The 225,178-nt window shown below is 64.6% G+C and carries 213 protein-coding genes, 4 pseudogenes and 1 riboswitch (1 of these 218 cut by a window edge); of the genes and pseudogenes, 113 read left to right on the forward strand and 104 right to left on the reverse strand.

What is annotated here, in order from left to right; genetic code table 11:
* The 20 genes from K289_RS51350 to K289_RS0141510 all read left to right on the forward strand — a co-directional run.
* Positions 1-104: flagellin (locus K289_RS51350; RefSeq protein WP_256380048.1), on the forward strand; the 104-nt coding region annotated here is incomplete at its 5' end.
* 317 nt (positions 105-421) lie between these two features.
* Positions 422-2,050, forward strand: coding sequence for a flagellar basal-body MS-ring/collar protein FliF (gene fliF, locus K289_RS0141420; RefSeq protein WP_027556644.1), 1,629 nt, complete (start codon positions 422-424; stop codon positions 2,048-2,050).
* A complete protein-coding gene (locus tag K289_RS0141425) occupies positions 2,047-2,718 on the forward strand; it encodes a hypothetical protein (RefSeq protein WP_027556645.1) in 672 nt (223 codons plus the stop codon). The genes fliF and K289_RS0141425 overlap by 4 nt, the downstream gene beginning before the upstream one ends.
* Before the next feature lie 5 nt (positions 2,719-2,723).
* Complete coding sequence (locus tag K289_RS0141430) at positions 2,724-4,064, forward strand: MotB family protein (protein ID WP_027556646.1); 1,341 nt, start codon at positions 2,724-2,726, stop codon at positions 4,062-4,064.
* A complete protein-coding gene (locus K289_RS0141435; protein ID WP_027556647.1) occupies positions 4,061-5,248 on the forward strand; it encodes a chemotaxis protein in 1,188 nt (395 codons plus the stop codon). Before K289_RS0141430 ends, K289_RS0141435 begins: the two co-directional genes overlap by 4 nt.
* Entirely contained in the window at positions 5,245-6,591 is a 1,347-nt protein-coding gene (locus tag K289_RS0141440; protein WP_027556648.1) for a flagellar hook-length control protein FliK, read from the forward strand. Before K289_RS0141435 ends, K289_RS0141440 begins: the two co-directional genes overlap by 4 nt.
* The gene (locus K289_RS0141445) at positions 6,542-7,123 is read left to right on the forward strand and encodes a lytic transglycosylase domain-containing protein (protein ID WP_027556649.1); all 582 of its coding nucleotides are present in this window, start codon (positions 6,542-6,544) and stop codon (positions 7,121-7,123) included. Before K289_RS0141440 ends, K289_RS0141445 begins: the two co-directional genes overlap by 50 nt.
* 108 nt (positions 7,124-7,231) lie before the next feature.
* Positions 7,232-8,473, forward strand: coding sequence for a flagellar hook protein FlgE (locus K289_RS0141450; RefSeq protein ID WP_027556650.1), 1,242 nt, complete (start codon positions 7,232-7,234; stop codon positions 8,471-8,473).
* Between the two features lie 46 nt (positions 8,474-8,519).
* Positions 8,520-10,007, forward strand: a complete 1,488-nt coding sequence (gene flgK / locus K289_RS0141455) for a flagellar hook-associated protein FlgK (RefSeq protein WP_027556651.1) — start codon at positions 8,520-8,522, stop codon at positions 10,005-10,007.
* Positions 10,007-11,062 (forward strand): flagellar hook-associated family protein, encoded by a 1,056-nt coding sequence (locus tag K289_RS0141460; protein WP_027556652.1) that lies wholly within the window; start codon positions 10,007-10,009, stop codon positions 11,060-11,062. The genes flgK (K289_RS0141455) and K289_RS0141460 overlap by 1 nt, the downstream gene beginning before the upstream one ends.
* A 56-nt stretch (positions 11,063-11,118) precedes the next feature.
* The gene (gene flaF / locus K289_RS0141465) at positions 11,119-11,463 is read left to right on the forward strand and encodes a flagellar biosynthesis regulator FlaF (protein WP_027556653.1); all 345 of its coding nucleotides are present in this window, start codon (positions 11,119-11,121) and stop codon (positions 11,461-11,463) included.
* Positions 11,463-11,873: a flagellar biosynthesis repressor FlbT gene (gene flbT / locus K289_RS0141470; RefSeq protein WP_027556654.1), complete on the forward strand. Its 411-nt coding sequence runs from the start codon at positions 11,463-11,465 to the stop codon at positions 11,871-11,873. The genes flaF and flbT overlap by 1 nt, the downstream gene beginning before the upstream one ends.
* 14 nt (positions 11,874-11,887) lie before the next feature.
* Positions 11,888-12,304: a flagellar hook assembly protein FlgD gene (gene flgD, locus K289_RS0141475; RefSeq protein ID WP_027556655.1), complete on the forward strand. Its 417-nt coding sequence runs from the start codon at positions 11,888-11,890 to the stop codon at positions 12,302-12,304.
* 2 nt (positions 12,305-12,306) lie between these two features.
* On the forward strand, positions 12,307-12,573 hold the full coding sequence (fliQ, locus tag K289_RS0141480) for a flagellar biosynthesis protein FliQ (RefSeq protein ID WP_027556656.1): 267 nt from the start codon (positions 12,307-12,309) through the stop codon (positions 12,571-12,573).
* 78 nt (positions 12,574-12,651) lie between these two features.
* Positions 12,652-14,733, forward strand: coding sequence for a flagellar biosynthesis protein FlhA (gene flhA, locus K289_RS0141485; protein WP_027556657.1), 2,082 nt, complete (start codon positions 12,652-12,654; stop codon positions 14,731-14,733).
* Positions 14,730-15,482: a flagellar biosynthesis protein FliR gene (gene fliR / locus K289_RS0141490; RefSeq protein WP_027556658.1), complete on the forward strand. Its 753-nt coding sequence runs from the start codon at positions 14,730-14,732 to the stop codon at positions 15,480-15,482. The genes flhA and fliR overlap by 4 nt, the downstream gene beginning before the upstream one ends.
* A 6-nt stretch (positions 15,483-15,488) precedes the next feature.
* On the forward strand, positions 15,489-15,908 hold the full coding sequence (locus tag K289_RS0141495; RefSeq protein ID WP_027556659.1) for a hypothetical protein: 420 nt from the start codon (positions 15,489-15,491) through the stop codon (positions 15,906-15,908).
* Entirely contained in the window at positions 15,905-16,369 is a 465-nt protein-coding gene (locus K289_RS0141500; RefSeq protein ID WP_027556660.1) for a rod-binding protein, read from the forward strand. Before K289_RS0141495 ends, K289_RS0141500 begins: the two co-directional genes overlap by 4 nt.
* A 41-nt stretch (positions 16,370-16,410) precedes the next feature.
* Positions 16,411-16,920: a hypothetical protein gene (locus K289_RS0141505; RefSeq protein WP_027556661.1), complete on the forward strand. Its 510-nt coding sequence runs from the start codon at positions 16,411-16,413 to the stop codon at positions 16,918-16,920.
* Positions 16,917-17,375 (forward strand): hypothetical protein, encoded by a 459-nt coding sequence (locus tag K289_RS0141510; protein WP_027556662.1) that lies wholly within the window; start codon positions 16,917-16,919, stop codon positions 17,373-17,375. The genes K289_RS0141505 and K289_RS0141510 overlap by 4 nt, the downstream gene beginning before the upstream one ends.
* 120 nt (positions 17,376-17,495) lie before the next feature.
* On the opposite strand, the gene K289_RS0141515 is transcribed toward K289_RS0141510, so the two are convergent.
* Positions 17,496-18,266, reverse strand: a complete 771-nt coding sequence (locus K289_RS0141515) for a response regulator transcription factor (protein ID WP_027556663.1) — start codon at positions 18,264-18,266, stop codon at positions 17,496-17,498.
* Positions 18,267-19,083: 817 nt separating this feature from the next.
* On the opposite strand from K289_RS0141515, the gene K289_RS0141520 reads away from it, so the two are divergent.
* The gene (locus tag K289_RS0141520) at positions 19,084-20,037 is read left to right on the forward strand and encodes a hypothetical protein (protein WP_027556664.1); all 954 of its coding nucleotides are present in this window, start codon (positions 19,084-19,086) and stop codon (positions 20,035-20,037) included.
* A gap of 13 nt (positions 20,038-20,050) precedes the next feature.
* On the opposite strand, the gene K289_RS0141525 is transcribed toward K289_RS0141520, so the two are convergent.
* A complete protein-coding gene (locus tag K289_RS0141525; protein WP_027556665.1) occupies positions 20,051-20,629 on the reverse strand; it encodes a MarR family winged helix-turn-helix transcriptional regulator in 579 nt (192 codons plus the stop codon).
* A 489-nt stretch (positions 20,630-21,118) separates the two neighbouring features.
* Between K289_RS0141525 and K289_RS0141530 the strand changes: the two genes are divergently transcribed.
* Positions 21,119-22,393: an MFS transporter gene (locus K289_RS0141530; protein WP_027556666.1), complete on the forward strand. Its 1,275-nt coding sequence runs from the start codon at positions 21,119-21,121 to the stop codon at positions 22,391-22,393.
* Between the two features lie 142 nt (positions 22,394-22,535).
* On the opposite strand, the gene K289_RS0141535 is transcribed toward K289_RS0141530, so the two are convergent.
* Together K289_RS0141535 and K289_RS0141540 are read right to left on the reverse strand one after the other, a co-directional pair.
* On the reverse strand, positions 22,536-23,804 hold the full coding sequence (locus K289_RS0141535; RefSeq protein ID WP_027556667.1) for a serine hydrolase: 1,269 nt from the start codon (positions 23,802-23,804) through the stop codon (positions 22,536-22,538).
* Positions 23,805-23,928: 124 nt separating this feature from the next.
* Positions 23,929-24,774 carry an SDR family oxidoreductase gene (locus K289_RS0141540; RefSeq protein ID WP_027556668.1) on the reverse strand — a complete coding sequence of 282 codons (846 nt, stop codon included), beginning with the start codon at positions 24,772-24,774 and terminating at the stop codon, positions 23,929-23,931.
* 182 nt (positions 24,775-24,956) lie between these two features.
* On the opposite strand from K289_RS0141540, the gene K289_RS0141545 reads away from it, so the two are divergent.
* Complete coding sequence (locus tag K289_RS0141545; protein WP_027556669.1) at positions 24,957-25,664, forward strand: HAD family hydrolase; 708 nt, start codon at positions 24,957-24,959, stop codon at positions 25,662-25,664.
* A gap of 19 nt (positions 25,665-25,683) precedes the next feature.
* Here the strand turns inward: K289_RS0141545 and K289_RS47435 are convergent.
* Positions 25,684-26,098, reverse strand: a pseudogene (locus K289_RS47435) (nuclear transport factor 2 family protein).
* Positions 26,099-26,195: 97 nt separating this feature from the next.
* Entirely contained in the window at positions 26,196-27,665 is a 1,470-nt protein-coding gene (locus K289_RS0141555) for a mannitol dehydrogenase family protein (protein ID WP_035688279.1), read from the reverse strand.
* A gap of 156 nt (positions 27,666-27,821) precedes the next feature.
* Between K289_RS0141555 and K289_RS0141560 the strand changes: the two genes are divergently transcribed.
* The 8 genes from K289_RS0141560 (at position 27,822) to K289_RS0141595 (ending at position 37,614) form a co-directional block, all read left to right on the forward strand.
* A complete protein-coding gene (locus K289_RS0141560; RefSeq protein ID WP_027556671.1) occupies positions 27,822-28,634 on the forward strand; it encodes a FadR/GntR family transcriptional regulator in 813 nt (270 codons plus the stop codon).
* A gap of 82 nt (positions 28,635-28,716) precedes the next feature.
* A complete protein-coding gene (locus K289_RS0141565; RefSeq protein ID WP_371260922.1) occupies positions 28,717-29,682 on the forward strand; it encodes a sialic acid TRAP transporter substrate-binding protein SiaP in 966 nt (321 codons plus the stop codon).
* Positions 29,683-29,786: 104 nt separating this feature from the next.
* Positions 29,787-30,365 (forward strand): TRAP transporter small permease, encoded by a 579-nt coding sequence (locus K289_RS0141570; RefSeq protein ID WP_027556673.1) that lies wholly within the window; start codon positions 29,787-29,789, stop codon positions 30,363-30,365.
* Positions 30,366-30,369: 4 nt separating this feature from the next.
* Complete coding sequence (locus K289_RS0141575) at positions 30,370-31,776, forward strand: TRAP transporter large permease (RefSeq protein ID WP_027556674.1); 1,407 nt, start codon at positions 30,370-30,372, stop codon at positions 31,774-31,776.
* Positions 31,773-32,822 (forward strand): L-idonate 5-dehydrogenase, encoded by a 1,050-nt coding sequence (locus K289_RS0141580; RefSeq protein WP_027556675.1) that lies wholly within the window; start codon positions 31,773-31,775, stop codon positions 32,820-32,822. The genes K289_RS0141575 and K289_RS0141580 overlap by 4 nt, the downstream gene beginning before the upstream one ends.
* 16 nt (positions 32,823-32,838) lie before the next feature.
* Positions 32,839-34,029 carry a mannonate dehydratase gene (gene uxuA, locus K289_RS0141585; protein ID WP_084788970.1) on the forward strand — a complete coding sequence of 397 codons (1,191 nt, stop codon included), beginning with the start codon at positions 32,839-32,841 and terminating at the stop codon, positions 34,027-34,029.
* Between the two features lie 161 nt (positions 34,030-34,190).
* On the forward strand, positions 34,191-35,099 hold the full coding sequence (locus K289_RS0141590; RefSeq protein ID WP_027556677.1) for a lipase family protein: 909 nt from the start codon (positions 34,191-34,193) through the stop codon (positions 35,097-35,099).
* 319 nt (positions 35,100-35,418) lie between these two features.
* The gene (locus K289_RS0141595; protein ID WP_198024901.1) at positions 35,419-37,614 is read left to right on the forward strand and encodes a TonB-dependent siderophore receptor; all 2,196 of its coding nucleotides are present in this window, start codon (positions 35,419-35,421) and stop codon (positions 37,612-37,614) included.
* Positions 37,615-37,695: 81 nt separating this feature from the next.
* Here the strand turns inward: K289_RS0141595 and K289_RS0141600 are convergent, their stop codons facing one another.
* The 6 genes from K289_RS0141600 to K289_RS0141625 all read right to left on the reverse strand — a co-directional run bounded on the left by K289_RS0141600 (position 37,696) and on the right by K289_RS0141625 (position 44,632).
* On the reverse strand, positions 37,696-37,995 hold the full coding sequence (locus tag K289_RS0141600; protein WP_027556679.1) for a hypothetical protein: 300 nt from the start codon (positions 37,993-37,995) through the stop codon (positions 37,696-37,698).
* 759 nt (positions 37,996-38,754) lie between these two features.
* On the reverse strand, positions 38,755-39,543 hold the full coding sequence (locus tag K289_RS47440) for a Crp/Fnr family transcriptional regulator (RefSeq protein ID WP_035688241.1): 789 nt from the start codon (positions 39,541-39,543) through the stop codon (positions 38,755-38,757).
* 340 nt (positions 39,544-39,883) lie between these two features.
* On the reverse strand, positions 39,884-42,073 hold the full coding sequence (locus K289_RS0141610) for an autotransporter outer membrane beta-barrel domain-containing protein (protein WP_084788972.1): 2,190 nt from the start codon (positions 42,071-42,073) through the stop codon (positions 39,884-39,886).
* 282 nt (positions 42,074-42,355) lie between these two features.
* Entirely contained in the window at positions 42,356-43,126 is a 771-nt protein-coding gene (locus K289_RS0141615) for an amino acid ABC transporter ATP-binding protein (protein ID WP_027556681.1), read from the reverse strand.
* Positions 43,123-43,785, reverse strand: a complete 663-nt coding sequence (locus tag K289_RS0141620) for an amino acid ABC transporter permease (RefSeq protein WP_027556682.1) — start codon at positions 43,783-43,785, stop codon at positions 43,123-43,125. The genes K289_RS0141615 and K289_RS0141620 overlap by 4 nt, the downstream gene beginning before the upstream one ends.
* Positions 43,786-43,795: 10 nt before the next feature.
* A complete protein-coding gene (locus K289_RS0141625) occupies positions 43,796-44,632 on the reverse strand; it encodes a transporter substrate-binding domain-containing protein (RefSeq protein WP_027556683.1) in 837 nt (278 codons plus the stop codon).
* Positions 44,633-44,868: 236 nt separating this feature from the next.
* Here K289_RS0141625 and K289_RS0141630 point away from each other — a divergent pair, with 236 nt between their 5' ends.
* The 10 genes from K289_RS0141630 to K289_RS0141675 all read left to right on the forward strand — a co-directional run bounded on the left by K289_RS0141630 (position 44,869) and on the right by K289_RS0141675 (position 54,023).
* Positions 44,869-45,786: an NAD(P)-dependent oxidoreductase gene (locus K289_RS0141630; RefSeq protein ID WP_027556684.1), complete on the forward strand. Its 918-nt coding sequence runs from the start codon at positions 44,869-44,871 to the stop codon at positions 45,784-45,786.
* A gap of 16 nt (positions 45,787-45,802) precedes the next feature.
* Positions 45,803-46,156, forward strand: coding sequence for a RidA family protein (locus tag K289_RS0141635; protein WP_027556685.1), 354 nt, complete (start codon positions 45,803-45,805; stop codon positions 46,154-46,156).
* A gap of 9 nt (positions 46,157-46,165) precedes the next feature.
* On the forward strand, positions 46,166-47,392 hold the full coding sequence (locus K289_RS0141640; protein WP_027556686.1) for a pyridoxal phosphate-dependent aminotransferase: 1,227 nt from the start codon (positions 46,166-46,168) through the stop codon (positions 47,390-47,392).
* Positions 47,389-49,053, forward strand: coding sequence for a thiamine pyrophosphate-binding protein (locus tag K289_RS0141645; protein WP_027556687.1), 1,665 nt, complete (start codon positions 47,389-47,391; stop codon positions 49,051-49,053). The genes K289_RS0141640 and K289_RS0141645 overlap by 4 nt, the downstream gene beginning before the upstream one ends.
* The gene (locus K289_RS0141650) at positions 49,053-50,318 is read left to right on the forward strand and encodes an FAD-binding oxidoreductase (RefSeq protein ID WP_027556688.1); all 1,266 of its coding nucleotides are present in this window, start codon (positions 49,053-49,055) and stop codon (positions 50,316-50,318) included. Before K289_RS0141645 ends, K289_RS0141650 begins: the two co-directional genes overlap by 1 nt.
* 9 nt (positions 50,319-50,327) lie before the next feature.
* A complete protein-coding gene (locus K289_RS0141655; RefSeq protein ID WP_027556689.1) occupies positions 50,328-51,071 on the forward strand; it encodes an aspartate/glutamate racemase family protein in 744 nt (247 codons plus the stop codon).
* 108 nt (positions 51,072-51,179) lie between these two features.
* Positions 51,180-51,884 carry a GntR family transcriptional regulator gene (locus K289_RS0141660; protein WP_245284164.1) on the forward strand — a complete coding sequence of 235 codons (705 nt, stop codon included), beginning with the start codon at positions 51,180-51,182 and terminating at the stop codon, positions 51,882-51,884.
* A 145-nt stretch (positions 51,885-52,029) separates the two neighbouring features.
* Positions 52,030-52,590, forward strand: a complete 561-nt coding sequence (locus K289_RS0141665; RefSeq protein WP_371260921.1) for a thiamine pyrophosphate-binding protein — start codon at positions 52,030-52,032, stop codon at positions 52,588-52,590.
* Between the two features lie 5 nt (positions 52,591-52,595).
* On the forward strand, positions 52,596-53,186 hold the full coding sequence (locus K289_RS0141670) for a thiamine pyrophosphate-dependent enzyme (RefSeq protein ID WP_027556692.1): 591 nt from the start codon (positions 52,596-52,598) through the stop codon (positions 53,184-53,186).
* Positions 53,187-53,243: 57 nt separating this feature from the next.
* Positions 53,244-54,023 (forward strand): SDR family NAD(P)-dependent oxidoreductase, encoded by a 780-nt coding sequence (locus tag K289_RS0141675; protein WP_027556693.1) that lies wholly within the window; start codon positions 53,244-53,246, stop codon positions 54,021-54,023.
* A 118-nt stretch (positions 54,024-54,141) separates the two neighbouring features.
* Here K289_RS0141675 and K289_RS0141680 read toward each other — a convergent pair whose 3' ends face one another.
* Genes K289_RS0141680 through K289_RS0141690 form a run of 3 tightly spaced genes read right to left on the reverse strand, consistent with a single transcriptional unit; the run spans position 54,142 to position 57,908 of the window.
* The gene (locus K289_RS0141680) at positions 54,142-54,936 is read right to left on the reverse strand and encodes an IclR family transcriptional regulator (protein ID WP_027556694.1); all 795 of its coding nucleotides are present in this window, start codon (positions 54,934-54,936) and stop codon (positions 54,142-54,144) included.
* A gap of 16 nt (positions 54,937-54,952) precedes the next feature.
* On the reverse strand, positions 54,953-56,686 hold the full coding sequence (locus tag K289_RS0141685; RefSeq protein ID WP_027556695.1) for an FAD-dependent oxidoreductase: 1,734 nt from the start codon (positions 56,684-56,686) through the stop codon (positions 54,953-54,955).
* Between the two features lie 7 nt (positions 56,687-56,693).
* Entirely contained in the window at positions 56,694-57,908 is a 1,215-nt protein-coding gene (locus tag K289_RS0141690; protein WP_027556696.1) for an ABC transporter substrate-binding protein, read from the reverse strand.
* Between the two features lie 429 nt (positions 57,909-58,337).
* Between K289_RS0141690 and K289_RS0141695 the strand changes: the two genes are divergently transcribed.
* Complete coding sequence (locus tag K289_RS0141695; RefSeq protein WP_027556697.1) at positions 58,338-59,639, forward strand: MFS transporter; 1,302 nt, start codon at positions 58,338-58,340, stop codon at positions 59,637-59,639.
* A 3-nt stretch (positions 59,640-59,642) separates the two neighbouring features.
* Here K289_RS0141695 and K289_RS0141700 read toward each other — a convergent pair whose 3' ends face one another.
* Positions 59,643-61,130 carry a hypothetical protein gene (locus K289_RS0141700; RefSeq protein ID WP_035688244.1) on the reverse strand — a complete coding sequence of 496 codons (1,488 nt, stop codon included), beginning with the start codon at positions 61,128-61,130 and terminating at the stop codon, positions 59,643-59,645.
* 351 nt (positions 61,131-61,481) lie between these two features.
* On the opposite strand from K289_RS0141700, the gene K289_RS0141705 reads away from it, so the two are divergent.
* Complete coding sequence (locus tag K289_RS0141705) at positions 61,482-62,273, forward strand: fumarylacetoacetate hydrolase family protein (protein ID WP_027556699.1); 792 nt, start codon at positions 61,482-61,484, stop codon at positions 62,271-62,273.
* 603 nt (positions 62,274-62,876) lie between these two features.
* Here K289_RS0141705 and K289_RS0141710 read toward each other — a convergent pair.
* The 4 genes and pseudogenes from K289_RS0141710 to K289_RS0141725 form a co-directional block, all read right to left on the reverse strand.
* Positions 62,877-63,620: an IclR family transcriptional regulator gene (locus tag K289_RS0141710; RefSeq protein WP_027556700.1), complete on the reverse strand. Its 744-nt coding sequence runs from the start codon at positions 63,618-63,620 to the stop codon at positions 62,877-62,879.
* 38 nt (positions 63,621-63,658) lie between these two features.
* Entirely contained in the window at positions 63,659-64,510 is an 852-nt protein-coding gene (locus tag K289_RS0141715) for a CoA ester lyase (protein ID WP_027556701.1), read from the reverse strand.
* A pseudogene (locus K289_RS0141720) lies at positions 64,510-64,977 on the reverse strand (MaoC family dehydratase); the annotation flags it as partial. The pseudogene K289_RS0141720 and the gene K289_RS0141715, both read right to left, overlap by 1 nt.
* A 30-nt stretch (positions 64,978-65,007) precedes the next feature.
* Complete coding sequence (locus tag K289_RS0141725; protein WP_027556703.1) at positions 65,008-66,210, reverse strand: CaiB/BaiF CoA-transferase family protein; 1,203 nt, start codon at positions 66,208-66,210, stop codon at positions 65,008-65,010.
* Positions 66,211-66,438: 228 nt separating this feature from the next.
* Here K289_RS0141725 and dctP point away from each other — a divergent pair, with 228 nt between their 5' ends.
* The 6 genes from dctP to K289_RS0141755 are packed head-to-tail and all read left to right on the forward strand — an operon-like array spanning position 66,439 to position 73,393.
* The gene (dctP, locus tag K289_RS0141730; protein ID WP_027556704.1) at positions 66,439-67,470 is read left to right on the forward strand and encodes a TRAP transporter substrate-binding protein DctP; all 1,032 of its coding nucleotides are present in this window, start codon (positions 66,439-66,441) and stop codon (positions 67,468-67,470) included.
* A 30-nt stretch (positions 67,471-67,500) separates the two neighbouring features.
* A complete protein-coding gene (locus tag K289_RS0141735; protein ID WP_027556705.1) occupies positions 67,501-68,055 on the forward strand; it encodes a TRAP transporter small permease in 555 nt (184 codons plus the stop codon).
* Positions 68,056-68,067: 12 nt separating this feature from the next.
* On the forward strand, positions 68,068-69,357 hold the full coding sequence (locus tag K289_RS0141740; protein ID WP_027556706.1) for a TRAP transporter large permease: 1,290 nt from the start codon (positions 68,068-68,070) through the stop codon (positions 69,355-69,357).
* A 33-nt stretch (positions 69,358-69,390) separates the two neighbouring features.
* Positions 69,391-70,557, forward strand: coding sequence for an acyl-CoA dehydrogenase family protein (locus tag K289_RS0141745; RefSeq protein WP_027556707.1), 1,167 nt, complete (start codon positions 69,391-69,393; stop codon positions 70,555-70,557).
* Positions 70,558-70,588: 31 nt separating this feature from the next.
* On the forward strand, positions 70,589-72,142 hold the full coding sequence (locus K289_RS0141750) for an AMP-binding protein (protein WP_027556708.1): 1,554 nt from the start codon (positions 70,589-70,591) through the stop codon (positions 72,140-72,142).
* Between the two features lie 6 nt (positions 72,143-72,148).
* Positions 72,149-73,393 (forward strand): acetyl-CoA hydrolase/transferase family protein, encoded by a 1,245-nt coding sequence (locus K289_RS0141755; RefSeq protein ID WP_027556709.1) that lies wholly within the window; start codon positions 72,149-72,151, stop codon positions 73,391-73,393.
* On the opposite strand, the gene K289_RS0141760 is transcribed toward K289_RS0141755, so the two are convergent.
* From K289_RS0141760 to K289_RS51360, 4 genes are all read right to left on the reverse strand, one after another.
* Positions 73,373-73,909, reverse strand: coding sequence for a hypothetical protein (locus tag K289_RS0141760; protein ID WP_027556710.1), 537 nt, complete (start codon positions 73,907-73,909; stop codon positions 73,373-73,375). The genes K289_RS0141755 and K289_RS0141760 overlap by 21 nt on opposite strands.
* A gap of 13 nt (positions 73,910-73,922) precedes the next feature.
* Complete coding sequence (locus K289_RS0141765; RefSeq protein ID WP_027556711.1) at positions 73,923-75,242, reverse strand: hypothetical protein; 1,320 nt, start codon at positions 75,240-75,242, stop codon at positions 73,923-73,925.
* A gap of 83 nt (positions 75,243-75,325) precedes the next feature.
* The gene (locus K289_RS0141770) at positions 75,326-77,740 is read right to left on the reverse strand and encodes an HAD family hydrolase (protein ID WP_027556712.1); all 2,415 of its coding nucleotides are present in this window, start codon (positions 77,738-77,740) and stop codon (positions 75,326-75,328) included.
* A gap of 47 nt (positions 77,741-77,787) precedes the next feature.
* Complete coding sequence (locus K289_RS51360) at positions 77,788-77,982, reverse strand: hypothetical protein (RefSeq protein WP_156918488.1); 195 nt, start codon at positions 77,980-77,982, stop codon at positions 77,788-77,790.
* A gap of 269 nt (positions 77,983-78,251) precedes the next feature.
* Here K289_RS51360 and K289_RS0141775 point away from each other — a divergent pair, with 269 nt between their 5' ends.
* The gene (locus K289_RS0141775; RefSeq protein ID WP_027556713.1) at positions 78,252-78,935 is read left to right on the forward strand and encodes an RNA polymerase sigma factor; all 684 of its coding nucleotides are present in this window, start codon (positions 78,252-78,254) and stop codon (positions 78,933-78,935) included.
* 141 nt (positions 78,936-79,076) lie between these two features.
* The gene (locus tag K289_RS0141780; protein WP_027556714.1) at positions 79,077-79,901 is read left to right on the forward strand and encodes a flagellin; all 825 of its coding nucleotides are present in this window, start codon (positions 79,077-79,079) and stop codon (positions 79,899-79,901) included.
* 53 nt (positions 79,902-79,954) lie between these two features.
* On the opposite strand, the gene K289_RS52960 is transcribed toward K289_RS0141780, so the two are convergent.
* A complete protein-coding gene (locus K289_RS52960; RefSeq protein WP_256380046.1) occupies positions 79,955-80,083 on the reverse strand; it encodes a hypothetical protein in 129 nt (42 codons plus the stop codon).
* On the opposite strand from K289_RS52960, the gene fliD reads away from it, so the two are divergent.
* The 9 genes and pseudogenes from fliD (at position 80,049) to K289_RS0141825 (ending at position 88,194) form a co-directional block, all read left to right on the forward strand.
* Positions 80,049-81,683, forward strand: coding sequence for a flagellar filament capping protein FliD (gene fliD, locus K289_RS0141785; protein ID WP_245284165.1), 1,635 nt, complete (start codon positions 80,049-80,051; stop codon positions 81,681-81,683). The genes K289_RS52960 and fliD overlap by 35 nt on opposite strands.
* Positions 81,683-82,110 (forward strand): annotated as a pseudogene (fliS, locus tag K289_RS47445) (flagellar export chaperone FliS). The gene fliD and the pseudogene fliS overlap by 1 nt, the downstream one beginning before the upstream one ends.
* A 160-nt stretch (positions 82,111-82,270) precedes the next feature.
* The gene (locus K289_RS0141795) at positions 82,271-82,543 is read left to right on the forward strand and encodes a hypothetical protein (RefSeq protein ID WP_027556716.1); all 273 of its coding nucleotides are present in this window, start codon (positions 82,271-82,273) and stop codon (positions 82,541-82,543) included.
* A gap of 232 nt (positions 82,544-82,775) precedes the next feature.
* Positions 82,776-83,441: a flagellar hook assembly protein FlgD gene (locus K289_RS0141800; RefSeq protein ID WP_027556717.1), complete on the forward strand. Its 666-nt coding sequence runs from the start codon at positions 82,776-82,778 to the stop codon at positions 83,439-83,441.
* Between the two features lie 31 nt (positions 83,442-83,472).
* Entirely contained in the window at positions 83,473-84,741 is a 1,269-nt protein-coding gene (flgE, locus tag K289_RS0141805) for a flagellar hook protein FlgE (RefSeq protein ID WP_027556718.1), read from the forward strand.
* Positions 84,742-84,744: 3 nt separating this feature from the next.
* Positions 84,745-85,005 carry a hypothetical protein gene (locus tag K289_RS0141810; protein ID WP_027556719.1) on the forward strand — a complete coding sequence of 87 codons (261 nt, stop codon included), beginning with the start codon at positions 84,745-84,747 and terminating at the stop codon, positions 85,003-85,005.
* A gap of 15 nt (positions 85,006-85,020) precedes the next feature.
* The gene (locus K289_RS0141815) at positions 85,021-85,476 is read left to right on the forward strand and encodes a flagellar protein FlgN (RefSeq protein ID WP_371260923.1); all 456 of its coding nucleotides are present in this window, start codon (positions 85,021-85,023) and stop codon (positions 85,474-85,476) included.
* 19 nt (positions 85,477-85,495) lie between these two features.
* Positions 85,496-87,271 carry a flagellar hook-associated protein FlgK gene (gene flgK, locus K289_RS0141820; protein ID WP_027556721.1) on the forward strand — a complete coding sequence of 592 codons (1,776 nt, stop codon included), beginning with the start codon at positions 85,496-85,498 and terminating at the stop codon, positions 87,269-87,271.
* An 11-nt stretch (positions 87,272-87,282) separates the two neighbouring features.
* Positions 87,283-88,194 (forward strand): flagellin, encoded by a 912-nt coding sequence (locus tag K289_RS0141825; protein WP_027556722.1) that lies wholly within the window; start codon positions 87,283-87,285, stop codon positions 88,192-88,194.
* 2 nt (positions 88,195-88,196) lie between these two features.
* Here K289_RS0141825 and K289_RS0141830 read toward each other — a convergent pair whose 3' ends face one another.
* The 10 genes from K289_RS0141830 to K289_RS0141880 form a co-directional block, all read right to left on the reverse strand.
* Positions 88,197-89,771 (reverse strand): AMP-binding protein, encoded by a 1,575-nt coding sequence (locus K289_RS0141830; RefSeq protein WP_027556723.1) that lies wholly within the window; start codon positions 89,769-89,771, stop codon positions 88,197-88,199.
* A 33-nt stretch (positions 89,772-89,804) separates the two neighbouring features.
* A complete protein-coding gene (gene upp / locus K289_RS0141835; RefSeq protein WP_027556724.1) occupies positions 89,805-90,440 on the reverse strand; it encodes a uracil phosphoribosyltransferase in 636 nt (211 codons plus the stop codon).
* A gap of 150 nt (positions 90,441-90,590) precedes the next feature.
* Positions 90,591-90,719 (reverse strand): hypothetical protein, encoded by a 129-nt coding sequence (locus K289_RS52965; protein ID WP_256380047.1) that lies wholly within the window; start codon positions 90,717-90,719, stop codon positions 90,591-90,593.
* Between the two features lie 101 nt (positions 90,720-90,820).
* Positions 90,821-91,225 (reverse strand): hypothetical protein, encoded by a 405-nt coding sequence (locus tag K289_RS0141850; protein WP_027556725.1) that lies wholly within the window; start codon positions 91,223-91,225, stop codon positions 90,821-90,823.
* 18 nt (positions 91,226-91,243) lie between these two features.
* Positions 91,244-91,435, reverse strand: a complete 192-nt coding sequence (locus K289_RS0141855) for a hypothetical protein (protein WP_027556726.1) — start codon at positions 91,433-91,435, stop codon at positions 91,244-91,246.
* Positions 91,436-91,549: 114 nt separating this feature from the next.
* Positions 91,550-91,894 (reverse strand): hypothetical protein, encoded by a 345-nt coding sequence (locus tag K289_RS0141860; RefSeq protein WP_245284166.1) that lies wholly within the window; start codon positions 91,892-91,894, stop codon positions 91,550-91,552.
* Positions 91,895-91,968: 74 nt separating this feature from the next.
* Positions 91,969-92,886 carry a 4-hydroxy-tetrahydrodipicolinate synthase gene (gene dapA, locus K289_RS0141865; RefSeq protein WP_027556728.1) on the reverse strand — a complete coding sequence of 306 codons (918 nt, stop codon included), beginning with the start codon at positions 92,884-92,886 and terminating at the stop codon, positions 91,969-91,971.
* Between the two features lie 21 nt (positions 92,887-92,907).
* On the reverse strand, positions 92,908-93,162 hold the full coding sequence (locus K289_RS0141870) for a hypothetical protein (RefSeq protein WP_035688247.1): 255 nt from the start codon (positions 93,160-93,162) through the stop codon (positions 92,908-92,910).
* A gap of 135 nt (positions 93,163-93,297) precedes the next feature.
* Entirely contained in the window at positions 93,298-93,576 is a 279-nt protein-coding gene (locus tag K289_RS0141875) for a hypothetical protein (protein WP_027556730.1), read from the reverse strand.
* Positions 93,577-93,599: 23 nt separating this feature from the next.
* Complete coding sequence (locus K289_RS0141880) at positions 93,600-94,067, reverse strand: hypothetical protein (protein WP_027556731.1); 468 nt, start codon at positions 94,065-94,067, stop codon at positions 93,600-93,602.
* A 373-nt stretch (positions 94,068-94,440) separates the two neighbouring features.
* Here K289_RS0141880 and K289_RS51365 point away from each other — a divergent pair, with 373 nt between their 5' ends.
* The 7 genes from K289_RS51365 (at position 94,441) to K289_RS0141915 (ending at position 102,887) form a co-directional block, all read left to right on the forward strand.
* A complete protein-coding gene (locus K289_RS51365; RefSeq protein ID WP_156918490.1) occupies positions 94,441-94,665 on the forward strand; it encodes a hypothetical protein in 225 nt (74 codons plus the stop codon).
* An 11-nt stretch (positions 94,666-94,676) separates the two neighbouring features.
* Positions 94,677-94,766, forward strand: coding sequence for a K(+)-transporting ATPase subunit F (locus K289_RS47450; protein WP_035677463.1), 90 nt, complete (start codon positions 94,677-94,679; stop codon positions 94,764-94,766).
* Positions 94,767-94,877: 111 nt separating this feature from the next.
* Positions 94,878-96,581 (forward strand): potassium-transporting ATPase subunit KdpA, encoded by a 1,704-nt coding sequence (gene kdpA / locus K289_RS0141895; protein WP_027556732.1) that lies wholly within the window; start codon positions 94,878-94,880, stop codon positions 96,579-96,581.
* 24 nt (positions 96,582-96,605) lie between these two features.
* Positions 96,606-98,720 carry a potassium-transporting ATPase subunit KdpB gene (gene kdpB, locus K289_RS0141900; RefSeq protein WP_027556733.1) on the forward strand — a complete coding sequence of 705 codons (2,115 nt, stop codon included), beginning with the start codon at positions 96,606-96,608 and terminating at the stop codon, positions 98,718-98,720.
* Positions 98,721-98,831: 111 nt separating this feature from the next.
* Positions 98,832-99,437: a K(+)-transporting ATPase subunit C gene (locus tag K289_RS0141905; RefSeq protein WP_027556734.1), complete on the forward strand. Its 606-nt coding sequence runs from the start codon at positions 98,832-98,834 to the stop codon at positions 99,435-99,437.
* A gap of 40 nt (positions 99,438-99,477) precedes the next feature.
* Positions 99,478-102,201 carry a sensor histidine kinase KdpD gene (locus tag K289_RS0141910; protein WP_027556735.1) on the forward strand — a complete coding sequence of 908 codons (2,724 nt, stop codon included), beginning with the start codon at positions 99,478-99,480 and terminating at the stop codon, positions 102,199-102,201.
* Positions 102,198-102,887 carry a response regulator gene (locus tag K289_RS0141915; protein WP_027556736.1) on the forward strand — a complete coding sequence of 230 codons (690 nt, stop codon included), beginning with the start codon at positions 102,198-102,200 and terminating at the stop codon, positions 102,885-102,887. Before K289_RS0141910 ends, K289_RS0141915 begins: the two co-directional genes overlap by 4 nt.
* A gap of 107 nt (positions 102,888-102,994) precedes the next feature.
* On the opposite strand, the gene K289_RS0141920 is transcribed toward K289_RS0141915, so the two are convergent.
* Positions 102,995-103,879 carry a Ku protein gene (locus K289_RS0141920; protein ID WP_027556737.1) on the reverse strand — a complete coding sequence of 295 codons (885 nt, stop codon included), beginning with the start codon at positions 103,877-103,879 and terminating at the stop codon, positions 102,995-102,997.
* A gap of 119 nt (positions 103,880-103,998) precedes the next feature.
* Between K289_RS0141920 and ligD the strand changes: the two genes are divergently transcribed.
* The gene (gene ligD, locus K289_RS0141925; RefSeq protein ID WP_027556738.1) at positions 103,999-106,674 is read left to right on the forward strand and encodes a DNA ligase D; all 2,676 of its coding nucleotides are present in this window, start codon (positions 103,999-104,001) and stop codon (positions 106,672-106,674) included.
* Positions 106,675-106,843: 169 nt separating this feature from the next.
* Here the strand turns inward: ligD and K289_RS50075 are convergent, their stop codons facing one another.
* Positions 106,844-107,008: a DUF3309 family protein gene (locus tag K289_RS50075; protein WP_084788973.1), complete on the reverse strand. Its 165-nt coding sequence runs from the start codon at positions 107,006-107,008 to the stop codon at positions 106,844-106,846.
* Positions 107,009-107,191: 183 nt separating this feature from the next.
* On the opposite strand from K289_RS50075, the gene K289_RS0141935 reads away from it, so the two are divergent.
* Positions 107,192-107,509 carry a polyhydroxyalkanoic acid system family protein gene (locus K289_RS0141935; protein ID WP_027556739.1) on the forward strand — a complete coding sequence of 106 codons (318 nt, stop codon included), beginning with the start codon at positions 107,192-107,194 and terminating at the stop codon, positions 107,507-107,509.
* Between the two features lie 3 nt (positions 107,510-107,512).
* Here K289_RS0141935 and treY read toward each other — a convergent pair whose 3' ends face one another.
* The 6 genes from treY to K289_RS0141965 are packed head-to-tail and all read right to left on the reverse strand — an operon-like array spanning position 107,513 to position 121,525.
* On the reverse strand, positions 107,513-110,296 hold the full coding sequence (treY, locus tag K289_RS0141940) for a malto-oligosyltrehalose synthase (protein ID WP_027556740.1): 2,784 nt from the start codon (positions 110,294-110,296) through the stop codon (positions 107,513-107,515).
* A 1-nt stretch (position 110,297) separates the two neighbouring features.
* Positions 110,298-112,052 carry a malto-oligosyltrehalose trehalohydrolase gene (treZ, locus tag K289_RS0141945; protein WP_027556741.1) on the reverse strand — a complete coding sequence of 585 codons (1,755 nt, stop codon included), beginning with the start codon at positions 112,050-112,052 and terminating at the stop codon, positions 110,298-110,300.
* Positions 112,049-114,127, reverse strand: a complete 2,079-nt coding sequence (glgX, locus tag K289_RS0141950) for a glycogen debranching protein GlgX (RefSeq protein WP_027556742.1) — start codon at positions 114,125-114,127, stop codon at positions 112,049-112,051. The genes treZ and glgX overlap by 4 nt, the downstream gene beginning before the upstream one ends.
* A 3-nt stretch (positions 114,128-114,130) precedes the next feature.
* On the reverse strand, positions 114,131-116,278 hold the full coding sequence (gene glgB / locus K289_RS0141955; protein ID WP_027556743.1) for a 1,4-alpha-glucan branching protein GlgB: 2,148 nt from the start codon (positions 116,276-116,278) through the stop codon (positions 114,131-114,133).
* On the reverse strand, positions 116,271-119,567 hold the full coding sequence (gene treS, locus K289_RS0141960) for a maltose alpha-D-glucosyltransferase (RefSeq protein ID WP_027556744.1): 3,297 nt from the start codon (positions 119,565-119,567) through the stop codon (positions 116,271-116,273). Before treS ends, glgB begins: the two co-directional genes overlap by 8 nt.
* 11 nt (positions 119,568-119,578) lie before the next feature.
* Positions 119,579-121,525 carry a maltotransferase domain-containing protein gene (locus K289_RS0141965; protein WP_027556745.1) on the reverse strand — a complete coding sequence of 649 codons (1,947 nt, stop codon included), beginning with the start codon at positions 121,523-121,525 and terminating at the stop codon, positions 119,579-119,581.
* A gap of 205 nt (positions 121,526-121,730) precedes the next feature.
* Between K289_RS0141965 and malQ the strand changes: the two genes are divergently transcribed.
* Positions 121,731-123,692, forward strand: coding sequence for a 4-alpha-glucanotransferase (gene malQ, locus K289_RS0141970; protein WP_027556746.1), 1,962 nt, complete (start codon positions 121,731-121,733; stop codon positions 123,690-123,692).
* Positions 123,693-123,722: 30 nt separating this feature from the next.
* The gene (locus tag K289_RS0141975) at positions 123,723-125,525 is read left to right on the forward strand and encodes a glycoside hydrolase family 15 protein (RefSeq protein ID WP_027556747.1); all 1,803 of its coding nucleotides are present in this window, start codon (positions 123,723-123,725) and stop codon (positions 125,523-125,525) included.
* Between the two features lie 5 nt (positions 125,526-125,530).
* On the opposite strand, the gene K289_RS0141980 is transcribed toward K289_RS0141975, so the two are convergent.
* Genes K289_RS0141980 through K289_RS0142005 form a run of 6 tightly spaced genes read right to left on the reverse strand, consistent with a single transcriptional unit; the run spans position 125,531 to position 133,045 of the window.
* Complete coding sequence (locus K289_RS0141980) at positions 125,531-126,343, reverse strand: Cof-type HAD-IIB family hydrolase (RefSeq protein ID WP_027556748.1); 813 nt, start codon at positions 126,341-126,343, stop codon at positions 125,531-125,533.
* Entirely contained in the window at positions 126,340-126,897 is a 558-nt protein-coding gene (locus K289_RS0141985; protein WP_027556749.1) for a gluconokinase, read from the reverse strand. Before K289_RS0141985 ends, K289_RS0141980 begins: the two co-directional genes overlap by 4 nt.
* Positions 126,884-127,633 (reverse strand): 6-phosphogluconolactonase, encoded by a 750-nt coding sequence (gene pgl / locus K289_RS0141990; protein ID WP_027556750.1) that lies wholly within the window; start codon positions 127,631-127,633, stop codon positions 126,884-126,886. The genes K289_RS0141985 and pgl overlap by 14 nt, the downstream gene beginning before the upstream one ends.
* Positions 127,633-129,144 (reverse strand): glucose-6-phosphate dehydrogenase, encoded by a 1,512-nt coding sequence (gene zwf, locus K289_RS0141995; RefSeq protein WP_027556751.1) that lies wholly within the window; start codon positions 129,142-129,144, stop codon positions 127,633-127,635. The genes pgl and zwf overlap by 1 nt, the downstream gene beginning before the upstream one ends.
* Positions 129,145-129,184: 40 nt before the next feature.
* Complete coding sequence (gene gnd, locus K289_RS0142000) at positions 129,185-130,183, reverse strand: phosphogluconate dehydrogenase (NAD(+)-dependent, decarboxylating) (RefSeq protein ID WP_027556752.1); 999 nt, start codon at positions 130,181-130,183, stop codon at positions 129,185-129,187.
* 12 nt (positions 130,184-130,195) lie between these two features.
* Positions 130,196-133,045, reverse strand: a complete 2,850-nt coding sequence (locus tag K289_RS0142005; protein ID WP_027556753.1) for a bifunctional transaldolase/phosoglucose isomerase — start codon at positions 133,043-133,045, stop codon at positions 130,196-130,198.
* 1,022 nt (positions 133,046-134,067) lie between these two features.
* Here K289_RS0142005 and K289_RS0142015 point away from each other — a divergent pair.
* The 3 genes from K289_RS0142015 to K289_RS0142025 are packed head-to-tail and all read left to right on the forward strand — an operon-like array spanning position 134,068 to position 138,836.
* Complete coding sequence (locus K289_RS0142015) at positions 134,068-136,011, forward strand: PrkA family serine protein kinase (RefSeq protein ID WP_027556755.1); 1,944 nt, start codon at positions 134,068-134,070, stop codon at positions 136,009-136,011.
* Positions 136,012-136,029: 18 nt separating this feature from the next.
* Positions 136,030-137,304, forward strand: coding sequence for a YeaH/YhbH family protein (locus K289_RS0142020; RefSeq protein WP_027556756.1), 1,275 nt, complete (start codon positions 136,030-136,032; stop codon positions 137,302-137,304).
* Positions 137,301-138,836 (forward strand): SpoVR family protein, encoded by a 1,536-nt coding sequence (locus tag K289_RS0142025; protein WP_027556757.1) that lies wholly within the window; start codon positions 137,301-137,303, stop codon positions 138,834-138,836. The genes K289_RS0142020 and K289_RS0142025 overlap by 4 nt, the downstream gene beginning before the upstream one ends.
* 16 nt (positions 138,837-138,852) lie before the next feature.
* On the opposite strand, the gene K289_RS0142030 is transcribed toward K289_RS0142025, so the two are convergent.
* From K289_RS0142030 to K289_RS0142055, 6 genes and pseudogenes are all read right to left on the reverse strand, one after another.
* Positions 138,853-139,311, reverse strand: a complete 459-nt coding sequence (locus K289_RS0142030; RefSeq protein WP_027556758.1) for a DUF1801 domain-containing protein — start codon at positions 139,309-139,311, stop codon at positions 138,853-138,855.
* 34 nt (positions 139,312-139,345) lie between these two features.
* The gene (locus K289_RS0142035; protein ID WP_027556759.1) at positions 139,346-139,567 is read right to left on the reverse strand and encodes a hypothetical protein; all 222 of its coding nucleotides are present in this window, start codon (positions 139,565-139,567) and stop codon (positions 139,346-139,348) included.
* A gap of 51 nt (positions 139,568-139,618) precedes the next feature.
* The gene (locus tag K289_RS0142040) at positions 139,619-140,050 is read right to left on the reverse strand and encodes an SRPBCC domain-containing protein (protein WP_027556760.1); all 432 of its coding nucleotides are present in this window, start codon (positions 140,048-140,050) and stop codon (positions 139,619-139,621) included.
* Positions 140,047-140,370, reverse strand: coding sequence for a helix-turn-helix transcriptional regulator (locus tag K289_RS0142045; RefSeq protein WP_027556761.1), 324 nt, complete (start codon positions 140,368-140,370; stop codon positions 140,047-140,049). The genes K289_RS0142040 and K289_RS0142045 overlap by 4 nt, the downstream gene beginning before the upstream one ends.
* 254 nt (positions 140,371-140,624) lie before the next feature.
* A pseudogene (locus K289_RS47455) lies at positions 140,625-141,072 on the reverse strand (DsrE family protein).
* A 74-nt stretch (positions 141,073-141,146) separates the two neighbouring features.
* Positions 141,147-141,770 carry a hypothetical protein gene (locus K289_RS0142055; RefSeq protein ID WP_027556762.1) on the reverse strand — a complete coding sequence of 208 codons (624 nt, stop codon included), beginning with the start codon at positions 141,768-141,770 and terminating at the stop codon, positions 141,147-141,149.
* A 322-nt stretch (positions 141,771-142,092) separates the two neighbouring features.
* On the opposite strand from K289_RS0142055, the gene K289_RS0142060 reads away from it, so the two are divergent.
* Both K289_RS0142060 and K289_RS0142065 read left to right on the forward strand, forming a co-directional pair.
* Complete coding sequence (locus K289_RS0142060) at positions 142,093-143,649, forward strand: SUMF1/EgtB/PvdO family nonheme iron enzyme (RefSeq protein WP_027556763.1); 1,557 nt, start codon at positions 142,093-142,095, stop codon at positions 143,647-143,649.
* 17 nt (positions 143,650-143,666) lie between these two features.
* The gene (locus K289_RS0142065) at positions 143,667-144,116 is read left to right on the forward strand and encodes a DUF4399 domain-containing protein (RefSeq protein WP_027556764.1); all 450 of its coding nucleotides are present in this window, start codon (positions 143,667-143,669) and stop codon (positions 144,114-144,116) included.
* Here the strand turns inward: K289_RS0142065 and K289_RS0142070 are convergent, their stop codons facing one another.
* The 10 genes from K289_RS0142070 to pqqA all read right to left on the reverse strand — a co-directional run bounded on the left by K289_RS0142070 (position 144,117) and on the right by pqqA (position 154,263).
* Positions 144,117-145,172 (reverse strand): 2-oxoacid:ferredoxin oxidoreductase subunit beta, encoded by a 1,056-nt coding sequence (locus K289_RS0142070; RefSeq protein ID WP_027556765.1) that lies wholly within the window; start codon positions 145,170-145,172, stop codon positions 144,117-144,119.
* Positions 145,169-147,016, reverse strand: coding sequence for a 2-oxoacid:acceptor oxidoreductase subunit alpha (locus K289_RS0142075; RefSeq protein ID WP_027556766.1), 1,848 nt, complete (start codon positions 147,014-147,016; stop codon positions 145,169-145,171). Before K289_RS0142075 ends, K289_RS0142070 begins: the two co-directional genes overlap by 4 nt.
* Complete coding sequence (locus K289_RS0142080) at positions 146,986-148,785, reverse strand: FAD-dependent oxidoreductase (protein WP_027556767.1); 1,800 nt, start codon at positions 148,783-148,785, stop codon at positions 146,986-146,988. Before K289_RS0142080 ends, K289_RS0142075 begins: the two co-directional genes overlap by 31 nt.
* A 234-nt stretch (positions 148,786-149,019) precedes the next feature.
* Positions 149,020-149,697: a DUF4286 family protein gene (locus tag K289_RS0142085; protein ID WP_027556768.1), complete on the reverse strand. Its 678-nt coding sequence runs from the start codon at positions 149,695-149,697 to the stop codon at positions 149,020-149,022.
* A gap of 149 nt (positions 149,698-149,846) precedes the next feature.
* Positions 149,847-150,833: a prolyl aminopeptidase gene (gene pip, locus K289_RS0142090; RefSeq protein WP_027556769.1), complete on the reverse strand. Its 987-nt coding sequence runs from the start codon at positions 150,831-150,833 to the stop codon at positions 149,847-149,849.
* Positions 150,823-152,040 carry a pyrroloquinoline quinone biosynthesis protein PqqE gene (gene pqqE / locus K289_RS0142095; RefSeq protein ID WP_027556770.1) on the reverse strand — a complete coding sequence of 406 codons (1,218 nt, stop codon included), beginning with the start codon at positions 152,038-152,040 and terminating at the stop codon, positions 150,823-150,825. Before pqqE ends, pip begins: the two co-directional genes overlap by 11 nt.
* Entirely contained in the window at positions 152,037-152,348 is a 312-nt protein-coding gene (pqqD, locus tag K289_RS0142100; RefSeq protein WP_027556771.1) for a pyrroloquinoline quinone biosynthesis peptide chaperone PqqD, read from the reverse strand. Before pqqD ends, pqqE begins: the two co-directional genes overlap by 4 nt.
* Before the next feature lie 12 nt (positions 152,349-152,360).
* Complete coding sequence (pqqC, locus tag K289_RS0142105; RefSeq protein ID WP_027556772.1) at positions 152,361-153,140, reverse strand: pyrroloquinoline-quinone synthase PqqC; 780 nt, start codon at positions 153,138-153,140, stop codon at positions 152,361-152,363.
* Positions 153,137-154,066 (reverse strand): pyrroloquinoline quinone biosynthesis protein PqqB, encoded by a 930-nt coding sequence (pqqB, locus tag K289_RS0142110; protein ID WP_027556773.1) that lies wholly within the window; start codon positions 154,064-154,066, stop codon positions 153,137-153,139. The genes pqqC and pqqB overlap by 4 nt, the downstream gene beginning before the upstream one ends.
* Before the next feature lie 116 nt (positions 154,067-154,182).
* Positions 154,183-154,263: a pyrroloquinoline quinone precursor peptide PqqA gene (pqqA, locus tag K289_RS47460; RefSeq protein ID WP_007595659.1), complete on the reverse strand. Its 81-nt coding sequence runs from the start codon at positions 154,261-154,263 to the stop codon at positions 154,183-154,185.
* 262 nt (positions 154,264-154,525) lie between these two features.
* Between pqqA and K289_RS0142120 the strand changes: the two genes are divergently transcribed.
* The 4 genes from K289_RS0142120 to K289_RS0142135 all read left to right on the forward strand — a co-directional run bounded on the left by K289_RS0142120 (position 154,526) and on the right by K289_RS0142135 (position 157,080).
* Positions 154,526-154,783 (forward strand): hypothetical protein, encoded by a 258-nt coding sequence (locus tag K289_RS0142120; protein ID WP_027556774.1) that lies wholly within the window; start codon positions 154,526-154,528, stop codon positions 154,781-154,783.
* 163 nt (positions 154,784-154,946) lie between these two features.
* Positions 154,947-156,347, forward strand: a complete 1,401-nt coding sequence (locus K289_RS0142125) for an amidase family protein (RefSeq protein WP_027556775.1) — start codon at positions 154,947-154,949, stop codon at positions 156,345-156,347.
* Between the two features lie 2 nt (positions 156,348-156,349).
* The gene (locus K289_RS0142130) at positions 156,350-156,826 is read left to right on the forward strand and encodes a glutathione peroxidase (RefSeq protein ID WP_027556776.1); all 477 of its coding nucleotides are present in this window, start codon (positions 156,350-156,352) and stop codon (positions 156,824-156,826) included.
* An 11-nt stretch (positions 156,827-156,837) separates the two neighbouring features.
* Positions 156,838-157,080 (forward strand): DUF3297 family protein, encoded by a 243-nt coding sequence (locus K289_RS0142135; RefSeq protein ID WP_035688291.1) that lies wholly within the window; start codon positions 156,838-156,840, stop codon positions 157,078-157,080.
* A gap of 126 nt (positions 157,081-157,206) precedes the next feature.
* Here the strand turns inward: K289_RS0142135 and K289_RS0142140 are convergent, their stop codons facing one another.
* Together K289_RS0142140 and K289_RS0142145 are read right to left on the reverse strand one after the other, a co-directional pair.
* The gene (locus K289_RS0142140) at positions 157,207-158,559 is read right to left on the reverse strand and encodes a malonyl-CoA decarboxylase (protein ID WP_027556777.1); all 1,353 of its coding nucleotides are present in this window, start codon (positions 158,557-158,559) and stop codon (positions 157,207-157,209) included.
* 295 nt (positions 158,560-158,854) lie between these two features.
* The gene (locus tag K289_RS0142145; protein WP_035688293.1) at positions 158,855-159,652 is read right to left on the reverse strand and encodes a helix-turn-helix transcriptional regulator; all 798 of its coding nucleotides are present in this window, start codon (positions 159,650-159,652) and stop codon (positions 158,855-158,857) included.
* Between the two features lie 61 nt (positions 159,653-159,713).
* Between K289_RS0142145 and K289_RS0142150 the strand changes: the two genes are divergently transcribed.
* A complete protein-coding gene (locus K289_RS0142150) occupies positions 159,714-160,886 on the forward strand; it encodes an MFS transporter (protein ID WP_027556779.1) in 1,173 nt (390 codons plus the stop codon).
* Between the two features lie 427 nt (positions 160,887-161,313).
* A complete protein-coding gene (locus K289_RS0142155; RefSeq protein WP_027556780.1) occupies positions 161,314-163,581 on the forward strand; it encodes a cation:proton antiporter in 2,268 nt (755 codons plus the stop codon).
* A gap of 57 nt (positions 163,582-163,638) precedes the next feature.
* Here K289_RS0142155 and K289_RS0142160 read toward each other — a convergent pair whose 3' ends face one another.
* A complete protein-coding gene (locus K289_RS0142160; protein WP_027556781.1) occupies positions 163,639-166,797 on the reverse strand; it encodes an efflux RND transporter permease subunit in 3,159 nt (1,052 codons plus the stop codon).
* Positions 166,798-166,809: 12 nt separating this feature from the next.
* A complete protein-coding gene (locus K289_RS0142165) occupies positions 166,810-168,003 on the reverse strand; it encodes an efflux RND transporter periplasmic adaptor subunit (RefSeq protein WP_027556782.1) in 1,194 nt (397 codons plus the stop codon).
* Positions 168,004-168,254: 251 nt separating this feature from the next.
* Between K289_RS0142165 and K289_RS0142170 the strand changes: the two genes are divergently transcribed.
* The 3 genes from K289_RS0142170 to K289_RS0142180 all read left to right on the forward strand — a co-directional run bounded on the left by K289_RS0142170 (position 168,255) and on the right by K289_RS0142180 (position 172,303).
* Positions 168,255-169,046 (forward strand): ABC transporter substrate-binding protein, encoded by a 792-nt coding sequence (locus K289_RS0142170; RefSeq protein ID WP_027556783.1) that lies wholly within the window; start codon positions 168,255-168,257, stop codon positions 169,044-169,046.
* Between the two features lie 181 nt (positions 169,047-169,227).
* Positions 169,228-170,946, forward strand: a complete 1,719-nt coding sequence (locus tag K289_RS0142175) for a phospholipase C (RefSeq protein WP_027556784.1) — start codon at positions 169,228-169,230, stop codon at positions 170,944-170,946.
* Between the two features lie 13 nt (positions 170,947-170,959).
* Entirely contained in the window at positions 170,960-172,303 is a 1,344-nt protein-coding gene (locus tag K289_RS0142180) for a cytochrome-c peroxidase (protein ID WP_027556785.1), read from the forward strand.
* Between the two features lie 85 nt (positions 172,304-172,388).
* Here the strand turns inward: K289_RS0142180 and K289_RS0142185 are convergent, their stop codons facing one another.
* The 4 genes from K289_RS0142185 to K289_RS0142200 form a co-directional block, all read right to left on the reverse strand.
* Positions 172,389-173,372: an NAD-dependent epimerase/dehydratase family protein gene (locus K289_RS0142185; RefSeq protein ID WP_027556786.1), complete on the reverse strand. Its 984-nt coding sequence runs from the start codon at positions 173,370-173,372 to the stop codon at positions 172,389-172,391.
* Positions 173,373-173,494: 122 nt separating this feature from the next.
* Positions 173,495-174,568 (reverse strand): hypothetical protein, encoded by a 1,074-nt coding sequence (locus K289_RS0142190; RefSeq protein WP_027556787.1) that lies wholly within the window; start codon positions 174,566-174,568, stop codon positions 173,495-173,497.
* A 96-nt stretch (positions 174,569-174,664) separates the two neighbouring features.
* Positions 174,665-176,158: an NAD(P)/FAD-dependent oxidoreductase gene (locus K289_RS0142195; RefSeq protein WP_027556788.1), complete on the reverse strand. Its 1,494-nt coding sequence runs from the start codon at positions 176,156-176,158 to the stop codon at positions 174,665-174,667.
* A gap of 119 nt (positions 176,159-176,277) precedes the next feature.
* The gene (locus K289_RS0142200; RefSeq protein ID WP_027556789.1) at positions 176,278-176,727 is read right to left on the reverse strand and encodes a cupin domain-containing protein; all 450 of its coding nucleotides are present in this window, start codon (positions 176,725-176,727) and stop codon (positions 176,278-176,280) included.
* A gap of 199 nt (positions 176,728-176,926) precedes the next feature.
* Here K289_RS0142200 and K289_RS0142205 point away from each other — a divergent pair, with 199 nt between their 5' ends.
* On the forward strand, positions 176,927-177,952 hold the full coding sequence (locus K289_RS0142205; RefSeq protein WP_027556790.1) for an AraC family transcriptional regulator: 1,026 nt from the start codon (positions 176,927-176,929) through the stop codon (positions 177,950-177,952).
* A 10-nt stretch (positions 177,953-177,962) separates the two neighbouring features.
* Here the strand turns inward: K289_RS0142205 and K289_RS0142210 are convergent, their stop codons facing one another.
* Positions 177,963-179,849 (reverse strand): ATP-binding protein, encoded by a 1,887-nt coding sequence (locus K289_RS0142210; RefSeq protein ID WP_027556791.1) that lies wholly within the window; start codon positions 179,847-179,849, stop codon positions 177,963-177,965.
* An 832-nt stretch (positions 179,850-180,681) separates the two neighbouring features.
* On the opposite strand from K289_RS0142210, the gene K289_RS0142215 reads away from it, so the two are divergent.
* The 4 genes from K289_RS0142215 to K289_RS0142230 are packed head-to-tail and all read left to right on the forward strand — an operon-like array spanning position 180,682 to position 184,020.
* Positions 180,682-181,212 carry a DUF305 domain-containing protein gene (locus K289_RS0142215; RefSeq protein ID WP_027556792.1) on the forward strand — a complete coding sequence of 177 codons (531 nt, stop codon included), beginning with the start codon at positions 180,682-180,684 and terminating at the stop codon, positions 181,210-181,212.
* Positions 181,213-181,221: 9 nt separating this feature from the next.
* A complete protein-coding gene (locus K289_RS0142220) occupies positions 181,222-182,676 on the forward strand; it encodes a YncE family protein (protein ID WP_027556793.1) in 1,455 nt (484 codons plus the stop codon).
* 40 nt (positions 182,677-182,716) lie between these two features.
* A complete protein-coding gene (locus tag K289_RS0142225) occupies positions 182,717-183,247 on the forward strand; it encodes an RNA polymerase sigma factor (protein ID WP_027556794.1) in 531 nt (176 codons plus the stop codon).
* The gene (locus K289_RS0142230; RefSeq protein ID WP_027556795.1) at positions 183,244-184,020 is read left to right on the forward strand and encodes an anti-sigma factor; all 777 of its coding nucleotides are present in this window, start codon (positions 183,244-183,246) and stop codon (positions 184,018-184,020) included. Before K289_RS0142225 ends, K289_RS0142230 begins: the two co-directional genes overlap by 4 nt.
* 35 nt (positions 184,021-184,055) lie before the next feature.
* Here the strand turns inward: K289_RS0142230 and K289_RS0142235 are convergent, their stop codons facing one another.
* A complete protein-coding gene (locus tag K289_RS0142235) occupies positions 184,056-185,279 on the reverse strand; it encodes a polyhydroxyalkanoate depolymerase (protein ID WP_027556796.1) in 1,224 nt (407 codons plus the stop codon).
* A gap of 173 nt (positions 185,280-185,452) precedes the next feature.
* Here K289_RS0142235 and K289_RS0142240 point away from each other — a divergent pair, with 173 nt between their 5' ends.
* Complete coding sequence (locus K289_RS0142240) at positions 185,453-186,109, forward strand: glutathione S-transferase family protein (RefSeq protein ID WP_027556797.1); 657 nt, start codon at positions 185,453-185,455, stop codon at positions 186,107-186,109.
* A 308-nt stretch (positions 186,110-186,417) separates the two neighbouring features.
* On the opposite strand, the gene K289_RS0142245 is transcribed toward K289_RS0142240, so the two are convergent.
* Entirely contained in the window at positions 186,418-186,636 is a 219-nt protein-coding gene (locus tag K289_RS0142245) for a hypothetical protein (RefSeq protein ID WP_027556798.1), read from the reverse strand.
* Positions 186,637-186,820: 184 nt separating this feature from the next.
* Here K289_RS0142245 and K289_RS0142250 point away from each other — a divergent pair, with 184 nt between their 5' ends.
* Positions 186,821-187,210, forward strand: coding sequence for a hypothetical protein (locus K289_RS0142250; protein WP_027556799.1), 390 nt, complete (start codon positions 186,821-186,823; stop codon positions 187,208-187,210).
* Between the two features lie 16 nt (positions 187,211-187,226).
* Here K289_RS0142250 and K289_RS0142255 read toward each other — a convergent pair whose 3' ends face one another.
* Entirely contained in the window at positions 187,227-188,330 is a 1,104-nt protein-coding gene (locus K289_RS0142255) for a mandelate racemase/muconate lactonizing enzyme family protein (protein WP_027556800.1), read from the reverse strand.
* Positions 188,331-188,514: 184 nt separating this feature from the next.
* On the opposite strand from K289_RS0142255, the gene K289_RS0142260 reads away from it, so the two are divergent.
* The 4 genes from K289_RS0142260 (at position 188,515) to K289_RS0142275 (ending at position 192,860) form a co-directional block, all read left to right on the forward strand.
* Positions 188,515-189,348, forward strand: coding sequence for an AraC family transcriptional regulator (locus K289_RS0142260; protein ID WP_027556801.1), 834 nt, complete (start codon positions 188,515-188,517; stop codon positions 189,346-189,348).
* A gap of 140 nt (positions 189,349-189,488) precedes the next feature.
* On the forward strand, positions 189,489-190,415 hold the full coding sequence (locus K289_RS0142265; protein ID WP_027556802.1) for an SMP-30/gluconolactonase/LRE family protein: 927 nt from the start codon (positions 189,489-189,491) through the stop codon (positions 190,413-190,415).
* A gap of 185 nt (positions 190,416-190,600) precedes the next feature.
* Positions 190,601-191,194, forward strand: a complete 594-nt coding sequence (locus K289_RS0142270) for a GNAT family N-acetyltransferase (RefSeq protein ID WP_027556803.1) — start codon at positions 190,601-190,603, stop codon at positions 191,192-191,194.
* Between the two features lie 19 nt (positions 191,195-191,213).
* Positions 191,214-192,860 (forward strand): GMC family oxidoreductase, encoded by a 1,647-nt coding sequence (locus K289_RS0142275; protein ID WP_027556804.1) that lies wholly within the window; start codon positions 191,214-191,216, stop codon positions 192,858-192,860.
* Positions 192,861-192,969: 109 nt separating this feature from the next.
* Here K289_RS0142275 and K289_RS0142280 read toward each other — a convergent pair whose 3' ends face one another.
* Both K289_RS0142280 and K289_RS0142285 read right to left on the reverse strand, forming a co-directional pair.
* The gene (locus K289_RS0142280) at positions 192,970-193,812 is read right to left on the reverse strand and encodes a MoxR family ATPase (RefSeq protein WP_027556805.1); all 843 of its coding nucleotides are present in this window, start codon (positions 193,810-193,812) and stop codon (positions 192,970-192,972) included.
* A 109-nt stretch (positions 193,813-193,921) separates the two neighbouring features.
* Positions 193,922-194,167, reverse strand: coding sequence for a GlsB/YeaQ/YmgE family stress response membrane protein (locus K289_RS0142285; RefSeq protein ID WP_027556806.1), 246 nt, complete (start codon positions 194,165-194,167; stop codon positions 193,922-193,924).
* A 123-nt stretch (positions 194,168-194,290) separates the two neighbouring features.
* Between K289_RS0142285 and K289_RS0142290 the strand changes: the two genes are divergently transcribed.
* The gene (locus K289_RS0142290) at positions 194,291-195,466 is read left to right on the forward strand and encodes a VWA domain-containing protein (RefSeq protein ID WP_027556807.1); all 1,176 of its coding nucleotides are present in this window, start codon (positions 194,291-194,293) and stop codon (positions 195,464-195,466) included.
* Positions 195,467-195,622: 156 nt separating this feature from the next.
* Positions 195,623-196,036, forward strand: coding sequence for a rhodanese-like domain-containing protein (locus K289_RS0142295; RefSeq protein WP_027556808.1), 414 nt, complete (start codon positions 195,623-195,625; stop codon positions 196,034-196,036).
* A 27-nt stretch (positions 196,037-196,063) separates the two neighbouring features.
* On the opposite strand, the gene K289_RS51370 is transcribed toward K289_RS0142295, so the two are convergent.
* Positions 196,064-196,201, reverse strand: coding sequence for a hypothetical protein (locus tag K289_RS51370; RefSeq protein ID WP_156918494.1), 138 nt, complete (start codon positions 196,199-196,201; stop codon positions 196,064-196,066).
* A 2-nt stretch (positions 196,202-196,203) separates the two neighbouring features.
* Between K289_RS51370 and sseA the strand changes: the two genes are divergently transcribed.
* Positions 196,204-197,061, forward strand: coding sequence for a 3-mercaptopyruvate sulfurtransferase (sseA, locus tag K289_RS0142300; protein WP_027556809.1), 858 nt, complete (start codon positions 196,204-196,206; stop codon positions 197,059-197,061).
* 3 nt (positions 197,062-197,064) lie between these two features.
* On the opposite strand, the gene K289_RS0142305 is transcribed toward sseA, so the two are convergent.
* On the reverse strand, positions 197,065-197,862 hold the full coding sequence (locus tag K289_RS0142305; RefSeq protein ID WP_027556810.1) for a hypothetical protein: 798 nt from the start codon (positions 197,860-197,862) through the stop codon (positions 197,065-197,067).
* Between the two features lie 362 nt (positions 197,863-198,224).
* On the opposite strand from K289_RS0142305, the gene K289_RS0142310 reads away from it, so the two are divergent.
* Complete coding sequence (locus K289_RS0142310; RefSeq protein ID WP_027556811.1) at positions 198,225-199,415, forward strand: L,D-transpeptidase; 1,191 nt, start codon at positions 198,225-198,227, stop codon at positions 199,413-199,415.
* A gap of 75 nt (positions 199,416-199,490) precedes the next feature.
* On the opposite strand, the gene K289_RS0142315 is transcribed toward K289_RS0142310, so the two are convergent.
* On the reverse strand, positions 199,491-200,453 hold the full coding sequence (locus K289_RS0142315) for a D-2-hydroxyacid dehydrogenase family protein (RefSeq protein WP_027556812.1): 963 nt from the start codon (positions 200,451-200,453) through the stop codon (positions 199,491-199,493).
* Between the two features lie 137 nt (positions 200,454-200,590).
* On the reverse strand, positions 200,591-200,806 hold the full coding sequence (locus K289_RS0142325; RefSeq protein WP_027556813.1) for a hypothetical protein: 216 nt from the start codon (positions 200,804-200,806) through the stop codon (positions 200,591-200,593).
* Positions 200,807-201,041: 235 nt separating this feature from the next.
* On the opposite strand from K289_RS0142325, the gene ettA reads away from it, so the two are divergent.
* Together ettA and K289_RS0142335 are read left to right on the forward strand one after the other, a co-directional pair.
* Entirely contained in the window at positions 201,042-202,691 is a 1,650-nt protein-coding gene (gene ettA, locus K289_RS0142330) for an energy-dependent translational throttle protein EttA (protein WP_027556814.1), read from the forward strand.
* Between the two features lie 7 nt (positions 202,692-202,698).
* The gene (locus K289_RS0142335; protein WP_027556815.1) at positions 202,699-203,925 is read left to right on the forward strand and encodes a lytic murein transglycosylase; all 1,227 of its coding nucleotides are present in this window, start codon (positions 202,699-202,701) and stop codon (positions 203,923-203,925) included.
* An 87-nt stretch (positions 203,926-204,012) separates the two neighbouring features.
* On the opposite strand, the gene K289_RS0142340 is transcribed toward K289_RS0142335, so the two are convergent.
* The gene (locus tag K289_RS0142340) at positions 204,013-204,294 is read right to left on the reverse strand and encodes a hypothetical protein (protein WP_027556816.1); all 282 of its coding nucleotides are present in this window, start codon (positions 204,292-204,294) and stop codon (positions 204,013-204,015) included.
* A gap of 210 nt (positions 204,295-204,504) precedes the next feature.
* Positions 204,505-204,831, reverse strand: a complete 327-nt coding sequence (locus tag K289_RS0142345) for a hypothetical protein (protein WP_027556817.1) — start codon at positions 204,829-204,831, stop codon at positions 204,505-204,507.
* A gap of 117 nt (positions 204,832-204,948) precedes the next feature.
* Between K289_RS0142345 and K289_RS0142350 the strand changes: the two genes are divergently transcribed.
* The 3 genes from K289_RS0142350 (at position 204,949) to bfr (ending at position 206,309) form a co-directional block, all read left to right on the forward strand.
* Positions 204,949-205,248: a hypothetical protein gene (locus K289_RS0142350; RefSeq protein ID WP_027556818.1), complete on the forward strand. Its 300-nt coding sequence runs from the start codon at positions 204,949-204,951 to the stop codon at positions 205,246-205,248.
* 167 nt (positions 205,249-205,415) lie between these two features.
* On the forward strand, positions 205,416-205,688 hold the full coding sequence (locus tag K289_RS0142355) for a bacterioferritin-associated ferredoxin (RefSeq protein WP_027556819.1): 273 nt from the start codon (positions 205,416-205,418) through the stop codon (positions 205,686-205,688).
* A 132-nt stretch (positions 205,689-205,820) separates the two neighbouring features.
* The gene (gene bfr / locus K289_RS0142360; RefSeq protein ID WP_027556820.1) at positions 205,821-206,309 is read left to right on the forward strand and encodes a bacterioferritin; all 489 of its coding nucleotides are present in this window, start codon (positions 205,821-205,823) and stop codon (positions 206,307-206,309) included.
* A gap of 107 nt (positions 206,310-206,416) precedes the next feature.
* On the opposite strand, the gene K289_RS0142365 is transcribed toward bfr, so the two are convergent.
* The 3 genes from K289_RS0142365 to K289_RS0142375 all read right to left on the reverse strand — a co-directional run bounded on the left by K289_RS0142365 (position 206,417) and on the right by K289_RS0142375 (position 208,040).
* Entirely contained in the window at positions 206,417-207,022 is a 606-nt protein-coding gene (locus K289_RS0142365; RefSeq protein WP_027556821.1) for a pyridoxamine 5'-phosphate oxidase family protein, read from the reverse strand.
* 76 nt (positions 207,023-207,098) lie between these two features.
* Positions 207,099-207,446, reverse strand: coding sequence for a hypothetical protein (locus K289_RS0142370; protein ID WP_027556822.1), 348 nt, complete (start codon positions 207,444-207,446; stop codon positions 207,099-207,101).
* 186 nt (positions 207,447-207,632) lie between these two features.
* Complete coding sequence (locus tag K289_RS0142375) at positions 207,633-208,040, reverse strand: nuclear transport factor 2 family protein (protein ID WP_035688256.1); 408 nt, start codon at positions 208,038-208,040, stop codon at positions 207,633-207,635.
* Between the two features lie 138 nt (positions 208,041-208,178).
* Here K289_RS0142375 and K289_RS0142380 point away from each other — a divergent pair, with 138 nt between their 5' ends.
* From K289_RS0142380 to K289_RS0142390, 3 genes are all read left to right on the forward strand, one after another.
* Positions 208,179-208,871 (forward strand): helix-turn-helix transcriptional regulator, encoded by a 693-nt coding sequence (locus K289_RS0142380; RefSeq protein WP_084788974.1) that lies wholly within the window; start codon positions 208,179-208,181, stop codon positions 208,869-208,871.
* A gap of 107 nt (positions 208,872-208,978) precedes the next feature.
* Positions 208,979-209,245: a DUF2277 domain-containing protein gene (locus tag K289_RS0142385; RefSeq protein WP_027556825.1), complete on the forward strand. Its 267-nt coding sequence runs from the start codon at positions 208,979-208,981 to the stop codon at positions 209,243-209,245.
* A 98-nt stretch (positions 209,246-209,343) separates the two neighbouring features.
* The gene (locus tag K289_RS0142390) at positions 209,344-209,559 is read left to right on the forward strand and encodes a hypothetical protein (RefSeq protein ID WP_027556826.1); all 216 of its coding nucleotides are present in this window, start codon (positions 209,344-209,346) and stop codon (positions 209,557-209,559) included.
* Positions 209,560-209,629: 70 nt separating this feature from the next.
* Here the strand turns inward: K289_RS0142390 and K289_RS0142395 are convergent, their stop codons facing one another.
* Positions 209,630-210,127, reverse strand: a complete 498-nt coding sequence (locus K289_RS0142395) for a collagen-like protein (RefSeq protein ID WP_027556827.1) — start codon at positions 210,125-210,127, stop codon at positions 209,630-209,632.
* Between the two features lie 152 nt (positions 210,128-210,279).
* Between K289_RS0142395 and K289_RS0142400 the strand changes: the two genes are divergently transcribed.
* Positions 210,280-210,525 carry a hypothetical protein gene (locus K289_RS0142400; RefSeq protein ID WP_027556828.1) on the forward strand — a complete coding sequence of 82 codons (246 nt, stop codon included), beginning with the start codon at positions 210,280-210,282 and terminating at the stop codon, positions 210,523-210,525.
* Between the two features lie 15 nt (positions 210,526-210,540).
* Here the strand turns inward: K289_RS0142400 and K289_RS0142405 are convergent, their stop codons facing one another.
* Both K289_RS0142405 and K289_RS0142410 read right to left on the reverse strand, forming a co-directional pair.
* Positions 210,541-210,786, reverse strand: a complete 246-nt coding sequence (locus K289_RS0142405; protein WP_027556829.1) for a helix-turn-helix domain-containing protein — start codon at positions 210,784-210,786, stop codon at positions 210,541-210,543.
* Between the two features lie 353 nt (positions 210,787-211,139).
* On the reverse strand, positions 211,140-211,907 hold the full coding sequence (locus K289_RS0142410; protein ID WP_027556830.1) for an SDR family NAD(P)-dependent oxidoreductase: 768 nt from the start codon (positions 211,905-211,907) through the stop codon (positions 211,140-211,142).
* Between the two features lie 111 nt (positions 211,908-212,018).
* Here K289_RS0142410 and K289_RS0142415 point away from each other — a divergent pair, with 111 nt between their 5' ends.
* Positions 212,019-212,504 carry a molecular chaperone DnaJ gene (locus K289_RS0142415; RefSeq protein WP_027556831.1) on the forward strand — a complete coding sequence of 162 codons (486 nt, stop codon included), beginning with the start codon at positions 212,019-212,021 and terminating at the stop codon, positions 212,502-212,504.
* 126 nt (positions 212,505-212,630) lie between these two features.
* Here the strand turns inward: K289_RS0142415 and K289_RS0142420 are convergent, their stop codons facing one another.
* From K289_RS0142420 to K289_RS0142435, 4 genes are all read right to left on the reverse strand, one after another.
* Positions 212,631-213,266, reverse strand: a complete 636-nt coding sequence (locus tag K289_RS0142420) for a hypothetical protein (protein ID WP_027556832.1) — start codon at positions 213,264-213,266, stop codon at positions 212,631-212,633.
* 98 nt (positions 213,267-213,364) lie between these two features.
* Positions 213,365-213,616 (reverse strand): hypothetical protein, encoded by a 252-nt coding sequence (locus K289_RS0142425; RefSeq protein WP_027556833.1) that lies wholly within the window; start codon positions 213,614-213,616, stop codon positions 213,365-213,367.
* A gap of 298 nt (positions 213,617-213,914) precedes the next feature.
* Positions 213,915-214,175: a hypothetical protein gene (locus K289_RS0142430; protein WP_027556834.1), complete on the reverse strand. Its 261-nt coding sequence runs from the start codon at positions 214,173-214,175 to the stop codon at positions 213,915-213,917.
* A 154-nt stretch (positions 214,176-214,329) separates the two neighbouring features.
* The gene (locus K289_RS0142435; RefSeq protein WP_027556835.1) at positions 214,330-214,713 is read right to left on the reverse strand and encodes a RidA family protein; all 384 of its coding nucleotides are present in this window, start codon (positions 214,711-214,713) and stop codon (positions 214,330-214,332) included.
* 591 nt (positions 214,714-215,304) lie between these two features.
* On the opposite strand from K289_RS0142435, the gene K289_RS0142440 reads away from it, so the two are divergent.
* Positions 215,305-215,739 (forward strand): hypothetical protein, encoded by a 435-nt coding sequence (locus K289_RS0142440; RefSeq protein WP_027556836.1) that lies wholly within the window; start codon positions 215,305-215,307, stop codon positions 215,737-215,739.
* A 117-nt stretch (positions 215,740-215,856) separates the two neighbouring features.
* Here K289_RS0142440 and K289_RS0142445 read toward each other — a convergent pair whose 3' ends face one another.
* Positions 215,857-216,552, reverse strand: coding sequence for a glutathione S-transferase family protein (locus K289_RS0142445; RefSeq protein WP_027556837.1), 696 nt, complete (start codon positions 216,550-216,552; stop codon positions 215,857-215,859).
* A gap of 152 nt (positions 216,553-216,704) precedes the next feature.
* On the opposite strand from K289_RS0142445, the gene K289_RS0142450 reads away from it, so the two are divergent.
* The gene (locus K289_RS0142450; RefSeq protein ID WP_027556838.1) at positions 216,705-217,142 is read left to right on the forward strand and encodes a VOC family protein; all 438 of its coding nucleotides are present in this window, start codon (positions 216,705-216,707) and stop codon (positions 217,140-217,142) included.
* A gap of 280 nt (positions 217,143-217,422) precedes the next feature.
* Here the strand turns inward: K289_RS0142450 and K289_RS0142455 are convergent, their stop codons facing one another.
* The 7 genes from K289_RS0142455 to K289_RS0142485 form a co-directional block, all read right to left on the reverse strand.
* Positions 217,423-217,935: a mismatch-specific DNA-glycosylase gene (locus K289_RS0142455; protein ID WP_027556839.1), complete on the reverse strand. Its 513-nt coding sequence runs from the start codon at positions 217,933-217,935 to the stop codon at positions 217,423-217,425.
* 100 nt (positions 217,936-218,035) lie between these two features.
* Positions 218,036-219,934, reverse strand: a complete 1,899-nt coding sequence (gene thiC / locus K289_RS0142460; protein WP_027556840.1) for a phosphomethylpyrimidine synthase ThiC — start codon at positions 219,932-219,934, stop codon at positions 218,036-218,038.
* A gap of 160 nt (positions 219,935-220,094) precedes the next feature.
* Positions 220,095-220,703, reverse strand: coding sequence for a thiamine phosphate synthase (locus tag K289_RS0142465; protein ID WP_027556841.1), 609 nt, complete (start codon positions 220,701-220,703; stop codon positions 220,095-220,097).
* Positions 220,690-221,472, reverse strand: coding sequence for a thiazole synthase (locus tag K289_RS0142470; RefSeq protein ID WP_027556842.1), 783 nt, complete (start codon positions 221,470-221,472; stop codon positions 220,690-220,692). Before K289_RS0142470 ends, K289_RS0142465 begins: the two co-directional genes overlap by 14 nt.
* A gap of 211 nt (positions 221,473-221,683) precedes the next feature.
* On the reverse strand, positions 221,684-221,881 hold the full coding sequence (gene thiS / locus K289_RS0142475; protein ID WP_027556843.1) for a sulfur carrier protein ThiS: 198 nt from the start codon (positions 221,879-221,881) through the stop codon (positions 221,684-221,686).
* A 7-nt stretch (positions 221,882-221,888) separates the two neighbouring features.
* Complete coding sequence (locus K289_RS0142480; RefSeq protein ID WP_027556844.1) at positions 221,889-222,899, reverse strand: FAD-dependent oxidoreductase; 1,011 nt, start codon at positions 222,897-222,899, stop codon at positions 221,889-221,891.
* A riboswitch (TPP riboswitch) is annotated at positions 222,887-223,015 on the reverse strand. Its footprint overlaps the gene before it by 13 nt.
* Before the next feature lie 131 nt (positions 223,016-223,146).
* Positions 223,147-223,680 carry a lytic transglycosylase domain-containing protein gene (locus tag K289_RS0142485; RefSeq protein WP_027556845.1) on the reverse strand — a complete coding sequence of 178 codons (534 nt, stop codon included), beginning with the start codon at positions 223,678-223,680 and terminating at the stop codon, positions 223,147-223,149.
* A 234-nt stretch (positions 223,681-223,914) separates the two neighbouring features.
* On the opposite strand from K289_RS0142485, the gene K289_RS0142490 reads away from it, so the two are divergent.
* Positions 223,915-224,115, forward strand: coding sequence for a hypothetical protein (locus tag K289_RS0142490; protein ID WP_027556846.1), 201 nt, complete (start codon positions 223,915-223,917; stop codon positions 224,113-224,115).
* Positions 224,116-224,123: 8 nt separating this feature from the next.
* On the opposite strand, the gene K289_RS0142495 is transcribed toward K289_RS0142490, so the two are convergent.
* Positions 224,124-225,178: the 3' portion of an ATP-binding protein gene (locus tag K289_RS0142495; protein ID WP_027556847.1), read on the reverse strand. The gene runs 271 nt beyond the window's last position; 1,055 of the gene's 1,326 nt are visible here — the last part of the coding sequence; its start codon lies off the right edge, out of view; it ends in the stop codon at positions 224,124-224,126.

Genomic DNA, 225,178 nt, shown 5'->3' on the forward strand with positions numbered 1-225,178 from the left:
CCCGCCTCCAGGCCCTCCAGACCCAGCAGCAGCTCGGCGTTCAGGCGCTCTCGATCGCCAACCAGAACAGCCAGAGCATCCTGTCGCTGTTCCGCAACGGTTAAGCGGCGCTTTCGAAAACGACCGTGCCCCTTTCGGGGGCACGGTCCTCGTCGTAAGCGACGACTGAGGCGACCTTTCATATGTCGCCGGATTCATTTCGAACGTTTCCCTGTCGAGCCCCGGCGCATCGTGACGAGCCGACATTTGCCGATCGTGCATCGCTTGGGCGATTGCGCCGCGTCCGGTCCGTTCCTCAGCCTGCGATCTCCTTGCAAAATTGCCACGCCGTGCGCGCGACATGACGCGTTCACGTCCTCGCGCAATCTTCAGACAAGGTTCGCAGCGGAGTGTCCTTGCATTCGCATTGGTACGAGGTCATATGCTGTTCAGTCGCGCGCAGGTACAGCAACTGCTCAACAATCTGCTGGAGCTTGGGCCGCGACGCCTGATGGCCTTGGGGCTGATCGGCTTTGCCGTTCTCGTCACCGTCGTCGGCGGCACCTACTATCTGAGCCGGCCCGAATTCGAGACCCTTTATACCGGCCTCAGCCGTGAAGACGTGACGCGCATCGGCGCTGCGCTGCGCGAGCAGAACATCGCGTTTGACGTCAACGCGGCCGGCGATGCCATCTCGGTGCGCCCGAGCCAGACCATGCAGGCGCGCATGCTGCTCGCCGAGAAGGGGTTGCCGACCAGTGCAAACTCCGGCTACGAGCTGTTCGACAAGATCGGCTCGCTCGGTCTGACTTCGTTCATGCAGGAGGTCACGAAGCTTCGCGCTCTCGAGGGCGAGATTGCGCGCACCGTTCAGCTGATGAAAGGCGTCAAGGCCGCGCGGGTTCACATCGTGCTGCCGGTGCGCGGCTCGTTCCGTGCGACCCAGCAGCCGCCGTCGGCCTCGGTCGTGCTGCGTACCGACGGAGCGCTCGAGGCGCGCACGGCCCAGTCGATCCGTCATCTCGTGGCGGCGGCCGTTCCGGGCATGAGCCGCGACAAGGTGACGGTGCTCGACGCCGACGGCTCCATGCTGCTTGCCGAGGAGGATGACGCCACCGCCGCGCCGACCAAGATGGCCAGCCTGCAGAAGATGGTTGGCGGGATGGTGCAGGAGAACATCCGTAAGGCGTTGACGCCGTATCTTGGCCTCGACAATTTCGAGGTCAGCGTCGCGCCTCAGCTCTCCACCGACAAGCGCCAGATCAACGAAACCGTCTACGATCCGGAAACGCGGGCCGAGCGCTCGGTCCGAAATGTCCGGGAGAAGGAATCCTCGCAGAACGCGGACCGCTCGACGCCGACGACGGTGCAGCAGAACCTGCCGGACCAGCAGGTGAACGCCGGCGGCGGCAAGAACTCCAACGAGGAGAAGAACCGCCGTGAAGACGTCACCAATTACGAGGTTTCGTCCAAGACGACGACCACGGTGAGCGACGGCTACGCGATCAAGAAACTCTTCATCGCCGTCCTGATCAACCGCGCGCGCCTCGTCGCCGATCTCGGCGATAAGACAAACCAGGCCATCGTCGACAGCAAGATCGCCGAAATCAGCCAGCTCGCGGCGACCGCCGGCGGATTGGACAAGCAGCGCGGCGACCAGATTCAGGTGTCGGCGGTGGACTTCATCGAGGGCTCGCGCGAGATGGCGCCGGTGCCGCCGATCGGCTTCGTCGAGATGCTGAACCGGCAGATGGGAAGCTTCATCAACGCGGCGACGATTCTGGCCGTCGCCACGATGCTGGTCTGGTTCGGGCTCAGACCCGCGGTCAACGGCATTCTCACCCATCGCGCGCAGCAGGAGCAGACCGAAGCCGCAGAGATTGCCCAGCTTGAGGCTGCCGCCGCGCTGGCGCTCCCCGAGAGTGAGGAGGCCGAGCTCAACCTCGTCGAAGATCTCGAGGGCAAGATGCAGCGCACGCCGCAGAAGCGGCTCGAACAGATCGTGCGTCTTGATCAAGCGCAGGCAGCAGCAATCCTTAAAGACTGGATGCGGCGGGAGGAGGCGGCATGAACGCGGCAATCGGAAAACTCCTCACGCAGTTCGACGCGAACGGCCGGGCCAGGCCGCCCGAGATGCCGCGCGTTCAGGAGCCGTTGGCGAGGCCAAAGGAGGTCCGGCGCGAGCCGCAGCCCCAGGCCCAACCGCAGCTTCAGTCTCCTCCTGCGCCGAAGGCCGAGACCCCGCCAACCAATCTCCTCGATGACGCCTATCGGCGTGGCTATGCCGCTGGCCTCGCAGAAGGCGATGCCAAGCTCGCCGAAGAGCGCGTCCGCAGCGCGATCAGGCTCGGAGAGGAGCGGGCGAAATGGTCCGACCAGCAGACGCTCGCGATCGTGAACGGCTTTGCTTCAGCGTGCCGGGAGATCGAAACCAACATCGCCAGCTCTGTTGCGCGCATCCTGCTGCCGTTTCTGGCCGATGCGGTTCGCGACAAGGCGATCGCCGCACTGGTCGAGCAGATCTCGGCGCTGACCTCCAACTCGTCCGTACCGGTGTTCAAGATCACGGGGCCGGGCGAGCTGCTCGATCTGGTCAGGACGCAGCTCGAAGCGGCGCGCCGAACCGGCATCGAATATCAGTCCGCGGACACCGTCGAAATCCGCGTCGTCGCTGACCAGACCGTGATCGAGACGCAGATCTCGACCTGGGCCGAGCGTCTGAAGGAAGCCCGCCGGTAACTCAGATGGAAGAGGTCAAACAAGAGCTCGTGATCATCCGGCGGCGCAGCGCCTTCGACGGCGAGGCGCATCACGGTGGCGTATGGAAGATCGCGTATGCGGACTTCATGACCGCGATGATGGCGTTCTTCCTGGTGATGTGGCTGCTCAACGCGCTCAACCAGGATCAGAAGCAGGTCGTGGCGAGCTACTTCAACCCGATCAAGCTTGCCGAGAACGCGCCTGCGCCCAAGGGCCTCAAGGATCTCTCCAAGAAGGAGCCGACGACATTCGACGGCCAGGATGGCAAGCGCCAGCCGGCCGGACCGAACGAAGAACGCCGGGGCGACTCGCCGACGGCCGAGAAGCCGCCGTACTACGAAGAGAAGGTTCTGTTTCGCGATCCCTACGCCACGCTGGCGGAGATCGCGGCCAGTGCGAACCAGGCCTCGGGCCAGCGGCGTGCAGGCGCCTTGAACTCGGCTGAAGAGGACGGCCTCAAGGGCGGCGATGCCTATCGCGATCCGTTCGATCCCGGCTATTGGAAGCTCGCCCCGCAAGCGTCCAAGGATGCGGACCGGATCATCGAGAGCGAGCCCATGCCGAACGCGTCCGCGCGCGACAATCCATCCGGCACAAATCAGCGTGAGCCGCAGCCTCCCCGGCGCGCCAAATCCGATGAGGCCGGCGGAAGCATCGCGTCCAATGCGGAAGCGTCGTCCGCCAGCATGTCGCCGCTGCTGCCACCGGGACCGGCGCCGACGTCGCCCGCGCGCGAAGGCAGTGCACAAGCAAGCTCGCAGCCAAACTCTCAGCCCGCTGCTCAGGCGAATGCCCCGGCGCAGTCGCGTCCGGCCGATACGGCAAAGGACGTCGACCCGCGCAATCCCGCCCAGACCCAGCAGCCGACCGCCAAGCAGCTCCAGGCCGCGATCGCGGACGCGCTCTCGGACATCAAGGCCGGCGCCGGACCCGTCGCGGAGGTGCGCCAGGTCGAGGAAGGTCTCCTCGTGAGCCTGACGGACGATGCGAGCTTCGGCATGTTCGCGGTCGGCTCGGCCGAGCCGCGTCCCGAGCTCATCCGCGTGATCGACAAGATCGGACCGCTGCTGACCAAGCGCCCAGGCACGATTATCGTCCGCGGACACACCGACAACCGTCCCTACAAGTCGGACACCTACGATAATTGGCGGCTGTCGACGGCGCGGGCGCAGATGGCCTATTACATGCTGGTGCGCTCCGGCGTCGATGCGCAGCGGATAGAGCATGTCGAAGGCTATGCGGACCGGCGACCAAAGCTCCCGAACGATCCGGCGGCCGCGCAGAACCGACGGATCGAGATCCTGATCCGGGAGAAGCGCTCTTGATCAGGTCGCGATTCCTGGCCGCGCTCGTCTTGCTGCAAACATTCGTCGCAGTCGGCGCACTCGCCGATCCGGCGCCGCCGCCGGCGAGCGAGCCGTACGAGCTCGTCCGATCGTTGCAGGCTGTGCAGGACGGCATCGCCAATGGTGATACTGCCGCGCATGGCAGGCACCTCGCGCTAATCCGGGAGATCGGCGAAAAATTCCTCGCCGCCGATCCAAGCGTGTGGAGCAACCCGCAGAACGGCCAGGCGATCGTCATCTATCTGCTCAGCGGCGGCGCGCCGCAGATCGTCCGCAAGCTGCCGCGCGACAAGCTCAACGTCGATGAGCGGCTGTTCAACGGCGCGCTCGCCTATGTCGAAGGACGGCAGGACGAGGCGCGCGAGCTGCTCAAGAATTTCAAGCCGCGCACGATTCCATCAAGCATGGCCGGGCAGATTGCGCTGGTGCAGGGCGCCCTGCTTGCGCATTCCGATGCGTCGGTGGCGATCGAGCGTCTCGACGACGCGCGGCTGCTGCTGCCTGGCACTCTGGTGGAGGAGGCGGCGCTGCGGCGCGAGATTCTCCTGGTCGGACAGGCGGAGGATTTCGACAAGTTCGAGTTCTTGACGCTTGCCTATATCCGCCACTATCGCAACTCGATCTATGCCGGCGATTTCTGGCAACGCTTTTCCTCGGGCCTGACGCAGTCGAGCCTCGCGCTGGACGAGCGCCGCTTTGCGCGGATCGTCGCCCTGCTGGAGCAGATCGATCGCGCAAGCCGCCTCAAGCTCTATCTGGTGATCGCGCGCGCCGGACTGGTTCGGGGCCGGCTCGCCGTGACCCGGCTTGCCGGCGAGCGTGCGCTGGCGCTCAGTGCGGATTTCGGTGCGGATCGCGAGCGCGCCCATTTCTTCCGCGGCGCGGCGCGTGTGCTCACTGACGAATATGACGGCGGTCTCGCCGAGCTGAAGGCGCTCGACAGAACGAAGCTGCCGGAGCGCGATGGCCTGCTCCTGAACGCGACGCTTCAGCTCGCACTCGATGTTCGCAAGCCGACAGTGGGTCCGTCCGCGGCTGCCTCAGCCGACAAGCCTCCGCCCACGCCGGCGCGCCTGGACCTCGCATCGTCGACCGCCACCCTCGCGCGCGCCAAAAATCAGCTCGGCGAACTGGAGCTCCTCACCAAGGATCGCCGCCCATGACCAAGCTCAACGGAACCTCCGGGCAGCTATTTGCAGGCCTTGCCGAAAGCCTCAACTCGCGTGGGATGTCTCGCTCGGCAAAGACTTCGGGAGCGAAATCGGCCGAGGATTCCTCTTTTCACGATCTGCTCCACACCGTCTCGAACCTGGCGAAGCGGGCACTGAACGACCAGGGTAGCGACGCGACCGTGAAGGCGGGCACGCTGCGGACCAGCCTGGCGAAGCTGACTGAACGCGATGGGCCAAGCGACGAGACCGTTCACGAACACAGTGGGACGGCCAGGGAGCCGAAATCACAGGACAAGCAAACGCGGCTCGACGATGCCGCGAAGGCGGAGCTGCCGACGAGGGTGAGCCTCCCCACGATCGTCGGACAGGAACTTGCGGCGGCGCCGGCCGCGATGCCGCAGGTGCAGCCGGACAACGACAAAAGAGATACGCTCGCGCGCGACGAGCGATCCTCAGCGAAACGCGAGGTTCAAGGCACGAGCGCGGCGAAGGCTGCGGCGTCGGATGCCGGTCCGTCCGAGCCGCGCGCGCAGGCTTCTGCCCCGCGTATTGCGGACGTTGCTTCATCCGAGCCGCGCACACATGCTTCGGCTCTGCAAGCGACGCAGGCCTCGCCGGCGACGGCTCCGCAAAGCGGCTCGGCTGCCCCGAACGCCGCATCCGGCTTCGAAGCCGTCACCGCCAACGTCGAGCGTGCCGCGAAGGCGTCAGCGCGCGAGGCGCTGCCGGAAGCGACCAAGGTCACCGTCGTTCAGCAGGAGACCCATCTGCCGCCGGTCCCGCAGTTCAGCGCAACCCAGCAAGTTGCGAACGCGGTCGTGTCGGAGCTGAAGGGCTCACCCGCGCCGGTTGCATCCGCCGCGCCGGATCTGGCGTCGCCTCAGGGCAACGCGCCGGATCAACCGCTCAAGATCCTGACCATCAATCTCGAGCCGCCGGCGCTCGGCAACGTCACCGTGCGGCTTCGTCTCGTCGGCTCGGAGGTCTCCGTCCACCTTGCCGCCGATCGCAAGGATACGAGCCAGATGCTGGATCAGCAGCGCGACTCGATCCGCGAGCTCATGCAGTCGGCGGGTTACGTCGCCGACGTCGCGCCGGTCCAGCACGGCTCGCTCGATGGATTCCAGGCAGGCTCCGGCCAGTCGCAGAGCTCGCTCTCAGGACAACAACAGCAGTCATCGCAATCGCAGGGCGCCTTCAGCGGCTCCAGCACGTCGTCGGGCCAGTCCGAGGGCGGCGCGAGGCAGGACCGGCAGGACCGCCAGCCCAATCAGGAGACGCGTCATGACCAGGACGTGGCGCCGCATATTCGTCGCGGCCCTGTTTATCTCTAGCGCGGGCGCAGCCGAGGCAGCGACCGATAACGCGCGCCCGTGCGAGCGCGAGATGGCGCGCGCCGCCCAGCAGCACGGGATTCCGCTCGGCATTCTCTATGCCGTCGGCCTGACCGAGACTGGGCGCCGCGGCGCCCTCTACCCTTACGCGCTCGGCGCCGAGGGACAGACGGTGTTCGCCAAGGACATGGACGACGCGATCGCGAATTTCGAGGCGATGCGGCACAAGGGCATCAAGCTGATCGATCTCGGCTGCATGCAGATCAACCACTATTATCACGGCGACAAGTTCGCCTCGGTTCAGGCGATGTTCGATCCCGCCAAGAACGTCGATTACGCCGCGCGCTTTCTGAAAGAGTTGAAGCAGCGCGAGGGAAGCTGGACCATGGCGGTCGCACGCTACAATGCGGGGCCCAACAATCAGCCGGCGCAGAAGCGCTACGTCTGCCATATCGTTGCGCATCTCGTCTCAAGCGGCTTCGGCGCGTGGACCGACAAGGCGCGCGACTTCTGTCAGCTCAAGACGACGTGAAGCGATGGCATGAAGTGACAACATGAAGTTGTGGATCGCCGCTGACCATCAGCCCCGCGCAAGCAAGAACCCCCATTGTAGTTCCAACCTTCCAAAGGAGCCCAATCCATGAGCCTCTACGGCATTATGCGCACCGGCGTTTCCGGAATGTCTGCGCAATCCAACAAGCTGTCGACGGTCTCGGACAACATCGCCAACGTCAACACCACCGGCTACAAGCGGGCTTCAACCGAATTCTCCTCGCTGATCCTGAAAAGCGGTTCGGGCAACTACGACTCCGGTGCGGTCGAGACGACGGTCCGCTACGCCATCAGCGACGCCGGACATACGCAGTTCACGACATCGACGACGGACCTCGCCGTCCAGGGCAACGGCTTCTTCGTGGTGTCGGATGCCAACAACACGCAGCAATACCTGACGCGAGCCGGCTCGTTCGTGCCGGACAGCCAGGGCAATCTGGTCAACGCGGCCGGCTTCTATCTTCTGGGCAAGCAGGGTCTTGTAACCAATTTCTCGCAGAACAATCTGACGGGACTTCAGATCGTGAACATCTCTCAGGTATCGCAGGTGCCTGTGGCATCGACGCTGGCGACTGTGACCGGCAATCTGGATCCAAGCGCGGCCATCGTCCCGCCGGCAGCTCTGCCTCCCAGTCCGACGTCATATTCGTCGAAGAGTTCGATCGTGGCCTACGACAACATCGGCAACGCCAAGAAGCTCGACGTCTATATGGCTAAGACCGGATCGGTTGCCGGTACGGACACTTGGCAGATCCAGGTCTACGATTCGGCGGCGGGTACCCCGCTTGCGGGTGGTCTTGGTACGTTTACCTTCGACACGACAGCGGCCGGAAAGGGCGCGCTGGCCGCTGCATCCCCAACGTCGCTCACCGTGACTGTTCCCGGTGGCTCACTCTTCACGATCAACATGTCGGCCGTGACGCAGGTTGCCTCCAGCTTCGACTTCAAGGCGACGGTTAACGGCAGCGTTCCATCTGCCATCGAGAAGGTCGACGTCAACTCGCAGGGCGTGCTGACGGCCATCCTCAAGAATGGGCAGCAAACGCCGCTCTACACGATCATGCTCGCCGACGTTCCGAGCCCCGACAAACTCACCCCCGAGGCGGGCAACGTCTATTCCATCAGCATGGATTCGGGAAACGCACAGGTCGGGAATGCCGCCGCTGGCGGGCGCGGCACGGTTCAATCGGGTGCGCTGGAGGATTCCAACGTCGATCTCGCGAACGAGCTGACCGCGATGATCGAAGCGCAGCGCGGCTTCACCGCCAACTCGAAGTCGTTCCAGACCGGTGCGGACCTGCTCGACGTCGTCGTCAACCTGAAGCGCTGAATCCTTCAGCGCGGAAACTGGCCAAGAGAACGTTCAAGAGAACGCCATGTCCCTTACTGCCGCTCTCGACTCCGCCCGCGCCTCGCTCATGGCCTCGGGCATCCAGTCCTCGGTCGTCTCGCGCAACATCGCCGGCGCCAGCACCGCCGGCTATTCGCGCAAGATCACCGTGCTGGACAATCTGCCCGGCGCGGGCGTCTATGTCGCGGCGATCCAGCGCGCCGCGAGCGGCGGCCTGTTCACGAACGTGCTGACCGCGACCTCGGCATCCGCCAAGCAGAGCGCGATCTATGATGGCCTCCAGAAGATCGCGGCCGCCACGGTGGACGATCCCGAACTCGATCAGTCGCCGACGGCCCAGCTCAACAAGCTGAAGCAGGCGTTGCAGCAATACGCCAACGCTCCCGACAACACCACGCTGGCGCAGGCGGCCGTCTCGTCCGCCAAGGACATGGCGACCTCGCTCAACCAGGCGACCCAGACCGTTCAGTCGGTCCGCGAAGGCGCCGACGCCGACATGGCGACCTCGGTCGCCAACATCAACAAGCTCCTCACCCAGTTTGATACCGTCAACACCGCGATCGTAAAGGGCACGATCGCCGGCGACGACGTCACCGACTATCTCGACCAGCGCGACAGCATCGTCTCGAAGCTGTCGCAGGAGGTCGGTGTCACCATGTCGATCCGCGCCAACGGCGATGCGGCGCTCTACACCGACAGCGGTGTCGTCCTGTTCGACAAGACGGCGCGGACGGTGAGCTTTGCGGCGATCAATGTCTATACGCCCGGCACGACGGGCAACGCGGTCTATATCGACGGCGTGCCGGTGACCGGCGCAAATTCGGTGATGCCGCTCAAGACCGGCAAGCTCGCCGGTCTCGCCCAACTGCGCGACAATGCCACGGTCACATATCAGAGCCAGCTCGACGAAATCGCGCGCGGCCTGATCACCGCCTTCAAGGAGAGCGATCAGTCGCCGGTTCCGACACTGGCTGACAGGCCCGGGCTGTTCACGTATCCCGGCGCGCCGACCATGCCTGCAAGCGCGACCGTGTTGGTCGGACTTGCCGGCACGATCACGGTCGCAGCTTCCGTCGATCCGTCCGCCACCCCTGCAGGAAATCCCAATCTGCTGCGCGACGGCGCGATCAGCGGCCTTCCGGCCTATAACTACAACACCACCGGCATGGCCGGCTTCTCGACCCGGCTTCATCAGCTCGTCAGCAACATGGATGCGGCGCAGCCATTCGACACGACGACACAGGGCAAGCCGAACGGAAGCGTGATCGATTTTGCCTCGTCATCGACGAGCTGGATCGAGAACCAGCGCAAGACCGCCGACGACAACGTCCAGTACCAGAACACGCTGCTCGACCGCAGCAACTCGGCGCTATCCAACGTCAATGGCGTCAACATGGACGACGAGATGTCGTTGATGCTCCAGGTCGAGCGCACCTATTCGGCGTCGTCGAAGCTGATCTCGACCGTCGACGACATGTTGAAGAGCCTGCTGGCCGCCGTGGGAACATCCTAATGATGAGCGCAAACTACATCTCGACCTTGATGCTGTCCTCGTCGTTGAGGTACTCGATCACGAACAACCAGAGCGCGCTGAGCAAGGCGAGCAAGGAGGCGACCACCGGACGCTTCGCCGATGTCGGCCTCGAGCTCGGCACTTTGACGGGGAGCGACGCCGGCCTGCGCGCCGACATGAACTTCGCCGACCAGCTCGTCGACACCAACGAGCTCGTTGCCGGCCGTCTCGACGTGACCCAGAACCGGATCACCCAGCTTACCACCACCGCGCAGGACTTTCTCAAGAGCCTGATCGCGTCGCGTAACGTCAACAACGGCGCGCGGATCATTCTGCCGAGCGCGTCCGCCAACCTCCAGGACCTGATCGGCGCGCTCAACCAGTCCTACAACGGCTCATACCTGTTCGGCGGTCTCAATACGCAAAACGCGCCGATCACGAACTACGTGTCCGGTTCTGCCAACAAGAACCAGGTCGACGCTGACTTCTTGGCAGCACCGCCGGCGGGCTTCGGCTTCTCGCAATCCTCGCCAAGTGTGAGCGGCATCACGCCGGCCCAGATGCAGACCTTCCTCAACACCACCTTCGATGCGGAGTTCACCGGCACGAACTGGACGAACTGGTCGTCGGCGACCAATCAACCGCTGCAGAGCCGCATCTCCACCACCGAGATCGTCGACAGCTCCGTGAGCGCCAACCAGCCCGGCTTTCAAAAGCTCGCCGAGGCCTACACCATGATGAGCGATCTCGGGAACACGAACCTGAGCCAGGCCACGTTCCAGGTGGTCGTCGACAAGGCCATCAGCCTCGTCGGCGGCGCTATCGACGATCTGGCCGTGCTCGGCGGCACCGTCGGCTCGGTCCAGCAGCGGATCACCGCCGCGACAGACAAGCTGAAGATCCAGCACGACATTCTCAACACTCAGATCGTCAAGCTGGAGCAGGTCGATCCGACCGAGGCCTCGGTCCGCGTCAACGCCTTGCAGACCCAGATCCAGACGGCGCTCGCGCTCACATCGCAGCTCCAGAAGATCAGCCTCATCAATTATCTCTGAGCCGGGGCTTTGCAAGCCTTGTCTCGTTGTCCGGTCTCCTGCGCAGAGTGGTTCTGATGACTTTTGAAGCCTATGAAGCGGTCGTCGAAGACAGCGGCCATGAAGCGCGGGGACGCGAGCGCCGGGCGCTCAGTCTCGGCATTGACCAGCTCGAGCGGCTCCAGGGCGGGCGCTTCAGCATCGAGGATCTGGTCCAGAGCCTGCTCTATGTCCGGCGGCTGTGGACGATCTTCATCGAGGATCTCGCTCATCCGGAGAACGGTCTCCCCGAGCAGCTGCGCGCCGACATCATCTCGATCGGCGTGTGGGTCGTCAAGGAATCCGACCGGCTTCGCGAAGAGAAGTCGAACGACGTGATGCAGCTCATCGAAATCAACCGCCTGATCCGAGACGCGCTTTAATGAAGGTATCCTTGCGGGCGGGCGAGCGGATCTACGTCAACGGCGCGGTGCTGCGCGTGGACCGCAAGGTCTCCGTCGAGCTCGTCAACGACGTGATGTTCCTGCTCGAAGGGCAGGTCATGCAGGCCTCCGATGCCACCACGGCGATGCGTCAGCTCTATTTCATCGTGCAGCTCATGCTGATGAATCCGACGGATGTTCGGGACGCTACCGCGCTCTATGGGCAGCATCACGCGGCCTTGTGTGCCGTGTGCGAGAGCGAGGAGATGCTGGAGGGGCTCGCCGCGATCGACGAACTGGTCGGAGCGACGCGCTACTTCGAGGCACTCAAGCGGATCCGGGGGCTGTTCCCGGTGGAACAGGCGATCCTTGCCGGCACGACGACCGAATTCCCATTCCAAGCTGCCTGACAGCGGAGAGGCACATGAACGTCACCAGCGCGACCGATACCACCAGCAAGACGTCGAGCCCGACCGGCTCGACCGCGGCCACATCGAGCAACGGCGTCGATTATAACACGTTTCTTCGGCTTCTCGTCGCGGAGATGAAGAACCAGGATCCGACCAATCCGATGGACACCTCGCAGTATATGAGCCAGTTCGCCCAGCTCTCGACGGTCGAGCAGGCCATGCAGACCAATACGAAGCTGGATGCGCTGCTGTCCTCGCAGTCGCTGTCGCAGGCCGACGGGCTGATCGGAAAGACCGTCAGCTTCAAGGACTCGACGGGTGCGACCTTCAGCGGAAAGGTCGCTTCGATCTCCATCAACAGCGACGGCTCGATCGCGACCCTCGAGAACGGCACGAAGGTCGCCGTCGGCCCCGGTCTCACGATCAGCTAGCCATGAACGAACGGGACGCCCTCGACATCGTCCAGGCGGCGATCTGGACGATCATCGTCGCCTCCGGCCCTGCCGTCGGCGCGGCGATGCTGGTTGGCACCATCATCGCGCTGATCCAGGCGCTCACCCAGATCCAGGAGGTGACGCTGACCTTCGTTCCGAAGATCATCGTCATCCTCCTGGTCGTCGCCGTCTCCGGCTCCTTCATCGGCGCGCATCTCTCCACCTTCACCGAGATGGTCTATTCGCGGATCGAACACGGCTTCTGATCCGCAAAGCGTCCGGCCACCACCCTCGCGTAAGCTTTGCGCGGCAGATTGCAGACCGGAATCTGCTGCCGGTGACCCATGGCCGATACGTTAGCTGCTAGCCTGCCCAGCCCGCGACGCCTTGGGGCAGACGCCTTCTTCGCGGGCGGTATCGTGACCATGCTCACGATCCTGTTCCTGCCGATTCCGCCGATCCTGATCGACCTCGGCCTTGCCTTCTCGATCGCACTGTCGGCGTTGATCCTGATGGTCGCGCTGTGGATCCAGCGGCCGCTCGACTTCTCCGCCTTCCCGACCGTGCTGCTGATTGCGACGATCCTGCGGCTCGCGCTCAACATCGCCACCACCCGCCTGATCCTGTCGCGCGGCGGAGAGGGCGAGCAGGCCGCCGGCTACGTCGTCGCCGGCTTCTCCAAATTCGTCATGGGCGGCGACTTCGTCATCGGCCTGATTATCTTCGCGATCCTGGTCACGGTGAATTTCGTCGTGATCACCAAGGGCGCGACGCGCATCGCGGAAGTCGGCGCCCGCTTCACCCTAGATGCCATCCCCGGCAAGCAGATGGCGATCGATGCCGACCTGTCCGCCGGTCTGATCGACGACAAGGAGGCCCAGCGCCGGCGCCGCGAGCTCGAAGAGGAGAGCGCATTCTTCGGCGCGATGGACGGTGCCTCGAAATTCGTGCGCGGTGACGCCATCGCCGGTCTGATCATCACCGCGATCAATATTTTCGGCGGCATCGTCATCGGCGTCACCCACCACGGGCTGACGCTGGCGCGCGCCGCCGACGTCTACACAAAGCTCTCGGTCGGCGACGGCCTGGTCTCGCAGATGCCGGCGCTGATCGTCTCGCTTTCGGCGGGGCTGCTGGTCTCCAAGGGCGGCACCAGGGGCTCGGCGGAGCAGGCCGTGCTACGGCAGCTCGGCGGTTATCCGCGCGCCGTGTCGGCGGCGGCGCTGATGATGTTCGTGCTCGCCATGATGCCTGGTTTGCCGATGGCGCCGTTCGTGCTGCTCGGTGGTGTCATGGCCTTTGTCGGCTATACGCTGCCGAAGCGGCAGGCGGCCGCGAAGCAGAAGGAGGACGCGCGCAAGGCCGGCGAGCGGGCGCAGGCCGAGGCCAAGGAGTCCGTCAAGGAATCGCTCAGGACTGCGGAGATCGAGCTGCAGCTCGGCAGCCATCTCTCCGTCCACCTCCTGGGCTCGCGCAACGAGCTCGCCCATCGCGTCAGCAAAATCCGCAAGAAGTTCGCCAAGCAGTACGGCTTCGTGATCCCCGAGATCAAGCTGTCCGACAACCTCTCGATCGATCCTAAGGGCTACCAGATCCGGATCCACGACACCCGCGTTGCCCATGGCGAGCTCAGGCTCGGCGAGGTCATGGTGCTGGTGGACAAGGACGGCAAGCCCGACGTTCCAGGCGACGAAGTGATCGAGCCGGCGTTCGGCATGAAGGCGCTGTGGGTGACCGAAGCCTTCACCGAGGAGGTCAAACGTCAGGGTTGCAAGCCGGTCGACAATCTCTCGGTGCTGCTCACGCATCTCAGCGAGGTGCTCCGGGCAAACCTCGCCCAGCTCTTGTCCTACAAGGACATGCGCGCGCTGCTCGACCGCCTCGATCCGGAATACAAGCGCCTGGTCGACGATCTCTGTCCGTCGCAGATTTCCTATTCCGGCCTGCTCGCGATCCTGAAGATCCTGCTCGCCGAGCGGGTGTCGATCCGCAATCTTCATCTGATCCTCGAGGCGATCGCCGAGATCGCGCCCCATGTGCGGCGCTCGGAGCAGGTCGCCGAGCACGTACGGATGCGTATTGCCCAGCAGATCTGCGGCGACCTCTCCGACAACGGAGTGCTCAACGTCGTCCGTCTCGGCAACCGCTGGGACCTCGCCTTCCACCAGAGCCTGAAGCGCGATGCCAAGGGCGATGTCGTCGAGTTCGACGCCGATCCGCGTCTGATCGAGCAGTTCGCGACCGAGGCCAGCGCCGCGATCCGGAAGTTCACCGAGAATGGCACCAGCGTCGTGCTCGCGGTGACTCCCGAGGCGCGGCCCTATGTCCGCATGATCCTGGAAAGAGTGTTTCCGACCCTGCCGATCCTGTCGCATGTCGAAGTCGCGCGCAGCGCCGAGATCAGGGCGCTTGGAGCGGTGTCGTGATCAGCGGCCTCGCCGACAGCGTGCTCGTGACCTTCATCGTGTTCTGCCGCATCGGAGCCTGCCTGATGCTGGTGCCGGGCTATTCCAGCGTCAACGTTCCGGCACAGGTTCGTCTGTTCATCGCGCTCGTCACCACGTTCGCGCTGACGCCGATTCTGATCGCGGTGCTGAAGCCGCTACTCGAAAACGCGCCGCCGCTGACGCTTGCGCTCCTGATCTGCTCCGAGCTCCTGATCGGCAGTGTCATCGGGCTCGGCGGGCGCGTGTTCTTCCTCGCCCTCCAGACAATGGCGACCGTGATGGCGAGCGCGATCGGGCTCAGCAACATCCCGGGAACGCCGGTCGCCGACACCGATCCGGCGCCGGCCCTGGTGCCGCTGATCATGGCGGCCGTCACCACGCTGTTCTTCCTGACCGACCAGCACTGGCAGGTGCTGCGCGGGCTGATGAACTCCTACGACGTCTGGCATCCCGGCGACCGGCTCAGCGGGAGCATGGCGCTGGATCAGCTCGCCAGCCGCCTGTCCGAAGCGTTCGTGCTGACACTCAGGATCACAAGCCCCTTCATCGTCTATTCGGTCATCGTCAACTTTGCCGTCGGCTTGATCAACAAGCTGACGCCGGCGATTCCCGTCTATTTCGTCTCGGTACCCTTCGTGCTGTTCGGCGGCTTTCTGCTGCTCTACCTCACCAGCGACGAGCTGCTGACGCAGTTCATGCTCGGCGTGCACGCCTGGCTGGCGGAGTGATCGGCCATGACGTCGCGCGCGGAAAAGCTCGGTCGCATGGTCTCGCTGGTGAAGCTTCAGCTCCGGCTTGCCGAATGGCAGCTGGCGCAGCTGCGGCAGCAGGAGAGAAGCTTGCAGGACGAGCAAGCCTGGCTGGTCGGGGCGCTGAACGGAGGAGAGCTGCCTGTGGGATCGTCGAGCGAATCGATCGCGCGGCGCCTGACGACGACGAGCGTTGGCGCACAAGCCGTCCAGGCGCAGGCCTCGCGCCAGCTCGACCAGGTTCGCTCCGAGAGCCGCCGCGTCAAGCAGCTCGAGCAGGTCGCGAAGGCGGCGCTGGCGGAAAAGCGTCGCGACGCCGAGAAGCGATCGCTCGAAGACATCGGGGGCACGCGCTCCGCCGCGCCTGATTGGACGTTGATGACAGCCAGCCGGATTCGAACATGATCGTGACAGCGACACCCGACCTCGTTCTCGACGTTCTTGAGGCCGCCGATCCCGTGACGCAGCGCGCGGCGACGGCGAAGCTGGACGCACTGAAATCTTCGGATGCCGATTTTGCCGCCACGATGCAGGCCGAGGCCGGCAAGGCCGCGGCTGGCGAGCAGGCTGCGAAGACGGCGGAGGCGCAGGCGCCGAACGCCGCGCCGGTGCAGGTGATCAAGGCGCCGGCTTCGGGCGACGTCTATCGCAAGTTCGAGGCTTTCATCCTCCAGACCTTCGTCGAGACGATGTTGCCGAAGGAGTCGGAGCAGGTGTTCGGCAAGGGAACCGCCGGCAGCGTCTGGAAGTCGATGTTGGCGGAGCAGCTCGGCAACCAACTTGCGAAAGGCAACGGCATCGGCATTGCCAAGCAGCTCGCCGGTGCGCACCCGGCGCTTCGTGACGATGTGGGCAAGGCCGGATGATGGATTTGGAACGGGTGACGACAGTTGAGGGTGGACTTCTCATGCAGGCAGACGACAGCGCGATGGATCTGGTGATGGAATCGCCGGAAGCGCAGACCGAGCAGGTGGCGGAAGCCGTGCCGGGCAACGCCTTGCTGCCCGTGCACGTGCCGGATGCCGGCGGTGAGCTGACGGTCAGCACGGCCGATGCGGTGAGGTCGGACGAGGTCAGCGGCCTCCTGGCGGCGATCCGGCGGCTCGAGGGCATCGTGGAGGAGGAGACGGTCGCGCTCGCCACCGGCAAGAAGATCGACTTCGACGACTTCAGCGCGCGCAAGAGCCGGAGCATGCTGGAGTTCGTCCGCCTGATGCGGGCGCGGATTCATCTCGGCGGCAAGGCCGAGATCACCTGGGAAATCCGGCGGCTGCGCGACAAGCTCGAGCGGAACCGCGCGATGCTCGAGATGCATTACGACGCGGTACGGGAAGTCGCGGCCATCATCATCAAAGCGATCAAGGATGCCGAGTCGGACGGTACCTATAGCGGCCGCGCAGCGCAGGACCGCAAATGATCAGACTGGTGCTGGCCGGACTCTGGGTATGCATCCTCACCGCGGGCACGAGCTATGCCGTGGCCTACTGGAAGGAAAACGGCAGCCTGTTGCCTGCCAAGGACGAATATCTCGACGGGCTGCAATACCAGAAGACGCGAGCGCTGAGTGTGCCCATGGTCGAGAACGGAGGCGTGCAGGGCTACATCGTCGCGCGTTTCGTCTACACCGTGGAGGCGCGGACCATGCACCAGCTCACCGTCCCGCCCGAGCCGTTCGTCGTGGATGAGGCCTTTCGCAGGATCTATGCGGACGACCGCCTGGATTTCAGGAAGCTCGCCCGTTACGACCTGTCCATCCTCACGGCCGCGATCAAGCAGCGCGTCAACGAGCGGATGCAGGCCGACATCGTCCAGGACGTCCTGGTCGAGGACTTCAACTTCGTCTCGAAGGACGAATTCCAGCAGAAGCCGTGATCCGGTGCGCCGGCCAAGCCGTGCCCGCCCTTCGTCGAACCCGCTGCTGAAAGGGCATCGGCCTCTGCGGTTATCCTGCCGCAGAGGCCGATGTGGCTGTCGTATTGACGACTTGCGGCGTCAGTTTCCTGCCGGGTAGGCTGCCGGCGCGGCGTGCACCCGGTTGAGGAGGATGCCGACTTCGTCGAGCTCCTGCATCGGCTCATCCAGGACCTCGGCGGCCGGGATGTTGAGCCGATATCCGACGTAGCGGCGTGCCACGATCGCATCGAAGCCAAGGCGGTCACGGAGCTTCTTGCGCAGCTTGCTGACATGGCTCTCGATCACGCTCTCGTCGAACGTGGATTCGAAGATGCCGTAGACGGCGTTGAAGATCTGCGTCTTGGTGATCCACTTTCCGTGATTGCCGACCATGTATTCGAGGATCCGCAACTCGCGGCGCGGAAGGGTGAGGGCACGGCCTTCAATCTCCGGATCGCGTCCATTGAAGAAGACCTGGATCCTGTTCTCGCACGGCCTCGGCAGGTCGCCCACCCGGCGGCGCGCGATCGCGGCCGTCCGAGCGAGAATCTCGCGTAGATGAATCGGCACGTGGACGACGTCGTCCACACCCGATTCGAACAGCTCCAGCGTGTTCTTGAGCATCTTCTGGCCGCTCACGGCGATGATGGGAGCTGCGGATCGCTTCCGCACCGCCCGCGGCAGGCTTCCGCGGGCATCGGTGTCCCCCAGAAGAAACGCGTCGACCGCGGCAAGATCCGCTTCGCTTGCGGATTGCAGCCAGTCCCAGAATTCTCCGGAGGAGAAGCCGATCGACGATACGCCTTCACGAACGAGCCCGCCTACGTAGCTGTTCGTGACGCTCTCGCGATCATCAACGATAATATACATCAGTCTTTCGCCCCTGTTTCGCACTTGCTGCGGCCGGGTAGTGGTCTGTGATGCCCCGGCTCGGCAGCCATGCTGTTTGACGACATTCCTTCCCGCGAACCGTTGTTCTGATTAGGATATTCGCGGGCAGCCTTACGCATTCAGTGCCTGCGGATGCAGGCCTGCTACTTCGACTCGATACTGAACGCTACGACGTGGGGCTCGGCGGGTGTCGTACGGATCACCTCGCGGAGCGGATTGAGAAAACGACCTAGTACAGTTGCGCCAAGTTGCTCATCGCGTCCGAACACTACTGAACTGTGTCGATCTCCTCGCCAGGCTGGCGAGAATCACTTGAGTAGGACCGTAACAATTGCCGATTTCCGATCAAGCGCGCGGAACAAAGCTGTTGATTCGAGGCCTTGATGCTATTGGTTTGTTTCGAGTTGTTTCTTGGTATATCTGATCGTATCAGTTGATTTAGATTCCAAACTATATTTTTCCCGGGGCGGTTCCAAATTTCTGTAGGCCCGTAGAATTGCAGCTATTTTTCGTCGCATTGCGGGGTAAACACATTGGGATATTTTCAACTCCGGATTGACTCGCGTTGACGTGCGATCACATGCGACAATTCGACTCACGTATGGCGACGCGACTCCAGCTTGGCGAAATCTTGGCGAGTGTGTGGCTTTCGAGTCGCACTCTTGCCTCATGCATGACGCATTAGACTCAGGTCGCGTCGTATCTTGCGTGACGAGATTTTTTCCGTGCGCACGTTTCAGGCAAGCTTCGGCAACTAGCTTCGTTCGAACTGTCGAACCGAACGGAGCATTTTCATATGTTGTCCGATGGCAAAGCTCGTCCCAACGAGACCGCGGATATGTCCGCCGCCGCGAAGCCGGCGCCGGCGACGCGCGATGCAAAGGACAATGCGGCGCGAACGGCTAAGCCCGCCGCCGGCACGAGGCCCGCGTCCGCAACAGCAAGCGATGAAGCCCTGGCGAAAGAGGCGCTCGAAGGTCTCAAGCGCATTCGCGCCAAGGCGCGGCTCGATAAGATGGCGATACCGAAGCCCGCGCCGGCCGTCGTTCGTCCGGCCGTGATCGTAGCGAAGCCGCCGCCGCCGCGTCCTACATGGGTCGCGCCGCTTGCAACGTTGGCTGCCGCGGTCGGGTTGGTGGTCTGCGCCTGCACCGGTGTGATCGCCTATCTCGCCACGCAGCCGGTCCAGACCAATGCCGCGGCCAATGCCGAGATCAGGAATCTGCGCGAGACGGTCGCGCAGCTGCGCAAGCAGGTGTCAGGCGTGTCCGAAAATCTCGACGGCTTGCGCACCGCGGTCGATCAGTCGAGCAAGGCCACCAATGATCGCTTTGGCCGGTTCGCGGAGAATCTGGATCGCATCGAGCGGGTAAGCTCGTCCTCGACAGCCAAGCTCGACAAGCTCGCCCTGGCGCAAACCCAGGCTCCGGCGCCAACGATGGCGCAGTCGCAGCAGCCGGCGTCTCAGCCGATGCCGATGATGGCCTCGCTCGCTGCGCCAGAAGTCACGGGTTCGGTGTCGCCATCCGAACGCACGTTGGCATCGCGCAAGCCGGTCAAGGGCTGGTCGGTTCGCCAAGCGTATGAAGGAATTGCCATCCTGCAAGGACCGAACGGGGTCGTCGAGGCCGTGCTGGGCCAGCAGGTGCCCGGCCTTGGCCGCATCGAGGAGATCAGGAACGAGAATGGACGCCTGGTCGTGGAGGCGAGCGGGGGCGTCGTTTACTCCTCGCGCAAGGGAACGCCGTGATCGCGGCGGTCTGCTATTGGCGGTGATGCTCGAAGCTGGTGCATAGCAGGTCGATCTCGGTTTCCGCTATCGCTGCGCGAAACAGGCGGCAGGTGAACTCGACCGTCGTCTTGCTGTCGCTCGCCGTGCGGTCTTCCCGGAGGAAGATGCAGCGCTTGCAGACGTCGGTGTGGTGCCGCTGCTCGGCCGCATCCGACTGATCGAGCACGTGCCGTAGCGCGTCGCGAAAGCGGATCTTGCCGTCGTCGTCGAGCACGGTGATCGCGTCGACGAGAACGTTGACGGGATCGCGCGCCAGGAACTTCTTGCCCTGCTGGGTAACGCTCAGCATCACCGAGCGCTTGTCCTTGGCGGAGCGCTTCCGCTCCAGATATCCGAGACGCTCGAGCTCGCCGATGATGAACGAAGCAGTACCGCGCGTGGTGCCGACGTAGCTCGCCAGCGCCGAGGGCGTCCTGGAAAAGCGGTTGGCGCGGGAGAGGAAGCGCAGCGCCATCCACTCGCGATCGCGCAAGCCATGCTTGGTGCCTTCGAACCACATGATCCGCGCGACCTGCTCCAATAATTCGATCGACTCGCGTGCTAGATTCATTTCCAATCCAAGTCGGATAAAGCTTTATTCAATTGAGCCATTGGTAGCGCAATCTGGGCGGGGCAGAATGAAGCTCTCGAGCGATACGTCGGCTCGGAGCAAGAAGACTTGCCGCGCGTGACGCCTCTCCGTTCTGGAGATGGAACTTTCGCGAGTGGAACTAGAGCGTCACGACGAAAGTTCGAGTAAATTGCGCGGCTCAAGTATTCTGAAAATTTCAGTCAAATGAAGGGCGCTGCTCGCGAAATTCACGGCATACGCGGAGGCGGTTCAGGCCACATGATGTGGCTTTGCCGCCACTGCGGGTCCCATTTGCTGCCGTGGAAGCTCTCGAATAGCGCGAGAGCTTTGAACATCTGCAACGGGCCCAGATGTGGTCGGCGGCAATAGAACCGTTCTTTTCGGTTAATGGATGTTGCGATGCAACGCAGAGAGACGATTAAATCGCGGCAGCGAGCAGGCCCAGAGAATCAGAGATTGTCGTCCGTGATGAAGCAAGCAAAGCCGTTCAACGTCAAACACGCGGCATTGGCCGCCACCATCGGCAACATGCTCGAGTTCTACGATTTCATCACCTACAGCTTCTTCGCGATCCAGATCGGCCACGCGTTCTTCCCGGTCCAGAGCGAGTACGGCAGCCTGATGCTGTCGCTGGCGACTTTCGGCGCGGGCTTCGTCACCCGGCCGATCGGCGGCATCGTGCTCGGCATTTATTCCGACCGGATCGGCCGACGGCCTGCGATGCTGCTGAGCTTTGCCTTGATGGGCGGGGCGATCCTGACCATTTCGCTGACCCCGTCCTACAACACGATCGGCCTTGCGGCGCCGGTCATCGTGATCGCGGCGCGCATGGTGCAAGGGTTCGCCCTCGGCGGCGAGGTTGGTCCCACCACGGCCTATCTCATCGAGATCGCGCCGCCGGAGCATCGGGCGCTGGTGGTGGCTTGGCAGCCGGCGAGCCAGGAGATCGCCGCGACCGCCGGCGCGCTGGTCGGCGTCGTCCTGAGCAACACGATGGCACCGGAGATGCTGGATTCCTATGGCTGGCGGGTGGCGTTCCTGATCGGTGCGATCTGCCTGCCGTTCGGCATCTGGATGCGCCGGACACTGCCGGAAACGATCCCGCACGCTGAAGCCAAAGAACGCTCGAACCATCTGTCGCTCGCGCGCCGCCACATCGGCGTCATCGCGCTTGCATTGATGATCCTGGCGAGCGGCACCATCTCGACCTATGTCACGCAGTACATGACGACCTACGCGCAGAACACGCTGCATGTGACGCCGACACTGGCCTTCACCGTATCGCTCGTCAGCAACGGCCTTCAGATCGTCGGCGCGCTGTTCGGTGGCTGGCTCGCCGACCGCCTGGGGCGCAAGCCGGTCATGGTCTGGCCGCAGTTCGTCACGCTCGCGCTGACCTATCCGACCTTCCTGTGGATCGTTCACGCGCCCGGCGCGTTTTCGCTTCTGGTCGGCTTCGGCGTGCTGTCGATCATCGGCTCGCTGCCGTTCACCGCGTTCTACGCCACCTTCACCGAGGCGCTGCCCCAGAACATCCGGGGCGGCGTGTTCGCGACCGTCTATGCGGTTGCGATTGCGAGCTTCGGGGGCACCGCGCAGCTCGTGGTGACCTGGCTCCTCCACGTCACCGGCAATCCGCTGGCGCCGGCCTGGTACCTCTTGCTCGCAGCAATCGTCGGACTCGTCGCGATGGGCCTGATGCCGGAGACTGCGCCGGTGAAACAACGGCAAGCCAAGGCCTGATTGCCCGCACGCTCGCAGGCTGGTGATTTGCGTTTCGCCGGCAACTATTGGCGAATGCGGTGCCAGAAGATGGCGTGCTGAGCTGACGCCGGATTTCAAGCGGGCGGCCGGGTCGGCCGCCCGCGCGACTTTGAGAGCGCGCTCACTTCACCATCGCGCCGTAGACGATATCCTGCACCTGCTCGCGGTAGTATTTCCGCAGCTCGCCGGGCGCGGCCGTGCCCACCACCACGACGAGCCGCTCCTTGGGATCGCAGAAGAACTGCGTGCCATAGGCGCCGTTCCAGGTGAACTCGCCGGGATTGCCTGGCACCGACGACAGGCCCTCGCCGGTGCGGACTGCAACCGCAAGGCCAAAGCCGAAGCCGGCGCGATGCGGCTCGACATTGGCGACGTTGTTCTTGATCTCGGGACCGAGGTGGTTGCTCGTCATGTGATGCACGGTCTTGGGCCCGAGAATGCGCTGGCCATCGAGCTCGCCGCCGTTGAGCAGCATCTGCCCGAAGCGGACGTAGTCGCCGATCGTCGCAAACGAGCAGGCACCGCCGCAATCGAACTTGGTCGGCTCGTCGAGCGGTTTGATGGCTTGCGGCTTGCCCGTCAGCGGATCGTCCGCAAAGGGGCGGGCGAGGCGCGTGCGCTGCGCCTCGGTGGGATGGAAGGTCGCGTCCTTCATGCCGAGCGGCTGCCAGACATTGGCGGCGAGATATTCGCCGAGCTTCTGCTCGCTGACCTTCTCGATCACAGCGCCGAGCACGTCGATCGAGAAGCCGTACTCGAACTCCGTCGAGGGTTGGTGCGCCAGCGGCAGCTTGGTGATGCGATCGACGAAGGCCCGCGTGTCGCCTTCCAGCGCCGGCGCGACGCCGTCAGGATATTGCCGCGCCACCGGGCTCGAGCTGTCCGGGCGGCCGCCATACATCAGGCCGGAGGTGTGCCGGTAGAGATCGTGGATATAGACCGGCGAGGCCTGCGGCTCGAGCTTGAGCGAGCCGTCTCCCCGGGGCACGCCGACCTTCATGTCGGCAAAGCCCGGATAGTAGTCGGAAAGCTTGGCCTGGAGCGGCAGCCGGCCTTGCTCCATCAGCGTCAGGCCTGCCACGGCTGCCATCGGCTTGGTCATCGATGCCAGCGCGAATATCGCGTCGATCGGCATCGGCGTGCCCTTGGCCGGATCGAGCATGCCGTAAGCCTTGTAGTGGACGAGCTTGCCGTCGCGTGCGATGGCGACCACCGCGCCGGGCACGCGCCTGGCGGCGATCTCGCGCGCGAAGAAGTCATCGAGCCGCGCGAGGCCCTGTTCCGAGAATCCGACGTCGTCGGGAGCAGCTTCAGGCAGTGGCGCGGCCTCGGCCGCGTTGAGGGTGATGACGGCAGCCGCCGCCGCGATCATGGCGATCGTCTTCTTCATTCTGTCCCCCAGAGCGGGCTCGTTATATGAATGGCCCGCTAAATCCATAAGATCGCGTCCGCGCCGGATTGAAGTCAACTGCAGGGAAAGCGGAGCAGGGGCGCGTCCGGATGCGGCGGACTTCTTATCGGCCTTCGCCTGCGTCCCACAGCGCCACGAGACCTTGCCGATAGGTCGGGAAGGCCAGCGTAACGCCGAGCTCGCGCTTCAACCGCGCGTTGGAGACGCGGGCGTTGCCGGCATAGAAGCTACGTGCCATCGCCGACATCTCGGCGGTCTCGAACGCTTCCGCGGCCGGCGGCGGAACGCCCATCAGCTTCGCGGCATAGGCGATCACGTCCTGTGGCGGGGCGGGCTCGTCGTCGCAGACATTCCACGTGCCGCCGCCCTGGTGACGAACCGCGGCCATGACCGCGCTGGCGATATCGTCGACGTGAATCCGATTGAATATCTGTCCCGGCTTGACGATGCGGCGGGCAGATCCTGCCCGCAGCGTCGCCAGAGCGTTGCGACCCGGGCCGTAGATTCCTGCGAGCCGCAGGATGGCCGCTTCGCCGCGCGTCGCACCCACCCAGGCCTGTTCGGCCGCTAGCCGCATCCGCGTGCGGTCGAGGCCAGCCCGCGCAGGCGTGCTCTCGTCGACCCATGCGCCGCCATGATCGCCATACACGCCCACGGTGGAGAGGTAGATCGCCTTCCGGCCGCGTTCCGCCGCGAGCGCGTCCGTGAAGGCCGCGAGCACGGGATCGCCGGTGCGATCGGGTGGTATAGACAGCAGAAGAACATCGGCATCGCGAAACCGCGCGACCAGATCGTGATCGTTCCCCGGGAACCGATGGAGCTCGACGCCGGCCAGGTTGTTCTGCTTCGCAGGATCGCGCACCGTGGCGGCGATATGCGAGAACGCGCCGCCAAATCTACCGACGAAGTGCCGGGCGCTGTAGCCGAGGCCAAAGATGAAGAGCCGCATGGATCTCCTTGCTGATCGCCGCCGGACCCGTGCCGCCGCGGCGCGCAAGCCGCTCATAAGGGATTTTTGGGTCCGGCAAAAGATATTGCGATTTTACTCGTCCGCCAGTGCAGGCCATGCTTGGTCGCAGCCAGATCAACCGGGAGCGTTTGTTGGAGAGGGCATTGCCGCAGGCGTCGATCATCCGGGAGGAAGCGCCGGCCGCGGAGCTGATCCGGCGCGCCGCCGCGCTGATCTTCGATGTCGACGGCACGCTGGCGGAGACGGAGGAATTGCACCGGCAGGCCTTCAACGAAGCCTTTGTCCGCTGCGGGCTCGAATGGCATTGGGACCGTGCCGTCTACAAGAATCTGTTGCGGGTGACGGGCGGCAAGGAACGCATCCGTGCTCACCACGCCATGCAGCGAAACGTCGCGCCACTGTCGGACGACGACGTCGCAAATCTCCATCGCATCAAGACCATGCACTATGCCGAACTGGTCGAAACAGGCTGCTGCCCGTTGCGGCCGGGCGTGACGGAGCTGCTTGCCGCGGCGAAGGCGCGCCGCCAGCGGCTCGCGATCGCGACAACGACCTCGCGCGGCAATATCGATGCGCTGCTGTCGCGTGCGCTGGGGAAGCGCTGGGCCACGGATTTCGATGCGATCGTCGCCGGCGACGATGTCCGCCACAAGAAGCCCGCCCCGGACGTGTACCTGGATATCCTGGCGAAACTGGGCCTGATGGCGTCCGACTGTCTCGCGATCGAGGATTCCGCCAACGGCCTGATCGCGGCCTCGCGCGCGGGCGTCCCCGTCCTGATCACGCGCAGCATGTACTTCAGCGACGATGACTTTGCCGGCGCGCACCTCGTGCTGGACGATTTGTCGGAGCTGGAACGCCTCGGCTGAAGCCGCATCCTATTGCGCTTCAGTGAAACCGCCGGCTCGGGCCAGGCGGGTCCTCGTGGGTCTGCTCGACGATCTGCGCGATCGGGCTCGACTGGTGGTGAACGAGACGCCAGTCGTCGGCAACGCGCCTGAAATGGTTGGTGGCGGCAAGCGCCGTGCCGTCGACGATCTCGATGCAGAGCACGCGCGCGCTGTCGCCGTCGACGATCGCCTGCGGCTCGGCGCACACGATCTGCGGCCGCTCCGGGTTCTGCAGGATGTCGCGCCAGCTTCCGATCACAGTGGCCCGCCCGACAATCGCCGGCCAGCCGGGATGGATACAGGAGATGGTGTCGTCGTCCGCCCACATCCGCTCCATGCCCGCGACGTCACCCGGTCGCGAAGGCGGCGTAGAAGGCGGCGTTGGCGGCAATGACCTTGCTGTCCTTCGTCATGCCTCTGGCGTGAGCCAACGACGCGGAAAAATCAAGCGCGACTTCTGCTCAATTTTGACCGCAGTGCAGCAACGACATGGCCGCGGCGCGGACGCCGTCACGTAGCGATGTGAGTCGCCACCGCGCGCCGCGCTCCTTCCGCATAGAGCCGGCCGAGCGCGGCGCTCACGGCTTCGCGCAGGCGCGGGTCGTCTCCGAGGGGGCCGAACACTTTTCCGACGCCGAGCAGCGCCGGCGCGAGCCGTTCTGCGACCGGACCTGCCTCGCGCGCGAGCGCCGCAAGCTCGCCGGCCAGGGGATCGCGCACGTCGATCGCGCGGCCCTGCTCGTCGCTCGCCGTGACGTAGCGCATCCAGCCGGCGACGGCGAGCGCATGCGTGTCGATCGGCAGGTTCTTCTGCAAGCGATCCTGCATCGCGCCGAGCAGGCGCTGCGGGAGCTTCTGCGAGCCGTCCATGGCGATCTGCCAGGTGCGGTGATGCAGCGCCGGGTTGGCGAAGCGCCGCAGCAGCGAGGCGCGGTAGGCGGCAAGGTCTGTGCCGGCCGGCATCGTCAGCGTCACCGCGGCCTCTTCCATCACCCGCGCGGCGAGGCGCGCGAAATGCGGATCGGTCATGGTGTCGGCGATCGTCTCATGGCCGGCGAGATAGCCGAGATAGGCGAGCGCCGAATGGCTGGCATTGAGCAGCCGCAGCTTCATCAGCTCGAACGGCTTGACATCGGTGACGAGCTCGACGCCCGCGGCGGCGAGATCCGGCCGGCCCGCGGTGAAGCGATCCTCGATCACCCATTGCGTGAACGGCTCGGTCATCACCGGCCACGCGTCGCGCATGCCGAGCGCGGCGGAGACCGCCTCGCGATCGCCCTCCAGCGTCTCCGGCACGATGCGGTCGACCATGGTCGAGGGGAAGGCGACGGTATCGGCGATCCATTTGCCGAGATCCTTCGAGCGCAGCGCTGCGAACTGCGTCACGATCCGCTGCACGGTATGCCCATTGGCGGCAAGGTTGTCGCAGCACAGCACGGTGAAGGGGAGAAGGCCTTGTGCCCGCCGCCGCGCCAGCGCCGCCGCGATGAAGCCGGGCGCCGAGCGCGGCGCCTCGGGATTGTTCAGGTCGTGCACGACATCCGGATGCCGCTCGTGGAGATCGCCGGTCTGCGGCGTGTGGCAATAGCCCTTTTCGGTCACCGTGAGCGAGACGATGCGGACGGCGGGATCCGCCATCCTGTCGACCAGCCGCGCAGGGTTCTCGCGGGCGACGACGCTGTCGAGCAGCGCGCCGATGACGCGATGCTCGGTGCCCTCGGCGGCGCGAACGGCGACTGTATAGAGATGATCCTGCGGGGCGAGGGCGTCGCGCGTATCCGGGCTGCGCAGGCTTGCGCCGACGATGCCCCAGGCGGCTTGGCCGGCGGCAAGACAATCGTCGATGACGACGGCCTGATGGGCGCGATGAAACGCGCCGAGGCCGAGATGCACGATACCGGGTGCGAGGTGCGAGCGGTCATAGGCCGGACGGCGGATGGCCGGCGGCAGCCGGTCGAGATTGGCGCGGCCAAGGCGCATGGCAAGGCGCATGGTCGTCTCCCCCTTTGCTTTGCCGCTGCTTGACATGGCGCCCGTCCTCGGTCAATGCTCCGGTCAATTGGTAAGACCAATTTTCCAAAATTGGCGGGCCGCCGGGCAAGAACCACCCGGTGAGACCCTTTCGGGGAGGCCAGCGTGCCGCTGGAAGCTGTGGAGGCGAGACGGCTCTATCGCCAGGTCGCCGATCAATTGCGAAGTCTGATCGACAGCGGTGAATACGCGGTCGGCAGCCGCTTGCCGACCGAGCGCGAGCTCGCCGAGCAGCTCAAGGTGTCGCGGCCGACGGTGCGCGAAGCCCTGATCGCGCTCGAGGTCGAAGGTCGCGTCCGCATCCGCGTCGGTTCAGGAATCTATGTCATCGAACCTGCGGGGGCTGCCGCGCTTGTACAGGCGGCCGCGGTCATCGAGGGCCCGTTCGAGCTGCTGCGCGCCCGCGAATTCCTCGAAGGTGCGATCGCCGAGCAGGCCGCGCGGATGGCGACCAAGGACGATCTCGCACGCATCGACGCCTCGCTCCTTGCCATGGAAAATGTCGAGCACCCCGGCGAAGCCTCGATGATCCATGACCGTGCCTTCCATGTCGCGATAGCCGGCAGTCTCGGCAATGCGGTTCTGGTGCGCGTCGTCGGCGAGCTGTTCGACCAGCGCCTCAATCCCTATTTCGCGCAGCTTGCGCATTATTTCGAGAATCCGCGCACCTGGCGCACCGCGCTCGACGAGCACCGCGCGGTGCGCGACGCCATTGCGGCGCGTGATCCGAATGCTGCCCGCGACGCAATGCGCGATCATCTTGCGCACTCGCAGGAGCGGTTCGCGCAGAATTTCGGTATCGAGGTCGCAGCGATGGCCTCCGGCCAGAGCCGGGCGGGGCGATCTGCGGCGAAGCCGTCAAAACCAAAACGAGCGCCGAAGAAGCAGGCCGCGCGCAGCGGCGCGCGGCGGCGATGAGATTGGGCGGTCCGCACCCGTCTCGGGGCGGGCGAACAAGAAGCAGACTTGAGCGATGGAGGAAAAATCAATGTTCAGGAAAATGACGACGGTGCTGGCGGTCTCAATCGCCGCAATGCTTGCCACCACGGCTGCCGGCATGGCGCAGACCAAGCTGAAATGGGCCCATGTCTACGAAACCTCGGAGCCATTCCACTCTGCTTCGGTCTGGGCCGCGCAGGAGATCGGCAAGCGCACCAACGGGCGCTATCAGGTCGACGTCTATCCGGCGTCCCAGCTCGGCAAGGAGGCCGACATCAACCAGGGCCTCTCGCTCGGCTCGGTCGACATCATCATCTCCGGCTCGAGCTTCGCGGCGAAGAGTTTTCCGCCGATCGGCGTGACCTACTACCCCTACACCTTCCGCGACGCCGACCATCTGCTCGCCTACACCAAGAGCGACATCTTCAAGGAGCTCGCCAAGGGCTACGAGGACAAGAGCGGCCACCACATCATCGCGGTGACCTATTACGGCGTGCGCCAGACCTCGTCGAACAAGCCGATCAAGACCTGCGCCGACCTCAAGGGCCTCAAGATGCGCGTGCCTGACGTGCCGGCCTATCTCGCAATGCCGCGCGCCTGCGGCGCCAACACCGCGCCGATCGCCTTCGCGGAAGTCTATCTGGCGCTCCAGAACGGCACCGTCGAGGCGCAGGAAAACCCGCTGACCACGATCGAGGCCAAGAAGTTCTACGAGGTGCAGAAGCACATCGTGCTGACCGGCCACATCGTCGACCACCTCAACACGGTGGTGGCGGGTGCGCTGTGGAAGAAGCTCAGCGACGAGGACAAGAAGATCTTCACCGACGTCGCCCAGGAAGCCGCCGCCAAGGCGACCGAGGAGATCAAGCAGAACGAAGCCAAGCTCGTCGCCTTCTTCAAGGAGAAGGGCCTGACCGTGACCGAGGTCGACAAGAACGAGTTCCGCGACATCGTGCTGAAGAATGTCCCGTTCGAGACCTTCGGCTATCGCAAGGCGGATTGGGAGCGCATCCAGGCGGTGAAGTGACCGCAGGTCATTCCGGGGCGCGCGAAGCGAGAAATCTCGAGATTCCGGGTTCGACGCTCACGAGTCGCCCCGGAATGACGTCCAGTCCATTTGGGGAGTAACACATGTCGACGGCCGAAATACACCGGCAGATCACCGGGGACGAGATCGCCCATACCTTCGAAGAGGAGGCGACGCCGAAGGTCGATCTCGGCATCTATGCCTTCGAGGACTGGGTGGCGCTCGTGATCTTCTGGGCGATGGCGCTCGCCGTCTTCCTCCAGTTCTTCACGCGCTACGTGCTCAACGACAGCTACGCCTGGACCGAGGAGATCGCGACCTACTGCCTGATCGGCGTGGTCTTCATCGGCTCGTCGATGTGCGTGCGGCTGTCGCGGCACATCCAGGTCGATCTCATCTACCGCTATCTGCCCCATTTGGTCGCGCGCGTGCTGTCGACGGTGATCGACCTGATCCGGATCGCCTTCTTCGGCTACGCCATCAAGCTGGTCTGGGTCTACATCCAGATCATCGGCGACGAGTCGATGACCACGATCAATTTTCTCAAGAACTACGTCTATTACGCCGTGCTGCTCGGCTTCGTGCTGATGACCGTGCGCTCCATGCAGGTGGCGCTGGAGAACTGGCGGCAGGGCTACTCGATCCTGGAACGTCCGGGCGCCTACGACGGATCGGAGGGGTAACGTCATGCTGCTGCTGCTTGGTGGTTTTCTCATCCTGATGCTGCTCGGCGTTCCCGTGGCGATCGCCATGGCCGCGTCGTCGCTGCTCTACATCCTGGTGAGCGGTGTGACGCCCGACGTCACGCTGGCGCAGCGCATGATCGCCGGCGTCGAGAGCTTTCCGCTGCTCGCCGTGCCCTTCTTCATCCTCGCCGGTAATCTCATGAACATCGCCGGCGTCACGGGGCGCATCTACAAATTCGCCGTCGCGCTGGTCGGCTGGATGCGCGGCGGCCTCGGCCACGTCAACATCATCGGCTCGGTGATCTTCTCCGGCATGTCCGGCACCGCGATCGCGGACGCCGCCGGTCTCGGCACCATCGAGATCAAGGCGATGAAGGATCACGGCTACTCCACCGAATTCTCGGTCGGCGTCACCGCGGCCTCCGCGACGCTCGGGCCGATCATCCCGCCGTCGCTGCCCTTCGTGATCTACGGCATGATGGCGAACGTCTCGATCGGCGCGCTGTTCCTGGGCGGCGTCATTCCGGGTGTCGTCATGACGCTGCTCATGATGGCGACCGTCACCTACTTTGCGCACAAGAACAAGTGGGGCAGCGATACGCCGTTCTCCTGGCCGCAGCTTGGCTCGGCCGGGCTCGAGATCGCGATCGTGCTCAGTTTCCCGCTCGCGATCTGGCTGATGACGCTGGCCGGTATGTCGACCAACATGGCGGTCGTGATCGGTCTCGGCACGCTGCTCGCGATCGACTGGTACTTCGACTTCTCCGCGGTGATGGCGCTGATGGCGCCGGTGATTCTGATCGGCGGCATGACGCTCGGCTGGTTCACGCCGACGGAGGCCGCGGTCGCCGCCGTGATCTGGTCGCTGTTCCTCGGCCTCGTGCGCTACCGCACCATGACGCTGAAGACGGTGGCGAAAGCGACTTTCGACACCATCGAGACCACGGCCTCCGTGCTCTTCATCGTCACCGCCGCTTCGATCTTCGCCTGGCTACTGACGGTGTCGCAGGCCGCGCAGACGCTGTCGGATTTCATGCTGAGCGTCACCCACAATAAATGGGTGTTCCTGCTGCTTGCCAACATCCTGATCCTGTTCGTCGGCTGCTTCATCGACACCACGGCGGCGATCACCATCCTGGTACCGATCCTGCTGCCGATCGTGCTCAAGCTCGGTATCGATCCGATCCACTTCGGCTTGATCATGACGCTGAACCTGATGATCGGCTTGTTGCATCCGCCGCTCGGCATGGTGCTATTCGTGCTGGCGCGGGTTGCAAAGCTCTCGGTCGAACGCACGACGGTGGCGATCCTGCCCTGGCTGGTGCCGCTGCTGCTCGCCCTGATCGCGATCACCTACATCCCTGAACTGACCCTCTGGCTGCCAAAATACATGGGACTCTCCAAATGACCTCCACAGCTCTCGCCGCAACCCTGTTCGGTCCCGAAGATCTGCGCATGATCGAGCATCCGCTCGATAAGCTCAGCGACGGCATGGTGCGCATCCGCTTCGGCGCCGGCGGCATCTGCGGCTCGGACATGCATTACTTCCGCCATGCCCGCACCGGCGATTTCGTGGTGAAGTCGCCCCTGGTTCTCGGGCACGAGATCTCCGGCGAGGTGGTTGAGATCGCCGGATCCGCAGCCAACCTGAAGGTCGGCGACCGCGTCGCCGTCAATCCGTCGCGCTGGTGCAGCCATTGCGTCGCCTGCCGCGAGAGCCGGCCGAACCTCTGCGAGAACATCTACTTCATGGGCTCGGCGTCGAAGACGCCGCACATGCAGGGCGGCTTCGCCAACTATTTCGACGCAATCCCGGCGCAGTGCGTGAAGATCCCCGATCACGTCTCCTATCAGGCCGCAGCGCTCGCCGAGCCGCTCGCGGTCTGCCTGCACGCGGTCGCGCGCGCCGGCAACATCGAGGGCAAGCGCGGCATCATCTTCGGCGCCGGCCCGATCGGGCTTTTGACCATGCTCGCCGCACGCCGTGCCGGCATCGCCGACATCACGGTCGCAGACATCGCGCCGGCGCCGCTCGCGTTTGCCAGCCGGCTCGGGGCCGACCATGTCGAGAACGTCGGGACCGGCGAGGACGGCCTTAAAGCCCAGGCGGCCGCGCGCCCTTACGACGTCGCTTTCGAAGTCTCCGGCACGGCTGCGGGCCTTGCCAGTGCGATTCAGATCGTCCGGCGCGGCGGCACGGTGGTGCAGATCGGCAATCTGCCGGGCGGCCAGATTCCGGTGCCGGCGAACGCGGTGATGGCCAAGGAGATCGACCTGCGCGGCTCGTTCCGCTTCGGCTTCGAGTTCATGACCGCGGTGGAACTGATCGCCGCCGGCAGCGTCGATGTGCTGTCGCTGGTCACGGCCGAGCGGCCGTTGTCGACGGCGCCCGATGCGCTCCGCCTCGCGCTCGACCGCTCGCAGAGCGTCAAGGTCGTGCTGACAGCGAACTGATCCTGGGAGAACGCGCATGATGCTGGAGGGATGGCGCTGGTACGGGCCCGATGATCCCGTGTCGCTCGACGATGTCAGGCAGGCTGGCGCGACGGACATCGTCTCGGCGCTGCATCAGGTGCCGATCGGCGAAGCCTGGACGCGCAAGGCCGTCGAAGAGCGCAAGAACTTCATCGAACACGGCCAGCCCGGCCGCTCGCAACTGACCTGGTCTGTGGTAGAATCGATTCCGATTCCCGACGACGTCAAGCGGTTAGGCGGTAAGGCGACGCGATCGATCGAGGCGTGGATCGCGAGCCTCGAGGCGGTGGCAAGCGCCGGCATCAAGATCATCTGCTACAATTTCATGCCGGTGGTCGATTGGTGCCGCACTGATCTCGAATGGGAGCTGCCGAACGGCGCCCGCGCCATGCGCTTCGACCAGGACCGTTTTGCGGCGTTCGAGCTGCATATCCTGAAGCGGCCGGCGGCGCTCCAGGAATACTCACCGGAACAGCAAGCGCGCGCGAAAAAGCTGTTCGAACAGATGACGCAGGCCGATATCGACTATCTCGTGATGGTCATCGCCAGCGCGCTGCCCGGCTCGACCACCGAGCCGATGACCATCCCGCAATTCCGCGACCGGCTCGAACAATATCGCGATATCACGCCCAAGATCCTGCGCCAGCATCTCGCCGAGTTCCTCGCGCGCGTCGCGCCGGTCGCCGAGCAGCTGGGCGTGTCGCTGACGCTGCACCCCGACGATCCGCCGCGCCCGCTGTTCGGCCTGCCGCGCGTCGCTTCGACCGCGGACGATTATCAGGCGCTATTCGATGCTGTCCCGTCGAAGGCCAACGGCATTTGCCTGTGCACGGGCTCGCTCGGCGTCCGCGCCGAGAACAACCTGCCTGCGATGGCCGAGCGCTTCGGTCCGCGCATCGCTTTTGCGCATCTGCGCGCCACCAGGCGCGAGGCCGACGGTCTCTCGTTTTACGAGTCCGATCATCTCGACGGCGACGTCGACATGATCGCGGTGCTGAAGGCGCTGCTGAAGGAGAACGCGCGGCGTTCGCCGGATCGGCAGATCGTCTTCCGCCCCGATCACGGTCACCGCATGCTGGATGATCTCGCCGCCACCAAGCGTACCAATCCCGGCTACACCGCGATCGGGCGCCTGCGCGGCCTCGCCGAGCTGCGCGGCGCAATCCGCGCGATCGAGCATCAGTAGCTGGTTCGGCAGGCCGTCTCCTGATACCGCGTCTCCCGATACTTTGGCGAGGCGGCGGGTTCGCGCGCTCGCTGAGTTTGTCTTTGGCTCCATGATGTGCCAGAGTGGCTGCATTGCTTTCGATCGATGCATGCAGCCACACAGCCGTTTGGGAGCTGAATGTGAGCATTTTGGTCGAACTTCCTCCCGATCGACACGATCCGAACGCGTTCGCGGATTTCGACGCAGATTCCGACAATTTCAATCTCGGCACTGCGCGGGCGATGATGTGGATGTCGCAGCTCGCCTACGAGACCCATGTGCCGGATACGATCACCGAGGTCGCGCGCATCTGGCAGCTATCCGACGTCAAGCGGTTGATCCAGCCGGTCAAGCTCACGCCTGAGCTGACGGATACGAGGGGGATCACCGCCCGGAGGGGCAGGGCGACGATCGTCGCCTTCGCCGGCACCGATCCACTTCACTTGCTGAATTGGCTCAACGACTTCTCTCTTGGCCTTCCAGTGTCACCCGTCCACGAGGGCTTCCGCGCGGCGGCAGCGGCGGTCTGGGATGACGTCAAGGTGGCCATCACGGCAGCGCTTGCCGACAATTCCCCCATCTTCATCACCGGGCACAGCCTGGGAGCTGCAATCGCGGTGATCACCGCCGATTTCGCGCGCGACGAACTCAAGCTGGGCAACGCGCAGATCTATCTCTACGGCTGTCCGCGCGCCGGTCGCGACGTTTTTGTTACGCCTTACGATGATGCGTTCGGCAAGACGACCTATCGCCTCGTGCACGGCTCCGACATCGTCGCGACCGTTCCGCCGCCGCAGCTCCGCTTTCTGCATGTCGGCCGCTTTCTCGCATGCGAGCGTGGAACGAAGTTCGACGCCGATGAGCTGACGGGAGATTTCGGCTCCAACGAGCCGCGGGCAGACGCCGGACTGGTCGAGCAGATCATCAATCTTTTCGGCGGGCGGTCGCAGCCCGCGCGCCTCATCGACAATCTTTCCATACCCCTGCCGCCGGGGATCGGTGATCATTTGCCGGATCGCTACCATGCGGCGCTTTCGTCCGTTCAGTAGCAGGCAGCCATTGCTCCAAGCTTCGGATTAAAACTCTTCCAAATCTGAGGATCGCTGCGTGCGATCGTCGCATCATTCACGACTCTAGACGTGTTCTACTGGCCGCGGCGTCGCGGTTTGCTTAATGCCCCTCACGGGAGTTCGCGATCGTTCGTCTCGCGTTGATCGAGACGGCGTCGCGTGCGGTTGCGTCCTTTGGGGGAATACGTTGAGCGACCTGAACTTGCCGCGCGGGGCGGCGCTATCCATTGCATGTGTCTCGGTTCTGCTCGCCGCGAATTCGGCTCAAGCGCAACAGCCAAGTCAATCGGAAACATCTGTGCGTCCGGCTGCCGCAGCCGGCCAAAGCCTTCCACCGGTGGTCGTGGAGTCACCGTCGCCTCGTCGTGCCACCGCATCGAACCCGCGCAGGCCGTCGCAGGCATCGCGTGTCGGTTCGCCGCGGCAAACGGCGAGCCGCGACAACGTCGCGGCGCCTCCCGCCCCATCGCTCGGCGCACAGCGAGCGGCGCTGCCGCAAGCCTTCGCCGGCGGTCAGGTCGCGCGCGGAGCCCAGCTCGGTCTCCTCGGCAATAAGGACTACATGGCAACGCCGTTCAGCGTCACCAGCTATACTGAGCAGACAATCCGGGATCAGCAGGCGACCAGTGTCGCCGAAGTGCTGACCAACAGCGATCCGTCGGTCCGCGCCGCCATCGGCAGCAGCAACCGGTATGACGCGATGACCATTCGCGGCTTCCGCGTGGAGAACAGCGAAATCGCGCTGAACGGACTCTACGGCCTCGTCCCGAACTATCGCGTCAATCCCGCGCCGATCGAGCGCATCGAACTCTTCAAGGGGCCCGCGGCGTTCCTCTACGGCATGGCGCCGCAAGGCAGTATCGGCGGCAGCGTCAACGTCGTGACCAAGCGTGCCGGGGACGATCCGCTGACGCGATTGACCGCCGGTTACATGTCCAATGCCCGTTTCGGCACCGAGCTCGATGTGGCGCGCCGCTACGGCGAGCAGAAGGAATGGGGCGTCCGCTTCAACGGTGCCATGGACGGCGGCAACACGACCATCGATCGGCAGTCGGTGCGCGATGGTGCCGGTTCGCTCGGCGTCGACTATCGCAGCGAACGTTTCAGATGGTCGGCCGATATCGTCTATCAGGACGACTGGATGCGGGCGGCTGCGCGCGGCTACACGCCGGTTGCCGGCATCGCTGTCCCGGCCGCGCCAGATCCCCGGATCAACCTCGCGCAACCGTTCGACTATGCGCGCGCCAACAGCATCACGGGCCTGACCCGCGCCGAATATGACCTGACCTCGGACATCACCGTGTTCGGCGCGATCGGCGGCAATCGCTTCGGCTTCGACAAGCGGGAGGCGCCGGGCGCGACCATTCTCAATACCGCGGGAGACGCATCGTCGACCTCGCGATTCCAGACGGGAAGGTCGGAAGCGGTGTCCGGTGAAGCAGGCGTGCGGTCCCGCTTCGACACGGGTCCGGTCGCCCACGAAGTCGTCGTCAGCGGCAGCTCATTGCAGCGGACGGACTGGCTCGGGCAAACGAATTACGCGAACTACCTCACCAACATCTACACGCCGACTTTGCTGGCGATTCCGGGAACGCCGATATCGTCCTTTCCGGAAGGAAAATCGGGCGCGCTCGACCTGCAGAGTGTCGGTGTTGCCGACACCCTCTCGGTGATGAACGGCCAGCTGCAGCTGATCGTCGGTGCGCGTCAGCAGAAGGTGGTGTCGAGCAGCTTCGACACCGTGAGTGGCCTCGATACCGCCCACTATGGCCAGAGCGCGACCTCGCCGTCGGTCGCTTTGCTGGTCAGGCCGATCCAGCAGCTCTCCCTTTACGCCAGCTATATCGAAGGTCTTACGCCCGGACCGACGCCGCCGACCGGGGCCGCGAATCCGAACCAGGTGTTCGCGCCGTTCAAGACGCGGCAATATGAAGTCGGCACGAAGCTCGATCTCGGCGGGTTCGGTGCGAGCCTTGCGGCATTTCAGATCAGCCTGCCCGCGGGCGTCACCGATCCAGTGACGAAAATCTTCAGTCTCGATGGCGGGCAGCGGCATCGCGGCATCGAGCTGAATACGTTCGGGGTGGTCGCCCCTGGTGTTCGCGTGCTTGGTGGCGTGACGTTCCTGGACGCGCGATTGACCAGCACGGCGGGGCACGTCAATGATGGCCACCACGCCGTCGGTGCGCCAGATCTCCAGGGCAATCTTGGAGTCGAATGGGACATACCGTTCCTGCCGGGACTTACGGCGACCGCGCGCACGATCTACACCAACAGGGCCTATGTCAGCGCCGACAACGTCCAGTCGGTGCCGAGCTGGATGACTTTCGATATCGGGGCGCGCTACGCGACGAGGGTCGGGGGACGGCCGACCACCTTCCGTGCCAGCATCACCAACCTCTTCGACAAGCCCTACTGGATCGCCAATCCGACCGGCTATGTCATCAGCGGCATGCCGCGCACGGCGTGGCTCTCGATGACGGTGGATTTTTGACGTTGCGACTGAACTCGCCCGGCCGCCGGCTCATGTCCGGCGGCCTTCGCGCTTGGCGTGGTGCGCGGAGCGGCAGCCCGACTAGAGATCGATGCTGACGGCGATGTTACGGCCCTGCAGTTCGGAAATCTTCATTCCCTCGGCCAGCACCTGCGCGAACTCAGGGTCCTTTGCCACGGCCTCCTGCACTTTGCCGTACACTTCCCAGTTGGCGTAGCGCGTCGTGACCAACAGCTCTCCAGCCCAGTGGCCAGTGTGGAAGCGCGAGAGCCGAAGAAATTCGGCGCCGTGTTTCTCGAAGATCTTCTTCGCCTGGCTGACAATCTTCACCATTTCGTCGGGCTTGTCGGTCTTGAAGCGAGTAAATTGAACGATCGGCATGGGGCTACCTCCATCATTGTGTGAAATGTCCAAGAGGCATGTATCGAGCGACGTGAGGAGGCGAACCTCCAGTTCGATCTCGACGAAGATTCGTCTTCAGCGACTTGATCTTGGTTCAGGCCTCGCAAGTGGAAGCAACTCTGCCCTTTCTCGGCGGATGCGCTCGCGTCGCACTGCTAAAGCAGGTTGGCCGATATCAGACCTGCTGTTGCGGGTATGATGAACCGCTAGCGGGCGTAAGCGGATTTCTGCCGCGCGTTGGCGGGGGCCATCCACACTTAAACCGCAATGATCTAACCCAATTCTGGCGGGCTTATCTTGTGGAATTCGTACGTTGAGAACCGCAATCACACTGCTGCTTGCAACTGTGCCTTGGTCGGTGTCCGCACAGACAGAGCAAAACGATAGATTGCGGCAAGTCGTTTCCAACCTTAAAGACTGTGTCCGCACGCATGCGCCAACGGCTCAGGCGGCTGGGGTTCTGACGACTGGCGATGCCGTCAACTTCTTCATCAAGGCATGTGGCCCACCGCTCGGTGATCTCGCGCCGGCAAATGTGGGTGCGATCCCTCCTGGCTTGTTTCGGATCGCCGTCGGTGATGAATGGGACGCCTTCATCGAAAAGACCCGCCCTCGCTAGGGCCTGGCTTTGGCCGGTGGCCTTCTCTCGAATGTTGCCTTTTGGACCAATCCGGACCTCCGGTGAGGTCCGCTATTGCGCCGCCCTCAGCGGCACAGTGGACCTCATACACGCCCTCACTACCGCGCGGTTGTTTCCCGGACTGGCGCAAGGGCAGGCTGCGGCGCCGACAATTCCTGGCAATACATCCGATCGATCTTGCGCTGCATGAGCCCATAGCAATCGCATGCGACGCGCTCGAGCCGCGTCCGGTCGATCTCTACGAACCCGCGCCGGTCGGACGGGACGGCGCCGGCCGCGCGCAGCTTGTTCATCGTCAGGGTCACTGTTGTCCGCCGCACCCCAAGCAACTGCGCAAGCGCCTCCTGCGTCACCGGAAGGCGATCATCGGGAACGCGGTCGTGGAGCTGCAGGAGCCACCGCGCCATGCGGCTATCCACCAGGTGTAACGCGTTGCAGGCAGCAACGTGCTGGAGCTGCAACAACAGCGCGCGGACATGGACCTGCACGACATTCCGGATGGCGGCGCTCTGCGCATAGGCGGCCCGAAACCTGGCGGCGGAGATCTGCGAGGCTGTGCCGGCCACGCGAGCAACCGCGGTCACGGATGAAAGCGACGGGCCGAGCACGGAGAACGAGGCCAAAGCGCCTTCCCGTCCCATCAATGTGGTTGCGACCGTCTGTCCGTCCGGCATATCGAGCATGAAGGCGATTGCGCCGCTATGGGGAAAGTAAACCGGGTCGAGCTCATCGCCCGACCGCACCAGGACGGCATCGGGTTCGAACGAGACCTTCTGGAAGTGGGGTGTCAGCAAGCCGAGATCCGCCGGCGGCAACCCCGCCAGCAGCCGATTGCCGATGCCAGTGCGGTGGTCCGTCGCAATGCTTTCCGGCGAACTGGCTGTCATTGAACGACGGTATCCATTTGTCTGATCCACTAGGATTATCCGAAACATGAATTGCCCAACGAAAACTAATCCAAACAGAGCCCTCGGGGGAGATCAAGTACGGACAATTGCGGTACTCAAACGGCACAGCTTTGCCGCGCAAACAGGACTTTGAATAAGTCATACGATTAACGATCTCAGCACTCAGCGGGTGTCGATGAGATGATGAACCAGTGATGGTTGCGGCAGCGCGTAAGCCTGTCTTGGAAACTTGTGAGACGTGCGGCCTTCCGGACGATCAGGTCCAGCGGGTATTCGCGTTGCTACCTATCGTTGGCGTTCCTGGCCGGCTTACGCGGGTTCACCACGCGTAGCGCAGGCCAAGATCTGCGCGAACACCATCCCGCTTGTGGCCATCGGTATTCCCAACCGCGAACTGGTAGCCGGCCTGAGCGTAAAGGCTCAGCCCGGCGTCGATCTTGGCGGTCACGCCCGCGCTCAAGTCAAGGCGTGTCCCTTGCTCCAGCAACGGAACCACATCGACACCGGAAAACGTCGTGGTCGCTCGTGCACCCCAGTCCCGCCAGAGGTTGGCGCGGACATAGGGCTGCAAGACCAGTCCACCATCGCCGATGATGGTCCAACGGCCGCGCAGACCCAGTCGCCCGCTCGCGCCCGACGTCGAGCCGAGCGCTACGTCGCCGAGGCCGTCATTGGCGCCGTCGAACGACACGCGCTGCCAAACAATCTGCCCCTGCGGCTCCAGCACGAAGCCTGGCCCGAGCGCCGGTACCGGAATCGGATAGCCGGCCTCCAGCGAGGAGACGAAGCCGAAGCCGTTGGTTGGGAGCGAGGCGAACATCGTCGATGCCGTGCCTTGGTAGGCTGTCGCCTGCAACACTGCGTCGACATACCAGCCGCTCGGACCGTAGTGCGTCCAATACGCGCCGCCCGACCAGCCATTGAGATTGAGGCTGCCCGTCTTGCGGAGCACATAGTTGGTCGCCGCTTCATTGGTGACGAGACCCGTCACATCGACGTTGGAATTGGCGTAGGCGAAGTAGATGCCGCCGGCATCGCGATGCCCCGGTAGCAGGCTGCCGCGCCACAGATCGATGCCGCTCTGGAAGCCGGCCAACTGGCCTTCGGTGCGCGGATCGGCGAAGGCGCGATACCGATTGTTGATCTGCTCACCGAAGCCGCGGACCCAGACTGAGTTGGTCCAGCCGTTGCCTCCAGCATTTCCGATTGCGAGCGTGTCGCCGATGCGCTCATGCAAGGTGCCGAGCGTGGCGAGCCCAAGTTGCCGCGCAGTCGGCTGTACCACGCCATAGGTTGCAATCTCCGGCCCGATGATCGGGTAGACACCCGGTGGCAGGACCGGCGGCAGATCTTCCGGCAGCACGTCTGGCGGCAACTCATCCGGCGGCGTGATCGGTCCGCCACCGCCATTGCCATTGCCGCCGTTGCCGCCACCATCGCCATTGCCGCCGTTTCCGTTGCCTCCGTTAAAAGTCGAGCGCAAGAACCAGTCATCCGGATTGGTGCCGTTGAAGCCGCTTCGGTAGAGACGGTAATCGTAGAACCCGGCGCGCACTTCGCCGGCGAGCGTGAACGCGCTCTCCGCCGTCGTGCCGCCATTGACCGCCTCGACCACAAGGATGCCGTTTGCGGTCGTGTAGGCACCGGGACTGTTCGGACCAGGGATGATGTGCAGAAGAGTGCTGCCAATGGCTTGGGCCGGACCATCGGCCACATTAACGGTCCTGCTGCTATCGATAACGAGCTTGTCGGACTGCGAACTGTCCAGTCCCAGGTCCGTTCTCAGGTAGATCGAGCCTCCAAGGCCAATATAAGTCCCGAAGACGGTGAGCTCATTGCCGACGCTGTTGGCGTTGCTGTTGGCGACGATGATCCTGCCGGCGTTATCGATCGCGCCCGCGGTCATGCCGGTTGGCGTCGTCCGGCCCGACATGTCGAGAGTACCGTTCGAGGCGATCACGAACTTCGCGACGCCTCCAGTGGAGGCGTTGGTGAACTTGATGGTGCCGCCGTGGACGACGCCGACGTCGACGATTGGCCTGTTGGCAGGGTTATTGATGACGAACCCCGTGCCATTGACGGTAAACACGCTGCCGTTCTCAAGGCTCAAGACATAGCTCGGCGCGGTAAAGTTGAGCGTGCCGATCGACTGGCTGTTTTGGTCGCGGACCGTCCTGTCGGCAACCGGGGCGAGGTTCGTGAAGTTCGCAATCAGCAGCGGCACGCCATGGCCGCCTGACTGGGGTTGCCAGTTGTTTTGGTTGTTCCACTGATCTGTACCCGTACCGCCGATCCATGTCGCCGGGTCATTCGTAAAGCCGAACGGCGTCTGGGCTCCCGCCGGCACGGCGGAGCCGAGCACGACGGTCACCAGCAGCGCAAGCCACGAGAGAAGCTGCCATTTCAACGACGCATGACCAGACGGCTGTGGCACGGCCTGCTGGCGTCGTCCGTGGAAGGGGATGCCTGCCGCGAAAGCGAAGTGCTCTCGAACAAGGACTGCCCGCATGCTCCACGTTCCAGGCAAATTGCGCGGCTCGCTCATTCCCGGACGCGCAATAGTCAACTCGGCGCCGCACGACTTCTGTGTGACGGCGTGCAAGAAAGCCGGATCAATCTAAGCTAGCATTTGTATGAGAATGCGCCTCACAAATTGCCGCAAGTATGGCGGACGCCGGGTGCGTTCCGATTTTCTCAATCGCTGTTGCTATTGCAACACGCAAATCATTGCGAACTGTCAGGGCACAGCGGACCTCATGCGCGCCCTGACTGCCTCGCGGTCTACACGCCCTCAGTGCGCCTCGTGAAACCGGCTCAAGAACGTCCTCAGCCGTTCGCTGCGCGGCTGACGGATGGTCTCTTCGGGCGTGCCGATCTCGGCCATGATGCCGTCGTTCATGAAGCCGACGCGGGTGGAGACATCGGCGGCGAAGGCCATCTCGTGCGTGACCAGCACCATGGTCATGCCTTCGGCGGCGAGGCTGCGGATGACGGAGAGGACTTCGCCGACGAGCTCGGGATCGAGCGCCGAGGTCGGCTCGTCGAACAGCATCACGTCCGGCTTCATCGCGAGCGCGCGGGCGATCGCGACGCGTTGCTTCTGGCCGCCTGACAAGCGGCTTGGAAAGGTGTCGGCCTTGTCGGCAAGGCCGACCTTGGCGAGCAGGTCGCGGCCGAGCGCGTTCGCTTCCGCTTGCCCCATGCCCTTCACCTGCACCGGCCCTTCCGTGATGTTGGCGAGCACCGACATGTGCGGAAACAGGTTGAAGTGCTGGAACACCATGCCGACGCTGCGGCGGAGGAGGGCTAGCTGCGCATCGCCCGCGGGGCGCATGCCCCTGCCGAAAGCGAATTTGTGGGTGCCGATCGCGAGCTCGCCCTGCTGCGGCATCTCGAGCAGGTTCAGGCAGCGCAAAAAGGTCGATTTGCCGGAGCCGGAGGCGCCGATCAGGGTGACGACCTCGCCGCGTTCGACCGACAGCGAGACGCCCTTGAGCACCTCGTTATCGCCGAACGCCTTGTGGATGTTGCCTGCGACCAGCATCGTGCCATTCGCACTCATCGATGCGCTCCCATCCTGAGCTCAACCTGGTCCGCGATCAGGGTCAGCGGGAACAGCACGACGAAATAGAGCACGGCAATCGTGGTGTAGACCTCGAGCGGCCGATAGCTCGACGCGGTGATCACCGAACCCTGGTAGAGGAGGTCGCCGACCGCGACCACCGACACCAGCGAGGTGTTTTTCAGCTGCATGATGGTCTGGTTGATGAAGGAGGGGATCATCACCTGGGTTGCCTGCGGCAGCACGATGCGGCGGAAGATCTTGCCGCGCCGCATGCCGATCGCGCGTCCGGCTTCCCACTGGCCGACGTCAACGGCCTCGATGCCGCCGCGGAAGATCTCCGCGTAGAAGGAGCCGGCATAGAGCGACAGCGCGATGAAGCAGGCCATCGCCGGCGACATGTCGACGCCGATCAGGACGGGCAGGGCGTAGTAGACCCAGACGAGCTGCACCAGCAGCGGCGTGCAGCGGAACACCTCGATATAGAGGCGCAGCGGCACCGTGACCCAGCGCGGCGCCGTCGTGCGCAGGATGCCGATCGTCAATCCGATCACGAGGCCCGCGACCACCGTGGTCACCGTGTAGAACAATGTGACCAGGAGCCCTTGCCAGATCAGGCACCAATACGGCTTGAGCGCCGCGAACTCCCAGACATACATCTAGCGGCCGTCAGAACTGCACTTCACCCGGAAGATCGTCGGCGGTGAGGCCGACCGCTTCAAAACCCTTCAGCATCCATTCGCGGGTCTGGCCCATCGAGCGGTTGTAGTCGGCCCAGGCGCTGAGGAAATCCTTGTAGCGGCGATCGCTCTCGGCGCGGATGCCCATGTTGGTCGGCAGCGTCAGCAGCGGCCGCGGGATCGCGAGATCGCCGAGGTTCGGATTCTTCTTCAGGGTCGAGACCGAGAGCACCGCCAGTGAGACGTTGCAGTCGGCGCGGCCGGTTGCCACCGCGAGGATCGCTTCGTCGCGGTTCTTGAAGCCGAGGATCGTCGCCTTCGGGCAATAGCGGCGCGCGATCGTCTCATGCGTCGAGCCGATGTCGACGGCGATCTTGACCTCGGGCTTGTTGAGCTCGGCCCAGGTCTGCGGCTTGGCAAAGCCCTTCTTGGTGATGACGGTGAAGGAGTGCACCAGGATCGGCGTCGAGAAGTCGATGACGAGCGCGCGCTCCGGCGTCGGGTTCACGGCGAAGGCGAGGTCGACCTTGTCGGCCTGCAGGTCGAGGATCTGGTTGCCCCAGGTCGATTCCAGCGTCTCGACCTTGGCGCCGAGCTTGCCGGCAATGTCGTTGGCCATCTCGATGCAGGCGCCCGACCACTGGCCGGTGGCGAGGTCCTTATGGAAGTAGGGCTCCTGGCCGACGATGACGGCGATGCGCAGCACGCCGTTCTTCTTGATGCGATCGAGCGTGGAGGTCTGTGCGGTGTCGGCCTTGGCCGAGCTGCTCGCGGCAATTGCGGCGCCCGCCAGCGCGACCGTGGTGAGTGCATCCCTGCGATTCATGGACTTTGCCTCCTCGTATTTGGCTCGGATGATGACCGGCCTATGGACTATTTCTGTATTCAGAGTAAAATGCAATACGGTATTTCTCTTTGCTGTCCATCTGTGCGGCAAGGCAGAAATGAGCCCAATATCTTGGCAGGATTGAGTGAAATTCCCCCTCGACGGGGGTTGCAAATGGCATTCAATACTGAATACAAAGCTGAACGCAATACGGAAGTAAGCTGAAGGAGAGGCCTGTGCGCGCCCTATTCGTCGATGCGAACGACACCCTGGCAGCGGTGACCGACAAGCTGCTGCGCACCGACAAGCTGCCGGTCGGCATCAACCGCAACCCGTCCATCAAGCCCGACGATCTGCCCGGCCTGCTCGACGGCGTCGAGATCATGATCGTCGACCACACGGCCGTGCCCACCGCGATTGCCGCCAAGTGTGCGAAGCTGAAGCATGTCGTCTTCCTCGGCACCGGCGCGCGCAGCTACATGAATCCAGAAGAGCTCGCTGAACGCGGCATTTCCGTTCACACCATCAAGGGCTATGGCGACACCGCGGTCGCGGAATGCGCGATCGCGCTGATGTGGGCCTCAGCAAAGAGCTTTGGCGAGATGGATCGCGGCATGCGCCAGGGCAACTGGCTGCGCCGCGATGCGGTCCAGCTCACCGGCAAGACGCTCGGCCTGATCGGCTTCGGCGGCATCGCCGCGGAAGCCGCGCGCATGGCGGCCGGCTGCGGCATGAAGGTGATCGCCTGGAACAGGACGCCGAAGGCGCATCCGGGCGTCGAGTTCGTTCCGCTGGAAAAGCTGCTCGCGGACAGTCACGTCATCTCGCTGCATCTTTTGCTCAACGACGAGACGAAAGGCTTCCTCTCGCGCGAGCGCATCGCGCAGATGCGTCCCGGAAGCATCCTCATCAACACCGCGCGCGGCGCTGTCGTTGACGAAGATGCGATGCTCGACGCGCTGCGCTCGGGCCACATTGCCCATGCTGGCCTCGACGTCTTCACTGTCGAGCCGCTGCCCACCGGCCATCCTCTGACAAAACTGCCGAATGTGACGCTGTCGGCGCATTCGGCGTTCCGCACGCCGGAGGCGAGCGACAACCTCATCGGCGCCGCGCTCGATCATTGCCGCCGCATCATCGCCACCGGCCGCTGAGATTCAAGGACACGCCATGTCGGACATCACCCGCATCGACCATAACGCCCGCCGCAGCCGCGCCTCCGTGTTCGGCGATCTCGTCTTCCTCGCAGGACAAGTGGCGGATACCAAGACCGCGGACATCACCCAGCAGACCCGCGAGGCGCTGGCGAAGGTCGACGACATGCTGGCGCGCGCCGGCACCGACAAGTCGCGCCTGCTCAGCGTGCAAGTCTGGCTCAAGACCATGGACGATTTCGACGCCATGAACGCGGTCTATGATTCCTGGGTCGTGCCGGGCAATGCGCCGACGCGCGCCTGCGGCAAGGTCGAGCTCGCCGATCCCGCCTACCGTATCGAAGTGATTGCGATCGCCGCACGCAGCTAGAGGCTTGCCGTGACCGTCCAGGCCCCAGCTACCGGCTTCCGCCCCGCGCAGCGCATCAGCGCGATCGGCGTCTCGGAGATCCTGAAGATCGGCGCGGTTGCGCAACGGCTGAAGCGCGAGGGGCGGCCGGTGATCGTGCTGGGTGCCGGCGAGCCCGACTTCGATACGCCGGACCACGCCAAGGACGCGGCCGAGCGCGCCATTCGTGCCGGCCAGACTAAATACACCATCCTCGATGGCACGCCGGAATTGAAGGCGGCGATCGCGGACAAATTCCGCCGCGAGAACGACCTCGTCTATGCCGCGGATGAGATCACCGCCGGCGCCGGCGCCAAGCAGGTGATCCACAACGCCTTCATGGCGACGTTGAGCCCTGGCGACGAGGTCATCCTCGCCGCGCCCTATTGGACGAGCTATGCCGATATGGTGCGCATCGCCGACGGCACGCCGGTCGACGTGCTCTGCCGCGAGCACAACGGCTTTCGTCTCGATGCGGCCGATCTCGAGCGCGCGATCACGCCGCGCACACGCTGGCTGCTGCTCAACTCGCCGTCCAACCCGACCGGCGCGGCCTATTCGGCGGCGCAGCTCCGCCCGATCCTGGACGTGCTGAAGCGCCATCAGCATGTCTGGCTGATGGCCGACGACATCTACGAACACCTCACCTATGATGGCCTGCCGTTCGTCACGGCCGCCGCGCTCGCGCCGAGCCTGAAATCCCGCACGCTGACGGTCAACGGCGTCTCCAAAGCCTATGCCATGACCGGCTGGCGCGTGGGCTATGGCGGTGGTCCGCGCGAACTGATCGCGGCGATCGCGGTGGTGCAGAGCCAGAGCACGACCAATCCGTCCTCGGTGAGCCAGGCCGCGGCGATTGCCGCGCTGACGGGGCCGCAAGGCATTCTCGTGGAGCGCCGCGCCGCGTTCCAGCGCCGCCGCGACATCGTGGTCGATGCGCTCAACGCCATCGACGGGATCGTCTGCCGCAGGCCGGAAGGCGCGTTCTACACCTATGCGAGCTGTGCCGGCCTGATCGGCCGCCGTGGACCCGACGGTGCCGTGATCGATAGCGACAGCGCGTTCTGCCGCTACCTTCTGGAGAGGCATGACGTGGCCGTAGTGCCGGGCAGCTGTTTCGGCCTTGCACCTTATTTCCGCCTGTCCTACGCCACCTCCGAACAAAACTTGCGCGAGGCCGTGAAGCGCATCGCCAGAGCCTGCAGGGAGCTGTCATGACCATTCGCAACACCCGCACCGGGGGCCAGATCCTGATCGATCAGCTCGTCGCCCAAGGCGTCGAGCGCGTCACCTGCGTGCCGGGCGAGAGCTATCTTGCGGCACTCGACGCGCTGCATGACAGCCCGATCGACGTCATGATCTGCCGGGCCGAAGGCGGCGCCGCGATGATGGCGGAGGCCTATGGCAAGCTCACGGGACGGCCGGGCGTCTGCTTCGTCACCCGCGGCCCCGGCGCGACCAATGCCAGCCACGGCGTCCACATCGCCATGCAGGACTCGACGCCGATGATCCTGTTCGTCGGCCAGGTCGATACCGGCATGCGCGAGCGCGAGGCCTTCCAGGAGCTCGACTACAAGGCGGTGTTCGGCACCATGGCGAAATGGGCGGTCGAGATCGATCGTCCCGATCGCATTCCGGAGCTGGTCGCGCGCGCGTTCCGCGTCGCGATGCAGGGCCGCCCGGGTCCTGTCGTGGTCTCGCTGCCGGAGAACATGCTGACCGAAACCGCCGCCGTAGCGGACGCAATGCGCATCGAGCCGGCGGTGAGCTGGCCCGCGCCATCAGATATCGAGCGCGTCGGCGCGATGCTCGCCAGTGCCAAGGCGCCCCTCGTGATTCTCGGCGGCTCGCGCTGGACGGATGAAGCAACCAAGAGCATCGCGCGTTTTGCCGAACGCTTCGACCTGCCGGTCGCGACTTCGTTCCGCCGGGCCTCGCTGATCGACGCCGATCATTCGCACTATGCCGGCGATCTCGGCATCGGGCCGAGCCCGGGCCTGAAGGCGCGCATTGACGGCGCCGATGTCATCCTGCTGATCGGCGGCCGCATGTCGGAGATGCCGTCCTCGTCCTACACGCTGTTCGATATTCCGACGCCGCAGCAGAAGCTGATCCACGTTCATCCGGGCTCGGAAGAGCTCGGCCGCGTCTATCAGCCGGCGCTCGCGATCCAGGCGACTCCGGCTGCGTTCGCGGCCGCCGTCGAGACGCTGAAGCCGGCCGCGACGGTTGCCTGGAAGGGCGAGGCTGCCAAGGCGCACGCCGACTATCTCGCCTGGACCGACAAGGCGCGCGAGCTGCCGGGCACATTCCAGTATGGTCAGGTCATGACCTGGCTGCGCGACCGCCTGCCGAAGGATGCGATCGTCTGCAACGGCGCCGGCAACTATGCCGGCTGGATCCATCGCCATCACCGCTTCCACAGCTTCGCCGCCCAGCTCGCGCCGACCTCGGGCTCGATGGGCTATGGCGTGCCGGCGGGGGTGCTTGCCAAGCGGCAATTTCCGGATCGCGTCGTCGTTGCCTTTGCCGGTGACGGCTGCTTCCTGATGAACGGCCAGGAATTCGCGACCGCCGTGCAGTACGATGCGCCGCTGATCGTCATCGTCGTCGACAATTCACAATACGGCACCATCCGCATGCACCAGGAGCGCGACTATCCCGGTCGCGTCGTCGGCACCCAGCTCAAGAATCCGGACTTCGCAATGTATGCGAAGGCGTTCGGCGGCCATGGCGAGCGCGTCGAGCGCACCGAAGAGTTCGCGCCGGCGTTCGAGCGCGCGCTTTCCTCGGGCAAGCCGTCGATCCTGCATTGCATCATCGATCCGCGCGCGATCTCGGTCGGCAAGGATTTCGCGCCTGCAGTAAAGGGCGGCTGATGTCGACCGGCCGCCACGTTGCCATCATCGGCGCCGGCGCGGTCGGCGTGATCAGCGCCATCGAGGCGCTGCGCGAAGGACACCGCGTCACGCTGATCGACGCGGGCGAGCCCGGTGGCGAACAGGCGGCGAGCTATGGCAATGCCGGCTGGCTGTCGTCGCATTCGGTGATCCCGCCGGCCGAGCCGGGCATCTGGAAGAAGGTGCCGGGCTATCTGATGGACCCGCTCGGGCCGCTCGCGATCCGCTGGTCGTATTTGCCGAAGGCCTTGCCCTGGCTGATCCAATATCTGCTCTCGGGCTGGACCGAGGCGCGCGTCGAGAAGACGGCCTTCGCGCTGCGTGATCTCCTGAAGGACGCGCCGCTGCTGCACAGGAAGCTTGCGGAAGAGGCGGGCGTGCCGGAACTGATCGAACGCAATGGCGTGATGCATGTCTTCCCGTCGCGCGGCAATTTTGACAACGATCTCGGCTGGCGCCTCCGCAAGCGCGTCGGCGTCGAATGGCTGGAGCTTTCCGCCGACGAAATGCGTCAGCGCGAGCCCGATCTGCATCCGCGCTACACCTTTGGCGTGGTGGTGGAGGAAGCCGGACGCTGTCGCGATCCCGGCGCCTATGTCGCAGCACTTGCCAATCATGCGCTGGCGAGCGGGGCGAAGCTCGTGCGCGCCAAGGCGACGGGCCTCAAGCTCAACGGCAACAAGCTCGTTGCGGTCGTCACCGAGAGCGGTGAGATCGCCTGCGATGCCGCGGTTGTCGCCGCTGGTGCTCACTCAAAGCGGCTGACCGCATCCGTCGGTGATCCGCTGCCCCTCGAGACCGAGCGCGGCTATCACGTCATGATCGAGAACCCGGAGTCGGGTCCGCGCAACTCCATGATGGCGTCCGATGCCAAGATGGTGGTGAACTGGACCGACAAGGGCCTGCGCGCCGCCGGCACGGTCGAGATCGCAGGCCTCGAGGCCGAGCCGAACTGGAAGCGCGCCGAGATCCTGCGCAACAACCTCTTCAGCATGTTCCCGAAACTGCCGAAGGACATTCCGGCTTCGCGCATCAAGACCTGGTTCGGCCACCGTCCGAGCATGCCGGACGGCCGTCCCTGCATCGGCTACGCGCGCGCCTCGCGCGACATCGTCTACGCCTTCGGCCACGGCCATGTCGGCCTGGTCGGCTCGGCCCGGACCGGCCGTCTCGTCGCGCAACTCCTCAGCGGCAAGACGCCGGAGATTCAGCTCGCGCCGTTCGCACCCAATCGTTTCCTCTGAGATCGCACCATGACCTTTCCAGCCAACTCGTCTTCCCGTATCGCCCGCGGCGGCAAGGCCATCTATGGCGCGCCGCTCGGCATTTTGATGCTGGAAGCAAGCTTCCCCCGCATTCCCGGCGACATGGGCAACGGCACGACCTGGCCGTTCCCCGTGTTGTATCGCGTGGTGAGCGGCGCTTCGCCGGAGAAGGTCGTGCTGAAGGGCGCGGCGGGCCTGCTGCCGGATTTCATCGACGCGGCGAAGGATCTGGTGCGGTTAGGGGCCGAAGCCATCACCACCAATTGCGGCTTCCTGTCGCTGTTCCAGAAGGAGATCGCGGCCGCCGTCGGCGTCCCCGTCGCGACGTCATCGCTGATGCAGGTGCCGTGGGTGCAGGCGACGCTGCCGCCCGGCAAGCGCGTCGGTCTCGTCACGGTGTCGGGCTCGACGCTGACGCCGGCCCATCTCGAAGGCGCCGGCGTGCCGCTCGACACGCCGCTGGTCGGCACCGAGAACGGCAAGGAGTTCTTCCGCGTTCTGATCAAGGCCGAGAAGGACGACATGGACGTTGCCGAGGCCGAGCGCGACGTGGTTGAGGCCGGCAAGGAGCTCGTTGCCAAGAATCCGGATGTCGGCGCGATCGTGCTCGAATGCACCAACATGCCACCTTATGCCGCCGCCTTGCAGGCCGAGGTCGGGCTGCCCGTTTATGACATCTATTCCATGATCACCTGGTTTCATGCTGGGCTGCGGCCGCGCGCTTTCGCCTGAGTCGGGGTGTCGCAAAGCTCTGAACAAACTCTGCTAAGACGTCGTTTGCATTGCCATCGCCCACACAGCCCCGGTATATTAGGCTGTGTTCGGGCATGAATGCAGCTTATGAAGAGCAACGTGGAACTGGCTTCCGATAGCATCGTCGATCGCGTCTATGAACAGCTCAAGGCGATGGCCGTGAGCTACGAATTCAAGCCGGGCGAACGTCTCAACGAAGGCGAGTTGGCCAAGCGGCTCGGCGTCAGCCGCACGCCGCTGCGCGAAGCGCTCAATCGCCTCAACACCGAAGGCTTCCTGCGCTTCACGCCCGGCAAAGGCTTTTTCTGCCGCGAGCTCGACGCGCACGAGATCTTCGATCTCTACGAGCTGCGCAAATCGATCGAGGTCGCCTCGATCCGCCTCGCCATCAAGCGCGCCAAGGACGAGGACATCGACGCGCTCCTGAAATTCCTCGAAGCCACCGGTCCCGATCCCGGCGAGCGGTCTTCGGTCGAGCTCGTCGAGTTGGATGAGACCTTCCACGAGCGGCTGATGGTGATGTCGAACAATGCCGAGATGCTGCGCGTCCTGCGCAACGTCAACGCCCGCATCCGCTTCGTGCGCTGGATCGACATGGACCGCATCAACCGCTCCAATACGCAGGCCGAGCATCGCGCCGTCGTCGAAGGCTTGAAGGCGCGCGACGAGGCGGCCTGCGTCTCCGTGCTTGAGAAACACATCGACCGCCGCCTCGATCGCATCACCGCCGCGATCAAGGAAGGCTACGCGCAGATCTATATGCCGGCTGCGGCGAGATCTGCGGCGAATTGAGAGGACGTCACCTCTCCCCGCAAGCGGGGAGAGGGAGTGCTGGCTCCGTCGCTGGCGGCTTCGGTGAGCTATACAATCCCTCGATATCTGGTCGTGCCAGACGGTCAGAGCCATCGCGTGAGAGAGACGCTAGCGTGCCTTCCGAATGCAACGGAGACCCGCGGTGCACAGCCCACAACCTCATCTCGACTCCAGCGCCGGCGATGACTGGCCGTCCGAACTCTATCGCGTCTTGAAAGCCGCCGACGTCCGGCAGATGTCCTATGTCCCCGATGCCGGCCACAGCCAGCTCATCCGCCTGTTCTCGGCCGACCGCGACGTCACCACCAACGTGCTGACGACGGAAGAGGAGGGCGTCGCGATCGCGGCCGGTGCCTGGCTTGGCGGCCAACGCAGCGTGCTCTTGATGCAATCGAGCGGGGTCGGCAATTGCATCAACATGCTGTCGCTGTCGGCGATCGGCCGCTTTCCGCTCTTGATGCTGGTGACGATGCGCGGCGAGTGGGCCGAGTTCAATCCGTGGCAGGTGCCGATGAGCCGGGCCACGCAGCCTTCGCTGGAAGCGATAGGCATGAAAGTGATGCGTGCGGAGACGCCGGAGGATTTGATCGAAACCGTCGAATCGGCCGCAGCGCTTGCCTACGAATCCGACCAGCAGATCGCGGTCCTGATCGGGCAGCGCCTGATCGGTAAGAAGAAGTGGTGATATCGATGCCGGTTTCCTCCCAACTTGATCGCCGTGCTGCCGTCGCGGCTCTCCTGAAGCATCGCAAGGACACGCTGGTCGTCTCGGGCCTCGGCTCCCCGACCTACGACCTGCATGCGGCCGGCGACCGCGACGACAATTTTTATCTCTGGGGCGCGATGGGCGGCGCCGCGCTGATCGGGCTCGGTCTTGCGCAAGCACAGCCGGAAAAGCGTGCCCTGGTCCTGACCGGTGACGGCGAACAGTTGATGGGGCTCGGCGGCATCGCCACGATCGGCGTCGCGCGTCCCCGCAACCTCGACATCGTCGTGATCGACAACCAGCATTTCGGCGAGACCGGCATGCAGGCGAGCCACACCGGGCGCGGTGTCGATCTGACGGCGATTGCCGCGGCTTGCGGCTTTGCCGCGACCGGAACCGCGCGCACGATCGCTGAGGTGGAACGCCTCGCGGCGCAGCTCAGTGAGCCCGCCGACGGACCGCGCCTGTTCGTCATCAAGGTTCTGGCGGAAAATCCGCCGCGCTCGCTGCCGTCGCGCGATGCCGTCTTTATCAAGAATCGGTTCCGTGCTCTTCTCGGCTTTGCGGCGGCCTAGGCTGGAGTCCTCACCCGGAGTGGGCCTGCCGCGAGCAGCTATTCTGGAGTGAGACCCATGAAACTTTCCGGCAAGGTCGCTGCCATCACCGGCGCGGCGCGGGGCATCGGCAAGGCCTGCGCACAACGATTCCTCGATGACGGCGTCAAGGTCGTCATCTCGGATGTCGATGCCGATGGCCTTGCGAAGACGGCCGCCGAGCTCGGACGGCCGGATGCCCTGCGCACCATTGTCGCCAATGTCGCCAAGCGCGCCGACGTCGACCGGCTCGTCGCGACCGCCGTAAAGGAGTTCGGCCGGCTCGACATCATGGTCAATAATGCCGGCGTCGCGCGCAACCAGGACATCCTGGAGATCTCCGAGCAGGATTTTGACGACGTCCTCGCCATCAATTTGAAGGGCGCGTTCTTCGGCGTGCAGGCCGCGGCCAAGCAGATGATCGCGCAAGGCGGCGGCGGGGTCATCATCAACATGTCCTCGGTCAACGCGCTGCTGGCGATTCCGACGCTCGCGACCTATGCCATCTCCAAGGGCGGAATGAAGCAGCTCACGTCAGTCGCTGCCGTCGCGCTCGCGCCGCATAACATCCGTGTCGTGGCGGTCGGACCGGGTACGATCCTGACCGACATGGTGGCGTCCGCGATCTACACGTCCGAGGATGCCCGCAAAAACGTGCTGTCACGCACCCCGATCGGCCGCGGCGGCGAGCCAAGCGAGGTCGCCTCCGTCGTCGCGTTCCTCGCCAGCGACGATGCGTCCTATATCACCGGGCAGACGATCTATCCGGATGGCGGGCGGCTGATTCTGAATTACACGGTGCCGGTGAAGGAGAAGTAGGGCGCGTCGCCGCGCATCACGAACGCTGTCGTGCCCCGGCTTGACCGGGGCATCCAGTGGATCCCCCGGTCAAGCCGGGCGATGACGGGAGAATGTGGAGCGTGTGTGCCCTACATTGTCACTCCGCCGCAATAGTCATCCCGTGGCCGAGCCGCTTCGAGATGCTGCCGGCGCAGTCGCGCAAGGCATTGGCGATGGGACTGTCCCAGCGCGCATCAAAGGTGCCTTCCGGGCCCATCGCGGTGATCACCAGCGCGACATGGCCGGAATGATCGAACACCGGTGCCGAGAACGCATTGACGCCCGGCAGGGGATCGCCGAGCGCGCGGGCGAGGCCATGCTTGCGGACCTCGGCGAGCATCTCGGCGACCTTCGCGCTCTTGATCGCGCGCTTCGGATTGTAACCGACGCCGTGACGATCGAGGCCGCTTTCGAGCGCGGCGTTGATCGTCTTCTCCGGCAGGAAGGCCGCAAAGGCGCGGCCGGTGGCGGTCTCCAGCAGCGCCATCACCGAGCCGGCGCGCATCACGATGTGCACGGGCTGGCCCGGCTCTTCGAGCTGCACCACGGTCGGTCCATGCGTGCCCCACACCGCCAGTGAGACGGCGTGGCCGATCTGGCTCGCGAGCGCCGCGATCTTCGGCCTCGCGATGCGCACGCCGGAGAGGCGGCGCAGGCTGATCAGCCCGAGTTCCAGCGCCAGCGCGCCGATCTCGTAGCGGCCGGTGGTCTCGTCCTGCTCGATCAGGCCGATGCGGGAGAAGCTGGCCAGATAAGGATGCGCCTTGGCCGGCGTCATGCCGGCCTCGCGCGCGAGATCGCGCAGCATCATCGGCTCGCCACTTCGGGCGAGGGCGCGGAGCAATTCTCCGCCGACCTCGATCGACTGGATACCGCGGCTTTCTCTCTTCATGCGCCTCCGCGCTGGTTTATGCCGCGTTGCGCTTGGCGGCGCTGTCGGCGAGATGACGGCCGGCAATGTATCCGAAGGTCAGTGCCGGCCCAAGCGTGATGCCGGCGCCGGGATAATTGCCGCCCATGATGCTCGCCATGTCGTTGCCGGCGGCATAGAGCCCGGGAATGACGCGGCCTTCGCCGTCGAGTGCGCGCGCGTTCTCGTCGGTGACGATGCCGGCATAGGTGCCGAGATCGCCGACCACCATCTTGATGGCGTAGAACGGCCCGTTCTCGAGCGGCGCGACGCAGGGATTGGGGCCATGCAGCGCGTCGCCCTGGTAGCGGTTATAGGCCTTCGAGCCCTTGCCGAAGGCGGCATCATGTCCTTGTGGAGCGGTGGCATTGAACTGCGCCACGGTTGCGGCGAACGCCTTGGCGTCGATGCCGGCTTTCGCCGCGAGCGCCTCCAGCGTATCGCCGCGCATGAGATAGCCGGTGCTCAAATGATGACCGAGCGGCATCGGGAAGGGGGGCACGCAGCCGAGGCCGTATTTTCGCAGCGTCTTGTGATCGCAGACGAGGAAGGCCGCGATCTCCTCGCCGGGCTTGGCCGCCTTGACCATGGCCTGGACGAAGTCGTGGTAGGAATTGCCTTCGTTGGCAAAGCGCTTGCCGTCGCGCATCACCGCGATCACGCCGGGCTTGGCGCGGTCGATGAAATGCGGCATCACGCCCTTCGATCCGTCCTTGCGCGTGGTCAGCGACACCGGGACCCAGGCCGCTGCATTCGGAAGGCGATCCTCGATGCGTCCGCCGGCGCTCTCCGCAAGGCGCAGGCCGTCGCCGGTGTTGCCGGTCGGTCCCGGGGAATAGTGCTCGTTGCCGGTCGGCGCATGCGGGAACATCTTCTTGCGCCGTGCAACGTCATGCGGGAAGCCGCCGCAGGCGAGCACGACGCCGCGCCGCGCGCGAACACGAACATCGCGTCCCTCGCGGGTGACGATCGCGCCGGTCACCGCGCCGTTTTCGATCGTCAACTCGCGCACGGGCGCGGAGAGCCACATCGGAATCTTGAGATCGAGTGCGGATTTGGCGAGGCGTCCCGCAAGCGCATTGCCGTTGGTCAGCGTCATGCCGCGGCCATAGCGCAGCACGTCCATGAAGTGCCGCGACAGGCGCTTTGCGACGTAGACCGCCGAGGTCAGCGACTTCGTCACGCGCATGAAATGGATGATCTCCTTGCCCGATCCGAGCATCATGCCGAACACGGTGAGCTCGGGCAGGGGCATGCCGAGCGTCTTGATCTGATCGCCGAGCTCGCGGCCGTCGAACGGGCGCGTCACCATCGACCGGCCGCCCTGCGCGCCGCCGGGCGTTTCCGCGTGGTAGTCCGGAAACACCAGCGGCATGTCGAAGCGAAGGGCGGTCTTGGTGGTGAAGAAATCCACGGCCTCGGGGCCCGCCGAGAGAAACGCATCGACGCGCGCGGCATCAAAATTGTTGCCGGCCTCGTGGCGTAGATAGGTGCGGGCCTGCTCCAGTGTCTCCTCGATGCCGTAGGCCTTCGCCAGCGAGGTGCCGGGGATCCACAGCCAGCCGCCGGAGCGCGCGGTGGTGCCGCCGAAGCGCGGCTCCTTCTCGACGATCAGCACGTCGAGGCCGCGGGAGCGGGCGGTGATCGCGGCCGACATGCCGGATGCGCCCGATCCGGCCACGAGCACATCGCACTCGTAAGTCTCAATTGCGCTGCGCTCGTTGCCGGTCATGTGGACCTCACTTCTTCAGGAGCGGACATTTGGACTCGGAGACCGGACGGAAGGCGTCCTCGCCCCTCACGGTCTTGACGATCTCCAGATAGTCCCAGGGCTCCTTGGACTGCTCGGGCGATTTCACCTTGGCGAGATACATGTCGCGGATGACACGGCCGTCCTCGCGCAACTTGCCGCCATGGACGAAGGTATCCTCGATCGGCAGCTCGCGCATCTTGGCCATCACCTTGGCGGGATCGTCGGTGCCGGCGGCCTTGATGCCTTTCAGGTAATGCAGCACCGAGCCATAGACGCCGGTCTGGATCATGGTCGGCATCACCTTGGTGCGCTCGTAGAATTTCTTCGACCAGGCGCGGGTCGCCTCGTCCATGTTCCAGTACGAGGCCGTGGTCATGTAGGTGCCCTGCGCGGCCTTCAGCCCGATCGCGTGCACGTCGGTGTCGAACATCAACAGGCCCACGAGCTTCTGGCCGCCCTGGACCAGGCCGAACTCGCCGGACTGCTTGATGGCGTTGTCGGTGTCCTGGCCGGCATTGGCGAACGCCACCACGTCGGCCTTGGAGCTCTGCGCCTGCAGCGCGAAGGAGGAGAAGTCGGCGGTGTTGGTCGGATGCCGTACGCCGCCGAGCACCTTGCCGCCCATCTCGTTGATGAAGCGCGTCGCGTCCTTCTCGAGCTGTTGGCCGAAGGCGTAGTCGGCGGTGATGAAGTACCAGGACTTGCCGCCTTCCTTGATCACGGCGGACGCGGTCACCTTCGACAGCGCGTAGGTGTCATAGGTGAAGTGCACGGTGTTCGGGCTGCACAGCTCGTCGGTCAGCGAGCTCGCGCCGGGGCCGGAGAGCAGCGCGATCTTGTTGCGCTCGCGGACCATGTTGTGGACGGCGATCGCGATGCCGGAGTTGGGGATGTCGACGACCGCGTCGACCTTGCCGTTGTCGAACCAGCCGCGCACGACCTGGACGCCGACATCGGTCTTCATCTGGTGGTCGGCGCTGATGATCTCGATCGGCTTGCCGAGCACAGTCGGCCCGAATTCCTCCACCGCCATCTTGGCCGCTTCGACCGAGCCCGGCCCGCTATTGTCGCGGCCCCAGCTCGACAAATCCGTCAACACGCCGATCCGCACCACGTCGTCGGAGACTTGCGCGGTGGCTGCCGTCGTCATCGCCGTTGAAGTCATGGCCGCGAGCACGGCGCAGGCCAAAAGCCCTCTCATCGTCGTTCCCTCTTTATGTCCGCATCTTGCGGCGGGTTATGGATTTGGCTGTAAGTTAGATATTGGCGAATTAGTTTGTCAATAGCGAATTATGGATTCCAGGGCGGGTGGGCAAGGCGAGCGGCGGCATGCAATGGAGACGAAGCTAGTGCCGCCTCTCGGTGGGTCCCGGCCTGCGCCGGGACGATGTTGGGGAAGCATTGGGCGCAATTGCTTCAACGTCGTCATTGCGAGCGCAGCGAAGCAATCCAGACTGTCTCCGCGGAAAGATTCTGGATTGCTTCGCTGCGCTCGCAATGACGGAGTGTGTGGGCCCAGCATCCATAACTCTCGCCAGGACGACCGCGAAAGCCGAGACAACAACACCCGGGCAGGTTGCAACCTCTCTTGCGATTGTCCATGATGGCCGCCGGCAGTCTGGGGCATGGCATGACCGCAGCAACGGGGGTCTCCGCCGCGACGGAGAGATCGACGACGGCGCATGTGGTGTGGGCGAGCGCGCTCGGCACCGCGATCGAGTGGTACGACTTCCTGATCTACGGCACGGCCGCAGCGCTCGTGTTCAACAAGCTGTTCTTTCCGAGCTTCGATCCTTTCGTCGGCACGCTGGCGGCATTCTCGACCTATGCGGTGGGCTTCGTGGCGCGCCCGATCGGCGGCGCCATCATCGGGCACTACGGCGACCGGCTCGGGCGCAAGGCCATGCTGGTCGTGACCATGATCGCGATGGGGCTCGGCACCTTCCTGATCGGCTGCCTGCCGACCTACAGCCAGATCGGCATCTGGGCACCGATCTTCCTCGTCGTTCTGCGCTTCATCCAGGGCATCGGGCTCGGCGGCGAGTGGAGCGGGGCGGTCGTCATGGTGATCGAGCATGCCGGCAATCGCCGCGGCTTCTATGGCAGCCTCGTCCAGATCGGCTTTCCCGTCGGCGTTGCCGCCTCCACTGGCATCTTCGCGCTGATGACGAAGCTGCCCGAGGCGGATTTCCTGAGCTGGGGCTGGCGCGTGCCGTTCCTGATCAGCATTTTCCTTGTCGGCATCGGCTTCATCGTGCGGCTGAAGCTTGCCGAAACGCCGCACTTCAAGGAGGTCGTCGAGCGCAAGGAGGTGCTGGCGCAGCCGGTCTGGGAAGTGCTGCGCCGCGACTGGCGCAGTTTTCTGCTCGCGATCGGCATCACGGTCTCCGAGGTGGGGCTCGCTTATCTGCTCACCGTCTTCACGGTGGTCTACGCCACCACAAAACTCGGCCTGCCGCGCCAGGTGATCCTGGACGCGGTGGTCTACGCCGCGATCGTCGAATTCGCGACGCTGCCGCTTGCGGGATGGCTCTCCGACATTTTTGGACGCAAGGCGCTCTATCTTGCGGGTGGCGTCTTCTCGGTGGCGCTGGCGTTTCCGCTGTTCTGGTTCCTCGATACAAGAGAGCCCGCGCTGATCACGCTGGCGCTCATCGTCACGATGACGTTGACGCACGCGCTGCTGTTCGGGCCGAAGGCGGCATTCATGCCGGAATTGTTCCGGACCCAGGTGCGCTACAGCGGCGCTTCGCTCGGCGCCAATGTCGCGGCCGCGCTCAGCGGCGGCTTCTCGCCGCTGATCGCAACGGCGCTGCTCGCCTGGACGGGATCGTACTGGGCGGTCTCGCTCTACATCATCGCGCTCTCGGTGATTACGATCATCTCGACGCTGATGGCGCCGGAGACGGCGCGCGATGCGCTGAGGTCGTGAGCGTCAGAGGCACGCCTGGTTTGCCGCGCCGGGAATGACGAGGAAGGTGATGGTCGCCGGTGCGAGGCGGATAGTGCCGGCTGCCGTCGAAATGCCGATGAGATCCGGCAAGTTCTCGCCCGTCGCGAGCGCGAGCGTCTTGCCGTTCAATTGCACCATCGCGCCTTGCAGCCGCGCCGAGCCGAGCGTGTAGCGCGTCGACGGGAGTGGCACGGCGAACGAGAGCGGTGCGTCGCGCGCGAGGTTGATCGCGAGCAGCGTGACCGCGCCGCGTAATGCGGGGTGGCAGTGCGCGTAGACGCGAAGGCCCGGCGCGACGGCTGCGCCCGCGTCGAGCACGGTCGTTCCCATCAGCCGATGCCAGAGCAGCGCGGCCCAGTAATTCGGGCGCGGGCGAAAGGTCTTCTCGTCGAGCAGACCATAATCGCTGGCGGCGAGCGTGTTGTGCATCACAACCTGGACGCCGCCTCTGGCCAGGCGTCCGAGCTGGTCGAGATAACGGAACGTGTCGAGAAATGTCTTGTCCCAGCGGTTGCCGCCGCAGGCCGCATCGGCCGTCTCGGTCAGCCAGATCGGCTTGCCCGGCTCGAATGCATCTCGCAAGGAACGGTAGATCGCCAGCGTCGCATCGGACCGGGCGAGCCATTGCTCCGTGAGCGCCTGCTTCGGATCGTCGCGGCCGCCGCAGCGCGGCGAGATCGTGTTGTAGTGATGATAAGAGAAGCGGTCGACGCCGGAACCAGATGCGGCCAGCAGATTGCGCGTGGTGATGCCCGATGCGCGCGGTGACGCAGTGTCGCCGACCGAGGCGGGCCCGACGATCAGCGTCTCCGGCGCAGCGCGCCGCAGCCATGCGCGAAAGATATTGAAGTCACGGCCATAGGCCTTTGCGTCATATCGCGGCGGCGCGCCGTTGTCGGCCGCAAGCGTCGGCTCGTTCATGAATTCGGCGGCTTTGAGGTGCCCGCCGAGCGAACGCGTGAAGTTGATCAGGCTTTGCGCCTGATCCTGCCGCCACGTGCCGTCACGATTGCGGGTGCCGGGACTGACGGCGAAGGAGGTTACGATCTCCGCATCGACCGCGCGTGCGAAATCGACGACGCTGCGCCACTGCGCGCGGCTGAGCACGGAATTGAATCCGGCGGGTGGCCTCGCGGGAGCAGTTTCCTTGTCGGCGAAGAACGTCGCATTGGCCCAGGTGCCGCTGACGCGCATATAGGCCGGCGACAGGGCCGCGGCGAGCATGCGCAGACGTATGTTGGTAAGATCGATCGGCGGTCTATGGCTGTAGCGATCACGCGTATCGAAGGCGCGCGCGGTGCGCGGATACGCTTTCCAGAACCGTCCGCCTGTCACCTCAACCATCTCGATGTTGTACGACTGAAAGCGCGGATCGATCGTGCCGGTCGCTTTCAGCTCCGCGGGGGCGATGGATACGTCGGCGGCATGGGCCACGCACCACCTTGTGCCAATCAACAGCACGATTGTCATGGCCTTGGCTGCCCGAGCAGGCCCGCCCGATCGGGAGCGCCTTCTGTGCAGGTCGTGCCGATTTCTTGACCGCGCCGCCAAAAGCAGATGCATCGACTCGAACCATCAACCCGGGTTGCATGGCAGAACTTCTGCCTCCAATCTTAACTTCGCAAGGTCCCGCGGCGGCCTGCTCGGTGATTCCTATCACGTCGCCGCCACCGACCCGGACGGCGGCCCGCGGATGGTCCGGGCGTTCTTGGACGGTGTCGCGACTTAAGGCGTAGCGGGCGGGCCATTGGCCCGTCCGGCGTTTGGCTCTATGACTGGCTTCGCCGCAAACGCGCGGCCAAAAGCAACGGAAACAGGACCATGACAAAGACCTCTCGACGCGACGTGCTCACGGCCGCAGCCGCGATGACCGCGGCAGGCATCGCCGATGCGGCGCCGGCCGCGGCGCAAAGCACACCGAAGCCGATCTTCGCGGTGCCGATGGTGACGATCCCGATCGTCGGCGAGACAGGCGTGTTCCAGGTGCGCCGCATCTACTGCATCGGGCGCAACTATGCGGCGCATGCGATCGAGCGCGGCTCGGACCCGAATCGCGAGCCGCCGTTCTTCTTCCAGAAGCCGACCGATGCGATCCAGAACGTCGCGATCGGCGAGGTCGCAGATCATCCTTATCCCTCGCTCACCAAGAACTATCATCACGAGGTCGAATTGGTCGCCGCGCTGAAGTCCGGCGGCACCAACATCCCGGCCGAAAAGGCGCTCGAGCACGTCTACGGCTACGCGCTCGGTCTCGACATGACCCGGCGCGATCTCCAGAACGGCATGGCCGCTGAGAAGAAGCCGTGGGAGATCGGCAAGAGCTTTGACCACGCCGCGGTGATCGGCCCAATCCACCCCGTGAGCAAGACCGGCCATTTCGAGAAGGGCGCGATCTCGCTGGCGGTGAACGGCACCGTGCGGCAGAGCTCGGATCTCAGCAAGATGATCTGGAGCGTCGCCGAGCAGATCGCAAAACTGTCGGAGGCCTTCGAGCTCAAGGCCGGCGACATCATCTATTCCGGCACGCCGGAGAATGTCGGCCCGGTCGTGAAGGGCGACGTGCTCCTGTGCAAGCTCGAGGGCCTGCCGGACATGTCGATCAAGATCGTCTAGGGGTTGAGCCGCTTCCGCCGGGACAACTATCGCGGCGGAAGTTCCTTGACTGCCGGAGTTCCATCGGCCGATTGCCCTCTGTTGGGCGATAAACAAACGTCCTGCTGCCATATTTTCGTAAGAGTGAATTCCCGTGAGGGAGGCGCTCCGATGAACAGATTTTTGATGGCCGCAATCGTGATGCTTGCGTTGGTTCCGGCAGGTGCCGTTGCGCAGGAGCGCGCTGGCTCTGCGGCGCTCGGAGCCGTGTCCGGCGCTGTCGTGCTGGGACCGGTCGGTGCCGTCGCGGGCGCAGTGATCGGCTATACCGCCGGGCCTTCAATCGCGAGGTCATGGGGCGTGCGCGGTTCTCGGTCGGCTACGAGCCGGCAGCGGCCACGCAGAGAAGCGAATCGCGTCCCGAGTTCGGCTCCTCCAGTGCCCGCCCCAGCGGCCCCGACGCCCGCCTCTGCGACTCCGGGTCCGACCAGTAGCAGGGCGATGGAAGCCAATGGCCGTGTCGCTCAAATGGGGCCGGACAACAACCCGCCGGTTCAGGCAGCTCCGGCTGCGCCGGCGCCGACCACGACGCCGCCCGTTCAGGGATTCGATTGAGGCTACGGCCTAAGCTGCGGTGGTCTTCGGCCGCAGCCGATCGACTGTCCGCGCAATCAGCGCGGCGACTTCGCCGACTTTCGGGCCGATCCGGAATTCCGGGCCTGCGACGACCACCGAAAGGCGGCGGTCGCCGATCGGCAAGGGAATCGCGGCGCCGGCGAGGTCGCGGCTGTAGTCGCCAAAGCTCTGGCAATAGCCGCGATCGATCGAGTTGCGCAGCTCAGCCTCTACGGCCTCGATACTGATCGGCGTCGACGGGCCGTACTGCTTGAACTCGATCTTGCGATAGACCGAGTCGCGCTCCTCCTGCGAATATTGTAGCAGCAGCGCGCGGCCGCTGGCGGTGGCGTGGATCGGCACGCGGTGGCCGATGGTCGCGAAATAGCGGATCGCGGCCTTGGACTCGACGACGTCGATAAATACCGCCATCACGCCGGCCGGCGCCACGATCGAGGCGGTCTCGCCGGTCTCAGAGGAGAGATCGGCGACCAGCGTGTGCGTCCAGGGCGGCAGCGGCTCGACCTCCGAGATCATCCGTGCCATGGCGAGCCACCGCGGCGTCGGATAGAAGCCGGCGCGCGGCCGCGGCTCATAGAGATAGCCTTTCTCCGACAGTGTCGCGAGCAGGTTGAAGGTCGACGAGCGCGGCCAGCCGAAATGATCGGCGATCTCCGCAAGCGTCGCCGGCTTCCTCGCTTGCGCGAAGAACTCCATGATCTCCAGGACGTTTGCGGCTTGGCGAACGATCATGATCCGATCCCGTCTGTCACGGCGCGCTATCCCGGGGTCTATGGCTGGCCGAGGATCTTCTTCGCGGCGCGAAGATGCGGCTTGTCGATCATCATGCCGTCGAGGCGCAGCGTGCCGGAATTGGGATTGCTTGCGAACGCCGCGATCACCTTCTCCGCCCATGTGCGCTCCGCCTCGGTCGGCTCGAAGGCAGCATTGACGATGTCGACGTGTTTTGGATGGATCAGCGCCTTCGCCGAAAAGCCGTCGCGCCGTGCCGCGCGCGTTTCCTGCTCGAGACCGGCCAGATTGTCGATGTCGGTATAGACCGTGTCGATCGGCGCGACCTCGGCCGCGGCGGCCGCCATCAGGCAGAGGTCCCGCGCGAGGCGATAGGGGCTGTGGAACACGCCGCCCGAGGCTTTCTCGGTGGCGCCGAGTGAGGCCGAGAGATCCTCCGCGCCCCACATCAATCCGGCGAGGCGAGGGGAGCAGTCCTTGTAGGTGCCGAGCCCGAAGATCGAGCCGGCGGTCTCAGTGGCGACGCAGACGATGCGGGTCGAGCCGACCTTGGTGCCGGCCGCCGCCTCGAAGGCTTCGAGCCAGGTCGCAAGCTGCCGCACATCGTCACCGCCGCGCGATTTCGGCAGCACGATGCCGTCGGGCGCGCCTGGCATCACCGCGGCGAGATCGGCCAGCGTCATGCCGGTATCGAGCGCGTTGACGCGGACATAGAGCTGGTGCGGACCGCGGCGGTCCCTCAGCATCTGAAGCGTCAGCTTGCGCGCCTCGTCCTTCTTCTCGGTGACGACGGAGTCCTCGAGATCGATGATCAGCGCGTCGGCCTTGCCTTCGCTCGCCTTCTCGAATTTGCGCGAGGAGTCCCCCGGCACGAACAGCATCGAACGCATCAGACCGGCCTCTTGTGCATCATCGCCATGCGGCGGCATTTGCCGACGATCTCGTCGTTCTGGTTCCAGGCGTGGTGCTCGAACTCGACGATGCCCGCCTTGGGGCGCGATTTGGATTCTCTCAACGAAAGCACCTTCGTTGTCGCCCGCAGCGTGTCGCCGTGGAAGACCGGCTTCGGAAAAGTGACGTCGGTCATGCCGAGATTGGCAACGGTGGTCCCCAGGGTCGTATCATAGACCGTCATGCCGATCATGATGCCGAGGGTGTAAAGGCTGTTGAAAATGCGCTGGCCGAACTCGGTCTTTTCAGAGAAATGCGCGTCGATGTGCAGCGGCTGCGGATTGAGCGTCAGCAGGCTGAACATGGTGTTGTCCATCTCCGTGACGGTCCGGGTCAGCGGATGCCTGAACTCCTGGCCCACGGAGAAGTCTTCGAAATAAAGTCCGGCCATCGCGGTTTCCTCCCTGTCGTTGCTAGTCTGGCCGGCGCCTGCCTTTTAAGGCGGCGCCGCCAGGTGAACTGCTTCTTGTTGTGCGAGCTGCTCGATCTCATCAGCCGAGAACCCGGCCTCGCTCAGAATGTCGCGGCCGTGCTGGCCGAGCGTCGGCGCAGGGCCAGCCGGCTCCGGCTGGGTCACGCTCCAGGTGGAGGGCACGCGCATCTGCCGGATGCGGCCTTCCACGGGGTGATCGACCGTCCTGAAGAAGTCGACCGCCTTGAGATGGGGATCATCCAGAATCGTCTCCAGCGTATGCATCGGCATCACCGGAATGTCGGCGTGCTCCAGAAGCTTGCGCCATTCCGCGCTCGTGCGCGTGACGAAGATGTGGCCGATCTCCTCGTAGATCTCGTCGATATGCTTGGTGCGCGCGGCGTGGTTGGCGAAGCGCGGCTGCTGCAAAAATTCCGGCCGGCCGATCGCCTCGAAGAAGCTGCGCCAGTGCTTGTCGTTGTAGATGAGCACGCAGAGATGGCCATCGCTGGTCTTGTAGGGCCGGCGATAGCGCGACAGCAGGCGGGCATAGCCGCCATGGTCGAGCGGCGGATCGTAGGTCAGGCCGCCCAGATGATCGACCAGCACGAACTCCGCCATCGACTCGAACATCGGCACGTCGATGCGTTGGCCGATGCCGGTGCGCTGCTGGTGCATCAACCCGCCCATGATCGCGTTGACCATCATCAGGCCGACGATGCGGTCGGCGATGGTGACGGGAACATAGCGCGGCGTGCCGTCCCCGGCGGCGGCAAGCAGCGTCGGCACGGTGGCCGCGCCCTGGATCAGGTCGTCGTAGGCAGGTTTCGCCGCATAGGGGCCGGACTGGCCGTAGCCGAACGCGCCGACATAGACGAGGGCGGGGTTGAGCGCGGCGAGCGTCTCATAGTCGAGGCCGAGCCGGGCCATCGCCTGCGGGCGCACATTGTAGACGAGCGCGTTGGCGCGCTTGGCCAGCCGCAACAGCGCTTCGCGCCCTTCCGGCTTCTTGAGATCGAGCACGATGCTGCGCTTGCCGCGATTGGCGTTGTGGAACATCCCGCCCATGCCGGGCGTGCGGCCGGGACCGATCTGGCGAACGATATCGCCCTCGGGACTTTCGACCTTGATGACGTCGGCGCCCATGTCCGCCAGCACCTGGGTGCCGTAGGGGCCCATCAGCACTGAGGTCAGGTCGAGAATGGTGATGCCGGCGAGCGGTCCCATGGGGCCTCGTTGGAGATATTCATATAGGTGGAATTAGAGTTCACAGAATGGCGATGGTCAATTTGAGTTGCCCCTCCGCAGACGCATGGCTCCATGCATCGTTCATATACTTGACAGTTAAATTCACATATATGTACTTTTTCCTCAAGCAAGAAATGAAACGAGGGCCTGGCGGCCGGCAGCAGCGGGCTGCCGCGCTCGGCACGGGAACGCGTCAAGGAGAAGCAAATGAAGAGGAATTTGGTCTGGGCTGTCTCGGCGCTCGCGCTTTCGCTGCCGGTCTCGACGATGCCGGCGCAGGCGCTGGAGCTGAAGGTCGCCGACTCCTTCCCCGCCGGCCACTATCTCGTCCGCCTGATGCTCAAGCCCTGGATGGACGACGTTACCAAGCGCACCAACGGCGCGGTGACCTTCACCTATTATCCGAACCAGCAGATCGGCAAAGCGGCGGACATGCTGCGGCTGACCCAGTCGGGCGTTGTCGACATCGGCTACATCGGGCCGTCCTATGTCTCCGACAAGATGCCGCTGTCGGAAGTCGCGCAATTGCCGGGCGCGTTCGCCACGAGCTGCGAAGGCACGATCGCCTACTGGAAGACCGCGCGCGAGGGCATTCTCGCCAAGCAGGAATATGCGCCGAACAAGATCAAGCTATTGTTGGCCGTGGTGCTGCCGCCCTATCAGGTGTGGACCGCCAAGGCGAAGGTCGAGACGACGAAGGACATGCAGGGCCTGAAGCTGCGCACCACCGGTGGCGCGCAGGACCTGACGCTGCGCGCGCTCAGCGCCGTGCCGGTGCGCATGGCCGCGCCTGACGCCTATGAGTCGCTGTCGCGCGGCACGATGGACGGTCTGCTCTTCCCGATGGAAAGCGTCGTCGCCTATGGTCTCGACAAGCTGGTCAAGCACGCCACCGAAGGCGTCAGCTTCGGCAGCTTCATCGTTGCCTATTCCATCAACCAGTCGGTCTGGGACAAGCTGCCCGACGACGTGAAGAAGGCCATGAATGAGGCCTCCGATGCGATCGAGCCGACTGCCTGCGCTCAGGTCGACAAGGAGACGGAGACGACCAAGAAGCATCTCCAGGACGAGGGCGTCAGCTTCGATCCTCTGCCGGAGGCGACGCGCGCCGAGATGAAGGACAAGCTGAAGGGCGTCGGCCAGGAATGGGCCAGCGGTCTCGACAGCCGCGGCAAGCAGGCATCCGCCGCGCTGAAGGAGTTCGAAGGCTTGCTCGCTTCCGGCGGCGCGAAGAACTGATAGCACGACACCAACAAGGAGGCGCCAGAGGTGATCAAGCAAGCGGGAGATGTGCTCGGCGCGCTGGAGCGCGCGCTGACGGTGATCGCGGTGGTGTTCCTGTTCGTGATCATGGTACTGGTCGTGACCGACGTGTTCATGCGCTACGTGCTGAACCAGCCGTTCTCCTTCACCTATGACCTGATCGGGCTCTATCTTCTCGCCGGGGTGTTCTTTTTCACGCTGTCGGACGGCTTGCGCGAGCATGCGCATGTCGGCGTCGACATTCTCGTGTCGCATTTCTCGCCGGCAGGGCGACGGCTGTCCGAGATCATCACCGCGCTGACCGGTCTGTTCGTGTTCGTCCTGATCTGCAAGGTCGGCTTCGAGCGCGCGCTGGAGAACTACGAGCAGCACGACGTTCTCTCGGGCGCGATTCCCTGGCCGACCTGGATCTCTGCGGCCTTGGTGCCGTTCGGCTGTGGCGTGCTGGTGCTGCGGCTGGCGCTGCAGCTCATCGGCAATGTGCTGAGCCTCTTCAGCGGGCGCGATCTCTATCCGTTGCCGCCGGTCACCGGCGTCGGCGAAGCGCGAACCTTCGAATAGCGGCGGGCACTCATGACTCCTCTGATCGTTCTCGCCCTTCTCTTTGCCCTGCTCGCGCTCGGCACGCCCGTCGGCTTCGCGATGGCCTTCGCAGGCTCGGTCGGCCTCGTCATGGTCGGCGGCTTTGCGACCCTGTCAGGCATTTTGCAGACGGCGCCGCTGTCGACCGTCTCCTCCTACGAGCTCATCACCATCCCGATGTTCCTGCTGATGGCGGACCTCGTGCTGCTGTCGGGCGTCGCGGATGATCTGTTCAAGACGGCATCCGCCTGGGTCGGCCGCGTTCCCGGCGGCCTTGGCATGGCTACGGCGCTCGCCGGCGCCGGCTTTGGCGCGATCTGCGGCACCTCGACGGCCTCGGCCGCGACGCTGTCCTCGACCAGCCTGCCGGCGATGATCCGCCAGGGCTACGAGCCGAAGATGGCGGCTGGTGTCGTCGCGATCTCCGGCACGCTGTCGATGCTGCTGCCGACCAGCGTGGCGCTGGTCATCTTCGGCCTGCTGGCCGAGGTGAACATCGGCAAGCTCCTGATCAGCGGCATCATCCCCGCGATCCTCGTCACCATCACCATCATGGCCACGATCTACTTCCTGGTCTGGCAGGATCCCTCGCGCGCCCCGGCCGCGAAGTCGGCGCCGTGGCGCGAGAAGTTTGCGCTGCTGTGGCAGGTCTCGCCGATGGTGGTGCTGTTCTCGATCGTGACGGGTACGATCTATCTCGGCGTGGCGACGCCGACGGAAGCCTCGGCCTTCGGCGCCTTCGGCGCCTTCCTGCTCGCGATCGTCAAGGGCAAGATCACGCCGAGCACGCTCTACAAGACGCTGCTGCGCGCCTGTCACGGCACCTGCATGATCATCATGATCCTGGTCGGAGCCTCGATCTTCGGTTACTTCTTCACGCTTACCCATGTGACGCAGGACCTTGTCGCCTGGATCGGTAGCTTGCCGACCTCGCGCTGGGTGATCATCACCCTGATCCTGTGCGGCTACATCGTACTCGGCTCCTTCATGGACCAGATCGCGATCCTGGTGCTGACGGTGCCGATCGTGCTGCCGCTGATCAAGACGCTCGGCTTCGATCCGATCTGGTTCGGCGTGATCAAGATCGTCACCGCCGAGGTCGGCATGATCACGCCGCCGGTCGGGCTCAATTGCTTCATCGTCGCCCGCTATGCCAAGCGGCCGGTGGCGGAGGTGTTCCACGGCACCTTCCCGCATTTCATCGCACACCTGATCGCGATCGCGATCCTGGTGGCGTTTCCCTCGATCATTCTCTGGCTGCCCTCGCAGATGGGGCGCTAGCGCTCAACGAGCCTCCAGAAAAGGAGACCAATCATGGATTTCGCGCTCACCGATCAGCAGGAGGCCATTCGCGACGCCATCGCCAAGATCTGCGAAGGCTTTCCCGATGCCTACTGGCTGAAGAAGGACCACGACGGCGGCTTCCCGCACGACTTTCACAAGGCGCTGGCCGATGCCGGCTGGCTCGGCATCTGTGTGCCAGAGGAATATGGCGGCTCCGGGCTTGGCATCACCGAGGCCGCGATCATGATGCGCACGATTGCGGAGTCCGGTGCGGGCATGTCCGGCGCCTCCGCCGTGCACATCAACGTGTTCGGGCTCAACCCGGTCGTCGTGTTCGGCACCGAGGAGCAACGCAAGCGCATGCTGCCGCCGATGGTCGAGGGCCGCGAGAAGGCGTGCTTCGCCGTCACCGAGCCCAACACCGGACTCAACACTACCCAGCTCAAGACCCGCGCGGTCGCCAAGAACGACCGCTACATCGTCAACGGTCAGAAGGTGTGGATCTCTACCGCGCAGGTCGCGCACAAAATCCTGCTGCTGGCGCGTACCACGCCGCTGGAAGAGGTGCGCTCGCCCACCCACGGCCTCAGCCTGTTCTACACCGATTTCGACCGCAACAAGATCAAGGTCCACGAGATCGAGAAGATGGGCCGCAAGATCGTCGATTCCAACGAGCTGTTCTTCGAGGATTTCGAGATCCCCATGGAAGACCGCATTGGCGAAGAAGGCCGCGGGTTCGAATACATCCTGGAAGGCATGAACCCCGAGCGCATCCTGATCGCGGCCGAGGCGGTGGGGCTCGGCAAGCTCGCGCTCTCGCGCGCGACCGAGTACGCCAAGACGCGCGTGGTGTTCAACCGTCCGATCGGCAAGAATCAAGGCATCCAGCATCCGCTCGCGGTCAACTGGGTCGAGCTCGAGGCCGCCTGGCTGATGGTGATGTCAGCGGCCTGGCAGTACGACAAGGGCATGCCCTGCGGGGCAGCCGCCAATGCGGCAAAATATTTTGCGGGCGAAGCCGGCTTCTCGGCCTGCGAGCAGGCGGTGATGACTCATGGCGGCTTCGGCTATGCCAAGGAGTTCCACGTCGAGCGTTACCTGCGCGAGATCCTGATCCCGCGCATCGCACCGGTCAGCCCGCAACTCGCACTCAGCTTCATCGCGGAAAAGGTGCTCGGGCTGGCCAAGTCGTACTAATCTTACCCGCGGACCGTTCGGCCGGATCGCCATGAACCTTGCTCATCATCTGCTGCGTGCTGCAAAGGCCGACGCCTCCGCGCCGGCGCTGCTCAAGGGACTGACGCCGGTCGCCGATTACGGCCGGCTCGCCAAGACGGTGGCCTCGCTGGCCGCCTCGCTGCAACAGCGTCTTGGTCTTGCCAAGGGCGATCGCGTCGCGCTGCTGATGAAGAACGCGCCGGACTATGTCGCCTGCCTCTATGCGTGCTGGCATGCCGGGCTGGTTGCCGTTCCCATCAATGCAAAGCTGCATCCGCGCGAGGTCGCGTTCATTCTGGACAATTCGGGCGCCGCGGTCGTGTTCGTGACCGAGGACATGGCAGGCGTCGCGTCGGAGGCCTTGGCGCTTGGCGCAGGCAAGCCACGCATCATCGAGATCGGCTCAGCCGAGCATCGCGGCCTTGAGAGGACCGATGGCATTGCGATTGCCGATGTCGCGATCACCGACCCTGCCTGGATCTTCTACACCAGCGGCACCACCGGGCGGCCGAAGGGCGCGGTGCTGAGCCACCGCAACCTGCTGGCCATGGCGTTGAACTATCTCGCCGAGATCAACCCGATTGTGCCCGGCGAGGCGCTGCTGCATGCAGCGCCGATGTCGCACGGCTCCGGCCTCTATATGGTGCCGCATGTGTTCGGCATGGGGGCACAGATCATTCCCGAGAGCGGCCGCTTCGAACCGGACGAGATCCTCGAGCTGACGGCAAAGCGCGACGGCATCTCCTTCTTCGCTGCACCCACCATGGTGCGGCGCCTGACGGTTGCGGCGAAAGCGGCGGGCGCGAGCGCGCCGGGGCTGAAGACCATCATCTATGGTGGTGGTCCCATGTATGTCGCCGATTGCAAGGCTGCGCTCGCCGTGTTCGGACCGAAGCTCGCGCAGATCTATGGTCAGGGCGAGACGCCGATGACCATCACCTATCTGCCCAAGTCGAAGCATGTCGATTCCGGGCATCCGCGCCATGAGGAGCGCCTGGCATCGGTCGGCATTGCGCAGGGCGTGGTGCAGGTCCGCACCGTGGACGAAGCCGGGCGGGATGTAGCGCCGGGCGAGATCGGCGAGATCATCGTGCGCGGCGATACCGTGATGTCCGGCTATTGGCAGAATCCGGAGGCCACCGCGAATACGCTGCGTGACGGCTGGCTCTATACTGGCGACATGGGCGCGTTCGACGCCGACGGCTTCCTCACACTGAAGGACCGCTCCAAGGACGTCATCATCTCCGGGGGCACCAACATCTATCCGCGCGAGGTCGAGGAAGTATTGCTGCGGCACGAGGCCGTCGCCGAAGCTTCGGTGATCGGCCGTCCGCATCCGGAATGGGGCGAGGAGGTCGTGGCCGTCGTCGTTCCCGTCGCTGGCAAGACCGTGACGCGCGACGAGTTGGACCAGATCTGCAACGCCTGGATCGCGCGCTTCAAGCGGCCGAAGCACTATTATCTCACCGGTGAGCTGCCGAAGAACAGCTACGGCAAGATCGTGAAGATGGAGCTGCGCACGCTGTTGAGTGAGGCCTCCACGCGCCTTGCGCCGATGGACTAACCCACGATGCCAGGTGACGCAGCGCCGATCGATTTCACCGGCCTGATCCGGGACGGCGGTCTCGTCGTGTGCGGGCAGGCGACCGCAGAGCCGGTCACGCTGACCGAAACGCTGGTGACGCAGGCGGCGCATCTGCCGCCCTTCCGCATGATGGTCGGGCCGCTGTTCTCGGAGACGTTCTCCACTTGCGCGCCCAACGTCTCGTTCCAAAGCTATGGCGTGATCGGCAATGCGCGGCGGCTCGCGAAAGCCGGGCGGCTGGAGGTCATTCCGAGCAACTACAGCGCCTTCTGCGCCGACTTCGCCGCGCGCCGCCACCGCGCCGACGTGGTGCTCGTGCAGCTCGCAGAAGCCGCCGACGGCCGGCTGAGCGCGAGCCTCTCCAACGACTATGTCATCGATGCCGCGCGCGGCGCGCGCCTCGTCATCGCCGAGATCAATCCGGATGCACCCTTTACATTCGGCGCGGAATGGCCCGCGGACGTGCCGATCCATATGCGGGTGGCGGCCCGGCGTGTGCCGGTCGAGTTGCCGTCGACGCCGCTCGACGACGTCTCGCGGCAGATCGCGGCGCATGCGGCGAGCCTGATTGCCGACGGCAGCACGCTCCAGTTCGGGGTGGGGCGGATCCCGGACGCGATCCTGTCCTCGCTCTCCCACGCGCGCAACCTCGGTATCCATTCCGGCCTGATCAACGACGCCGTGGTCGATCTGATCGAGCGCGGCGCGGTGACCAATGCGGACAAGGGCATCGACGCCGGGATCACCGTCACCAACCAAGTGATCGGCACGCAGCGGCTCTACCGCTTCGTGCATCAGAACCGGGCGGTCGCGGTGCGGCCGACGTCCTACACGCACGGTCAAAATGTGCTGGCGCGGATCAACCGGTTGGTTGCGATCAACTCGGCACTCCAGGTCGGGCTCGATGGCGCCGTCAATTCCGAGACGCTCAATGGCGTCGCGATTGGTGCGATCGGCGGGCAGCTCGATTTCGTGCGCGGCGCCAATGCATCCAATGGGGGCAGGGCGATCATCGCGCTGCCGGCGACTGCGTCCGACGGCACCAGCCGCATCGTCGTCAATGTCGAGACCGTGACGACGCCGCGCGCCGACGTCGATGCTATCGTCACCGAATGGGGCGTCGCGGAGCTGCGCAGCTGCGGCCTTGCCGAGCGTGCGCGCCGCATGATCGCGATCGCGGCGCCCGAGCACCGCGATGCGCTGGCGGCGTCAGTTCATCATCGCAAGTGAAGGACGCTGGCTCTCATCGGATTCGATGACGCCAGGCAGATCCGCAGCGTCGCCCGCGATCATGCCGGACATCCGCCAGAACAGATGGGCGAGCCGCGAAAACACCAGCCGGTCGCGCTCGGCGACGGCCGTTCCTTCCGGAATTGTCAGGGTCTCGAGCCCCACTACCTTCCTGAAATCCGGCCAGATCGTCATCGACTGCGCGACCACGGAGACGCAGCGCGGATCGTCGTCGTTCTCGTCGGGCGCCGGCGGCAGGCCCGGATATTGCGTCGGTGCGGTGTAGAACTTGTAGGCACCATGGCCGAGTTGGAGCAGGAATTTCTCGGAGACGGCGATGTCGTTGGCAAAGGACACCAGGCGGGCATCGCGCAGGACCTCCGGGGAGATCGCGGCGAGGTCTTGGGCGCGGAGCGCCGAGCAGAAGGCCAGATGGCGATTGTGCTCCCGGAGCAGGTTGGCCAGCGGCTGCTGCTGTTGCACGGTGTCGGTAAGCAGGATGATGGTTTTCAGCATCGTGTGTCGTCCGTCAGGGGAAAAGATGGCGCGCGGTCATGACCGCATCGTCGGATGCGTGCGCGGCGAAGAAATCGTTGGCGATCTTCTGCCCCGGGGCGATCTCCAGGATGCGGTAGCGCGCCAGGGCGGCGGCTTCGCGCGCGGCGCCGACATCCTCCTGCCAGGCGCACAGCGACAGCTCGAACCGGCCGTACCCGCCGCAGTCGGCGGCATAGGCGCCGGTCACGGCTTCGACCGTCGCCGCAACCGCGGTCGCGTCGCTGGCCGCGATGTCGCGCAAGATCACGGCGATGCCGTTGCCAGTCGTAGCTTTCGAGGTCATCACCATGAAGGCGTCGCGAGCGCCGGTGCGGCCGGCGCGGCGGGCGGTGCGCACGAGGCCGGCGAAACCGGGATCGGGCCCGAGCTCCAGCGTCGTCGTTCGCTGATCGTGCAGGATCACGGCGCGGCTCGCGCCGAGATCGCCTTTCAGCGCGTGATAGGATCGCGGCAGCCATACGGTGTCGAGCGGCACCTGCGACGAGGTCAGGCTCCAGGCCTGGTCGAGCAGATAGCCCTCCCAGACCGCGGGATAGGACGCGGCGAGCTGCTGCCAGGCGCGCAGCAGCAGTTCGGCGTGCGCGGTGCGGCCGAGATAGAGCGTACGCGCCGACATCTCCCAGCGGTTCCACTTGTGGAGCGCGACGTCGCAACGGAGGAAGGACGGTAGCAGCGGCAGCTCGCGCAACACGGCGCCGGCTTCGACGAACAGCAGCGGTTCGCGATATTTGTTCCACATCCGCACCATGAACTCGGCCTTCTCGAAGCAGAGGATGCGGTCGTCAAACTGGGTCTCGATTGCCTCGATATGGCTGTCGAGGCGCAGGCGCTCGAGCGATTGCCTCAAGCCTGAGGAAATATTCTCGCCGCCGCCGCGCGGATAACAGGAGACGATGCGCGGCCGGGCGGCGGAGGCATCAGCGGCGGTCAGGAATTTCGACCAGCCGATACCGCCCCACCATATTTCATGCGGGCCGTCCGCGCCGCAGGGGCCGACGGTGCCGAACTCGGTCAGCTTGGACTTGAGGAAATCGAAGCCGGGATTCTCGCTTCCGGGAATGACGACGGCGCTGGCAGGGGTAAGCGCGCGGTAGAACAGTTCGGCCGCGGCGCCGCTCGGCAGTTCCTTCAGGAGGATGAGGCCGCCGTGTCGTCCCTCAAGGTTGGCGTCGAGCGTCGGCGCACCGTATTGCCCGACCAGCCAGGTCAGGCGATCGCGCTGGGCCCGGCCAAGCTGGATGCCGCCGGCTTGCAGCAGGCGATCAAGATTTGCGTGCGTCTCGTCCGTCAATTCCGTGTCCCCTCGCGCCGTGTCGGATCGGCGCTTTTCTTAGCCCATGGACTTCAACGACCGGGGCGGCGCGATCAGGCGGACTATCTGGAGCTGGTGCCGAGCGGCGCGATCGCCACGGAATAGACCGCGATGTCCTTCGTCATCGGAGCGACCGGGATCAGCAGGCAGCCGTCCTCGGTCTCGGCGCGATAATGCTCGCCGGTCCGCTGGATGCCGGCGTAGACCAGGCTGGCGTCGGCGATGCCGATCACGTCCTGGCTCTCGGCGGCTTCGCGAACATCCTCGCCTTGCTGGACAGTCACGCGATGGAGAAGGCCTTGGGGCGCGAATTTCGCCAGCGGCAAGGCAATCATGCTGATTGCCATGGTGCGAGACAGGGGAATGCGCAAACGCAGCTCGCCGAGTCCGGTGCGATAGATGGTGACCGTCTCAAGTGCCGCATCGCCGCCGGCGCGGAACAATCCGACCTGAACCGAGCCACAGGGGCGTTCCTCGAAGACGTCGGCGGGCAGGCGATTGGCGCCGAACAGCACATAGAGATAGCCGTAGGACGGTGACAGGCGCGCGAAGCTGCCCGCGAGCCACATCGGCGGCGCGGCCGACGCGCAGGCGGCCGAGAGGCCGCGCGCGGTGATCTGGTCGCGGACGAAGCGGCTGTCGAGCATCGGCGCCAGCGCATGTGTGCCGAGGTTGACGTCGTGCTTCAATCCGCCGAGCAGCGCCAGTTCGTCCTCATCGGGCAGCAGCAGGAGCCGCGCCAGCGTCGCCGCGCTCCAGCGCGCGGCGACGTCGGGTGCGGCGTAGGGATGCAAACCGAAATTGGCCGCGACGCCCACGGCGCTCTCCGCAAAGGCCAGTGCGCCGGCCTGAATCTCCGCGGCAAGCGCGATCTGGCTTGCGGGACGCGGATTGATCTCACGCAGCACCGTGCCGCCCTCGTAGTCCCGCACCGAGCCGTCGGCCGAGCAGCAGGCCTGCTCCAGCAGTGCGACGTTGCGGCTCAGCATGCGCTTGGCATGCGGCGTGATTACGAGGTCGGAGATGAAGCCTTCCGCACAGTCCTCTTCGGCGATATCGTCAAAGGCGTCGTCGAGGGAGATCAGATAGGCGCCGTGCAGGCGAACCTTGATGCCCTCCTGGTCGAAGACGCGGCGCAGCGCTTTCTGCACGCTGCCGGAATAACCGAGATCGGCGAGCACGAGATCGGTGCAGTCGTCAAAGCCCGGGATTGCGTAACGGAGATAAGCGAGCAAGCGCCTGCGCAAGGCCGCGGCGAGCGCGACGATTTCACCGGCGTCCATCAGGTCGGGAAGGGCGGCTGCGAGCTCTTCGCCGGTAGCGATTCCGCCGGGAAACCTCGCAAAGAACGCGACGACTTTCGGCGACGTGATCTTCATCATGTCGTGGAACGTCGTCGCATCGATCTTGAAGACCTTGCTGAGGAGATCGACGAGCGGGTCGATCGTGTCGGCCGAGGCGATCAGGCTGACACGGCGATTGATCTCGAGATAGGCCGAGGCCGTGCCGTTCAGGCCCTGCCAGATCCGGTGCGACAGGAAGCCGTCGCGGCCGAGGAAGCCGAGGGCAACCTGCCGGCCCGGGCCCGCGACCTCCTTGCATCGTCTCGCCACAAAGGCGTTGAAAGCCGTCATCACCGGGCCGAGGATGGTGAGTCCCAGATGGAATGCGGGAGACTTCTCGGCACTGCCCGCTGCCACCATGCGTCGCAAGGTACGCGCGCCATCATCGAGCCGCGACGGCGCGTTCTGGCAGAGCAATTCGAACAGCGCGGTCTCGCGTTGAAAGATCGACGCCAGCTGCGGCGTGGCCTGTGGATAGTAGCGCGGACGAATGCCGTGGCGCCGCGCGCCCCTGATGTCGGCCTTCTCGTTGTCGCCGACGTGAAAGGAGGCGGCTGCATCGATGCCCTGCCCGGACAGGTATTTCGCGAACAGGGCTTCGCTCTTGCTGCTGCCATGGTCGCAGGAGGCGTAGAGGAAATCCCAGGTCAGGCCGGGCCAGCAAGCCCGCAACAGCTGCGCCAGCCGTTCGGAATCCCAATAGGTGTCGGAGATGAATCCGACGCAATGGCCGGCGCGCTTCATGTCCAGATATTGCCGCAGCATGTCGGGATTGGCACGGCAAAGCGCGAGCTCCGCGTCGAACTCGGCATCGACCAGATCGTTCAGGTCACGGCGTTCGAGGCCGAACAGCCTGAACGGAAAATAGGAATAGATCTCGGTGACGTGAACTTCGCTCGCTCCGCGCTTGTCTTTCGCAGTCTTGCGTGCGCGCGCTTCGGCCTGGATTCGATGCTGAACGAAACTCGCGGAAACACTCGGAGAAGAGCGCGAAACGCCGGATAGCTCGTAAGTCCTTTCAAATACGCCATCTGGCGTCGTGCAGGCGCGAACGAGAAACGTATCGAAAACATCGAATGACCAAGCAGAAACATTTTGCGTCCGACATTTTGCGTCGACTGTCGCGATCGTCATGTCAAGAATCCCCGTCCAACACGCGATTAACGTGCGTGTGAGTGAACTCAGGCGGCACGACGACGAAAAAAGTTCACGCGCGATTCAAAATCGCGCTCGTCGCGACTGACAGATTCAAAAAAATCGCTAGGTTCGAAAAAGGTGATTCGGAAAAAATTGCCGAGTGAAGAAGCGGTCTCGCGGCCGTTTACACTCAGACACAATTGATCCTCAGGCGCGCGATGCGCGTGCCGTTCGATCACCTGGTGCCGCGTAATCTAAGCGTTTTTCGAGAACACATCTGTTCGGGATCGATGATCCGCAATGGTGCGAGACGATGTCGATGATTGCAGGACGAACGCGCGATATTTGCGTGCTGTCGGCAATTATTGCCTGTTGCCCGGCAAAAGATTCCGGATAACATCTTGAAAAAACTCAGAAAATCTCCGCCTGGATTGTTCTGGTGTCGCGTTCAACGCGTGGAAGCTGCGTGGCATGTGCGCCGCCGGCATTGCGGGTTGGAGATTGCGGGATGAGTTACGCTGCTGATGTCTGGGCTCCCGCCGAGGCGACGGTGCCGGCTGATGCGACCGTGCCGGTGATGCCCTCAGTGGCGCTCGCGCCCGACAATCCGCCGGTCGCCGACGTTGTCTTCGACGAGGACAGCGAGCTCCTGGACAGGCTTGCCACCGGTGATGAAGCTGCATTCCGGATGCTGGTCGAGCGGCATATCGATCGTGCCTACGCGATCGCGCTGCGCATCATCGGCAACGCGGCGGATGCCGAGGACGTGGTGCAGGACACCATGCTCAAGATCTGGACTCATCGCGGGCGTTGGCAGCACGGCCGCGCAAAATTCTCGACCTGGCTTTACCGCGTCATCTCCAACCGCTGCATCGACCTGCGCCGCAAGCCGCGCACCGAGAATGTCGAGACGGTGCCGGAAGTTGCCGACGGCCAGCCGGATGCTGCTGAAATCATCGAGCGCAACGAGCTGAACGGCATGCTGGAGCTGGCCATGCAGCGCCTGCCAGAGCAGCAGCGCATCGCGGTGATCCTCTCCTACCACGAGAACATGAGCAACGGCGAGATCGCGCAGGTGATGGACACGACGGTCGCCGCGGTGGAGTCGCTGCTCAAGCGCGGCCGCCAGCAGCTTCGCCAGCTCCTGCGCAAGCACGAACGCGACATCCGAACCGCGTTTACCGACTACTAACCATAAAATTCCGCTCTCGGAGAATTTCCCGCCTGATCTCCTTGCGCTCCGTCGTTTGAGCGAACGGACGGGGCTGCGGTCCGCGTCGTCAATCGTCTTCCACGATGCGGCACGCCATGCCCATCAGCACAGGAGCCTTCGATGCCTGCAATTAACACCAACACTGCCGCGAACTCCGCGGTCCGCTACCTCAACATCAACTCCGCGCAGGAGAGCAGCTCGCTCTCCAAGCTGTCGAGCGGTTCGCGCATCACTTCTGCCTCCGACGACGCTGCCGGCCTTGCGATCTCCACCCGCATCTCGTCGGACGTCACCACGCTGCAGCAGGCCGCGACCAACGCGTCGCAGGCGACTGCGATCCTGCAGACCGCGGACGGCGGCGCTTCGAACATCTCCGACATCCTGGCCCGCATGAAGTCGCTGGCCTCGGAGTCCGCCTCGGGCACCACCACCGATTCAAGCCGGGCCTATATCAACTCGGAATTCACGCAGCTCACGAGCGAAATCGATTCGATCGCGAGCGGCACCCGCTATTCCAGCCAGAGTCTGCTCGATGGCTCCAGCGTGTTCTCCTCCGGCGTCTCGGTCCTGGTCGGCTCTTCGGGCTCGGACACCATCACGATCAAGCTGACGAGCCTCACGGCGTCCTCGCTCAGCGTCTCTTCGCTCGACGTCAGCTCGCTGTCGGATGCGACCTCGGCACTGACCGTGCTGGACACCGCGATCGATACGGTTTCCGCGGCTCGCGCCAGCATCGGCGCGCAGGAGTCGCGGTTCAACTTCTCCTCCGACTCGATCTCGACCCAGACCCAGAACCTGCAGGCTGCGAACTCCGCGATCAAGGACGTCGACATCGCGGCCGAGCAGGCCAAGCTGTCCTCGGCCGAAGTGAAGACGCAGGCCGCGGTGTCGGCCGAATCCGCGGCGAACCAGATGCCGCAATACCTGCTCAAGCTGCTCGGCTAAGACGCCTGGCCTAACGACCGTCATGCCGGGTCGGCTTGATGCCGGCCCGGCTCTTACCGGGATGGAGCGGGCAGCAAAGTGACCAGCGTCAGTTCGAGCACCAGCAGCACGTCGACGACCAGTTCGGCCAGTTCGAGCGCCTCCTCGGTGACGACGACCGGTACGACGACGTCGACCAGCATCGATTGGAGCGCGCTGATCACGGCGGCGGTGAACGCCAAGCTCGAGCAGGCGACCACGATCTCGACCACGATCACCAGCAACGAGGCCAAGGTCACCGCCTACCAGACGCTCCAGACCGACCTTTCCACGCTCTACAGCGGGCTCTCCTCGCTCGCGACCTCCGTCGTCAATTCGCTGGCGACCAACGCCTTTGCCACCCGTTCGGCGACCCTCAGCTCGACCGGCGACGTGAGCGCGTCATCCGCGCTGTCGATGTCGGTCAGCAACGGCGCGGCGACCGGCGGCCACACGCTGACGATCAGCCAGATCGCCACCGCGCAGAAGGTGGTCGGCACCTCGCAATCGAGCCAGACCGCCGCGCTCGGCTATTCCGGCACCTTCTCGCTCGGTCTGGGGAGCGGCAGCACCGCCGACATCACCGTCACCAGCACGATGTCGCTCCAGGACGTCGTCGACGCCGTCAACGCCCAGACCTCGACCACCAACGTGCAGGCCTCGATCGTCCAGGTGTCGAGCGGATCCTACGAGATGGTGCTGACCGGAACCGAGGATGCGGCCGACATTACCTATTCCAGCACCTCCGGCGACGACATCCTGAACAAGCTCGGGGTGACCGATAGCTCCGGCGCCTTCACCGACGCCCTGCAGAAGGCACAGGCGGCCGAGTTCTCCCTCGACGGCATCTCGATGACCCGGGATACCAACGACATCACCGACGTTCTCAGCGGTGTGACGTTCAACCTGCTCCAGGCGACGCCCGACGGAGCAACGCTGAACATCAGCATCGGGGCCGACACCAGCCAGATCGAATCCGCGGTCGAGACGTTCGTCACCAACTACAACACCTTCCGCGACGCGGTGATGGCCCAGCAGGCGACCGCTTCGGACGGCACGGCGTCGTCGAGCGCGGTTCTGTTCGGCGATGGCACAATGCGCGACATCATGGATGCGCTGCAGAACGCGCTCAACAGCACCGTGGGCGGGCTCACCATGGCCGACCTCGGCCTGTCCTTCAACGAGAACAACGAGCTCGAGCTCGACACCTCGACGCTGTCCGGAATCCTCAGCACCGATTTGAGCGGGGTCACCACGCTGTTGTCGGCGCAGACCAAGACTTCGTCGAGCCAGCTCAGCGTCGTCAACACCGGAACCTCGCCGCAATCCTTCGCGCTCGACCTGACCGTGGATTCCTCCGGCAATCTCACGTCGGCCTCGGTCGGCAGCGACTCCTCGCTGTTCACGATCAATGGCACCACCATCATCGGCAATGCCGGGACGGCCTATGCCGGCATGGCCTTCACCTATTCGGGGACGACGTCGCAATCGATCACGGTGACCTCGACGTCCGGCATTGCCACGCAGCTCTACCAGATCGCCAAGACCTACTCTTCGAGCTCGGGTGCATTGCAGACCTTGATCACAAACCTGCAGGACCGCGACAACGTGCTTCAGCAGAAGGTCGACGACATCGAGAGCGCCGCGACCGCCTATCAGACGCAGCTCCAGACCCAATATGCGAACTACCAGGCCGCGATCGAGAGCGCCAACAACACGCTCACCTATCTCAAGGCCTTGCTCAACTCCAGCTCGAGTAACTGATGATGCATAATCCGATGGCGTACATGGCCAATCAGGCCTATCGGGGAATCGCGACCACCGTCCCGCCGCTGAAGGCGGTATCGATGCTGCTCGGCGGCGCGATCACCTTCCTGCAGAAGTCGCTTGCGGCGCAGGAAGCGCGGCGCTTCGAGGAGGGACACGAGCACCTGATGAAGGCGACCGCGATCCTGCGCGGGCTCAGCCACAATCTCGATTTCACCAAGGGCGGGGCGGTCGCCGAACGGCTGTTCCAGACCTACAACGCCCTCATCCTGGCGAGCCTGAAGGCCTATGGCCGGCCGAATGCGCGCGAGAGTTTTCGGCGCATCATTGCCGGCTTGACCGAGCTGCGTGAGGCCTGGGAGCAGGTCGACGCTACGGTGCGGGGGGCAAGGCTGCCCCGGCCGATTCGGCCGGCAAGCGTTGAGCGAACTCATCTCGCCGGCCCCGGCAGTCGTTCGGACCACGGTTTCGAGCGCATTCCGTAGTGCGTCGGGCGCCTTTGGCGCCTGAACTCGCGGGAATCCGGTTTCCGCCGCGCTCGCAATGCTTTATGACGGGCCCGGGGAAGACGGGACCGGCAGGCGATGGACGTCACCGAGTTTGAGGATCTGATCGATCGGCTGGGCGAGGACCTTTCGCGCTGGCCCGACGATCAGCGTCTGCCCGCCGAAGAGCTGCTGGCCTGTTCCGCCGCCGCGCAGTCGCTCCTGGAGGAGGCGCGCACCTTGCGTAGCGCGCTTGAAGCGCCCCCGGTGCGGGCGCCGGCAGGCCTTGCCGACCGCATCGCCGCCGCGGCCAAGAAATTGAACAGCGACGCCGCCGAGCCGCGCACCGAAGGCGAGACGGCCGGGAGCTGAGAGTTTCCTACGATCTACTTACGCTCTTCATAAATCGGAGTGGGGCCTGCTCGCGCTGACGCCGGGCGCCGAACGCAGTGTGCGCGTACGGCAGATCTTGCCGCGTCGAAAGCCGCATTCACGCGGGCAAATCCGCGCCTGAATTCGCACGCCCACGCGTTTCATCAGCACAGAGATTTCAAGCCGCCCGCCGACATCGTCACGGCCGGCGGCACGAGAACCGGAGTGTTTGATGACCGTTTCCGCGACGAGCTCCGTCTCGACAGCATCAACCACGACGTCCTCGTCGAGCACGTCGTCTTCGTCGTCGCTGACGTCGAGCGACTTCCTGAGCCTGCTCGTCAGCGAGCTCCAGAACCAGGATCCGCTGAATGCGACCTCGACCACCGACTTCATCAATCAGCTCACGTCCTACGCGAATTTCAACCAGCAGCAGTCGATCAACTCCAATCTCTCTTCGCTGTCGAGCTCGTTCTCGAGCCTCGTGACGCTCAACTCGGTGAACTATATCGGCCACACCGTCGAGGCGAAGACTGATACGTCGACGCTGAGCAACGGCTCGGCGACGTTCGGCTACTCGCTGTCGTCGTCCGCCTCGAACGTCTCGATCAGCGTCAAGGATTCTTCCGGCAACACGGTGTGGACCGGCACCGGAGCGGGGAGCGCCGGATCCAACACCTTCACCTGGGACGGCAAGGACTCCAGCGGCAACCAGCTCTCCGACGGCGGCAAGTACACCATCTCGGTAACTGCGACAGATTCCGCCGGCAACTCCGTCCTCAACTACACGACCGTCACCGGCACGGTGACCGGCATCGACACCTCGACCTCGACGCCCTCGCTCACCGTGAACGGCGTCTCGGTCAGCGCCGCCGACATCATCGGCGTCACGTCCTGATTTCACGTCCTGATTTCCCTGGAGCTTCCTCATGAGTCTAACCGGTGCTCTGTCCTCGGCGATCTCGGCGCTCAGCGCGCAGAGCCAGTCCCTGTCGATGATCAGCGACAACATCGCCAACTCCGATACGACGGGCTACAAGACCACGTCGGCGATGTTCGACGACCTCGTCACTGCCTCGAGCAACGCGACCTCCTATGCCTCGGGCGGCGTCACGGTCTCCGGCCGCGCCAACATCACCCAGCAGGGCCTTCTTGCCGCGACCTCTAACGCCACCGACGTTGCGATCCAGGGCTCGGGTTTCTTCGTGGTGACCAGCGCCACTTCGGGTGGCACCACGTCCTACACCCGCAACGGCGCCTTCACGATCGACAATGCCGGCTATCTCGAGAACAACGGCAGCTACCTCGAGGGCTGGCGCACCGATGCGGATGGCAACGTCGTCGGCAGCGAGTCCGCGAGCAACCTCTCGGCCATCAACACCCAGATCGCCTCGACCAGCGGCAGCGCCACCACCAAGACCACGATCGCGGCCAACCTGCCGTCCGATGCCGCCACCGGCGACACCTATACCAGCTCGATGACGGTCTACGATTCGCTGGGCGCGGCGAATACGATGCAGATCACCTGGACCAAGACCGGCACTAACACTTGGAGCGCAAGCTTTGCCAAGCCGACCTCGGCGTCGGACACCAGCACCTCAACCGCAACCGGCGTCAGCGGTACGGTTGACATCACCTTCAACACCGACGGCTCGCTGAAGAGCACCAGCCCGAGCCCCGCGACCGTCGCGGTGACGGGCTGGACCGACGGCGCCGCTGACAGCTCGATCACGCTCGACCTCGGCACTGCCGGCAAGACCGACGGGCTGACGCAGTACGCTTCCGGCGAGACGACGCCGTCCGTCAACGTCACCAGCATCAATTCGGACGGCCTGTCCTACGGCAAGCTGTCCAGCGTCTCGATTGGCAAGAACGGCGTGGTCGACGCCACCTATTCGAACGGCGAGACGATTGCGATCTACAAGATCGCCGTGGCGACGTTCGCTGATCCGAATGGCCTGTCGGCGGCTAGCGACGGCCTCTACTCGGCGACCGTGACGTCGGGGAACGCCGCGTTGCAGGCTTCCGGCGAGAACGGCGCGGGCACGGTCTACGGCAGCGAGCTGGAATCCTCGACCACCGACACCAGCAGCCAGTTCTCGAGCATGATCTCGGCGCAGCAGGCCTATTCCGCCGCCTCGCAGGTCATCTCGACCGTGAACAAGATGTACGACACCCTGATCTCGGCGATGAGGTGAGCGATGCGCGGTGAGACGGCAAAGGCCGCGGGTGAAGCCTTGCTGCGGCGGCTGCGCAGGCTGGTGGCGCGCGCCGCTACCGTCGAGCGCAGCGACCGCAAGCAGCTGCTCGCGCTGATCGACGATATCGAGACCACCCGCCACGGTCTCCTGCGGGAATGCGCGGCGATCGAGGGCGAGATGAAGCAGGCAACCACCCGAGCGACGGCGATCGGTGCCTACTTGCGCAACTCGCAAGCCGGCCGCGGCCGGCGGCACAATTAGAAGAAGGCGATGACCATGACTGTAGCTCAAGCCAAGAGGACGAGCGCCGCGGAAGGTGACGCACGGATCAAATCCTTGATCGCGCTCATCGACAACCTGACCGTGCTGGTCGCGGAGGAGAATGCGGAGCTCGCCAAGGGCCTGCCGGCCTCGCGGCTGAAGCAGGTCGACGAGAAGAACCGGCTGGCGGAGGTGTTCGAACGCACGGTTGCCGAATGCGCGGCGGGTACGACCAGCCTGCACGTGCGCGACCGGCTGCTGCGCGAACAGTTGATGGAGCGGATACTGAAGCTGCGCGTAGCGATGGACGAAAACCTGGTGCGCCTGCGCGCGGCGATCGAGGCCAGCAATCGCCGGATCGAGGCGGTCATGCAGGCGATCCGTGAGCAGATCGCGGCGGTGTCGCCCTACGGCGCGTCCGGTCGCGTCGCGGCGCGCGCCGTCTCCAGCGGCACCAGCCGCAGCGCCTGACCAGCCGAGGAGCCGCGCCGTGTCGCTCGACATCGCACGTTTGGTCGCCTTCAGCGGGCTTTCGGCCACGTCTGTGCAGATCAGCGTGACGTCGTCGAACATCTCGAACGCCGACACGACCGGCTATACCAAGAAGACCGCGGCCCAGTCGAGCACCGTCACCAACGGTGTCGGTACGGGCGTCACGGTGACGGGCATTACCTCGACGGTCGACAAGCTGCTCCTGAAGTCGCTGATCGGCGCGACCTCCGATCTCGGCGCTGCCGACACCACCAACACCTATCTGACGTCGCTGGAGAAGCTCTACGGCTCGACCTCGAGTTCCTCCAGCTCCTCGACCGGAACGTCGCTCGCCAACAGCATCGCCTCGCTGGAATCGGCGCTGTCGTCGCTGGCGAGCACGCCGAGCAGCGCCTCGCTGCAATCCAACGTCATCAGCGCGCTCGACGACGTCGCGAGCCAGCTGCGGGAGACCTCGAGCGGCATCCAGAAGCTTCGCGCCAACGCCGACCAGGACATCGCGTCCTCGATCGACGGCGTCAACGACGATTTGCAGCAGATCGCGAACCTCAACGCCGAGATCAAGCAGACGGCGGCGGCCGGCCAGTCGACCGCCGACTTGGAGGATCAGCGCAACACTGCGCTCCAGGACATCGCCTCGAAGATGAACATCAGCTATTTCACGGCATCGAACGGCGATCTCCAGATCTACACCACCTCTGGCCAGGCGCTGGTCGACAGCACCGCGCACACGATCGGCTACACGGCGGCGGCCAACGTCACGGCGTCCACGACCTACACGGCCGGCTCATCATCGAGCGGCTTCAGCGCGATCACCGTGAACGGCGTCGATATCACCTCCCAGATCACCGGCGGCGATATCGGCGCGCTGATCACGCTGCGTGACAAGACGCTGCCGGCGGCGCAATCGCAACTCGACCAGCTCGCGCAGCAGCTCGCGTCGGCAATGAACGGCGTCTCCAACAGCGCCTCCGCGGTGCCAGCGCCGACCAGCCTGACCGGGACGACGTCAGTCACCAGCTCAACGGCGCTCTCCGCCACCGGCACGGTGCGCCTTGCGGTCACCGGCCAGAGCGGCAACCTCGTCTCCTATGGCGATCTCGATCTGTCGTCTTACTCCACGGTCGGCGATCTCGTCACCGCCATCAACGGCATCTCGGGCCTGTCGGCCTCGGTCGATGCGGACGGCCATCTCTCGATCACAGCGACCGGCTCCGGCAACGGCGTCGCCATCAATGAGATGACGAGCTCGGTCGGCAGCTCGGGCGAGGGATTTTCGCGGTATTTCGGCCTCAACGACCTCGTGACCGGAACGAGCGCGTCCGACATCGCGGTCAACAGCAGCATCCTGTCCGGCACCAAAGAGTTGCAACTCGCGACGCTGGACGCCTCGTCCAGCCTGACCGTTGGCAGCACGGTGCTGTCGTCGGGCTCGGCCACAGTCGTCAACGCCTTCTACGATGCATTGACGGACTCCCAGACTTTCGCCTCGACCGGCGGGCTCGCCGCGACCACCGGCTCATTTGCCGACTATGCCTCGGCCATTGTGGCCGACGTCGCCAGCGAGTCGTCGCAGGCCTCCTCCAGTTACACCGCCAAACAGACGGCGCAGTCGACCTATGCGAGCTCGCTGTCCTCGCAATCCGGCGTCAACCTCGACGAGGAATCGGCGAAGCTGAGCACGCTCCAGAACAAGTATTCGGCGGCCTCCGCGCTGATCCAGGCCATCAACTCCATGTACTCGGCGCTGCTCACCGCCGTGCAGTCGACATAAGGAGCCGCGCCATGGTCGCGATGCGTGTGGCCACCTTCGCCCAGTCGAACGCGATGATCGCCGACGCGCTGCGCGTGCAGTCGGTGATGGCCAACGAGCAAATCCAGGAATCCGCCGGCGTCATCTCCACCGATTTCGGCGGCTACGGCTCGACCGCACAGCATGTCGTCAACCTTCAGGTCTCGGTGACGCGGGCGCAATCCTATATCGACGCCGCGACGCTTGCCGACAGCAAGGTGCAGGTGATGTATTCGGCCGTCGGCTCGATGACCGACATCATCACGCAGCTCCGTTCTCAGCTCAGTGCCGCCTCGACCGGCAGCTCGACCGAGACGAATTCGGTGATCTCGTCGGCGCAGCAGATGCTGCAGGAGATGGGCTCGCTGATGAACACGCAATATGACGGCCAGTACGTCTTTGCCGGCGGCAAGTCGGACACGGCACCGGTCGATCTCACGGGCTTCTCGTCCGGCACGGGGTCCACGACCACGGCGGACACGAGCTATTATAAAGGCGATGACGAGATCGCCTCGGTGCGCGTCGCCGCGGACGAGACCGTGTCCTATGGCGTGACCGCGGACAATTCCGCGTTCGAGGAGGTGATGCGCGTCCTGAAATTCGTCGCGAACAGCACCTCGCTGTCCTCATCCGATATTTCCAGCGCGCTCGATCTCGCCGGCACGGCGCTCGACGATACCGCAGCGGTGCAGGCAAAGCTGTCGAGCGCGGCGTCCTCGATCGAGACGGCGACCGCGCGCCAGACCGACTACAAGAGCTATGCGGAGACGCTGTCGAGCGATCTCACCAGCGTTGATGTCGCGGCCATCACGGCGCAGCTCTCGACCTACCAGGCGCAGCTCACCGCGTCTTATTCGGCCATCTCCAAGATCCTGGGCATGAATCTCGCGAGCTATCTGAAATAAGCCTATTCGGCCGCGATCCGTTCCATCGCCATGGTGCGGAGCCGCGCGCGCTGGATTTTCACGCCATTGGCGCTGTCGGTGACGGGAAAGGCATCGACGACATAGATCCGCGCCGGGACCTTGTAGCCGGCGAGCCGTTCGCGCAACCGCGCGACCAGTGCCTCCTGCTGCGGGGGCTCTCCGGTCGGGATCACGAAAGCGACGCAGCGCGCCTGGCCCTTCAGGTCGACCGCGACGACCTGGGCGTCAGCGATGCCGGCACAGGCCTTGAGCTCGTCCTCGATCTCGCCGGGCGCAACCAGGAAGCCGCCAAGCCGCATGGCATCGCCCGCGCGGGTCTCATAGACGAAGGAGCCGTCGCCGCGCAGCCGGCCGATGTCGCCGGTGCGGAAGAAGCCGTCCGCGGTGATGGCGTCCTGCGTCGCCCCCGGATTGTTGAAATAGCCGAGGAAACGCGACGGCGCGCTGATCTCGATCTCGCCCGAGATTCCGTTTGCCGCGAGCACGCCGTTCTCGGTGTCGCGCACGCGCACCGAAGCTTCCGGCGACATCGGCCAGCCGCCTCCTTCGATGCGGTCGGCGAAGGCGTCGCTTGCGCGGCCGATCGAGAACAGCGCCTGCACCTCGCTCGAGCCGTAGAGGCCGAACAGCGGCAGTCCGCGCGCCTCGGCCTCCGCGGCGAGCTCGCGCCAACCCGGCTGGAATGCGGCGAAGCCGAACACTTCCGCACTCGGAAACGGCCGGCGCACATCGGTGAGCGCGAGAATGCGGCGGAACATCTCGTCGGAGCCGAAGGCATGCGTGATTCCGTGCTCGCCGAGGATTTCTAGCGCCGGCGCCGCCTCGAAGGCGTCGAGCACATGGATGGTCACGCCGGCGGCGAGGAATCCAAGCAGGCTGGTCAAGCCAAAAGTGCCACAAAACGGCAGCATCGCCAGCAGCGAATGCCGCTGTGGCGAGAGCGCTAGCGCCCTGGCGACGGAGCGTGCGTGCGTGGCAAGCGTTGCTTGCGAATGCGCCACGAGCTTCGGCCCCTTGGTCGTGCCCGAGGTCGTGTAGAGCAGCACTGGCAGGTCGACATCGTCCTGTAGCGCCGGTGCCGGCGGATAGGGTTTGTCGAAAGCGTCGAACCGGACGCAGGGCCAGTGCGCCGGGATCGCATCCGCGTCGACCACTGCGAGCTTTTGCAGCGCGGGCACGTCGGCCTTGGCGATATCGGCGAGAATGGCGGCGAAGTCGATCGAGCGAAACGCGGCCTCGACGACCATCAGCTTTGCGCCGGACAGGCGGAGGAGGTGGGCGACTTCCGCGCTGCGGTAGCGGGTGTTGACGGCGGCGGCGATCGCCCCAAGCCGGGCAGCCGCGAACAGAAGCGCGACCCATTCGACCCGGTTGACGAGCCAGACCGCGACGACGTCGCCTCTGCCGATACCCTGGGCCGCAAGCCAGGCAGCAGTCTGGTCGACCTTGCGGGACAATTCCGCGCGCGACACGGGTGTGCCGTCGAACACGAAGGCGGGATCGGCGGCGGAGCCGGTGCCGATCAGCGATTGCAGTGATCGATCGTTCTTGCGCATGGCTACCGGAGTAAACCGATCGCGCAGACCTGTCTACTTGGTGCCGAACATCCGATCGCCGGCATCGCCGAGGCCCGGCACGATGTAGCCGTGGTCGTTGAGCCGTTCGTCGATCGCGGCGGTCCAGACCGGTACGTCGGGATGCTCCCGCTGGAACTGCGCGATGCCTTCCGGTGCGGCCAGAAGGCACACGAAGCGGATGTCGCGGGCGCCGCGTGCCTTAAGCAGGGAGGCGCCGGCGCAGGCCGAGTTGCCGGTCGCGAGCATCGGGTCCATCAGGATCACGGTACGGTCTGACAGGTCCTGCGGCGCCTTGAAATAGTACTCCACCGCCTGCAGGGTCTCGGGGTCGCGGTAGAGCCCGATATGGGCGATGCGCGCTGAAGGCATCAGCGCCAGCATACCATCGAGGAAGCCGACACCGGCACGCAGGATTGGCGCCAGCGTCAGCTTCTTGCCGGCGATCTTGGGCGCGTGCATCGGCGCGATCGGCGTCTCGATCTCGACCAGCTCCAGCGGCAGGTCGCGCGTCACCTCGTAGCAGAGCAGCATCCCGATCTCGTTCAGGATTTCGCGAAAGCTCTTGGTCGAGCGGTCCTTCTCCCGCATCAGCGAGAGCTTGTGCTGGACCAGGGGGTGGGCGACGACGTTGACGTTGCTGCTGCTCATGGAAACCGCTCTACACGGTTCCGTGAATTTGCGCCAGATCGGCCGGGGCTTTTCCGCCGGATAGCTGGCCTCAAGCCAGCATCGCGACCACCGTGCGCGCTCGGTTGCTCGCCTCTTGGGCAGCCATGGTCAAGCGAAGAGGTGAGCGGCCTAGACCCCGAGCCCACGCGCAAGAAGCGTGATCACGAGCGTCAGGATTGCGCCCCAGATCAGGCTCAGCGTCATGGTCAGAACCGTGACCGTGACCGCGTGCTCGAGGTTTTCCTTGAGGAGCTGCATGCTAGCCGTCCGAGGTCGGAGCCGCGGTGACGCGCAGGCTGAGCAGCAGTGCGCCCATCAACGCGACCAGAAAAATGATCTTGAGCTCGATCATGTCGTCGCTACCTTGCGAAGAGCTGCGCCAGGCGCCGCTTCATCTCCGCCAGCAGTCGTGCGCCGAGCGCAACCAGCGGATTGCCCTGGTTTTCGATGTCGAGCTCGAAAATCTCGGCCGGAAACACCAGCGCGCATTTTGCCGGCGCGCTCTGCCGGTTGGCGAAATCGACCGCCGAGCTCTTGAACAGGAAGAGACCGCCGACACGTCCATTCGCTTCGCGCGCGACCCACAGGCCGGCGCTGTTGCGGCCGATGAAGAAGGCGGGAAGGGCGGCGCTGACGATATCGGGATCGAGCGGCTTGAGCGCGGCGGCGGCTGCAACCCTGGACGCCGCCTGCTCAGACCGGCGACGGACCTCTTGAAGCGCGATCGCGGCCATGGCGGACTCCTCACACATTTGCAAGGTCATGATCCTCTCCCATGCCGGTCAGGCGTGGAGGTGCCAGACATAGATTGCGGTCTTCAGAGCAATGAGCGCGGCGAGCACGCTGCCCATCGAAAGCACGGCCAGCGCGCGCAAAGCGATGCGCTTGAGCTGCGCCTTGCGCGCCTTCGAGATTCGCGCCGGGCGTTCGGCCCAATCAAAGGGTCGTTCAAGGTCATGTGTCAGTAGCGACATTTTCAGCAGTCCTTAGTCCGCGGCGCGGCGAGAGGGCCGCTCCAATCTGCCTCGTATGATGTTCATCGCGCCGTTGGATTGCGAGATGGACGCCGAGGCCACCGCATAGGAATGTCATAAAGATGCCGTTCGTCGCGCCGGCAGGCCTCTGAACAGATCGTGGTTCCGCTTCGGTCGCGCGGCGGGCGGGGCCCTGTTCGAACGCGCGATCCCGACGGCTGCAGCAAAAGCAAGCCGCAGCCGCGGTTCGTCGATCTGCTCGCAGAAGTGCTCCAGGATCGCCTCGGAATTCTGTTGCTGCCCATCGATCGCCGCGCAGAGCTGCGAGCTGGTTCGCCGGAAGAAATGAAGGGAATCACCGAGCGTGCGGCCGCTCAACCGATCCAGTTCCGCGGCGATCGCCGCGACGTTGAGTTTGTCGCCATCGTCAAGCGTCACGGCAAAGCGCAGCAGCGCCAATTGCCAGGCGCGAAGCAGCCTCTGCGGTTCCTTGGCTGATGACGGCGAACTCATGCGATACGGCCTTCGAAATATCAGGCCCCGACGCTGTCGATCAGCTCCTCGTCGGCGATCGCGGCGAATGCTTTTGTGACCTCCGCTTGGGCTGCGTGGTCCAGCGGAACGATTGGGAGCCTCGTGTCCGGCCGCATCAGGCCGAGCAGACTCAGGGCGCATTTGAGCGCCGCGGGGCTCTCTTTCGAGAGGCTGCAAATGAGAGGAATGAGACGCTTGTGCAGGTAGCGGGCGGATTGCAGCCGGCCCTGCCTCACCTGCGAAAAGATCGTCCGGCAGAGATCCGGGGCGATGTTGGCGACCTCCGAGATCGCGCCGTCGCCGCCGCTCGCGAGAAAGCCGAAGGCGGTGGCATCGTCGCCCGACAGCAGCCGGAACCCGGCGGGCAGATGCCGCGAAAGGCGCATCGGACGCGTGACGTCGCCACTGCCGTCGCGCAGGCCCGCGAATTGCCGGGATTCCGCAAGGCGCATGATGGTCTCGTCGGCGAGCGGGCGCAGCGTGCGGGAGGGAACGTCGTGCAGGATGATGGGCAATCCGATCGACTCTGCAATCGCGCGGAAGTGCGCCAGCATGCCCTCCTGCATCGGCTTGTTGTAGAAGGGCACCACGGACAGCACGGCATCCGCGCCCGCTGCCTCGGCGCGGCGCGCCAGCTCAATGGCGTGGCTGGTCGCGTTCGCGACGGCCCCGGCAATGACACGCACCCGGCCGCGGGCGACGTCGACCGCGGTCCGGATGACGAGCTCCTGCTCGGCCGGCGATAGCGTCGGCGCCTCGCCGGCCGTCTCACAGACCACGAGCGCGGGAGCGCCGGCGGCGACGTGGCGCTCGCACAGTGAGGCGAGCGCCTTGAGGTCGACCGCATCCGCTGCGTCGAACGGGGTCGGCAGATCCGGAATGAAGCCCGTGAACCAGGCGGAAGGAGGGATGAACATGGTCGTTGCCGGAAGCGCCGGCTAGGCGGCGCGCTGGGTGGCCGCGGTATTGGGCCGCCTGCTCATGTCGAGCTCGATTTCGCGCGGCAGCTCGATGATGGTTTCGGGATGCTGGCCGTTTTCGAACAGCGCATATTTGATCGCCTGCGCGCGGCTGACGAACAGACCGCCATAGAGGCCGTTCTGTTCCTGGGCGACCCACTGACCCCGGCGATTCCTGCCGATGAAGACGATGGTCGAGAGCGAACTGCACGAGGGAGGTTCGACGAGTTTCACGGATCTATTCCTTCTGATCGACGCGAGGCTTTTGGGAGCATGTCCCGGCCTTGCGCGCTCAATATCTTTCGTCGCGGATTTGATTTCGAGGGCGGGCGAAGGACGATCTCATAGGAACGTCATAAGCGAGGGCGCTCAGATCAACTGATCGAGAGTATGGACCAGCGCGAACAGCGCGCCGAAGGCAACGGCTTCGTCCCAATGATTGAGCGCGGCGCGGAATGGTGGTTCACGCCTGATGAGTCCGACGACGGCGCACAGGATGATCGACATCCAGAGCAGTGCGGACAGACTCTTGCCGAAGCCGATGCTGCCGAATGCCGCGAAAGTGGCGAGCAACGCGATGCGGACCGCAAAGCGCGCAAGGACCCGTAGCGTGCTTGGGGCGCGCGAGATGTCGGGAGATTGCGACAAGGTTGGTGCCTGTCAGACGTCGCTTAGCCGAAATTGTCGCAAACGACCGGTTCGTAGAGGGAATTGAACGCCGGGCGAACCGAGGGAACGCTGGGGCGCGATACCTCCGCGGCCAACGCCTGTGCCTCGACGAATGTTGACAGCAGCGCGAGCGCGAGGTCCGCGTGGCGGGCTTCGATCGCCGCGTCGAGCCAGTCCGGCAGCTCGCGTTCGCGCGACAAAGCGCAGTACCATTCGCCCTCATCATAGGCGATGCGGCGGACCTGCCACATCGGCAGCTCGAGCTCCATCAGTGCCAACGCGGCATCGGCCCAGGCTTCCGCATCGATCAGCTGCATGACGCGCGCGCTGCGTTCGGTCTGTCCGGCTGAGGGAAAACGCCGGCAGGCATGGTCGATGATGTCGAGCATCAGCGGCCGTGTCATCGCATGGGCATTGCGCAGCCGCTCGCTCAGTGAGAGCGCGTCATAATGTCGGGGAGCGGTGGTCATGTCAGGCCTCCTGGAATTGGTGTCGGTCAGTCGGCCGGCCTCTCCAAGATGGCGGGAAGGGCATTTGAAAACGAGATGAGGACGGGGCGGAAGATATAGGGATTTCATAAGTGTGGGATGGGGTGGGGTAAGGGGTGCGGACAGTCCCATTCGCGACTGTCGTTTGCACCGAAGACGGGGGCTTATGGAAACCGGCTTTTTGGAAAGACCTTGGCCACAGTTTGCCGCAACAATTAGGGTAGATCGCGTTGGCTGCGCTGCCCGCCGGAACGATCGCCTGGAATGCGTTGCGAGCGTCGCATGGCTGCCGGCGGGATGAGTGGGCCTTTATGAGATTCCTATAACTTCGCCATAGCCCACATCTCGAAAACCTATGTCCGTGGTGGCACTTCAACGCGGTGAAAATCCGGGTCTGGCGCCCTGGATTGCGAAGCTTTTCCGCTTCCGCAAGGCGCTTGCCGGATCCTTGAGAAACGGTTGCGCCGGACGTAAAGGTGCAACGAGGAGCAATCCCATGATGGACGTCCTGATGCTGGCGCTGGCTGCCGCCTTCTTCGCGCTCGCGATCGGCTACACCTACGCCTGCGAACGGCTGTGAGGGAGCGGACCATGATCTTCGATTACACGCTCGCCGGCGCCGTCTCGTTCGGCCTGCTGATCTACCTCACTTACGCGCTGCTGCGGCCCGAACGGTTCTGACCGTGCTGCTTCTTGTCGAATTGTTGCTGGCGGACGCGGTGCTCGTCACCTGCCTGCTTGCGGTGCTCCTGCCGCTGCTATGCCGGGCACCAAGCCTGAAGGGTTGATTCCATGACTGTGATCGGTTGGCTCCAGATCATTCTCTATTGCGCCATCATCGTCGCGCTGACCAAGCCGCTCGGCTGGTACATGACGCGCGTGTTCAACGGCGAGCGGACGTTCCTGTCGCCGGTGCTGCGCCCGATCGAAGCCGGACTCTACTGGATCTCGGGCGTCGACGAGCGGCGCGAGCAGCACTGGCTGACCTATACGGTTTCCATGCTGCTGTTCCATGTCGGCGGCTTCCTCATCATCTACGGCGTGATGCGGCTCCAGGCCATGCTGCCGTTCAATCCGGCCGGGCAGGGCGCGGTCGCCGAGGACCTGTCCTTCAACACGGCGATCTCCTTCATCACCAACACCAACTGGCAGAATTACGGCGGCGAGAGCACGGTGTCCTATCTCGTGCAGATGCTCGGCCTGACGCACCAGAACTTCCTGTCGGCGGCAACCGGCATCGCGCTGGCGGTGGCCCTGATCCGCGGCTTCTCGCGCGCCTCGGTGCGCACGGTCGGGAATTTCTGGGTCGACGTCACCCGCACCACGCTCTACGTGCTGCTGCCGATCTGTGTCGTCTACGCGCTGTTCCTGGTTTGGCAGGGCATGCCGCAAACCCTTGGGGACTATGTCGAGGCCACCACGCTCGAAGGCGCCAAGCAGACCATTGCGGTCGGTCCGGTTGCTTCCCAGGTCGCGATCAAGATGCTGGGCACAAACGGCGGTGGCTTCTTCAACGCCAATGCGGCCCATCCGTTCGAGAACCCGACGGCGCTATCGAACTTCGTGCAGATGCTCTCGATCTTCCTGATCGGTGCGTCGCTGACCAACGTGTTCGGCCGCATGGTCGGCAATCAGCGCCAGGGCTGGGCGATCCTCGCCGTGATGGGCGTGCTGTTCATCGCCGGCGTTTCCGTCACCTATTGGGCGGAAGCCAATGGCACCACGACTTTGCATGCGCTGGGTCTGACCGGCGGTAACATGGAGGGCAAGGAGGTCCGCTTCGGCATCGTGGCGTCCTCGCTGTTCGCCGTGATCACCACGGCCGCCTCCTGCGGTGCGGTCAACGCCATGCATGACAGCTTCACCGCGCTTGGCGGCATGATCCCGCTGATCAACATGCAGCTCGGCGAGATCATCATCGGCGGCGTCGGCGCCGGTCTCTACGGCATGCTGCTGTTCGTGGTGATCGCGATCTTCGTCGCAGGGCTCATGGTTGGCCGCACGCCGGAATATGTCGGCAAGAAGATCGAGGCGCGCGAGGTCAAGATGGCGATGCTCGCGATCCTGGTGCTGCCGTTGATGTATCTCGGCTGGACCGCGGTCGGCGTGGTCTATCCGGCGGCGGTCGCCTCGATGGCGAACGCCGGTCCGCATGGCTTCACCGAGGTGCTCTATGCCTTCACGTCGGCGACAGGTAACAACGGTTCCGCCTTTGCGGGCCTGACCGGCAACACGTTCTTCTACAACCTGACACTTGCCAGCGCGATGTTCGTTGGCCGGTTCTTCATGATCATCCCCGCGATGGCGATTGCCGGTTCCCTGGCGGGCAAGAAGACGCATCCGCCGTCAGCCGGCACCTTCCCGACCACGGGTGGCCTGTTCGTCGGCCTGGTCGTGGGCGTGATCCTGATCATCGGCGGCCTGACCTTCTTCCCGGCGCTCGCGCTCGGACCGATCGTCGAGCAACTCGCAATGAACGCCGGCAACGTCTTCTGATCGAATCTGTCTGGAGTGACCTCCATGGAAACCATGAAACTGCAAAAACGCGCTTCCGTCTCGGCGATGCTCGATCCGAAGATCATGATGCCCGCCATCCGCGCGTCCTTCACCAAGCTGGATCCGCGGGTGATGGTCAAGAATCCCGTGATGTTCGTAGTCGAGATCGTCGCCGCGCTCACCACGGTGATCTTTCTGCGCGACCTCGTCACGGGCGGCGCGAACCTCGCCTTCACCTTTCAGATCATCCTCTGGCTCTGGTTCACGGTGCTGTTCGCGAATTTCGCCGAGGCGGTGGCCGAAGGCCGAGGCAAGGCGCAGGCCGACTCGCTGCGCAAGACCCGCACCGAGAGCCAGGCCAAGCTTCTGACCGGCATCGATCGCACCTTCAAGCTCGTGCCGGGCACGAGCCTGAAGGTCGGCGACATCGTGCTGGTCGAGGCCGGTGACACCATTCCCTCCGATGGTGAGGTGATCGAGGGCGTCGCCTCCGTCAACGAGGCAGCCATCACCGGCGAGTCCGCGCCGGTCATTCGCGAGTCCGGCGGCGACCGTTCGGCGGTGACTGGCGGCACGCAGGTGCTGTCCGACTGGATTCGTGTCCGCATCACGGCCGCGCAGGGCTCGACCTTCATCGACCGCATGATCAAGCTGGTCGAAGGCGCGGAGCGGCAGAAGACTCCGAACGAGATCGCGCTCAACATCCTGCTCGCAGGATTGACCATCATCTTCGTGTTCGCCACCGTCACCATCCCGAGCTACGCGGCCTATGCCGGCGGCTCGATCTCGGTGATTGTGCTGGTCGCGCTGTTCGTGACGTTGATTCCGACCACGATCGGCGCGCTCTTGTCAGCCATTGGCATCGCCGGCATGGACCGGCTGGTGCGCTTCAACGTGCTGGCGATGTCGGGTCGCGCGGTCGAGGCGGCCGGCGACGTCGATACGCTGCTGCTCGACAAGACCGGCACCATCACCCTCGGCAACCGGCAGGCGACGGCGTTCCGTCCGGTGCGCGGCGTGACCGAGCAGGAGCTCGCCGACGCCGCCCAGCTCGCCTCGCTTGCCGACGAAACGCCGGAGGGCCGCTCCATCGTCGTGCTGGCGAAGGAGAAATACGGCATCCGCGGTCGCGACATGGCGGAGCTGGGCGCCACCTTCATCCCGTTTACGGCGCAGACCCGCATGAGCGGCGTCGATGCCGGCGGCTCGTCGGTGCGCAAGGGCGCGGTCGATGCCATGCTCAACTACGTCGGCGGCGGTGCGCCGCTGGCGGTTGCCTCAGGCAACGCGGCGCGCGCAATCCAGCCTGCTGCACTTTCCGACATCGGCCGTGAGATCCAGGCGATTGCCGACGAGGTGTCGAAGTCGGGCGGCACGCCGCTGGCGGTCGCCAAGGACGGCAAGCTGCTTGGCGTCATCCAGCTCAAGGACATCGTCAAGGGCGGCATCCGGGAGCGTTTTGCGGAGCTGCGCCGCATGGGCATCCGCACCATCATGATCACCGGCGACAACCCGATGACGGCCGCCGCGATCGCGGCGGAGGCCGGCGTCGACGACTTCCTGGCGCAGGCAACTCCCGAGGACAAGCTCAAGCTGATCCGCGACGAGCAGGCCAAGGGCAAGTTGGTTGCCATGTGCGGCGACGGCACCAACGACGCGCCGGCGCTTGCCCAGGCCGACGTCGGTGTCGCCATGAATACCGGCACCCAGGCCGCCCGGGAGGCCGGCAATATGGTCGATCTCGATTCCAACCCGACCAAGCTGATCGAGGTGGTCGAGATCGGCAAGCAGCTCCTGATGACGCGCGGAGCGCTGACGACGTTCTCGATCGCCAACGACGTCGCAAAGTATTTTGCGATCATTCCGGCGATATTCCTGGCGTTCTACCCGCAGCTCAACGCGCTCAACATCATGAACCTGACGAGCCCGCAGAGCGCCATCCTGTCGGCGATCATTTTCAACGCGCTGATCATCATCGCATTGATTCCGCTCGCACTGAAGGGTGTCGCGTACCGCGCGGTCGGCGCTGGCGCGCTCTTGAGGCGCAACCTGCTGATCTACGGCGTTGGCGGCATCGTCATTCCCTTCATCGGCATCAAGGCGATCGACCTCGTCGTGACCGCCTTGCACCTGGCTTGAGATCGTCATTGCGAGCGTAGCGAAGCAATCCAGAAATGTCTCCACGGCTGAGAGCCTGGATTGCTTCGTCGCTTCGCTCCTCGCAATGACGGAAGACATAGGAGACGTAACATGCTCAGAGAAATCCGCCCCGCGATCGTCCTCTTGCTGGCGCTCACCGCCATCACCGGCCTCGCCTATCCGCTCGCAATGACCGGCATCGCCGGCGCGCTCTTCCCGGCGCAGGCGCAGGGCAGCCTGATCGAGAAGGACGGCAAGGTGGTCGGCTCCGCCCTGATCGGGCAGGAGTTCAAGGACGACAAGTATTTCCACGGCCGTCCCTCGGCGACCCTTGCGCCCGACCCGAACGATTCGACCAAGACGGTCCCCGCCCCCTACAACGCCGCCAACTCGGGCGGCTCCAACCTCGGCCCGACCAGCAAGGCGCTGGCCGACCGGCTGAAGGAAGATGTGGACAAGCTGAAGGCGGAGAACCCGAACGCCGCCGTGCCCGTCGACCTGGTGACGACGTCCGCCAGCGGGCTCGACCCGGACATCTCGCCGGAGGCGGCGCAATTCCAGGTGCCGCGGGTGGCCAAGGCGCGGAATATGTCCGAGGATCAGGTCAAGCAGCTTGTGACGTCCCACACCGAGGGCCGTCTGCTCGGCCTGCTCGGTGAGCCCCGGGTTAACGTATTGGCGCTGAATCTCTCGCTGGATCGTGCTGCCGCGAAGTAGTGGACTAGGCTCGCGGCGCGCGGATGATTATATTGGTAAAATGGTCCGAGAGCGCCGCGATCCCGAACAACGTCCTTCGCCCGAGGCGCTGCTGGAAGCAGCGCGCCGGGAGGAGAGTGCGAGCGGCAAGCTGAAGATCTTCGTCGGCGCTGCCCCCGGCGTCGGCAAGACCTACGAGATGCTGCAAAGCGCCCACGCCAAGCGCAAGGCGGGCATCGACGTCGTGGTCGGTTTCGTCGAGACCCATGGCCGCGCCGAGACCGAGGCGCTGTTGCGCGGGCTCGAGGTGATCCCGCGCAAGAAGCTCGACTACCGCGGCCAGATGGTCGAGGAGATGGATCTCGACGCCGTGATCGCGCGGCGGCCGCAGATCGCCTTGGTCGACGAGCTCGCGCATACCAACGCCGCCGGCAGCCGCCACCCCAAGCGCTATCTCGACGTCGAGGAATTGCTGTCCCACGGCATCGACGTCTACACGGCCGTCAACATCCAGCACATCGAGAGCCTGAACGACGTCGTCGCCCAGATCACCCACGTGCGGGTGCGCGAGACGGTGCCGGATTCGGTGTTCGACCGCGCCGACGCGATCGAGCTGATCGACCTCACGCCCGACGACCTGATCCAGCGGCTGAGGGAGGGCAAGGTCTATGTGCCCAAACAGGCCGAGCGGGCGCTGGAGCACTATTTCTCGCCAGGCAACCTCACAGCGCTGCGCGAGCTCGCGCTGCGGCGCACGGCCGAGCGGGTCGATGAGCAATTGCTTACCCACATGCAGGCGAACGCCATCGCCGGTCCCTGGGCCGCGGGCGAGCGCATCCTCGTCTGTGTCAGCGAGGATCCGCGCGCGGCCGGCCTCGTGCGCTACACCAAGCGGCTGGCCGACCGGCTCCATGCGCCGTTCACCGCCATCTCGATCGAGACGCGGCGCTCGCTCCAGCTTTCCGACGAGGAGCGCGACCGGCTGGCCGATACGCTGCGGCTCGCGGAGGCGCTCGGCGGCGAGGCGCTGACCATTCCCGCCGTCGGCCGTCGCATTGCCGACGACGTCGTCAACTTCGCGCAGGGCAACAACGTCACCCAGATCGTGATCGGCAAGTCGACGCGCTCGCGCTGGTTCGAGATGACGCGCGGCTCCGTCGTGCATGATCTGGTGCGACGCGCCGGCAATATCAGCGTTCACGTCATTCCCGGCGACGAGCTCGCCGACCAATCGGCGCCGAAGACGGCGGTGCAGACCGCGGCACGCTCGGAGCCGTTCAATCCGTTGCCCTACGTGAAGTCGCTCGGGATCGTCTTGGTTGGCCTCGGCGCCGCCGAGCTGATCCAGCCATGGTTCGGCATCGAGAACGTCGATCTCGTTCTCCTGACCTCCGTGGTGGCAGTTGCGGTTCGCTACGGCCTGTGGCCCTCGCTGCTGGCAACGGTGGCGGCCTCGCTGTGCTATAACTTCTTTTTCATTCCGCCGATCTATACGTTCACGATCACCGATCCGACCAACGTCGCCGCCTTTTTCCTGTTCATGCTTGTGGCAATGCTGGTGTCCAACGTCGCGGCGCGCGTGCGCATCCAGGCCGACACAGCAATCGGCCGGATCCGTATGACCGAGCAGCTCTACGCCTTCAGCCGCAAGCTCGCCGGGACCGCCACGCTCGACGACGTGCTGTGGGCCAGCGCCTATCAGATCGCGCTGATGCTGAAGGTCCGCGTCGTGCTGCTGCTGCCCGAGGATGGCCTGCTGACGGTGAAATCCGGTTATCCGCCCGAGGACCAGCTCGACCAGGCCGACCTTGCTGCCGCCAACTGGGCCTGGAGCAACGACCGTCCCGCCGGCCGCGGCTCGGATACCTTACCGGGCGCAAAACGCCTGTTCCTGCCGATGCGCACGGGACGCGGCCCGATCGGCGTCATCGGCATCGACAATGACCGCACCGGCCCGCTGCTGACGCCGGATCAGCGACGCCTGCTCGACGCGCTGGTCGACCAGGGCGCACTCGCGATCGAGCGCGTGCTGCTGGTGGAGGACATGGATCGCGTCAAGCGCACCATCGAATCCGAGCGGCTGCGCTCGGCGCTCTTGACCTCGATCTCGCATGATCTGAAGACACCGCTCGCCTCGGTGCTGGGCGCGGCCTCGACCATGCGCGATCTCGCCGGGGCACTGTCGGATACCGAGAAGCGCGACCTGCTCGCGACCGTGATCGACGAGTCCGAACGACTCAATCGCTTCATCGCGAACTTGCTTGATATGACCAAGCTTGAATCCGGCGCCATCGTGCCGAACACGGCGCTGCACGATCTCGGCGAGATCGTCGGCAGCGCGCTGAGACGGGCAGCCAAAATTCTCACCGCCCACAAGGTCGAGCTGGTGCTGGCCGCCGATCTGCCGATGCTCGAGCTCGACGCGGTGCTGTTCGAGCAGGTGCTGTTCAACCTGCTCGACAACGCCGCGAAATATTCGCCGCTGGACACCACGATCTCGATCAGGAGCCAGCGGGACAAGGATCGGGTCGTGCTCCAGGTTGCCGACGAGGGCGACGGCATCCCGCCTGACGAACTCGAGAGCGTCTTCGACAAGTTCTACCGCGTGCAGAAGGGTGACCATGTCCGTCCCGGCACCGGGCTCGGGCTCGCCATCTCGCGCGGCTTCGTCGAGGCGATGCGCGGCACGATCTCGGCCGCCAACCGCAGCGACCGAAGCGGCGCCCTCCTGACCATTCGTCTGCCCGTTCCGGCACAGACCCGCGCATTGGATACCGCCGCATGAGTGCCGCCCCGATCAAGGTCCTGGTCATCGACGACGAGCCGCCGATCCGCAAATTGCTGCGGATGGGGCTCACGACGCAGGGCTACGAGATTCTGGAGGCTTCGAACGGGAAGACCGCGCTGGAGAAGCTCACGGAAGGGCCCGCCCTGATCATCCTCGATCTCGGCCTGCCCGACATCCAGGGGCATGATCTGCTGCGAACTATCCGCGCCCGCAATGAAGGCGTCCCGATCGTGGTGCTGTCGAGCCGCGGCGACGAGGCCGGCAAGGTGCAGGCGCTCGATCTCGGCGCCGACGACTACCTGACAAAGCCGTTCGGCATGGACGAACTGCTGGCACGCCTGCGCGCCGCGCTGCGCCACCAGCTCCAGGTCAAGGGCGAACGCCCGGTGTTCCGCACCGGTGACCTCTCCGTTGATCTCGTGCGCCGCATCGTCAAGGTGGGCGAGCGTGAGATAAAACTGTCGCCGAAGGAATATGACCTCCTGCGCGTGCTGGTGCAGCACGCCGGCAAGGTGCTCACCCATCGCTTCTTGCTCAAGGAGCTCTGGGACGAGCTGACGGATGCGCAATACCTGCGCGTCTATGTCCGTCAGCTCCGGCAGAAGATCGAAGCCGATCCGGAACGGCCGCAATTTGTGCTGACGGAGACCGGGATCGGGTATCGGCTGAAGGCGGGGGATTGAGCCAAGCCGTCATTCCGGGGCGCGCGTCAGCGTGGCGCCATGTTTCACAATCGTCACGATGGATTCCGGGCTCGATGCTTCGCATCGCCCCGGAATGACGACTTCAGTCAACCCGCCTTGCGATGCCGCGCCGTGGACCGCTGTGTCTTCTTCGTGCTGCGATGACGCCCGGTCGCGCGGCGTGCATGCGACTTGGCCGCCGTCTTCCTTCCCCCGCGCGCCTTCAGGCTCTGCTTCAGCGCGTCCATGAGACTGACGACATTGCTCGGCCGCTCCTCGGGCTCGGGCAGCTCGGTCTTCTTGCCGCTGGCTTTCCGCTTCACCAGCGCCTTCAGCGCGTCCTCATACTCGTCCTTGAATTTCGACGGATTGAAATGCGCGGCCTTGGTGTGGAGGATGTGCCCGGCGAGCTCGACCATGTCCTTGGTGATCTTCGGGCTCTTGATGTCGTCGAAGAACTGGTCCTCATCGCGCAGCTCGTAAGGGTAGCGCAATGTGGTGCCGAGCAGGCCCTTGCCGAGCGGCTCGATCGCCATGACTTGCTCGCGGTTGGTGAGCACGATCTTGGCGAGCGCAACGCGCTCCTGATCCTTCATGGCGTCGCGGATCACCGCGAAGGCGTCGGTCGCGGCTCTGCCGTCGGGCGCGATGTAATAGGGGTGGTTGAGGTAGCGCTGGTCGATCTCCTCGCTCGGCACGAAACTCTCGATGTCGATGGTATGGTTGCTCTCGATCTGGACCGCCTCGAGCTCTTCCCTTTCGATCTCGACATACTTGCCCTTGCGCAGCTCGTAGCCACGGGCCTTCTCGCCGTCCTCGACGACGTCGCCGGTCTCGGAATCGACCATCTGCTGCTTCAGCCGGTTGCCGGTCTCGCGGTTGATCATGTGAAACCGCGTCTTCTCGGCCGCGGTGGTCGCTGGGTAGAGCACGACCGGGCAACCGACCAGCGACAGCTTCAACGTTCCCTTCCAATAGGCGCGCGGAGCCATTCCATTCTCCAGTGTTTTCAAGACGTTTTAGGAACCCCAACCGGCCTGTTGGGTTTTGGTTCCGGGTAGGACTTTTGCCGTGATAGGCTTCAACGTGAGACGAACATGCGGGACCGGCCGTGCTGAGAAAGCTCTCCACCTATCGACAGAAACGAGATTTCGAGAAGACGCCGGAGCCCTCCGGCGAGTTTGCGGTCGCGCCCTCGAAGCAGCGGCGCTTCGTGATCCAGAAGCATGATGCGAGCCGGCTGCATTATGATTTTCGGCTCGAGTTCGACGGCGTCTTCAAGTCCTGGGCGGTGACGAAGGGGCCCTCACTCGATCCGCACGACAAGCGGCTGGCGGTCGAGGTCGAGGATCACCCGCTCGACTATGGCGATTTCGAAGGCACGATTCCCGAAGGCCAGTATGGTGGCGGCACGGTCATGCTGTGGGACCGCGGCTACTGGGAATCAGATGATCCCGAGCGCGGCTTTGCGAAGGGCGACCTCAAGTTCACGCTCCACGGTGACAAGCTGAACGGCAGTTGGGTGCTCGTCCGCATGCGAAACGACCGCACCGGCGGAAAACGCACCAACTGGCTCCTGATCAAGCACCGCGACGACTATGCGCGTGAGGGAGCGGACAACGACATCCTCGATGAGGACAAGTCGGTCGCCTCCGGCCGTGCCATGGAGCAGATCACGCAAGGCAGGGGCCGCGCGCCAAAACCCTTCATGCTGGCGAAGGGTACCAAAGGCAGGGCAGACGCGGTTTGGCAGTCCAACCGCACCGAGGAAACGAAAGGGCGCACGGTCAAGCCGGCGCCGCGCACGGCGTTGAAGGGCGGCAAGACGACAAAGAAGAAGGCGACGACGGCAACGACCGCCAAGGAAGTCTCGGAGTTGCCGGACTTCGTCGCGCCGCAGCTCTGCACGCCGGTCGAGCGTCCGCCGGCCGGCGACGGCTGGTGTCACGAGATCAAGTTCGACGGTTATCGCGTGCAGCTTCGGGTCCAGGACGGCGAGGCGACGCTGAAGACCCGCAAGGGCCTGGACTGGAGCGACAAGTTCCGCTCGATCGTCAAGGAGGCCGGCGCGCTGCCGGACGTGATGATCGACGGCGAGGTCGTCGCCCTCGACCACAATGGCGCGCCGAATTTCTCCTCGCTTCAGGCCGCGCTCTCGGACGGCAAGACCGAAGATCTCATCTTTTTCGCCTTTGATCTCCTGTTCGCAGAAGGTCTCGATCTCCGCCGGTTGCCGCTTGGCGAGCGCAAGGCGCGGCTCAAGGAGCTTCTGGAGGCGCGCAGGAAGAAGTCGAGCCAGATCCGCTTCGTCGAGCATTTCGAGAGCGGAGGCGATGCGGTGCTGCAGTCGGCCTGCAAGCTCGAGCTCGAAGGCGTGGTGTCGAAGAAGCTCGACGCGCCCTATCGATCCGGTCGCACCGAGAGCTGGACCAAGGCGAAATGCCGCGCCGGACATGAGGTCGTGATCGGTGGCTGGAAGACGACTAACGGCAAATTCCGCTCGCTGATGGCGGGCGTGCATCGGGGCGATCACCTTACCTTTGTCGGCATGGTCGGCACCGGATTCGGCGCCGACAAGGTCAAGCGCATCATGCCGCTTTTGAAGCAGGCGGCATCAAACGAAAGTCCCTTCGGCGGCAAGAACGCGCCAAAGAAGGGCCGTGACGTGCACTGGCTGAAGCCGGAGCTCGTCGCCGAGATCGAATTCGCCGGCTTCACCGCCGACGGCAATATCCGCCAGGCCGCCTTCAAGGGCCTGAGGCAGGACAAACCGGCCGAGGAGGTCGAGGCGGAAACGCCGGTCGATACCGAGCTCGCCCAACCTTCCGCCAGGAAGACAGGCGCGGCGAAACGGGTCGCGCGGCCGAAAGACGCCGGCACCGCCGAGGTCATGAGTGTCGTGATCTCGAAGCCGGACAAGGAGCTGTGGCCGGACGGCGGAGACGGCGAGGGCGTGACCAAGCTCGATCTCGCGCGCTATTTCGAGGCGGTCGGTGTCTGGATGATCGAACATCTGAAGGGGCGGCCCTGCTCGATCCTGCGCGCGCCCGATGGCATTGGCGGTGAGAAGTTCTTCCAGCGCCATGCCATGCAGGGCACCTCGAACCTGCTCGAGCTGGTAAAGGTCGCCGGTGACCGCAAGCCGTATTTGCAAATCGATCGCGTCGAGGGGCTCGCCGCAGTGGCGCAGATCGGCGGCGTCGAGCTGCATCCCTGGAATTGCGCGCCGGATGCCTACGACACGCCCGGCCGGCTGGTCTTCGATCTCGATCCCGCGCCGGACGTCGATTTTGCAGACGTCGTCGAGGCGGCGAAGGAGATGCGGCAGCGGCTCGCCGATGTCGGCATGGAGAGCTTTTGCAAGACCACCGGCGGCAAGGGCCTGCATGTGGTCGTGCCGCTGCTCTATGGGGCGCGGGACAAGGTGAGCTGGAAGGAGGCCAAGGCCTTCGCGCAAGGGGTCTGCCAGTGGATGGCCAATGACGATCCCGCGCGCTACCTGCTCAACATGTCGAAGAAGCTGCGCAACGGAAAGATCTTCCTCGACTACCTACGCAATGACCGCATGTCGACGGCGGTGGCTCCGCTATCGCCGCGTGCGCGCGCCGGTGCCACGGTCTCGATGCCGCTGACTTGGGCGCAGGTGAAGAGCGATCTCGATCCGAAGCGATATACAGTGCGAACTGTGCCGGGCCTGCTGGCGCGATCGAAAGCGTGGGAGGGATACGATGATGCGGCCGTATCGATCAAAGCGGCGATGAAAAAGCTTGCGGGGAAGATGAAGTAGGCTTCCATCAATGTTATTCCAGTTCCGCACATGTGCGCGGCCCGGAATGAAACCCCGTAGGGTAGGCAAAGCGAAGCGTGCCTACCATCTTCGATTTGTGAAACAAAGAGGTGGGCACGGCGCGTTGCGCCTTTGCCCACCCTACAACGCTACGAGCTCGAGCGCGCGGCTAGATCCGTCCCAGCAGAACCAATATCAGCAGGATAACGACGATGAGCCCGAGGCCGCCGCCGCCGTAATAGCCAGTGCCATAGAACGGGCCGCCGCCAATGCCGCTGAAGCCGCCAAGCAGTGCGATGATCAAAATGATCAGAATGATTGTACCGATCGTCATGCCAAATCTCCTCCAGCCCTTTGTCCAAGGGGTTGCTTGAACTTGTCCTGCTGCTGGGGGCAACTTGCCGCAAGTTTGTTCGTTCCGGTTGTGAAACGCGATCGCAGGCTTGATGCGCATGGAACCTTTGCGCTTGCGGCGCGGCGTAACTAGGTGAGGAGTCAGTCAGCACGGGGCAAAGTCATGTCTCAACCGCTTGTCGTTTCAATTCCGCACCGCCTCGGCCGCGAGGAGGCGCTGCGCCGGCTCAAATCCGGGCTTGGCCGTGCGGCCGCCAGCATTCCCGTGATACAGGTCGAGGAGGAGCGCTGGAGCGGCGACAGCATGAACTTCCGCATCCGCGCGCTTGGGCAGATCGCGAGCGGCCAGGTCGATGTTGCCGACGACCACGTGCGGCTCGAGGTGGTGCTGCCGTGGCTGTTGCAGCGCTTTGCCGAGATGGCGCAGGCCACTATCCGCAAGCGCGGCCAGTTGCTGCTGACCAAGGACGAGAAGAAATAGGCCTCAGGCGTGGGCGCGCTGCCGTGCGGGCTTCGCGATGCCGGCGGCGCGAGCCCCGATGACGGCCGCGGGAAAATCGCGGAAGGCCTGGGCTAGCGGCAACTGGTTGCCGGTGAGGTGCGGTGCGGTGTAGCCCGTCATGTCGACGGTGGCGTCGAGCTCTTCAAACACAGGCCATGCGCGTCCCGCCTGCGTGAAGGGCGAGAACAGCCGCCCAACGACGATGATAGCCGCGGCACGTCCGCGCCGGCGGGCGAACGCGACGAGATGGCCGGCGTGCGCGCCGTGGACCTCGAGCGGCTGGTAGTCGCCGCGGGTGAAGACGTCGGCGAGTTCAGTGCGCAGCCTGAGCAGGTGCCGCGTCCAGGCGAGCTTGAGTTGACCGTCCGGCCAGGTCTTGATCAGGTGGCTCCAGTCCGGAGCTTCCAGTGACGCCAGAACTGCATGCCGGCCGGCAAAGTCCACCGGACGACGGTTGTCAGGGTCGACCAGCGACAGGTCCCAGAATTCGGTGCCTTGATAGAAGTCCGGGACGCCCGGCAGCGTCGCCTTCAGCGTGAGCTGGCCCAGCGAATTCAGCGCGCCGAGCAGTGCCACGCGCCGTGCCAGGGTTTGCAGCGCCTCGAGAAATTCCCCGGATTGCGCGGGATCGAGGATCTTTGCGACGAAGCTCTTTACACCTTGCTCATAGGCCTGGTGCGGGTTGAGCCAGCTCGTCTCCTCCTTGCCTTCACGCGCGGCCTTGACCGCATAGGCCTGGATGCGTTCGACGAAGTCGGGGCCTGGCCCCTGAAGCGGCCAGGCGCCGAGCAGGGTCTGGTAGAGCATGTATTCGAATGTCGCCGACGGCGCGCGCATGCTGCCGCGGAGCGCAAGATGCGGCGCGTTCATGACCTTCCAGCGCGCTACCGCGCTGGTCCATTCGCCGGGGATCTCGCTGAGCGCGGCGATCCGTGCGCGGGCGTCCTCGCCGCGTTTGGTGTCATGCGTTGCTGTGGCCGTCATGCCGTGCGGCCATTCCCTGGCGCGCGCCTGCATGGTCTGGTGGAATGCGGGAAGCGCAAGCCCGGTGCTCGCGGGATCGCCGCCGACCTCATTGAGGGCGAGCAACCGGTGGAATTGGTAGAAGGCGGTGTCTTCGAGCGACTTCGCCATCATCGGTCCGGTGAATTGTTGCACCTTCAAGGCGAAGCGGCGCACGCGCGGGGTGCTGTGCTGCGGCCGGTCCGGCCTGAGCAGGTCCATGGTGAGGGCGTCGCGCAGGAACTCGAAAATGCCGTCGTCCGCGGCGAACCACTCCGCGCGGGCACGTTCGATCGTGTCGTCGATCAGCTTGCGATCGTGCTCGGTCGGTGCGCCCGTGGTGAGATAGGTGCGGTAGACCGGGAAATGCAGCACATAGAGCTCGAGCGCCTGTCGCAGGCTGTCGGCGGAGAAGTCGCGGGTCGAATAGTGCCCATTGGCGATGCGCGAGAGCAGCCGCGTCAGCACGGTGAATTCGCTGGTCAGCAGCGTCTCCAGCACGCGCCGCTTGGCCTCCTTGACATAAGGCGCAAGGCGCGGGGCGCGGTTGGAGATCTGCCGCCAGGTCTCGTCCAGCGCCTCCAGCCCCTTGGGGTCGACCAGCACCTGGGTGATCGCGTTCATCCACTCATAGCCGGTGGTGCCTTGGATCCCGGCGAAGCGCGGCAGCCGTTCGTGCTCGCACAGGATTTTTTCGATCACGGTGTAGAACGGCTTTGTGGTGCCTTGTGCGTCGCGCACCAGCCGGCGCAGCCGCTGGCAATATTGCGCGGGATCGCGCAGGCCGTCGATGTGATCGAGGCGCAGGCCCTGCAATTTGCCGTCGGCAACCAGCTGCTTCACCAGCCGATGCGTGGCTGCGAACGTGCCGGGATCCTCGACGCGCAGGCCGGCGAGCCCGTTGACGTCGAAGAACCGGCGATAGTTGATGTCGCTGGAGGCGAGCCGCCAGTGGCCGAGCTTGTAGTTCTGGCGCTCGAGCAGATGGTGCAACGCCAGCGTCTGCGCCGGGCGATCCTTGCCGGCGCGATAGGCGGCAAGGCCGTGCGCGATGATATCTGCGCCATCAGCGATCTCTTTGAGCTCCAGCTTGAAGGCGGGCGCTTCCTTGCGATTGGGCCGGCGCAGCCCGGTGTAGCGGGCGGCGAGCGCGAGCAGGCGCTTGCCGGCCTCTGTTCCGGCAGCGTCCGCCTCCTTCACGACCATCCGAAGCACCTCGCCGTAGCGCTCCGGCGCGATCGGCAGGCGATGTTCGTAATACCAGGCCGAAAAGCTGCCTTGGTCGGGATCGTAACGCAATGCGATCTCGCCGTGCTCGAGTGCCTCGCCATAGGACATGCCGAGGATCGGCAGCAGCACACCGCCGCGGGCGCGGTAGGGCAGCTGGTCCCAGTCGATGTCGAAGGAGACCGCCTGCGGCGAAGCCTGTCCCCATTCCAGCACGTCCAGCCAAAACGGATTGTCGGCAAAATGCACGCTGACGTGGTTGGGCACGAAATCGATGATGAGGCCGAGGTCGTGTTTTTGCAGCGCCTCGCTCAGCCGTGCGAAGCCGGCTTCGCCCCCGAGCTCGGGATTGAACTGGCTGTGATCGACGATGTCGTAGCCGTGGGTCGAGCCCTTGCGCGCCTTCATGATCGGCGAGGCGTAGAGATGCGTGATGCCAAGCGCCTTGAGAAAAGGCACCACCTCGGCAGCCCTGTCGAAATCGAAATCCGCGGTGAGCTGGAGCCGATAGGTGGCAAGGGGGATCGCGGGAGGCATGCTAACCTCCGAGACGCCAATGCACCGACCAGGGCGGAAGTCGGCCGCCGGCTGCGCCGCCCCAGATCGGCGTGCCTGCGTTGTCGCTGGAATGCGTGATGTCGTGGTCGGACAGATTGGCGGTCAGGCGCAGCATCGCGCCGTCCCCCATGCGCCAATGCGCGGTCAACAGACCGCCGTCCGTTGCCTCGGCATTGCCGAAGACCGCACCCTTCAGCCGCGGCGCGATCTCCTTGCGCCGAAGCGCGAGCAGCTCTCGCACCAGAGATAGGCGCGTCTCCTGCTCGGGCGCGCGATGCGTCCAGTCGAGCACGGCCGATTGCGGCGTTGCCGGATCGAGCGGGTCGGGGACCTCGTCGCCATATTTCGCGTAGGCCCAGGCGTATTCCTCCCGACGTCCCTTGCGCACGGCGTCTGCAAGGCCACCCTGGAAATCGCAGAAGAACGGGAAGGGGGCTGTCGAGCCCCATTCCTCGCCCATGAACAGCATCGGTATCATGGGAGCGAGAAGCGTGACCGCGAGCGCCGCCTCGATCTTTCGCGGCGATGTCAGGCTCTCGAGCCGGTCGCCGAGCGGCCGGTTGCCGATCTGGTCGTGGTTCTGGAGGAAATTGACGAAGGTCGCCGGCGGCAGCGCGCCGCTCGGCTCGCCGCGCGGCTTGTTGCCCCAGAATTCGGAGATCTCGCCCTGGTAGACGAAGCCCGAGTCCAGCGCGCGCGCAAGATCGAGGCGCGGCGTCTGATAGTCGCCGTAGTAGCCGGCGAGCTCGCCGGTCAGCATCACATGCCAGACGTGATGATAGTCGTCGTTCCACTGCGCGCGATATTTGCCGTTGGGCGGCTCCTGCGCGGCATCGAGCAGGCTGGCGCGATTGTCGCCATTCTCCAGCACGAGATGGATGTGGCGTCCCGTCGCCTTGGCGAGCTCGCCGGCGGCGACGCTGAGATCCTGCAGCATCGAGGTCTCGCCGGCAGGCGCGAGGATGTGGTTGGCGGCATCCAGCCTCAAGCCGTCAAAGCGGTAGTCGCTGAGCCAGGACAGCGCATTCTCGACCGCGAAGGCCCGCACCTGCGGCATGCGATAGTCGATCGCGCTGCCCCAGGGCGTATGCGCGTCGGTGAAGAAGGTCGGCGCGTAGCGCCCGAGGTAATTTCCTTCGGGGCCAAAATGATTGTAGACGACGTCGAGAAACACCATGAGGCCGCGCAGATGCGCCTCGTCGATCAGCGTCTTCAGATCGTCGGGACGGCCATAGGCGCCGTCGGGCGCGTACCACAGCACACCGTCATAGCCCCAGCCGCGACTGCCGGCAAAATCGGCGAGCGGCATCAGCTCCAGCGCGGTGATTCCGGTTGCAACGAGGTGATCGAGCTTGTCGATCATGGCGCGATATGTGCCGTCCGGCGTGAAGGTGCCGACATGGGTCTCGATCAGAACCGTCTCTTCCCAGGGACGGCCGCGCCAGTCCTTTGCACGCCAGTCGAACGCCGCGTGGTCGATCACCTCGCTCGGACCGAACACGTCGTCAGGCTGGAAGGCCGAAGCCGGATCGGGCACGTCGACCTCGTCGTCGATCCTGAATTTGTAACGGCTGCCCGCCGTCAGGCCGAGAATCTCGGCCACATACCAGCCGTCGTCGCGGCGGCGCATGGCATGACGACGATCGAGCAGCAGATCGACGCGTTTGGCGGCGGGCGCCCACAGCCGGAACGACACGCCGTCTTTCGTTGGTCTGGCGCCGAAGGAGGGTCTCATAGCGCGCCCGCGAAGGCGAGCACCGAGCGCGGCGGCGCTTTGCTGTCGCTTCCGGGCGCAAATTCGATCGTGTTCAGTTTGGCCTCAGTCGTGTTCAGGATCTGCTGCCAGCTCGTGTGTTCGGTCATGTTGGGCAATCTGAATGCGATCTCTTCGGGGGCGGCGTTCAGGACAATAAAGATCGCAGGTCCGCCCGGTTCCATCGGCCCCATCACATAAGAGAGAAAGCGCCCATCGGGGAAATCCCAGTCGCTCTCCTTCATCTCCTCGCCGAGAGGCGTCAGCCACAGGACGCCGTACGATGCGCCCTCCGTGGGACGGCCGTCGAGCCAGCGGTGGCTGCGCAGTTGCGAGAAGCGGCGGCGGATGTCCGCGAGATGGGCGACGAAATCGACCATGTCCTCGCCCTCGTGGCCGAGATTGTTCCAGCCGACCCAGCCGACCTCATTGTCCTGGCAATAGGCGTTATTGTTGCCTGACTGCGAGTTGCCGACCTCGTCGCCGGCGAGGAGCAGCGGCACGCCCTGCGCCAGCATCAGGCAAGCCAGCACGTTCTTCCGGAGCTGCCTGCGCAGCCCGAGGATTTTTGGATCGTCGGTCGGACCCTCGACACCGCAATTGTTGCTGTGGTTGTCGTTGGAGCCGTCGCGATTGTCCTCGCCATTGGCCTCGTTGTGCTTCTGGTTGTAGCTGAAGAGGTCGGCGAGTGTGAAGCCGTCATGGACGGTGATGTGATTGATGCTGGCGCGCAGCCGCCGTCCGTCATGGTTGAACAGGTCGGAGGACGCGGTCATACGGCTGGAGATGTCGCCGATCAGGCTGCCTTCGCCGCTCCAGTAACGGCGCATGGCGCTGCGATAGCGGTCGTTCCATTCCGACCATTGCGAAGGGAATGCGCCGACCTGGTAGCCGCCGAGCCCCAGATCCCAGGGCTCGGCGACGAGCTTGACGTTGGCGAGCACCGGGTCCTGGCGGACGGCAGTCAGGAACGAGCTGGCGCGGTCATAGCCGTTCGGGCCACGCGCCAGCGTGGTGGCGAGGTCGAAGCGGAAGCCGTCGACATGGCAGACCTCGACCCAGTAGCGCAGTGAATCCATCACCATCTGCAGCACGCGCGGATGGGTGAGATTCACCGACGAGCCGCAGCCGGTGAAGTCATCATAGTAGCGAGGGTTCTCGCGGTTCAGCCAGTAATAGGAAGCGTTGTCGATGCCGCGGTAGCACAGCGTCGGCCCCAGATGATTGCCTTCCGCGGTGTGGTTGTAGACGACGTCGAGCATCACCTCGATGCCGGCATCGTGCAGGCGCGCGACCGTGGTGCGGAAGGAGTCGAGTGCATTGTCCTGGGCGTAGCGCGGCTCGGGCGCGAAGAACGACAGCGTGTTGTAGCCCCAGTAATTGGCGAGCTTCTTCTCTACCAATATGCGGTCGTCGACGAAGCTGTGGATCGGCAGCAGCTCGACGGTGGTGACGCCGAGCTTCTTCAGATGCTCGATCATCGCCGGCGACGACAGGCCGCCATAGGTGCCGCGCAGGTTCGGCGGCACATCGTCGCGCTTCTGCGTCAGGCCCTTGACGTGGGCCTCGTAGATGACGGTGTCTTCCCAGGCGATGTGCGGCCGGATCTCGCGCCGGCCCCAGTTGAAGGTCTCGTCGACCACGACCGCCTTGGGCATGCCGCGTGCGTTGTCGCGCCGGTCGAACGACAGGTCCTCGCGTGGGCTGCCGGTGCGGTAGGCGAAATGCGCATCGCTCCAGACCAGCCGTCCGGCGAGCCGTTTGGCATAGGGGTCGAGCAGCAGCTTGTTGGCGTTGAAGCGGTGGCCGTGCTCGGGCTCGTAGGGGCCGTGCACGCGATAGCCGTAGAGCTGACCCGGTGAGACGTCGTTGAGATAGCCGTGCCAGACGTCCTCGGTGCGCTCCGGCAGTTCGATGCGTTCGAGCTCGCGGCGGCCCTGGCTGTCGAACAGGCAAAGCTCGACTTTCTGCGCGTGGGCCGAGAACAGCGCGAAATTGGTGCCGCGTCCGTCCCAACTTGCGCCGAGGCGTGCGGACGATCCGGCGGTCAGGCGCATGGGTCAGCTTTCCGGAACGAGGAAGATCGCGGCGAGCGGCGGAATGGTGAGGCGGAGCTCTGGCGTCTTGCCGTCAACGGCGAGAACCTCTCCGACGTTCCCGACATTGCTGCCGCCATAATGGGCGGAGTCCGAATTGAACACCTCTTTCCACTTGCCGGCAAAGGGCACGCGAACGCGGTAGTTGCGATAGACGTTGGGTGAGAAGTTGACGATCACGAGACAGCGTGCGTGTTCGTCGAATCCCTTGCGCATCCAGGCGAAGGTGTTGCGGTTGGCATCGTCGGTGATCAGCCATTCGAAGCCGGCATGGTCGCAATCCATCTGGTGCAGCGCCGGCACCGCGCGATACAGCCGGTTGAGATCGCGGATCAGCGCCTGGATGCCGGAATGGTTCTTGTATTCGAGCAGGTGCCAGTCGAGCGACTGGTCGTGATTCCATTCGCGGCCCTGCGCGATCTCCGCACCCATGAACAGCAGCTTCTTGCCGGGATGGCCGAACATGAAGCTGTAGTAGGCGCGCAAGTTCGCGAAGCGCTGCCACTCGTCGCCGGGCATTCGCCCCAGGATCGAGCGCTTGCCGTGCACGACCTCGTCGTGCGACAGCGGCAGGATGAAGTTTTCCGAGAAGGCGTAGTGCAGGCCGAACAGGATCTCGCCGTGATGATGCTTGCGGTAGATCGGGTCCTTGCTGATGTAATTCAGCGTGTCGTGCATCCAGCCCATGTTCCACTTGTAGCCGAAGCCGAGCCCGCCGAATTCGACCGGGCGCGAGACCTGCGGCCATGCGGTGGATTCCTCGGCCGCCGTGGTTGCCTGCGGGAAACGCGCAAACACCTCGGTGTTGAAGCGGCGCAGGAACGCGATCGCCTCGATGTTTTCCCGTCCGCCATACTGGTTCGGGATCCAGGCGCCCGCGGGGCGGCTGTAGTCGAGGTAGAGCATGGAGGCCACCGCGTCGACGCGCAGGCCGTCGATCGCGTAGCGCTCCAGCCAGAACAGCGCGTTCGACACCAGGAAGTTCATCACTTCGGTGCGGCCGTAATTGTAGATCAGCGTGCCCCAGTCGAGGTGGCGGCCCTGGAGCGGATTGGCATGCTCGTAGAGCGAGGTGCCGTCGAAATGGCCGAGCCCGTGCGGATCGTCCGGGAAGTGGCCGGGCACCCAGTCGAGCAGCACGGCAATGCCTTCGCGATGGCAGGCATCGACGAGGGCGGCAAAGTCCTCCGGCGGGCCGAAGCGGCTGGTCGGTGCATAGAGGCCGGTCGGCTGATAGCCCCAGGAGCCGTCGAAGGGATGCTCGCTGACAGGCAGGAATTCGACATGCGTGAAGCCCATGTCGCGGACATAGGCCGGCAACTGCTCGGCCAGTTCGCGATAGGTCAGCCATTCATTGTCGTTCTTGCGCCGCCACGAGCCGAGATGGACCTCGTAGATCGACATTGGCGCCGACAGCGCGTTGATGCCGTCGGGCGCCGGGCGCGGCCGCGGCAGATGTTCCTCGTCGAATACGATCGACGCCGTCTTCGGCCGCGCCTCGGTCGCGAACGCCAGCGGGTCTGACTTCAACGGCACCTGGTGACCGTGCGGACCGACGATGTCGAACTTGTAGTGATCGCCCGCCTTGGCATGCGGGATGAACAATTCCCAATAGCCGATGCCGCGCACCCGCATGGGATGGCGCCGGGCGTCCCAGAAATTGAAATCGCCGACCACGCTGACGCGCCGTGCATTCGGGGCCAGCACCACGAAGCCGATGCCGTCGACGCCGTCGAGCGTCATCGGATGCGCGCCGAGCTTGTCGTAGAGGCGCTGATGGGTGCCTTCGCCGAGCAGATAGAGGTCGAAGTCGGTCAGGATCGGCGGGAAGCGGTAGGCGTCCTCGAACTCGACGACGCTGTCGCCGAATTTCGCACGCAATTGATAGCGCTTCGAGCCGTTCGGGAGTGCGCCGACGAACAGGCCGGCGTCGTGGACGCGGTCGAGCCTTGCCACCTCGCCGTGCTCGCCGATCGCCTCGACATTGGAGGCCTCGGGCAGGAAGGCGCGCACGACGCTTCTGTTGCCCTCGGGATGCAGCCCGAGATAGTGGAAGGGGTCGGAGTGGCGGCCCTCGATGATCGCATAGGCTTCGGCGGGCAGTTTAGGCATGTGCTTCGCTCTCGGCATCGGACAGAATGCGGAGCAGCCCGGTCAGCGGAGCGTTGAGCCCCTCCGGCCGGTGGGACAGCTCGTACTCCACCTCATCGAATGCGTGATCAAGCATGAAAAACCTTAACAGGCCGTCCGTCGATTGCGGATCATTTGGCCAGAGCTGCCGGTTCGTCATGGCTTCGCGATAGGCGGTCAGGAACGTCGCCGTGGCGCGTTCGCGCCATTCGCCGAGCGCGGCTGCGAGCCGGTCCTGCTCATCGGGGGCGCCGGCGAGGGCGCGATGGAAGGCAGCGGACGCAGCAAGCTCGATCGAGCCGATCAGGCCGGCGACGTCGCGGGCGGCCGGCGCCTTGCACCGCCGGTCGGCGAGCGGCAGGTGCGGATTGCCGTCGAAGTCGATGATGAAGATATCGTCCTTCACGATCAGAGTTTGCCCGAGGCGGAAGTCGCCATGATGACGGATGTTCAACCCGCTGAGGCCCGATGGCAATAGTGTCGTCAGCCGGTCGGCGAGGCCCGCACGCATCTCCGAGAGCTGGTCGACCAGTGCGCGATCGGCGTCGCGGAAGGCCTCGCGGCTTTCGGTGAGGCGCTCGCAGATCCGGTCGGCGCGGGCCTTGAGATCGGTGATCCAGCGGTTGACGTGCGCCGGTTCGATCGGCTCGGCGGCGAGGTCGCCAGGCTTTGCTGCGGCCAACGCCATGTGCAACTCGGCGAGGCGCCGGCCGGTCTGCACCAGGTGGTGCAGATAGGACGCGGGCTCCTGGCTGTCGTGAGACATCTGGTGGCTCGCCATCCACAGCCGCTGCTCGTCGATATAACGGTCGAGATGGGACGCGGTCACGGCCCAGCCGTCGCCCTGGTTCTCGACATAGGCGTGCAGGACGCCGAGCGCGCTGCGCTGGTCGCCTTCGACCAGCTCGACGCTGCCGAGCAGCGCCGGCGTGTTGGCAAAGCGGGCGACCTCCGTGAGGTAATGGCCGATCTCGATCTCGGGATTGGTACCGCTTTCGAGTTGCCGGTACATCTTGACGACATACTTGTTGTCGACGAGGGCGGTGCTGTTCGATTGCTCGATCGCGCGGATGCGTTCGGGCTCCTTGACGGCGTAGTCGGCGAAAAGGCTGGTCGACTTGAACTCCAGCCGCAGATTGTTCTCCTCCACCACGAGGCTCTGCGACAGGTTGCGCAGGAACAGGCCGATGAAGATCTGGTCGGTCGCGACGTCCAGCAGAGTGCCCTCGCGCGCGCCCTGGCGCACGGCGGCGAGCGCTTTCGGGTTGAACCGCTCGCGGTCGAAGCGCACCCACTCGATCTGCATCGGCAGCACGTAGCGCGCGGGTGTGTCGTGCTGCGTCGCCTCGAAGAAGGCGATCCAGGGCCGGTTGTCGCCGATGTCGCAGAACGGGACTGCTGAGGTGAGCTGAGGCCGGATCTGCTTGGGGTCATGCTCGGGATACCACCGCGTCCGCGACAGGAAGCCTGGCAGCACGTCGCTCTCGAACACGCTGCGTTCGCGAGCGAGCGACACCCAGGTCGAGTTGACCGGCACCACGAGCGTTTCGAATTCCGGCACCGCGCGCGGTACGACCGGCTCGGACTTGTCGCGCTCCAGGAGCTGGAACCAGTAGAAGCCGTACGGCCCGAGCGTGATCATGTAGGGCAGTTCGCCGATCGCCGGGAAGCGGGTGCGACCGAGCATTTCCTGCGGGATGCGGTCCTTCCACGGCGTCAGGTCGAGCTCGGTCGCCTGTGCGGCACGCGAGAGGTTCGCGACGCAGAGGATCACCTCGTCACGGTACTGCCTGACATAGGCGAGCACCGCGCGGTTGGCCGGGCGGATGAAGGTCATGGTGCCGCGGCCGAAGGCGAGCGTCGACTTGCGCACCGAGATCAGCCGCTTGGTGCCGCTCAGCAGCGACGACAGGCTGCGCGACTGCGCCTCCACATTGACCGCCTCATAGCCATAGACGGGATCCATGATCAGCGGGGCGTAGAGGCGGGCGGGATCGCAGCGGGAGAAGCCGCCATTGCGGTCCGGGCTCCACTGCATCGGCGTGCGTACGCCGTTGCGGTCGCCGAGATAGATGTTGTCGCCCATGCCGATCTCGTCGCCATAATAGATGATCGGCGTGCCGGGGAACGACAGCAGCAGCGAATTCATCAGCTCGATCTTGCGGCGGTCGTTGTCCATCAGCGGCGCGAGGCGCCGGCGGATGCCGAGATTGATTCGGGCGCGGGGATCGTTGGCATAGGTCGACCACAGATAGTCGCGCTCGACGTCCGTGACCATTTCCAGCGTCAGCTCGTCATGGTTGCGCAGGAACAGCGCCCATTGGCAGCTTGCGGGAATGTCCGGCGTCTGGCGCAGGATGTCGGTGATCGGGAAGCGATCCTCCTGCGCGATCGCCATGTAGATGCGCGGCATCAGCGGGAAGTGATAGGCCATGTGGCACTCGTCGCCACGGCCAAAATATTCCTGCACGTCCTCCGGCCATTGATTGGCTTCGGCCAGCAGCAGCTTTCCCTTGGAGTAGGCGTCGAGTTCCTGGCGCAGGCGCTTGATGATCGTATGCGTCTCAGGGAGGTTCTCGTTCGAGGTGCCTTCGCGCTCGCAGAGATAGGGAATGGCGTCCAGCCGGAAGCCGTCGACCCCGGCATCGAGCCAGCGCTTCATCACCTGGATGAGGGCACTGACGACGCGCGGATTGTCGAAATTGAGATCCGGCTGGTGCGAGAAGAAGCGGTGCCAGTAGAAGGCGCCGGCCTCCGTGTCCCAGGTCCAGTTGGATTTCTCCGTGTCGGTGAAGATGATCCGCGTGCCCTGGTACTTCTGGTCGGAGTCGCTCCAGACATACCAGTTCCGCGCGCTCGAGCCAGGTTGGCTGCGGCGCGCGCGCTTGAACCATTTGTGCTGGTCCGAGGTGTGGTTGACGACGAGCTCGGTGATCACCCGCAGACCGCGGCGCTGCGCTTCCTGGATGAAGCGCTTGAAATCCTTCATCGTCCCGAAATCGGGATTGACCGATCCGTAGTCGGCGATGTCGTAACCGTCGTCGCGGCCGGGCGAAGGGTAGAACGGCAAGAGCCACAGCGCGGTGACGCCGAGGTCCTGGAGATAGGGCAGCTTCTCGGTCAGCCCGGCGAAGTCGCCGATGCCGTCATTGTTGCTGTCGGCGAAGGCCTTGACGTGGAGCTGGTAGATGATGGCGTCCTTGTACCAGAGCTCGTCCACGATCTCGGCAACCTCAATCTTCTTGGTGTCAACGGAGGAGAGAACATTCATGGCGTGCGCCCTTACGCCAGGCAGCGGAACAGCAGCGCCGGATCGCGGTCGGGATCGATGTGCAACCTGATCCCACCCCATTCGATGCGGGACTGTTCGCCCGTCAGGAGGTTTTCGAGGACCGTGACGTGGTGCCGATCTCCGCCGGCGTCAACCGTGATGTCGCCGAGCGCCAGCCAGAATTCGCGCGCACGGCCCGAGAGGGCGATCACGACCACGACGGTGTTGGCCGGATCGGCCGCCTCCTTTGCGAAGGCGAGCGTTTCGCCGTCCTCGATGCCGAGGAAGCGGAGATTGGCCGTGTGCTGCAGCGCCGCGTTCTCGCTGCGGATGCGATTGAGCGCGGCGATGTAGCCCTTGATGTTGCCGGGCCGGTTCCAGTCGCGTGACCGGATCTGGTATTTTTCGGAATCGAGATATTCCTCGCGGCCGGGGATGGCGGAGTGTTCCAGAAGCTCGAACCCGCTGTAGATGCCGTAATTGCCCGAAAGTGTCGCCGCCAGCGCAACCCGCGACTTGAACGCCCAGGCCTCGCCGCCCTGGAGATGATAGGGCAACAGGTCAGGCGTGTTGACGAACAGGTTCGGACGATAGAAGTCCCGTTCGGGATAGTTGGTGAGCTCGCCGAGATATTGCTCCAGCTCCCATTTCTGCGTGCGCCAGGGGAAGTAGCTGAAGGACTGCGCGACGCCAAGCCTGGCCAGCCCCTTCATCAGCTTCGGCCGCGTATATGTCTTGGAGAACAGGATCACCTCGGGATGTCGGCGGCGGATGTCGCGGATCAGCCAGTCCCAGAACGGGAGCGGCGCGGTATCGTGATTGTCGACGGCGAAAATGGTCACACCGTGGTCGATCCAGAACAGCATGACGTCGCGGAAAGCGCTCCACAGAGCGGTCCTGTCGATGCAGGCGAAATCGGGGATGACGATATCGGAATAGGGGCGGTCCGCGGCCCTCACCGAGCGGTCCGGCCGCCATTTGAACCATTGCGGATGCTGCGTCAGCCAGGGGTGATCCGGCGAGCACTGCACGGCGAAATCGAGCGCGAGCTCGACGCCGTATTCGAGGCAGGTTGCGACCAATGCACGGAAATCCTCGATCGTGCCGAGCTCGGGATGCAAGGCATCGTGCCCGCCCTCGGCGCCGCCGATGGCGTAGGGCGAGCCGGGATCGCCTTTGCTGGCGATCGGTGCATTGTTGCGGCCCTTGCGTCGCGTGTGGCCGATCGGATGGATCGGTGTGAAGTAGAGCACGTCAAAGCCCATCGCAGCGATGTCGGGCACGCGCGCGATGCAGTCCCTCAGCGTCCCGTGCCGGCCGGGCACGGCGCTCTGGCTGCGCGGCATCATCTGGTACCAGGCGCTGAAGCGCGCCTTGTCGCGGTCGGCAGTCAGCGGGAAGAGAGGAGAGCGGGTCAGATCCGGCCGTGACTGGCTCTCGGACATGGCCTCGCCGAGATCGGCGGCGAGCAGCGGCGCGACCTCGCCGGTCTGAAGATAGTCCTCGCACCGTCTCACGATGACCGCCGCGGCGTTCTGCTCCGCGCCATGCGCCTTGGTCAGAAGGCCGGCGCCCTCGATCGCATCGAGCGTGACGTCGGCGCCGGAGAGCTGTTTCCGCTCCAGCCCGTGACGCCAGGTGGCGAATTCGTCGGTCCAGGCTTCGATGGCATAGACATATTGGCCGGGCTCGGTCGGGACAAACGCGCCGGACCAGCGGTCATTGCTATGGTGGATCATCGGTTCGCGTCGCCAATCCCGGTCCTGCTCGCGGCGCCATACCAGCGTGGCCCCGATCACGGCATCGCCGTCGCGAAAGATGTCGGCCCAGACCTCGACCCGCTCGCCCGCGATCCGCTTCACGGCAAAGCGGCCGCCGTCGATCAACGGATAGACGTCCTCAATGAGGAAAGCGCTGCCGGCTGCGGCACTCTCGACAGTTTGAATTGTCTTGTTCACGGTGATGCCATTGACAACAAAGCAGGGTCCCGTTTCCCTTGTCGGGAACCGACGCTTGGTACCTATATAGAAAGCCGCTTGTGTGTCATTAGTTCCCCCTGGGAACGGCAGGTGTGGTCTGCGAGTTACCCCTGACTAACGTCTTCCGCCGCCTCCTCAAAATCGACGCCCCCGGCAAAAGGGTGGCCTGCAAGCTGCGTGCCGAATGAATCTCTTAGATCAAGCCGAAATCAAGGGCGTCCAGTCCGAATTCATCGATGCTCTGGGAAAGCTGCGGGTCACCGCGCCCGAGGCCCTGAAATCGATCCTCGACGCCCTGCCGGAGAAGCGGGTCTATCGCTTCGTCAGCGGGCCGGTCGTGGTTCGTGCGCTCGCGAATGCACGCACCCAATTGGCCGCCGCGGGCGCGACGCCGCTTCAGTGGAAAATTACCGGCAGCTTCAACGTGATCGCGCAGGGTGAAACGCGCGAGCCGGTGATTTCCTGGCCGGCCGGCCTGCCACTCGGTTACCACCGGTTGACGTTGACCGATGCCGAGGGCGTGTCGGAGGAGGTGCCGATGATTGTGGCACCCGAGCGGGCCTTTGGCGGCGATTTCGACCGCGGCTGGCTGCTCGCAGTGCAGCTCTACAGCGTCCGCTCCGACCGCAATTGGGGCATCGGCGATTTCACCGATCTTGCTGGTCTCGTCCGGCTCGCCCGGCAGCTAGGCGCCGACGGCGTCGGGCTCAATCCGCTGCATGTGCTGTTCGACGACCACCCGGCCGATTGCAGCCCTTATTCGCCGAACAGCCGCCTGTTCCTCAATCCACTCTACATCGACGTCGAGGCCATCCCCGAATATTCGCCCAAACTCGTCCCCGATGCGGCCGCCATCGCCGCGCGCCTGCGGGAGGGCGATCGCGTCCGCTATCGCGAGATGGCGCCGTTGAAGTGGCGAGGCCTGCGCGCCGCCTTTGACAGCTTCGTGACGAAGGCGAGCGAGGCGCGCCGGCAGGAGTTTGCCGCATTCCGCACCGAGCGCGCGCCGCTATTGTCCCGCTTTGCCTGTTTCGAGGTATTGCGGCATCGCTTCGCAGGGCCATGGTGGGAATGGCCGCGGGAATGGCAGCAGCCGGACGAGGCAAAACTCGCCGAACTGCGCGATGGCCCGGACAAGCGCGACGTCGAGTTCGTCGAATTCGTGCAGTGGACCGCCGAGTCGCAATTGCAGGCCGCCAAGGTGCTTGCTGCCCAGCTCGGCATGAAGGTCGGGCTCTATCTCGACGTCGCCGTCGGCGTGCAATCCAACGGCTTCGACGCCTGGAACGAGCAGATGGCGATCTCCCGCCATCTCGCCGTCGGCGCGCCGCCCGACGTGCTCAACACAGTGGGGCAGGATTGGGGCCTCGCCGGCTTCAATGCCGGTGGCCTCGAGGCGCAGTCCTTCGTGCCCTTCGCCGCGATGCTGGCCGCCTCGATGCGCCATGCCGGCGCGATCAGGCTCGATCACGTGCTCGGCCTGAAGCGGCTGTACTTGGTGCCGCGCGGTTTCAAGCCCGACAATGGCGCCTATGTGCAGATGCCGTTCGAGGCACTGCTTGCGGCGGTCGCGCGCGAGAGCGCCAAGCACAAATGCATCGTGATCGGTGAGGACCTCGGCACCGTGCCGGAAGGTTTCCGCGAGACTATGCAGGATTTCGGCATCTGGTCCTATCTCGTCATGATGTTCGAGCGCGACGATGCCGGCCGTTTCCGCAACATCGATCACTACCGGCCCAACGCGCTGGTCACGCTCAACACGCACGATCTCTGCACCTATGCCGGCTGGCGCTCCTTCAGCGATCTGAAGATGAAGCTTTCGCTGGGGATCGATCCCGGCGAGAACGACGAGGCGCGGTGGCACGCGCTCGGCATGCTCGACGAGATCCTGCGCTTCAACGGCATCCAGGCCAACGATCTCTATTCGGTGCTCACCTTCCTGTCGCGCACGCCGTCGCGGCTTCTGGCGGTTTCGCTGGAGGACCTGCTCGGCGTGATCGACCAGCCCAACATTCCCGGCACGATCGATGAGCACCCGAACTGGCGTCAGCGGCTGCCGGTCGCACTCGACAAGATTGCCTCGCGCGTCGATCTCGCGTCCTTGAAGGCCGCGACGCGGGAACGTTCGTCAGCCGGCGGGGGTTGAGTTCCCGTCGCTTCGCAGGGTAGCAACGAAGTGTCAGTGAGGATCGAGGACTACGCACTGATCGGGGACTGCGAGACGGCGGCGCTGGTCGGCCGCGACGGCTCGATCGACTGGTTGTGCTGGCCGGCCTTTGATTCCGACGCCTGCTTTGCCGCGATTCTCGGCACCGACAGGAACGGACGCTGGCTGATCGCGCCGAGCGATTCCGTCACGAGCACGTCGCGCCATTATCTCGGCAACACGCTGATCCTCGAGACACGCTTCGAGACCGAGAGCGGCACCGTCGCGCTGGTCGATTTCATGCCGCCGCGCGGCAAGGCGTCCGACATCGTGCGGCTGGTGCGTGGCGTCAGCGGCACGGTGAAGATGCGGATGGAGCTCGTGATCCGTTTCGGCTTCGGCGCCGACATTCCCTGGGTGCGGCGAACCGAGGACGGCGCGCTGTTTGCGATCTGCGGCCAGGACATGACGGTGCTGCGCACGCCTGTCGAGACACAGGGCAAGGATCTCACGACGGTCGCTGAGTTCGAGGTGAAGGCCGGCGTGACCGTGCCCTTCGTGCTGACCTATGGCCCCTCGCATCTCCCGCCGCCCGAGCCGATCAACCCCGAGATCGCACTTCAGGAAACCGAGACGTTCTGGAAGGGCTGGTGCAGCCAATGCACCCGGGACGGCGACTACCACGATCTCATCGTGCGCTCGCTGATCACGCTAAAGGCGCTGACTTTCGATCCGACCGGCGGCATCGTGGCGGCGCCGACCACGTCATTGCCGGAAAAGCTCGGCGGGACGCGAAATTGGGACTACCGCTTCTGCTGGCTGCGCGATGCCACCTTCACGCTGCTCGCGCTGATGAACTCGGGCTATACCGAGGAAGCGCTGGCCTGGCACAACTGGCTCTTGCGCGCGGCGGCCGGCTCGCCCTCGCACATGCAGATCATGTATGGAATCTGGGGGCAGCGCCGGCTGCTCGAATGGGAGGCCGGCTGGCTCGACGGCTACGAGGGTGCAAAGCCGGTGCGGGTCGGCAATGCCGCACATGCGCAGCTCCAGCTTGATGTCTACGGCGAGCTGATCGACGCGTTCCACCAGTCACGCATGGCCAAGCTGAAACTCGACGAGGAGAGCTGGGCGCTGGAATGTGCCGTGATCAATCACCTCGCCGAGGTCTGGGACCAACCCGATCACGGCATCTGGGAGCGCCGCGGACAGCCCAGGCACTATGTCTTCTCCAAGGTAATGACCTGGGTCGCCTTCGACCGCGGCATCAAGAGCGCCGAGACGTTCGGCTTCAAGGCGCCGCTTCTGCACTGGCGTGCCTTGCGCGAAGCCATCCATCGCGACGTCTGCAACAAGGGCTTCGATACCGCAGAGAATGCCTTCGTCGAGTCCTATGGCTCGAAGCTGCTCGATGCCAGCGTGCTGCTGCTGCCCGCGGTCGGCTTTTTGCCGCCGTCGGATCCGCGCGTTTGCGGCACCATCGCGGCCGTCGAAAAATGCCTGATGCGCGACGGCTTCGTGCTGCGGCACGATCCGCGCGAAGTGTCCGACGAGAAGCAGCCGATCGAAGGTGCGTTCCTCGCCTGTACCTTGTGGCTCGCCGATGCCTGCGTGCTGTCGGGCGATCTCGACAAGGCGCAAGTGCTGTTCGATCGCGTTGCGGGACTTGCGAACGACGTCGGGCTTCTGGCCGAGGAATACGATCCCGGGGCGCGTCGCCAGACCGGAAATTTCCCACAGGCGCTGACTCATATCGCGCTGATCAACACCGCGCACAATCTCTCGGCGGCGCGGCAGGAGAGCGAGAAGCCGGCGGTGCAGCGGTCGCAGTGACGACCTCAGCCGATCCCGTTCCGCTTCAAGATCATCTCCATCGCCTGGGCAAAGCCGTCCTGCTCGTTGCTGGCAGTCACGTGCATCGCCTGCTGCTTGACGTTGTCGGCGGCATTGCCCATGGCGACCGAGTAGCCGCTGACCCGGAACATCGCGAGATCGTTCTGCATGTCGCCGACGGTGGCGACCGCGTCGGTCGAAATGCCGAGGCGCTGCGCCATTGCCTGCACGAACGTGCCCTTGTTGAAGCCGGGTGGGGTGATGTCGAGATAATAGGTCTGCGAGCGCACCGCGGTCGCCTCGCTGCCGAGTGCCTCCTGCATCACCTTCTCGCAACGCTCAAGGCCGGCCGCATCGGCGCTCGCGCCGACGATCTTGCAGCCGCTCGCGAGGTACGGCGTGAAGTCCGCAACGATCGTCGGGTCGGCGCGGATCGTGTGCTGCTCATGGGCGACGTAGGCGCCCTTCGGATTGTCGATCAGCCATTTGTCGGCGGTGAAGAGCCAGATGTCGGCGCCGAATTCCCGGAGGATCTGCAGGCAGCGCTCGGCCGCCGCCTGCGGGATCAGATGCTGCACAACCGGCTTCATCGAGGGATCGATGATCGAGGAGCCGTTGAAGGGGCCGACCGGCAGGGTGATCGACAACGGCTCGATCAGAAAGCGCATGCCGATGGCGGGGCGGCTCGAGGTGATGGTGAAGCCGATGTCGGCTTTGTGCAGCCGCTGCACCGCGGCCCGGGCGCGGTCGGTCAGCGTCTTGTCCTTGGTCAGCAGCGTGCCGTCGACGTCGGAGACAACGAGTGAGATCGGCGTCATGACATAGCCTTGGGTTTTTCGGCCTTGCGTTTGGCGCCGCCGAATTTGAGCTGCCGTACGACGCCGTCCACGATCGCTTCGACGGTCTCGTCGATCGAGACGGTGATCACATGCTCGCTCGTCTCCGGCGGCTCCAGCGTGCTGAACTGGCTGGTCAAGAGCTCGGGTGGCATGAAATGACCCTTGCGATGGGTCAGCCGCTCGGCGATCAGCTCCTTCGTGCCTCTGAGAAAGACGAAGCGGACGTCATCGCGGCCACGTAAGAGTACGTCACGATAGGTGTGCTTCAGCGCCGAGCAGGCGATGATGACGTGCTCGCCGGCCTCGCAGACCCGCGCGATCTCGTCGGCGATGGCGTTGAGCCAGGGCCAGCGGTCTTCATCGGTGAGCGGCTGGCCGGCACTCATCTTCGCGACGTTGCTCGGCGGATGGAAGCTGTCGCCGTCCTCGAATCGCCAGCCAAGCCGCTGGCCGAGCGCTTCCGCAATCGTGCTCTTGCCCGAGCCCGACACGCCCATCACGATCAATGCACAAGGTGCTTCAGCGCCCGCCACGAATCCCCTCCGGAAGCGCGGCCTGGTCGACCAGCCAGACGGTCTCACCATTCGAGCGCGCGCGTACGGCAGGCAGATTCTCGCTATTGAGGAGGCGCGTCAAGATCGCCTGCTTGTCGTGCCCGGCGATCTCAAACAGCATTTCGCGGCACGAGGCCAGAGCGGGCAGGGTGAGCGAGACCCTCGGCACGAACGGCGCGACATTGGCCTTGGGCACGCCGACGACCCAGCGTACGGCCTCTTCAATTGCGGGATAGCCGGGAAACAGCGAAGCGGTGTGGCCGTCCGGCCCCGCGCCCATCAGGACCAGGTCGAACAGCGGGCGCGACGGATCGAGCCGGTCGGCGCCATAGAAGGACTGCAGCTCGCGCTGATAGGCCTCGGCGCTTTTGTTGGGATTTTCGATCGCGGTCGGGATCGGATGGATGTGGCCGGGCGGTGCGCTGCGATCGAGGAAAATCGCGCGGGCGACCGCCATGTTGTTGAGAGGATCGCTCTCGGGCACGAAGCGCTCGTCGCCGATGAACCAGTGCACCCGTTCCCAGGGAATCTTGCCGCGCCAGGCGTCGCTGTCGAGCAATTGATAGAGCTTCTTCGGGCTCGACCCGCCGGTGAGGCAGATCGCGATCCGACTGGGGTTGGCCGCGATCCGTGCCATCACGCGTTCGGCTGCGGCGTGCGCCAGCGCTTCGGCATCAGTCTCGACGATCAATTCCGGCTGGTCGGCCGCAGCCATCACGAATATTTCCGCCAGCTTCGCCCGTCGCGCTTCAGGAGCTCGTCGGCGCAGGCCGGGCCATCGCTGCCGGCACGATAAGTCTCGATGCCGTTGGTGCCTGCGTTCTTCCAGGCATCGAGGAACGGCTGCACCGCCTGCCATCCGGCCTCGACGCCGTCGGCGCGCTGGAACAGGATGTTGTCGCCGATCATGCAGTCGTAGATCAGCGTCTCGTAGCCGGTGCTGGGATCGGCCTTGAAATAATCGCCGTAGCGGAACTTCATCTCGACGCCGTCGATCGTCACGCTCGGTCCCGGGATCTTGGCGTTGAATTGCAGCTCGATGGTTTCGGTCGGCGCAATGCCGATGGTGAGAAAGTTCTGCGAGAGGCGATCGACCGCGGTGCCCGTGAACATCGACAGCGGCGCCTGCTTGAACTTGATCGCGACCTCGGTGCGCTTGTGGGCCAGCGCCTTTCCGGTGCGAAGATAGAACGGCACGCCGGCCCAGCGCCAATTGTCGATCATGAGCTTGAGCGCGACAAAGGTCTCGGTGGTGCTGCCGGGCTTGACGTCCGCGGTCTTGCGATAGTCCGGAATATCCTCGTTGTCGATCCGCCCCGCCAGATATTGCGCCCGAACCGAGCTTCTCAGCGCCTCTTCCTCGCTCGGCATCTGGATCGCGGAGAGCACCTCCGCCTTTTCAGAGCGCACGGAATGGGCGTCGAAACGGGTTGGGGGCCCCATCGCGACCAGCGACATGAGCTGGAACAAATGGTTCGGCACCATGTCGCGCAGCGCGCCAGTGGCGTCGTAGAAGCCGCCGCGATGGCCGACACCGAGCTTTTCCTCGACCGTGATCTGGACGTGGTCGATATGGTTGCGATTCCAGATCGGCTCGAACATGCCGTTGGCAAAGCGCAGCACCATGATGTTCTGCACCGTCTCCTTGCCGAGATAGTGATCGATCCGGTAGATCTGGTGCTCGTCCATGATGTTCAGGAGCTCGGCGTTCAAGGCGCGGGCCGAGGCGAGATCGGTGCCGAACGGCTTCTCGATCACCAGCCGGCGCCAGGCGCCGTTCTCCTTCATCAATCCGGTGCGGCCGAGCTCGCGTGCGGTCGGCGCGAATGCGGCCGGCGGCGTCGCCAGATAGAACAGCCGGTTGCCTCCGGTGCCGCGCGAGCATTCGAGCGCATCGAGGTGCTCGCGCAGGGTGTCGAAGGACGGCGGATCCTTCGCATCGGCTTCGACGAAGGTGACGCAGTGCAGGAGCTGCCGGGCGACGACATCGTCCACGGGGCGGGTTGCGTACTGGCGCAGGCCCTTCAGCAGGCTGTCGCGCAATTCGTCATTCGACATGCCCCTGCGGGCCACGCCGACCACGCAGAATTTTTCCGGCAACAGGTTCTCGGCGGCGAGATTGTACAGCGACGGCATCACCAGCCGATGGGTGAGATCACCGGTGACGCCGAAGATGACGAAGGCGCAGTTTTCCGGCTTGCGTTTTGGCTGCGGATCTTTTGTCACGAACGATTGCCTTCGTTTTGTTACTTCTTATTTGGGCTTCTTACTTGGGCTTCGACGCGTCCGGCTGCTTCGGCTCCTTGTGGCCGCCGAAGCCCGCGCGCATCGCAGAAAGAATTTTTTCGGCGAAGGTGTGTTCCTTGCGGGAACGGAAACGTGCGAAGAGGGCCGCGGTCAGAACCTCGGCCGGCACCGCCTCGTCGATCGCCGCATTCACGGTCCAGCGGCCCTCGCCGGAATCCTCTACGAAACCGGAATATTCCGACAGCGCCGGACTGTCTGCGAGCGCCGTCGAGGTGAGGTCGAGCAGCCAGGACGGGATCACGCTGCCGCGACGCCAGACCTCGGCAATATCGGCAAGATCGAAGTCGTAGCGGTGATCCGCCGGGAGCGCCTCGATGCTGGCGTTCTTGAGGATGTCGAAGCCTTCGGCATAGGCCTGCATCAGGCCGTATTCGATGCCGTTGTGGATCATCTTGACGAAGTGCCCGGCGCCGACCGGGCCGGCGTGGATGTAGCCCTGCTCGATGCGGGGATCGCGGCCCTCGCGTCCCGGCGTGCGCGGGATGTCGCCGGGGCCGGGCGCGAGCGCGGCGAAGATCGGATCGAGCCGGTCGACGACGGCCTTGTCGCCGCCGATCATCATGCAATAGCCGCGGTCCAGCCCCCAGACCCCACCGGAGGTACCGACGTCGACATAGTGGATGCCGCGCGCCTTCAGCGCCTTGCCGCGACGGACGTCGTCCTGCCAGAACGTGTTGCCGCCGTCGATGATGACGTCGCCGGCCTGCATCACGTTCGCGATCGTGTCGATCGTCGTCTCGGTGATGTGGCCGGCCGGCAGCATCACCCAGGCCGTGCGCGGCCGTTCGAGTTTCGCGACGAACTCTTCCAGCGTGGAGGCGCCTTGCGCGCCGTCTACGGCAAGGCCGGCGACGGCCTTGGCGTCCTTGTCATAGACCACGGTCGAATGGCCGTTGCGCATCAGGCGGCGAACGATGTTGCCGCCCATCCTGCCGAGGCCGATCATGCCGAGTTGCATCGCGATATTCCTCTAGTTCAGCGCATCCGAGAGCGCGGCGTTGAGCGCCGCGAGACCCTTCTTGAGCCCGCCCTTCAGGTGCACGCGAAGCGCGCGACGGCCGCGCTCGGTGAGCACGTCGAAGTCACCGCGCGCCTGTGCCGCCTTGATGATGCCGAAGCTCGCCTTCTGGCCGGGTACGGCGAGGTCCTTGGCGTCGTCGGCCGTGATCTGGAGGAACACGCCGCTGTCGGGGCCGCCTTTGTAGGCCTGTCCGGTCGAGTGCAGGAAGCGCGGGCCGAACTCGGCGCAGGTCGCGACATGACGCTTCTCGCGCACGTCGAGGCGCATCGCCTGGAGCGCGTCGATGGTGGCCTTGTCGCGCGCGATGTAGCCGAGCAGGGCGACATAGTCGCCATGGTTGGAGCGGGAGAGGTGCGCCTTCAGCCAGGAGGTGAGGTCGCCGTTCGCACCCGCAGCACGCAGCGCCGCGGCGTTGGCCTCGTCGGTGTAGAGATCGGCCACATCGGTGCTGACCACCGGCTGTTCGGCCGGCAGTGCGCCGGTCTTCTCGAACGCCGCGGTGAGCTCCCGCGTCTTGATCTTGGCCGCTTCCACGTCCGGCTGGTCGAACGGGTTGATGCCGAGGATGCTGCCTGCCACCGCCGTCGCCATCTCGAAGCGAAAGAACTCCTGGCCGAGATGCTCGATCGACTTCATGACGATGCGCACCACGGGATGGCCAGCCGCTTCGACCGCGGCAAGCTTCGAGTCATGCGCGGCGTCCGCCTCGCCCTCGGTGCGGATGTCGATGAAGAAGCGGTCGTTGCCATAAAGCGACGGATCGCCCAGCGGCTCGCCGTCGATCGGGATCAGACCCTTGCCTTCCTTGCCGGTCGATTCCGCGATGAGCTGCTCGGCCCAGGCGCCGAAATCGGCGATCTTCCTCGATGACAGGATCGTCACCTTGTCGCGGCCTTCGAGACCGGCGAGACCCATCGCGAGACCAAGCTGCACACCGGGATTTTCCTGCGGCGGCACGTCCGGCCCGCACGAGCGGGCCATCGAGAGCGCGTGCTTGATCAGGGTCTTGACGTCGATGCCCGCGGTCGCCGCCGGCACGAGGCCGAAGGGCGAGAGCACCGAATAGCGTCCGCCAATCGAGGGTTCGCCGTGGAAGATGCGGGCGTAGCCGAGCTGCTTGGCCGCCTTCTCCAGCGACGAGCCGGGATCGGTCACGGCGATGAAACGATGGCCGGTCTTGACCGATGAACCGACGGCCTCAGCGACGCGTGCGTGGAAATAATCCTTCATCGCGTTCGGCTCGGTGGTGCCGCCGGACTTGCTGGAGACGATGAAGACGGTGCTGGCGATGTCGATCTTCGCTTCCATCGCCCGCACCTGCGCCGGATCGGTGGAGTCCAGCACGTGCAGCTTCGGGAAGCCGGGCTTCCTTGCGAATGTTTCGGCGAGAACCTCCGGTCCGAGGCTCGAGCCGCCCATGCCGAGCACGACGGCGTCGGAGAATTTCTGGCCCTTCACGCGGCTCGCATAGTCCTCATAGCCGGCGACGTCGGCCTTCGCCGCGCTGTCGAGCCAGCCGAGCCATTTGTCCTCATCCGTGCCGGTCCAGACCGATTTGTCGCGCTGCCACAGCCTGCGGATCTTGGCAGTCGCGCGCCACTCCTCGGTGCTCTTGGCCACCGCCTTGCCGAGTCCGTCGCCGAGCGACAGCTGCTGGCGATCGATCGCGGGCCCGAGCACGGTGACGCGCTTGTGGGCGACCGCGCCATAGAGCTTGTCGGCGGCATCCGCAAACTGCTTGACGCCGTCCTTGACGAGCTCCTCGGTGATCGCATCGAGCGAGACGCCCGAGCGCTCCAGCTCCTCCAGCACGCGCCTCGCGTCGTCGACGTTCTCCTCAAGGCTGTCGCGCAGCTTGCCATGGTCGCGGAACGCATCCAGCGTGGCCGGCGGCACCGTGTTGATGGTGTTCGGGCCGATCAGCTCCTCGACATAGAGGACGTCGCTGTAGTCCTTGTTCTTGGTGCCGGTCGACGCCCACAGCATTCGCTGCGGTCTCGCGCCCTTGGCCGCAAGCTTCTCCCAGCGCGGGCCCGAGAACAGGCGCTTGTAATCCTGATAGGCGACCTTGGCGTTGGCGATCGCGACCTTGCCCTTCAGCGCGGCGAGCCGCTCCTTCTCGCTGGGGTCGTTGGCGCGGGCGATCTTCTCGTCAAGCTGCTTGTCGACCATGGTATCGATCCGGCTGACGAAGAAGCTTGCGACGCTCGCCACGTGCGACGGATTGCCGCCGCCGGCGACATATTTTTCGAGGCCGGCGAGATAGGCCTCTGCGACCTCGAGATAGACCGCTTTTGAAAACAGCAGCGTGATATTGATGCTGATGCCTTCGCTGGTGAGCTGCTCGATGGCCGGCAGGCCCTCCGGCGTCGCCGGCACCTTCACCATCAAGTTTTTGCGATTGACGTCCTTCCACAGCCGCCGTGCCTCGGCGACCGTGCCGGCGGTATCCATCGCGAGATAGGGCGAGACCTCCAGGCTGACATAGCCGTCATGGCCCTTGAGGCTGTCATAGACCGGGCGGAGCACGTCGGCGGCGTTCTGGATGTCCTCGACCGCGACGGTCTCGAACAGCTCGGCCACCGTCCGGTCGCCGCGCTTCAGCGCCTTGCCGATCGGGGCGTCGTACTCGTCCGAGCTGCCGATCGCCTTCTCGAAGATCGACGGGTTGGAGGTCACTCCCTTGACGCCGTCGGTGTCGATCAGCCGCTTCAGGTCGCCGTTGGCGATGAAGCCGCGGGCCAGAAAGTCCAGCCAGACGGCTTGTCCGTGCTTTTCCAGTTCTTTGACGGGATTCATGGTGTCTATTTCTCTCCAAGCCTGCGGGCGAGGGGTTCCCGCGGCGGTCCTGACGCGCTATTCTCTAGCTCACATGCTCCCGGGAGGGAACCAATCAAGGGTGTGGGTGTCATACTCTGGGTAAACTCCGTTGAGATCATGGCGATCCGGACGGGTTGCTCGGTTGCGTAAAAGTGCTTGGCCGGCATTGTTCGGTCGAAGTGTTGCTGCGTAGCGTCGGCCGGGTGCTGAGCGGAGTGTCGTCAGCGGGGCTTTGCCCGCGAGGCGTGCCGTGTTGGCTCGGCCATGAACGACCGTGCTGGGGTAAGGTATCCGCGCGCATTCAGACGACTGTCGCTGGCCGTTCGTAATTGGCCGGCGCGGCCGGCGTGGATGGATTTGTGCGATTTCAAAATCGGTCAATGTGCGTCCGACGTCGGTTGCTTGTCGCGGCAGACGTGGCGGTCATCTCGCGCGGCGCGGCTCGCCGTCGATTTTCGGACGGCATCGCGGACCTCCGCATCGGCAATGAATTTCTGCTCTTGGACTCGATCGCGGATGTTTCGGCTGAGGAATGCCGTGGCCGCAAGCTGGTTGTGCTGACGCTCTTGTCATTGCCCCGGACGCGCTGACGACCGATTTTGATACAGAGCTGCGCGCCGACGCTGCGAGCGATTCATGCGCCGCGTTGCGGCGAGCGCGCAATTGTGGAGCGCATGGCTTCGCCGCAGGAGCGTCACAAAGCTGCCGTTGGTCGACCTCTATGCTGCGGTGCCGGATGAACGATCCCCGGTAATGCCCGGATGTTGCGGTGAGGCGACATTTGCTGGAAATTAGCGAGTACAGGTATAGATTCGCATAAATAACAGGCAAGTGCCTGTTCGTAACCCACCCGAATGCCTACGTTGTGCGTTGCATGGAGAAGGGGCCAGGGTGTCCAATGATCGTCATGTGCTCACGCTGATTCGAAACGGGCGTTGAGGAACGGTCCGGCAACTGCTTTCGTTTCAGCTTGTGTAGCGGAACTCATGCGGAGAGGGATCATGTACAACGATTCTCTATTCAACGCTTTCGCTCGGTCGTTCGAGGCGAGAAGCCAGCACGACATGTCGATGGCGGAATATCTGGAATCGTGTCGAAGCGATCCCATGAAATACGCGAATGCGGCGGAACGACTACTAGCTGCGATTGGTGAACCACAGACGATCGACACGGCCAAGGACCCACGCCTTGGCCGTATCTTTTTGAATCGTACGATACGCACCTATCCGGCCTTCGCCGGCTTCTACGGAATGGAGGAAACGATCGAGCGCATCGTTGGTTTCTTCCGCCACGCCGCGCAAGGTCTCGAAGAGCGCAAGCAGATCCTCTATCTGCTCGGCCCGGTCGGCGGCGGCAAGTCCTCGCTCGCCGAGCGGCTAAAGTCGCTGATGGAAGTGCAGCCGATCTACGTGCTCAAGGCGGGCGACGAGTTGAGCCCGGTGTTCGAAAGTCCGCTCAGCCTGTTCGACCCCGATCAACTCGGGCCGATCCTGGAAGAGAAGTACGGCATTCCGCGCCGGCGTCTCACCGGCCTGATGAGCCCGTGGTGCTTCAAGCGGCTCGAAGCCTTCGGCGGCGACATCTCGCAGTTCCGCGTCGCCAAGATCCAGCCGTCGCGGTTGCGGCAGATTGCAGTCTCGAAGACCGAACCCGGTGACGAAAACAATCAGGACATTTCATCCCTCGTTGGCAAGGTCGACATCCGCAAGCTCGAGACCTACGCGCAGAACGATCCTGACGCCTACAGCTATTCGGGCGGCCTCAATCGCTCGAACCAGGGCATTCTCGAATTCGTCGAGATGTTCAAGGCGCCGATCAAGATGCTGCACCCGCTGCTCACGGCAACGCAGGAGGGCAACTATATAGGCACGGAAAATATCGGCGCGATTCCCTTCGCTGGCATCATCCTCGCGCATTCAAACGAGGCTGAATGGCAGAGCTTCAAGTCCAACAAGAACAACGAAGCCTTCATCGATCGCGTCTGCGTCATCAAGGTGCCGTACGTGCTGCGGGTCACCGAAGAGCAGAAGATCTACGAGAAGCTGATCCAGGGCTCCGAGCTGGCGTCGGCGCCGTGCGCGCCGTCGACCTTGGAGACGATGGCGCGGTTCTCGGTGATGTCGCGTTTGCGCAGGCACGAGAACTCCACCCTGTTCGGCAAGATGCGGGTCTATGACGGCGAAAGCCTGAAGGAGTCCGATCCGAAGGCGCGCAGCGTCCAGGAATATCGTGATGCCGCCGGCGTCGACGAGGGGATGGACGGCGTCTCCACACGCTTCGCCTTCAAGATCCTGGCTGCGACCTTCAACCACGATCCGCAGGAGGTCGCTGCCGACGCCGTTCACCTGATGTACGCGCTCGAACAGGCGATCCGCCGCGAGCAGCTGCCGGAGGAGACCGAGAAGCGCTATCTCGAATTCATCAAGGCGGAACTCGCGCCGCGCTACGCCGAATTCATCGGCAACGAGATCCAGAAGGCCTATCTGGAGTCCTACACCGACTACGGCCAGAACCTGTTCGACCGTTACGTCGACTACGCAGATGCGTGGATCGAGGATCAGGACTTCAAGGATCCCGACACGGGCCAGCTGCTGGATCGCGAACTGTTGAACCAGGAATTGACCAAGATCGAGAAGCCGGCCGGCATCGCCAATCCGAAGGATTTCCGGAACGAGGTGGTCAAGTTCTCGTTACGGGCAAGGGCCCAGAACAGCGGCAAAAATCCGACCTGGACCTCCTACGAGAAGATTCGCGACGTGATCGAAAAGCGGATATTCTCCCAGGTCGAGGACCTGCTTCCGGTCATCTCGTTCGGATCGAAAAAGGACGGCGAGACGGAGAAGAAGCACGGCGAGTTCGTCGCACGCATGGTGGAGCGCGGCTACACCGAGCGTCAGGTTCGCCGGCTGGTCGAATGGTACATGCGTGTGAAGCAAGCCGGTTAGGCGGATGAGAAAGTGGCCATTCACATCATTGACAGGCGCCTGAATCCAGGCGGCAAGAGTCTTGAGAACCGTCAGCGGTTCTTGCGTCGGGCCAAATCGCTGGTGCAGGGCGCCGTCAAGAAGACCTCGCAGGAACGCGACATCAAGGACGTCCTGGAGGGTGGTGAGGTCTCGATCCCGCTGGACGGCATGCACGAGCCGCGTTTCCGCCGCGAGGGCGGCACGCGCGACATGGTGCTGCCCGGCAACAAGAAGTTCATCGAGGGCGACTACCTCCCTCGATCCGGCCAGGGCAGCGCCAAGGATTCCGGTCCCGGCGAAGGCGACAGCGAAGACGCCTTCCGCTTCGTGCTGAGCCGCGACGAGTTCGTCGATCTCTTCCTCGACGACCTCGAGCTTCCTGATCTCGCCAAGCGCAAGATCGCGGAGACCGAGAGCGAAGGCGTCCAGCGCGCCGGCTACACCACCTCGGGCTCGCCCGCCAACATCTCGATCAGCCGAACCGTTCAGCTTGCACTCGCACGCCGCATCGCGCTCAGGCGTCCCCGCAAGAGCGAGATGGACGAGCTGGAGGCTCGGATCGCCGAATGCACCGATGAGGAGAAGCGCGCGGAGCTCGTCGCCGAGTTCGAAAAGCTCAAGGCGAAATCCAAGCGCATTCCCTTCATCGACCCGCTCGACATCCGCTACCGCCGCTTCGAGACGGTGCCGAAGCCCGTCGCGCAGGCCGTGATGTTCTGCCTGATGGACGTCTCCGGCTCGATGTCCGAGCACATGAAGGACCTCGCCAAGCGCTTCTACATGCTGCTCTACGTCTTCCTGAAGCGCCGCTACAAGCACGTCGAGATCGTCTTCATCCGCCACACCGACCGCGCCGAGGAGGTCGACGAGCAGACCTTCTTCTACGGTCCGGCCTCCGGCGGCACGCTGGTGTCGAGCGCGCTCCAGGCCATGAGCGACATCGTGCGCGAGCGCTTCAATCCGTCGGACTGGAACATCTACGCGGCCCAGGCTTCCGACGGTGACAACTCCTATTCCGACGGCGAGCTTGCCGGCATGCTCTTGACGGAGAAGATCCTGCCGGTCTGCCAGTTCTTTGCCTATCTCGAGGTCGGCGAGTCCGGCGGCAGCGCCTTCGATCTGTCCGACTCCTCGCTCTGGACGCTCTACGATCGCCTGCGCAACACCGGCGCGCCGCTGTCGATGCGCAAGGTCAGCGAGCGCAGCGAGATTTTTCCGGTGTTCCACGACCTGTTCCAGCGCCGCGAAACCCAGGAGAAGGCCGCTCCATGACGGAACGTTTGTTCGAAGGCGCTGATTGGGACTTCCGCACCCTGCAGCGCATTCACGATGCCTGCGAGGAGGTGGCGACGAAGGATCTCGGGCTCGACGTCTATCCGAACCAGATCGAGGTCATCACTGCCGAGCAGATGCTGGACGCCTATTCGTCGGTGGGCATGCCGCTGTTCTACAAGCACTGGTCGTTCGGCAAGCACTTCGCGTTCCACGAGGCCTCCTATCGCAAGGGCCTGATGGGGCTCGCCTATGAGATCGTGATCAACTCCTCGCCCTGCATCTCCTACCTGATGGAGGAGAACACGGCGACCATGCAGACGCTGGTGATCGCGCACGCGGCCTTCGGCCACAACCATTTCTTCAAGAACAATTATCTGTTCAAGCAGTGGACCGACGCCGAGGGCATTCTGGATTATCTCGACTTCGCCAAGAACTATGTGGCGAGCTGCGAGGAGCGCTTCGGCCGCGTCGAGGTCGAACGCACGCTGGATGCCGCGCATGCGCTGATGTCGCACGGCATCGACCGCTACCCGGGCAAGAAGAAGCTGGACCTGCGTGCCGAGGAGAAGCGGGCAGGGCGGCGCCGCCAGCACGAGGAGGAGGTCTTCAACGACCTTTGGCGCACCGTGCCCAAGGGAGCGGCCAAGAGCCGGTCTGCACTCTCTATCGAACGGCGGCGCAAGCTGCTCGGCCTGCCGCAGGAAAACCTGCTCTACTTCCTGGAGAAGAGCGCGCCGCGCCTGGCGCCGTGGCAGCGCGAGCTGCTGCGCATCGTCCGCCATATCGCGCAATATTTCTACCCGCAGAGCCAGACCAAGGTGATGAACGAGGGGACGGCGACCTACGTCCACTATCGCATCATGAGCACGCTGCACCGGCAGGGCCGCATCACCGACGGCAATTTCCTCGAATTCCTGCAATCGCACACCAACGTGGTGTTCCAGCCCGAATTCGACGATCAGCGCTTCTCCGGCTTCAATCCCTATGCGCTCGGCTTCGCCATGATGCAGGACATCGAGCGCATCGTCACCAGGCCGGAGGACGAGGACCGCGAATGGTTCCCGGACATCGCCGGCAAGAACGATGTGATGGGCGTGCTGCGCGACGTCTGGGCCAACTACCGTGACGAGAGCTTCATCGGCCAGTTCCTGAGCCCCAAGCTGATGCGGCACTTCCGCATGTTCCATCTGCACGATGACCCCGAGGAGCGCGCCGGCATTCGCGTCGATGCCATCCACGACGAACGTGGCTTCCGCCGGGTCCGGCGTGAGCTGGCGCGGCAGCATGATGTCGGCTTCATCGACGCCAATATCGAGGTGGTCGACGTCGATCTGTCCGGCGATCGCCGGTTGATCCTTCATCATCACGTCATCAAGGGCTCGCAGCTCAACGAGACCGACGCCAAACGGGTGCTCCAGCATCTCGCCGACCTCTGGACCTATGACGTCTCGCTGATCGAGGTCGATGCCAACGACAAGGTCATGCGGGAATATGTCGTGAGCCCGCGACCGCTGCCGGCGGCGGCCTGAGGCCACCGCAAGGGCCTCAAGCCGAGGCCTTGACGGATTTGGCTTTGGTCTTGGCTTTGGTCTTGGACGTGTTCAGGGCCACCGCGGCGCGAATGAGCGCCTTCAGCGCCTTTTCGTCGATCTTCGCGCCCTCGTGGAAATCGATGGCGCGCCGCACATTCCCTTCGAGGCTGGAATTGAAGAGGCCCGTGGGATCCTCCAGCGCGGCGCCCTTGGCGAACGTCATCTTCACGGCGGCCTTGTAGGTCTCGCCCGTGCAGATGATTCCGTCGTGCGACCACACTGGAACGCCGCGCCACTTCACTTCCTCGACGACGTCAGGATCGGCCTCCCGGATCAAGGCCCGGAGCCGGGCGAGCATCTTGCCGCGCCAGTCGCCGAGCTCCTGGATTTTGGCGTCGATCAAATGGGAGGCTGAGGTTGCGTCCGTTTCCTTCGCGCTGGTTTTCTTCACGGCTGTTGCGGCCTTCTTCATGATCCCGTTTGCCTCCACTTCCTGTTCGCCCAACTCACCGGCTGGTTTCACCCGCCGTGCGTCGGCTGGTCACATATGGTAGCGCAAAGAGATAGAGGCCGCTCGCGAGCAGAAGGATCAGCGGCACCAGCGCCAGGAGGCCGACCCAGAGCGCCTGCACCTGTTGAGTCATGGCGATGATGTTCGCGATCACCGCGAGCGTGAACGCAATCGAAAGCCAGCGATGGATCTGTCGAATCCACATATTCCAGGTCAATGGGACCTCCTCTGAAGTGAAGTTGGTGAGAAAGATGCTGTGCGGTGGATCTCACTCCGTCCGTGCCAGCACCTCCTCGAGCTTTGCGAAGAACTGCTTCCAGCCAGCATGGGCGCCGCCATAAGCCTGCTTCTGGGTCGGGCTGAAGCCGGCCTGCTCGACGCGCAGATGGGTCCCCGCGCCCTTCGGCGTGAGCGTGAAGGTCACGACGCTTCTGAGATCGAACGCTGCGTCCTCATGCGTGAAATTCCAGGTGTAGGCGAGGCTCCTTTGCGGCTCGATGGTGAGAACTTCGCAATCCAGCACGCCACCCCACTCGCCGCGAAGGTTGAACTTGTGACCGACGACCGGCTTGAAGTCGTTCTTCATCAGCCACTCCTCGATCAGATGCGGCTGCGTCAGCGCGCGCCAGACCCGTTCCGGCGGAAACGCCATCTCGCGTTCGATGATCACGGATCGCATTTCGGTCGCAGCTTCTGTCATTGGTCCATCCTCTTCAGGAGATCTTCCAGCGCGTCGAGCCGGTTCTGCCAGAATCCGGCCATCTGGCTGGTCCAGTCGATCAGTGGATTCAGCGCGCCGGGCTGCGCGCTGTAGTGGGTCTGGCGGCCCTCATGGCGGTCGCGCACGAGCCCGGCCAGCTTCAGCGCGCCGAGATGCTTTGAGACCGCCGGCTGGGAAACGCCGGACCGGGCCGTGAGTGCCCTGACCGTCTGCTCCCCGTCGCGGCACAACCGCTCGAAGATCGCCCGCCGGGTCGGGTCGGCGAGCGTCTTGAACAGCAGGTCGGGCGTGCTCGACATCCAAAATCCATAACCAGTCAGTTATGGATAAACTCATAACCGTAGAGTTATGGATAAGTCAAGCGGGATGGAGACGTCGGCGGCTTGGAGCGGAAGGCATGCGCGGGCTCGTTCACCTCTCCCGCTTGCGGGAGAGATCGGCGCGAAGCGCCGGTGCTCTCTCTTCTTGGGGGGTCTCGATTGCGGAGACACCCTCTCCCCAACCCTCCCTCGCAAGCGGGGGAGGGGCCATTTTTCGTGGCAACTGTAATCCTCTACGGCCGCAAGTAGAGATATCCCTGCGACTGCAGCTCGGCGAGACGAACCACGCCGCCCTTCGCTGCGCTGACGAAGCCGGGTAGCAGATCTTTCAGCGTGACGTTCTGCGCCTTCATCGTGTTGCCGCAGGCGGCGAGCTCGACGCCGTTCTTGGAGAAATCGCCGATCCGCTTGCTGATATCAGGATTGGCCTGCGCCGCGTGAAACGCCTTCAGCGCCGGCCCGTGGATCACCAGCGATCGTCACATGCTCCGGACCGCCGACGCCGTCGATGTGGTTCTGGATGTTGCCGAGCACGAAGTTGACCTTCTCGGCGTCGCTTAAGTGATAAACCACCTTGAGCTTGTCGCTCGTAGTCGCCTCCGTTGCAGCCTTCGCGCCTCGGGCAGCGAATATCGCGCCAAGAGCTGAGACTGTGCTCCACAAAATGCTGCGCCGGTTCATGACCGTCTCCCTCGACTGCGCGCGTCTGTTCGCTTGCTCCGGCTTATCGTGCGCCTGACATGGCCGGACGGATATCACTTGTGGCGGAGCGCGGCGAGTTCCTTGCGATCGGTCACGAGCGAAGCGCATTCGCTGGTGTCGGCGCGGTCGAGTCGGAAAATCTTGTCGTCGGCGCCGGCGACCAGCGATTGCTCAGCCTCATCATCCGGCTTGTTGTTCTGCCAGACCCGGATCTGCACGAGCCGGACGATGGCCGATTTGTCGTCCTTCGACAGAGCCACCTCGATCCCGCCCCCTTCGCAATCGACGCCGCAGCCGAGCCGGACTTCACCGTCGTGGTTCTGAAGCAGCACGTGGCTGCCGCACGAGCCGCTGGAGTCGAAATCACCGGGGCGGTGCCGGTATTTGAAGCCGAACCGGAACGAATTATGGAGCTGCTTGTCCTCGTTGTCGGACTCCGCCGAAATCAGGAGCTTCATGGCGGCGACCTTCTGCTTCGGATGCCGCGCAAGGTGCTCGGCATCGTAGCGACGGACGAAGCAGGCATAGGCCTTGTCGCCAGGGGCCCCCGCATAGATCCGCGCATTGAAGGCGTCGGTCTCGGCCTTGGTGGCTTCCCGCACTTTGTCGGCGTCGTCGGCGTGAGCAGCGCCGGTCAGCGTAGCCAGGGTGAGGGTAGCAAACAGAGAGAGCTTCATGACGGCCTCGCGGGCGTGACAACCTTACAGCAGGACGGAGCTGTTGGCCGTTAGACGCGGGCCAGGTGCGGCGCGTTCAACGCTCGCAGGCCCTCTGGCATGTCGTCGCCGGGCGGCGTGATCTGGCTGGTTCCACCCAGCGCCTTAGTCGCCGACAGGGACAAGAAAGTTCAATCGGTGGAGAGCTTTCGCCCTGGGGAACTTGATGTCCAAGGTTCCTTCAACTTTGTCCCGGTTCGTCAATGTGATAGCCTTCACAGACGATTGCTTTTCGGAAGCGTAAGCTCGCGCCGCCTTTGCAAGTTTGTGGAGTCCCCCCTCAATGGGCGAAATTCGCAACTTCAAATCCGGAAATCAGGGTGGGCCGCCCCCGCACGGCGCGATGCCTCGTCGTCTCGCTGCGATCATTGTCGGCGACATCGCGTCCTACAGCCGCCTGATGCAGGCCGATGAGGAGGGCACGCATGTCCGCGTCAAGCGGATCGAGCGGGATCTCATCGAGCCCAGCATCGTCGAGCACCATGGAACGCTGGTGAAGACGACGGGCGACGGCTTCATCGCCATTTTCGACAGTCCCGTCGAGGCTGTCAGATGCAGCATCGTCATCCAGCAGAACCTGATCGGCCGCAACGCCTCGCTTCCGAAGCATTCGCGGATCGAATACCGGATCGGCGTCAATCTCGGTGACGTCATCGTGGAGCCGGACGATGTTTACGGCGACGGCGTCAACATCGCCACGCGCCTCGAAGGCATCGCCGAGCCCGGTCAGGTCTACATCTCCGGCGCGATCTACGAGCAGATCAAGCACAAGGTGGTATGCGGCTATGAATCGCTCGGGGACCGCAAGGTCAAGAACATCACCGATCCCGTGCGCGTCTATCGCGTGCTGCCCGACGCAGATGCGGTCGGCAGGACGCGAAGCCGGCGCGAGAACGCCCTGATCTTTTTCCTGGGCATCACGCTGCTGATCATCGCCGCCGGCGTGCTCTGGTATCTGCTGGCGCAGCCGTCCGGCAAGGTGGGCGAGCAGGCTGCCGCGCCGACCGCGTCTCCGGCCGCCACGCCGAGCCCTTCGCCGGCCGCGCCTCCGAGCCCGCAGCCCCCGTCGCGCGAAGCGGCAACGCAGACGCCGCAACCGTCTCCCTCATTGGCGTCGGCACCTCCGTCGCCCGCACCGTCGCCCGGCCAACCGGCGGCGCCATCGGTTCGCGAACCCCAGATGATCGCCATTCGCGGCGGCAGCTTCGCGATGGGAAGCAATGACGATCCGACCGAACGTCCCGTTCACCAGGTCACGATCAAGCCGTTCTCGATCGGCAAATATCCGGTGACGGTGCAGGAGTGGAACGAATGTGCCGTTGCCAAGGCGTGCTCTTTCACCGCCACCGGCAAGGACGATGCGCCGGTCGCCAATGTGAGCTGGACCGACGCGCAGCAATATGCCGCCTGGCTCGCGCAGGCGACGAACAAGTCGTATCGGCTTCCGAGCGAAGCCGAATGGGAATATGCGGCGCGCGGCGGCACGCAGACCAAATATTGGTGGGGCGACAAGCTCCAGCTCGGCATGGCCGGATGCAAGGATTGCGGTGACCTTGCGGCCGAGCAGCCGGCGAAGGTCGGCAGCTTCAAGCCCAATCCGTTCGGGCTCTACGACATGGGCGGCGGCGTCGATCAGTGGGTCGGGGATTGCTGGCACAGGACCTATCAGGCGGCGCCCGGCGACGGCTCGGCATGGACCGGCGGCGACTGCTCATCGCACGTCTTGCGCTCGGGCTCCTGGAAGAACGATTCGAGATATGTGCGTCCATCCAACCGCGATGGCTACGATACCAATGTTCGTTATCCAACGCATGGATTCCGTGTCGCGCTCAGTCCTTAGGTGCTGGAGTAGGTTTCATGAAAATCATTCACTGCGTCGCGCTGGCGACGGCGCTCGCATTGCTCCCGGGCGCAGCCTATTCGCAGGGCAAGACCGCTCCCAAGGACGCAAAGCTCTATTTCATCACCCCGCGTGACGGACAGAAGGTTCGCGGCGGGTTCTGGGTCCGGTTCGGCCTGCGCAACATGGGCGTGACGCATGCCGGCGACGACTATCAGAACGCCGGTCATCATCACCTGTTGGTCGACGCCAACGACCCCATCGATCCCAAGGAGCCGATCCCGCAGGACAAGTCGCATCTGCACTTCGGGGCAGGGCAGACCGAGACCATGCTCGATCTCCCGCCCGGGACGCACACGCTGCAGCTGGTGCTGGGCGATGCCAAGCACTATCCGTTCGACCCGCCCGTCATGTCGGACAAGATCACCGTGCGCGTCAGGCCGCTGGCTTCAGCGCGGAGCAAATGATCACCGCAGGCTGGCGTTGATCTTGTCCAGCACCGCCGAGCCCGGGCAGAGCGTGTCCGCTTCCAGCGTGTTGAGTGGCGTCTCGACCGTGTTGAGATGCTCGTGCAGGTCTTCCGCCTCGGGATCGACATAGAGCAGGCCGGTGACGATCTGCCCCTTGGCGGCGTGCTTCTGCAGGAACGTCTGGGCACCGAGCCGGTCGTGCGGATCGTAGTCTGCATCGATCTTGCGCAGCGCGATCCTGCTGCCGTCATGCTGCTCGACCAACTGCAGCGTGCCCGGCGCGTAGTCGACGGCGATCGGATCGCGGCCGACCAGCACGTCGAGCCGGTTCACGGCGTCATTGTGCTCGCGGACATAGTCGAAGCTCTTGGTCGAACCGGCGTGGTTGTTGAAGGCGATGCAAGGGCTGATGACGTCGATGAAGGACGCGCCCTTGTGGCGGATCGCGGCGGCGATCAGCGGCACGAGTTGGGTCTTGTCACCGGAGAAGCTGCGCGCCACGAAGGTGGCCCCCAATTGCAGGGCGATCGCGACGAGGTCGATGGCGTTGTCGGTGTTGGTGACGCCCTTCTTGCTCTTCGAGCCGCGGTCGGCGGTTGCCGAGAACTGGCCCTTGGTCAGGCCGTAGACGCCGTTGTTCTCGACGATATAGGTCATGTTGACGCCGCGCCGGATCGAATGCGCGAACTGGCCGAAGCCGATGGAGGCGGAGTCGCCGTCGCCGGAAACGCCGAGATAGATCAGGTCGCGGTTGGCGAGGTTGGCGCCGGTCAAAACCGACGGCATGCGGCCGTGCACGGAGTTGAACCCGTGCGAATTGCCGAGGAAGTAATCCGGCGTCTTCGACGAGCAGCCGATGCCGGAGATCTTCGCCACCCGGTGCGGCTCGATCGACAGTTCGTAGCAGGCCTCGATGATTGAGGCGGTGATCGAGTCATGGCCGCAGCCGGCGCACAGCGTCGAGATCTTGCCCTCGTAGTCGCGGTGCGTGTAGCCGAGCTCGTTCTTCTTCAGGCCCGGATGATGAAATTTCGGCTTTGCAATGTAGGTCATGATACGGCCTTGCGGAGCGGGGTCACCTTGAGCTGATCCTGGTGGTCGCCAATGGCTTTTGCGATGAAACGGGCGGTAATCGGCGAGCCGTCGTAATGCACGATCGGCACGAGCCGCACCGGGTCGATGCCGTTCTCGTTGACGATGAGCTGACGGAGCTGGCTGTCGCGGTTCTGCTCGACCACATAGACGAAGTCATGCTCGGCGAGGAAGCTCGCCACGCTCGAGTGGAACGGGAAGGCGCGGATGCGCAGGCGATCGAGTTGATGGCCGCGCGCTTCCAGGAGCCCGATCGCCTCGTCCATCGCCGGCGAGGTCGAGCCGAAATAGATCACGCCGTATTTGGTCGGCCGTTCCGCATTGGCCTGCAGCGGGCGCGGCACGAGGTCCTGTGCGGTCTCGAACTTGCGCACCAGGCGTTGCATGTTGTCGGCGTAGACCGGGCCTTCCTCGGAGTAGCGCGCATAGCGGTCGCGCGAGGTGCCGCGGGTGAAGTAGGAGCCCTTGGTCGGATGCGTGCCGGGATAGGTGCGGTAGGGGATGCCGTCGCCGTCGACGTCGAGATAGCGGCCGAAGTCGCGGCCTTCCTCCAGCATCTCCGCGGTCATGATCTTGCCGCGGTCATATTGCCGCGAATCGTCCCACTTCAGCGGACGGCAGAGGCGATGGTTCATGCCGATGTCGAGGTCGAGCATCAGGAAGATCGTGGTCTGAAGCCGCTCGGCGAGATCGAACGCGGCCGCCGCGAACTCGAACGCTTCCGCCGGATCTTCCGGGAACAGCAGCACATGCTTGGTGTCGCCATGCGAGGCGTAGGCGCAGGCGATGATGTCGCATTGCTGGGTGCGCGTCGGCATGCCGGTCGAGGGGCCGGCGCGCTGGATGTTCATGATCACGGCCGGGATCTCGGCGAAGTAGGACAGGCCGATGAACTCCGTCATCAGCGAGATGCCGGGGCCGGAGGTCGCGGTGAAGGCGCGGGCGCCGTTCCAGGAGGCGCCGATCACGATGCCGATCGAGGCGAGCTCGTCTTCGCCCTGCACGATCGCGTATTTCGCCTTGCCGGTCTCGGGATCGTGCCGGTACTTCTTGCAGTGGCTGGTGAAGGCCTCCGCCACCGACGAGGACGGCGTGATCGGATACCAGGCGCACACGGTGGCGCCGCCGTAGACGGCGCCGAGCGCGGCGGCGCTATTGCCCTCGATGAAGATGCGGTCGCCGACCTTGTCGGACTTCTTCACACGCAGCCCGATCGGGCATTTCAGGTTCTGCAGCGCCCAGTCGCGGCCGAGGTGCAGCGCGTGGACGTTGGAGGAGAGCAGCTTCTCCTTGCCCTTGTACTGCTCGCCGATCAGCTGCTCGATCACCTTCGGGTCCATGTCGAGCAGCGCCGCGAGCGCGCCGAGATAGATGATGTTCTTGAACAGCTGGCGCTGGCGCGGATCGGTATAGGTCGAGTTGGTGATCGCGGTCAGGGGCACGCCGATCACAGTGATGTCGTCGCGGAATTTGGTCGACGGCATCGGCTTGGTGGAATCGTAGAACAGATAGCCGCCCGGCTCGATGCCGGCGACGTCCTTGTCCCAGGTCTGCGGGTTCATTGCCACCATCATGTCGACGCCGCCGCGGGCCCCGAGATGGCCGGCTTCGGTCACCCGCACCTCGTACCAGGTCGGCAGGCCCTGGATGTTTGAGGGGAAGATGTTGCGCGGGGACACCGGTACGCCGTGGCGCAGGATCGCGCGGGCGAACAGTTCGTTGGCGCTCGCCGACCCCGAGCCGTTGACATTGGCGAAGCGGACGACGAAGTCGTTTACGCTGCTGATCGGCTTTTTGTCGGACATGATGATCCTGCGTGGGTCATTTCGATGAAATATTTCTGCATGTCCCAGGCGCCGGTGGGACAACGCTCGGCGCACAGCCCGCAATGCAGGCAGACGTCCTCGTCCTTGACCATGACACGGCCGGTCTTGAGGTCGGAGGAGACGTAGAGGTCCTGGTCCGCATGCGGCGCGGGCGCCTTCAGACGCTGGCGCAAATCGCTTTCCTCGCCGTTCGCCGTGAAGGTGATGCAGTCCATCGGGCAGATGTCGGCGCAGGCATCGCACTCGATGCAGAGCGCGGTCGAGAACACGGTCTGCACGTCGCAGTTAAGGCAGCGATGCGCCTCGCCGAGCGCGAGCTTGACGTCGTAGCCGAGCTCGACCTCGGCGCGGATGTCCTTCAGGGCGACGATCTTGTCGCGATGCGGCACCTTGAAGCGCTTGTCGATGGAGATGTCGTTGTCATAGCTCCATTCGTGGATGCCCATCTTCTGCGAGGACACCTGCACGTCCGGCAGCGGGCGCTCGGTGATGTCCTCGCCCGAGAGCATCCGGTGGATCGACAGCGCGGCGTCGTGGCCGTGCGCCACCGCCCAGATGATGTTCTTCGGGCCGAAGGCGGCGTCGCCGCCGAAGAACACTTTTGGATTGGTCGAAACGAAAGTCTTCTGATCGACCGTGGGCATGTGCCACTTGTCGAACTCGATGCCGCAGTCCTGCTCGATCCAGGGGAAGGCGTTCTCCTGGCCGACCGCGACCAGCACGTCGTCGCATTCGATGGTCTGGTCGGGCTCACCCGACGGGACGAGACTGCGGCGGCCCTTGGCGTCGTATTCCGCCTTCACCTTCTGGAAGGTGACGCCGGTGAGCTTGCCGTTGTCGTGGATGAAGGCGACGGGAACGAGGAAGTTGAGGATCGGGATGTCCTCGTGGAGCGCATCTTCCTTCTCCCAGGGCGAGGCCTTCATCTCCTCGAAGCCGGAGCGGACGATCACCTTGACGCTCTCGCCGCCGAGTCTGCGCGCGGTGCGACAGCAGTCCATCGCGGTGTTGCCGCCGCCGAGCACGATCACGCGCTTGCCGATCTTGTCAGTATGGCCGAACGAGACGGAGGACAGCCAGTCGATACCGATGTGGATGTTCGCCGCTGCTTCCTTGCGGCCGGGAATGTCGAGCTCGCGGCCGCGCGGCGCGCCCGAGCCGACGAAGATCGCATCATATTTCTCCGCGAGCAGGGCCTTCATGCTCTCGATGCGATGACCGCCCTTGAATTCGACGCCGAGGCCCAGGATGTAGCCGGTCTCCTCGTCGATGACGGAATTCGGCAGGCGGAACTTGGGGATCTGCGTGCGCATCATGCCGCCGGCTTCGGGGTCGGCATCGAACACGGTGCAGTGGTAGCCGAGCGGCGCCAGATCGCGCGCCACCGTCAGCGAGGCCGGACCGCCGCCGACCAGCGCGATGCGCTTGCCGTTCTTCGCGGCGGGATGCGGCAGGCGCTGCTTGATGTCGTCCTTGAAATCGGCGGCGACGCGCTTGAGGCGGCAGATCGCCACCGGCGTCTCCTCGACGCGTCCGCGGCGGCACGCCGGCTCGCATGGACGATCGCAAGTGCGTCCCAGGATACCGGGGAACACGTTCGATTTCCAATTGATCATGTAGGCGTCGCTGTAGCGGCCTTGTGCGATCAGTCGGATGTATTCGGGAACTGGGGTGTGCGCAGGACAGGCCCACTGGCAATCGACTACCTTGTGAAAGTAGTCGGGGGCCGCGATATCGGTCGGTTTCATTCCTACCCTGTCCGCACAGGCTCAGAGACCCGGCGGCCTTCTTGAGCTTGGCGAACGCTTAATGCGCGTCGATCTGGTTTTTAAATTGGATCATACGGTTAGCTTATTAGAACCATTCCGAAGCACAACGGCAAATTTCCGCGATCTCCAGCTTTCATAGGAGATACGCGCGGACAGCATTAACGGCCGCGCGCGAATGCGGCGGTGCAGCATGTCGCGATGCGTGTGACGGCATCAGCCGTGCGAGATATCGCTCTTGGCGAGGTCCCACATCAGGCGGTAGGTGCCGACGGAGACGGGAAGCGGTAAGGGCGACGCAGCAGGTCCGGTGAAGCGCTCGGCGATGATGGTCGAGACAGCGCTGACCTGCGTGCCGTCGATCAGCACGAACCAGTCGCGCGCGCCTTCGTTGCGCGTGGCCGGAATCTCCGCTGTCGCGCCGGAAAGCTTCGGCTCGCTTTCGAGCAGATGCATGGAGATGATGCCGTCGTACTTCTCCGGCGCCAATTTCTTCCGCAGTGCATCACGCCATTCGCCGGCGTTGTCGGGCACTGGGCGCAGCCGCACCACGCCGAGCGCCGATCCGCGTCCCGCACCGTTGCTGATCGTGATGCGCGCCACCACGCGCAGCATGTTCTTGAAACGCGCCATGCTTTGGCGCGACCAGTCGGTTGGGTTGGCGAGCCGCGCCCGATAGGCCGGGCTGTCCAGCACGTCGAGCGTCGCGGTTGAATAGAGGCAGAGATATTTGGGATGGGCGGCGTGCGCGACATAGCGCCGCGCTTCCAGAAAACCCTCGATCGCAACGCGCTCTTCCAGATGTTCGCGATCGTACCAGCGGTTGAAATCGGCTTCATCTGCTGCGTCGATATCCATCGACGTCAGCAGCATGCCTTTCCCGGCGAGCGGCATTTTCTTGTTGTCCTTCCCATGCGAACCATGACCCTCATGGTGAGGAGCCGCAAAGCGGCGTCTCGAACCATGAAGGCCCCGCTGCTGCATCCCGGCCTTCATCCTTCGAGACGCGCGCAAGCGCGCTCCTCAGGATGAGGGGATAGTTCTTATCGTGCGGCTTTCGACGCGAGGTCGGCGATCGACTTCATGACCGCGTCCCTCACGCCGGCATCATAGAGCGAATGGCCAGCTTCTTCCACGATGCGAATCTCGGAACCCGGCCAGACTTTCGCGAGCGCCTGCGATGTCTCAGGCGGGCACAGCAAATCGTAGCGGCCCTGGATGATGATGCCGGGAATGCCGGCGAGCCTGCCGGCGTTCCGCAACAACTGGTCCTCGGTCATGAAGCTGTCGTTGACGAAGTAATGCGCTTCCATGAACGGCGTCGCGGGCAGCGTACGCCAGACGTTCAGCGAGGCGAGGTCGAGCCGCGTCTTTGCGGGCTTGTGTTCCGACAAAATGCGCTCGGTGTCGTGCCAGGCCCGCGCGGCGGGGCCATGCACGGCCGGGTCGGTATCGAGGATGCGGCGCCAATAGGCATCCACCGGCCGCGCGCGCTCCTCCGGAGGCAGCACGCTCAGAAAATCCTGGTGGAGCGCGGGATAGAATTGCGACAGGCGGGTCGTGAAGCCGGTCTCGACCTCGGCCCGCGTGCCCAGAAAGGTCGCGCGCAGCGCGATGCCACAGACGCGCTCGGGATGCGCCTCGGCATAAGCCAGCGCCAGCGTCGCGCCCCAGGAGCCGCCGACCACCATCCAGCGCGCAAAGCCGAACTTCTCGCGGATCTTCTCCATGTCCGCGATCAGATGCGCCGTCGTGTTGTCGGCGCGCGATCCCTTGGGACGGCTGCGGCCGCAGCCGCGCTGGTCGAACAGCACGGCGCAGAATCGCTCGGGATCAAAGAGCCGGCGATGATCGGGCTGGCAACCGCTGCCGGGGCCGCCATGGAGATAGACGGCGGGAATGCCGTCGGCGCGGCCGACGCTTTCGACGTAGAGCTCGTGGCCGTCGCCGACGTCGAGCATCTCGGAGGTCAGCGGCGCGAAGGGATCGGCGCGCTTGACCGAACTGACCGCGTCGGCGTCAGGCGCCATTCTCGCCGTTCTCCGAAGTCTCTGCTTCCAACGTGCCTCCGGCGAAGTTGCGGTAGAGGAAGCGGTTGGTCTCGCCCTCGGCCTCGCGCTCGGCCTGCTTGAAGATGGTCTCGTGCAGCGGCGACAATGCGCAGGCGGGATCGGTGTTGGCGGCATCGCCGGTCAGCGCGAAGGCCTGGCAGCGGCAGCCGCCGAAATCGATCTCGCGGAACTCACACGTCTTGCAAGGCTCCTTCATCCAGCCGGTGCCGCGATAGCGGTTGAAGGCGTCGGAGTTCTGCCAGATCCAGGCGATCGAATGGTTGGAGCGCACGGATTCGAAGTCGAGCCCGGTGATGCTCTCGGCGGCGTGGCAGGGCAGCACCTTTCCGGCCGGCGAGATGTTGAAGAACTGCCGGCCCCAGCCGCCCATGCACTTCTTCGGCCGCAGCGCGTAATAGTCCGGCACAACATAGTCGATTGCGAGCGTGCCCTTGAGCCGCTCGCGCGCCTCCTCGACGATGCGCGTGGTCTCATCGAGCTGCGCCACCGTCGGCATCAGCGCGGCGCGGTTCTTCAGCGCCCAGCCGTAATACTGCACATTTGCGACCTCGAGCCGGTCGGCGTCGAGATCGACCGCCATCTGGATGATGTCGGGGAGCTGGTGCAGGTTCTGGCGATGCATCACCGCATTCACGGTGAGCGGCAGGTCGAGCTCGCGCGTCCACTTCGCGACCTCGAGCTTCTTGTAATGCGCGCCCTTGTAGCCGGCGACGCGATCGGAGAGACCATCTTCCGTGCCCTGGAAGCTGATCTGCACGTGGCAGAGCCCGGCATCAGCGAGCTCGCTCAGCCTGCCGCGCGTCAGCAGTACGGCCGAGGTGATCAGGTTGGTGTAGAGGCCGACGTCGCTCGCATGCTTGACGAGTTCGACGAGGTCCTTCCGCGCCGTCGGCTCGCCGCCGGAAAAGTGGACCTGGAGCACGCCGATCTCGGCGAGCTCGCTCAACACCTTCTTCCATTCCTCGGTGGTCAGCTCCTTGCCGGCGCGATCGAGCTCGACCGGGTTGGAGCAGTAGGGGCATTGCAGCGGGCAGCGATGCGTGATTTCGAGCAGCACGGCGAGCGGAATGCCGAACGTCTCCGCCGTCGAGCGCTGCTTCTCCAGCACCGCGAGACTGTCGCTGGCGTCGGGCGGGATGATGGGGTTGCCGAGCACATCGCTCATGGTGTCTTCTCCCGGACTTCGGTGAGAAAGCCCTTGTCGGCGAGATCCTGCAGCATGGCGATGACGTCGGTGAGGATCGCATCGCGCGGCGCGGCATATTTCGCGGCCAACTGATCGGCGACGTCGCCGACGTTGCGCTCGCCATTGCAGAGCTGCAAAACCTCGACCGCGATCTCGTCCGGCGCCAGCACCCGTTCCGGTGCCAGGATCACCCAGACCTGTCGCGTCTCGTCATATTTCAGCTTGGCATGCCGCGGCAGCACGGGCCGGCTCGTTTCGCTGACGCTGATATGACGCGGCCCGGCCATCGCTCGTTCCTCTTAGCTCGCTTTGGGCACGAATGCGCCCGGCGGAGTGTGGCCCTCGACATAGGCGTGGTAGAGCGCATCGAGCTGCACCCACAGCACGTTGGTCTTGAAGATCAGCGCGTTGCAGACCGATGCGCGCTGCTCGGGCGTCTTCGCATGCGCCTTGACATAGTCGAGCGCGAAGCCGGCATCGCGCGGCGCCTGCGTCAGGCGACGCTTGAAGTAGCTCATGATGTCCGGATTGACGAAGTCGTAATGCTCCAGCATGCCGGAAATGCGCTCTTCGTGCAGATTTGGCGCGAACAGCTCGGTGAGCGAGGAGGCGATCGCCTCCAGCGGGCTTTTTTCGCGGCAGTAGTGGACATAGGCTTCCACCGCGAAGCGGGTCGCTGGCAAGATGCCTTCGGTCGATTCCACATAGGCGGTGTCGAGGCCGAGGCCCTCGGTCAGCTTGAGCCAGCGCTCGATGCCGCCTTCAGAGCCGACGTCGCCGTCATGGTCCTCGATGCGATGGCGCCATTCCACCCGCGTGGCGCGGTCGCGGAAGCGCGAGATCACCACCGCGTCCTTGATCGGGATCGTGCTCTGGTAATAGTAGCGGTTGAGCGCCCAGGCCTGCACCTGGCCCTTGTTCAGCTTGCCGCCGTGCAAGAGCTTATGGAACGGATGCAGGCTGTGATAACGCGTCGCGCCGATATGGCGCAGCGTCGCCTCGAGTTCCTCGGCCGAGTTGAGCGTCAAATCCTTGCCGATCGAGAGGGCGGTCATTCCTGTCAGTGACGCGGCATTCACAGCACGATCTCCGTTCCGTCAGCGGGTATCTGCCAGCCCGCCTGCTCAGTGGCTTTGCGCTCGATTGAGCCGGGCAGCAGCGCCGGATTCGAGTTATTGATATGCAGAAATATCTTCCTGTCGATATTGAGATCAGCGAGCCGCGCGATCGCACCATCGCCGCCGGACATCGCGACGTGTCCCATGCTCTTGCCGGTCTTGTGGCCGAGGCCGCACCTGATCATCTCGTCATCCTGCCAGACCGTGCCGTCGAAGAACACCAGCGCGGCGCCATCGATCTCGGCCTTGAGCGCATCGGTCACCTCGGCGCAGGCGGCGAGGAAATAAAAACTCTTGCCGGTCGACTTGTCCGTGATCTTCAGTCCCAGCGTATCGCCGTCGCCGGTCTCGCCGCCCGGATGCGCCTTGCCTTCCAGATACCAGGCCGACTTGCCGGGCACCGCGAAGGGGAGCACCTCGATACCCGAACGCGCGCCATCCGGCAGTCGCGGCTCGAACGGCTCGCGGATGCCGATCGGCTGGCGCCCCACGTTCTTCTCGTTCACCACGTTGAAGATGCTGTTGGCTTTGAGGATCGCCAGCACCTTCTCATGGGCGTAGATCGTGAAGGGCGAGCCCTCGCGCATCGAGAGCAGGCCCGCGACCGCGTCGACCTCGCCGTTGGTCAGGATTACGCCGGCGATCGGGGTGTGGCGCAATGCGCCCGCCTTGGGATGCAACTGCGGCGTGGCGTTCAATTGCTGTCTGAGGTCGGGCGACGCGTTGATCAGGAACCAGTGCGCGCCATCGCCGCTGAAGGCGACCGATGCCTGGGTTCGTTGCAGCTCATGGCCGCTCGCACGGGCCGCCCGGCAGCCCTCGCATCCGCAATTCCATTGCGGGACTCCGCCGCCCGCTGCGGCGCCCAGGACGACGACGCGAAGCATGATCCGTCTCCTGGAGGTAACGTCGCGTGGTGGATCTCAGGCCGACACAAATTCTGTCTTCCGGAAACGCATCGTGACCGAAAGATCCACCTCGCTGAACGCGAACTCGCCAGCCCTTACTTGCGGGTGGCGCTCACATACATGTTGATTTCCATACCGCAGGGCACTTCAACGATCTTCGGGGCTTTCCAGGCCATTTTTGGCTCTCCAATTGCGCGAATTTGGACGTATCGTCCCAGAGACTAAATTAGTGCGGGCGGAGAAGTTCGCCAGTTAAATCTTACGGGACCTAGGTAGTAGACGAGGAATTGCTGCGTTGCGAAAACGACCGCGGAACGCCGCTTCAGGCGAGGCTGCCTTGCGGAAGGCGCATTCGGTCGCGAACCCTGTCCTGATAAAGCAGTTGTGAGTGCACTGCAGCTTTCAATCCGCTACAGCCGACCCAAGTGGACTTCCGTGATGCCCAAATACTTCTTCAACACCCGCATCGGCGACGAATTGATCGTGGATCCTGACGGCGAGGACCTGCGCAACCCCGATCGCGCCTGGGAGGTCGCCCGTCAGATGATCCTGGAAGTGGTGAAATCGGAAGGCGCCCAGCCGGCCCTCCTCGAGGCCGTCATCGAGGTCACCGACGTCGATGGCGAGATCGTGCTGGAGTTTCCCTTCACCGAAGCGCTCCTGGACATGCCGGATCGCACCGCGACCCGGCATTAGGGCTTCTCTCCCCGCCGTTATTTCCTCGGACAGACTCTGGATTGCTTCGCTTCGCTCGCAATGACGGAAAATGTGGCAATCCGCCCCACTTTCGCCCCTGCGAAATCCGCATGGCTTTGCCGCGTTGCCGGCGCTAAAACACGCCGGTCAAACGGAGCACGTCATGCAAGACCTCTGGCGCCTGTCGGCCGCCGACCTCGCCACCCTCGTCAAATCCCGGAAGGTTTCGGCCAGGGAGGCTGCGCAGGCGGGGCTGGCCCGGCTCGATGCCGTCAATCCCAGGCTCAATGCCGTGGTCGACCACAGGCCCGACGACGTGCTCAAGCAGGCCGATGTCATTGATGCCGCGATCGCCCGCGGCGAGGACCCGGGCGTGCTCGCCGGCGTACCCGTGACCATCAAGGCCAATGTCGACCAGGTCGGCTTTGCCACCACCAACGGCCTCAAGCTGCAGCGCGACCTGATCGCGCGCGAGGACAATCCGGTGGTCGCCAATTTCCGCAAAGCGGGCGCCATCCTGCTTGGCCGCACCAATTGCCCGGCCTTCTCCTATCGCTGGTTCACCACCAACCTCGTCCATGGCGACACCAAGAATCCCCGTGATGCCTCGCTGACGCCGGGCGGCTCCTCGGGCGGCGCCGGCTCGGCGGTCGCGGCCGGCATCGGCCATATCGCCCATGGCACCGACATCGCCGGCTCGATCCGCTATCCCGCCTATGCCTGCGGCGTGCACGGCCTGCGCCCGACCATGGGCCGCATTCCCGCCTTCAACCCGGCGCTGCCGGAGCGCCCGATCGGTCCGCAGATCACCGCGGTGTCGGGCCCCCTGGCGCGCACCGTCAACGACTTGCGGATTTCGCTCGCCGCGATGTCGGCGCGCGACATCCGCGATCCCTGGTGGGTGCCGGCGCCGCTGGAAGGCGCGGCGCGGCCGAAGCGCGCCGCGCTCTGCCTCAACCCGGACGGGCTTGCGACCACGCCGGAGGTGAAGGCAGCCGTGAGCGATGCCGGCAAGCGGCTGGAGCGTGCGGGCTGGAGCGTCGATGTGATCGAGAACACGCCACCGATGCGCGAGGCGGTCGAGTGGCAGACAAAGCTGTGGCTCGGCGACGGCTACGAGGCACAGCTTGAAATGGCCGAGCGCGAGGGCGACCCCGGTGCGCTTGCGTGCCTGCGCGGCAACCGCGCCAAGGTCACGCCGTTCGACCAGGCGGCCTACGCGAAGGCGCTGACCCGCCGCGCCACGCTGACCCGGGATTGGATGTTGTTCCTCGAACAATATGCGGTGGTGCTGACGCCGGTCTCCGGCGAACTGCCATTCCCGGACCATCTCGACCGCAAGGATGACGAGTCCTTCAAGCGCGTCTGGGAGGCGCAGTTGCCGCAGATCGCCATTCCGTTCATGGGACTGCCGGGCCTCGTGGTCTCGACCGGTCTCGTCGGCAAAGCGCCCGTCGGCGTGCAAGTCGTGTCCGGGCGCTACCGCGAGGACTTGTGCCTGCTTGCGGGCGAGGCGATCGAGGCAGGCGGCGTGCCGCCGTCGCCCATCGACCCCGTGAGCTAGCGATGTCTGCGATCTACGAATTCAAGGCCAACTCGCTCGCCGGCGAGGAAGTGCTGATGCGGCGCTTCGAAGGACAGGTGCTGTTGATCGTCAACACCGCGAGCAAATGCGGCTTCACACCGCAATATCGCGGCCTCGAGGATCTCTACCGCGACTTCTCTCCGCGCGGCTTCTCGGTGCTCGGCTTTCCCTGCAATCAGTTCGGCGGGCAGGAGCCGGGGCAGGCGGGCGAGATCCAGGCGTTCTGTTCGACGAACTACGACGTCACCTTCCCGCTGTTCGCGAAGATCGACGTCAACGGCGCCAATGCGCATCCTCTGTATGAGTACCTGAAACACCAGCAATCCGGCCTGCTGGGTGCCTCCATCAAATGGAATTTCACGAAGTTCCTGGTGGACCGCGCCGGCAAGGTGATCGCGCGCTATGCGCCGACCGCACGGCCCGAAGGACTGCGGAATCAAATCGAAACACTGTTGTGAGCGAGACAATCATGAGCGACGAATTTCCGGACCGCCTGTCGGTCGATCCGAACAGCCCCTATTACAACGCGGATATCCTGTCGCGCGACGTCGGCATCCGCTTCAAGGGCATCGAGAAGACCAATGTTGAGGAATACTGCATCAGCGAAGGCTGGGTCCGCGTCGCCGCGGGCAACGCCAAGGACCGCTACGGCAACCCTCTGACCATCAAGGTGCATGGGCCTGTGGAGCCGTATTTCAGGGATAAGAAGTAAGCGCGGCGCACACTCTCTCCACGCGTCATTGCGAGCGGAGCGCAGCAATCCAGAATCTTTCCGCGGTGACAGCCTGGATTGCTTCGCTGCGCTCGCAATGACGGTGGGGCACGAGAGGGATGCCCCCTACGACAGCCGCATGTCCAGCAGCCTTCGTCCTTCGCCCTTGAGCAGCTTCTTCACCGCGCCGGAGGCCACGACCTCGCCGTCATTGGCGTAGGCCTCGTGGTTCTTCTCGATGTCGTCGAGGCGGTAGAGATAGTTGACCATGACGCCGGCGGACTCGCGCACGCCCTTGGACGAGAGGTCACCGAGCCAGTTGATGCGCTCGAGCCGCGCGCCGTTGCCGAGATGGAAGCGGGCGACCGAGTCGATCAGCCGGCCCTTCGACGTGCGCGCCTTCAGGAAGTAGTGGGCCGCAAGCGGCTCCAGCACGGCGCGGAGCTGCGCGGTCACGTCTGCATTCTCGAACCATTTCGGCTCGTCGAGTTGCTTCAGCAACTCGCGATCATCGTCCGATAGCGGCAGGTCCTTGTCCTGCTTCACCCACTGCATGAAGCCCGGCACCGGCGACAGCGTCACGAAACTGTCGAGCCGCGGCAATTCGCGGCGCAATTCCTCGACCACCTGCTTGATCAGGAAGCTGCCGAAGGAGATGCCGCCGAGGCCGCGCTGGGTGTTGGAGATCGAATAGAACACGGCGGTGCGCGCCCGCTCGATTGGCAGATGCTGGCGGTCGACGGCTAGCAGCGGCGCGATCGCGCCGGGAATGGCTTCGGTCAGCGCCACCTCGACGAAGATCAGGGGCTCGTCGACCATCGCAGGATGGAAGAACGCGTAACAGCGGCGATCGACCGGATCGATGCGGCGGCGCAGATCGTCCCAGTCGCTGATCTCGTGCACGGCTTCATAGCGGATGATCTTTTCGAGGATGTTGGCCGGGGTCGACCAGTCGATCCTGCGCAGCACGAGAAACCCCCTGTTGAACCACGAAGAGAGGAGATGGACGACGTCGCGGTCGAGCGCGGCGAGATCGGCGTGGCCGTTCATCATGCCGAGCAGGTCGGCGCGCATGTTGACGAGATCGCCGGTGCCGCCGGGCGTGCGGTTGAGGCGGCGGATCAATTCCTGCCGGCGCGGCTCCGAGGCGAAATGCACGGAGCTCGCGTCCTCGTCGCCGGATTTGGCGCGCCATTTTTCGATCGCCTTGGTCAAACGCTCGCGGTCCGGGCCGAAGTCGCGCACCAGCGCCTCGAAAAAGGCGCGGCGTCCTGTCGCATCCAGATCCTGGTAGAGGTCGAGCACCTCGCGCGCCATGGCGGTCCCGGAGGCTTCGCCCCGTCCCGACAGCAGCGCTTCGCAGAGCTCGACGAGACCGTCGGCGTCATGCTTGGTGTTGGAGGAATCGCCCCGGCGAAGCAGCGTGCGGCCGCGCTCGGAGATCGTGGCGAGCAGGTCGGAGAAATAGGCGTTGGCCATCTGGGCTTTTCGAATCCGGTTTGTGCGCTGCAGAAGCTTACACGGGATTTAGGCGGAAGCCGATCACAATCAAGCGCAGGAGTTGGGCATCTTAAGCTATGTCATGCGTTCCAAGAAAGTCGTCATGAAAGCTGCCATGCCCGGCGTCTCTGACGTCTGAACCACTCAGTGTCATTCCGGGGCGCCGCGAAGCGGCGAGCCCGGAATCCATAACCACGGCTGGTGGCTATGGATTCCGGGCTCCCTCGCTGCGCTCGGGCCCGGAATGACGGAGTGAACTGTTAGAGTCACAACACTAGCTCTTTCCCGCAAACTCCGTCGGCGTCCGTCCGGTCACCTGACGGAAGGCGGCGGAGAAGGCGGGTACGCTGGCATAGCCGAGCTGAGCGGCGAGCTGCTTGACCGAGACGCCGGCATCGGTCGAGAGCCGCTGGATCGCGGCGGCGATCCGGGCGCGCTGACACCAGCTCTTGAAGCTCAGTTGCGTCTCCGTGGAGAACAATCGCGACAGTGTCCGCGCGGAAGTTCCCACTTCGCGCGCCAGCGTGTCGATGTCGTGCAGGCCGGTGGGATCGTCGAGCACGATCATCGCGGCGCGCCGGCAGCGTGGCTCGTGCGGCAGCGGCACGAAGGTCGCGGAATCCTCGGCCTGGTGCAGTTCCAGCATCACCAGGCGGACCAGGAGCTCGGTGCGCTCTGACGTATTGCGGGAATCAAACAGTGCCAGGATCGCCTGGTGCAGCAGCGGCGACACCCGCACCACGAACTCCTTGGTCAGGCCCTCGTCGCATTGCTCGCGCTTCAGCCAGGGCAGGTCGAAATAGAGCGTGCGCATCTCGATGTCGGCGAGCACGTCGATGGCGTGCTCAAGCCCGGCCGGGACCCATACCGCGCGGTCCGGTGGCACCAGCCAGCGCCCCTTGGGCGTCGTCACCTGCATCGTTCCCTTGGCGGCGTAGACGAGCTGCGCCTCTCGATGCTTGTGCGGGTCGAGCCGCAAGCCCCTGGGATAGTCGCGCGCGACCAGGTGGACGCCCGCGGTCGAGCGGTGGTTGCCGCGGACTTCCTTGATTGGCGTTTCGACGACAGTCATTGGCAGCATCCCGTCATGGCCCCGACATATAACCGATTTCGGAGCAGGAGAGGACTCGTCTATGAACAGCCCCGGCCGGGTGATCGGCTTCGTCAACGGAGCCCATTTCATCGACCATTATTCAATGCTGATCTTTGCCGCCGCCGTGATCATCATGGGGCCGGCGCTCGGCATGGCCTATTCGGAGCTCCTCCCTTACGCGACGCCCGGCTTCGTCGCCTTCGGCGCGGGATCGCTGCTCACCGGCTGGCTCGGGGACCGCTGGAGCCGCCGCCACATGATGCTGATCTTCTTCATCGGCATCGGCGCCTCCATGATCTCGGTCGGTTTCGTGCAGACGCCGACGCAGCTCGGCGCGGCGCTGCTCGCGATCGGCATCTTCGCCTCGATCTACCATCCCGTCGGCACCGCGATGATCGTGTCCTACGCCGACAAGCTCGGCCGCGAGATGGGGCTGAACGGCGTCTGGGGCAATCTCGGCGTCGCGTCCTCGGCGCTGGTCACCGGCGTGATCGGCCAATATCTCGGCTGGCGCTACGCCTTCATCGTCCCGGGCGTGGTCACCGTGCTGATCGGCATCGCCTTCGCGATGACCGTCGTGCACGAGGATCGCAAGGGCAGCAAGCAGGCGGCAGCCCAGGCGCGGGTGGCGAAGCAGGACATGTGGCGCGTGGTCTTGTCGCTATTGATTGTCGTGATTGCGATCTCGACGACGTTCAACGCCGTCACGGTCGCGCTGCCAAAGCTGTTCGCGGAGCGGCTCGCCGATCTCACCAGGAGCCCGGCGCTGCTCGGCGTCATCGCGGCCGGCGTCTACGTGTTCGGCGCGATGACGCAGTACACGATCGGCCGGCTGCTCGACCATTACTCGCTGAAAACGGTGGCGCTGCCGCTGTCCTTCATGCTGGCGCCGTTCCTGTATCTGGCGGCGAGCCTGTCCAACCTGCCGCTGATCGTGGTCTCGATCGGCATCGTCATGGGCGCATTCGGGCAGGTCACCGTCAACGACGCGATGGTCGGCAAGTACACCACGGAGGAGTGGCGCTCACGCGCCTATGCGGTGCGCTACTTCGTCGGCTTCACCGCGGCCGGTGCCTCCGTCGGCCTCGTCGCCTGGCTCTACGAGCAGGGCGGTTTCGTCACCATGCTGCAAGCCTTTGCCGGTCTCTGCCTGCTGGCGATCGCGGCGGCGATCATCCTGCCCCGCGAGATCAGAACGCCGCAGCCGGCGTAACGCCGCGGAAGGATACTGGGTCGCTTCGCTCCTTTCGTCATTCCGGGGCGCGCCGACAGGCGCGAGCCCGGCATCCATCGGGCCGCAGAGACCGTGGGCAAATGGATTCCGGGCTCGTCGCTGCGCGACGCCCCGGAATGACGGAGGCGCGCGCTCACAATGACAGGGGATGTGGCGGCGCGTCGCTCATGCCGGCCCATGATGCAATAGTGCTGGTGTTTTGCCCGACATGTCAAACGCGTTCTTGGCGCGCCTTTGGGGTCGCCGCCGGCGGCGTCGTTCTACTTTGCATGGGGTTGTTTTCGCGTTTTTTGGTGATGCGCCGTACCCCTGGCGCGGAGGCGGGAACTCCCTTCGCCTCCAGCGGGTTCTATCCCCAGTCGCTACCGGCACGTTGCCGAGGCGAATGAAGGGGAACGACACCTGCATGCAGTGGAGTCTGCTCCGACCGGTCGGCCTCGTCCCCGCGGCGCTTGCCCTTACGACCATCGCGGCCAGCGCCGAGGGCGGCAGATCCACAGGTCCGTCTGAATTCCTCCTGGTGGCGCAGATCGTGCTCCTGATTGCCGTGGGCCGCGGTCTCGGTGAGCTCATGCAGCGCATCGGCCAGCCCTCGGTGATCGGCGAACTGCTCGCCGGCATCCTGCTCGGGCCGTCGCTGTTCGGCTGGATCTGGCCGGAGGCGCAACAGGCGATCTTCCCGAAGACGCCCGAGCAGAAGGCGATGATCGACGGCGTGGCCCAGTTCGGCATCCTGCTCCTGTTGCTGCTGACCGGCATGGAGACCGATCTCAAGCTGGTCAGGAAGATCGGCAGGGCGGCGATCGCGATCTCGATCGCCGGCATCGTCGTTCCCTTCGCCTGCGGCTTCGTGCTCGGCGAGTTCCTGCCCGATGCGCTTCTGCCCAATCCGCAGCAGAGGTTGGTGGCCTCGCTGTTCATGGGCACGGCGCTGTCGATTTCGTCGGTGAAGATCGTCGCGGTAGTCGTTCGCGAGATGAACTTCATGCGGCGCAATGTCGGGCAGATCATCGTCGCCACCGCCGTGATCGACGACACCATCGGCTGGATCATCATCGCCGTCATCTTCAGCCTGGCCTCGCAAGGCACGCTGGACGTGGTCTCGGTCGCCAAGGCCGTGCTGGGCACGCTGGCCTTCCTCGTCGTCAGCTTCACCATCGGCCGCCGCCTGGTGTTTCATCTCATCCGCTGGGCCAACGACACCCTGGTCAGCACCGCGCCCGTCATCACCGTGATCCTGCTGCTGATGGGCACCATGGCGCTGATCACGCATCTGATCGGCGTGCACACCGTGCTCGGCGCCTTCGTCGCCGGCATCCTGGTCGGCGAATCCCCGATCCTGACCCGGCAGATCGACGAGCGCCTGCGCGGGCTGATCTCGAGCTTCTTCATGCCGGTGTTCTTCGGCCTTGCCGGGCTCAACGCCGATCTCTCGGTGCTGCGTGATCCCGATCTCCTGATGCTCACCGGCCTGTTGGTTCTGATCGCCAGCGTCGGCAAGTTCGGCGGCGCCTTCGTCGGCGGCACCGTGGGCGGCCTGAACTACCGGGAGTCGCTGGCGCTCGCGAGCGGCATGAACGCGCGCGGCTCGACCGAGGTGATCATCGCCACCATCGGTCTTTCCATCGGCGTGCTCAGCCAGAACCTGTTCACGATGATCGTGACGATGGCGATCGTGACGACGATGGCGATGCCGCCGATGCTGCGCGCGGCGCTCGCCGAACTGCCGATGAGCAGGGACGAGAAGGAGCGGCTGGAGCGCGAGGAGTTCGAGAGGCGCGGTTTCGTCGCCAATCTCGAGCGGCCCTTATTGGCAGTGGACGACAGCGTCAACGCCACCTTTGCCGCCCACGTCGCGGGCCTGATTGCCGGCATGCGCGGCCTGCCGATCACCGTGCTGCATATCGGCCGGCGCGCGAACGAGCAGGAGAAGGGGCGGGACCAGGAGGAGAGCCACGAAACCGTGGTGAAGAAGGCGGCTGAAGCGGTGTCGGACCATGGCAAGGCAGATGCCGGCAGCGTCGATGTCATCACCCGTACCGGACGGGCGGAGCTGGGCGAGACGATCGCCGATGAAGCGCGCAAGGGTTTCGATCTCCTGGTCGTCGGCGTCGACAAGGTCATCGCGACCAAGGATCGTTTCGATCGGAGGATCGAGGATATCGCCGCGGAATTCGAAGGGCCGCTTGCGATCGTCGCGGCGAAGGGCAAGCACCTCAAGCAGCCGATGCCCGATACGCTCAACATCCTCGTGCCGGTCTCGGGCAGCGGCGTCTCCAAGCGCGGCGCCGAGGTCGCGGTCGCGCTGGCGCAGGCCGGATCAGGCTCGCTCCGCGTAATCTATGTGGCGACGACACGGGACAAGGGCGCGCAGCGCGGCACGTCGCGCGGCCTGAGCCGGGAGGCGGGCATCCTCAAGGACACCAGCGACCTCGCCGCCCGCTACGAGGTCGAGATCACAACGACCTTGCCCGTCAACCGGGCACCTGAAGCTGCGATCCTGCGCGAGATCGAAACCACGGATGTCGATCTCGTGGTCATGGGCGTCGACCGGATCCAGGCCGATCACCTCTCCTTCGGCGGCGTCGCCAACGCCGTGCTCAGACAATCGAAGGCCTCGGTTCTCCTGGTGTCGAGCGGCGAAGCTCGCCCGGCGTCAGCGGAGAAGGCCTGAACTCGGTTCACCTCTACCCGCTGGGGAGAGGTAAGGAGCGGACGATCTCGCCGTGCTTTAGGACTTCACCTCCGCGGCCGGCTGCGCCAGCGGCGCTTTCTTCTTCGAGGAGCGCCAGTTCTCGAAGCGCTGCACCACCACGAAGAAGGCCGGAACGAACAGCACCGCGAGGCAGGTCGAGGCCAGCATGCCCGAGAACACCGTGATGCCGATCGATTTGCGCGCGCTGGCGCCGGCGCCTGTCGCGAGCACCAGTGGCACCACGCCGAGGATGAAGGCGAACGAGGTCATCAGGATCGGGCGGAAGCGGGCGCGCGCCGCCTCGATCGCCGATTCCAGGAGCGGCTTGCCGTCGCGGACGTGCAGCTCGAGCCCGACCTCGACGATCAGGATGGCGTTCTTGGCCGACAGCGCGATCAGGAGGATCAGGCCGATCTGGCAATAGAGGTTGTTGTCGATCTTCAGGCCGTTGAGGATCAGCATCGGCCCGATCAGCGACAGCGGCACCGCCAGGATCACCGAGATCGGCGCGTACCAGCTCTCGTACTGGCCGGCGAGCACGAGATAGACCAGCAGCATCGCGAGGCCGAACACCCAGTAGATCTGGTTGGAGACGGCTTTCTCCTGATAGGACATCGCGGTCCATTCATAGCCGGTGCCCGGCGGCAGCGTCTTGTCCGCGATCTCTTCCATCAGCTCAAGCGATTGGCCGGAGGAGTAGCCCTGCGCCGGCAGGCCGACGATGGTCGACGACGGATAGAGATTGTAGAGGCTGATCAGCGACGGCCCGGTTGCCGGCGTGATCTGGGCAACGGTGCCGATCGGGATCATGTCGCCGTTCGAGTTGCGCACCTGCATGTTGGCGATGTCGCGCTCGGTGACGCGGAACGCCGGATCGGCCTGCGTATAGACCTGGAACACGCGGCCGAACTTGTTGAACTGGTTGACGTAGGACGAGCCGAGATAGGTCGACAGCGCCGAGAACACCTGGTCCGTCGTCACATGCAGCGTCTGGGTCTTGACGCGGTCGATCTCGACATTGAACTGCGGCACCGACGAGCGGAACGAGGACGAGACGCGCTGCAGCGCGCTCTGGCTCTGGGCGTTGGAGACCATCGCGCCGGTGATCGCCTGGAGCTTTGCGAAGTCGCTGTTGCCGTCGCGCAGCTCCACCTGCATCGAGAAGCCGGCCGCGTTGCCGATGCCCTGGATCGGCGGCGGCGGCAGCACCAGCGTGCGCGCCTCCATGATGGTCGCCATCTTGTCGTTCAGCCCGTACACCAGCGAGCGCAGATCCTCGCCTTTGCCGCGCGCCTCCCAGTCCTTCAGGATGATGTAGGCGACGCCGGCATTGGCAAGGCTCGCGCTGTTGTCGAGCGCGGAGATTCCGGCAATGGTGATGACCTGCTGGACGCCCGGCGTCTGTCGGATGATTTCGCTCGCTTTGTCGAGTACCGTCTGGGTTCGCTCGAGCGAGGCGCCGTCGGGCAGCTGCACGGCGGCGATCAGATAGCCCTGGTCCTCGATCGGCAGGAAGCCGGTCGGCACCCGCGACAGGCCATAGCCGCCGATCCCGATCAGGACCAATGCTACCGCGACCGAGACCGTGGCGTTCCTGACCAGGGCGCCGATCAGCCGGATATAGCCTCGCTCGACGCGGTTATAGACGGCGTTGAAGCCGCGGTAGAAGAAATTGCGCTGCTCCGGCGGCACCGCCGGCCGCAGCCAGAGCGCGCACTGCGTCGGCTTCAGCGTCGCTGCGTTGATGGCGCTGAGCAGCGCGGTCGCGGCGATCACCAGCGCGAATTGCGAATAGATGCGCCCTGTGAGGCCGGCGAGGAACGAGGCCGGCAGGAACACCGATATCAGCACCAGCGTGATGCCGACGATCGGAGCGAACAGCTGGTCCATCGCCCTGATCGCGGCGTCGTGGCCGTTCATGCCCTGCTCGATGTTGTGAGCGGCGCCTTCGACCACGACGATCGCGTCGTCGACCACGATGCCGATCGCGAGCACGATCGCAAACAGCGTCGACATGTTGATGGTGAAGCCGAGCGCCGCCATCGCGGCGAAGGCGCCGATGATGGTGACCGGCACCGTCGTCGCCGGCACCAGCATCGCGCGCCAGTCCTGCAGGAACACCAGGATCACGACCAGCACCAGCAGGCCTGCCTCGATCAGCGTCATGTAGACCTCGTGCACCGAGGCCTGCACGAATTTGGTGGTGTCGAACGGCGTGTCGTATTTGATGCCTTCCGGGAATCGCTTGGCGAGCTCCGCCATCTTCTTCTCGACGGCCTGCTCGACCTGGAGCGCGTTGGCGCCGGGCGACTGGAACACGCCGATGCCGGTCGCGGGCTGCTTGTTGAGCGAGAAGATCTGGCTGTAGGTCTGCGCTCCGAGCTCGACCCAGCCGACGTCGCGCACGCGCGTGACGTCGCCGCTCGAGCCGGTCTTGACGATGATGTTCTCGAACTGGGTGGTGTCGTCGAGCCGGCCGTTGACGTTGAGTGTGTACTGGAACGCCTGTCCCGGCGGCGTCGGTGGCGCGCCGACCTGGCCGGCGGAGACCTGCTGGCTCTGCTGCTGGATCGCGTTGATGACGTCCTGCGGCACCAGATCGCGGGCCAGGAGCTTGTTGGGATCGAGCCACACCCGCATCGAATACTGGCCGGCGCCGAACACCGTGACGTTGCCGACGCCGGGCAGGCGCGAAAGCTCGTCGCGGATGTTGATGGTGGCGTAGTTGCTCAAAAAGAGGCTGTCGAACCGGGAGTCCGGCGAGGTCAGCGTCACGAACAGGAGGATCGAGGTCGACCGCTTCTGCACGGTGACGCCCTGGTTCTGCACGGCCTGCGGCAACTGCGACAGCGCGCTCGAGACGCGGTTCTGCACCAACACCTGCGCGAAGTTGAGATCGGTGCCGATCTTGAAGGTGACGGTCAGAGTATAGGTGCCGTCGGAGCCGCTGTAGGACTGCATGTAGAGCATGTCCTCGACGCCGTTGACCTGCTGCTCGATCGGCAGCGCGACGGTGTCGATCACGGTCTTGGCGCTGGCGCCGGGATAGCGCGTCGTGACCTGCACCGTCGGCGGCACTACGTCCGGATATTGCGCGATGGCGAGGTTGAACAGCGCCACACCGCCGATCAGGATCATCAGAAGCGCGATGACGTTCGAGAGGACCGGCCGCTCGATGAAGAATTTTGAGATCATGGCCGGCGGCTCCTACTTGGCAGACGCCTGCGGCTGCTCGATCTTCGCCACTTGAGGATCGATCTTCTGCCCCGGAATCACCCGCAGCAGCCCTGCGATCACCACGCGGTCGTCCGGTTTCAGGCCGCCTTCGATCACGCGCAGTCCGTTGTCCTGCTGACCGATCTGCACCTTGCGCTGTTCGACGATGTTGTCGTTGTTGACCACGAGGAGGTAGCGGCCGCCCTGGTCGCTGCCGAGCGCGGTGTCGGGAACGAGCAGGGCATTCTTGTCCTCGTCGGAGGGAACCCGGACGCGCACGAAATAGCCGGGCAGCAACACCCGCTTGTCGTTCGGCACCAAGCCGCGCACCGCGAGCGTGCCCGTCGATGAATTGAGGGTCGGCGAGACATAGTCGAGACGGCCCTCATGCGGATAGCCGGTCTCGGTCTGCAGGCCGATCTCGACCGGCAGCTGCTTCAGGTCGGCGATGGTCAGCCCGCGGCGGCGCGCTTCGGCACGGATGCGCAGGACGTCCTGCTCGTTGACCGTGAAGTTCACATAGATCGGGTCCATCGCGACGATGGTCGCGAGCTGGGTCGGGGAGGAGACGCCGACGAGCTCGCCGATCGAGACCAGGTGCGCGCTGACGATGCCGTCGAACGGGGCACTGACCTTGGTATAGCCGTAATTGATTTCGGCAAGCCTCGTATTGGCCTGGGCCTGCTGGAGGTTGGCCTGGGCGTTGTCGCGGGTGGATGTCGAGGTGTCGAGGGTGGACTGCGAGACTGCCTGGCGCTGCACGAGCTCGGCCTGCCGCTTGAAATCGGCTTCGGCTTGCTTGAGCGTGGCCTGCGCGCCGATTTCGGCCGCCTGCGCCTGCTCGAGCTTCAGCTTGTAAGTCTCCGGCTCGATCGTGAAGAGCTGGGTGCCCTGCTTGATGAAGGTGCCGTCCTGGTAGTCGATCGATTGCAGAAAGCCCTGCACGCGCGCCACGAGATCGACGCTCTTGATCGGCGCGGTGTTGCCGGTCGCCTCGATATAGCGCGTTACCGAACGCTGCACGGGCGTTGCGACGTCCACCTTGGGCGGCGGCGGCGCCACGAACGTGTTCTTGTCCTCGCAGCCGGCGAGCGCGACCACGGCCACTGCGGCGGCCAGCGCCGGTCCGATATGTCCCCATCGTCCGTTGTGTCGAACGGGACTGGCGGAATTGGCGCGCGTCATTCGGTGGCCCCCGATGGCTGTCTGTCGGTGCGGCAGGCTATCAACAAATGACCAGCCGTGGAACACCATAGCCATGGCAGTCCGCGGCCTTGCACTGCAGCGGGACGCGTGGCTTCTGACAGGTTTGTCATGCGCCAAAATAAAGACAAACGGCTTTTCACCGGGCGCATGATCGACCAGAATTGTGTCTGGGGCCGTGCGATGAAAATGGACGCGGGCAGAAAAGAAGAAGTGCCGAGGAGAACAATGACATGCCAACGCCACTCTGGTCGGCCTGCGCCGGCCTTGCTCTCGCGGCCGCGATCGCCATGCCCGCGCTAGCCGACGGCCTGAAGGACGAGATTGCACCGACCGGCAAGCTGCGGGTCGCGATCGCAATCAGCCCGGCGGGCGGCGCGTTCTGGTCGACCAAGACCGAGTCCGGCTATGCCGGCGTGCCCGTCGATCTGGGTAAGGAGATGGCCGCTCAGGTCGGCGTGCCCGTCGAATTTGTCGTGCACCAGAATTCCGGACAGATCACCGACGCAGCTGCGAAAGGCACCTGGGACGTTACCTTTCTGCCCAAGGATCCCGAGCGCGAGAGCAAGATGATGTTCGGTCCGATCTACGAGGTCGCGGATGCCACCTACATCGTCAGGCCCGGCTCCGATATCACCAGCTTCGCCGCGCTCGACCAGCCCGCCACCAAGGTTGCGGCGGTCAACAACACGACCACGATGCGCGGCGCGATCGCGCATCTGAAGAGTGCGAAGGTCACTGGCTATCAGACCTATGATGAGATCTTCGAGCTTCTGAAGAGCGGCGGGGTCGACGCCTTCGCGCTGTCACGCGACCAGCTCAACAAGATGGCGCAGAAGATTCCCGGCACGCGCGTGCTGGACGAGACCTTCAAGAAGACCGTGACGGCCGTCGCCGTGCCCCTCGACCATCCGCAGGCGCTGGCGTTCGTCACCAAGTTCATGACGGAGGCGACGACGAATGGCACGCTGCGCAAGGCCTATGATAATAATGGCTTGAAGGACTCGCCGATCCGCACCGAGTAGCGCTGCCGTTGTCTTGATCCTGTCATCTCTTGATCATGTGCGCGCAGCTTCCTGGCGCGATCGTAAAAATATCTGACTGAATAGTGCGCAAAGTGTCTCACGCGTCAAACTGACACAGCCCTGTCATTGCTCGTCGTTAGCGTTCCCGACGTCGGCTTCATTCCTTCGGGGCAAAACAGCGATGAAATCCAAACTTCTTTCAACGGCTGCGGTTTTCGCAGCCGCGACGACACTTGCGTGCAGCGTTCCGGTCCTCGCGGACGATTTCGGTCGCGATCAAGATCGCGGACACGATCAGGATCGCCACCGCCATCCGCACAACATTCATACGGAAACGCCGATCAAGCACCTCGTGATCGTCTTCAACGAGAACCGCTCGTTCGACCACTACTTCGCGACTTATCCGAATGCGGCGAATCCGTCGGGCTCGATTCCTTTCGTGCCGAAGCCGCATACGCCGAAGGTGAACAACCTCGCCAATGCCAACCTGTTGGTGAACAACCCGAACCTCAACGAAGCCAACGGCGCCGGCGCGACCGACCCGTTCCGTCTCGACCGCACCCAGGCCAACACGCGCTCGCAGAACCACGCCTACACGCCCGAGCAGAAGGCCGTCGACAACGGCAAGGAAGACCTGTTCCCGGAGTTCACCGGCCGCGGCACCGCCGGCGGCGCCGGCGTCTTCGGCACCAACGGTCAGGTGATGGGCTATTTCGACGGCAACACCGTCACCGCCTTCTGGAATTACGCGCAGCACTTCGCCATGAGCGACAATGCCTGGACCGACACCTTCGGTCCGTCGACGCCGGGCGCGCTCGCGGTGATCGCGGGCCAGAACAACGGTGCGAAGAACATCGTCGGCACGTCCACGCAGACCGTTCCTGACGGGCAGGGCGGCCTGACGCTGATCGGCGATACCGATCCGGGCAACGATACCTGCTCGAGCACGACCAGCACGGTCCTGATGGACGGCAAGAACATCGGCGACCTGCTCAGTGCCGAGCACATCAGCTGGGGCAGCTTCATGGGCGGCTTCGACCTGACGCTCAAGAACGACAACGGCACCACCGGCTGCGGCCGCAGCACCTTCTCGGGCAACGTCAACGGCACGATCGTGGACTACATTCCGCACCATGCCTGGTTCCAGTACTACAAATCGACCGCCAATCCGACCCATGCGCGGCCGAGCTCGGTCCAGGCCGTCGGCCATACCTATGCGATGGACGGCAAGACCGTCGATCCGGCCAATCACAATTACGATATCGAGGACTTCTACGCCGCGGTGAAGGCGGGCAACTTCCCGGCCGTCTCCTACATCAAGATGCCGGCCTTCCAGGACGGTCATCCCGGCAACTCCGATCCGCTCGACGAGCAGGTCGGCAACGCCGAGCTGATCAACTTCCTGCAGAAGCAGCCGGAGTGGCGCGAGACCGCCGTCATCATCACCTATGACGACTCCGACGGCTGGTACGATCACCAGTACGTTGCGCCGAAGAGCGCCTCGTATGATCCGACCGCCGATCAGGTCAACGGTCCGGGCCTCTGCGGTCTCGGCGCCGACAAGCAGCCCCAGCCGAAGGGGCTGAACGGCAAGCCCGTGAACGGCCGCTGCGGTCCGGGCACGCGCATTCCCTTCATCGTGGTCTCGCCCTTCGCCAAGAACAACCACGTGAGCAGCACCTACATTTCGCAGGCTTCCGTGGTGCGGTTCATCGAGGACAACTGGCTGCGCGGCGAGCGTCTCGGCGGCGGCTCGTTCGACGCCAGCGCCGGCTCGATCATGGACCTGTTCGACTTCGATCAGGACCATGGCCGCGACCTCCGTGCGGATATGCTGTTCCTCGATCCGGCCTCCGGCACGCCGATCGTCAGCCCGCCGGACGAGCATCACCACCACTAGGACCATTGGTCATATGAACAGCCGCATTTTGTGGCTTCTCGGCGCCGGCCTGCTCGCTCTGGCCGGCGCCGTCTTTGCCGTCGAGACACAAGGACTTGCAGAGGCGAGCCTGGCGGGCGCGAACCCGAATCCGGTTCATCTCAGGCGTCCGCCCACGGCTCCGCTCTCGGCGATGGCGCAGCTCGGCAAGGACATCTTCTACGACGCATCGCTCTCGTCGTCCGGCGCGTTGTCATGCGCATCGTGCCACAGCCCGGATCACGCTTACGGACCGCCCAATGACGGGCCGGTCATGCTCGGTGGCGCCACCTTGGCGCGCCAGGGCGCCCGCGCGGTGCCGTCGCTGACCTATCTCGAGCGTCACCCGAATTTCAGCATCGGCCCCGACAAGGGCGATGACGACAACATCATCGACCTCGCGCAGATGGCCGCGCTCGGCGCGCAGAGCGCACGCGCGACGAAAACCGCAGGCGGCACAGGAGCGGCGGCGAATATCGTGCCGCAAGGCGGGCTGTTCTGGGACGGCCGCGCCGACACGTTGCAGGAGCAGGCGCTGTTTCCGCTGCTCGATCCCAACGAGATGGATGGCGGCAGCGTCGAAGTGGTCGCAGGCAAGCTGCGCCGCGCGCCCTACGTCCAGCGCTTCGTCGAGCTGTTCGGGGCCCGCGTCCTCGACAATCAGCGGCTGCTGGTGGCGGAAGCGATGTTCGCCGTCGCCCGCTATCAGGTCGAAGAGGTGAGCTTTCATCCCTACAGCAGCAAGTATGACCACTGGCTCGAGGGCAAGGCGCGGCTCAGCGAGAGTGAGCTGCGCGGCCTGCAACTCTTCAACGATCCGGACAAGGCCAATTGCGCCGGCTGCCACACTTCGGCGCCGACCCGCGACGGGCTGCCGCCGCTCTTCACTGATCACCAATACGAGGCGCTCGGCGCGCCGCGCAACGCCGCGCTCGAGGGCAATCGCGATCCCGGCCATTTCGACCTCGGCGTCTGCGGCCCGCAGCGCACCGACGTCGCCGAGCAGACGCAATATTGCGGCATGTTCCTGACGCCGACGCTGCGCAATACCGCAACCCGCCACGCCTTCTTCCACAACGGCGTCTTCCGCAGCCTGAAGGACGTGCTCGATTTCTATAACTTTCGCGATACCAATCCGGAAAAGGTCTTCCCGAGCTCCGCCGACGGCACCGTGCAGAAATACGACGACCTGCCGGCGAAGTATCGCGCCAATGTCGATGTCAGCGATCCGCCCTTCGATCGCCATCTCGGCGACAAGCCGGCGGTGACGGAGCAGGACGAGGAAGACATCATCGCCTTCCTGAAGACGCTGACGGACGGCTACAAGGCGCAGAATTAGAGCATGATCCGGAAAAGTGTGCAGTGCTTTTCCGGAAAGATCATGCTCAAACAACAAGCTAAAGCGCGATGACTTTCATCGCGCTTTAAGTCGCTTTGGCTGCGTGCCATGCGGCGAGCACGGCCTGCTCTTCATCAGCGCTGAGGCCGACGACCGGCCCATTGCTGGTGCGAAGCCAGTCAAGCGTGTCGCGCGCAGTGACCGCCAGCGGCCGCGACGTCAGGCCGGCATCGCGCGCCGGCGAGGTCTCGCGCGTCATGAAGCCGGCGAAGTCGGGCAGGGGAAGCCACAGCGGCAGCGATCGTGGGCCCGCCCAACGTTTGACGTCGTGCGCTTCGAGGAATGTGCGGTCGACCCAGGTGAAGGTGCTGGATGACCCCACCGCGGATGCGCAAGCGGCCAGCAGTTCACCGCGGGTGAGGATCGGTCCAATTCCGTCATAGGTGCCGGTCAGGCGGACCGCCGCCGCATGCACGATCCATCGCGCGAGATCGCGCACGTCGACGAACTGAACGGCATCGTCCGGCGTTCCCGGCGCGAGCACCTCGCCGCCGCGGGCGAGCCGTGCCGGCCAATAGGCGAACCGTCCCGTCGGATCCTCCGGCCCGGCGATGAGGCCCGCCCGGCAAATGAAGGCATCGTCGCCGACGGCCTTCTCGCAGGCGACCTTGGCGGCACCATAGGTGGCCTCGGTGCTTTGCTCGACGTCATGCGCGGCGGGCTCGCGCAGCGGCGCCGTGTCGGCGCGCTGCCCCGGCGTGCGGTTGTCCGCATAGACGCTGACGGTGGAGACGAAAGTCCAGTGCACCGTCGGCCGCTTCAACGCCGCGACCGCGCGGCGGACCTGGCCCGGATGCCGCGAGACATCGACCACGGCGTCGAAGTCTTCGCCGGTCAGCGGCGCAAGACCGTCCGCCACATTGCGATCGATCCGAACGAAGCGGGCGCCCGCCGCGATCGGCCCCGCAAGCCCGCGCGACGCGCAGGTGACGTCATGGCCGGCGGCGCAGGCATGGGCGGCGATTGCGCGGCCGAGAAACTGGCTGCCGCCGAGAATGAGCAAGCGCATGAGACTTCCCGTTAGGATGGCAGCATCTGATGCTCCCAAGACCGCGCCTCGAGAGTTGGGATCACGATCATGCAATTTCCGGTGGCAGATGTCGAATCGGCTCGCCTGTGGCCTGTCGATCCTTACCGCGCCTTGATCTCCGCGTATTTCGCCATCGCGCGCTCGAACTTCCGGTTGAACAGCCACATCGCGCCGAGGATATCGCGGAAGCTTGCCGACGTCCTCCCCCTGTCGGCCTGTCCGAAGGCGAAGATGCTGTTGTTGCGCAGATGTCTCATGACCGTGGCATCGGACACCCTGTAGTCCAGCAGGTTGCCCGACCTCAGCGCCGACCGCGTCGGCGTCGGGACGATCTGGATCAGCTCGAACAGCTTCATCTGGTCGATCGGATCCGGCAGCACCTTCACGATCGCGGGGATCTCCGCGAAGAGCTCCGCATGCGCGTTCATGAGCCCGTCGCGCACGTTGGTCCAGTGATTGAAGCGGTGATCGGTGCCGCGGGCCCGCGCCTCTTCCTTGTCATCGCGCGCGCTCAAGTCGGGATCGGCCGCCGCGATCGCCGGCTTGATGGCCTCCCATTTCCTGCGGCCGTTGCGGTCTTCGGACGGACCCGTCTGCAGGCTGCCCATGTAGGTGTTCGAGCGCCCATTGCGGACATTTTGCTTGCCGTTGGTCTCCGCAAAGAACAGCCCCAGGCTGATGCGGCCGGCGGCGTCAGCTTGCGCCGGTGACAGTCCCTTGGCCCGGGCGATTGCAACCGCGAGATCGACGACATCCTTGAACGGCGTCGCCGAGTTCTGCGCGTCGGCCGGCGGCGCCTCCATGATGTCGAACAGCCGCCCATATTCGTCGACCAGCGGCTCGATCTCGGCGTCGAAATAGGCCGGCGGAATCTCGAACTTGTTGGGCTTGCCGATCCTGGACGGGACAGCGTCCGTGAGATCCTTGTAGCTGCTGATTACGGCGACACGCGCGAGATAGAGCGCCTGTCCCGGCAGGTTCGGCAGCGGCTGCTTCGCCTCGATCTGGCCGCGCCGCTCGGCGAGGACTGCTTTGAAACTTGCGAGCGCACGATCATAGGCGGCGAGCGCATCCGATTGCTTGGCGGTCAACGCGGCCTGCTGTCCAATAGCGGGCGCCGCGAAGAGAAAGGCAAGAGCCGCCAACGCTGCGGCGGCAAGACATCTCGGTCCCATGGCGGGTTCCCCAGGGCTCGTCGATTCGATGGCCCAAGGGATCGTAAGCATCAGACGCGAGGGCTGGCGAGATGCAAAATCCCGCTCAGCCGCAATTCACGCCACTGCCCGGTAATCCGGCGCCGAGGCGAGGTACCTCGCATAGGCATCCGCGTCCGGTGGCAGGAAGCGTTCGGCGAGGCCGCTGCGCTTGTGCTCCTTCGCGCCGATGTCGGCGATCAGTTCGTCGAAATGACGATAGTGATAGGGCGCGACGCAGAGACCGCCATAGACGCCCGCGGCCGGCCGCTCGACGCGCTTGAAGTGCAGCATCATCTCGATGTTGTCGCGCATCTGCTCAGCCGTCGGATGGCGCGCAAGCTGCCCGTCGGCGTAGCGGACCAGCCAGTTGGCGGCGAGGTCGGCGCAGAGCACGGTGCAGAACGACGAGTTGAAGCCGACGAAGCCGAGCTCCGGCAGATCGGGATTGGCGATCAGGCGATAGAGCCGGTACTGCCCGTCCGCATCGACCAGCTTCTCCTGATACGCCGCGGGCAGGAACGGCACGCCGAGCTTGTAGCCGATCGCGAGCACCGCGACATCGGCCGGCACGCGTTCGCCGCCGCTCATCACGATGGTGTCGCCTTCATAATGATCGAAGCTGCCGAACACGGCCTTGATGCGGCCGTCGGCCACCATCGGATAGAAACCGGGTGTTGCGATCGGCACCGAGCAGTTGACGCCGTCCTCGATGCGCTCCTTCGGCACCATCCCGCATGCCTTGAGCTTGAGCTGCGCCTTCAACAGGCTTTCCAGCCCGCGCCAGTTCGCCCAGACCATGGGCGCGGCGAGACGATGGGCGAGGCGGGCCATCGCGCTCGCGCCCCAGCCCGGAAACATCTGCTCCTGCGCGCGGATGTAGAGTATGCGTTTGAAGTTGACGAGCCCGCCGATGAAATAGGGGATGCGCCAGACCGCCTCGCGCATCACGATGGTCACGTCGCGCGCGCCGGCCTTCACGGCATTCACCGCGATGTCGGTCGCCGATTTCGATCCGCCGAGCACGACGACGCGGCGTCCCTTCGCGAGCTGCGGGTCATTGTATTTCGACGAATGCAGGATCTGTCCGCCCTGGTCCAGGAAGCTGCCTTCGCCGCGACAGTGCAGCTCGCGCGGCTCGTTGAACTGCCCGGTGCAGATTGCGACGAAGTCGAAATCCTCTTTCGTGGTCGCGCCGTCCTTGCCGGTCAGCGCGAGGGTCCAGCCCGGCTTGCCGTCGGCGCGCCGCGCCATGCCGGCGACGGCCGTGTTGAGCCGCAGCATGCGGTCGGCGCCAAAGCTCCTCGCATAGTCGGTGAGATAGGCATGGACTTGCGGTCCGGTCGGCCATTCCGGATAGGCTTCCGGCATGGCGCGGTCGGTGTAGCGATAGAGCTCCTTCGGGCTCTGGGTCTGCACCTCCGGGTAGGAGCGCGCCGGCTCCCAGACGCCACCGAGATCGCCGCTGCGCTCGATGATGGTGACGCGGTGGCCGCGGGTGGAGAACGCCTTTGCGGCGGCAAGGCCGGAGACGCCGGCGCCGATTACGCAGACATGCTTGGGGCTGACCATGAGACTGCTCGCAAATCGGGGCTTTCAGGTGTTCCTTGAGGCGCAAGTCCACGTTCGGCGCGCAATGCGCGGCCGGGTGGACCTGCCGTCAAACGAAAAGAGACGCCGGGGCCGGCTACCTAGTCGTTGGCCTCGGGCGGCAGGAAGTCGACCTCGTGCTGGGCCGAGATGCGAACGACCTCGGCGGGGTCGGTCAGATTGTGAAGCTGATTGAACAGCGCCTCCAGCTTCTGCATCGGCGAGACCCAGAACAGCGCGCGGCACGGCTTGTCCGACTTGTTGAAATAGCCATGCGGGATGCCGCGCGGCATGCGCACGAGGTCGCCGGCCTTGGCCTTGACCCACTGGCCGTCAAGCTTGAGGTCGAGCACGCCCTCCTGCACCAGGATGAACTCGTCCTGGGTCGGATGGATGTGCACCGGCACGAACTGGCCGGGCTCGCTGTTGGTCTCGAACGCGAAGGTGGAGTCGGTGATGGCCTTGGGGAAATAGAGCTGGCCCAGTATGTTCCAGCTCTTGCCGCCATAGCCCGTGCCGTTCGCAGTAATGCCCTTTTCGAGTGCAGTCATGGCTCGCCTCCTCATGGATTCCGGCGGGGGTGGAGCTTCGGCCACGCGCATCCCGCTGTCTATCCGCTAAACGAATCCGGGCATGGCATCGGACTTGGCTGCCGCCGTGCAGCACGACGATTTTGCGACACGGCTCTTTCCGGCGGCCGGGAACTATTATAGGCTTAAAACAATTCCGTGACGGGAAGCGTGGTCGCTGATGTCCGCAGCCGAGCTGGAAATGAGCGCGTGCCGGTCCGGTGCCGAAAGGCTCGCGGCGTTCGCCCGCGTCAGCACAGCCGATGTCGACGAGGCGGCCGAGCAGGTCGGGCGCATTTTCTGTCCGCATGATCTCAAGCCGATGCAGGCGCGGGCGTCCGGCTTCTCGGCGCGACACAATTGCGCGGTCTTCGACGGCTTCTCGATCAGCTATGTCAGCTATGGTGGATCGGTCACCATCGATCCCGGCTGCCTCGAACGCTTCTTCCTGGTTCAGATTCCCTTGCAGGGTACGGCCCGGATACGCGTCGGCGCCGGCGAGATCGCGACCGCGCCGGGACGGGCGGCCTCGCTGTTGTCGCCGACGATCCCGACCCGGATGGTGTGGACCGACTGCGCGCAGGCGATCCTGCTGCTCGACCGCCGCATGGTCGAGCAACGCGCTGCGGCGCTGTCTGGCCGGGCGGCCGCGGCTGTCGAATTCGACTCGGTCATTGACCTCTGCGCACCGGCAGCACATGGCCTCGAGGTGAAGCTCGACGCGTTGATGACGCTGGCCGAACGTCTCGGACCATCCGGCAGGATTTCGCCGGTCGCGATGGCCGACTGGCGCGAGACGCTGCTCGACCAACTTCTCAATCGCCATCGGCATGACCTGTCCGATGCGATCGCGACGTTCTCGGGTCAGGCCGAACGCCTGCCGCGCGCGCTTCGCGCGGCGCGGGACTATCTTGCGGACAATGCCGCCGAGCCGCTCCAGCTTGCGCAGCTCGCTTGCGTGTCCGGCATCGGCATCCGCGCGCTGCAGCTCGGCTTCCGCCGACATTTCGGCCTGTCGATCTCGGAGATGCTGCGCGACATCCGCCTCGCTCATCTGCACGCTCGCCTGTCGCAAGCTGCGCCCGATGCCTCCATCACCGACATCGCCTTCGATCTCGGCTTCACGCATCTGAGCCGCATGGCCGGCGTCTACCGCGCAAAATTCGGCGAGACGCCCTCGGCGACGCTCAGGCGGAGGATGAGCTAGCGGGGAAGGCCTACTTTCGCGATCGCGTCGTGCCGTTCTCGTCGGACGTCTGCTTGCGCAGGAAGCGATCAACCTCGGGCTGGACCGAGTAGGGCAGCGGGATCGGATCGCCGACGGAATCGACGGCGGTGTCGAGGCAGCGGCGCAGCATGCGCGCGAGCTCGGCCTTGCGGTAGGGCTTGGTCAGAAGCGGCGCGCCATGCCCGGCGCGTCCCGGCGCATGCAGCGAGTCGTAGGCGTATCCCGAGGTGAGCAGGACCCGCAATGACGGCCGCGCGGCGACCAGACGTTCGGCGAGCTCCTGTCCATTCATGCCGCCGGCCATCACGATGTCGGTGAACAGGAGGTCGAAGGGCGTGCCTTCGGCGGCAATGGCGAGGGCCTCGGCCGCATTGGCGGCGGTGATGACCTTGTAGCCGAGACTCCTGAGCTGAAGCGTCACGTAATTGCGGACGTCGTGGTCGTCCTCGACGCAGAGAATGGTCTCGTGCCCGCCGACCATCCTGTGCGCGCTGTCGCCCGTCGCGCGGTGCGCGCCGGTCTCCGCCTTCGGCAAATAGATCCTGAAAGTCGTGCCCCGGCCCTCCTCGGAGAAGACCTTGATGCCGCCGCCGGACTGCTTGACGAAACCGAACACCATGCTGAGCCCGAGCCCGGTGCCTTTTCCAACCTCCTTCGTCGAAAAGAACGGATCAAAAATCCTGCCGAGGTTGGATTGCGGAATGCCGGTGCCGGTGTCGGTGATGGCGATTTCGACATAGTCGCCGGCATAGCCGACGCCGGCCGCCGCAGCGTCACGCACCCCGAACACGACGTTGCTCGTCGTGATCGTGAGCTTGCCGCCGCCCGCCATCGCGTCGCGGGCATTGAGCGCGAGGTTGAGCAGCGCCGAGCTCAATTGCCCCTTGTCGACGAGCGCCGGCCAGACCTCGTGATCGAGCTTGATCGCTATCTCGATCGTCTTGTCGAAAGTCGCGAGCAGGAGTCTCGCCACCTCCTCGATCAGCTCGTTGACGTCGATCTCGCTCGGCAGCAGCGATTGCTTTCTTGCGAACGAAAGCAGGCTCGAGGTCAGCGCGGCTCCGCGGTCGGCCGCTTCGCTGATCAGCTTCGTGATGGTCGACAGATGCGGATCGTTCTTCACGGCCTCGGCGAGGATCTCTATCGTGCCCGTGATGACGGTGAGCATGTTGTTGAACTCGTGCGCGATGCCGCCGGTGAGCTGACCGACCGCCTCCATCTTCTGCGCCTGGATCAGCTGCTCCTCGGCGGCGCGCTTGCGGGTGACGTCCCGCGCGAAGGTGTTGACGATGTAGCGCCCGTCGAGGCGCAGGCCGGTGCTGGACGCCTCGACCAGGATCTCGTCGCCGTTCCTGTGGACCATGACCACTTCGAAGCGCATGCCGCCAGGGGCCTCCGACAATTCGGACATGCGCCGCTTCACGCGCAGCCTGAACGCATCGCGGAGCGGCTCGGCAATGACGAGGTCGACCACGTCGCGTCCGATCACCTCCGCGCGCGTCCACCCCGACAGTGCTTCGGCCTGCGGGCTCCACGACACCACGATACCGTTCTCATCGGTCTGGACGAAGGCGTCGAGCGCGGTTGCGATCACCGCTTGCGTTTGTCGTTCGCTTTCCGCGAGTGCGCGACGTGCCTCTGTGTCGCCGGCCATTTGCCATTCGGCGAGCTTCTTCTGCCGGCTCTCGATCCGGCGCGCGCAGTACAGCGCAAGCAGGAGCGCGATGATGCCGCTTGCGAGCAGCGCGATGAGCTGAGCGGGGCCGAACGCTTGCGGTTCGGCCGTGCGAGGCAAGGCATAGGACGCCAGCAGCGCCGCGGCGGTCACCACAGCCTGCAAGGCCATCGCGAGCGTCAGAACGCCCCTGAGTTTCATTAGCCCAATACCAAGCTCCGGCCGCGGGAGCGGCCGCCCCGCCGACGCAATGTAGCTACAGGCTCAGCTCACCGCCGTCGATGGTCAATCTTCGGCGCTGCCAGGCTGACACGGGGCGGCGCCTTCTGCAGGATCTTAGCGCGCACGCGGCGCAGCGAAATCCGGGAATGCGCGGATTGCGGGGGCTTGTCATTGGCGGTGCCGAAGGCGCGGCTCCCAGCGGCCAGCGTCGGCGCATCCGCATCGCTCGCCCGTAGGCGCTCGGCCGATCACGCGCCTCCCGAACGACTTCACCATCTCGTCAACAGCGGGTGTGCGTGCCGGCAACGCTGACGTTCATGTGATCGGATTTGCCGGCGATGCTTAGTGTTTGTAACGCCTGCACTTTTTGCACCCGCGCCCCCGCCCTCCGGAATTTCTGGTCATCCCAACGGAATAGGACGTGGCCCCGGCACGTCTCCCCTTCAAGCAACGCGCTTCGGTGTTGCCAGAGGACGGAGAATCGAAATGACCGTTGGAAAATCACGATGTGCTGTTCTGGTCTTCACGACGCTGGCCCTTGGCGCCAGTGTGCTTGCCGCGCCCGCCGCTGTCGCGGCTACCCCCGGACATGTCCATACCAGGGCCGCGGAGCGATCGCAGATCCACAGGATGGCCCCGATTTTTGCGCCGCACGCGTTCAGGCCGCAACCTCAAAAGCCGGTCGACGATCCGCTCTCATCCCTGCTGCTGGGATGACCGCGACCGGAGCCCGCGAAAATCTTGAAGCCGTGACGGAATAACAGGCGTTGCGAGACGTCCACCCCTCCATGCAACACCCGCGGAGTTCAGAATGCACAGGTCAAATTTTCGCAAGCTCACGACGGCGCTCGCCGGCAAGGTTCGGCGACCTGGTCTCGCCACAGCCGCATTCGGCGCGCGGCTGCTCGTGGCCTTTGCTGTTCCGTCGCTGCTCCTCGCTCACGAAAGTCATCCGGCCGGCCAGGCTGCGGCGCTCAACGCCGATGAGAGCGCATTCCTCAAGGAGAACGATGCGGCCATGACCAAGATGATGAACGACATGGCGGCGAAGCCGACCGGCGACATCGATCGCGATTTCGTCGCGATGATGAACCCGCATCATCAGGGCGCCATCGACATGGCCGTGATCGAGCTGCGCTACGGCAAGAACGAGCAGCTTCGGCGTATCGCGCAGGAGATCATCGTCGACCAGATGCAGGAGATCGCGGCCATGAAGCTCGCGATCGGCGAGCCCGCGACCGAGACCACGCCGGCGCCGACCCAGCCGCAGCTCACTCCTCCGCCGGCGCACGATCACCATTCGGGCATGCCAATGAACATGTCCGCCGGAACGAAGCACTAGGAGCCAAACATGAAGACCTGGAAGACATTTTTCCTGGCGGCCACAATGCTGGCGACCAGCGGTACAGCATGGGCAGGACAAGCGCCCGGCGCGCTTGAATCGCCCGATGTCCCGATCAGCCATCATGACCGCGTCTATGCAGCCGAGCAGTTCTCCAATACGGTTTCGGTGACGGATCCCGTCGACAACAGGCTGCTTGGCGTGATCAGACTGGGCGATCCGCAGCCCGGCAATTTCAGTCCGCTCTACAAGGGCCAGGTGCTCGTCCATGGCATGGGCTATTCGCCCGATCACCGTACGCTCGCCGTGGTTTCGATCGGCTCGAATTCGGTGACCTTCATCGACACGGCGACCAATGCCGTCAAGCACGTGACCTATATCGGCCGCTCGCCGCATGAGGCGTTCTTCACTCCCGACGGCAAGGAGGTGTGGGTCACCGTACGCGGCGAGAATTACATCTCCGTGCTGGATCCCGAAAGCTTCGAGGAGAAGACCCGGATCACGACGCCGAATGGCCCGGGCATGCAGATATTCTCGCCGGACGGCAAGTACGGCTACATCTGCTCGTCCTTCAATCCGGAGACCGACGTCGTTTCGGTGGCCGAGCACAAGATCGTCGCCACGGTGAAGCAGGAAAGTCCGTTCTGCCCGAACATCGCGGCCACGCCGGAAGGCGACCAGGTGTGGTTCACGCTCAAGGACATCGGCAAGACTCAGGTGTTCAACGCCAGGCCGCCGTTCGATCTGATCAAGACGATCGAGACCGGACCGATCACCAATCACGTGAATTTCGCCCACACGGCCAAGGGAACGTTCGCCTATGTCACGGTGGGCGGGCTGAACGAGGTCAAGGTGTTCCGCACGGATGACTTCTCGCAGGTCGCAACCATCCCGGTCGGCAATCTTCCGCACGGCGTATGGCCTTCGGGCGATGGCACGCGTGTCTATGTCGGACTGGAGAACGCCGATGCGCTGGCCGCGATCGATACCGCGACCAACAAGGTGATCGCCAATGTGCCGATCGGCCAGGCGCCGCAGGCGATCGCCTATGTGCCGAATGCCGCGCCCAATCCCGATGACCGCCAGAACCTGCAGACCCTCGGCGTCGCGGGCCAGGTCGCGCACCTCACGCTGGCGCCGAAGGCGAGAGCAAAGGGCGGCAAGGCGCCGACCAGCGTGTCGCTGTTCGATCAGGGCCTGATCCAGATCCTCCAGGCTTCGGTCACGGGGCTTGAGCCCAAGCAGAAATATGTGCTGGCGCTCGCCAGGCATGAAGATGGCAGCGGCCCGTTGCAGCCGCTGGCTGCCTTCATGACCAATCCGGCCGGATCTGCTATCGTCAATGCCGCAGGCCCGATCCGGCAGATCGTCGACCAGACGTCCAAGACGGACAAGCGATACCTGGTCATTGTGTCAGGCGAAGCGGCGAAGCCGGGCGAGCCGGTGCAGGTCGAGATCCGGTGAGGTTCATTCGAACGGCGGCCGGGAGCAGGCGGAGCGCGCGATGCAGGACATGCTGGTTCAGGTCGAGCCGCTGATCCCCGCGCTCCGCCGCTACGCGCGCTCGCTCGTTCGCGAACGTGCGGCCGCCGACGATCTGGTCCAGGATTGCCTGGAGCGTGCGGTCAGCCGCTGGCACCAGCGGCGCGATGGCAGCGTCCGCGCCTGGCTGTTCACGATACTGCACAACCTCGCCATCAATCAGTTTCGCCAATCGGCGGCGCGCGGCAGCCACGTTCCGATCGACGAGAGCAATGAGGACGATTTCAGCGAGGCCGCCGCACAGGACCAGAAGCTGATGTATCGTGATGTCATGAACAAGCTCGCGAAGCTTCCCAAGGACCAGCAGGCGGTGCTGCTGCTTATCGCCGTCGAGGACCTGTCCTATGCGGATGCCGCCAAAGTGCTCGACATTCCCGTGGGCACGGTGATGTCGCGGCTGTCCCGCGCGCGCGAAAGGCTGCAGCAGGAGCTCGAGGGTCCCTCGAACGGCGAAGCAAGCAAAATCGTGTCAATCCGGAGCGCAAGAGAATGAGCCATCGTCCGATCACGGAAGATGATCTCCATGGCTATGTGGATCGGGTCCTCGAGCCGGAGCGGCAAGCCGAGGTCGCCGCTTATCTGAACGATCATCCGGATGTCGCCAAGCGCGTCGCCGCCTTCACTGGCCAGCGCGAGCTGTTGCGCGCGGCGCTCGCGCCTGTCGCCGAGGAGCCGTTGCCGGCGGCGCTCAATTTGTCGCGCATCATCGAGCAGCGGCGGGCTCGACAGCCCTCCTTCGTCCGTTGGGCTGCGGCGGCGCTGGTGCTGTTGAGCATCGGCGGCATCGGTGGCTGGTCCATGCATGGTGCGTTGCAGGCATCGCCGGGCGGACTGGCCGCGCTCGGTCAGGAGGCGGCGGCCTCCTATAGCGTTTACGCGCCGGATCGCGTCCGGCCCGTCGAGGTTCGTGCTTCCGACAGCGCCGAACTCGTGCAGTGGGTCTCCGAACGGCTGCACCGACCGGTGAAGGCGCCGGATCTGACCATGTCGGGCTATCGGCTGATGGGAGGGCGCATTGTCGCCAGCCCGCACGGTCCGGCCGCCATGTTCATGTATGACGACGACCGTGGCAGCCGGATCGTCGTGCTGATCCGGGCGATGAGCAGCGCGGACCAGAACGCACCCATGACGCTGCAATCGCAGGGCGACGTCGGAGGCTTCGCATGGGCCGAAGACGGGCTGGGATACAGTCTGATGGGCCGCGCCGCTCCTCAATCGTTGAGGCCCGTCGCGGACGAGGTGCGCAGGCAGTCCCGTCCGATCTGAACGCTGCGATCGCGGACGGCGCGCCAGCGCGCGCCTCACGCATTGACGTGCACGAAATCCCGCAACAGCGGATAGATCTCGTTGTTCCAGCGTTTGCCGGAGAACACGCCGTAATGGCCGACGCCGGCCTGCATGTGGTGGACGCGGCGATAGGCGCGCACGCCGGTGCAGAGGTCTTGCGCCGCGAGAGTCTGGCCGATCGAGCAGATGTCGTCCTTCTCGCCCTCGACCGTCATCAGCCCCATGCGGCTGATCGCCCGGGGGCTCACCACGCGGCCGCGATGCATCAGCTTGCCCAGCGGCAACAGGTGCTCCTGGAACACGTCGCGCACGGTCTCGATGTAGAACTCGGCGGGCAGGTCCATCACCGCGAAATACTCGTCGTAGAAGGTCTTGATGGTTTCGGCCTTGTCCTTCTCGCCCTTGGCGATGTGGTTGGCGAGATCGAGGTGCTGCTTGATGTGGCGCTCGAGATTCATCGAGACGAAGGCGGTGAGCTGCACGAAGCCCGGATAAACCTTTCGCAGCGCGCCGCGGCACTGCACCGGAACGTAGTTGATCAGGTTGCGCTCGAACCAGGTGATCGGCTTGCTCTTGGCGAACTCGTTGACCTTGGTCGGCGCTACGCGCGTATCGATCGGTCCAGCCATCAGCGTCAGCGTTGCCGGCCGGGACGGGTGGTCGTCCTCGCACATGATCGCCGCGGCTGCGAGCGCCGAGACCGACGGTTGGCAGATCGCGACCATGTGCGGGCGCGGACCAAGCTGCCCGAGGAAATCGATGAGATGATCGGTGTAGTCGTCGAGCCCGAAGCGGCCTTCGCTGCGCGGAATGTCGCGCGGATTGTGCCAGTCGGTGATGTAGACGTCGTGGTCCTGGAGCAGCGTCTTCACGGTGCCGCGCAAGAGCGTCGCGAAGTGTCCGGACATCGGCGCCACCAGCAGCATGCGCGGCTGCTCGGGCACATCGTGCTTCTTGAAATGCAGCAGCGAGCCGAACGGCGTGGCGTAGGCGATCTCCTCGGTGACGGCGACCTCGCGATTGCCCACCATGACCCGATCGATGCCATAGGCGGGACGGTCATAGGTGAGGGTGGAGCGCGAGATCAGCTCCAGCGCCGCGGCGAGCCGGCCGACGATCTGGTCGGACCTGCCCTGCGGTACCAGGTTGAGATACCTGAGCGCCGAAGAGGCCCCCGCTCGCCATGGCGCCGTCAGATCCATGTGGTTCTGAAAGGCCTGATAGTACATCGACATCATACTGAAACGCCCACCCTGACCCCAGGCGACCATGCAATATCGACGCCAGATTCGAGTCAATTCGCCCTGAAAACTGGCATGTCGCTTGCTGTGGAATACGGGGAAGCACAAAGTGCGGGCACCGCGCATAACGGCATGGCGGGGGCAGGAATTCAGGCGCGAGGACGGGCCATATGGCGAAGGCGACACTGACCATCAGCAGCAAGAACTACTCGTCCTGGTCGCTGCGTGGCTGGCTGCTGGCGAAGTTCTCCGGGCTCGATTTCGAGGAGATCGTGACCGCGCCCGACGATCCCTCCGCGCGCGCCGAAATCCTGCTGCTGTCGTCGTCGATCCTGGTGCCGTGTCTGCGGCACGAGGGCGCCACGATCTGGGATACGCTGGCGATCGCCGAATATCTCAACGAGCTCAGGCCAGATGCCGGGCTATTGCCGGCGGACCGCATCCAGCGCGCCCATTGCCGCTCGATCTGCGGCGAAATCCATTCCGGCTTCACCACGCTGCGCGCTTCGTTACCGGTCAATCTGAAAGGCCATTTTCCCGGCTTCAAGATCTGGTCGCGCGCGCAGGCCGACATCGACCGGGTCTGGTTCATCTGGCGGGACTGCCTGGAGAAGTCGGGCGGCCCGTTCCTGTTCGGCGAGACGCGCACCATGGCGGATGCGATGTATGCGCCGGTGGTGACGCGCTTCGTCACCTATGACGTCAAGCTCGAGCCGCGGTTGAAGGCCTATGCCGACACGATCATGACGATGGCGGAGATGCAGGAATGGATCGCCGCGGCCCGGGAGGAGCCGGCCGAGATCGAGGAGCTCGAGGTCGAATATTAGGCAGGCCTCGCGGGATCTGCCCGTTTCAGGGGCGGGGGCAGCGGCCAAACTCCCGGCGCGCGCCGGCCCGCGGCGACACTTCGCCCGGGGGTGCCATTAGCTGAAGCGATTAACTTTTGTTAGCGAGCCGCGGCTTACGCCTGCGCGCGCGTCGCGCAGATATGGTACGCGCGCGCAGGAGGTTGTCGACATCTAGCCGTGAACAGGCGCGTACAGAGCCGCTCGGCTGATTCGGACGTGATTCGTTCAGGCCGCGTTCCGAAGGTTAAGGCGGCGCGCGGCGCCGTTGCATTTTGAGACAGTGGGCGTCAGGCGGTCTGCTTCACGCGCGGCAGGCGCCAGCCGATGACGGTTGCTTCCACCGCGATTCCCGCTTCGTCGTTGCGCCAGCGACCCTCGACGTAACGGCATGCGAACGGCAATTTATACGTTCCGCTATGATCCTCGCAGAGTACTTCGAGCGGCATGCCGGGCGGTGGTTCTCCGGCGCCGTCGAATTCCGCCAAACGTCTTTCGCGAGTTGCCATTCCAAAAATCTCCCCTAAAGAAAGCCGCGAAGAAACCATCCACGTCTCCCCGCATGCGGATCATTGCTCCCCGCCCAAGGGAACGCAGCAAGCTCAACGCGAGAATGCGGTGTCAGTGTGGTAGCTTCAGTGCACAGGGCGCAAGCTGCGCAAATTGCTGTGATCGATTTAATAGGGAACCCGCATGCTGTGCAGGAGTGCTGCCATTTGTTTCGTGATGTTGCCGCTCGCAACGCTGGCGCCTGCGCAGGTCCGCGCGCAGGACGTGCCGGGCATCGAGATCTGCACGGTCGAGAAGACCATGGAGCGGCGCACGAGCTGCCTGCAAAGCAATGTCGACTTCCTGCAGAAGACGATCACCAAGCTCACCCTCGATCATCAGCAGAAGCTGGACGCTGCCAACCGCCAGATCGACGCGCTGAAGACCACCGTCGCCGGCTTGCAGAAAACGCTCGGCGATCTCCAGGCCGCACAGGCGAAGCTGGCGGAGGACGTCAAGAAGAAGCAGGATGCGCCGCCCGCGAAGGACGCGTCGCCGGCGGCCAAGGAAGGAAATAAGGACGCGACGAAATAGGCGCGAGGGCTCGCGATCATGTGACGCGATATCGCTCCATCACGCCACGATCGGGTTCAAAGCCGAGCCCCGGACCCGTCGGCACCGCGACATGGCCGGTGGCATCGACATCGGCGCGGCCATCCCACAGGCATGCCTCGCGCTTCAGGTAGAACATCTCGACAAGCCCGTCGTCGCGCAGCGCCAGCAGATGCAGTGTCGCCAGCAGGCCCGGTCCGAAATACGGGGAATGCGGGACGATCTTGACGCCGAATTGGTCGGCCAGTGCCGCGACTTTCAGAAATTCCGTGATGCCGCCGACCTTGATCACCGACGGCTGGGCGTGGCTCACCGCGCCCGCCGTCATCATCTGACGGAATTGATATTCCGTGCAGGCATTCTCGCCGGCGGCGACGCCGAGCCCGCCGTTGCTGCGGACGTCGGCGAGCGTGGCAAAATCTTCCGGCGGCCAGACCGGCTCCTCCAGAAACATTGGCTGCGCATCCTGACACGTCTTCGCGAACGCGATTGCCTGCTCGCCGCTGAGCGGGCAGTTCATGTCGACCATCAGGGGAATGCCGGGGCCAATCGCCTCGCGCGCGGCAAACACCGCAGGCGCCGTGGTCTCGTGCAGCTTGATGGCGCCATAGCCGAGTGCGAGCGCCTTCCTGCATTCGGCGGCGATGTTGTCGGGTGAGCCGATCCGTAGCAGGCTCGCATAGGCGGGAATGGCCGTGCGCCTGACCTCTCCGAGCAGGCGATGCACCGGCACCCCCTTGATCTTCGCAGCAAGGTCCCACAGCGCGATATCGAGCCCGGAGATCGCGAACATGGTGATGCCGTAGCGGCCGAACAGATGCAGGTTGCGCTGGATCTGTTCCATGACCGCGGGAATGCCGGCCGCATCGGGAACCTCGAGCCCGCGGGCCTGCGGCGCAATCATCTCCTCGACGGCACTGCGCGTGGTGCGGGGACAGACATAGGCGAAGGCATCGCCCCAGCCGGTCAGCCCGGCATCGGTCGTGACCTCGAGGATCACCATGTCGAGCGCCGTGATCGCGGAGGCGCCTTGGCGAAAGCTCGCGACACCGGCGTCATAGGGGATGCGGATATGGTGCACCCGCACATCGGTGATCTTCATGACGCGGTTCCTCCTGCTTTCTCGTGAGCGGGTCTCCGGAAAGTCTTGAGTGTAGCCATGAACGCCCGGACGTTGCCAGTGGCTGTTCCGGCGTTATCCTTCTGAAAGGACAGCAACGCCGATCAAGCGAAGCGGGCGGCATTGCGCGCATCATGGCCACGCTTCGAACGAGAGCCCAAACGTCATGAACCCTGCCCAGCGCGCGCTCTGGTATATCGAGAGCCATCTTGCCGAGCCGATGGCGCTCGACGAGATCGCTGCGATCGGCGGCGTGTCGCGGTTCCACATGGTGCGTGCGTTTGCCGCTGCAACCGGGCTTCCGGTGATGCGCTATGTGCGCGCGCGGCGGCTGACGGAGGCCGCGCGTCTCCTTGCCAAAGGCGCCCCCGATATCCTGTCGCTGGCGCTGGAGGCCGACTACGGCTCGCACGAAGCATTCACCCGCGCGTTCCGCGACCATTTCGGTGAGACCCCCGAAGCGGTGAGGGCGGCAACGTGCATCAACCACCTCAAGCTTCAGGAGCCGATCCTCATGGATTCAACCATGCTCGACAATCTCGCGCCGCCGCGTTTCGAAACCACCAAGGCGTTCCTCGTCGCCGGTCCCGCCGAGCGCATCTCTTGCGACAACGGCGCGATCATCCCCAGCCTGTGGCAGCGCTTCCACCAGGAGGTCGCCGATATTCCAGCGCGCATCGGAAATGTGGCCTACGGTGTCTGCTGCAACGGCGACGATGCCGGCAATTTCGACTACATCGCCGGCGTCGAGGTCGCCGATTTCTCCGACCTGCCGCGGCGCTTCGGCCGCATCCGCATTCCCGAGCAGCGCTACGCGGTGTTCACCCACACCGAGCACGTCGCCTCGATCCGCCGCACCGTCAATACGATCTGGAATCAGTGGCTGCCGGCATCTAGCCTCAAGGCCGCCGACGCGCCGAATTTCGAGCGCTACGATGAGAGGTTCGATCCCGCAACCGGCAATGGCGGCTTCGAGATCTGGGTGCCGGTGAAGGAGTAGGACCGCGCAAGGCTGGCATTCCTGCCCGCTTGCTTGGCAAGGCTCAGTGACTTTGTCATAACCGCAGGCAAAGCTTGCCTGCGGGGCCCCGTGCCGGACATCCCGTGCAAGCCATAACAAGCAGCCGGGAGGGTCCCAGAATGTCCAACGTCCGCGTTCTCGCCACCGACCTCGAGTTTCCCGAAGGGCCGGTCGTGATGCCGGACGGCTCGGTCGTGCTGGTGGAAATCCGCGGCCAGCGCCTGACGCGCGTCCATCCTGACGGCCGCAAGGAGATCGTCGCCAGGATTCCGGGCGGTCCGAACGGCGCGGCGCTCGGGCCCGACGGCAAGATCTACGTCTGCAACAATGGCGGCTTCTCCTGGATCCCGACCCGGACCACGATCATGCCGGGCCCGCAGCCCGACGACTATCTCGGCGGCTCGATCCAGCGCGTCGACCTGCAATCCGGCAAGGTCGAGACCGTCGTCACCAAGTGCGGCGAGCACGATCTGCGCGGCCCGAACGATCTCGTCTTCGACAAGCAGGGCGGCCTGTGGTTCTCCGATCTCGGCAAGCGCCGCGCCCGCGAGATGGACGTCGGTGGCATGTATTACCTCAAGCCCGGCATGAAGGAGATCGTCGAGGTCGTGCACGGGGTGCTGCCGGCGAACGGTATCGGCCTGTCGCCGGACGAGAACACCGTCTACATCGCGGAGACGCCCACGGGGCGGCTCTGGGCCTACGAGCTCTCCGCGCCCGGCACGCTCAAGCCGCGCGACGCGATCTACCGCGGCGAGCGCGGCAAGCCGATCTGCGGCCTTGGCGGCTATCAGATGTTCGACTCGCTTGCGGTGGAGGCAAACGGTAATGTCTGCGTGGCGACCCTCGTCTCCGGCTGCATCTCGGTGATCGCGCCCGACGGCGCGCTGGTCGAGCAAGTGCCGACCGGCGACCGCGTCACCACCAACATCGCCTTCGGCGGCCCCGAGCTGAAGACCGCCTACATCACGCTGTCGGGCAAGGGCGAACTGATCGCCATGGACTGGCCGCGCGGTGGTTTGCCGTTGAACTTTTTGAACAAGTGAATGTACAAGATGTGCCGATACATACCTTCGTCATTCCACATTGCGCACTCGCGCAATGGGGATGCGTGCGCGAGCACCCAGGGCCGGAATCCATTGGGCCGCAGAATTTGTGGTTGAATGGATTCCGGGCTCGACGCTTCGCGTCGCCCCGGAATGACCGGTGATTTTTTCTGGAGTAGACATCAATGCCCTGGCCCGATCCCATCACCCTGCGCGGACAGCATGCCCGTCTCGAGCCGCTGTCGCACCAGCATCGTGAGGGGCTGGTGGAGGCCGTGAAGGACGGCGAGCTCTCAAAGCTCTGGTACACCGCAATTCCCCTGCCGGAGAACATGGGCAAGGAGATCGATCGCCGCCTCGGCCTGCAGGCCGCGGGCTCGATGCTGCCGTTCACGGTGTTCGATGCCGCCGGCAACATCGTCGGCATGACGACCTACATGAACATCGATGCCACCAACCGCCGCGTCGAGATCGGCTCGACCTGGTATGGCAAGAGCGCGCAGCGCGGGCCACTCAATACGCAGTGCAAGCTGCTGCTGCTCGCCCATGCCTTCGAGACGTTGAACTGCATCGCGGTCGAGTTCCGCACGCACTTCTTCAATCAACAGAGCCGCCGCGCGATCGAGCGTCTGGGCGCGAAGCAGGACGGCATCCTGCGCAGCCATCAGGTCGCGCCCAACGGCACGCTGCGCGACACCGTGGTTTACAGCATCACCGCCGCGGAATGGCCGACGGTGAAGGCGCATTTGAGTTATCAACTCAACGACAAGCCGCGCTGAGCGGCTTCTGGCGGATACCATGGATAGATTTGATTATGTGATCGTCGGCGCGGGCTCTGCCGGCTGCGTGCTCGCCAGCCGGCTCAGCGAAGATCCCGCAACCAGCGTCTGCGTGCTCGAGGCCGGGCCCAGCGACTGGCATCCCTACATCCATCTGCCGGCGGGCTTCATCAAGACCTTTCACATGAAGAGCATCAACTGGGCCTACCAGCAAGAGCCGGGGCCCTGGACCGGTGGGCGCAGCATCTATGCGCCGCGCGGCAAGACGCTCGGCGGCTCGTCCTCGATCAATGGCCACATCTACAACCGCGGCCAGCGCATGGATTTCGACACCTGGGCGCAGATGGGCAATCGCGGCTGGGGCTATGCCGACGTGCTGCCTTACTTCAAGCGGCTGGAGAAGCGTGTCGGCGAGGGCGAGGACACCTATCGCGGCCGCGACGGCAATCTCACCGTCACGACCATGGACTGGCGCGATCCGCTCTGCGAAGCCTTCATGGAAGGCGCGGTCTCGCTCGGCATTCCCCGCAATCCCGATTACAACGGCAAGACGCAGGAAGGCGTCTCCTACTGCCAGCGCACCATCAACAACGGCCTGCGCGTCTCCGGTTCGACTGCGTTCCTCAAGCCCGCGATGAAGCGGCCGAACGTGCATGTGCATACGCATGCGCATGCGACCGAGATCATCTTCGAGGGCAAGCGGGCGGTCGGCGTGCGCTACACGAAGGGCGGCCGCGGCGGCCAGCCGGTCGAGGTGCGCGCCAACAAGGAAGTGATCCTCTCCGGCGGCACCTATAATTCGCCGCAGCTCTTGCAGCTCTCCGGCGTCGGCTCGCCGGACCTGCTGCAGGCCCACGGCATCGCCGTGCGTCATGCGCTTCCCGTCGGCGAGGGCCTTCAGGACCATTACGCGCCGCGCACCGTGGCGCGGGTGAAGGACATCAAGACCATCAACGAGCTTCGCCGCGGCTGGCATCTCTGGGTCGAGGCCTTGAAATGGGCGACGGCGCGCAAAGGCCTGCTGTCGCTGTCGCCGACCATGGTCTATTGTTTCTGGCATTCCCGCGAGAGCGCGGAGAGCTCCGATCTCCAACTCACCTTCACGCCCGCGTCCTACAAGGAAGGCGTGCAGGGCCAACTCGAGGACGAGCCCGGCATGACGGTTGCCTCCTGGCAGCAGCGCCCCGAGAGCCGTGGCTATGTGCGCATCCGCTCGGCTGATCCGTTTGCGCCGCCGATCATCCAGACCAACTATCTCGACGCCGAGCTCGACCGCCGCGTCATCGTCGGCGGTATGAAGCTCGCGCGCCGTCTTTTGAAGTCCGCGCCGCTGTCGCCCTACTACGCCTACGAGGATTTCCCCGGCCCCAACGTCAACACGGACGACGAATTCCTGAACGCTGCGACCGAGCGCGGCACCACCACCTTCCACCCCGGCTGCACCTGCCGCATGGGTCCGGCGGATTCCACCTGGGCGGTCGTCGACGACCAGCTCCGCGTCCACGGCCTCGAAGGCTTGCGCGTGATCGATGCCTCCGTCATGCCGCGCATGATCTCGGCGAACCTCAATGCATCGACCATGATGATCGCCGACCGCGCCTCCGACCTGATCCGCGGCAAGCAGCCGATGGAAGCCGCGCGGATTCCGGAAGCGGCGGTGGCATGAGGGTGCTTTCGTAGGATGGGTAGAGCGCAGCGAAACCCATTACCGTTGTTGCCCTCGGACAGGGCTTGATGGGGTTCGCTTCGCTCTACCCATCCTACGAGGAGTCGTCCTACACCTCCCGCCGGCTCAAGAACGCCAGCCGCTCGAACAGGTGCACGTCCTGCTCGTTCTTGAGCAGCGCGCCGTGCAGCGGCGGGATCAGTTTGCGCGGGTCGCGCTCGCGGAGCTGTTCGACGCTCATGTCTTCGTTGAGGAGCAGCTTCAGCCAGTCGAGCAGCTCGGAGGTCGAGGGCTTCTTCTTCAGGCCGGGCACCTCGCGCACCTCGAAGAAGATGCGCAAGGCTTCCTCGACGAGGCGCTTCTTGATGCCGGGGAAGTGGACGTCGACGATCCGGCCCATGGTCTCGGCGTCGGGGAATTTGATGTAGTGGAAGAAGCAGCGGCGCAGGAAGGCGTCCGGCAGCTCCTTCTCGTTGTTGGAGGTGATCATCATGATCGGGCGCTGCTTCGCCTTGATCGTCTCGCCGGTCTCGTAGACATGGAATTCCATGCGGTCGAGCTCGAGCAGGAGGTCGTTCGGAAACTCGATGTCGGCCTTGTCGATCTCGTCGATCAAGAGCACCGGGCGCTGCTCGGCGGTGAAGGCGTCCCACAGCTTGCCGCGCTTGATGTAGTTCTTGATGTCAGAGACGCGGGCATCGCCGAGCTGGCTGTCGCGCAGGCGCGACACCGCGTCGTACTCGTAGAGGCCCTGCTGCGCCTTGGTGGTGGACTTGATGTGCCAGGTGAGCAGCGGCGCGTTCAGCGCCTTCGCCACTTCCTCGGCCAGCACCGTCTTGCCGGTGCCGGGCTCGCCCTTCACGAGGAGCGGGCGCTCCAGCACGATCGAGGCGTTGACGGCGACCTTGAGATCGTCGGTCGCAACATAGTCCTTGGTGCCGGTAAATTTCATTGCGCGTCCTTAGTTGGTCGTCGGCGCGAGGCCAAGTCCGTCAGGGTTGGCCTCGGCCAGACATAGGAACGGCCGCTCGAAGCGGCCGTTCGAAGGTTCGGTCAAGCTTTCAGACCCGTTTTATCAGCGAAAGGATGACCAGCACAATCACCGCGCCGATGGTGGCGTCCACGATGGCGCCGAACGTGCCGCTGGCGAGCTCGATGTGGAGCTGCGGCAGGATCCAGCTCGCGACCAGCGCGCCGATGATGCCGACCACGATGTTGCCGATGAGGCCAAATCCCGCCCCGTGGACAATTTTGCCGGCGAGCCAGCCGGCAATCGCGCCGATGATCAGCGCTGCGATGATTCCCATGACAAAGATCCCCAAAACCAAGCCTCAAGCGGCCCAATTCTAGAGCAAAAAGCGTCCCGGTCCAGCTTCGAGAGGCGGCCGGCGCCCCTTGACGGAAGCCACCCGACGGGCAATCTGTCACTCATGTTCCTGCAATTCTTCACCTCATTGCGCGATGCGCAGGTCCCTGTGACGCTGCGCGAATACCTCACGCTGATGGAGGCGCTCGACGCCGACCTCGCGGACTATACGGTCGAGAACTTCTACTACCTGTCGCGCTCGGCGCTGGTGAAGGACGAGCGCAACCTCGACAAGTTCGATCGCGTCTTCGGCTCGGTGTTCAAGGGGCTGGAAAGCCTGCTCGACGCCATGGAAAAGGCGGAGATCCCCGAGGAGTGGCTGAAGAAGCTCGCCGAGAAATATCTCACCGAGGAAGAGAAGAAGCAGATCGAGGCCATGGGCTGGGACAAGCTCATGGAGACCCTGAAGAAGCGCCTCGAGGAGCAGAAGGGCCGCCACCAGGGCGGCAGCAAGTGGATCGGCACCGCCGGCACCTCGCCGTTCGGCGCCTATGGCTATAATCCCGAAGGCGTCCGCATCGGCCAGGAGAAGAACCGCAACAACCGTGCGGTGAAGGTATGGGACAAGCGCGAGTTCAAGGATCTCGACGGCAATGTCGAGCTCGGCATCCGCAACATCAAGGTGGCGCTGCGGCGCCTGCGCAAATTCGCGCGCACCGGCGCGCCGGACGAGCTCGATCTCGACAATACGATCCGCGAGACCGCCAATCACGGCTATCTCGACGTCGTCATGCGCCCCGAGCGGCGCAACGCGGTCAAGCTGCTGGTGTTCTTCGATATCGGCGGCTCGATGGATTCGCATATCGAGCAGGTCGAGGAGCTGTTCTCGGCGGCGAAGAGCGAGTTCAAGCACATGGAGTATTTCTACTTCCACAACTGCCTCTATGAAGGCGTGTGGAAGCAGAACAAGCGCCGCTTCACCGACCGCACGCCGACCTGGGACGTACTGCACAAATATCCGCACGACTACAAGGTCGTGTTCGTCGGCGACGCCTCGATGAGCCCTTACGAGATCATGGTGCCGGGCGGCTCGGTCGAGCACGTCAACGAGGAGCCGGGCTCGGTCTGGCTCGACCGCATCATCCGCACCTATCCGCATGCGGTCTGGCTCAATCCGGTGCAGCAGAAGCACTGGGACTATTCTGAATCCACCACCATCATCCGCCGCATCTTCGCCAACCGCATGTTCCCGATCACGATCGAGGGGCTTGAGGGGGCGATGAAGGAGTTGACGCACTAGCATCCGCTGTCATTCTGGGGCGCGCGTGGCGCGAGCTTTGATGCGCAATTGCGCATCTGAGAATCCATCTGGCCGCGGCGTTGGTGGAGAAATGGATTCCGGGTTCGATGCTTCGCATCGCCCCGAAATGACGAGAGAGAAACGAGGGAGAAGCACATGCCCCAGACCATCACCCGCGGCATCAAGGCGCTGATCGACGAGGCCAATGCCGAGATCGAGACGCTCGCAGCCAAGGACGCCATCGAGATATCCAAGAACGGCGACGTCGTCATCGTCGACATTCGCGATCCCCGCGAGATCGAGCGCGACGGCCGCATCCCAGGCGCGTTCGCCTGCACGCGCGGCATGCTCGAGTTCTGGATCGATCCGCAGAGCCCTTACGCCAAGCCGATCTTCCAGGAGGACAAGAAGTTCGTCTTCCACTGCGCCGGCGGTTTGCGCTCCGCGCTCGCCGCCAAGACTGCACAGGACATGGGCTTGAAACCCGTCGCCCACATCGCCGGCGGCTACGCCGCCTGGCGCGACGCCGGTGGTCCGACGGAGGCGTGGGAGCCGAAGAAGAAGGGCTGAGAGATACCGCCTCGCTCTCTCCTCCCGTCATTCCGGGGCGCGCGTAGCGCGAGCTTTGATGCGCAATTGCGCATCTGAGAATCCATCGGGCAGCAGAGCTTGTGGGTGAATGGATTCCGGGTTCGCGACTTCGTCGCGCCCCGGAATGACGAAAAGGAAATGCATTGATGACCACCCCCGCCGATCCCCTCGTCTCGACCGAATGGCTCGCTGCCCACATTGGCGACGCCAATATGAAGGTGCTCGACGCCACCTTCAAGCTGCCGGGCGTGCTGCCGCTGCCGAAAGACGACTATCTCGCCGCGCATCTGCCGGGCGCGGTGTTCTTCGACGTCGATGCGGTGTCGGACCATTCCAATCCGCTGCCGCACATGTTTCCGACCGCCGAGCAGTTCGGCCGCGATGTCGGCAATCTCGGCATCTGCAATGCCGACACGGTGGTGATCTACGATGCCGGCGGCTGGGTCGCGGCGCCGCGCGCGTGGTGGATGTTCCTGTCCTATGGCCACAACAACGTGCGCATTCTCAACGGTGGGCTGAAGAAGTGGCGGGCCGAGGGGCGTCCGGTCGACAGCGGCGAGGTGAAGCCGAAGCCTGCGACGTTCAAGGCGAGCTACGATCCGAAGCGCGTGCGCAGCATGCAGCAGCTGGTCGCCAACGTCGAAAGCCGTGCCGAGCAGGTGATCGATGCGCGTCCGGCCGAGCGCTTCGAGGGGCGCGCGGCCGAGCCGCGGCCGGGCATTCGCTCCGGCCACATCCCCGGCGCCCGCAACGTGCCCTATGCCGGCCTGTTCAATGCCGCGACCGGCGAGATGAAGCCGCTCGATGATCTGCGCGCCGCCTTCACCGGCGCCGGCGTCAAGCTCGATGCGCCGATCGTGACAAGCTGCGGCTCCGGCGTGTCGGCCGGCGTGCTGACGCTCGCGCTCTACCGGCTCGGCATCACCGAGACTGCGCTCTATGACGGCTCGTGGTCGGAGTGGGGCCAGGAGAGCGGCCCGCCGATAGCATCCGGGCCGGCGTAAGCCTTATTGGCGGGAACGCGTGGGCGTCGCGGCAAGCGTCGGCTGCGGCTGCATGAACGGATAGTAGTAGGTCTGCTGCTGCACCGGAGGAGGCGGCGGGCGCCGCACGATGCGGTGCCGCTTCTTCTTGTGCGCGCGGGGCTTGGTCGCCTTGCTTTCCGGCGTGCTGGTGTCGGCCTTGGCCAGCGCGGGCGCATCCTTCACCGTCGTAGTCGCAGGCTCGTTCAGCGCGGCCAACTTGGCCGTCGCACTGTCGCTGGCAGGCGAGGCCAGGGCAGCCGTCGTCTGGGGCGGCTGTGCTTCGGCGACGGCAGCGACCGGCGCCGGCTTGTCCTCGGGAAGGGCAGCCTTGGTGTCGGCCGGGGTGAGCGTGTCAGCGGGAGCCGCGGGCGCGGTCTCCGTCCTGGCCGATTCGGCGGCGGGTGCCTCAGCGGCCGGCGGCGCCACGGCTGTCGGCGCCGCATCGGCGACTTGTTGCGGAGGCTGGGCATTTGTTTCAAGCGTCACCGCGGCCATCTGCTCGGGCTTGGCCTCGACCGCGGGCATGGCGATGGACGGGACCTGGTCTCGCAGCGATGGCGTGGCCTCGTCGGCCGCCGGCTCCGGCTCCGCGCGCAAGGCGGCGAGGACCGGCGCGGAGCTCTGCGCAAACACCTGCTCCTGCGGACCGTTCCGCCAGGAGGGGTTGTTGACGTACTCCTCATGGCTCGCCCGCAGCAGCGCGGCGGCGCCTAAGCCGAACACCAAGACTGAGGTTGACAGCAGGATCGCGGCAAACAGGAAGCGAAAGCCGGGAAGCATCGAAGGATACGGATTTCCGCCCTGGCGGCTGACCGCCGGGGCCCTTGAGCCATCTGAACGCGGTGACGGTACTGATTGCCGCGTTCGCCACGCGGGGGTCGAAGCTCAAATCGGAGACGAATCAGGCTGATTCGACCATACCGCAACGCTTCCGCGCATTCCCTCAAAAACAAGGCGGAGAACTCCGGCAATCTACGGCTTGATGCGATTTCCGCCCCGTGATGCGCCGCTGCAACGGTCAACTGGGATCACAAATCGCCAAAGCGGGCGAAATAAACCGGATATGTCTTGAATGTGCCGCTATCTTCGGTCATCTGCCCGTTGGCGGTCCGGAAGGGCCTGGGGACTACACAAGAGCGATGATGATCAAACATTTTCTGACGATATGCGCTGCCGCAACAGTCGCTGCGGCGGGAACCTCGCTCGCACAGGCCCAGACGTATCCGGTACAGCAGGCGCCATCCTATGGTGCTCCGTCCCAATATCGTCCCGGCGACCGCACGCCGAATTTCGACGCGCTGGACGATGATGACGACGCGATGCCGCAGGCGGCGTTGCCGCCGCCTGGCCCCACCGGCCCGGTAATGTCGCCCGACGATCCGCGCTATGGCCGCCCCGCAGGTGCGCCGCCGGTCTATTCAGCGGCCCCGCCGCAAGGCCCGGTGATGTCGCCGGATGATCCCCGTTATGGACGTCCCGCCGGCGCTCCGACCTATTCGGCCGCGCCGCAGGGCCCGGTGATGTCACCCGACGATCCGCGCTACGGCCGCCGCGATGGCCCGCCGCCGGTGATCTATGCCGACCGTCCGGCCCAGACGCCTGCCAACGATGGCCTGCGTCCGCCGGAGGCGGTCAACGGTCCCGGCGCGGTCGGGCAGCAGCCCGCCATCGGCAGCGACGGCCGTCCGATGACGGTCGCCTCGCTGCCGCCCGAGGAGCAGCCCGACGCTGCGCCGGCGCAGTTGGCGCCGAACCTGCGCCGCCAGGAAGTCGCGTTCCAGACCAAGGAGCCGGCCGGCACCATCGTCGTCGATACTCCGAACACCTACCTCTATTACGTCCTCGGCAATGGCCGCGCGGTCCGGTACGGCGTGCGCGTCGGCCGCGACGGCTTCACCTGGACCGGCGTGCAGAAGATCACCCGCAAGGCCGAGTGGCCGGATTGGCATCCGCCGACGGAGATGATCGAGCGTCAGCCCTATCTGCCGCGCTTCATGGCCGGTGGCCCCGGCAATCCGCTCGGTGCCCGCGCGATGTATCTCGGCTCGACCGTCTATCGCATCCACGGCACCAATCAGCCGTCGACGATCGGCAAGTTCGTGTCCTCCGGCTGTATCGGCATGCTGAACGAGGACGTCTCGGACCTCTTCGATCGCGTCAAGGTCGGCACCCGCGTGGTGGTGATGCCGGGCAACCCGCCAACGGCGACGGCCTCGGCTGCGCCGGCGCCCGGTGCTGCCGCGCAGGCACCGATGGCGGCCCAGGCCGGTCCGGTCGGGGGCACACAGCCGACAGTGGTGCCGCCGCTGCCCGCACCGGTCACCGTGCGCTAAGCGCTTAGCGAGAACTCAGATTACGGAGGGGCGTGCCGCGGGCACGCCCTTTTTCGTTTCAGGTCAGTTTGGTCGTCAGGCGAGCTTGCGCGGCAGGTCGCTGCCCTTGGTCCAGGCGTCAATCGCCTCGACCATCTGGCCGTAGTGGATGCGCAGGCCGTCCTCGGTCGCGTAGCCGAGATGCGGCGTCAGCACGAGATTGTCGAGCTTGCGGAAAGGATGATCGACGGGGAGCGGCTCGACCGAGAACACGTCGATGCCGGCGCCCGCGATCTTCTTCTGCCGCAACGCCTCCAGCAGCGCCGCCTCGTCGACGATCGGCCCACGCGCGGTATTGACGAGAAAGGCTGTCGGCTTCATCCGCGCGAGATCCGCAGCGCCGACCAGTCCGCGCGAACGTTCGCTCAGCACCACATGGATGGTGATGATGTCAGCCTTGGCGAACAGCTCCTCCTTGCTGGCATAGCCGACGCCGGCCTCCTTGCACTTCTCGGGCGTGAGGTTCGGGCTCCAGGCGATCACGTTCATGCCGAACGCCTTCGCGATGCCCGCCATCTTGCTGCCGAGCTTGCCGAGCCCGACGACGCCGAGCGTGAGGCCTTCGACCTCGACGCCGGCAAAGGTCTGCCAGGGCTCGCCCGCGTGCATGCGCGCATTTTCGCGGCCGATGCCGCGCGTCAGTTCCAGGATCAGGCCCATGGTGAGCGGGGCGGTGGGATCGCGCGAATATTGCGTGCCGCCGATCGCGACGCCACGCGCCTTGGCTGCTTCCATGTCGATCGAGGCGTTGCGCATGCCGGAGGTGAGCAGCAGCTTCAGCTTTGGCAGCGCCTCGAACAGGCTCCGGGGGAATGCGGTGCGCTCGCGCATCGCGCAGATGATCTCGAAGTCGGCCAGCGCGCTGGCCGCGGCCTGCTCGGAGGCGAAGGGATGGCTGAACACGGTGACGTCGACGCGGTCGGCGAGCTTGTCCCAATCGGCGACGTTGAGGGCGATGTTGAAATAGTCGTCGAGAATTGCACAGCGCAGCCGCGTCATCAGCGTTCATCCATGGCGAGAGGTGGCGGCGCAAGCGGGGGCGCCATCATCGGAACCGGGGCATGGTTGCGCGCAATCAGCGGCGTGCGCAAGCCGCTCGCGTGTTCAAAAATCCGACAGGGGATGAGGCAAGAGGCTCAGAGATCGCGGGGTTTCAGCCGGATCGGCGCATCCATGCCGTGCTTGGCGCGCCAGGCCGGTCCGGGGCCGCGCATGTAGTGCAGCTCGGGGCGATAGGGGTTGAAGGCGGTGGCGAAAAAGCCCTTCCAGAAGCTCTTGATCTCCGCAATGAGGCTGGCGGAACGGCCGGCTTCTGCCGGGACGGAAAAGGAAGTGGTTTCGATCAGAGCCATGACGCAGCCTCATTGTTGTCCCCGCTCGTTCTGCGCGGGTGGCACTTTTTTCAGTGCTGAGGCGAGCTTTGGCCTGCTTTATTAAAAAATGGTTTCAATTGTACGGATCTGTGCCCGCATGGTGTCCATTCCGTATCCATCCGTGGTGAACGGACGGAAAACATTGCCCTTTCCGGGCGGGATCGCTACATCGGCGGCAAGCAAATTTCCTCAAATCGAAGGTTTCACGGGACCGATGGCGCGCCAGTTCATCTATTTCATGCAGGGCCTGACCAAGAGCTACCCGACCCGGAAGGTGCTCGATAACATCCACCTGAGCTTCTATCCGGATGCCAAGATCGGTGTGCTCGGCGTCAACGGTTCGGGTAAGTCGACCCTGCTCAAGATCATGGCCGGCCTCGACAAGGAGTATACCGGCGAGGCCTGGGTCGCGGAGGGCGCCCGCGTCGGCTATCTCGAGCAGGAACCACAGCTCGATCCCAAACTCAGCGTGCGCGAGAACGTCATGCAGGGCGTCGCCAAGCAGAAGGCGATCCTCGACCGCTACAACGAGCTCGCGGTCAACTATTCTGACGAGACCGCCGACGAGATGACCAAGCTGCAGGACGAGATCGAGGCCCAGGGCCTCTGGGATCTCGACAGCAAGGTCGACCAAGCCATGGACGCGCTGCGCTGTCCGCCCGATGATGCCGACGTCACCAAACTCTCCGGCGGCGAGCGCCGCCGCGTCGCGCTGTGCCGGCTTCTGCTCGATCAGCCCGAGCTCTTGCTGCTGGACGAGCCGACCAACCATCTCGACGCCGAGTCGGTGTCGTGGCTGGAAGGCCATCTGCGCAACTATCCCGGCGCGATCCTGATCGTCACCCACGATCGCTACTTCCTCGACAACGTCACGGGCTGGATCCTCGAGCTCGATCGCGGCCGCGGCATTCCCTATGAGGGCAACTACTCGTCCTGGCTGGTGCAGAAGCAGAAGCGGCTCGAGCAGGAAGGCCGCGAGGATGCCGCGCACCAGAAGACGCTCGCCCGCGAGCAGGAATGGGTCGCGTCCTCGCCGAAGGCGCGTCAGGCCAAATCCAAGGCGCGCTATCAGCGCTATGAAGAGCTGCTCAAGCAGGCGAGCGAGAAGCAGGCCCAGACCGCGCAGATCATCATTCCCGTCGCCGAACGGCTCGGTGCCAATGTCGTCGACTTCGAAGGCCTCAGCAAAGGCTTTGGCGATCGCCTCTTGATCGACGATCTCACCTTCAAGCTGCCGCCCGGCGGCATCGTCGGTGTGATCGGTGCCAACGGCGCCGGCAAGACCACGCTGTTCAAGATGATCACCAAGCAGGAAGCCCCGGACAAGGGCACGATCACGGTCGGCGAGACCGTGCATCTCGGTTATGTCGACCAGTCGCGCGATGCGCTCGACGGCAAGAAGACCGTGTGGGAGGAAATCTCCGGCGGCAACGAGCTCATCCTGCTCGGCAAGAAGGAAGTGAATTCGCGCGGTTACTGCTCGTCGTTCAACTTCAAGGGGGCGGACCAGCAGAAGAAGGTCGGCGCGCTTTCCGGCGGTGAGCGCAACCGCGTGCATCTCGCCAAGATGCTGAAGTCCGGCGCCAACGTGCTGCTTCTCGACGAGCCGACCAACGACCTCGACGTCGACACGCTGCGCGCGCTCGAAGAGGCGCTGGAAGATTTTGCCGGCTGCGCCGTCATCATCAGCCACGATCGCTGGTTCCTCGACCGCATCGCGACCCACATCCTGGCCTTCGAAGGCGACAGCCATGTCGAATGGTTCGAGGGCAACTTCCAGGACTACGAAAAGGACAAGATGTGCCGGCTCGGCCAGGACAGCATCATTCCGCACCGCGTGAAGTACAAGAAGCTGACACGGTGATCTGATCATGATGTGGCGGGCGCTCATCGCTGCGGTGATTGTGGTCACTTGCGGCGGGTCACCCGCCCGCGCCGCTGACGCCGCCTTCACCCAGTTCATCGCTTCGCTCTGGCCGGAGGCACAGGCCGTCGGCGTGTCGCGCGCGACGTTCGACGAGCAGACGCGCGGGCTCGAGCCTGACTACAAGCTGCCTGATTTGATCCTGCCGGGACGGCCCGCGACCGGCGCGCCGTCGCAGGCCGAATTCGTGCAGGTGCCGGCGGACTACATCAAGGAAGCCTCGATTGCGCGGCTTGCGGGCGAGGGGCAGCGGCTGCTGCAAAAATATAGCGCCGCTCTGACGCAGATCGAGAAGAGCTCCGGCGTGCCCGCCACCGTCATGCTCGCGATCTGGGGCCGCGAGACCGACTATGGCCGCTACACGCTGCCCTACGATCTCGTCCGCGTGCTCGCGACGCAGGCCTATGTCGGTCGTCGCAAGGACACGTATCGCAGCGAGTTCATCCTCTCGCTGAAAATCCTCGGCGAGGGCGTGGTGACGCGCAAGGACATGCGCTCGTCCTGGGCCGGCGCGACCGGGCTCACGCAGTTCCTGCCGTCCGAATATTACAAGCATGGCGTCGACTTCGACGGCGATGGCCGCGTCGACATCTGGCACTCGGTGCCGGATGCGCTGGCCTCGGCCGCGCAGCAGCTCGTCAACAAGGGCTGGCAGAGCGGCCTGCGCTGGGCCTATGAGGTGCAGGCGCCGGCGAAAGTTGATTGCAGCATCGGCGTGCCGGAGGTGACGAAGCCGATCGGCCAGTGGCTGCGCGAAGGTTTTGCGCCGGTGCGCGGGCAAAAATTGAGCGCCGCGGAGCAGGCGCAGCCGGCCTCGCTATTGCAGCCGGAAGGCATTTACGGTCCGGCATTCCTGACCACGAAGAACTATTTCGTCATCAAGGAATACAATTTCTCCGACCTCTATGTGCTGTTCGTCGGCCATCTCAGCGACCGCATGACCAGCCCGCTGCCGTTCGCAACGCCGTGGTCTGCGTCGAAACAGTTGCGGACCAAGGATGTCGAGGCGATGCAGCGCGGACTGACGCGCATTGGGCTCTACAAGGACAAGATCGACGGCAAGGCCGGCATGCTCACGCGTGCTGCGCTCGGCGTCTATCAGAAGTCGGCGGGACTGAAGATGGATTGCTGGCCGAGCGAAGAGGTGCTGCGCTCGATCGAGGCGGCGCGCTAGCGAGCTTTACTCTCCCTCAAAGAAAAAAGCCCGGCCGATGTGTTCGGCCGGGCTTCGATCGCGGCGCGTTTGCGCCATGCGATCAGATCAGTAGCAGACGCGAACCGGGCGGATGACCCAGCCGTAACCGTCCCAGTAACGCTGGCGCTGCCAGTAGCAGGGCGCGGGCGGCGGGGGCTCGGCCACATAGACCGGTCCGCCATAGGCCGGACGGCTCGACGCGATGGCACCGCCAACGATGGCGCCGCCGATCAGGCCGGCCGCGATGCCGGCGCCGACGCCGTCACCGGCTTTCGCGGACGGAGTGGCGGTCACCAGCGAACCGGCGACCGTCGCAACCGTGAGGGCGGCAACTAAAGTCTTCTTCATGCTCTTGGCTCTCCTGGGAGATGGGACGTTCCTTGTTAGGAACGCCAGGGGTTCAAAGGTTCACGCAGACTCTGATGGAATTGGCCTCTGGGCTAGGAAGCGCGCAAATGGTCAATCCCCGGTAAACGCGCACGGAGCTGTGACGAGAAAAAGCGGTCTTTTTCAGGCCCCGAGATGAACGGCGCCATTAATGAACCGGCTTCTCGCGCCTCAGCCGCAGACTCTCACGCGGCGGGAGCGCCAGGCATAGCCGTCCCAGAAGCGCTGCCTCTGCCAGACGCAGCCGCCGTAATAGTCGTCGGCGACATAGCCCGGGCCCGGCGCGTAGTAGCGGGGCGGGTAGTAGCCCGGCTCGTAGTAGCCGTAGCCGGGGCCGGGTCCGTAGTAATACGGAGATGCCAGGGCACCGCCGACAATGGCGCCGCCGATGATCCCGGCCGCCACGCCTGCAGCGACACCGCGCTGCGCATGGGCCGGGGTCCCGGCAGTCAGGACCAGGGTGGCGACGGCAGCGACTGCCAGGAACGACTTCTTCATAGGGATAACCTTTCACACACGGAACTCTTTGGGGCAAGGTTCCATACTTCGTTTGAATGATCAATGAACGACGGCTCCGCCGGGCACGACGAATGGGTACCTGTCCGGGGAGAAACGATGAGCAACCTGCTGATGAATGCCCTGATCGGCGCCGGGATCGCGGCCGTGATCGGCTATGTCCTGATAACACGTGTGGAGAACAGCGACCGCCGGCGGGCGCGCGCGGGCGGTGGCGCTGATAACAGCAGCGACGGCTATTCCGGAACAAGCGATGGCTTCTCGCTGGGGAGCTGGTTTTCCAGCGACAGTTCGGGCAGCTCGAGCGACAGCGTGAGCTGCTCCAGCAGCGACAGTAGCGGTGGCGGAGATTGCGGTGGCGGTGGAGATAGCTGCGGCGGAGGCGGTGGCGGCGATTAGGCCGCATCCGGTCCAATCTTGATCCAGCGCAATACCGCATTTTAGAGCCGTTCTAGGCTTTGTCCGGCTCAGTTTGGAATAGCTTCAAATACCAGTTTTTCCCTTTGCATCCGGACGGCCCGTTAAATATCGATAATGGCGCATCACTGAAGGGCCTGCTGCTTTCCATGATCGTCTGTTCCTGTAACGTGTTGAGCGATGACGACATCCGCGCCGCCGTCGGCGATTCCGACGACGCCATACGTCATGCCAAGCAGGTCTATGGATGCCTCGGCTGCAGCGCCGAATGCGGCCGCTGTGCCCGCACCATCAAGACCATCATCGACGAAGCGCTCGGTCCCTGCGCCAAGGCCTGCTGTGCCGGTTGCCCGCACAATCATCAGGTGGCCGCCAATGACGAGACCGCCGAGCCGGCCGATTTCGCCCTCGCGGCCTGCTGAAAACCTCACCTTCGCCAGCTGAGCTTATCCCCGGCTGCGGCCGCGTGGCCGGTTGCCCTCGTCCCGAAACTGTTTTAGAAGCGTTCTAAATTCGGTTTATTACCGATTTAGCCGCAAGAGCTGGAGTGAATCATGCAGGGCGACGCAAAAGTTATCGAATATCTCAACAAGGCACTGCGTCACGAGCTGACTGCGATCAATCAGTACTGGCTGCACTACCGCTTCCTCGACAATTGGGGCCTCCTGGACATGGCCAAGGTCTGGCGCAAGGAGTCCATCGAGGAGATGGAGCACGCCGACAAGCTCACCGAGCGCATCCTGTTCTTCGACGGTTTCCCGAACATGCAGGTGCTCGATCCCCTGCGCATCGGCCAGAACGTCAAGGAGATCATCGACTGCGATCTCGCTGCCGAGATGAGCGCGCGAGCGCTCTACCAGGAAGCGGCCACCTATTGCCACAGCGTCAAGGACTACGTCACGCGCGACCTTTTTGAGAAGCTGATGAGCGACGAGGAGCACCACATCGACTTCCTCGAGACCCAGCTCGACCTGATCGGCCGCATCGGCCTCGAACTCTACACCCAGAAGCACGTCGGCGGGCTCGAGGGCGAGGGACATTAAGCCGCGGCGTCGCCGTAGACTCCGCGTTAGCCACACACTCCCATGTCGTCCCGGCCTAGTGCGCAATTGCGCGCGGGGCCGCGACGACGTTTTGCTTGGTGCGCCAGCTAAAGCTGTGTCTTGTACCGCGCTTCCACCACGTCCTGGCCTTCGGGCTCGCCCAGGCTGGTCTGATCGTGGATCACTTGGCTGATGCTCGGCATCACCGAGCGCTGCACCTTCACATCCGGCGACCACAGCTTCGAGCGCATCAGCGCCTTGCCGCAGTGGAAATAGACTTCGCTGACCGCGACGTTCAGCACCGCGCGCGGCGGCTTGCCGAATTCCACCATCGAGGCGAGCAGGTCCGGATCGGCCGACAGCGTGCCGCGGCCGCCGACGCGCAGCGTCTCGTCGATCCCGGGCACGAAGAACAAGAGATGCACGAAGCCCGAGCCTTCGACGACGTTCCTGAAGCTGTCGATGCGGTTGTTGCCGGAACGATCGGGCATCAGCAGCTGGTTAGGGCCGGCGACATGGACGAAGCCCGTGCTGCCGCCGCGCGGCGAGGCATCGACGCTGCCGTCGGCGCCTGATGTCGCGAGCACGCAGAACGGGGACATCTCGATGAACTTCTTCGCATGCGCATCGACCGCGGGACGCGCTTTCGCGATTACGCGTGGAGACGGGTTCGGATAGATGGCGGTGAGGTCGTCGGCGCAAAGATCGGTCAAGAGCGTGCCTCCGGATCAGCTTCGCGTCAAACTACCTGATCGGGCCCCCCCAGCCAATCCGCCATGCCGCTCTGCGCTACACCGCATCCGCTGGCACGAAGCAACTGATGATGATGGCGCCGCGGTGGTGGACGTACCACACCACGGCCTGGCCGACCGGGTTGCCGCGGTCGCGGATGATTGCGCGCTCGGGCACCGCCATCCATTGGCCCTCGATCGGCACCCAATAGGTGCCGTCGCGAACGTCGTAATCGGTGCGGTGTCCGTCGGAGATGTCGCAGCAGGGTACGCCGTTCGGCGCCATCACGCTCTTGAACCAGGCGCGGATATCGGGTGGGACGTTGTCGTATTGCCCGTTGTCGAATGCGAGAGCGCTGCTCGCAAGCGCGGGCATAGCGGCCATCCAGAGTGCAAGCCTGCGCATGCGATCCTCCTCATCGCGTGTCACGCTACTCGCGCGCGGTTGTCCCGCCCGTCGATTCGTGTCGTTGACGCGATTAAGCCCGAGCTGCCGTCGCCTTGCATGCTCAAATAATATGCGGCGTCGACGCACCGCACATGATGCGGTGCATCGCGCCAGCGGAATATCTCGGCGCCAGGCGGGACGGGCTCATTCGTGCCTGAGAAAGCCAAGCGCGTACCAGCCCCAATAAACCCTGTGGCGCTGGATCAGGCCCTTGTCGATCTCCATGACCTCGACCAGCTCCATCTGGTCGCCATCCGGGGAGAGCCGTGGATATTCCCAGGTGACGATACGGCCGTCCGTGAAGAAGCCTTGCTTGAACCGCTTGCGCTGTGGCGGATTGGTCTGGAACACGCGTGCAATGAAGGCGCGCAGATTGTCCTTGCCTTTGACGATACCGGTCGGCGTCTTCATCAGGTGTTGGACCAGCGGGCTTTCGATGGATGCGTCATCGGCATAGAGTGCAAGCGATGCTTCGAGGTCCTTGTTGCCGAGGGCTTCATCCCACAGCTTGCAGATGCGTTCGGCGTCGCTTTGGCGTGCTTCGTTGTTCATGATGGTATCCTCCGGGGTGACATCGCCTGGGGATCGCAGAGAACGCACCGGCAAAGTTTCACGGAATTCTGAAATGACCGGCTTTGGCGTGGTTGCGATGACGCGGCAGCAGGCCCAGATCAGGGGCGGGAGTTCTCAATGGTGATGGCACGAAGGTCGGTACAATCGGGGTTTTCGCGGCCCACCGAGGCCTTGAGCGATCCCGCGCGCGAGGCCATGGTGAGTGCGCTGTTCGGCGGCAAGGCCCTGCCCGCAGGCGAGCTGGCATCGCTTGCTGGCGTGTCGCCGCAAAGCGCCAGCGCGCACTTGCAGAAGCTGACGGAGGCGCGCCTGCTCTCGGTGTGGCAGCAAGGCCGGTTCCGATACTATCGGATTGCCGACGATGAGGTCGCGGGCCTGATCGAGAACCTCGTCAATGTCGCCGCGAGGGCCGATCATGCTGAACGAACGCGCGGCGTGCCGGCACAGCTACGGCAGTCGCGGACCTGCTATTGTCATCTCGCCGGCCAGCTCGGCGTGGCGCTGCTGGACGGACTGGTGTGCCGAGAATTGATTGCGCTGCGCGGCCGCGAGGGCTCACTCACCGAGAATGGCCTGGCGTGGTGCCGAGCCGAGGCGATCGACGTCAAACCGGGCCGTGATCCGCACATGCGCCTCTGCAACGATTGGACCGAGCGCGTTCCGCATCTGGCGGGCGCGTTTGCCAATGCGATCCTGAAGCGGCTGGTCGAAACGCATGCGCTGACGCCGCATCGCGTTCCACGCGCGCTTCGCCTCACGCCGAAGGGCCGCGCCTTCTTCGCGCGGCTTGGCGTCCCCATTCCGTTCTGACGTGTCGTGTCCGGGATGCCGGGTGCCGATGACAGCGGCGGAGGCGGCATGTAGCATCGGGCCGACGCCGATCGTCCTTGAACAGAAGCGCCTTTCAGGAGGAACTTATGTGCCGCAACATCAAGACGCTGTTCAACTTCGAGCCGCCGGCGACGGAGGATGAAATCCATGCCAGCGCGCTGCAATTCGTGCGCAAGCTGTCCGGCTTCAACAAGCCCTCGCAGGCCAATGAGGAGGCCTTCAACCGCGCGGTGGCTGAGGTGTCGGACGCAGCGCGGCGGCTGCTGACTTCGTTGCATACCCACGCGCCGGCACGGGATCGCGAGGTCGAGGCGGAGCGCGCGAAGGAGCGTTCGCGCCTGCGCTTCGGCTAGCGGCTCCGCGGGCCGCCGCTCCGTGATCTGGCTCACGGTCTGAAGCGTCTCGCCGCGCGATCATGTTCGCCGGGGTTTTGACAGCCCGGAGTCCGATCATGAGCCGCCCCCTACTTCCGCTGAAAGCAGGTGCCATCGCCTTCACGCTGCTATGGACAGCGTGGATGTTGTGGTGGAGCGGCTCGTTCAGCAGCGCCAACCTGATCATCCTGATGCTGTGCGGCGCGGCGGTGGGCTATTTCTGGTATCGCGCCATGCGCTGGCAGTTCGAGCGCATGGGCATGCTGACGCGCAAGGACGACTCATCCTCTTGAGCGAGGCCCGGTGTCCCGGCCACGGTGCAGCGCTTTCGGCGCCGTACTCCGTCCGGGGCAAGGCGTGCCGCTAGTCCTTGCCGTGCTTCTTCTTTTTCTTCTTTTTCTTGTGATCGTCGTCTTCGCCGTCGTCGTTGTCATTATCGCCGATCGCGTCGTCCTCGTGCTGCACGGCGGCTTCCAGCGCCGCGCGCTCGGCGGCCTCCTGCTCGCGCTGGCGGCGGCGTTCGTCCCAGGCGTCGAAGAGCTGCTCCAGCCATGGCAGCACCTGCTCGATCGAGGGCAACTGACCGGGCGGACCCGCTTCGCCGCGCGGGCCCTGCGGTCCGGCCGGCCCCTGCGCTCCGACCGGTCCACGCGCACCGGCCTCGCCCTGCTTGCCCTGCGGCCCGGCCTTGCCGATCGGTCCGGCCTTTCCAAGCGGGCCCGGCTTGCCTTGCGGCCCCGGCTTGCCGCGCGTGCCGTCCGGCCCCCGTCGGCCGGGATGGCCCTGCGGTCCCGGCCGTCCCGGCTCGCCCTGCCGCCCACGCGGTCCCTGAGATCCCTGCCGTCTCTGCTCGTCTGCCACGCCACTGCTCCCTCTACCGGAAGCAAGCTACTTAGCGGCGTTTGACGACAGCAGCAATTCCGCCCGGCGTCTCGACGGGGTTGATCAACATCAATCGGCCCCACGCGGCGCCGTGGCATGGCATGACGTGCCAAAGCAGGCGGGAGCAGTCGATGAGCGCGGGATGGAAAGTCTTCTGGCTGTCGGCCGTCGTCTTGGCCGTTGCACTCGGGCTGGCGCATCTCCTCGTGCCGGATGTCGTGGCGGTCGGCTATGCCGACGAGCCGCAGCCGTCCTGGGCGGTGCTGACGGCCTTCTTGCTGCGCGCGATCGAGCTGATCGCGGCCTGGGTCGCGGTCATCGCGTTGTCGATCCAGGCCGGCATGTGGCTGCGTCGGACGCTTCGCCGCGCGGAGTGAGTGCGGCGTCGCGCGTCAGTCGTGATACGCAGGCACCTCGATGCCGGAGGCGGCGTAGATCCTGATCTTGTTGCGCAGCGTGCGCACCGACAGGCCGAGCACGCGGGCTGCGCGGGTGCGGTTGCCGTCGCAGCGGGCGAGTGTCTGGAGCACGAGCTCGCGCTCGACCTCGTCGACGGTCGCACCGATCAGCAGCGGAACGATCTGATTTGGGGCAAGGAATTGCGCGCCCTGCGGCGCGGCGACATGAACAGTGGTCATCAACACACCTCCCGACCAACGCCCGCTTCCGTCGTGGAAAGCGGATCGAGAACAAACGACCCCCAAGCCGTAGATCCACGGTGGGCGGGTTTGGTTAACGAAAGGTTAATTGCAGGGACGGCGCACCAATTGACCCCAGGAATACCGCGAAGCCGCCGCGATTGGCACGAGGTGCATATCGATGTGGACTGATCTCGCGGCACGCATTCACTGTCATGCCCCGCGCAGGCGGGGCATCCAGTACGCCGCGGCCTATCGAGGAATCACAACCGTCTCTCCTGGATCGCCCGCCCCAGTGCGCAATCGCGCACAAGGCGGGCGATGACATCGCATATGTGGAGTGAGTCTCTCCCTCACACCGTGCGATATCCGCCGTCCACCATCACGATCGTTCCCGTGACGTAAGCCGACAGATCTGATGCGAGGAAGATCGCGGGGCCGACGATGTCGTCGGGCTTGCCGGTGCGCCCGAGCGGGGTGTGGTCGACGAAGGCCTGCACCAGTGCCGGATTGGTCGCGCGCACATTGGCGTTGATGTTGGTTTCGATGAAGCCGGGGCCGATCGCGTTGACGCGCACGCCGTCCTTGCCGAGCTCGACCGCGAGCGCCTTGGTGAAGCCGAGCACGCCATGCTTGGACGTCGTGTATGCCGCCGAGCTCGGCGTGCGCAGATGCACGAAGGACTGGATCGAGCCGATATTGACGATGCGGCCCTTGCTCGCGCGCAGGGGGCCGAGGAAGGCCTGCGTCATGTTGAAGACGCCGTTGAGGTTGAGCGAGATGATGTCGTTCCAGTCCTTCGCCACCGTCTCCGTCTCCGCGGTGAAGGCGTTGCGGCGGGTGATGCCGGCATTGTTGACGAGGATCGACACCTGTCCGACCTTGTCTGCGACCTGCTTTGCCAGCGCAAAACAGTCCTCGCGTTTGGTGACGTCGAGCGCAAAGCTCTCGGCCTTGCCGCCTGCCTTTCGGATCTCCTGCGCGGCTTCGGCGATCGTGTCTGCATTGACGTCGAGCAGCACCACTTGCGCGCCCTCGCGCGCGTAGCCCGCCGCGATCGCCCGGCCGATGCCGGAGCCCGCTCCCGTGACGACGGCGATGTGGTTTGCGAGCAAAGCCATGACATTTTCCTCCCGGATTCATTTCGAAGTTTCATGAAAGGCTAACTCGAAATTAAGGGGTCGGAAACGGCCGCCTTGGCATACTGATCTTTGTTGCTAAACGTTGCGCGCATGATGGAACGACTTGAATCCTGGAAACTGGCGCTCGAACGCCTGCGGTCGGGGCAGTCCGCCGACTGGGCCGAGGCGGGCCGGCTCGTGGCCGAGATCGTGCGGATGAGCACGGATACGATGCTGCGGCAGGCGGCCGAGCAGGCGCTTCCCGTGCTGCGCCAGGCCGTGGACAATGACGATCACAGCGTCACGGTGGCGGCCCAGCGCCGCGTCGGCGTGATCCTCGATGTCATCCATGATCTGACCGCGCCGCGCTTCGGTCGCCGCAACGTGCTGCCGAAAAAGCTCTCCAACGAGGAGCGCGCCCGCAGGACGCTCGGCCTGCCGCTCGCCGTGCAGCTCACCTGCGAGGACATCAACCAGGCCTATCGCCGCGCCGCCAAGGGCATGCATCCCGACCAGGGCGGCAGCGCGCAGGCCTTCATCGACCTTGCCGCCGCGCGCGACGTCCTGATCCATCCCGGCGCGCACAAGGACGCGTGAGGGCGACAAGCGAGATCTTGTAGGGTGGGCAAAGCGAAGCGTGCCCACCGCTTCGTTTGCGGTCGCGGAGAGACGGTGGGCACGGCGCAAGTGCGCCTTTGCCCACCCTACGATGTCTGCGACTTCTCAGCTCTTCGCCACGCAGCTCGGATAGGGCGCGGCCTCGCCCGGAACGATCGGGCAGAGGTCAATCGGGCTGAGCGCGCGCAGGCGCTCCTGCCATCGCTCGTCATTGACCGAAGGCGCGTCGCTCTCGGGCCCGCGCTCGGCCCACTGGATGGTGTAATAGTCGGTCGCGCCCTTCACGGTGATCAGCAGCGCGGTCTCGCTGTGCCGGGTCGGTCCGCTATCGACTTGGCCGCAGCCGATCACGGCGATGAAGGCCTCGAAGCGGCCGAGCGTCGTGGCCCCGAGCGACTTCGCCGCAAAGCTGTCGGGGCAGGCCGACTGGAATCCACCGGTGATCGTGCTCGCGAACGTCTCGGGCGAGGCGTTGGGGTTGGAGGACATGCCCTTCTCGCCGGTCACCGTGATCATCTGGGTCCAGCGTTCGGGCGTCTCGCCCTTCAGCACGGCCTCGCGGATGTAGTGGCCGCCCTTGGTGTTCTCGAACACCGCGACGAAATCCGACGGCATCGCGAAGGTGACAAGCTGGCCGAAGATCGGCGAGATCACGCGGAACGATGGCGGGCTCTGGGCTTGCGCCATGGAGGCGAGCGCAAGCGATGCGAAAAGGAGTGTTGCCTTCGTCAGCGCGCGCATCGATCTGCTCCGAACCCTTGCGAGGTAAAAACACGAGCGGGCAAGAGCGCGGCGATGCGCCCTTGCCCGGCTTTGAGTATCGTCCGCCGATCGAGATTTTACCAGGTGCAGTGGCCGTGGCGCAGCGCGTGATCCTTGACCGCGAGCGCATCGACGAAGGTCGGAACGGACGCGCTGACGCGGGCGTACCCGGCCGGCCACGGCGTGGTCGGGATGCTCTCGTCCCAGACCTGGCAATAGCCCGTGTCCTGCCAGCGGATCAGGTGATAGCCGGCTTCGGCCGGGCTCGCGGCAACGAAGGCGGTGACGGCAAGACAAGCGGCAGCGCACAGCATGGAAATACGACGCATGGATCAGCTCCTCAAATGAGAGATGTGATGCACCTCCCGACAATGATGGGGAGGGTGGCGCGGGACGCTGGGGGAGTGCGCCCCGGACAAGATGTGAGTAGTTCCGTGCAACGATCAGGTTCAAAGCGTGCGTGCAGGAAAGGCTGGAATTTGGCCGCAAAACGCGGGCGTTGGCGCTCGAGGCGCCGCGCTCCGATCGCTGTCGCGCTACACCTGGAGAGACGGCGCGACCGTCCAAAAGCAAAGGCGGGCTGCACGCGCAACCCGCCTTGCAAATCAATCCGCCTGTTCGCCAGTCTCAGAGCGTGCAGCGGCGCTCCCCACGCAGCTTGATCTGAACGTCAGAGGCAGCGGCGAAAGTCGGAAGCGGCTTGCTGACGACCTTGTAAGTCGAAGGTCCCCACTGGAAGGGCTTGTACTTCAGGTCCTCGTTCCAGACCTGGCAGATGCCGGTGTTGTCCCAACGGATCACGTAATAGCCGACCGCCGCCGAAGCCGGCGCGGCAAAGACGGACGTGGCAATGCCGGCAGCGGCACAGAGGGCGAGAACGCGACGCATGAAGTATCTCCTTGTGGCGACGTGTGAGACGAAAACTCGTGCGGTAAAAGCAGGTCCGTTGCAAGCCGAGGAGCTGCCGTTTCACGGATATGTCAGACCCGTTCCGGCACTTGGCTTGGCCGCGTGCCCGGCAAGCCACACAAGCGAGCGTGGCTCACTTCGCCAGCGACGCCACCGCCTCGATCTCGATCAGCATCTTCGGGTTCGGCAGGGCGTGCACCACGCAGGTGGTGCGGGCCGGGTAGGGCGGCGGGCCGAACGCGCCGGCATAGAGCGCGTTCATCGTCGCGACGTCGGAGGCGCGCGTCAGCAGCACGTTGACCTTGACGAGATCGTGGAACGTCGCGCCGGCCTCCGTCAGCACGCGCTTGATGTTGATGACGACATTGCCGAACTGCGCCTCGAAGCCGTCAGGCAGCGCGCCATCGGCGTCGAAGCCGGGAATGCCTGAGATGAACAGGAGATCGCCGACGCGCGTGGCGAAGGAGAGCGGCGGTGCCTTGACATGCGGTGGGGGTGCAAAATGCTGGATCGGCATGGGTCACCTCGGATCAGGACGGTCGCTTAACCCGCATGAGCGTAGCGACATGCGGGACGGTTGCAACCGCATTCGCTGCTGGCGTCGCCCGGGGGGAAATACCGCCGCGAACCTCGCGCCCAACAAAAATCTCGAAAACAACCCCATGCAAAGTAGAAATGCTTGGTCTGGTTGGTTCCTACGAGCTCGGGAAAGACGTTTGACACGTCGGGCAAAACACCTGCACGATGCCATGATGGCGCTGATGTTGCTTCGAGTCTCCGCGCCTGCGGTAGGGCGATCGCTATCAAGAGAGACGTGGCGGAGAGCTAGCCTGCACCCCATCCTTCGAGACGCCCGCCTGCGGCGGGCCCTCAGGATGAGGTCGCGTTCTGCGGCGAGATATCAGGCCCTCATGGTGAGGAGCCCGCCAAAGCGGGCGTCTCGAACCATGCAGGCCAAGCTCGTCCGGCAGGCCCCAGCGGTCATATGCGATCGCCCTGCCGCCTGTAGGGAGAAGACATGCCCATCATTTTGCCGCCGCGATCGATCGGATAGATTTGCCGCGTCTGATTCGATTCCTGCCTTGAAAATTAGCCCCCGGAGCCCTCCATGAAGATCGCATCCACTCTTCGCGCTGCCCTCGTCGCCATCGCCGCTCTTGCCGGCCTCTCGACCGCGGCGCAGGCCGACGGCGGCACGGTGGTGCTGACGATCTACAAAGCGGGCTGGATCATCGGCGGCTCCGGCGGCTCGGGCGTGCTCAACTTCCGCGGCCGCTCCTACGCGCTCTCGACCGGCGGGCTCGACTACGGCCTCGTCTTCGGCGGCTCCAAGACCGTGCTGCGCGGCCGCGTCTCCAACATCAACCGTCCCTCCGATGTCGCCGGCGTCTACGGTGCCGCCGGTGCGGGCCTTGCGGTGGGTGCCGGCGCGCGGGCCATCGTGCTGACCAACCAGAAGGGCGCCGTGTTGGAACTCTCCGGCACGCAGGTCGGCCTGATGGCGAACGCGGACCTGAGCGGGCTTGCGATCACGATGCGGTAGGGCTGGGTAGGGTGGGTTAGCCCCGCGGCTACGCGAAGCGCAGTCCGCTCGGCGTAACCCACCACTTCTCTCTCCGTGTGGAAAGCAAAGAGGTGGGTTACGCTGCGCTAACCCACCCTACGATTTGCTCACCGCCGCATGAATCCTCTCGCAATGCGCGACGAGATTTGCGTGCGCATCGACGAACGCCTTCAGCGGCGTCGGGATCGGAAAGAAGTAGATGTTGGCGATGAAGCCGTAGATGCCGGCATCGACGCTGGTCGGCGCCTCGCCATGGACGAAGCCCTGTGCAGGCACGATCTCGGCCAGCACCTGAAGGTCGGCGAGTCCCCGCGCATAGGCCTGCTCGGGCGTGTAGCGGCCGATGCCCTGGAAATGATAGCGCTGCGCGTTGTACGCCTTCGCCTTCTCCAGCCCCGCCGCGTCGAGCTGCGGATGCTGCGCGATGAACGCGTCGCGGAATGCCGGATAATAGCGATCGTCCTTCCAGCGCGAATACGACATCACCCAGTAGAGATCATCCAGCATGCGCGTGACGAAATGGTTGGTCCGGCGCTCGCTCGGCAAAAGCGCGGCATCGATGGTCAGGTGATATTTTGCGATTGCGTGCGCGATGATCGTCTCGCTGTCGCCGATCGTTTCGCCGTCGTCGACGACATAGGGAAGCTGCCCGCGCGGCGCGGCGGAAGCATCGAACACGTGCTCGTGCACGAAGGGCACGCCCGCGAGCTTCAGGAAGGCGAAGACCTTGAGGCCGTAGCCGTTGTTGTCGGCGACGCCGAAGAGTTCGGGGTAGGAATAGAGGGTCAGCATGGGCGGGCTCCTCGACCGGGCAACTCGGAGCCCATCATACAGGAAAGCCCAAGAAAAATGATCCGGCACCTGTCGGCGGCCCGCTCTCCTGTTCGTCCTACGGGCAGGCGCGCGCCTGCACGTCCCGTCTCAAGCCCGAGGATACAGGAAACATGACCTCCATCACGCCATTTCTCTGGTTCGACAACAACGTCCCGGAAGCCGTTGCGTTCTACAAATCGGTGTTTCCCAATGCCAAGGTCGAGACCGTCAGCGACTTCATGGCGGTGTTCGAGCTGGAAGGTCAGCGCTTCAACGCCCTCAATGGCGGGCCGCAATACCGCTTCAACGAAGCGGTGTCCTTCTTCATCAGCGTGGAGACGCAAGGTGAGGTCGACTATTTCTGGAGCCGCCTCACCGCGGACGGCGGTGAAGAATCCCGGTGCGGCTGGCTCAAGGACAAGTTCGGCCTGTCCTGGCAGGTGATCCCGACCGCGCTCGGCCGCTACCTCGGCGACGCGGACCGCACCAAAGCGGGGCGCGTCATGCAGGCCATGATGCAGATGAAGAAGATCGTGATTGCGGATCTGGACAAGGCGTATGCGGGGTGAGGGGCGGGGGTGCCAAACCCTCATGTGAGGAGGCGCGAAGCGCCGTCTCGCGGACGATGCTTTCGCATTGCCGCGAGAACCATGAAGGCCCGTATCTCGCCCGCGGCCATCCTTCGAGACGACCGCTCCGCGGTCTCCTCAGGATGAGGTCTGCGTGGGTGCCCCGCTCCAGTAGGGTGGGTTAGCCCCGCGGCTGCGCGAAGCGCAGTCCGCTCGGCGTAACCCACCACTTCAGCATCCGCGGGGACAGACGTGGTGGGTTACGCTGCGCTAACCCACCCTACGCAGCGATCCACGCCGCAAGCTCGCGCCACGGCTCCAGCGTCCAACGGCCGGACGCGGCGCCTGACGGAGAGGCGAGCACGAACACGTCGGGGAACTGCCCGTCAGCCTGCTGCCGCCCCAGCGAAATCACGCTGGACGGCTTGCCATAGAACAAACTCGCCGCCTTCTTGCTCGTGAACGCAATGGTCCTCGGCCGATATTTCTCGACCTTGGCCCTGAAGCCGGGCACGTCGATCGATGCTGCTTCGATCTGGTGATCCATCCCGGCGCCGGACTTGGACAGATCGGTGAAGCCGATCTCGAGCGCGAGCAGCGCGGCGAACTCGCTCGGCTGATAGCGGCGCGGCGTGATGCCGGCCTCATGGAGCGCGCGCCAGAAGCGGTTGCCGGGATGGGCGTAGTAGTGCCCGACGGCGGCCGAGCGCGTGCTCGCGGCGGTGCCGACGAAGACGAGGCGGAGGTTTTCGCGGAGCTGGTCGGGGAGGCGGTCGAGAGTGGGCTCGGGCAAGTCTACCCATCCTACGAGTGGCTCGTTGAAAAAGGCCGGGCTTTCGCCCGGCCTTTTCCAATTGGTTTCTGGCGAAGAGAAGAGGAGAGGGCAACGGGCCTCACAGCGCCCGATTGCTCTCCTTCACCTTCTCCGCATCGAGATACACGCTGCTTCCCATCTCCTTGAACTTCTCGCTCATCCTGGCCATGCCGTCCTCGATGGTGCCGGCCATCGACATGCCGACGTTGTTCGGATCGTTCAGCGTTGCCGCATAGTCGCGGACGTCCTGCGTGATCTTCATCGAGCAGAACTTCGGGCCGCACATCGAGCAGAAATGCGCGACCTTGTGGGCTTCCTTCGGCAGGGTCTCGTCGTGGAAGCTCTTGGCGGTGTCCGGATCGAGGCCGAGGTTGAACTGGTCGGTCCAGCGGAAGTCGAACCGCGCGCGCGAGAGCGCGTCGTCGCGGAGCTGCGCGGCGGGGTGGCCCTTGGCGAGGTCGGCGGCGTGGGCGGCGATCTTGTAGGTGATGACGCCGGTCTTGACGTCGTTGCGGTCGGGCAGGCCGAGATGCTCCTTCGGCGTGACGTAGCAGAGCATGGCGCAGCCGAACCAGCCGATCATGGCAGCGCCGATGCCCGACGTAATGTGGTCATAGCCCGGCGCGATGTCGGTGGTCAGCGGCCCGAGGGTGTAGAACGGCGCCTCGCCGCATTCCTTGAGCTGCTTGTCCATGTTGATCTTGATCTTGTGCATCGGCACGTGGCCGGGGCCTTCGATCATGACCTGGCAGCCCTTGTCCCACGCGATCTTGGTGAGCTCGCCGAGGGTCTCGAGCTCGGCGAATTGCGCGCGGTCGTTGGCATCCGCGATCGAGCCCGGACGCAGGCCGTCGCCGAGTGAGAACGAGACGTCATACTTGCGCATGATGTCGCAGATCTCGTCGAAATGGGTGTAGAGGAAGCTCTCCTTGTGGTGCGCGAGGCACCACTTCGCCATGATCGAGCCGCCGCGCGAGACGATGCCGGTGACGCGGTTGGCGGTGAGGTGGATGTATTGCAGGCGCACGCCGGCGTGGATTGTGAAATAGTCGACGCCCTGTTCGCACTGCTCGATCAGCGTGTCCTTGTAGAGCTCCCAGGTGAGCTGCACCGGATCGCCGTTGCACTTCTCCAGCGCCTGGTAGATCGGCACGGTGCCGATCGGCACCGGCGAGTTGCGCAGGATCCACTCGCGCGTGGTGTGGATGTTGCGGCCCGTCGACAGGTCCATCACGGTGTCGGCGCCCCAGCGGATCGCCCACACCATCTTCTCGACCTCCTCCTCGACCGACGAGGTCACCGCCGAGTTGCCGATATTGGCGTTGATCTTGGTCAGGAAGTTGCGGCCGATGATCATCGGCTCGAGCTCGGAGTGGTTGATGTTGGAGGGGATGATGGCGCGGCCGCGCGCGATCTCGGAGCGCACGAACTCCGGCGTGATGAAGGCCGGCACGGCGGCGCCGAAGCTCTCGCCATCGGCAAGGGCCTGCTCGGCGCGCTCGAGCTGTTGCTTGCGGCCGAGGTTCTCGCGCTCGGCGACGTAGATCATCTCCTTGGTGATGATGCCGGCGCGGGCGAATTCGAGCTGCGTGATTTTGTGGCCGTCGAGCCCGCGCAGTGGCTGGTGATAGGCGGAAAACGCACGCGCGGCCTTCTCGGCGGAGACGCCGCCATTGTCCTCCGGCTTGATCGCGCGGCCATCATATTCCTCGACGCCGCCGCGCTCCAGCACCCAGGCCTTGCGGTTGCGCGAGAGGCCGGCGTTGACGTCGATCGTCACGGACGGATCGGTGTAGGGGCCGGAGGTGTCGTAGACCGGCAGGTTCGGCTCGCCCGCGCCCTCGGAGAGGATGATCTCGCGCAGCGGCACGCGCACGTCAGGCGCGGCCTCGGGCGACGCAAAGATCTTGCGCGACGAGGGCAGCGGGCCGGTGGTGACGGCGGGAATGGTCTTTTCCGGATTGGAGCGGATGTTCATGGGATCCTCCTTTTAATTCGTATGTGTGTGCGTCTGGCGACGCTGGTGAGGTCTTGCTCCGTCATTGCGAGCGCAGCGAAGCAATCCAGAATCTCGCTGCGGAGACAGTCTGGATTGCTTCGTCGCAAGTGCTCCTCGCAACGACGGGCGGTGAGAGGCATCACGCCGCTTCCACGGACAGGCCGAGCCACTGCCGCACCCGCGCATCGGGGTCGGCGTTTTGCGTGACGTCGCTGACGACGGCGATGGAATCCGCGCCCGCGGCAAAGATCTCCGCGGCATGCTCGAACTTGATGCCGCCGATCGCGACCAGCGGGATGCCGCCGAGGCGCTTCTTCCATTCCGTGATCTTGGGAATGCCCTGCGGTTCGAAGCGCATCGACTTCAGCGTGGTGAAGAAGATCGGGCCGAGCGCGACGTAGTCGGGCTTTGCCGCGAGCGCGGTCGCAAGCTCGGCGTCGTCATGGGTGGAGACGCCGAGCGTCAGCCCCGCCTCGCGGATGGCTTTCACATCCGCATCGACCAGATCCTCCTGGCCGAGATGCAGATGTTGCGCGCCCGCGACGATCGCCGCGCGCCAGTAGTCGTTGACCACGAGCTTGGTCTGCGTGCCCTTCGTGATCGCCAGCGCGTCGCTGACGATCTGGAGCGCGTCGGCGTCGTTCAGGTCTTTGGCGCGCAGCTGGATGGTGCCGACGCCGAGCTTGGTCAGGCGTTCGACCCAACTGAGGCTGTCGACGACGGGATAGAAACGATCAGGATACGGCATGCCAGAACGGGGTCCCAACGACAGGGGTGGAGGGGGAGGCGAAGTCGCGGGCATCCATCAGCCCGGCTTCGTAGGCGGTGCGGCCGGCCTCGACGCCGAGGCGGAAGGCATTGGCCATCGCCACGGGATCGGCGGCTTTCGCGATCGCGGTGTTGAGCAGCACGGCGTCGTAGCCGAGCTCGAGCGCCTGCGCCGCGTGGCTTGGCGCACCGAGACCGGCATCGACCACCAGCGTGATGTCGGGCAGCCGTTCGCGCAGAAGCTTCAGCGCGTCGCGGTTGGTGATGCCCTTCGCGCTGCCGATGGGGGCGGCCCACGGCATCACCACCTTGCAGCCGGCGTCGACCAGACGGTTCGCGACCGAGAGGTCCTCGGTGCAATAGGGGAACACCTCAAAGCCGTCCTTGATCAGGATGGTGGCGGCCTCGACCAAACCGACGACGTCGGGCTGCAGCGTGTCGTTGTCGGCGATGACTTCGAGCTTGATCCAGGACGTGCCGAACAATTCGCGCGCGAGCTTGGCGGTCGTCACCGCCTCGCGCACGCTGCGGCAGCCGGCGGTGTTCGGCAGCACGGCGACGTCGAGCTCGCGGATCAGGTTCCAGAACGCGTCGCCGGTCTTGCCGCCGGCCGCCTCGCGGCGCAGCGACACCGTGACGATGCCCGCGCCGGATGCGCGGATCGCCGCCTGCATGACCGCCGGCGAGGGATAGAGCGCGCTGCCGATCAGGAGGCGGGAGGCGAAGGATTTGCCGTAGAAGGTCACCATTTGGTCGGTGTCTCCCCTAGTGTAGCTGTCATCCCCGCGAAAGCGGGGATCCAGTATTCCAGAGGCCGTGCCGTAAAACGGAGAGGCCGCGGCGTACTGGATCGCCCGGTCTCGTTTTCCAAGACGCGCTTCGCGCTATTGCCGGGCGATGACCGCGGAGTGTGGCGCGGGCACCGGGACGACGTGGGAAAAGAGTGTGTGCTCTTCATCCTCACCCTCCCTGCCGCGGCGTGATGATCTCGATCTCGTCGCCGGCCTTGAGCTGCGTTTCGGCCCAGCGGCCCTTCGGCACCACGTCGTAGTTCAGCGCGATCGCGAAATGGGTGCCCTCGTAGTCGAGCTCGGCGAGCAGCGCATCCACGCTCGCCGAGTTCACCTCGCGTTGCTCGCCATTGATGATCAAGCGCATTGGACGATCACCCGCATTGCATCACCTCATTGTCGATCTGGCCGCGCTCGACATAGGCGAGCGTCAGCTCGGCGAGCGCCGGCGCGATCAGGAAGCCGTGGCGGTAGAGCCCGTTGACGGTGATCCTGCCGCCGCGAACGCCGATCCGTGGCAGGTTGTCAGGGAAGGCGGGCCGAAGGCCCGAGCCGAATTCGACGATGCGGGCCTCACCGAAGGCGGGATGCACGGCGTAGGCGGCACCCAGGAGCTCCAGCGCCGAGCGCACGCTGACGCCGGTATCCTCGGCCTCGATCGAGGTCGCGCCCAGCATGAACAGATTGTCCTCGCGCGGAATGACGTAGAGCGGCCAGCGCGGATGGATCAGCCGCACGGGGCGCGCAAGCTGCACCTCGCCGGTCTCGATCAGGATCATCTCGCCCTTGACGCCGCGCAAGCTTGGCTGCTCCTCGCGCGCGGCGAGGCCGCGGCAGTCGATCACGATGCCGTCGAGGTCCTTGGTGTTGACGTCGCTGGAGAACTTGATGGTGCCGCCGGCAGCGCGGATGCGCTCATGCAGCTTCGGCAGCACGCGGCGCGGCTCGACATGGCCCTCGGTCGGGAAGAACAGCGCCTCGCGGAACCGGCCTTCGAGCGACGGTTCCAGCCGGGCGAGGCCGGCGGCATCGAGACGCTGATGGTCCTCGGTCATGCGTGCGAAGCGCTCAAAGTCGTTGCGCTCGCGCGGATGTGCCACGACGAGGGAGCCGTTGAAGGGGGTATCGGGCAGCTCGCGCCGCCAGATGTCGAGCGAGCGCAGGCCGAGCCGGCTGATGATGGGTTCGGCGACTTCCGCCTCGCAATAGGGGGCGAGCATGCCGCCGGCCCAGTGGCTGGTGGAGTCCGTCATTGCGGCGTCACCACGCTCGTGTAACGTCACGGTATGGCCGGCCTGCGCGAACAGCAGTGCCTGCCACGCCCCTGCAATGCCTGCGCCGATGATGGATACCGGGGAATCCGGTCGCTTGGTCGTCTGGTACATCCCTGTCCCTTCGCCGGCATGACCCGGATCAGGTTCAAAGGGTCACCGCGGTCCTGGGCCTTCTGACCCATTTAGCGGTATCTCAGCTCCTCCTCGGAGCACCCCTCGGAACGGCGCTAATGTATGCAAGTGACGGCCTGTGTCAACGCACTAACCACAGAACACTCATTCCGGGGCGATGCGTCAGCATCGAACCCGGAATCTCGAGATCCCGGGTTCGGTCGGGCGGTCCGACCCGGAATGACGATCAGTCGTGGGGAACCTGCGCCCGTGCGTTGCGCACGCCCTGCGCCAGCCTCTTGTGCGGCGTAGCGCCCAGCATCGGCTGCGGATTGCCGTTCGGCTCCAGCCAGCTCTCGGCATTGGCCTCTCGCACCATCTCCTGCCGCTGCCGCTTTGCAGCGTAGTAATAGCCGCCCGCAAAATAACGAATGGCTCGCGCGTGATCGCCGTTGGCGGCGCGATAGGCGCCGGCCAAATATTTCACCGCGTAGGTGAGGTTGGTGTTGGGATCGCGCAGGCCGGCGGCGTCGCCGGTGTAGCCGACCCCGCGGGCGGTCGCGAGCTTGATCTGCATCAGCCCGATCGTGCCGCCGCGGCCGATCAGGCCCGGCTGGTAGCGGCTTTCACGCATGATGACGCGATGCACCAGCGCTTCCGGCACGCCGTTGGCGCGCGCGTGCGCCGCGACCATCTCGGCGTATTCACTTTCACCGGCATTCGCCGCCTGCGCCATCATCAGCCCGGCCGCGACGAGCGCGGCAATACGCAAAATTTTCATCAAAATGTTCCTCGGCAGAACGGACCTGCGCCCGTGCGCGTTAGGCCGTGGGAACACGGCGATGATGTGGCGAAACGCCGCCAATGGCGATTTTGGTCGCGTCGTCGTTTTTACGACTCAAACATAGGTTAAAAGCACGACTGGCGGAGCGCGTTGCGCGACAGCAGGCCTGTCCATTCGCGCGCCTTCGCCCAAAAGCGGCAAGTCAAAAAACGGCAATTCGGGAGGACGTCCATGACCCGAGCACACATCGACGACATCCCCACGCAGAACCCATGTGCCCAATGCGGCATGCCGATCCCGTTCCCGGACTGGATCGAACCGGGCCAAGGGCGCGTTTCCTATCTCTGGAAGTGCAGCGCCTGCGGCTATCGCTTCGAGGCAGTGGCGATCTTCGATCACACCGCGATCGAGCATCCGCCGCTCGCCGCTTAAGCCGACACTTACGCCGCGAGCCGCGGCTGCTGCCACATCGGCAATTGCATCCGCACGATCAGCCCGTGCGGCTCGCGGTCGTGCAGCGACAACTCGCCGCCATGCGCGAGTGCGATCGCGCGCGCGATCGACAGGCCGAGCCCGAAGCCGGTCTGGTCGTCCATGGTGCGCGCGTCGTCGCCGCGCACGAACGGCTCCAGCATCTCCTGCTTGCGCGCATCCGAAATGCCGGGGCCGTCGTCCGCGACGTCGATCCTGAAGCGGGTGCCTTCGACCTCGAGCCGGATCGTCACTTCGGCGCCGAAGCGCACCGCATTCTCGACGAGGTTGGTGATGCCGCGGTGGAGGTCGTCGGGACGCGCCGCGGCGGTCGCAGATAGCGGGCCGTCGTAATGCACGACGTGGCCCATGTCGCCGAACTGGTCGGCGATGAGCTGCAGTGTGCTCGCGACGTCGACCAGCGTTATCGCCTCGATCTTGCGGTCGTTGCGCAGGAGCGACAGCACGGATTCCAGCATCGAGCGCATCTGGTCGAGATCGATCAGCATGCGCTTGCGGTTGCCTTCGTCCTCGATGAACTCGGCGCGCAGCCGCAAGCGCGTGATCGGGGTGCGCAGATCGTGGCTGATCGCCGCCAGCATCCTGGTGCGGTCGGACATCAACCGCGCGATCCGCTCATGCATGCGGTTGAGCGCGCGCGCGACCTGGCGGATCTCCTCCGGACCACGCTCGGGCAGCGGTTCGGCCGTCCCGTCCAGGCTGAAATTCTCGGCCGCCTTGGCGAAGGACGACAGCGGCGTCGCCAGCGCACGCGCCGCCCACAGGCCGAGCACGGTGACGCAGATGAAAGCGGTCATCAGCGTCATCAGCCACGGCGCGCCCCAGAACCACGGACGCGGACCGTTCCGGACACGGCCCGCGATCATGCTGCCGTCGGGCAACTCCACGCCGACGCGGTGGATGCCGCCGTCCGGCGCCAGTTGCACCACCTTGTAGCCGCGGCCGAGGTGACGGCGCATCCCGTGCAGGTGTGCGCCTTCGCTCTCCGCGACGGTCGTCGCCG

Source organism: Bradyrhizobium sp. Cp5.3, assembly GCF_000426265.1.
In the GTDB taxonomy this organism is placed as follows: domain Bacteria; phylum Pseudomonadota; class Alphaproteobacteria; order Rhizobiales; family Xanthobacteraceae; genus Bradyrhizobium; species Bradyrhizobium neotropicale.

Excerpts from the sequence above, each read along its gene's own strand:
- K289_RS0142260 (WP_027556801.1), top strand. The coding sequence starts at position 188,515 with ATGAACCCTGCCCAGCGCGCGCTCTGGTATATCGAGAGCCATCTTGCC.
- K289_RS0141555 (WP_035688279.1), bottom strand. The coding sequence starts at position 27,665 with ATGCGCCTTGGCCGCGCCAATCTCGACCGGCTGCCGCCGGCCATCCGC.
- K289_RS0141565 (WP_371260922.1), top strand. The coding sequence starts at position 28,717 with ATGACGACGGTGCTGGCGGTCTCAATCGCCGCAATGCTTGCCACCACG.
- K289_RS0142285 (WP_027556806.1), bottom strand. The coding sequence starts at position 194,167 with ATGGGAATCATCGCAGCGCTGATCATCGGCGCGATTGCCGGCTGGCTC.
- pqqA (WP_007595659.1), bottom strand. The coding sequence starts at position 154,263 with ATGGCCTGGAAAGCCCCGAAGATCGTTGAAGTGCCCTGCGGTATGGAA.
- K289_RS0142230 (WP_027556795.1), top strand. The coding sequence starts at position 183,244 with ATGAGCCATCGTCCGATCACGGAAGATGATCTCCATGGCTATGTGGAT.
- K289_RS0141670 (WP_027556692.1), top strand. The coding sequence starts at position 52,596 with ATGCCGGTTTCCTCCCAACTTGATCGCCGTGCTGCCGTCGCGGCTCTC.
- K289_RS0142025 (WP_027556757.1), top strand. The coding sequence starts at position 137,301 with ATGACGGAACGTTTGTTCGAAGGCGCTGATTGGGACTTCCGCACCCTG.
- K289_RS0141600 (WP_027556679.1), bottom strand. The coding sequence starts at position 37,995 with ATGCCGATCGTTCAATTTACTCGCTTCAAGACCGACAAGCCCGACGAA.
- K289_RS0141705 (WP_027556699.1), top strand. The coding sequence starts at position 61,482 with ATGACAAAGACCTCTCGACGCGACGTGCTCACGGCCGCAGCCGCGATG.
- K289_RS0142480 (WP_027556844.1), bottom strand. The coding sequence starts at position 222,899 with ATGTACCAGACGACCAAGCGACCGGATTCCCCGGTATCCATCATCGGC.
- K289_RS0141775 (WP_027556713.1), top strand. The coding sequence starts at position 78,252 with ATGAGTTACGCTGCTGATGTCTGGGCTCCCGCCGAGGCGACGGTGCCG.
- K289_RS0141650 (WP_027556688.1), top strand. The coding sequence starts at position 49,053 with ATGTCGACCGGCCGCCACGTTGCCATCATCGGCGCCGGCGCGGTCGGC.
- K289_RS0142075 (WP_027556766.1), bottom strand. The coding sequence starts at position 147,016 with ATGTCCGACAAAAAGCCGATCAGCAGCGTAAACGACTTCGTCGTCCGC.
- K289_RS0142470 (WP_027556842.1), bottom strand. The coding sequence starts at position 221,472 with ATGGTGACCTTCTACGGCAAATCCTTCGCCTCCCGCCTCCTGATCGGC.
- treZ (WP_027556741.1), bottom strand. The coding sequence starts at position 112,052 with ATGAGACCCTCCTTCGGCGCCAGACCAACGAAAGACGGCGTGTCGTTC.
- flgE (WP_027556718.1), top strand. The coding sequence starts at position 83,473 with ATGAGTCTAACCGGTGCTCTGTCCTCGGCGATCTCGGCGCTCAGCGCG.
- pqqB (WP_027556773.1), bottom strand. The coding sequence starts at position 154,066 with ATGCTTCGCGTCGTCGTCCTGGGCGCCGCAGCGGGCGGCGGAGTCCCG.
- K289_RS0141685 (WP_027556695.1), bottom strand. The coding sequence starts at position 56,686 with ATGACCGGCAACGAGCGCAGCGCAATTGAGACTTACGAGTGCGATGTG.
- K289_RS52960 (WP_256380046.1), bottom strand. The coding sequence starts at position 80,083 with ATGCTGGTCGACGTCGTCGTACCGGTCGTCGTCACCGAGGAGGCGCTC.
- K289_RS51365 (WP_156918490.1), top strand. The coding sequence starts at position 94,441 with ATGTCCGTGGTGGCACTTCAACGCGGTGAAAATCCGGGTCTGGCGCCC.
- K289_RS0141795 (WP_027556716.1), top strand. The coding sequence starts at position 82,271 with ATGGACGTCACCGAGTTTGAGGATCTGATCGATCGGCTGGGCGAGGAC.
- K289_RS0142335 (WP_027556815.1), top strand. The coding sequence starts at position 202,699 with ATGATGTGGCGGGCGCTCATCGCTGCGGTGATTGTGGTCACTTGCGGC.
- K289_RS0141445 (WP_027556649.1), top strand. The coding sequence starts at position 6,542 with ATGACCAGGACGTGGCGCCGCATATTCGTCGCGGCCCTGTTTATCTCT.
- K289_RS0141855 (WP_027556726.1), bottom strand. The coding sequence starts at position 91,435 with ATGTCGCTACTGACACATGACCTTGAACGACCCTTTGATTGGGCCGAA.
- K289_RS0141910 (WP_027556735.1), top strand. The coding sequence starts at position 99,478 with ATGGTCCGAGAGCGCCGCGATCCCGAACAACGTCCTTCGCCCGAGGCG.
- K289_RS0141800 (WP_027556717.1), top strand. The coding sequence starts at position 82,776 with ATGACCGTTTCCGCGACGAGCTCCGTCTCGACAGCATCAACCACGACG.
- K289_RS0142150 (WP_027556779.1), top strand. The coding sequence starts at position 159,714 with ATGAACAGCCCCGGCCGGGTGATCGGCTTCGTCAACGGAGCCCATTTC.
- K289_RS0141690 (WP_027556696.1), bottom strand. The coding sequence starts at position 57,908 with ATGAGAGGGCTTTTGGCCTGCGCCGTGCTCGCGGCCATGACTTCAACG.
- uxuA (WP_084788970.1), top strand. The coding sequence starts at position 32,839 with ATGATGCTGGAGGGATGGCGCTGGTACGGGCCCGATGATCCCGTGTCG.
- K289_RS0142385 (WP_027556825.1), top strand. The coding sequence starts at position 208,979 with ATGTGCCGCAACATCAAGACGCTGTTCAACTTCGAGCCGCCGGCGACG.
- K289_RS0141880 (WP_027556731.1), bottom strand. The coding sequence starts at position 94,067 with ATGACCACCGCTCCCCGACATTATGACGCGCTCTCACTGAGCGAGCGG.
- K289_RS0141460 (WP_027556652.1), top strand. The coding sequence starts at position 10,007 with ATGATGAGCGCAAACTACATCTCGACCTTGATGCTGTCCTCGTCGTTG.
- flgK (WP_027556651.1), top strand. The coding sequence starts at position 8,520 with ATGTCCCTTACTGCCGCTCTCGACTCCGCCCGCGCCTCGCTCATGGCC.
- K289_RS0141520 (WP_027556664.1), top strand. The coding sequence starts at position 19,084 with ATGTTGTCCGATGGCAAAGCTCGTCCCAACGAGACCGCGGATATGTCC.
- K289_RS0141770 (WP_027556712.1), bottom strand. The coding sequence starts at position 77,740 with ATGACGATCGCGACAGTCGACGCAAAATGTCGGACGCAAAATGTTTCT.
- K289_RS0141905 (WP_027556734.1), top strand. The coding sequence starts at position 98,832 with ATGCTCAGAGAAATCCGCCCCGCGATCGTCCTCTTGCTGGCGCTCACC.
- K289_RS0142430 (WP_027556834.1), bottom strand. The coding sequence starts at position 214,175 with ATGCGTCGCGTTCTCGCCCTCTGTGCCGCTGCCGGCATTGCCACGTCC.
- K289_RS0142240 (WP_027556797.1), top strand. The coding sequence starts at position 185,453 with ATGGCGAAGGCGACACTGACCATCAGCAGCAAGAACTACTCGTCCTGG.
- K289_RS0142185 (WP_027556786.1), bottom strand. The coding sequence starts at position 173,372 with ATGCGCTTGCTCATTCTCGGCGGCAGCCAGTTTCTCGGCCGCGCAATC.
- K289_RS0142415 (WP_027556831.1), top strand. The coding sequence starts at position 212,019 with ATGATGGAACGACTTGAATCCTGGAAACTGGCGCTCGAACGCCTGCGG.
- K289_RS0141750 (WP_027556708.1), top strand. The coding sequence starts at position 70,589 with ATGAACCTTGCTCATCATCTGCTGCGTGCTGCAAAGGCCGACGCCTCC.
- K289_RS0142200 (WP_027556789.1), bottom strand. The coding sequence starts at position 176,727 with ATGACTGCACTCGAAAAGGGCATTACTGCGAACGGCACGGGCTATGGC.
- K289_RS0141525 (WP_027556665.1), bottom strand. The coding sequence starts at position 20,629 with ATGAATCTAGCACGCGAGTCGATCGAATTATTGGAGCAGGTCGCGCGG.
- K289_RS0142155 (WP_027556780.1), top strand. The coding sequence starts at position 161,314 with ATGCAGTGGAGTCTGCTCCGACCGGTCGGCCTCGTCCCCGCGGCGCTT.
- thiS (WP_027556843.1), bottom strand. The coding sequence starts at position 221,881 with ATGCGCTTGATCATCAATGGCGAGCAACGCGAGGTGAACTCGGCGAGC.
- glgX (WP_027556742.1), bottom strand. The coding sequence starts at position 114,127 with ATGCGCCTGACCGCCGGATCGTCCGCACGCCTCGGCGCAAGTTGGGAC.
- K289_RS0142425 (WP_027556833.1), bottom strand. The coding sequence starts at position 213,616 with ATGCGTCGTATTTCCATGCTGTGCGCTGCCGCTTGTCTTGCCGTCACC.
- K289_RS0141635 (WP_027556685.1), top strand. The coding sequence starts at position 45,803 with ATGTCGGACATCACCCGCATCGACCATAACGCCCGCCGCAGCCGCGCC.
- K289_RS0142345 (WP_027556817.1), bottom strand. The coding sequence starts at position 204,831 with ATGAAGAAGTCGTTCCTGGCAGTCGCTGCCGTCGCCACCCTGGTCCTG.
- K289_RS0141495 (WP_027556659.1), top strand. The coding sequence starts at position 15,489 with ATGACGTCGCGCGCGGAAAAGCTCGGTCGCATGGTCTCGCTGGTGAAG.
- K289_RS47440 (WP_035688241.1), bottom strand. The coding sequence starts at position 39,543 with ATGACAGCCAGTTCGCCGGAAAGCATTGCGACGGACCACCGCACTGGC.
- K289_RS0141850 (WP_027556725.1), bottom strand. The coding sequence starts at position 91,225 with ATGACCTTGCAAATGTGTGAGGAGTCCGCCATGGCCGCGATCGCGCTT.
- K289_RS0141675 (WP_027556693.1), top strand. The coding sequence starts at position 53,244 with ATGAAACTTTCCGGCAAGGTCGCTGCCATCACCGGCGCGGCGCGGGGC.
- K289_RS0142255 (WP_027556800.1), bottom strand. The coding sequence starts at position 188,330 with ATGAAGATCACCGATGTGCGGGTGCACCATATCCGCATCCCCTATGAC.
- pqqD (WP_027556771.1), bottom strand. The coding sequence starts at position 152,348 with ATGGCCGGGCCGCGTCATATCAGCGTCAGCGAAACGAGCCGGCCCGTG.
- K289_RS0142350 (WP_027556818.1), top strand. The coding sequence starts at position 204,949 with ATGAGCAACCTGCTGATGAATGCCCTGATCGGCGCCGGGATCGCGGCC.
- thiC (WP_027556840.1), bottom strand. The coding sequence starts at position 219,934 with ATGAACATCCGCTCCAATCCGGAAAAGACCATTCCCGCCGTCACCACC.
- bfr (WP_027556820.1), top strand. The coding sequence starts at position 205,821 with ATGCAGGGCGACGCAAAAGTTATCGAATATCTCAACAAGGCACTGCGT.
- K289_RS0142080 (WP_027556767.1), bottom strand. The coding sequence starts at position 148,785 with ATGAAACCGACCGATATCGCGGCCCCCGACTACTTTCACAAGGTAGTC.
- K289_RS0142135 (WP_035688291.1), top strand. The coding sequence starts at position 156,838 with ATGAGCGACGAATTTCCGGACCGCCTGTCGGTCGATCCGAACAGCCCC.
- K289_RS0141740 (WP_027556706.1), top strand. The coding sequence starts at position 68,068 with ATGACTCCTCTGATCGTTCTCGCCCTTCTCTTTGCCCTGCTCGCGCTC.
- K289_RS0142055 (WP_027556762.1), bottom strand. The coding sequence starts at position 141,770 with ATGAAGCTCTCTCTGTTTGCTACCCTCACCCTGGCTACGCTGACCGGC.
- fliQ (WP_027556656.1), top strand. The coding sequence starts at position 12,307 with ATGAACGAACGGGACGCCCTCGACATCGTCCAGGCGGCGATCTGGACG.
- kdpB (WP_027556733.1), top strand. The coding sequence starts at position 96,606 with ATGGAAACCATGAAACTGCAAAAACGCGCTTCCGTCTCGGCGATGCTC.
- K289_RS0142380 (WP_084788974.1), top strand. The coding sequence starts at position 208,179 with ATGGTGATGGCACGAAGGTCGGTACAATCGGGGTTTTCGCGGCCCACC.
- K289_RS0141780 (WP_027556714.1), top strand. The coding sequence starts at position 79,077 with ATGCCTGCAATTAACACCAACACTGCCGCGAACTCCGCGGTCCGCTAC.
- K289_RS0142045 (WP_027556761.1), bottom strand. The coding sequence starts at position 140,370 with ATGTCGAGCACGCCCGACCTGCTGTTCAAGACGCTCGCCGACCCGACC.
- K289_RS0142225 (WP_027556794.1), top strand. The coding sequence starts at position 182,717 with ATGCAGGACATGCTGGTTCAGGTCGAGCCGCTGATCCCCGCGCTCCGC.
- gnd (WP_027556752.1), bottom strand. The coding sequence starts at position 130,183 with ATGCAACTCGGCATGATCGGCCTCGGCAGGATGGGCGGCAACATCGTT.
- K289_RS0142265 (WP_027556802.1), top strand. The coding sequence starts at position 189,489 with ATGTCCAACGTCCGCGTTCTCGCCACCGACCTCGAGTTTCCCGAAGGG.
- upp (WP_027556724.1), bottom strand. The coding sequence starts at position 90,440 with ATGAGCAGCAGCAACGTCAACGTCGTCGCCCACCCCCTGGTCCAGCAC.
- K289_RS0142210 (WP_027556791.1), bottom strand. The coding sequence starts at position 179,849 with ATGAAACTCAGGGGCGTTCTGACGCTCGCGATGGCCTTGCAGGCTGTG.
- K289_RS0141915 (WP_027556736.1), top strand. The coding sequence starts at position 102,198 with ATGAGTGCCGCCCCGATCAAGGTCCTGGTCATCGACGACGAGCCGCCG.
- K289_RS0141530 (WP_027556666.1), top strand. The coding sequence starts at position 21,119 with ATGAAGCAAGCAAAGCCGTTCAACGTCAAACACGCGGCATTGGCCGCC.
- K289_RS0142250 (WP_027556799.1), top strand. The coding sequence starts at position 186,821 with ATGCTGTGCAGGAGTGCTGCCATTTGTTTCGTGATGTTGCCGCTCGCA.
- K289_RS0141680 (WP_027556694.1), bottom strand. The coding sequence starts at position 54,936 with ATGAAGAGAGAAAGCCGCGGTATCCAGTCGATCGAGGTCGGCGGAGAA.
- K289_RS0141535 (WP_027556667.1), bottom strand. The coding sequence starts at position 23,804 with ATGAAGAAGACGATCGCCATGATCGCGGCGGCGGCTGCCGTCATCACC.
- dapA (WP_027556728.1), bottom strand. The coding sequence starts at position 92,886 with ATGTTCATCCCTCCTTCCGCCTGGTTCACGGGCTTCATTCCGGATCTG.
- K289_RS0142420 (WP_027556832.1), bottom strand. The coding sequence starts at position 213,266 with ATGCGCGCGCTGACGAAGGCAACACTCCTTTTCGCATCGCTTGCGCTC.
- K289_RS0142440 (WP_027556836.1), top strand. The coding sequence starts at position 215,305 with ATGAAGATCGCATCCACTCTTCGCGCTGCCCTCGTCGCCATCGCCGCT.
- K289_RS0141615 (WP_027556681.1), bottom strand. The coding sequence starts at position 43,126 with ATGAGTGCGAATGGCACGATGCTGGTCGCAGGCAACATCCACAAGGCG.
- K289_RS0141515 (WP_027556663.1), bottom strand. The coding sequence starts at position 18,266 with ATGTATATTATCGTTGATGATCGCGAGAGCGTCACGAACAGCTACGTA.
- K289_RS0142315 (WP_027556812.1), bottom strand. The coding sequence starts at position 200,453 with ATGACGCGGCTGCGCTGTGCAATTCTCGACGACTATTTCAACATCGCC.
- K289_RS0141760 (WP_027556710.1), bottom strand. The coding sequence starts at position 73,909 with ATGCTGAAAACCATCATCCTGCTTACCGACACCGTGCAACAGCAGCAG.
- K289_RS0142125 (WP_027556775.1), top strand. The coding sequence starts at position 154,947 with ATGCAAGACCTCTGGCGCCTGTCGGCCGCCGACCTCGCCACCCTCGTC.
- K289_RS0142040 (WP_027556760.1), bottom strand. The coding sequence starts at position 140,050 with ATGACAGAAGCTGCGACCGAAATGCGATCCGTGATCATCGAACGCGAG.
- K289_RS0142175 (WP_027556784.1), top strand. The coding sequence starts at position 169,228 with ATGAAATCCAAACTTCTTTCAACGGCTGCGGTTTTCGCAGCCGCGACG.
- K289_RS0142370 (WP_027556822.1), bottom strand. The coding sequence starts at position 207,446 with ATGCGCAGGCTTGCACTCTGGATGGCCGCTATGCCCGCGCTTGCGAGC.
- K289_RS0141510 (WP_027556662.1), top strand. The coding sequence starts at position 16,917 with ATGATCAGACTGGTGCTGGCCGGACTCTGGGTATGCATCCTCACCGCG.
- K289_RS0141580 (WP_027556675.1), top strand. The coding sequence starts at position 31,773 with ATGACCTCCACAGCTCTCGCCGCAACCCTGTTCGGTCCCGAAGATCTG.
- K289_RS0142400 (WP_027556828.1), top strand. The coding sequence starts at position 210,280 with ATGAGCGCGGGATGGAAAGTCTTCTGGCTGTCGGCCGTCGTCTTGGCC.
- K289_RS0141660 (WP_245284164.1), top strand. The coding sequence starts at position 51,180 with ATGAAGAGCAACGTGGAACTGGCTTCCGATAGCATCGTCGATCGCGTC.
- K289_RS0142015 (WP_027556755.1), top strand. The coding sequence starts at position 134,068 with ATGTACAACGATTCTCTATTCAACGCTTTCGCTCGGTCGTTCGAGGCG.
- K289_RS0142375 (WP_035688256.1), bottom strand. The coding sequence starts at position 208,040 with ATGAACAACGAAGCACGCCAAAGCGACGCCGAACGCATCTGCAAGCTG.
- K289_RS0141425 (WP_027556645.1), top strand. The coding sequence starts at position 2,047 with ATGAACGCGGCAATCGGAAAACTCCTCACGCAGTTCGACGCGAACGGC.
- K289_RS0142060 (WP_027556763.1), top strand. The coding sequence starts at position 142,093 with ATGGGCGAAATTCGCAACTTCAAATCCGGAAATCAGGGTGGGCCGCCC.
- K289_RS0142245 (WP_027556798.1), bottom strand. The coding sequence starts at position 186,636 with ATGGCAACTCGCGAAAGACGTTTGGCGGAATTCGACGGCGCCGGAGAA.
- K289_RS0141500 (WP_027556660.1), top strand. The coding sequence starts at position 15,905 with ATGATCGTGACAGCGACACCCGACCTCGTTCTCGACGTTCTTGAGGCC.
- flaF (WP_027556653.1), top strand. The coding sequence starts at position 11,119 with ATGACTTTTGAAGCCTATGAAGCGGTCGTCGAAGACAGCGGCCATGAA.
- kdpA (WP_027556732.1), top strand. The coding sequence starts at position 94,878 with ATGACTGTGATCGGTTGGCTCCAGATCATTCTCTATTGCGCCATCATC.
- K289_RS51370 (WP_156918494.1), bottom strand. The coding sequence starts at position 196,201 with ATGCATTTCCTTTTCGTCATTCCGGGGCGCGACGAAGTCGCGAACCCG.
- K289_RS0142305 (WP_027556810.1), bottom strand. The coding sequence starts at position 197,862 with ATGCTTCCCGGCTTTCGCTTCCTGTTTGCCGCGATCCTGCTGTCAACC.
- K289_RS52965 (WP_256380047.1), bottom strand. The coding sequence starts at position 90,719 with ATGCAGCTCCTCAAGGAAAACCTCGAGCACGCGGTCACGGTCACGGTT.
- dctP (WP_027556704.1), top strand. The coding sequence starts at position 66,439 with ATGAAGAGGAATTTGGTCTGGGCTGTCTCGGCGCTCGCGCTTTCGCTG.
- pip (WP_027556769.1), bottom strand. The coding sequence starts at position 150,833 with ATGGCGCCTGACGCCGACGCGGTCAGTTCGGTCAAGCGCGCCGATCCC.
- K289_RS0142085 (WP_027556768.1), bottom strand. The coding sequence starts at position 149,697 with ATGCCGCTCGCCGGGAAAGGCATGCTGCTGACGTCGATGGATATCGAC.
- K289_RS0142235 (WP_027556796.1), bottom strand. The coding sequence starts at position 185,279 with ATGATGTCGATGTACTATCAGGCCTTTCAGAACCACATGGATCTGACG.
- glgB (WP_027556743.1), bottom strand. The coding sequence starts at position 116,278 with ATGCCTAAACTGCCCGCCGAAGCCTATGCGATCATCGAGGGCCGCCAC.
- K289_RS0142205 (WP_027556790.1), top strand. The coding sequence starts at position 176,927 with ATGTCCGCAGCCGAGCTGGAAATGAGCGCGTGCCGGTCCGGTGCCGAA.
- K289_RS0142140 (WP_027556777.1), bottom strand. The coding sequence starts at position 158,559 with ATGGCCAACGCCTATTTCTCCGACCTGCTCGCCACGATCTCCGAGCGC.
- sseA (WP_027556809.1), top strand. The coding sequence starts at position 196,204 with ATGACCACCCCCGCCGATCCCCTCGTCTCGACCGAATGGCTCGCTGCC.
- K289_RS0141625 (WP_027556683.1), bottom strand. The coding sequence starts at position 44,632 with ATGAATCGCAGGGATGCACTCACCACGGTCGCGCTGGCGGGCGCCGCA.
- K289_RS0142355 (WP_027556819.1), top strand. The coding sequence starts at position 205,416 with ATGATCGTCTGTTCCTGTAACGTGTTGAGCGATGACGACATCCGCGCC.
- K289_RS0141450 (WP_027556650.1), top strand. The coding sequence starts at position 7,232 with ATGAGCCTCTACGGCATTATGCGCACCGGCGTTTCCGGAATGTCTGCG.
- K289_RS0141980 (WP_027556748.1), bottom strand. The coding sequence starts at position 126,343 with ATGACGCCGATCTCACTCGTTGTCTCCGACGTCGACGGCACGCTGCTG.
- fliF (WP_027556644.1), top strand. The coding sequence starts at position 422 with ATGCTGTTCAGTCGCGCGCAGGTACAGCAACTGCTCAACAATCTGCTG.
- K289_RS0141610 (WP_084788972.1), bottom strand. The coding sequence starts at position 42,073 with ATGCGGGCAGTCCTTGTTCGAGAGCACTTCGCTTTCGCGGCAGGCATC.
- K289_RS0142195 (WP_027556788.1), bottom strand. The coding sequence starts at position 176,158 with ATGGTCAGCCCCAAGCATGTCTGCGTAATCGGCGCCGGCGTCTCCGGC.
- K289_RS0142465 (WP_027556841.1), bottom strand. The coding sequence starts at position 220,703 with ATGCCGTATCCTGATCGTTTCTATCCCGTCGTCGACAGCCTCAGTTGG.
- K289_RS0142165 (WP_027556782.1), bottom strand. The coding sequence starts at position 168,003 with ATGACGCGCGCCAATTCCGCCAGTCCCGTTCGACACAACGGACGATGG.
- ettA (WP_027556814.1), top strand. The coding sequence starts at position 201,042 with ATGGCGCGCCAGTTCATCTATTTCATGCAGGGCCTGACCAAGAGCTAC.
- K289_RS0142030 (WP_027556758.1), bottom strand. The coding sequence starts at position 139,311 with ATGAAGAAGGCCGCAACAGCCGTGAAGAAAACCAGCGCGAAGGAAACG.
- K289_RS0141505 (WP_027556661.1), top strand. The coding sequence starts at position 16,411 with ATGCAGGCAGACGACAGCGCGATGGATCTGGTGATGGAATCGCCGGAA.
- K289_RS0142410 (WP_027556830.1), bottom strand. The coding sequence starts at position 211,907 with ATGGCTTTGCTCGCAAACCACATCGCCGTCGTCACGGGAGCGGGCTCC.
- flbT (WP_027556654.1), top strand. The coding sequence starts at position 11,463 with ATGAAGGTATCCTTGCGGGCGGGCGAGCGGATCTACGTCAACGGCGCG.
- pqqE (WP_027556770.1), bottom strand. The coding sequence starts at position 152,040 with ATGAGCGATGTGCTCGGCAACCCCATCATCCCGCCCGACGCCAGCGAC.
- K289_RS0142170 (WP_027556783.1), top strand. The coding sequence starts at position 168,255 with ATGCCAACGCCACTCTGGTCGGCCTGCGCCGGCCTTGCTCTCGCGGCC.
- K289_RS0142215 (WP_027556792.1), top strand. The coding sequence starts at position 180,682 with ATGCACAGGTCAAATTTTCGCAAGCTCACGACGGCGCTCGCCGGCAAG.
- K289_RS0141700 (WP_035688244.1), bottom strand. The coding sequence starts at position 61,130 with ATGACAATCGTGCTGTTGATTGGCACAAGGTGGTGCGTGGCCCATGCC.
- K289_RS0142270 (WP_027556803.1), top strand. The coding sequence starts at position 190,601 with ATGCCCTGGCCCGATCCCATCACCCTGCGCGGACAGCATGCCCGTCTC.
- K289_RS0142145 (WP_035688293.1), bottom strand. The coding sequence starts at position 159,652 with ATGACTGTCGTCGAAACGCCAATCAAGGAAGTCCGCGGCAACCACCGC.
- K289_RS0142450 (WP_027556838.1), top strand. The coding sequence starts at position 216,705 with ATGACCTCCATCACGCCATTTCTCTGGTTCGACAACAACGTCCCGGAA.
- K289_RS50075 (WP_084788973.1), bottom strand. The coding sequence starts at position 107,008 with ATGACGATCGGTACAATCATTCTGATCATTTTGATCATCGCACTGCTT.
- K289_RS0141815 (WP_371260923.1), top strand. The coding sequence starts at position 85,021 with ATGACTGTAGCTCAAGCCAAGAGGACGAGCGCCGCGGAAGGTGACGCA.
- K289_RS0141540 (WP_027556668.1), bottom strand. The coding sequence starts at position 24,774 with ATGCGGCTCTTCATCTTTGGCCTCGGCTACAGCGCCCGGCACTTCGTC.
- K289_RS0142130 (WP_027556776.1), top strand. The coding sequence starts at position 156,350 with ATGTCTGCGATCTACGAATTCAAGGCCAACTCGCTCGCCGGCGAGGAA.
- flhA (WP_027556657.1), top strand. The coding sequence starts at position 12,652 with ATGGCCGATACGTTAGCTGCTAGCCTGCCCAGCCCGCGACGCCTTGGG.
- K289_RS0142120 (WP_027556774.1), top strand. The coding sequence starts at position 154,526 with ATGCCCAAATACTTCTTCAACACCCGCATCGGCGACGAATTGATCGTG.
- K289_RS0142390 (WP_027556826.1), top strand. The coding sequence starts at position 209,344 with ATGAGCCGCCCCCTACTTCCGCTGAAAGCAGGTGCCATCGCCTTCACG.
- K289_RS0141935 (WP_027556739.1), top strand. The coding sequence starts at position 107,192 with ATGTCTCAACCGCTTGTCGTTTCAATTCCGCACCGCCTCGGCCGCGAG.
- pgl (WP_027556750.1), bottom strand. The coding sequence starts at position 127,633 with ATGGCTGCGGCCGACCAGCCGGAATTGATCGTCGAGACTGATGCCGAA.
- K289_RS0141430 (WP_027556646.1), top strand. The coding sequence starts at position 2,724 with ATGGAAGAGGTCAAACAAGAGCTCGTGATCATCCGGCGGCGCAGCGCC.
- K289_RS47450 (WP_035677463.1), top strand. The coding sequence starts at position 94,677 with ATGATCTTCGATTACACGCTCGCCGGCGCCGTCTCGTTCGGCCTGCTG.
- K289_RS0141570 (WP_027556673.1), top strand. The coding sequence starts at position 29,787 with ATGTCGACGGCCGAAATACACCGGCAGATCACCGGGGACGAGATCGCC.
- K289_RS0141665 (WP_371260921.1), top strand. The coding sequence starts at position 52,030 with ATGCAACGGAGACCCGCGGTGCACAGCCCACAACCTCATCTCGACTCC.
- K289_RS0142340 (WP_027556816.1), bottom strand. The coding sequence starts at position 204,294 with ATGAAGAAGACTTTAGTTGCCGCCCTCACGGTTGCGACGGTCGCCGGT.
- K289_RS0142290 (WP_027556807.1), top strand. The coding sequence starts at position 194,291 with ATGTTCCTGCAATTCTTCACCTCATTGCGCGATGCGCAGGTCCCTGTG.
- K289_RS0141655 (WP_027556689.1), top strand. The coding sequence starts at position 50,328 with ATGACCTTTCCAGCCAACTCGTCTTCCCGTATCGCCCGCGGCGGCAAG.
- K289_RS0142180 (WP_027556785.1), top strand. The coding sequence starts at position 170,960 with ATGAACAGCCGCATTTTGTGGCTTCTCGGCGCCGGCCTGCTCGCTCTG.
- K289_RS0142485 (WP_027556845.1), bottom strand. The coding sequence starts at position 223,680 with ATGAAAATTTTGCGTATTGCCGCGCTCGTCGCGGCCGGGCTGATGATG.
- K289_RS0141710 (WP_027556700.1), bottom strand. The coding sequence starts at position 63,620 with ATGATCGTTCGCCAAGCCGCAAACGTCCTGGAGATCATGGAGTTCTTC.
- K289_RS0142445 (WP_027556837.1), bottom strand. The coding sequence starts at position 216,552 with ATGCTGACCCTCTATTCCTACCCCGAACTCTTCGGCGTCGCCGACAAC.
- flgD (WP_027556655.1), top strand. The coding sequence starts at position 11,888 with ATGAACGTCACCAGCGCGACCGATACCACCAGCAAGACGTCGAGCCCG.
- K289_RS0142405 (WP_027556829.1), bottom strand. The coding sequence starts at position 210,786 with ATGACCACTGTTCATGTCGCCGCGCCGCAGGGCGCGCAATTCCTTGCC.
- K289_RS0141695 (WP_027556697.1), top strand. The coding sequence starts at position 58,338 with ATGACCGCAGCAACGGGGGTCTCCGCCGCGACGGAGAGATCGACGACG.
- K289_RS0142280 (WP_027556805.1), bottom strand. The coding sequence starts at position 193,812 with ATGAAATTTACCGGCACCAAGGACTATGTTGCGACCGACGATCTCAAG.
- treY (WP_027556740.1), bottom strand. The coding sequence starts at position 110,296 with ATGCCTCCCGCGATCCCCCTTGCCACCTATCGGCTCCAGCTCACCGCG.
- K289_RS0141830 (WP_027556723.1), bottom strand. The coding sequence starts at position 89,771 with ATGCGCAAGAACGATCGATCACTGCAATCGCTGATCGGCACCGGCTCC.
- K289_RS0142070 (WP_027556765.1), bottom strand. The coding sequence starts at position 145,172 with ATGACCTACATTGCAAAGCCGAAATTTCATCATCCGGGCCTGAAGAAG.
- K289_RS0141575 (WP_027556674.1), top strand. The coding sequence starts at position 30,370 with ATGCTGCTGCTGCTTGGTGGTTTTCTCATCCTGATGCTGCTCGGCGTT.
- K289_RS0142190 (WP_027556787.1), bottom strand. The coding sequence starts at position 174,568 with ATGGGACCGAGATGTCTTGCCGCCGCAGCGTTGGCGGCTCTTGCCTTT.
- K289_RS0142275 (WP_027556804.1), top strand. The coding sequence starts at position 191,214 with ATGGATAGATTTGATTATGTGATCGTCGGCGCGGGCTCTGCCGGCTGC.
- K289_RS0141825 (WP_027556722.1), top strand. The coding sequence starts at position 87,283 with ATGGTCGCGATGCGTGTGGCCACCTTCGCCCAGTCGAACGCGATGATC.
- K289_RS0142310 (WP_027556811.1), top strand. The coding sequence starts at position 198,225 with ATGATCAAACATTTTCTGACGATATGCGCTGCCGCAACAGTCGCTGCG.
- K289_RS0142435 (WP_027556835.1), bottom strand. The coding sequence starts at position 214,713 with ATGCCGATCCAGCATTTTGCACCCCCACCGCATGTCAAGGCACCGCCG.
- K289_RS0141725 (WP_027556703.1), bottom strand. The coding sequence starts at position 66,210 with ATGGGACCGCTCGCCGGCATCACCATTCTCGACCTGACCTCAGTGCTG.
- K289_RS0142295 (WP_027556808.1), top strand. The coding sequence starts at position 195,623 with ATGCCCCAGACCATCACCCGCGGCATCAAGGCGCTGATCGACGAGGCC.
- malQ (WP_027556746.1), top strand. The coding sequence starts at position 121,731 with ATGAATCTCTTAGATCAAGCCGAAATCAAGGGCGTCCAGTCCGAATTC.
- K289_RS0142005 (WP_027556753.1), bottom strand. The coding sequence starts at position 133,045 with ATGAATCCCGTCAAAGAACTGGAAAAGCACGGACAAGCCGTCTGGCTG.
- K289_RS0141645 (WP_027556687.1), top strand. The coding sequence starts at position 47,389 with ATGACCATTCGCAACACCCGCACCGGGGGCCAGATCCTGATCGATCAG.
- K289_RS0142325 (WP_027556813.1), bottom strand. The coding sequence starts at position 200,806 with ATGGCTCTGATCGAAACCACTTCCTTTTCCGTCCCGGCAGAAGCCGGC.
- K289_RS0141620 (WP_027556682.1), bottom strand. The coding sequence starts at position 43,785 with ATGTATGTCTGGGAGTTCGCGGCGCTCAAGCCGTATTGGTGCCTGATC.
- K289_RS0142160 (WP_027556781.1), bottom strand. The coding sequence starts at position 166,797 with ATGATCTCAAAATTCTTCATCGAGCGGCCGGTCCTCTCGAACGTCATC.
- K289_RS0141810 (WP_027556719.1), top strand. The coding sequence starts at position 84,745 with ATGCGCGGTGAGACGGCAAAGGCCGCGGGTGAAGCCTTGCTGCGGCGG.
- treS (WP_027556744.1), bottom strand. The coding sequence starts at position 119,567 with ATGAATGTTCTCTCCTCCGTTGACACCAAGAAGATTGAGGTTGCCGAG.
- K289_RS0142490 (WP_027556846.1), top strand. The coding sequence starts at position 223,915 with ATGACCCGAGCACACATCGACGACATCCCCACGCAGAACCCATGTGCC.
- K289_RS0142220 (WP_027556793.1), top strand. The coding sequence starts at position 181,222 with ATGAAGACCTGGAAGACATTTTTCCTGGCGGCCACAATGCTGGCGACC.
- K289_RS0142065 (WP_027556764.1), top strand. The coding sequence starts at position 143,667 with ATGAAAATCATTCACTGCGTCGCGCTGGCGACGGCGCTCGCATTGCTC.
- K289_RS0141440 (WP_027556648.1), top strand. The coding sequence starts at position 5,245 with ATGACCAAGCTCAACGGAACCTCCGGGCAGCTATTTGCAGGCCTTGCC.
- K289_RS0141745 (WP_027556707.1), top strand. The coding sequence starts at position 69,391 with ATGGATTTCGCGCTCACCGATCAGCAGGAGGCCATTCGCGACGCCATC.
- K289_RS0141715 (WP_027556701.1), bottom strand. The coding sequence starts at position 64,510 with ATGCGTTCGATGCTGTTCGTGCCGGGGGACTCCTCGCGCAAATTCGAG.
- K289_RS0141755 (WP_027556709.1), top strand. The coding sequence starts at position 72,149 with ATGCCAGGTGACGCAGCGCCGATCGATTTCACCGGCCTGATCCGGGAC.
- K289_RS0141920 (WP_027556737.1), bottom strand. The coding sequence starts at position 103,879 with ATGGCTCCGCGCGCCTATTGGAAGGGAACGTTGAAGCTGTCGCTGGTC.